Origin of the sequence: Paenibacillus sp. OK076 (assembly GCF_900110055.1) — a bacterium.
Classification (GTDB): domain Bacteria; phylum Bacillota; class Bacilli; order Paenibacillales; family Paenibacillaceae; genus Paenibacillus.
The window spans coordinates 3229423-3460108 of the sequence record NZ_FOCH01000001.1 but is presented as its reverse complement, the minus strand read 5'-3'; the positions used below and the strand labels follow the sequence as shown (position 1 = coordinate 3460108).

Genomic DNA, 230686 nt, shown 5'->3' with positions numbered 1-230686 from the left:
TACGCCATCCATGTCAAAAATGACCGCCTGAATGCTGTCATCCTTCGACTCTCCCAGCCCTTCAAACTCCTTGTTTGCTACCATATGTTGTATTCCTCCTCCAGGATTCTGTAAGCAATTATCTCTAATTTATCTCAATTATGATGAACTTGCTACATTAGATACTGGAACCGCTGGATTGCAGCACCACTTTGATCGCATGTGAAGAAGCTTGAAGTGTACGCCCCTGAATATCGCAGCCAAGCGTGCGGAATGCTTCTTCGTAATCCTCCAACGGGAACGAGTGGGTGATAATTTTTTTAGCCGGGATAATCTGTTGCTCAATCATGTAATGTGCTGTTGCGAATGTGCCCAGGGAGTCGATGGAGCCAATGATTTTCAGACTGCGGTCCACAACTTCCTTGGGATTGAACGAAGTGTTTCCATCTCTCAGACCGACCAGCATGAGATAACCGCCGCTGGCGAGTTGCGAAAGCACTTGTGTACCCACGACACCTGTCGTATCCACAATCATATCAACCTGATTGGTTGTGGGTGCCAGTGATTCTATCGCATTTTCAAAGGATGAATGAACCTCCCATCGGTCCGGTGCAATCGAACCTGCAATAGCCAGACGTTCTTCCGAGATGTCGACGAGACAGCCAGTGACACCTTTGGAAGCGAGGGCATAGCTGTAAAGAATGCCAATCGGGCCCGCACCGAGGATAATGGTTCTAAAATTCGGCAGCAGATGGATCTGATTAATACCTGTAAGCATGCAGCTCAGAGGTTCGGTCAGCGTCGCTTCCTCGTAACTCACATGGTCCTTCAATTTATACAAAAAGCGATCCTCGGTTACATAATAATCCGTAAATGTACCGTCAGCGCTCACACCTGTCTCTGTAACCGATTTATGTGTGCAGTGATTTTGTCTGCCTGTTCTGCACATGTCGCATTGCCCGCAATAATAGGTAGGATCGATGACAACCCGGTCGCCCGGTTGCAGTGTCGTTACAGCGGTGCCCACGGCAATGACTTCCCCGGCAGACTCATGACCAAGAATGACCGAAGGGACCGCATGATATTTACCACTGACAATTCCGAGGTCGGTACCGCACACACCTGTTGCCCGGATTCGAACCAATACCTGATTGTCTCTTGCGATTTCCGGAACAGGTCGTTCTTCAAGCACTACATCCCAGGCCGATTTGTATACCAATGCTAACATGTGAAAACCTCCTTGTTATAGTATGAAATGTAACTATAGCGATTCATTTTAAAAACAGTTTCTGACAAGATACGAAAGTAGTGAAGGGGACGAAATCGATTCTGGAGAAGCGGAGCGTTCGCCTTTATCAACGGATTTTTCCCTTGGAAAAGGGAAATCAAAAAAATCCGGGGATAACAGCGATCAGAAGAACGATTCGTAACCGAAACGACCACTACGAGCAATGGCATTGAAATGTTTTAATGGACGCTGGCAAGCACCGAATCGAGTCGCTCTACAATTTCAACCAGCTCATCTTCTGTTGTGGTTAGCGATGGTCTGACCTTAACTACGTTCCCGAAGCCGTAACGTGACCCTCTTAAAATCAGATGCTCATCCGTGAAGGCACGGTCAATAATGGCGTTGGTTTTATCCGTATCCGGTTCATTATTGTCACCCACCATTTCTAATCCCCACATCAGCCCGACTCCGCGAGCTTCACCGATGCTTGGATATTTCATGGCCAAATCTTGCAGTAATCCACCTAAAATTTCACCTTTGCGTTTCACGTCATCCAGGAATCCAGGTTCGGATACAACCTCCAGGGTAGATTTGGCAGCAGTTACGGAGATCAGATTGCTTCCTGAGGTGAAGGAATGTTCATGCTTTTCCAGTACATTCAATCGGGACTGCATCAATACCGCAGCAACAGGTACACCGATTCCGCCGAGACCTTTGGCAAGGGTAATCATGTCTGGCTGGATATCGAACAGTTCGCTGGCGAACATATATCCAGTACGTCCGATTCCGGTCTGCACTTCGTCGGCAATAAGAATGATGTTGTACTCATCACACAGTTTACGCAGGCGCTTGAAATATCCTGCAGGAGGAATGATATTGCCGCCATTGCCGAGGATTGGTTCAATAATCATGCAGGCGACTGAGCCGGAGCTCGCATATTCTATAGCATCGGAGATAGCTTCAACGCATTGATATCCGCAGTCTCTGTTTGAAGATTTGAATGGGCAACGATAGCAGTATGGTGCAGGTACATGAACGGAGTTGGCAACAGCCGAGTTGGGGAAACGTTTACGCCGGAAGGCATTTCCCGAAATCCCGGTTGCAAATTGGGTCTGCCCATGATGGGACAGGTACAGGCTGATAATGTCTGTGGATTGCGTGTATTTCTGTGCAATTTTGGTGGCACATTCATTGGCGGTTGAACCCGTAATATCCCGCATCCATCCGGCATTAATGTCGTTTGGAGCATATTCAATCAGATGATCGAGCACTTCATCCACATACGGTTCTGTGAAGGAGGAAGACATATGCGTCAGATTGCCGACTTGTTCCTGAATTTTGCTCACGACATGCGGGTGATTGTAGCCCAGTGACAGGTTAAATGTACCGGATACGCCATCCAGATATTCAACGCCTGCATCGTCAATCAACTTAATCCCTTGTCCGGTTCTGAAGCGGTTTTTGGTTAAAGTTTGCATACGATTCCCTCCATAAATGTAATGTACTAGCCTGAACGATGATCAATAATTCCGGATTACGCAGGCATCACCCCTCTCAAGATGCAACGTTTAAATCTCTTTACTCTGATGTGCGAGAGTTCCACTTACGCTGCTGTTCCTTACATTCCAGAGATGAGAGAGTACGAGAGTGAGGAGCAGAATCAGACAAAATCCGGCCAAAATCCAGACCGTGTTCACTACAGGCCACGTACTCATGCTCCATCCAGTGACATACTGTAGAATGGCGCCACCGATGCCGCCTGAGGCAATCAGGATGCTGGTTGTGCGTTCAGTCATGCCCGGGATCAGAATGTTGGCATAGACCAGTGCGATACAGAACAGTCCTGACATGAACAATCCAGTTCCGAAGATTAGCAGATATGTTGCCCATTGGCCTGTAACGAACACCATGGCAACGGCGAACAGAAGTGTTCCTACCGTACTCCAAATCAGGAAAGGCATGTAGTTGACGGCCTCGGCAATTTTTCCCGAAAAAAGACGACCGATAATCATGGCAATCCATAGAATGGATACGCTGAGTGAAGCGACGGATTCCTGCAACTGCAAACGTTCGACCAGGATGGAAGGCAGGAAGTTCATCAGGCCTAACTCCAGACCCATGTAAACGAAGAAGAAGATGACGAAAATGGTGAGCAGCCCCAGATGTTTTCTGGAATACTGGGCCCTGCCCGTTGCATGTCCAACGGTATTTTCACCAGCTTGTTTCAGATAAGAAGCGGCGGAGGTGGGCATGGTTACCCATAGCAGCATGAGAATAAGGGATAACGCGGAAACGGTATAAAACGTAAGATGCCAAAGATCCAGCCAAATGTATAAGGCAGCGACTGCCGGAATGAGAAGTGCTCCGAGGGCAAAGTACACATCAAGCTTGGACATGGCGACTGCTTTCTGATTTTCCGTAAATTCTATCGTAAACGCACCAACGGAGGGTTCAATGATGCCAGACCCAAACCCGACAATAATGGTTAGAAGAAGAACAACTGTCCAGGATGGCAAAAATCCGAGAACGGCATAGGCGGCCACAATACAGATCAGTGCGATGGTTAACATGGATTTTCTGCCGATGCGGGCAGTCATGGAAGGAGCAACAAGCACCCCGACAAGAAAACCGAGGAACTGCAGAAACAACAAAAATCCGCCATCACTATAACCACGCTCGTAATGTGTCAATAAAACGGGTAGAAGTGCACCGAGTACAACGCTGGTTATGCCGATTAACAGATAAAAACCGCAGCTTAAAGCGAAAATTCTTCTCATAAGTTGTCCTCCTAAGATGGATATAAATTTTATATTATGTAAATAATGTTTCTTTCGTATATAACTTATACCATAATTATGCAATTGTACATGCTTTTTATTGTAAAATAATGTTAACTTTTGACGAATGAATGATCTTTCTCACACAATGTTCAGCCTAAAACGATTTCGTGTCGAAACAAAAAAAAGTTTCTTGTCAGTAATAGACAGGAAACTTCTTGACGTTCGGGAACATTAATCCGAATATGATTTAACTTAAGCAATCGTCCCCACTAAGCAGTCTGCACGAAGAAAATCCCATCCAAGGGAGCCTGAGCAGATGCAGGGCCAGTTCGTAATAACAAATATCCGGTTGCATCGGAAAGTCCCAGTATATCCTGATAGGGATCGGGGAAATCCGCGGAATAAATCTGACCTACGAATTGATAGTCCTCTAACAAATGGCTAATTCCATTCACACCGTTAGGTAGCATGGAAGAGAAAAATGAAAAGGCAGGGAAATCCTGTTCCTCAATCTCCATTTCCGTCAATCTTACTCCGCATAAAGGAATGGATTGAATGGGACATACGGAAGTCAGTGGCTCTGAAGTTATGGATACGTATGTACTTCCAGCGAGAATATTTTCCTTCCACTCCAGCTCATCTCCCGCATAGGTTACCTGATCCAAAAAGTATTCTGAAGCGGAATAACTGGAGAAGACCGAGATATACTTATCCGGTGGTAAAGAAGAAAGGATATGGTGCTGTTGTAAAAGTGTATTGCAATCGATGGAGAACAAATGCAACAAGGGCTGGCCCTCCGCATTAAGCGGCCAATTCGTAACATATGCAACTTCTCCGCCAATCCATACGCCAGTATTCTGGTTCGGATGATCAGGGTCAATTAAAAGTTGGGTAACTTTGTGCATGGGCAACTCCTTTTTATCTGGATTAAGCTGTTTATACAAACATCAATCATCAAATCTGACCGGTCGGTACGTTTAATCTTTGACTTGAATCACGTGTCCAAACAGCTTGTGCGCTTTGTCCCAATCGACGCCAAGTTTACCTTGCCAGCCGGCCCAAGGCATCTCCATATCAGAGCGGCCTTTGGTATTGTTAAGCTGCAACTCACCGTTCAGGATATGCTCGTTGTTGGTCCAATGGTCTGTACTTAGGGAGAGAACCTGATTGGGCAGCACACCTACCCTGGACAGCGCTTGAAGAATACTTCGACGAATCCCGGCGTGTCCTTTGACCAATTTCTCTGCAGTGAGTCGTTTCTCAAATTTTCCCGGGGATTCTTCGGCGTCAGCTTGATCCAGCATGTAAAGCAGTTGATTGAATGTGCTGATATCCTCGGGAGTCGCTTTAATGGGTCCTTGCTCAAGTAAGGTGACAAACTCTGTCAGATCGGCGTAAGCACCTACACTTGTCCCACTGTAATCATAACCCTGGTGGAGGGCGTATCGGATACTGGATAGATTCTTCCAGCTCTCATCACTATGGCTGAAACCGCAAACTCTGCAAGCAAGAAATTGTTCGGTCTCTTCGTAAGCATGCGCCTGAGAGTGAATCATCATATGGTAGCTTGCGAGCGTAGATATGCCTCGTGGATAACTGCCCCCGACCCCTGCAATAAATGCTTGGGTAATCGTGGACCAGGAAAGACGTTCATTCTGCTGGAAAGCGATTAGTTGTTGAAGGATATCATCATGGTGGATCAGTTCGAGATCATTAGCCACCCAGCCCTGTGCAGTTAGTAGCTCCTGTTCTGCTGCAGTTAGTGTATCCGTTTGATAGATCATTACTTCTCGTGCTCTGTCATAGTCACCATTGGTGTGTAAATATAACTTTTTAAGCACTCTCATACACTTTTTGTCCATGGTTAACTCCTTTTCTCAGTTTAATTTGGGTTTCCTATGTACCTCCGTATAACAATTCATTTGCTTCGTTTCATTATAAGTGAGATGATGTGGGATGAAAATCAGTACAAGGTACTACCCTATTGAACGAAGCCGATGAACTGACAACATAAGCTCGCTAATGAACAAGTGGCAATATTACAGATGAGAAGTGGTGGAGCATGCGAATTAACAAATACATAAGTGAAACGGGATATTGCTCCCGCAGGGAAACGAACCGATTAATTGCAGCAGGGCGCATCACGATTAATGGTAAAGTGTGTGAAAAAGGTGCGGACGTGGAGCCCGAGGATATCGTGCTCATTGATGGCCAGGAGATTCCTTTCAATGATCGCGAGCCTGTTTACCTTGCTCTGAATAAACCCATCGGCATTGTCTGCACCGCAGCAGAACAGGTGGAGGGAAACATCATTCAGTATGTGAATTATCCCTCGCGTATCTTTGCGATTGGCAGGCTGGATAAGGCATCTGAGGGTTTGATTTTTCTGACCAATGACGGAGATATTGTGAACAAGATGATGCGTTCGGAGCATAATCACGACAAGGAATACGTAGTGAACGTTGACAAACCAGTGACAGACGAATTCGTTCGAGCGATGTCGCAGGGGGTTGAGATTATGAATGTGGTGACGAAGCCGTGTGAGGTATATAAGCATAGTGAGAACGTATTTCGTATCATTTTGACTCAGGGGCTTAATCTGCAAATTCGCAGAATGTGTAAAGCCCTGGGTTACAGAGTGCTCAAGCTGGAGCGCATCCGAATTATGAATGTTACGCTGGATGGACTGGAACGTGGACAATGGAGACATCTGGAGAAACAGGAGTTGGAGAAACTTCTATCCATGTTGAATTAGAGAAAGGCATCGAAGCAATGTCCTTGGCAAAATGAAGAGAGGCACTAATCCGTCAGGATAAATGCCTCTTTTTTGAGTTATGGTAGACGAACCATGCACTATTGAAGTTTCGGCAAGGTACTACCGTAGTCTTTTCTTTGTACTTTCTTCTCTGATATAAATGACCCGAGCAACGTTAATAGAGCTCCGAGCAGCGTTATCCAGGTAATCCGTTCATGTAGAATCAGTGCAGAAGCGACGACAGTTATGACAGGCACCAAATAAATGTACACACTTGTTTTGACGGCTCCCAGCAGACTCACTGCCCGGTTCCAGGTTACAAAACATAAGGCCGAGGCACCCAGCCCCAGAAAGAGAAAATTCGAGAGGTTGGCCATGTTGGCGAAGCGCCCAAGATCGAAGTGGAATTCGAACAGGAACAAAGACGGCAGCATGAATAATAGTCCATAAAAAAATACTTTGCGTGTTGCACCGATGGTGTGATAGGGAAGTTCACCTATTTTGCGCATGATTACTGAGTAGATCGCCCACACAGCAGGTGCTACGAAAGCGAGCAGATCGCCCAGCGGATTTAGTTGCAGAATGAAACTGCCGTTGAATCCAATCAGGATAATGCCAGTCAAGGCAATGGCGAAGCCTACAATAAACCGCTTGTGCAATGTCTCTCCATCCAGAAAGAAATGTGCAAGGACTGCAGTAAAGAAGGGGGCAATTGAAACAATAACACCTACATTGGAAGCGAGGGTGTACACCAGTGCAATATTTTCAATAAGAAAATATAACGTAACTCCGCATACTCCAGCACCGATAAACAGCATTTCTTCTCGGAGCGAGGTAATTCGCATCAACCGTGGATAGATCAGGAAGAGCACTACATAGCCAATCACGAAACGGAAAAAGAGAATTTCCACCGGGGTGAAATCGATCAGCAGCATCTTAGTGGAGATAAACGTTGTTCCCCAGATCAGGATCGTAAGTAAGGCCAGCAGGTGTCCAGTGGAGGGTTTGTTCTGACCTGTCATGACAGATCATCCGCTGTGCGATTTGAATCCACTTCATGGTTGAAGATGCGTCTGTATTGCTTGGGTGTCAAGCCAATCAGCTTTTTGAAAAAATTCGTAAAGTGACTCTGGTCACTGAAACCGGTCTGCGCGGCGACCTCAATTGGGAGATTGCCTTGTTCCAATAGACGTTTGGCCTGATTGATGCGAATCGTTTCCAGGTAGCGGTAGGGAGATATCCCTTTTTGACGGGTAAATAAACGCAACAGATGATACTTGCTCAGTCCTGTTAACTCGACCAGCTGGCTCAGCGTAATGCTCTCCATATAATGAGTCTCTATGTACTCGCATATACGTCTGATCTCGATGGTGACGTCCTGGGCAGAAACGGGTGGATCGGCATCCGCATATTCTCTCATCAGTTGTTCCAGCAGAAAGAGCAGCAGCTCTTCTTTGTGAAAGTCAGCTTGCTCTTCCAAAATCATCTGATGCAGTTCGTGTAAAGAACCAACATGTTCGCTTTGGTAGAGAACAGGAGAAGTAAATCGGGGCAAGTAATCTTGTCCTGTAATTTCCTGTACATACTGGTGCATGACCTCAGGTTGAATGTTGATGCAGCGATAATCCAGAGTTCTGCCGTCCACCTGTTCGCAGGCATGGGGATCATGCGGATTAAAAATAATCATGTCTCCAGTGTTCAGCATATATTCTTCGTTATTACATACGAGATGGCGCTTGCCTTGCTCAATAAATCCGATGACGTAATAGTCATGAAAATGATTGGGGAATTTCTGCATAATGCCTTCGAATTGATAGGCTTCGAGCTGTAAATCGGTATCGAACACGACGGTTCGCACTTCGCGAGTCACCTGCTGCACCTTCTTTCTGGTAAGTTAAATGTCATTATAATATGAAAAGAAGGAACTTTCTTGGACGATATTGCTCGCTTTGTTTTGTTCAAACATGTAAAAAAGCCAAAATACCCGCTGTCCCTAACTAGATGGATGACGAGTATTTTGGTTCAATTATAGCTCATTTAATGGATAACCATATGAATTTGAACCGAAATTATTCTTATAGCAACGTAGCAAGTGCTTCTGGTGAAAAGGCCTGAATTTCATTCACACGGCCATCACGGATTTTCACGGCCCACGTCGGATCAGCAAGTAGTGCGCGTCCAACGGCAACCAGATCAAATTCCTCCTGTTCCAACCGATGAAGAAGATCATCCAAATCCTTATGTCCTGCACCTTTACCTTCCGTATAGAGACTGGTGAATTCATTATCCAGACCGACAGAGCCCACGGCTATCGTTGGTTTGCCTGTCAGTTTTTTCACCCAGCCGGCAAATCCAAGTTTCGAACTATCAAATTCCGGCTCCCAGAAACGTCGTGTAGAGCAGTGGAATATATCGACGCCGGCCTCTACCAGCACATTCAGGAATTGCTCCAGCTTATCCGGTGTGTCCAGCGGTTTGATGTCATAATCACTCATTTTCCACTGCGACAAACGGATGGCAATCGGATAATCGGGACCCACGGCTGTACGAATGGCTTGAATAAGTTCGGTAGCGAATTGCGTACGCTTGATTAGATCGCCGCCATAGCGGTCTGTCCGTGTATTTGTTCTGGCCCAGAAGAATTGGTCAACCAGGTAACCATGTGCTCCTTGAATTTCAATGCCGTCGAACCCAAGCCGTTTGGCATGAACTGCTGCGTCCACAAAAGCTTGAATGATGTTGGCGATTTCCTCCTCGGTCATTGGTGCACCGATCAAGTTTCCCTCAAGATCAATACCGGACGGCCCAATGGACGGAACTTCCGGATAAGGCTGTGATCCCGCTGGACGAGCCATACCCATATGCCAGAGCTGTGGAAAAATCTTGCCCCCGGCTTCATGGACTTGTCTGACGACTTCTGCCCAGCCGTTTAATGCTTCTTCGCCATGAAAACGGGGCACGCGTGGTTCGCTGGTTGCCGCCGGATGGTCAATAGTTACACCTTCGGTAATAATAAGTCCGACACCATTTTCGGCACGTCTGCGATAATAAGCTGCTACATCGGAGCCTGGCACACCATCTGGTGAGAAAGCCCGACCCATTGCGGGCATAACGATACGTGACTGCAGGGTTAAATGATGAATTGTATAAGGTTGAAACAGTTTTTCCGTCGATTGGACTTGTTGCTGCTGATGATTACTCAAGTCAAACACCTCCATAATAGTGCACCTCCAAGCGGGGTACGAGTGCAATAGTATCAATGGAGAATGCCTGTATCAACCGACGATTTAACCAATGTGTTGCTTAAGCGAAGCGACCATAATAATGTTGGTTTAACTCTGAATTACTTGTTGACCTAACAGGAGCTATTTATAATAGAGGCATTGAGAAGGTTGATTACAAGATCGATCAAAAGGGGTACTTTGTATATGTCAGGTGAGTTTTCTCCAAATCCCAATGACCCGCGGGTGATCCGAACCCGTCAATTAATTCAGGATGCGTTTTTTTATCATTTGAATAAAAAGGATTTCTCTGCTATCACGGTTCAGGATATTACGCAAAAAGCGACGATTAATCGGGCCACATTTTATGCCCATTTTGCAGACAAATATGAACTGCTTGAATCCGTTTTGTCCTATGCTTTCCAAGAATATGTTCTCAAACAGATTGATGTAGAGGCACATTTGACCGAAGAGACCTTGAAGCAACTGGTGATCTCGTTATGTAATTACCATGATTCAAGCAACCAGTGTATCAAGAAATATGAGTCCGTAGCGCCAATCTTTGAGGAAAACATTAAGGCTCAGTTAGAAAAGCTTGTTCTGGAGCTTGCCATGAGTCAAACACATGGTGCGGAGCCACCCAGAACATTGGCGTATTTGGCAACGATGCTGAGCTGGTCGATCTATGGGGTGACGTATCGTTGGAATCTGGAGGAGAGGCAGGAATCCCCGGCTGAGTTGGCCGAGCGAGTGGTGCCGTTTATGATGAATGGAACAGGTTTGCTGAATTAACGAACGGTAGAATTGAAGGATAGAGGATATCTATAAGGATAAGGGTAGAGAGAAAGAGCAGATGGGATCTGCTCTTTTTGTTTTGATAATATCGATAGAACTTATAGTAAAGATGACATATCCATATAAGCATTTACGTCAGATGTAATTACCTAGACAACTTCATCGGAAGGCTTGTTAAAGATTGTCCGGCCGCAGAAGCGGTCAGGTTTTCCTCCAGATTGAATCCTTGCACGGGTTCAATGTTGGTGAACGTTTTGAGAAATGCGGTCAGTACAATTTTGGCCTCTAGACGGGCCAGAGGAGCCCCCAGACAGAAGTGAGTACCAAAACCAAACGCAAGCTGTTTATTATTGTTCGCTCGATGAATATTCAAAGTGAACGGATCTTCGAACATGGTCTCATCCATATTGGCTGCACTCATCCACGCCACGATAGCGTCTCCCTTTTTCAGTTTAACTCCGAGCAGATCGTTATCCTCTTTGACCATACGGTCCATTTTGCTGATGTGAAAGCGATATCTCAGCATTTCCTCTACCGCGGCGGGGACAAGCTCAAGGTTATCCCTGAGTTCGGCATACAATTCCGGTTGGTCATACAGAAGAGCATAGAACGAGTTGGCCAGCAGGTTGCTTGTGGTTTCTATGCCGGCTCCCAGAATAAACATGGTGGTTCGCACGATCTCTTCATCCGTAAAGTGCTCGCCATCCAATTCCACCTGAATCAGGTCCGATATGATATCTTCTCCCAGATTGGACCTTTTGGACACAACGAAGGGATACAAGTACTTGAAATATTCTTCCCCGGCTATCTTTTTCATTTCGTTAATTTGATCAAAAGTGGCATCGGTAGTAGGCATAAACATGGTGTCCACCCAATCCTTGAACAAATGACGATCTTTGGAAGGAATGCCGAGCAGGTCCGACATGATAATGACAGGAAACATGCTTGTATAAGCTTCAACAATGTCCACTTCTGATTGACCTTCAAATTCGCTGATCAGCTCTTCAGCCACAGCCTCGATTCTCGGTTCCCAGAGCTTGAGACTTCTGGGTGTAAATGCACTTGCCAGCAATGATCTCCGCTTGCGATGTTCCGGCGGATCTACGTTGTGAATATCCAGCTTGTCCGGCATGTGATGCTCACTGTCCGCACCTTCTTCTTCACTTGAATATCCCACGTTAACAATAGATCTTTTTCTCACACTGGAGAAGTGCTCGTGATCATTAAGCACGGTTTTGACAAGATCATACCTGAATACATGCCAGGAATCGGTCTCTTCATTGTAGATGACGGGTTCCTGATTCAACATGCTGCGATACCAACGGTAGGGACTGAATTCTTCTTCTTTCGATTGGAAATTCGTGATTTCAGACAGAGAAATAATAGAGCTCTTCGTCATTCGTTTCGCCTCCTTGGTTGGTCTCATTGACAAATATAACAAACAAGAGTACTTTAATTCAAGTAGTTTAAATTGAGATAATAAGGTGGAATAGAGAGTGAAGAACATACTGAAGCACGGTGGAGTCAAGGCAGGCATATTTATGATCGTTTTTTACCAAATTGTAATGTTGACCGTTTTCATGTCGGGGTATAGCGTAATCCCCAAAAATGTAACGAATCTTACGGTCGCTATTGTCAACGAAGACCAGCAATCCGGAACTGAATTTGTACAAAAGTTGCAAGAACAATTGCCATTTAAAGTCGTTACCAACGAATCATTAGAACAGGCGAAGACGGGGCTGGAAGACCGGGATATTCATATGATCATACGTATACCGGGTGATTTTACGGAGAAACTGTCTGAACAGGACGGTAAAGCTCAGTTACAATACCTGATTAATGAATCGAACCCAACAACAATCACGAGCTCCATGAAAAATGTGGCAGCTGAAATCACCGCGCAGATGGGTGCACAGGTTCAGGCACAGAGCTTCGAGGGTGTGTTGAGCAGTATGCAAATTCCTGCCGAGCAATCGAAACAGATTGTGGAATCCACTATGGGCAAAGTGTCATCCGACATCGTTCTGAGCAATCCGCAGCCAGCAGGCATGCAGAATCAGATGGCACCGATGTTCATCACCATGGCGCTCTATGTTGGAGCCATGATCTATGCGATGCAAAGCATTGGCGGAATGAAGCAGCTGCAAGGACAAATGGGGAAATGGAACGCATTTTTTGCAATGCGAGGTACGAATTTGCTTGTTTCCATCGTTGCTCCACTCGTAGGGATCGGCATTTATTTTATGGTGCAGGGGTATGGCGTGGACGTGTTTATGAAAATGTGGATGGTCCACAGTTTACAGCTGTTTGTGTCAATTGAGTTCACCAGCATCTTTATCATGCTTCTCGGTCAAGGCGGAATGCTGGTCAATATGATATTTGTACTCAGCCAGTCCATTGCAAACGGGACGTCCATGTCACCGGAGATGATGCCAGCATATTTCAAATTCGTGAGTCAAATTACACCGATGTTCTATTCAACACATCTGGATTATAATATTCTCTTTGGCGGAGGGAAGACGGTAGAATATGCGGTTGGACTGGCATTGGTGGGCTTGGGAGCCTTTGTGATCAATACAGCCATTCATCATTTCAAAAAAGCCAAACAGACTGATATAACACAGGAGCCTGTACAACAGCCCGTTATGATATAAAATAGAAGTGATAAGGGTAGGCGATCAGGAAGAAGCTGTACCCTTGGAAGAGCAGAATGGGGGCAGTCACAATGTCGATTCAAATTTTTATACTCGGTGCACTAAGTGAGGGGAATTGTTATCCCTATGATATTAAGAAACGAATTGGGAAACATCTGGATCAAACGGATGCCAAGATTACGGAAGGCACCATTTATTATAATTTTGAAGTGTTGCTGAAGAAGGGCCTGATCGAGAAGGTTGAAACGATTCAGACTGAAAATCGACCGGATAAAACGACATATGGAATCACCGAAAAAGGACGTCAGTCCCTTGAAGAGAGCATATATAAGGTGTTTCAGAAGTTTACGAATGTACAGTCCTTATACGCTGCGTTGGTTCATTTGGATAAGGTGGATAATCAGAAAATCGCATATTTGATTGAGGATATTATTGAGAAGATGAATAAGAGGCTTGAATACATTGATTCTCATACACCTCAGGAGATTGATGTGCAGGAGGATCTGAAAGATGCACTCCTGTTAATGCGAGATCATGCCTACCACTCTATTCAAAGTGATATAATCTGGCTACAGAAGCTGCTGCATCATGTTCAGAGCAGAGTATTAAAAAGCTGAATAACTTGTTAAAGGAATGAGGAGGAGAAAATGATGTATGAACATTTGGTCGCATTTAAATTGAACGATAAAATCACTACGGTCAAACAGCAAGAATTGGTGGCTCAATTGCTCGCTTTACAGGAACAAATTCCTGGAATTGTGGATCTGACCGCAGGCGTTAATGTAACAGAGGAGACGGATCATATTCAGGGCTTCACACTTGGCCTGAGAGTGACGTTTGAAGATCAGGAGGCACTGCGTGCTTATGGCCCGCATCCTGCACATCAGGCATTTGTAACCTCTCTGAATGAGTGGGTGGAGAATGTAATTGTGGTCGATTATCCGATCCCCTCAAGATGAGGGGCTTGGGTTGTCTGAAATAGTTGTTTAATGGTTTATTGAAATAACAAAAAGCACTGAACCCGGTTCAGTGCTTTTTGTTATTTATCAGTGTTTCTGATGTTATCCCTCATAAGGTAAAACCGCATAGATTTTCCAGGTGTTATCATCCATTTTCTTGAGCCTATACAACCCGTCTAATGAAATGGTTTCTTCGTTTAGGTCCTTACCTGCATTGATGCTCGTTTTAATTTTGCCGCCATTCGCTTCCAATACGGCATATTGATTGGAGCGCTCCACAATGGAGAAAACAGGTTTGGAGATCCATTCAATATCCATCTGGCTTTGCTCATCCAGAGCGGATGTCAGATCTTCAAGTGAAGTGAGATTAAAGGAGAGCTGATAACCGGTGTAATATGTAGCATAGATATCAGACACTTGATTGTAGCTGTGTTCAGACATCGACGTAATCTCCTGTTCGGTTGCGTTGGAAGCCAGAGTAATCAGTTCAGTTGTATCAGGGAGCTGGGTTTGTTCCAAACGTAAAGCCCGCTCTAGCATGACAACCGATTGGGCGCGAGTGGCTTTCGCAAACGGTTGAAACGTGGTGGTCGTCATACCCGAAACGATCCCTGCTTGGCTTGCTTTTGCAATGGCCGAGGCTGCGTAATAGTTGGGGACATCCTTAAAGGTTTTGGCAGAGCCTTCAAATTGGATGGAGCTGGAGAAAGTCCGTACAACCATAACGGCAATATCTCCGCGGGTGATAGGGAGATCTGGACCAAATTCAGTACTGGATATGCCTCCAACTACGCCAAGTGAACTAGCGATCCGGACCGCATCGGCATACCATTTGCCTGCGTTCACATCATTAAAGGCTTTCCCTTGAGCAGTGCTATGTAGCCCTGCCGCCTGTACAAGAATAGAAACAAATTCTGCACGGGTAATGGGATGATTGGGCTTGAGAGCCACTTCGCCAGTACTTAGGGGATACCCGTTTAGTAAATCAGCATTAACGAAGTTGTCAAGGGTATCGTATGCCCAGTGATCGTCAATGTCTGTTGGATAGTATAAGTCCAACGATTTGTAGGAATCGGCAGCAGCGGCCTTATTCCAAGGACAGGCTAGTAACACTAAAAGCATGGTTAAGTAAAATAGGGTGATACCTTTAAAATTTTGTCTCATCTAGGAAGTTCCTCCCGAATTTCTCAAATTTGCCGTTAATCATCATAACAGAGATCAAGAGATTGATCTAAAGGAAATCTTTACTACTAAATCGTGACGTGTATTTATCCTTGGCGAAGAAGTATGAAGAGTGCAACGTTATTCAACTTTTGTTGTTATATTAACTGACGTATAATAGGTCGATTATGTGTTAATTTTGTATAAGAAGCATAAAAAGACTGAATCTATTTATATTTTGTAACAATTCCGCAACATGAATCATGGAACTTGAAGCAATTGTTTATATAATGTGAATCAACATAACATGATTTTTGCAGCGGTAAAGTGATTCTAAATTACAGGGGGCAGGTAGGGATGAGAGAAACCAAGAGAATGAGGATTTTTTCACTGGGAATTCAGCACGTATTGGCGATGTATGCCGGGGCCATTTTGGTTCCGCTGCTTGTGGGGAGGGCGCTAAACCTGACTGCAGAACAATTGGCGTACCTGGTATCGATTGACCTGTTAACCTGTGGTATCGCGACATGGCTTCAAGCACGTAAAGGGAAGCACTTGGGGATTGGCTTGCCAGCAGTTCTTGGAAGCTCATTTGTTGCTGTGACTCCCATGATTGCGATTGGATCACAATATGGAATTCCGGCCATTTACGGTTCCATCATAGCAGCAGGGATATTCATCGTAATATGTGCTGTCTTCTTTAGTAAAATCGTCAAACTGTTTCCTCCCGTCGTGATTGGAACAGTCGTAACCATTATTGGTCTGGCGTTGATTCCAACCGGCATCAAAAACATGGCAGGAGGAGCAAACAGCGAAAATTTCGGAAGTCTGGACAATCTGGCCCTCTCATTCGGAGTACTGCTCTTCATTCTGGTGCTGAATCGATATGCTCGCGGCTTTGTCAAATCCCTCGCAGTCCTCCTCGGTATTATTGTGGGTACCCTCGTCGCTGCCCTCATGGGGAAAGTGAATTTCAGCTCTGTACAGGAAGCCTCCTGGTTCCATTTGCCCCAGCCCTTTTATTTTGGATGGCCTACCTTCGAAATCGGTCCGATCATTACCATGATTATTGTCGGCACCGTTGTCATTATCGAATCTACAGGTGTGTTTATGGCCTTGAGCAAAATCTGTGATCAACCGATTAACGATAAGGATTTGGCACGAGGATACCGCGCAGAAGGTCTGGCGTTTGTCCTTGGTGGAATCTTCAATGCTTTTCCGTATAACACATTCGCCCAGAATGTCGGTTTGGTACAGCTCTCCAAAGTGAAAACGACCAATGTGGTTGTTGCAGCCGGAGGTATCCTGATTTTTCTCGGACTCATCCCCAAAGTTGCGGCATTCGCAACGATTATTCCCAGCGCGGTACTCGGCGGGGCAACGGTTGTTCTGTTCGGCATGGTAGTCTCATCCGGGATTAAAATGCTGCAACATGTGGATTTCAGCAAGCAATCCAATCTGTTAATCGTTGCTTGTTCGGTTTCACTCGGTCTTGGCGTCACGGCTGTGCCGGATCTGTTTGCCCAGCTGCCTCAAAGTATCCGCATTATTGTTGGTGACGGTATTATCACAGGTAGTCTGTGCGCCATTCTGCTCAATATCTTTTTTAACCTCGGATTTAAAAAAGAGAGTCTGCCCGTACAGCCCGTACAGGCTCAAGAAGCACATACGTAAGATCATCTTGCTAACAGGTATGCGATCTGAATAAATGGAACAGACCCAAGATGGTATTCATTGAGGTGGAATGATCGGAATGATTCCCCTCGCAAATGAACCTCTTGGGTCTTTATGTTGATAAACTGCAGAGTCTGCAGAGTACAATTGGATATTTTTATTCAAACATACCCCGGAAGCTTTTCACCTGTGATAAGTTCGAAAAGTTTGGCAGATTTCTTCTTAGTTAATTGAACATAAGTAGGCTTGCTTTCAATAATGATTTCAACTTGATCCTGATTAGGACTGATCCAGAGGCTATAGATGACACTTTTATCTGAGGAATCTGTGTTCTTTTTCTCGAAAAAGAATTTATAATCCGGAGGCCGTACCATATCCGCTATAGTATTGTTCGATGGGATAGAGGCGGTGATGTTCCTGATGGCTTGCACCTGTGCTGGATCGGTAATTTTTCTATACAGGGTGTATTGATTGGAGTTCTCAACCGGTTGTTGAACGATAACCTGATTTCCCTTTGATTGTATGTTGTCCGCTGAACACCCGGTAAGGCACATAAATAAAAGCGTCACACAGCCAATCACATAGATATATTTTCTCAATCTGATCCCCCCTTGAAACTTAAACGGTGCCTGGGGTATGAAAGTTACAGCAGGATGAATGCAAAAGGGATATAAATATGCTAAAGTTTCATCATGAACATGCTACATGTTCTTCCCGTTGAATTTCCATGCGACTACATAAATGAGCATTGGTTCACAAGGCTAAAATAAAACGAAGAGATATCCTGATATCGCTTGGTTACAGAAAAGGAGTTGTGATTACCATGCAACAAGAAACGTTGAAAAAAGGCTGGCACTTTGACAATAGTTATGGACGTTTGCCACAGACCTTTTTTACAAATCAGGGTGCGGTACCTGTTCAATCACCAAAATTGATCATCTTCAATACATTGCTTGCAGCCAGCCTGGGGCTGAATGTTGAGGCACTGAACACTGATGAAGTAGCGGAGGTGTTTGCAGGAAACCTGATTCCGGAAGGTGCCGAGCCTCTGGCTCAGGCCTATGCAGGTCATCAGTTCGGCAATTTTAACATGCTTGGTGATGGACGGGCTTTGCTGCTGGGAGAACAGATCACGCCACAAGGCGAGCGAGTGGACATCCAGCTGAAAGGTTCGGGAAGAACCCCATATTCTCGTGGAGGCGATGGACGTGCTGCCGTTGGACCCATGCTGCGAGAGTATATTATTAGTGAAGCGATGTATGCACTGGGGATTCCAACAACGCGAAGTTTGGCGGTTGTGTCTACTGGAGAAAACATTACACGTGAAACAGAGCGCCCTGGTGCAATCCTGACACGAGTAGCTTCAAGTCATTTGCGTGTAGCAACCTTCCAATACGCAGCCAGATGGGGATCAATTGATGAGCTCAGAGCATTGGCGGACTATACACTGAAACGGCACTTTCCCGATGTTGCCGAAGCCGACAATCGCTATCTGCAGCTGCTTCAGGAAGTCATCCAGCGGCAGGCTTCACTTATTGCTAAGTGGCAGCAGGTTGGTTTCATTCATGGCGTAATGAATACGGATAATATGGCCATCAGTGGTGAAACCATCGATTATGGGCCGTGTGCATTTATGGATGCCTACAATCCAGCGACAGTATTTAGCTCCATTGACACGCAAGGTCGATATGCTTATGGAAATCAACCGTATATTGGCGGCTGGAATCTGGCTCGATTTGCCGAGACGCTACTGCCACTGCTGCATGAGGATGAAGATCAGGCTGTACAAATCGCCCAGGATGCCATTGCACAATTCTCTGAATTGTATCATCACCACTGGCTCTCGGGAATGCGGAGCAAACTGGGCTTGTTTAATGAAGAGGCTGAGGATGAAGTGCTAATCAGGGATCTTCTTGAATTGATGGAGAAGCATACTGCAGATTACACAAATACGTTTCTCGCACTAACCTTTGATACGCTTAACGGATCTCCCTTGTTCGACACTTCAGAGTTTGCAGAATGGAATGAGCGTCGCCAGGCAAGATTGGGCAGACAACAGGAAGGGAAAGAAGAATCGCAGCAATTGATGAAGTCTAACAACCCTGCGGTGATTCCTCGTAATCATCGGGTGGAAGAAGCACTGGACCGAGCAGAGAATCACGGAGATCTTAGTGTGATGGAAAAACTTCTTGCTGTTCTTTCCAACCCGTTTGCACATTCTACCGAACAGGCTGAGTACGCGGAACTGCCTACGCAGTGCGATACCTCCTACCGGACTTTTTGTGGAACCTGATTGAAAAATTGTTATGAAGAGGCTGCCATTGGCAGCTTTTTCATTATCATGTCGAAAGGAGATTTTATGTCCAACATACGAAGCAAACCAGAGATTGCAAAAACTCTTTTTCAGTTGCTTGAGCGCACATCCTTCCGCAGGCAGGAGATGGAGAACTATGTTAACCGCTTGTTTGAGAGCCATAAATGGGAAGGTGTTCCATATGTAGAGAGTGAAAAGAATGCATATATAGTTCGTAAATACGAGCGTGGCATGGTCATGTTGGAAAAAAGAATGAAACAGACAGAAGAAGTAATCTACTGGCTGCTGGAGGATATCATTTTTACGGCAGCGCATGTGGAATTGCTGAAACGATATGGTGTGGATAATAAACAGACACACTTGAATTACACAAACGCAGTGACGCAAGAATTGACTCAAAGTGTTGAGAAGGCTTTCCAACAGCTCGGTGATCCTTACTTGTATTGGCATCAGACGGGTAAACGGCATGATCTGGAGAGGCTGGAACCAAGAAAAGAGAGGTGATTGACGTGAGTGAACAGGATATTAATGATGTGTGGTATGAATATGCGTTAACCTTTGCGGGGAAAAAGAATGAATCCGCTCAGGGCTGGGCTGCGTTAACAACGAATGAACAGGAAATTGCTGCTTTATGGCTGCTAGAGGTGGATGTCTTTAACGGTGGTTTTGTTCAATTTTTCTGCAACTGGGGAGAAGAGGCGTACCTTTATGCGTTGCGGGCATTACATACGATTGGTGCGACTCAAGTGTTGGATATCATTAAGTCAGCATACGGCTGCATTGAGCATTTGGAAGAGGATGAAAGACTTACCGGACTGTGGGATATTCCTAAGTTTCTAACATCAGAGGAGGAACACCAGCTGGATACGCTGGATCAGCAATTTTGGAATAATGAAGATCAGATTGCAGAAAAGGCATATGCATATTATCACAGGAAGTTGAACATGATGTCTTTATAAGTTAGGTATAGGCGCTCATCTGTTGCTCTATCTAAAGTTTAAATACTTGGTCTTGCAATGATATTAACGTTCGGCTATACTGGCTATAAATTGAATACATGAATTACGTTGATAGAGCGCAGTAGCGGCTTTGTCCCTGTTACAGAAAGTCAGGGGTTGATGGAACCTGATACATACAAGGGCTGCGAATTACACTCTGGAGTACTTGGGTAATGCCAAGCGGAATGGCAAACGATATTTTGCTGAAAGCGGTATGGACAGCGTGTGAGTTGTTGTCTGTGCAAGTTGGGTGGTACCACGGTTATGATAATCGTCCCTATGTCTATTGAAGACAAGGCGGCGATTTTTTTGTGTCCAAAAAAGGCTCACCCGGCTTAGCTCCTTGTGAATTCACTTTTAACGTAGATCATGGCCTAATACCATTGCATAGAGAAGGGGTTGTTTGTTTTGAATATTATTGATGAACTGGAATGGCGTGACGCCATTAATCAACAGACGGATGCGGAGGGTCTGCGTGAGCTGACCGAGACGACGTCGGTTTCATTGTACTGCGGGGTTGACCCTACAGGAGACAGCATGCATATCGGACATTTGATCCCGTTCATGATGCTGAAACGTTTCCAACTTGCTGGGCACCGTCCAGTGATTCTAATTGGTGGGGCAACAGGAACCATTGGTGATCCAAGTGGTCGTCAATCGGAACGTTCCCTGCAAACGTTGGAAGAGGTACAGGCCAATGTGGATGCTCTGACTGCACAAATGAAAAAGCTTTTCGTAACGGATGGCGACAATCAGGTACGTATGGTCAATAACTACGACTGGACACACAAAATCAATGTGATTGAATTTTTGCGTGACTACGGTAAAAACTTTAATCTCAACACGATGCTGGCTAAAGATGTAGTTGCGAGCAGACTGGAAGACGGAATTTCGTTTACCGAGTTCTCCTACCAGATTCTCCAATCGCTCGATTACCTGCACCTGTTCCAACATGAGGGTGTACAGCTGCAAATCGGTGGTTCCGATCAATGGGGCAACATTACAAGCGGTCTGGACCTGATCCGTAAAAAAGAAGGGCCAGAAGCTAAAGCTTACGGTCTGACGATCCCGCTTATGCTCAAATCCGACGGTACGAAATTCGGTAAATCTGCAGGCGGTTCCATATGGCTGGATGCGAATAAAACGACTCCATTCGAATTCTACCAGTTCTGGGCGAACACGGATGACCGTGATGTAATTAAATACCTGAAGTACTTCACGTTCCTAAGCAAAGAAGAGATTGAAGCTTTGGCTGAAAAAGTAGAAGCGGAGCCGCACAAGCGTGAAGCACAAAAGGCACTCGCTGAAGAAATGACGAAATTTGTTCACGGCGACGATATGCTGGAGCAGGCGAAACGCATTACCGCAGCACTCTTCAGCGGAGATATTCGTTCCCTTACAGCCGACGAAATCGAGCAGGGATTCAAAGAAATGCCGACCTTCGAAACCGATGGTGAAGCGAAAAATATTGTAGATTGGCTCGTGGATCTTGGCCTGGAACCATCCAAACGTCAGGCACGTGAGGATGTCACCAAAGGGGCTATCTCCATGAATGGTGAGAAAGTGACGGAACTGGAATTCACGGTCTCTGCAGAGCACGCAATCGGCGGTAAATTCATAATTATCCGCAAAGGCAAAAAAAACTACAGTCTTGTGAAATTGAAATAGCCACAGGATTGTAGTATGAATCTTGGGAAGGTAATAGCGAAGGCATTATCTTCCCAAACAACACCAAAAAAGGACCGTCCCCAATCATGTCATTGACATCATGGAGACGGCCCTTTTTATATGCCATCCGCAAATGGCTTATTCATTTATTGATTTACAATCGCTGTGATCTCTTCATCCAGATCCAGTCTTACATTCTCACGGTAAGCCCGAATGTCGTATTCACTGTGCAGGTAGCGCAGGATCGCTTCGATCATGTTGGATTCGACCAGATACTGACTGCGGCCTTGAATCCAGACTTCAGCGGAATATCCCGTATCTTCTTCCCAGCTCAGTTCCACATTGACATCGGTTGGGCGAACACCCTTGCGTTCAGCCATGTGAATACAGATCGCGTTGACAATTTCATCCATACTCAGAACCATAGAGATTAGTACCGTCCGTTTCTGTTACGGTCATCATCATCACGATCATTACGGCGGTCATAACGACCATCTGCTGCTGGTTTACGGCGATTCGTAATGGCTCTGAACAGGGCCATTGCCAGCATTACGATCAGCATGATTGCAGCTACGTTTACGAGCAATCCAAGAATGTTACCCAGAGCGCCCATGCCACCGAACAATCCGCCGAACATCATACCAGCAAGACCACCCAGCATCATACCTTTCATGAATCCACCGCCACCACCGAAGAATCCGCCACGGTTCGTTGTAGCTGCTCCATTGCTGGAGTTGTTATTCGTATTCGATTTACTCACATTACTGTTGGAATCGGATTTCTTAGGTGTGTTGGTATAACTTTTGGTTCCCGATTTGAAACCGCCACCACGTCTAGCGTCAGCAGAATCCGGATTCGCGACTCCGACTGTTGCAAACAGCAATGTAAAGGCCATGAAAACCATCATGAGATGTTTAATTCCGAATTTTTTCTTCATTGTAAAGATCGAACCCCCCGATAAATTTGTTTGATTACCCCAAAAATGGGCCTTACTCAAGTAATACGGTCAACTTGCAGGAACGTTTCAAATTTTGTTTATTTTTCTGAAATACTTGGACAAGGGTCCTGAATTGCCGCTTGACCATCCAGTAGCTGGGTTACCCAGTTACACCATTCGATACCCGTTTGTGCGTTCATCAACCCTTTTTGTACCAGAATGTAACTTCCGAATTCCCGACTGCCTACTCGCAAATGATCCTGAGGGATTCGGGACTTCAAATCTTCGAAATAACGGATGCGTTCCATGAACCAGTTTTTGCGCTCATTCAAAATGCGTCTCATGCTTCCGTCTTCCGCAATGCCTACACATAAAATGCGCAGATTGAACTCGTCGCGCGTAACTGGAGCGGTAACGGGAGTGGTCATCCATCCCAGCAGTTTTTCAATACCTTTCTCCGTGACTGCATACATTTTCTTGTCTGGTTTGTCAGACTGTTGTACCCAGCGGGAGGCTAAAAGCTCATCGTTTTCCATTTTGGAGAGGAGGGGATAGATCTGACTGTGTTTAGCCTGCCAATGCGGCTGGATCTTCAGCATTAGATCATAACCTGATGACTCCTCGCGGGTAAGAAGCCCGAGCAATCCGTAGGAAAGTATGTTCATGCACATGTCTCCTTAATATTAGGGCTGGGCCAGCGAAAACAATGCAAATTGTTCTCATTGACCGCTTTCATAAAAGTGTACACTGAAACTGTATGGTTTGACAACCTGACAGAACAACTGCCTCAATTTAGACAAAAAAAGAGTGCGGACCCTGAGGTCCGCACCCAAAACCATTTAGAGAGATGTCTGTTGCCCGTACCCATCTGCGACAAGATCAAGTTCACCCGTGTAGGAGTCGATGACCATGCCGTGAACGGGTACAGTAGGTGGAAGCAATGGATGTTTCTTAATCACTTCCACAGTATGTTTTACCCCCTCTTCAACGCTGTCAAACCCGCGTAGCCACTTTTGTAAACGTATGCCCGAGTTCTCCAGTGTGCTCATGACTTCCTCGGATACACCCCGTTCAACCATATGTCCAATCATAGTCTCTGCATGCAGGGAAGCCATACCGCATTCCGTATGTCCAACAACCAGTACTTCATCGGCACCAAGCTCATAGATGGCAACGAGAACACTACGCATAACAGACCCGAAAGGTTGAGAGATGATTGCGCCAGCGTTTTTGATGATTTTCACATCGCCATTTTTCAGGTTCATGGCCTTGGGCAGCATTTCCACCAGACGGGTATCCATACAAGTGATGATGACCATCTTTTTGGTTGGGAATTTGCCAGCCGTATACTTTTCGTATTCTTTAGTCTCGACAAATGATTTGTTGTAAGCCAGAATCTCTTGAATGTTGTTCATGTCCATTGCCTCCTGTTATCCAATACGATGAGCACGGCCACTTGCATTAAATGCAGCTTGTCCTACGCCCTTTGGTTTTTTATTATACCACGGTCAACAAATTGCATTATTCCTCGGTTTGGAGGAATAATGCAATTTGTATCTGTTAAAAGTTGATTATACGCAATGCAAAAAGTATCATCAATAGGGAAACCAACATTTTTTGAAGAGGTGGACGTTAACCATGGAACAACAAACACAGCAACAGCTGGAATCCTTCCGTAATCTGGCTCGCAAAATTAAGAGTTATCATGAAGCCATTGGTTTGCTTCACTGGGATCTGCGCACAGGTGCGCCCAAAAAAGGTGTCCCGACACGTTCGGAAACACTTGGCATGCTGTCGACCGAAGCATTCAAACTGCAAACCTCAGCTGACATGAAATCCTACCTGGATACATTAACAAGTCCAGCGGTGCTGGAACAGCTGGAAGATATCGATCGCCGTCAGGTGGAAGATTGCCAGAAAGAATATAATCGCAGTCAGTCCGTACCACCGGAAAAAGTACAAGCGTATACCGTACTTACCGCCAAATCGGAAACGGCTTGGGAAGATGCCAAGCATAATAGCGATTTTGCAGGTTTCTCGCCCTACCTTACCGATATTGTGAAGCTCAAACAAGAGTTCATTGACTACTGGGGTGTGAAAGATACTCGTTATGATACCCTTCTTGACATGTATGAGCCAGAACTGACGGTAGAAAAGGTGGATGCGGTATTTGCCCGTCTCAAAGCCCGCTTGGTGCCTCTGCAAGAGAAGATCAACGCGTCGGCCAACAAACCGGAGACAGAGTTCTTGAACCAGCTGTTTGACAAGGATCAACAGGAGAAATTCAGTTTGTTTATTCTGGGACAAATGGGTTACGATTTTGAAGCCGGCAGACTCGATGAGAGTGTTCACCCGTTCGCAACGGGCCTGAATCCAGGAGATGTGCGGATCACGACAAACTATTTGCAGGATGATGTGACGAGTGCGGTCTTCAGTTCACTACACGAAGGCGGACACGCCCTGTATGAGCAAAATATTGACGACAGCCTGGCTGGTACTCTTCTTGCCGAAGGAACGTCCATGGGAATCCACGAATCCCAGTCGCGTCTTTGGGAAAATATGATTGGCCGCAGTCTTCCATTCTGGACGCGCTATTATAAAGATCTGCAACAGCACTTCCCTCAATTAAACGAGGTTGAGTTAGAAGATTTTTATCGGGCAATTAACCGGGTTGAAAGCTCTCTGATCCGGATTGAGGCAGATGAGCTGACGTACAATCTGCACATCATCATTCGTTATGAAATTGAGAAAATGCTGTTTAACGAAGGCCTGGAAGTTAAGGACCTGCCGGAGACCTGGAATGCAAAATACAAGGAATATCTTGGCGTTGTGCCGCCGAATGATGGTCTGGGTGTGCTTCAGGATGTGCACTGGTCGGGTGGTGACTTTGGTTACTTTGCTTCTTACTCGCTCGGCAACATGTATGCTGCACAGATTCTACATACACTGCGCAAAGAAATGCCGGAGTTCGATGCCCATATTGCTGAAGGTAACCTGATTCCAATCAAGGAATGGTTGACTGACAAAATTTATCGTTATGGCAAAAGCCGCACTCCTTCCGAACTGATTGTGGCCGTAACGGGTGAAGAGTTGAACCCGGACTATTTGGCCGATTATCTGGAAGCGAAATATACCGAGATTTACAAGCTGTAGTACAGCTATAACATCATCATCTAACTCTTGAAGAGCGGGGCGTCTTTGCCCGGCTCTTCTTTTGCATGCAAGTTCTTAACCTTTTGCTGGGCATCAGCATATCCATAGTAGAGAGAACAGCTGAAACCAGTGAAGGAGGGAAATATCATGAAATACACGCCCTGGTTCATCCGGGCCATCGTCATTTTGCTCATTATCATCGTAGCTCTCACCAGCTGCAATAGAGATAAGGATGAAACCAAAATTACGATTGGTGAAGTCACACGTTCTGTGTTTTACGCGCCTGAGTATGTGGCCGTGGCCCAAGGTTTTTTTAAGGAACAGGGGCTTGAAGTGGACATTCAGACGACGGCTGGCGGAGACAAAACGATGGCTGCATTGCTTGCAGGCTCAGTAGATATCGCACTGGTCGGAGCAGAGACGTCTATTTATGTCTATCAACAAGGCGCAGAAGATCCGGTCATTAACTTTGCCCAACTTACACAGACGGACGGAACGTTCCTGTTTGCCCGCAATCCCGAAGGCGACTTCAATTGGGATCAATTGAAACAGAGTACATTCCTTGGACAAAGAAAAGGCGGTATGCCTCAAATGGCAGGCGAATTCACGCTGAAAAAACATGGCATTGATCCGCAGAAAGATCTGGAACTGATTCAAAATGTGGATTTTGCCAACATCGCTTCTGCATTTGCTTCAGGTACGGGGGATTATGTACAGCTGTTTGAACCTCAGGCGTCCATTTTTGAGAAAGAGGGCCGCGGCAAGGTTGTAGCCTCGTTTGGAACGGAAAGTGGTCATCTGCCTTATACGGTCTTCATGACCAAACAAAGTTATATCAACGACAACAAAGACATTGTACAGAAGTTCACTAACGGCTTGCACAAAGCACAAGCATGGGTGGATTCCCACACCGCTGAAGAGATTGCTGAAGTCATCAAACCTTATTTCAAAGATATCGATCCAGCCATTCTGGTAAGCAGTGTGAACCGTTACAAGGAACAGGGCACCTATGCAACCGATCCAATCATTGATGAAGACGAATGGAATAACTTGCTGGACGTCATGAGTGCTGCGGGAGAATTGAAACAGCGTGTGGATTCTCAATCGATTGTGGATAATTCCTATGCAGAACAAGCAGCATCAGCGAAGTAACCAGGTATTCAGGAAAGGACGTGAGCATGTATGCCTGAATCCGAAACGGTGATCAGACTGGAAGGAATTTCGCAAGTTTATGTCAGCGAGCGTGAAGCATCACTGGTTATCGAAAATTTGAATCTTCAGGTCGAGCAAGGAGAGTTCGTTAGTCTTGTCGGCCCAAGCGGATGTGGTAAAACGACATTGCTGTCGATCATCGCCGGGCTGCTCACACCGACCGCAGGCGAGGTCAAGGTTAAAGGGAAACGCATCGAAGGTCCGTCTGCCCAGATCGGCTATATGCTGCAACAGGATTATCTGTTTCCATGGCGCACCATTTTGGATAATGCCCTGATCGGACTTGAACTGACAGGTACGCTCAATGAACAGAGTCGTGAGCGCACACGTGAGCTGCTGGCAGGTATGGGTCTGGCTGGCACCGAAGCCCAGTATCCTTCCGAGTTATCCGGGGGCATGAGGCAACGGGTGGCTTTGGTACGTACACTGGCTACGGACCCGGGAATACTGTTGCTGGATGAACCCTTTTCCGCACTCGATTATCAAACCAAGCTGCAGCTGGAGGATCTGGTCTCGGACACATTGAAGAAATCCGGCAAAACCTCGGTGCTTGTTACCCATGATCTGTCGGAAGCTATTGCCGTCAGTGACCGCGTCATCGTGCTTGATCGCAATCCGGGGCGCATTCGGAAGCAGTTTATCATTCCCGAAGATCTGCGGAACGCACAGCCTTTTCACGCGAGGGAGCAGCCAGGGTTCAATGAGCTGTTCCAGGCGTTATGGAGTGAACTGGATCAGTCCGGAGGAGGTGAGAAGAACGGGTGAATCAGACGAACCAGAAGCAGGAGATGCGTGATGATTGGATGAGACAGCTGCACCAAAGTCATATTCAACAGGTTGCCAGATGGCGACATAAAGTGCTGGCGGTGCAGCTGTCCATGCTGGTGTTTATGTTTTTGCTGTGGGAACTGGCGGGAAGGTTGCGCTGGATTGATGTGCTTTTGTTCAGTTATCCGAGCAAAATTTTCAATCAGATCTGGAAGGACATCGTCAGTGGAGAACTATGGGCGCATGTTGGGGTAACCGTTGGGGAAACGGCAGTCGGCTTTTTGCTGGGGACACTCGTCGGAACACTGCTTGCGGTTCTGATCTGGTGGTCTCCTTTTTTGTCCAAAGTGCTTGATCCCTATATGGTTGTGTTCAACAGCATGCCCAAAGTAGCGCTGGGTCCAATCTTTATCGTTATGTTTGGTGCAGGATTTACGGCCATTGTCATGACGACGTTATCCATTACAGTCATTATTACTACACTTGTCGTGTATAACAGCTTTAATGAAGTAGATCAGAACTATATTAAGGTTATCCGTACGTTTGGTGGCGATCGCTCCGAGATTTTCAGCAAAGTTGTATTGCCCGCTTCGTTTCCTGCCATTGTCTCTACCTTAAAAGTAAACGTGGGCATGGCCTGGGTCGGTGTGATTGTGGGTGAATTTCTGGTCGCCAAGCAGGGATTGGGCTATCTGATCATCTATGGATTTCAAGTGTTCAACTTTACCCTTGTTTTATCGAGCTTGTTGATTATTGCGGCTGTAGCCACAGCGATGTACCAACTCGTTGTATATGTAGAACGCAAGCTGCTGGCAGGACGCAGGTAATTCTGCACAGCATGTGTGTGCAAAATAGAACGCTTCATGATATGTATACAATTTCACAAGAGGTGTCACGTTGCCGGAACCCGTAAAATCAAGTACCATACTAATACGAATATTCCGCGCAGTCCGGAATGAATGCGACGATTGGAGAAGAGGGCCCAGAGGCTTCTGTCGCATCAAACAAATTGCCAGCGTCCCTCATCCGGGGCGCGTTATTGAGACCGACATGCATATGCGTGTCGGTTGATGTCGTTTATGAGTGTAGAAGCGAATTGCGATATGCGGTTGTTTCGAAATGATTCTTTTGATTAGATAAGAAATGGTTTTTGGCAGGATGTGTAATACTAAGGATATGAGATATGACGATACACGCTGTCAGGCATTGGACAAGCGCTCACCTGGATAGGTATTGCTCGCTGGCTTTGACATTTTTGCAGCTTAGAGGAGAGGGAGTTAGATGGGTTTTAGGGTAATTAAAACCGCAATAGCCGCGCTGATGGCCGTGCTGATTGCGGACTGGTGCGGCTTGCCCGGACCAACATCGGCGGGCTTGTTAGCCATACTCGGCGTTGATGTGACACGAAAAAGAAGTATTCGCACCATATCTGCGAGATTTTTCGCTTCCGTAGTGGGGCTTTTATTTGCAAGTGTACTTTTTCACTTTCTTGGCTTCCATTATTGGGTGCTGGCGGTCTACATACTGATTGCATTCCCGGTTATCGTTCGGGCCGGATTCAAGGAAGGCATTGTGACGGGTTCTGTCGTGGTGTTCCGGGTATTTAGCGGCGGTGAAATGGACGTACAGGTGGTTTTGATCCAAATTGGGCTGCTGTTGATTGGTCTCGGTTCCGCGATGGTTGTCAATCTGGCCTATATGCCGGCTGCGGACCCGCAGATGCTGCGTATTCGCAAAAGAATTGATGAATTATTCTCGGTTATCTTCAAGGAGTTTGCAGCCACGCTGCGCAATCCAAACGAAGTATGGGCAGGAAAAGAGCTTATTGAAGCCGACAAGGCTGTACTGGGCGGCATTGAAGCGGCCAAACGTTCATTGGAGAATCAGGTCATCCACCCGAATGAGGGATGGAGTGTTTACTTTTATATGCGCAAAACGCAATTGGATTCCATCCAGCATATGATGCATCTGGTATCCCAGATCTATCAGAAGATGCCGCACGCCGAAATGGTATCGGAGCTGTTCGACCAGCTCAGTCAGGATGTGCTCACTGAATCTTACACTGGACGTACAGAAAAACTTCTCGCAGATGTGCAAGAAGAATTCAAGCAAATGGAATTGCCGGATACAAGGGAAGAATTCGAGATTCGTTCCGCGATTCTCCAGCTGTGCCGGGAACTCGCGCTGTATCTGAAAATAGCCAAGAAGGACAAAGCACCGTCTCCGGTATCGGACCGGTCCCAATCTACAAATGAATAATAGAAAATAGTTGTCACCCTAGACGGATGCCCTGCATACACTTGTAAAGAATGATTGTATGGAGGAGGTTTAAAGATGTCATTGAGTCATAAACATCAATGTAGAGAGATCATCACGAAGGCGATCTGCGGCAAAGGTCGTAAGTTCTCTACCGTAACACATACCGTGACTCCGCCACATGGTCCGACCAGTATTTTGGGGGCTTGGATTATCAACCACCAATATGAAGCCGTATCAGCGGGGGACGGAATTGAAGTTATTGGTACTTACGATATCAACATTTGGTATTCCTATGACAAAAATTCACAGACGGATGTAGCCAAAGAAACGGTGTCGTATGTAGAACATGTGCCTTTGTCCTATCTGGACCCGAAACACCGGGCCGCCACTGTGGAGGTATCTGCGGATGCAACGCAGGAACCAAGCTGTGTGGAAGCCACGGTGTCGGCAGGTGGAGGCAGCGTAATTATCCGGGTGGAACGGGAATTCGCTGTTGAACTGGTCGCCGAGACCAAAGTTTGTGTGAAAGTGTGCACGGATGGCTGTGGAGATTACGAAGACAAGGATTATGACTACGGCAGTGGTGATGGAGATTATGATGATCTCGATCCCGACCTGCTTGACGATGAGCTGTAAGCTCAGCGATCCGGATTCATAAACTTAAGGTATTATATGCGCCGCGAGCGGCAGTGAAGAGGGCGTAAGCCCTCTTTTTTCATTTTGGGCGACAATTGGGAGGAGGGACAGGATGAATGTGATCGATGAGGCCGAGGAGGCGGTGCGCCGATATGAACGCATGCTCCCTCGTGAACGGGCAGATCGACTGAAACGATCCGGAATTGAAGTACTGGCATCGCAGGGCAGGCGTGACCGGGAGTTGGGTCTGCGTGTACGTTACGATGTGGAGATATGTTGTCTGCAAGCGATTCGCATCAAACGTAGGGACACCAGTGGCATGGGGGGAGCGCAAGAACGTGTGCTGGATCGTGAAGCGGCATCAACGTTATTCAAACGCATTGAACGGCTTGCCATCAAAACATTGTATACGGTTGGACTGGATCACGGCGCTGTAAGACTGGAAGCGTCAGGAAAGAGCGGTTGTGCTGTCATCTCGATTGACCCAAGGCCATGGAAGGGCATGACGGATCTCTCTGCCATGTACCGTGCAGGCTGGGAACAGCTTCAGTCCGAACTGGATGAAGAGCGGATTCGTAATGCAGCACCCATCCTTGGAATGGACCCCGAATTCCTGCTTGTGCAGATGCCAGAATCCAAAATCGTGCCCGCCTCCAGATTTCTCGAACGAACAGGTGTAGCTGGCTGTGACTCCGTAACGATCAATGGACGACGAATATATCCTGTAGCCGAACTGCGACCTGCCCCCAGCTCCGAGCCGCGTGAATTGTTGGCTCATCTGATGAGAGCTTTTGCGGCCGCATCGCGCAGTATTAGTGATCACTCGCTAATCTGGCAGGCAGGGGGAATGCCCCAGCGCGGCTTGCCACTCGGCGGACATATTCATTTCAGTGGCGTTACACTAAACGGGGAGCTGCTGCGTGCACTTGACAATTATCTGGCGCTGCCGCTTGCCGTTCTTCAGGACCCACGAGGTTCGGGCAGGCGTCCACGTTATGGGGTATTGGGTGATTTTCGACTGAAATCTTACGGTGGATTCGAATACCGCACGTTACCTAGTTTTCTGGTATCTCCTCTGGTTGCCAAAGGTGTTGTTGCTCTGGCTGGTCTTATCGCGAGAGGCTACCATCAGCTGAGTCAACGACCTTTGTCGAAGGCTGCAATTCATACTGCCTTTTATGAAGGAAACCGTGAAGTAATGCAGGCGCATATTCCGGCATTACTGGATGATCTGACGCAAATGGATGGTTATAACCGCTATGAACGCTACGCCGCTCCATTAATTAGCCAGCTAAGACTGGGCAGGACGTGGGATGAGAGTCGGGATATACGCAAACTCTGGAATATTCGAGCAGGTTCATGAAGAGTGGGCACTTTTTTGGTATAATGAGAAATAAGTTGATTTTGATCATCGTTACGGAAGAAATGGAACAGCAACCTGTGAGGGAAGCGGCAGATGCCGAAACATGAGGCGGTGGCACGAATAAGTTGCCTGACCGCCTTATTGCTCCTTCCGGGACTGCTTTCTCTTCCTGACAACATTGGAACGGATGGAGGATACTCATGGCTCAGTATACGCCAATGATTCAACAATATTTGCAAGTGAAGGCCGAAGCGCAGGACGCTTTTCTTTTTTTTAGATTAGGTGATTTCTATGAAATGTTCTTTGAAGATGCAGTTAATGCTTCTCGTGAGCTAGAAATTACATTAACAGCACGCGCAGGTGGGGGAGAAGACAAAATCCCGATGTGCGGTGTGCCTTATCATTCGGCTGACAATTACATACAGCGCTTGATTGAAAAAGGATACAAAGTAGCCATCTGCGAGCAGATGGAAGATCCGACAGTAACCAAAGGCATGGTACGGCGAGAAATTGTACGAGTTATAACACCCGGAACGGTAATGGAAGGCAAGACCTTGGGGGATAAGTCCAATAACTATATGGTTTGCCTGACAGGGAACCAGAACACCATTGCACTGGCTGCCTGTGACTTGTCCACAGGGGAGCTCTACGTCACCTCTGTTCCATACTCGCAAGAGTGGCTTAAGGATGAGATCGGGATCTACGAACCTTCGGAGCTGGTGGGTGATGCTGCGTTGCTGGATACGGTGGCTGTCCAGTCATCTCCAATTGGTCGGCCTGTAGTATACACACCATGGACGAAGAGTAAGGAAGATTTGGTGCGTCAGCAATTCGGCGAAGCGGTATGGGCACGTTTGGAGCCTGAACGTCAAGCCTGTATAGCGCGGCTGTTCTCCTATTTAAGTGAGACACAGAAACGTTCACTTGGACAATTGACACAGGTTTCAACGTATGAGCCGGATCACTTTATGATTCTGGACCCCTTCACTCGGCGTAACCTGGAACTGGTGGAAACCGTACGTGAACGTTCGAAAAAAGGTTCACTGCTCTGGCTCCTGGATCGCACAGAGACGTCCATGGGTGCCCGGATGCTGCGCCGTTGGGTGGATAAACCCTTGCTGCAAAAAGGCAAAATTAATGAACGTCTGGAAGCGGTAGATACGCTGTATAACCAGTTTATATTGCGGGAAGATCTGCGTGCAGAACTCAAAGACATCTACGATCTGGAACGCCTGGTGGGGCGGATTGCCTTCGGTAACGCCAACGGTCGGGATCTGAATGCACTGAAGATGTCACTGGACAAAATTCCAGGGCTACGTCAATATTGTGCAGATTCGCCTTCCAAGACGCTGCAGCACATTGCTGGCATTATGGATGATTGCAGTGATCTGCGAGATGCAATCGGTCAGGCTATCGTTGATGAACCGCCTGTATCTGTGCGTGATGGCGGCTTAATTCGTGAAGGCTACCACGAGCGGCTGGATGAGCTCCGGGAAGCCTCGGTGAATGGTAAGCAGTGGATTGCTGAACTGGAAGCCAGAGAGCGTGAAGCGACTGGCATTCGCTCGCTGAAAATCGGTTACAACAAAGTATTTGGGTACTATATTGAAATTACCAAGTCGAACCTGGCTTCTCTGCCAGAAGGCCGTTACGAACGGAAACAAACGCTTGCGAATGCTGAGCGTTATATTACACCGGAACTGAAAGAAAAAGAGACGCTGATTCTGGAAGCTCAGGACAAGATGGTCGATATTGAGTACGGCTTGTTCGCGGAATTACGGGAACGGCTCAATCAGGAGATCGCCAGGCTGCAGAAGCTGGCTGAGCTGGTCGCGGAGATTGATGTGTATCAATCCTTTGCCGTCATCAGTGCAGAACGCAATTTCGTACGGCCTACATTGACCGATGGTTACGATCTGGTCGTGGAGCAGGGGCGCCATCCGGTGGTTGAAGCAGTGATGCGAGATGGAGCTTTCATTGCCAACAATACTGCGATGCAGAAGGAAGAGGCGCGCATTCTGCTGATTACCGGTCCGAATATGGCGGGGAAAAGTACGTATATGCGGCAGGTGGCGCTGATTTCGATTCTGGCGCAGATCGGCTGTTTCGTGCCAGCTGGGCAAGCTGAAGTGCCGATTATGGATCGTATTTTTACACGGATTGGTGCGGCAGACGATCTCATCGGCGGACAAAGTACGTTTATGGTGGAGATGGCCGACATTCAGGTCATGACGGACAAAGCAACACCACGCAGTCTGATTATTATTGATGAATTGGGTCGGGGAACGTCTACCAGTGAGGGAATGGCGATTGCCCAGTCTGTCATCGAATATGTGCATGATATCATTGGGTGCAAAGCGCTTGTATCAACCCATTTCCATGAGCTTGCTCATCTGGAAGAGAGTTTGGACAAGCTGGCGAATTACTCCATGGCCGTTCAGGAGAGTGGGGACAAGGTTAATTTCCTGCGTAAATTGATCGCCGGGGCTGCCAGCAGCAGCTACGGAATCTATTGCGCACGGCTTGCAGGTCTGCCGGACAGCATCATTGAGCGGGCGAATGGCTTGTTACACGGTTTCGAACATGCGGCCGCTCAGGTTGCGGTTGGAAGTGAATTTGCCGGGAAGGACAAGCAGCAACGTGATGACCATGATCAGCGCGTGGAGTTCCAGCCGACAGATCATTCCTCATTAATCCGTGAAGGTGAGTCTGCGGAAACTGTTGAATTGGCTGTTGCAACTGAAGCTCCAGAACAGAAACAACAGGACAAAAAACAAATTGGGAAGCAGCAGTCAGTCTCCAAACATGCTGATGTGGTTCAACTGTCCATCTTTGGGGATGAAGAGCCAAGTGTAACTCCGAAAACGGAGGTTGTTGCCCTTGACAAGCCTGCCCGGGAGTTTATTCGTAATATGAAGGATATTGATGTAATGAACATGACGCCACTTCAGGCGATGCAAATACTGAATGATCTCAAATTAAAGGCACAGCAATTATCCTGAGTATAGGGGAGGGGAAATCCTGTGGCGAAAATTCATGTGCTTGATGAACATATTGCCAACCAGATTGCGGCAGGTGAGGTGGTCGAACGGCCAGCTTCAGTCGTTAAGGAGCTGCTCGAAAACTCGGTGGATGCAGGCGCCTCCAAAATTGATGTTACGGTGGAAGAGGGCGGACTGCTCCGTATTCGGGTCAAAGACAATGGTTCCGGTATCGAACCGGAGGATATGGAAAAGGCCTTCTATCGTCATGCAACCAGTAAAATAGCTCATGGCCGCGATCTGTTCCAGATCACAAGTCTTGGATTCAGGGGAGAGGCCTTGGCGAGTATTGCCGCTGTCTCCAAGGTGGAAGTGTTATCGGCCAGCGGGAATGACGGGCGAGGGCGCCGAATCGTGATTGAGGGCGGTAAACTTCTCTCACATGAGGATGAAACCTCACCCCAAGGCACGGACTTTGAGGTAAAAGAACTATTTTTCAATACGCCAGCTAGGCTTAAATATATGAAAACGATCCAGACTGAGTTGGGGCATATCTCGGATGTTCTCTATCGCATGGCGATGTCTCATCCGAATATCTCGTTCACGCTGCGACATAATGAAAATACGCTGCTTCAGACGCTGGGCAATGGGGATCTGCTGCAAGTGGTTGCGGCAATCTACGGTACAAGTGCCGCCAAAGCGATGCTCCCCATTCAGGGAGAGAGTCTGGACTATCATGTGAGTGGGCTGATCAGTTTGCCGGAATGGACTCGTGCGAATCGTGGCGGCATGTCGACCATTGTAAATGGACGATTTATTCGAAATTATGGGCTCAACCAGGCTATTTTGAAGGCGTATCATACGCTGCTGCCCATTAATCGGTTCCCGCTTGTCGTGGTGCAATTGGAAATGCATCCGTCCCTGGTTGATGTGAACGTGCATCCGGCGAAGCTGGAGGTTCGTTTCAGCAAGGAAGCGGAGCTGTACGAGTTTGTGGAAACGACACTGCGTGGAATCTTGCGGAAGGAAGTGCTCATTCCACAGGTAACCAAGCAGCAAATCAGACGTGGAGATAACAGTTCCTTTATCCAGGAACAATTTCTGTTCCCCAGAGGTCCTCTAAAGGACGAAACAGAATCCGCGGGGTATGGGCAACAGGGTCCATTAGGGATAACTGCTGGCCTCGATAAAACGACTTCAGAGGACGATGATCTGGATGCTCCGGCTGATGTGCAATCACTTTCTGATGGAAAAGGTGAGGGCCAGATGCTGCCTTTGCCTGAAGCTCCACCCGAGATACCACCAGCCTATGATCCATTTGGGATGTTAAGCGGGGACCCAGGCTCTAATGATGTTCTGAAGCAAAATTATAGTCCTGACGAAAATTCCCATAGTGATCCAGCTTCTGCTGTGGGTGGAAATACCGGTGCTGCTACAGATCGTGCTGCGCAAGATGCCATACCTTCAACTGAGGATAAGGGGATATCGACTTCACACGCTCAGGCTTCTACGTATCGTTCCAATTCGGTGAATTCTCCGGTCAGAGAAGGACGTTCATCGTATAATCCATCTGCGGTGGCTGCAAAAGGAGAGCGAAGCTGGAAGGCTCCAAATTTACCGGATTCGGCAAGGTTGGCATCCGCCGTTAAGTCGGATGCTTCTATGCCTGCGTTTCCCGAACTAAGCCTGATTGGGCAGCATCACGGGACGTACTTGATTGCACAAAATCAAGATGGTCTATATCTGATTGATCAGCATGCGGCTCATGAACGGGTGAATTATGAGTATTACTACGAGCAGTTTGGCAATCCGGCTCAGGCTTCGCAGGAGCTGCTGCTGCCCATTACACTGGAGTTCACACCATCCGAGACCGAAAAGCTCAAAACAAGACTGGCTTGGTTCGAGCAGGCGGGTGTGTACTTGGAACATTTCGGTGGGCAAACTTTCCGGGTCCGTTCCCATCCGTTCTGGTTCCCCAAGGGGGACGAGAAAGACATTATTGAAGAGATGTCAGAATGGGTGCTGAGTGAACGTAGTATTGATGTTGCCAAGATGCGAGAAGCGGCGTCTATTATGTGCTCTTGCAAGGCTTCTATTAAAGCCAATCAGAAATTGACGGATCAGGAGGCGGAAGTGTTGATTCAACGCCTGGGTTCCTGCCGTCAACCGTATACTTGTCCACATGGGAGACCGATTGTGGTGTCATTTTCAACCTATGATCTGGAGAAATTGTTCAAACGGGTCATGTAGCTATTTAGGAGGAAGTTATGTATATTACAACCGGTGAAAAGGAAGCAGGCCACCTTGTGGAACGTGCACGAAACCTGGCGGAAACAACAGGAGGGACCTATGTACCGCGCAAAAAAATGTCTTTACCTGCACTGACTGCACATTATGGGATAGATGAAATTGTAGTTGTGCTTCAGGGCAAAGTTCGTTTATTTCGTCCGGATTCACCGCTGCTTGAGTTTCACCCCAGTATGGGATTTGTTCGGGCCAAACGTGTGTTAAATGGAGAAGCTGATCCGATGCTGGACGCAGGGGCGATCCTGGAAGGGGATACCGTTATCGATTGTACAGCAGGATTGGGCACCGATGCACTGGTATTCTCGGTTGCTGTAGGCAAAAGCGGTCGGGTCATCGCCTGTGAAAGCTCACTCCCACTGTACACCTTATTGGTAGAAGGCATGTCTCAATACGAGAGCATTAAGCCTGCGGTAAACGAAGCTTTCCGGCGTATTGAGCTGCGGCATGCGAATCATCTCGATTTGCTGCGTTCCTTGCCAGACCGAAGCTGTGACACGGTATATTTCGATCCGATGTTTCGTGAACCAATGCTTGATTCAAGCGCCATACAGCCTTTGCGAGATTATGCAAATCCAAGTGCACTGGATGAACAGAGTATTATTGAAGCGAAACGAGTTGCCCGCAAGCGGGTAGTGATGAAAGAGAAGCGCGGCAGCGCGGAGTTTACGAGACTCGGTTTTGAAGTGCACGACCGGGGCAATGCAAAAACACTGTACGGAGTGATTAATGTTGAAAGCGGAAGTTAAACCGAAGCTGCTTGTGCTGGTCGGACCAACAGCAGTAGGCAAAACGAGAATGAGTATTGAGCTTGCACAGGCGTTCAATTGCGAGATTATTTCGGGGGATTCCATGCAAGTATATCGCGAAATGGATATCGGGACAGCCAAAATTACTCGCGATGAAATGAAGGGTGTGCCTCATCACCTCATCGACATCCATGAACCGGAATACCCCTATTCCGTGGCGGAATTTCAGGAAAGCTGTACACGTCTGATTGGGGAAATCCATGAGCGCGGCAAGTTGCCTTTTATTGTTGGTGGTACGGGTCTGTATGTGGAATCGGTATGTTATGGCTTTCAATTCTCGGACAGCGGCTCGGATGAAGCGTTCCGGGATGAACAGTTTCGTTATGCAGAGCAACATGGCCCGCAGGCGTTACATGATAAGCTGAGGGTCATTGATCCGGTTAGTGCAGAACGACTGCATCCGAATGACCAGCGCCGAATTGTTCGTGCACTGGAGATCTATCACCTTACTGGTGAGAAGTTGTCCGAGCAGCTGGCTTCCCAGAAAAAAGAGTCTCCATATGACCTGCTTATTGTGGGTTTGACCATGGATCGTCAGAAGCTGTATGCCCGCGTGGAAGAGCGAATTGATCTTATGATCGAGCAGGGTCTGGTAGATGAGGTCAAGTCCTTACTGGAGCGCGGCGTAGCGAGAGGGCATATCTCCATGCAGGGGCTCGGTTATAAGGAAATTGCGGCTTATCTTCAGGGTGAAGTAAGCTGGGATGCTGCGGTGGAGTGGCTGAAAAGGGATACGCGTCGTTTTGCCAAGCGGCAATTGTCCTGGTTCCGTCATATGAAGGACATCGAATGGGTGGATATGACGGATACCGAAGATTTCGCAGGGAATTATGCTCAAGTATGTGAGATGATCAAACGTAAGTTTGACTGAATATAGAAGGTGGAATTTGCCATCTTTTTAGGACTTTAGAACCTCTATCTTTTAGCAATAAAAGGTAGAGGTTTTTACTTTTTTATATAAAACAATGTCAATATATGAGGAAATAATCGGAGATCTATACAAATTTAAACAAAGAAACTCATTGTGAAAAAATAACATAAATATTAAAATGTATTCAAATGACAGGCTAATTGATTTTGATTCTAAGCTAAAGTGGGAAGGGGGAAGATTTTATGAGTGCAGAACCGAGCGGATTGGCAAGTTTATATCTCTTTTTCTCAGGGTTATTTGGAATTGGCTTTGCCATTGGAGGTCTTATCGCCTTAATTTGGTTAATTATCGTTCTAATCAATACCAATACATACCTGAAACTCTTAATCAATGATAGAAAAAATCGGAAAAATATTACGTTATTCAGAGAAAAAGAGAAACCGTATACAGATCCGGAAAATTAGAAGGGAATCGTGGGGAAAGGTAGAATTTGTCCCTCTTTTGCAATTCTGACAAGCGGTGTATAATGGATAAGTCTTCTAGTTGCAAGCGAAGCTCAGGCATAGGTGCAAAATAGCAGGTAAGGGGTTTTTGTGGATTATATGAATCCGTTCATGATATAATAGCACGAAAGCTACTCAGCGATATTGAATATTACTTAATCACGAATTCAAATGAACCAATGGGGGTACGGCTAATGAACAAGTCCATCAACATCCAAGATACGTTCTTGAACCAACTGCGGAAAGAAAACATTCCAGCTACGGTCTATCTGACCAATGGCTTTCAAATCCGCGGAACGATCAAGGCATTTGACAATTTTACGATCGTCATTGACAGCGACGGACGCCAGCAAATGGTCTACAAGCACGCCATCTCCACGTTCACGCCGCAACGCAGCGTATCGCTGATGCAGCAAGATAATAGCGGCGAAGCTTAAAAAATTACGAAACCTTTTTATCAACCATTTCGTCTACAAGTATAGGAATTGAAACAGAGCAACCTGAATAAGGGTTGTTCTTTTCATTCCGGGCAAAATAAGCTCAATGGAGCTTGAGCCAGCAGACGAATAGAAATTATGCAATTGAAAGGGAGTCAGGAGGTAACATGCCAAACGATCCGTTGTCGAGGTCTAACAATCGCAACAGTAATAACAAGTCAACCAAAAAAGCGAAGCCAAAGACCTCTAAAAAGAAAAAAATTACGGGTAAACGCGTTGGATGGACACTGTTTTTCACCATGGCCATCGCCATATTCTGTGCACTGGGTGGATATTTATTTATTATGGTGAGTGGCGAAAATCTGCTCAAAGCCAACATGGACAAAACAACAATTAATGAAACTTCAAAAGTATATGACCGCAACGGCCAGTTAATGGGCGAGTTGTCCATTCAGAAGCTGGAGCCGGTCAAAGAAGAAGATATTCCGGATTTAGTAAAGGAAGCTTTTGTTGCTACGGAGGATAAACGATTCTACGAGCATCAGGGCGTGGATATCTGGTCCATCGGACGTGCGGCGGTAAAAGACGTCATGGCCCGCTCCATGGTGGAAGGTGGCAGTACGCTGACACAGCAGCTTGCGAAAAATATGTTCTTGTCCCGTGACAAGACCTTCTTCCGTAAAGCGACGGAGGTTTCCATTGCAATGGCATTGGAACGCAAGTACACAAAAGACGAAATTCTGACGATGTATCTGAACCGGATTTTCTTTGGTCATCAGCGTTATGGAATTAAGGCAGCGTCTGAATTTTATTTTGGGGTGTCTGACCTTAATGAGCTGAAGATTTGGCAAATTGCTACGCTGGCTGCGATGCCTAAAGGGCCTTCTGCCTATAACCCGCTGAGCAATCCCAACGATTCCAAGGCCCGTCGTGGTGTGGTATTGCAGCTGATGTATGAGCAAGGTTACATCACCAAGGCGGAAATGGATGAAGCCAAAGAAGTAGATTATGATTATACACCGCCTGAGAAAGAGCAGAAATATCAAGCCTTTATCGACTATGTTCTTCGTGAAGCAGAGAAAGTGACTGGTAAAACGGAGGATGATCTGAATATCGGCGGGTACAAAATTTACACGACGATGGATGCTCAGGCTCAAACAGCCATGGAGAGTGCGTTCTCGGATGATAGTTTGTTTGAGTCAAGCAAAGATGATCAGCAGGTTCAAGGCTCCATGGTAATTATGAACCATGAAAATGGCAGTCTTGTCGCCTTGCTGGGCGGACGGGATTATCAAACGAAGGGCTATAGCCGGGTAACACAGAGCCGCAGACAGCCTGGATCGGCATTCAAACCGATTGTGAGTTATGCACCGGCTCTTGAATCAGGTAATTACAATGCAAACTCACCTCTCAGTAATGAAAAGCAATGCTTCGGGAATTACTGTCCGGGTAACTTGCATGGGTATTCTTCAACCATTAGCATGACGGATGCCATTACAAAATCGGAGAACATCCCGGCAGTATGGCTCCTGAACAAAATTGGTGTGAATACAGGTGTTCAGTTTGCCAAAAGCGTAGGTATCCAGCTTACGGATGAAGACAAAAACCTGGCGATTGCGCTGGGGGGGCTTAGTAAAGGTACGAATACGCTGGAAATGGCGCAAGCCTATAGCGCATTCGCCAATCTGGGTGAGTACCAGCAGGCGTATTCCATTAAGGAAATTAAGGATAGCGCGGGGAAAACGACCTATAAACACGATAAATCGGAAACAACGCGTGTCATGAGTGAGCAGAATGCGTATTCCCTGACTCAGATGCTGCAAAATGTAGTAAATGACGGTACAGGTCGTTCGGCGCGTCTGGATCGACCGGTTGCAGGTAAAACGGGAACCGTTCAAAGTGGTATTTCCGGCAACAGTTCCAACCGTGATGTTTGGTTTGTCGGATACACGCCAGAATGGACAGCTGCCGTATGGATGGGTTACGACAATCCCGATGCAACCCATATGCTCAAGAATAGCAGTAAGCTGTCAGCTGCGTTCTTTGCCAAAGTAATGGGGGATGCATTGAAAGGCGTTCCTGTGAAGGACTTCAAAGCTCCAGCAGGAGCCCAGACACCTCCGCCGGAAAAAGAACCGGAACAACCAACACTTTCAGTGAGTGGTTTGAATGGTGCGTATGATCCATCTACGCAAACTGTATCGCTGAATTGGACTTCAACGGGAGATTCCTCGACACAGTATCGGATTTACAGAAAAGAAACATCTGAGGGACAGTTCACTCACCTCATTGATGCTGTTGGTTCGACCAGTGCGCAGGATCTAAGTGCACTCCCTGGTCTCACTTATGAGTATTATGTGACAGCCTATGATCTGGCTTCAGGACAAGAGACGGATCCGTCCAATACCATATCGCTGATGATTGAAGCAGAGGAATTGGAACCACAACAGCCAGATACGGGCACGGAGCCAGGAACGGAACCGGGTACAGAGCAGCCAGGAACAGAAAATCCAGACAACGGTTTGCCGGGGAATGGAGGTTCTGAGGGTAACAATGGCAATGGAAATGAAAATGGCAACAATGGCAACAATGGTAACGGGAATAATGGAAATAACGGCGGGACAGGTCAAGGGAACGGACAGACCGGAGAAGGAAATACACCACCAGGACAGGGAACAACAGAACCTGGAGGTACCGGTGAAGGTTCCAATGATGGGTCTGTAACAACACCGGGTGAAGTAGTCACGCCACCAGATAGTGGGAACAACGGTAACAGTGGAGAAACGAATGCACCGACAGATTCTCAAGCTGGAACTGGCGGTTAACAAGAATAAGCCGCATTAAATAATTACAACCAAAAACCTGCTCCCCTCATATTGGGGAAGCAGGTTTTTGGTGTTTGTAACATTTGAAGTTGAACGAGAGCGCTCTAACAGATGAGGCAAAGCTTGATTTTGAGTGTATAACTTAAATATGGTAAGCTGTAACTATTCGTAATACGTTGTGCAAAGCGGATTTCGGGACTTGTGGAATCGGTAATGCGGACGTTATTCGCTGTTCACCAATATCAGCAGGTCACGGACCTGTGGTCGGCAAAGAGGGGTTCGTATGAAACGGAAATTCGGGGACCGCGCGAACTGGCGCCGGATTACGAACCGACAATTTACATGCCGGTTCGTTCAATCCAAAATTTTTACGGGTTACATTACGTTGTATACGATACAAGATTTGAAAGAGCCTTTATGGAAAACCTATGGAGGGAGCACCTTCTGCATTGCGGATAAAGGTTATTCCTGGTTGCAGTATTATCCGAAAGGCGAGCATTTTGTTGTTACGGCCATGTTTGACGATCAGGAGCGGATTGTTGAATGGTACATTGATACATGCCGCAGCCAGGGCATAACCGATCAGGGTGTCCCGTGGTTTGATGATCTGTATCTGGATGTCGTTGTCCTCAAAGATGGAGAAATATTTTTGCTGGACGAGGATGAACTTGAAGATGCTCTTTCACGTAAGCACATTACGACGGGGGATTATGATCTGGCGAACAGGACAGCAAAGGATTTGTTGCATGCCATTGATGCACATGTGTTTCCATATTTCCAACTGTCCTTGAAGCATAGACAAACCCTGTTTGAGAATGGGGAGTTCCGAAAAAATATTCAGATTTGAGTCATGGAAAAGTTGCAGAATTCTTCTCCATCCTTCTAATATTAGAGCACCTGATAGAATACATTAATAATCAGGAGAGTTCAGCCCGATAAAATAGAGGTGATGGCGAATGAACGGACGGGTCATGGCTGCAGGAGGGCAACCGGGAGGCAGACCATCCAGACAAATTAATGTTGTTTTGCGTAACCAGGAACCTCAGATGCTGGTCAAAGAAGAAGAGACGGCCATACAGGCAGCAAAAGGCTTAGCCAAACATGCGCATTTTCAGGAGATTCAAGGTGAATTGGAGCAACTGGTTGGACTGGAAAATATCAAGGAGTTAGTATTTGAAATCTATGCTTTCTTACAGATTGCCCAGATGCGTACCGAGGCTGGATTGATTAGTGGGGCGCACGTGTATCATATGATTTTCAAAGGCAATCCGGGAACCGGAAAAACAACGGTAGCACGAATTGTTGCGAAGCTTTTTCAGAAGATGGGTGTATTGAGTAAGGGTCATTTGATTGAGGTGGAACGTGCAGACCTGGTCGGGGAATACATCGGGCATACGGCACAGAAAACGAGGGATTTGGTCAAGAAGGCCTTGGGTGGAATCTTGTTTATTGACGAGGCGTACAGTCTGGCTCGCGGGGGCGAGAAGGATTTTGGGAAGGAAGCGATCGACACTCTTGTGAAGTCAATGGAAGATAATAAGAATCAATTTATCCTCATTTTGGCGGGATACTCGGAAGAGATTGATTTTTTTCTACAGACGAATCCCGGATTACCTTCCCGTTTTCCGATTCAGGTTGAATTTCCAGACTATAGCATTGATCAATTGATTCAAATCTCCGAGATTATGGCCAAGGAACGTGACTATATTCTCATGCCACAGACCATACTCAAACTAAAGCAGCATCTGCTTCAGGAAAAAAATGAATCTCTTCATGCGTTCAGCAACGCCCGATATGTCCGAAATGCCATTGAACGATCGATACGCCATCAGGCAGTTCGACTATTGGAACAGTATACCCAAGGGAGTCCGGGAAAACTGGAGCTGATGACCATTCGCACAGAGGATTTGAAGTTTGAGCAAAAGTAAGCGATAATATAATTTTTAATGCAGCCGGCCGGGTTAACCGGTTCGGCTTAAAGCATGCCATGTAAGCATGGTGGCACAGAATATATACGGAAACGTAAGTAGAAGGAGTGAATATACACGATGACAAATGGCACACATGATACAGATATGGTGAAGAAGGATCGCGCTGTGTTGGTGAGTCTGGTTACCGATGAGGTCAAACGTTCGGGTATTAACCCGGAGTACTCCCTTGAGGAGTTGGTAAAGCTCGCCGAGACGGCAGGTGTGGAAGTGCTGAGTGTATTGTCACAGAACCTGAAAACCCGGGACACCAAATGGTTCATTGGTAAGGGGAAAGTGGAAGAACTTCGTGCAGTAGCTGAGGAAATGGGAGCAACAACAGCTATTTTTGACCAGGAACTGTCCGGTGCTCAAGTTCGTAACCTGGAAGAAGCGTTGGATCTCAAAATTATTGACCGTACCCAACTGATTTTGGATATCTTTGCGCAGCGTGCCAACACGAGAGAAGGTATTATCCAAGTTGAACTGGCTCAGTTGAGCTATTTGCTGCCACGTTTGTCGGGTCACGGCAAGAATTTGTCCAGACTTGGCGGCGGAATTGGAACGCGGGGTCCGGGTGAAAGTAAACTGGAGACAGATCGTCGACATATTCGTGGTCGCATTGATGACTTGAAGCGTCATTTGGAAGAAGTGACACGTCATCGCAAGCTGCACCGGGAGCGTCGCAAAAAGACGGGGATCGTTCAGGTAGCGCTTGTAGGTTATACGAATGCGGGTAAATCCACCTTGCTTAAACAATTAACAGCGGCAGATGTGTACATTCAAGATCAGCTGTTTGCCACACTGGATCCAACCTCGCGCACGATGGAACTGCCAAGTGGTAAAGAAATTGTACTCACAGATACGGTTGGCTTTATACAGAACCTTCCGCATGATCTGATTGCGGCTTTCCGTGCAACGCTGGAGGAAGTGAATGAAGCGGACCTTATATTACATGTGGTCGATGCATCGTCTGCGATGCGTGAAGATCAGATGAAAACGGTACACACCATTTTGCAGCAACTGGGCTCAGGGGACAAGCCTCAATTGGTATTGTATAACAAAAAGGATGCTTGTACGCCGGAGCAGCTTGAAATGCTTCCTTTGGATAAAGAACATATCAAAGTGAGCGCTCTGGATGCGGATGACTTGCAGAAAATTCGGGAGCTTATTCAGGCTGAATTGACCGGGGACACGAAACGGTTCCGTATTCCGGCTGAGCGTGGAGATCTTACGTCTGTACTTTACAAAATTGGTGATGTGGTTGAGACCACATTTGAAGATAATGATGTAATTTATGAAGTGGAACTGCAAAAAGGCGAATATGAGAAATTTGGTTATTTACTTGAAGATTTCATACAACTGTAACATCGATGACATATTTGTATGATAAGTTGACACGATAATTGATATTTGACGTCAGATTCGTGCTATGAAGGGGAATGAAGCAAGATGGCAAGCTTTGATTCAGAGATTATTGAACTTCAACAACAGGTTGAACGCCAGATTGAGGGGCAATTGCAACAGATTGATCGCATTACCGATCATAACCAGTGGAAAGTAATCAATGCTTTTCAACGCAGAAAAGTCAGTGATTTTCACTTTGCAGGTTCAACGGGGTACGCGTATAACGATCGCGGGCGTGAGGTGCTTGATGAAGTATATGCCGATGTGTTTGGTGCAGAGGCGGCGCTGGTGCGTCCGCATTTTGCATCAGGTACACATACTATTGCTACAGCTTTGTTCGGTGTGCTCCGTCCAGGTGACGAGTTGTTGTACATTACGGGTAAGCCCTATGACACATTACATAAAGTCATTGGCAAGCCTGGTGATGGAACAGGATCGTTACGGGATTTCGGCATTGGTTATCAAGAGACGGCTTTGTTAGAAGATGGCGGAGTAGATTGGGCAGCAGTAGAGAAAAGTATCCATGCAGCGACAAAAGTCATTGGCATTCAGCGCTCCAGAGGATATGATTGGAGATCTTCCTTCTGTATTGAAGAAATCGCTGATATGGTTGCACGTGTAAAGGCGATCAAGGAAGATGTCATCGTATTTGTGGATAACTGTTATGGTGAATTCACGGAGGAACGTGAACCAACTGAAATCGGGGTAGACCTGATGGCAGGTTCACTGATTAAGAATCCCGGTGGAGGTCTGGCGGAAACCGGAGGATACATATGCGGGAAGGAAAAGTACGTACAATTGGCAGCCTATCGTCTGACTGCTCCCGGAATTGGCGGTGAGGTTGGTGCGATGTTGGGAACAACTCGTGGCATCTACCAAGGACTTTACATGGCTCCGACAATTGTGGGACAGGCCATTAAAGGGAGTATATTCGCTGCAGCGATGTTTGCTGCATCCGGATTTGTAACCAAACCGGCATGGGACGAAATACGTACAGATCTGATTCAAGCTGTTCAATTCAGTTCGGCCGAGCATTTAATTGCCTTTGTGCAAGGAATACAGCGGGCTGCTGCAGTAGATAGCCATGTTGTTCCTGAACCGTGGGACATGCCGGGTTACGAGCATCCTGTCATCATGGCGGCAGGTACGTTTATACAGGGCGGAAGCCTTGAATTATCTGCAGATGCGCCTATTCGTGAGCCTTATATTGGCTATATGCAGGGCGGTTTAACGTACTCTCATGTTAAATATGGCGTTTTGATGGCATTACAGACCATGAAAGAACGTAAATTATTGTGAGTTTATCTAACACATCATTGACACTTAGTAATAACTAAATGTACAATAGAGTGAAGAATAGATGACTGGAAGGTTGATGAATGATGGGTGACGAAATTCGCAGAAATATGGCCTTATTCCCGATAGGTATTGTAATGAAACTAACGGATCTGTCCGCGCGTCAGATTCGTTATTATGAGCAGCACAGTTTGATTGTTCCTGCGAGAACGTCAGGTAATCAGCGTTTGTTCTCTTTCAATGACGTAGAACGATTGCTGGAAATCAAGGCTCTGATTGAAAAAGGAGTTAACATTGCGGGCATTAAACAAGTGATGAATCCTGTATCCAAAGAGTCAGAAGAAGCAACGGTTATTACAGCCGATACGGAAGTGAAACGCAGAGAGCTGTCGGACTCCCAACTGCATCGTCTGCTTAAACAACAACTGGTGTCAGGTAAGAGACCTGGACAAGTATCTCTCATCCAGGGAGAGCTTTCCCGATTCTTTAATAAAAAATAAGTTCGTATAACCTCGTAGGTCAGGGGAAATCCTGCTTTTGGGTAGGAGGACTCCTTGACCCGTGCAATATTCTAATGTACAAATATAACAGGCAAGCCAAATACGCAGAGAAGAAAGGGAGAGGGTATCGTGAGTTTTACTAAAGAAGACATACTACGCATCTCAAAAGAAGAGAATGTACGATTCATTCGTTTGCAATTTACCGATCTGCTTGGATCAATCAAAAACGTTGAGATCCCTGTGAGCCAGCTTACCAAGGCTCTGGACAATAAAATGATGTTTGATGGATCTTCCATTGAAGGTTATGTGCGTATTGAAGAGTCCGACATGTACCTCTATCCTGATCTTGATTCTTGGCTCATTTTCCCTTGGGTAGCCGAGAACCGTGTTGCTCGACTGATTTGCGACGTATATCTTCCGGATGGTAATCCGTTTCCAGGAGATCCGCGTGGCATCTTGAAACGAAACCTGAAAGAAGCCGAAGAAATGGGATTCACTTCCTTCAACGTCGGTCCTGAACCAGAGTTCTTCTTGTTCAAAACAGACGAAAAAGGAAACCCGACTAACGAACTGAATGACCAAGGTGGATATTTCGACCTTGCGCCTACGGATCTTGGTGAAAACTGTCGTCGTGACATCGTTATCACACTTGAAGAAATGGGCTTTGAGATCGAAGCTTCCCACCATGAGGTAGCTCCAGGTCAGCATGAGATCGACTTTAAATATGCTGATGCTCTAAAAGCAGCAGACCAGATCCAAACGTTCAAACTCGTTGTTAAAACGATTGCACGTCAGCATGGTCTACATGCTACCTTTATGCCGAAACCGCTGTTTGGTATGAACGGTTCCGGTATGCACTGTAACCAATCCTTGTTCCAAGGTAAAGTGAACGCATTCGTAGACGAGTCGGACGAGCTGGGTCTGAGCAAAACTGCACGTCACTTCATGGCTGGAACTTTGAAGCATGCGCGTGCGTTTGCAGCAATTACGAACCCAACTGTGAACTCATACAAACGTCTTGTACCAGGTTATGAAGCGCCTTGTTATGTAGCATGGTCCGCCAGTAACCGTAGCCCAATGATCCGTATTCCAGCTTCCCGTGGTCTGAGTACACGTGTTGAGGTTCGTAATCCGGATCCGGCTGCTAACCCTTACTTGGCTTTGGCAGTTTTATTGAAAGCAGGCCTGGACGGAATCAAACGTGAGCTTTCCTTACCAGCTCCGATTGACCGTAACATCTACATCATGTCAGAAGAAGAGCGTGTGGAAGAAGGCATTCCAAGCTTGCCAGCTGACCTGAAAGAAGCATTGAACGAAATGATCCGCAGCGAAGTTATCTGTGATGCTCTCGGCGACCACGCCCTGGCTCACTTCTACGAGCTGAAAGAAATTGAGTGGGATATGTACCGTACACAAGTCCACCAATGGGAACGCGATCAATATATCACGTTGTACTAATCGAAAAAACCTTGTAACTACGGGGTTTTGAAGGAATGAACCGGGGGACGTTTGGAGGGAATTGCACTTCTATTGAGGTTGCGTCCCCCAAACGTCCCCCAAACGTCCCCCGGTTTTTGATTTTCTGATCCAAAAATACGGGAAGTGTACTCTTCATATTTATCAATGTTCCGCTTTTCTAGCTTCTTGGAAATATGAGCATACACATCAGATGTAATTTGCACACTGCCATGCCCAAGCTGCTCTTGTACAAATTTTATATCAGCCCCAGCTTCAAGCATGATCACGGCATAGGTATGTCTCAATGAATGAATTGTTAAATCCTCACTTAAACCAGCTTTTCTTAAAATTCTCTTCGAAGCATTAAATAAACTAGATTTAGGCATCGGACTACCATCATTCCTGCACAAGACCAGATTTAAATCGTGTCTGTACATTGACTCCCCTAAATTGATCTTATTTTGATTCTGCCATGAAGCATGGTACCTCAAATCATTTATGATTCCGTTACTTACGCTAATTGTGCGGGTAGAATTTCCGGTTTTTGTATCTCCGAAAAGTTCGTCCTCGTCTTCAGCTTGAAAATCGAGTGTTTCATCCACGTATCACTAGCGATCATATGGTTCACCTACTAAATGAAATACAAAAGTATATGAACGGTGGATTGGTTTACATCCCTAAATCAAAAGGTTTGCGTAAAAAATGGGGTGAAAATTCAGGCAGTAGAAAAATTTTGAATCTTAGAAATGATGAAATCCGGCAAAAGTTTCTCGATGGTGACACTATCGATCAACTTTCAGATCGATTTTGCCTTTCAAGCGATACTATTAAAAAGATCGTTTATACAAAATAATAGTTTAACAAAAGTCGCATTGGAAGAAATTCTAATGTGACTTTTTTGTGTATAGTATAGTTTAAATTGTTTACTACATATTTTTAAGCTTTTACTATCGTTACAATAACATATAAAAGAAGTAGTTGATTTTACTTCATAAAAACTGCAGGGGGATAACAAATGAATGATTTTTTTAGATTTGATACTGATGAAGAACGGCGGGCGTTATTAATCAGAGCAAGGAAAGTCGCTTTATCTGCAATTCGAAAGTATGCCTTAGAATGGGATAGCATCCAGTTTATTCAACTATCCGATACGATCACGTATAAAATTGAAACCAGTACAGATAACAATTATTTACTTCGCATTCATTCGGACCGATTAAGCAGAGAGGAAATTCGTTCGGAACTCCTACTGTTACAAGCACTGAACAAATCGAAAGATCTAAATGTACCAGAAGGGATGGCAAGTTGTGATGGTATTTATGTATTGGACATCGAAACAGAGATAGGATATAGGCGCCCTTATGTAACGATGATGCGGTGGATAGAGGGTGAAAAAGCAGCAGGTGAATTTACAGATAGTCAAGCATATAATATAGGTGTATTGATGAGCAGGCTCCATGCAGCAGCAAAGGATTTCAATCCACCTTCTGATTTTGTAAGACCTACTTGGGGAGTAGAAAGTTTTAAACGTGAAATGGGTAAGTTGGAACTTTACTATGAACGTTTTTTATCCGAAGAGGGATGGAAGCTGTATCAAGATGCAGCTGAGAAGGTTGTATCCCAACTTACCACTATGCATCCAAGTGAACATAACTATGGGCTCATTCATGCTGATTTACATACCGGTAATATGGTTTTTAAGGATAATGAACCCTATCCGATTGATTTTGGAAGATGTGGGTACGGATATTATCTCTACGATATGGCAGGCACCATATTGGAGCTTTGGCCAAAGCATCGATGGATGCTTATCCAAGGTTATGAGAGTATTAGGAAGTTGGAAACGGACTATATTCGGGATCTGGAATGTTTTTTTGTCATGTTCATGATCGAGAATTGCTGCCATCACTCCTCTGATCCAAGAGAAACAACCAGTTTAATCGATGAACAAAAGTATGCCCAAGCATACATAAGAGAATATTTAAATGGTAATCCATTTTTATTCGAAGTGATCGAGCCTGTAAATGTGGATTAATACTAACCGATACCGGGCTAAAATAATGATATCTTATGGTGATGATTTACAATAGGTCGCTGTTTAGAGTGTTTGTTCATATCATCAAGTTTTAAAAACGTGAGCTATGACTTCGAGTTTATATAAGATCTACTTGTGTACTTAGCGCTGAAACTTTTCTGTTTATTATGAAGATTTATACTTATTCATGAAGTTTGTCCGATCCAGTTGTTCTTCAGCTTCTCTAGTTCCCCTTCATTTTCGGGGTATATTTTGACGGAGCTGCTTGGGTCGTTTCGTGATTTTTTAAACTGGCATTGAGTTGGAATGAAGGCGACTCGAATTGGTGGGTCGTCTTTTTTCTTTTCTAGGGGCTTGATGGTTTGCGCCGGATGTTCAGGTCAGCGAGATGCCAAATACGGTTGAGGCATTATGGAATATCGAGCTTTTATATGGAAAGCATCCGTCCTATACGGAGAGTAGGTATGCGGTAAAGTTAACAACAAAGCTGGAGGGGGAGCTTCGAAGTGCTCCTTGGTCATCGATTTGAGGGATAAGTTCGATGAGTTCCTCAGAGATTTTAATGTTTTTGGAAGTATGGAGAAGGCAGAGCTGCATCAAACCATTGATTATGTGAAGCTTTAAACTTCATATTCTGCAGAATTAGCATAATGTATTTATTAAGAACCCCTTTTATATCTTTAAAGCCTCTAATCCAATTGGACACTCGAAGCCACCTCAGATACACTAAATGAAATGAGGAGAGCGTCCATGAAAAGATGGAAACGGGGAGGTTACAGTCCCATCACACACGTTGAAAACAGCATTAATCAATCCTCAGTATGATCCTTTACAGACTTACGTTTCTCGGTTGGAGCGTCCAGAATGGGTAGCTGTAGGAATGATGGGAAAACTTCTGATAAGAAATGATGGCACATGTCGAGAGAACGGGTACTGTATAGAACGTTATTTCATTTTTTTGTATATGTAAAACCGCTTTACAGCGGTGTAAGCGTAAGTTAATCAAATTATCGAACAGAGCAGTAAAATGTTGTTGTTGAAAGATGTAAAAAGGAAAAGCTTTTAGTTAGAATCTGAAAAAGATATTTTAAAGGAATCAACAAAAAACGAGCCTTAGTAACTGAGGCTCGTTTGTGCAGAAGCCACTATTGGCTCCAAAAGTTGTGATTGGTTTAAGACAGTGGTTTCTCACTGACCAAATAGCGATAACAATTCTACCCTATTTCAGAGAATTTGACCATACTTTAGCTTTATAGTTATTGTCCTTGGTTCGAGACCAGAACCGTGCTGGAATGGACAAAAACTTAGTCCGATTGCCGATTAGATATAAATCTAAGCATTGAGCATATCACTTAAAACCTCATTAAGTACCGTAACACATGTAAATGGGCCTTGCAGGGCCAGAATAACGTACAGTTCAATTACGGCCATCCAGACCTAAGTTTGGATGAGAAGGAAAAGAGTTTCGACCAGTAGGCCCGTATCGTCAATAGTTATTAAAAAAACCAAGTTCTTTTGCTTCTTCGACGTTAATGCCTAACCCAAAGTGTCTATCTCTATTTTTCCTTATATCTTTAAACTTATGTAAACCAAAATGCGTCCTCTTAATCCATAAGGTATAATTTTATAGTAAATGATTCTTTCAGTTAGCAATATAACTTAAAATCTATAGGAGACTCTAATGGCCATTGAACAGTATAGTGATATTTTATTGGACTCAGCTCCACAGGTGTCTCAGGCTAACTACACTTACAGACAAAGTGCGAATGTCCTTTTCAATTTCATGCCTAAACTTGAATACCTGAAAAGTAAATTAAGCAAAAAAGCAATGATTCCGAGATTTTATGAAGAGAATATCACATACTTGGATTTGACCGAGATGGATAAAGTTGCATTTCCTATGGTTTGTTTCTGTGATATTCATCTAAACAAATTAACGTACCATATGGGAGGCACCAATAGCTCTGATGGATATGGGCGATACGGAATTGGTATGAGCAAGATGTGGGGCATCCAAGAAGGTGTTCAACCGATTAGTTATATGAATAGTTCATCGGCTTTACTCTCTGACTTCAAAACAGCATTCAAACATGCTATGGAACAAATGCGTGATGGTACTGGGGATGAAATCCTTCATAATCAATTGGCAACACAACTGCTTTTTATCAAACCATTAAACGGAGAAATGGCAAAGCAAAGAGGGACTTCTTTCGAACACATTTCTAAGAATTTTCATGATGAGAGGGAATGGAGATTCGTCCCCAATTTTAGTGATGTATATACAGATTTGAGTTTGATAATTCCACAATCGGTTTTGGTGAATAATTTGAACAATGTGGTATGTAATGCATACTCAGACGGCATTGAACAAAAAGAAGAACTGTGGTTGAAATTTGATTATGATAAGATTGAATATCTAATCGTGGATACGGTTGAAGATCGAGATAATTTAATTCATTTCATCATGAATGATTTACACACTGATCAAACCACAAAATATATTCTAATCTCTAAAATTATGGTATTTACTCAATTAGAGAAGGATTGGTGAAACATGTTTTCCAACTTTAAAGAATCATTTAAAAAATCAGACGGTCGTATAATCCCAAAAGAAATCGTTGAGTCTCTCAACAAAAGGTTGCCTGATGGTCTTATATATAAGCGAGTAGCTAATGACCTGGTTGTTGCAGTGCCTAGTGAAGGTAGGGCTATGCAGATGTCTGCCAATATCAAAATCCCTGAAAGTTTAAGAATCTACAAACCGGAGGAACTCTTCGATATAATCTATAGAAGTCAAACTGAACTTAAAATTGATAAAAATGTGCCAGTTAAAATAAACGGGATCGAGATACCATTAGATGAAGCGGCATTAGCTCCTTTATTAGCAAGTGAAAATACTGAATTCTACTTACAGCCAAAGCCATTCCCGCCACCTCACGTAGTTGAATTTTCTGGATATGGGCACACTAGATCTCTAACTATGCAAAGGCAGCCGCTTGCTGATCTTAATAAAACGCTATTAAAAAATATAGATAATGACGGTCTGCAGGTATCCATGACAGTACTTGAAGATATAGAAACACTTCAATTTTCCTTTAATTTTAATCTCCAAAAAGTTAATTCCATCGATGAATTATTAAGTGTTTTATTAGTATATCAGGCATTTATTCAAGGCGACGGGCAGGTAGTTGGAATGAGATTACCCCCTTCGCCAATCAACGATGTAGAGAGTGGGACATTGAATGAACTATTAACGTTTTGGAAAAAGATGAAAAGTGTTGAGAACAAGTTGGGAGTCCATTTTTCACTAGATTTGCCTCTTAGTGATGAGGAAGACATCTGGTTAATTAAACTGTACTCGTCCTTTGTAAAAGAAGTGCCGTTCAGAGAAAATATTAAGTATACTTCGATTACATTCGATCCTCCTGAGGATTTTGATAAAGATCGGTTAATCAGTCAAACCGCCGGTTTTACATTTGTGCAGCCTGAGAATATTAATTTACTTGAGGTAGATCTGGAATTGTTTGCAGTGATGGGCGTATATAATTTGCGTATTTCAGATATAATTCCTAGTATAAAAGAGCAAGGTAAGTTGGAATGTATACTTGAAAATAAGTCCTCTCAGAAAAGCTTTCGATCAATGAGATACTTTAAGACGTATGAAGAGGCTTTGGAGTTTCAAAAGAACATAAGACCACTTCATGAGGCCAGAGATTTGTTCAGCATTTTTGAAGAAAATAAATAACTTTATCTTAGTGAGCAGTTTTACTCTAATGTGTAGATTCAATTGGATTGATTTTTTCATATCGTGATAAGATCGATCTAATTTATAATATTGACTAACTAATATAGAGAATGGTGAATAGATGCTACTACGTAAGCGGCATGACACGATGATGGACCTTGAAGTATTTTATGACGACGTGATTCGGTAGTAGCGGTTTAATCTGGTGTTATTCAAATTTGGCCAATTTATTATGGCTGCCTTCATTGGCAGCCTTTCCAGTGCTTCATGAAGGGATATACCATAGTTCTCATTTTTGTTTTCATTTTCCGAAAGTTAGTATTGAAGTGATTTGAATAATAGCCACAGGAAACAGTCGTTTACCGCGGTGGTGGTTATCTTGCACCGAATTTTGGATGGAGTCAGCTCGTAGTTCTCAAAAAGTTGTAACTTTATATCACATTAAAAGCCGCTAACTCGTTTTATATGCAAACTATAGAAGGAGTAATTGCTATGAGAACATTATCTTGCGTCGTCATCGGTGCCGAGTATGCGGGAATACATGCCATTAAAGAAATCCGAAAATTGTGGGGGGACAAGAACATGATCCGATTGCCGATTAGAAGTATATCTATTCTAACTCTGCCTGCTAAGTCATTAAGCTAACGGGCAGGTTAACGTAGGAAAATAGATATGGACGTGACTGAAACGGAGCTTTTAAATCTATATAGATTGAACTTGAAAATATCTTATAAGGGAAGAGAGACGGAGGAGAAGTTAGAAAATGTAGGAGCGATAGCGTCCGCCTTTGTCACCGGATTTCTACCGTGAATATCTGGGAACAACAGCGGCCGGAAGTAGAAGCATTCACTGGAGTCACGCTAATTCCAGAATAAAAAAAATCAGGAGCCATTGTCGAAAACAATGGCTCCTTCTTTATGAAATTACTATTATGATAAACTTGATGGAACATCAGTATCAGTCGGGTTTTCATCTTTTTCATTTAAGAGCAACGAATTGGGATACGATTTAAGAAATGTTGATTCATCTACTTTTAAAAAAAACTCGCCTTCAAAAATTAGTTGATTCGTATTAGGTCCGATTTGATCTAACTTTCTTGCTATCTCAGATTCCTTAAAGATACTTTGTTCATCTGCTCGCAAGAACATGCCATGAGGTGTATATAGTTGACTAAAATACCCTTTTGTGAGTTTTGATTCTACGGATTCTACGATTTTTACTGATTCTTCGAATTTTACTGATTCTTCGAATTTTACGGATTTTACGTTATTTGTTGAAAAATTAGTGTTAACAGGATTTTCAACTGTCTTATTTACAGTTTCCATTTCTGGATTGGTGTCTGCTTTTGAATTCGATATTAATTCCACTCCTGAAATAATAGTCACTGCAAAGGCTATTAAATATATTTTTTTAAACATATTATCCTCGCCCTTTCTATACCAACAATTATTTCCTACTTTAAAACATTATATTCACTAAAATGGTAAGGGCCTATTTGGCTTTGCAGTACAACTAGTTTCCGAAACAAAATCCCGACTCATGGCAGCTCATTTCGCGCAGGACACCTATTGAACTAACGGGAAACGATAGCGTAATAAAACCAAGAAAGCAGCTGATCACTTTGATCAGTTGCTTTAATTCAACTAACGGGCAGGTCACTGGAATAAAAAGGGGTTTGCATTGATGATATAGAACTATTTTAATGACCAATATTTTTGAGGTGAGATTAAGTAGTGATAAACATACAACCTATAGATTTGCATAGCGTTAGAGACGGGGAGATTATCAACGGACTTATCTACATCACTGATTACACACCAAAGACAGATGCGGCAGGTAAGGCACCTATATACGGTACTTGTCATTACTACGGTAAGACAATAGGTTTCAAGATTTGTGACGAGTACCTTCAGAACAATCTCAACATCAACAACCTTGTAGGGGCTATTGCCTTGATTAAAGGCAATGTTGATTCCTACAACGATAAAATCGAGTTGACATTAACAGAAATAAACTTCCAGCACGGTGTAACGGATATCAATATCTTTTACAAGCGAGTAGATGTGGAATCGGTTTTCAAAAGTTTCGTGCAATTTGTAAACAGTAACCTCACTCAGCCCGCTGCAACTCTATTATTCGGCATTTTTCAGAAGGAAAATTTGTTCGATCCGTTCAAGGTTACTTGGGCGGGTGCGAAGATGCATGACGCTCAGATCGGTGGTTTGATGAACCATACGATGAAGATGCTTCGTCTTGCTAGAACCTTGATCGAAAATGATTCTCGACTAGCTCCTTGGGCTGATTTACTCTACCTGAGCATTATCCTTCATGTTATAGGTAAGGTGTTAGAAATTGAAGATGGTGTTTACACAGGGTTGTCCTATATAAGTCACAGGGTTTTTGGTGCTGAGATCACTATGAGAAATAAAGATGAAATCGTGGTGACGTTTGGCGAGAAGTTTTATTACGATATTATCTCAGTTCAGTTGGGGCATCACGGTGAATTTGCCGATAAGCCAGTAACCATTTGGGCTTACATCGTTCACCTCATTGACATGCTTGAAGCTCACACTACAGGATTCTTAGACAAGTTGGAGAATGGCGACTTTAAGACTAAGAATGGTCAGAAGACGGTGTATGTCAACTCGTCCAATCTGGTCGTATAGAAGGCGTATCTGATGTATCGATAGATAAGTTACCTTCATTTCTTCCCCTCTGGCAAATGATGTTGGAACGAAAGGGTTTGGTAAAGATTGATTCCGCCTAACGGGTTAACTAAGAGATGCCGTTAATAATCTTATGTATCAATACCTTTGAGCTTACCGGCTGGATAGCGACCGGCGGTGATGAACTTGATAGTTGAAATTGATGGTTATTTTGAAAATGTACTTATCATCGGCAAGACATGTTCAATTTCGGAATTAAAAAGGAAATATAAAAAAGGCAAAACCCGTTGTACAGACATAAGTAAATTTGCAGATATTTTTTGTAGGATGATTCTTGTTTTATTGAGCTAACGTTTCCCGTTAGTTCAATGTCTTGGCGCATAAATACGGTCAGTATCCGTATCAATTACAACATCTGGCCTAGGGTCTTGATGAGATCGTGAAGCAAGCTCGCAGCCGAATAGACAACTTCTCGTATCCGCTAGGCGAAGGGTTGGGAAGCTATAGCCGATCTGCGTACGATGCCCTTCTCGCTAAACTCGACCATGCGGAGGAATTATCTACCGACGCAAGTTTGACGGAAGAGCAATTCAACGAAGAACGGAGTTCCCTTGCCGAGCTGGAAGCCGCTCTGTTAGCTTCGCTCAATAGTACGCAAGATGGCGTGTTTTATAACGCTTATCGGGGTTTCTCCAGCGATGAGACGGGTAAATACCCATTTGGCTTTAACATCGAAGACCTGACCAATGGCGCTACCGCAACAGTTCAGGAAGAGGAAGGAAATAAATTCCTTCGGTTGACCACAACCGCTACCGCAGGCAAAGCCAACCTGTTCCTGCCTTATCTGGGTGAGGTGACAGCTGGGGCAGATCAACGCATTGTTATCGAATATCGCGCACGATTAAACACCAACTTCCAGTACGCCAATGGCGCTATGACGAGGAACGACAGCGGGACTAGCAATTATTCTATGGTCTCTGCGTTTGAAGGGCAAGCTGATCGTGCAGGATGGCGCTTCCAAGAAGACCGTCCAAAACTACACCATTAACACGTGGTACAAAATTAAAATGGTAGCCAACTGGGATGCCAAGACTTATACCGTCTATATCAACGATAATCCTGATCCGGTCGCTACTGACTTCGTTTTCCGCCATACGGGCGGCAACAAGCTGACCGGCCAGCGGTTTGGCATCGACGGCTATGCCAACGCGTCCATCGACTTTGACGATTTCAAAGTGATGGTTACCGGAGGAGCTAAGGCAACTCCTGTTGGACTTGGGTCAAGTAATGAAACAGCGGCAGGCGCTAACGATGGAACCATCACGGGCGTGAACGCCTCTATGGAATGATCTTCGGACAATGGGAGCACGTGGTCCATTGTAAAGGGGGATACTCTGCACAATCCGGCTCCGGGAACTTATTGGATTCGTTACCGTGAGATCGATGACTATAAAGCCAGTGCCCATGTGGAGTTAACCATCAAAGGTTATGATCAACCGACGAACCCCTCTGGGCGGAGGTGGATCTAGCAGCTCTACCAACACGTCTACAACAGTCAAAAACGAGGACGGCAGTACGACAACCATCGTTACGAATAAGACAACCGGTACAGTAACCGAGACCACCACTTGGCCTAATGGAGTTAAAGTGAAACGATCACGACTTCCCTTGCGGAAGTAACCGCCAATGTCCATCTACCAGAAGGCGTGGCAGATGCGCGGATTACGATCCCCGCGAAAAATGCCTCTGCTTCGACTGTAGCCTTACGGTCAGGGAAGACGGCTCCAGAAAAATCATTGGAGACTCTGTTCTAACCAAAGATGGAGTGAGCTTTATAGCCAAAGGCGATATGACGGTTAAATTGATCGACAACAAGATTACCTTCAAGGATGTGCCTGACAGCTATTGGGCGGCCGAAGCGATAACCTTTGCCGCCAGCCGAGAACTGTTCCTTGGAACGGGGCAAGGCGTATTTATTCCGGGTGAATCCATGAGCCGTGCCATGTTCTTTACTGTGTTGGCTCGCCTCGACGACGTTGAGACCGAAGGCGGTGCGAATTGGTACACCAAGGCGCAAAACTGGTCTGTAACGGCCGGGATTAGCGACGGCAGCGCCCCGGATGCAGCCATTACCAGGGAGCAATTGATCACTCTTTTGCCCGGTACGCCGACAACCTGCAACAAGCGGCAACGGTAAGAGCTATGCCGACAGCGGCGAGGTTTCCGTTTGGGCAAAGGAAGCGATGAACTGGCTGTGGCGCAAGGGATCATGAACGGCAAGCCGGGGAACCTTCTGGCGCCTGCAAGCAGCGTCACTCGAGCTGAAGTATCTGCCATACTTGCCCGCTTTATAACTTCGCGCTAGCTAGGCATCACCCGTAAAGAGCCTTGAGCAATCAAGGCTTTTTACGGGTTTCTTTCGGATTACTTATATCACCACGATTTTAAGTTATTACAAAATTCATTTAAATGAGTACATTTTTATAATTTCCCCGGTAGCTATAATGAAAATATGAGAGCTCCTCTTAATACAGCCGGAAGGAGGAAAGAAATGAAAGCGGTTTTAGAACAAGACTACGCTTCAATTAAGAAGAAAAATAAATTTCTTCACAACGTCAAAAGAGACAAATGGTTATACGCTCTTTTACTGCTGCCCTTTGCCTATATCCTGATCTTCAAGTATGCCCCGATCTACGGCGTTGTTATGGCCTTTCAAGATTACAATATTTTTGCGGGAATACAGGGGAGTGAGTGGGTTGGATTGGATGTGTTTGAGTTCATTTTCCAGCAGGACAGCTTCTACCGTGCGCTCAAGAATACGCTGCTGCTGAATGTTTATGACTTGATCGCGGGCTTCCCAGCGCCGATTATTCTAGCGATTTTGCTCAATGAAGTGAGAATGGTGAAATTTAAGAAAATAACGCAAACCGTATTATATCTGCCTCACTTTTTATCCTGGGTGATTATCGGCGGCATGGTCTATCTGATGTTCTCCAACAGCGGCATGGTCAACACGTTCCTGGCGAACCTGGGCCTTGTGAAGATCGAGTTTCTGTCGCAGAAGGTGCCTTGGTTAATGACTTATATCTCGGTTGGCGTATGGCAGCATATCGGCTGGGGAACGATCATCTATCTGGCGGCAATGACGGGAATCAACAAGGAATTGTACGAGGCCTCCGATATTGACGGATGCAGCAGACTTCGCAAAGTATGGCATATTACGCTGCCCGGCATTAAGTCAACGATCAATATTTTGCTGATACTCCAGATTGGCAGAATGGTTTCCATAGGGTTTGATCGACCGTTTGTAATGGGCAATTCATTAGTCAGCGATTACTCCGACGTGATCAGTACATTCGTATACAGAGTTGGTATTAGTTCGGGGGATTTCTCCCAAGCGACTGCGGTAGGATTGTTCCAATCCGTCGTTGGCCTAATCCTGCTGATGGGTGCTAACTATATCGCGAAGAAATTGGGTGAGGATGGGATATGGTGAGCATGGCGAGCAGTTTAGGCAAAAAGAAAAAAATGAGCGTGGCGGATATCGTCATTATCGTATTTATCGTGACGTTATCCTTCACGTGTATCGTTCCGTTCCTCTATATGATTGCGCTTTCCTTAAGCTCCAACGAAGCGATTATCTCTCAAAAGGTAGGGCTGTGGCCGGTGGGCTTCACCCTCGAAACGTACAAAACCATCTTAAGCGACGGGGAGATGCTGTATACGCTTGGTTACAGTATTCTGCTTACGGTTTTCTACACCGTAGTATGTATGTTCCTGACCATTTGCGGAGCGTATCCGCTGACGAAAAAGCGGCTGATGGGAAGAAACTTTATCTTGTCGGCATTGGTCTTCACCATGTATTTCAGCGGTGGTTTGATTCCTTCTTATATACTGGTTAAAAACCTGGGGATGATGAACACGGTGTGGAGCTTGGTGTTGCCGGGCGCCATGAGCGTGTTTAACCTAATCATCCTGAAGACGTTCTTCACCAATCTTCCAGAAAGTCTGGAAGAATCGGCTGCGATTGATGGCTGTTCGGATCTGGGCATTCTCATGAAAATCGTGCTTCCTCTGTCGCTGCCCTCGATCGCCACGTTAAGCCTCTTTTATGCGGTGGACAGATGGAACGGTTTCCAGGATGCCCTGTTCTACATTACGGATAAAAATCTGTATCCGATGCAGATGAAGCTGTACCAGATCATTTCGGCCAATCAGCAGCTGGACAGCCAGCAAGGCGGAGAAGGAAGCGCCGGCTCCTTCATTGTGCCCGAGTCATTGAAAGCGGCCAGCGTTATGTTTACGACCATACCGATCCTGCTCATCTATCCCAAGCTGCAGAAGTATTTCGTAGACGGCGTAATGACGGGAGCCATTAAGGGCTGATAAGGAAAATTCGGATGGATAGGGGTGATTGCCGGGCTGGGCTGGTGGATGTAAAGAGGCTTTGCGATAAGAATCAGTTCATATCTATCATTTGAAAGGGTGGTTTTGAGTGAATACTGGTATAAAGAAAAAAGCAGCCATTCTGTTTAGTACAGCGCTGCTTGCCGGTGTTATGGCAGGCTGCGGTGGGAATAACGGCAATAATGAACCGGCGGCATCAAACGGTGGATCCCCGGCAGCAGAATCATCTTCTGGTCCCGTTGAAACCTTGACTGTAGAAGTGTTCGATAGAGGGATTCAAGGACAGCCGGACTTGAATAACAACACGTGGACCAAATACGTCAACGAAAAATTCGGTAAGCCTAATAACGCCGTCGTAAAATTTGTTTCCGTGCCTCGTTCCCAGGAAGTCGACAAGCTGAACGTACTCATGGCTGCCAACGAAGCGCCAGATATTTCCTTCACCTACGACGGTACGACCGTAACCCGTTTTGCCAAAAACAATGGCCTTTATACGCTGGACGAATTGCTCGAGAAGGATGGCCAGCAATTGAAAGCTTATCTCGGCGATACCGTTCTTGACTACGGGAAATACGATGGCAAACAGGTCTCCATCCCGGCGAAGCGGACTTTGCTTGCCTGGAACGGATTGTTTATCCGCAAAGATTGGCTCGATAAGCTTGGACTGCCCGTTCCGACGAACAAGGACGAATTGTACGATACGCTCGTTGCCTTCCGCGACAAGAACCCCGGCAATGTAAATGGCGTCATTCCGTGGGCGACTGCGGCTGCCGGCATGAACTACACCTTTGGCAATCTGGTTCCATCCTTCTGGAGTCCTATGTCGGAGGAAGAATTCGTTACCACCACCAACTGGCTGAAGCCCGGCAACAAGGATGCGTATAAATGGCTGAATAAGCTGTACGCGGAAAAACTGATCAGCCCCGACTTTGCTTTGGACAAAACGGCTAAGCAGGCGGATGCCGACGTAACGAACGGCAAGGTAGGCTTCTATGGGGCCAACTGGGATTATCCGATGGTGCAAAAAATTCGCGAGCCGCTGAAACAAAATGCGCCGGACGCGAACTATGTTCCGATCGATGCCTTCAAGAACGCGGAAGGAAAATATATCAAAGAGACGTATAATGAAAACGGACTTTTCTCTTTTATTCCGAAAAGCAGCAAACATGCGGAACTGGCTATGAAGTATCTGAACTGGATGGCCGATCCGGAAGTGTTGTTCTTCCTGCAGTTCGGCGAAAAAGGCGTCAACCACACGATGGTAGACGGCATCCCGCAAGGGATTGCGCAAACCGGCGAAAATATGCAGATGAGCAATCTCAATCTGGATTATACGCTCGTTGTTAACGGCGCGGAGCTGGGCGACACCGAAAAGAATGTCAAAACGTACGCGGCAGCCTTGGCGACCGGAGATAAAGACTATGAGAAAATGGCTGTTGATTCCTATAAGATCAACACGACAGACGGCTATACCGGCTTTTACTATGGTGTCCCGAACGAAGCCAGCATCAAATACGGCAAAACGCTGGGTGATATGAACAAGCAAATGACGGATCGGCTGATTGTTGTCAAGCCGGCCGAATTCGACGCCTTGTATGACAAGCTGGTGAAAGAATATATGGACGCTGGCGGTAAAGCGGTTCAAGAAGAGAACGTGAAGCATTACAGAGAAATTAAAGAGAGCAGCAAGTAATTCATAAGATACGGATAAACCCATCGTTTGCTAATGACCGTGGTTTATCCGTATTTTAGATTGCTATTACCGGGAAGCTTTGCTATCATTTCGAAGAAATCCACAAGTTCAGGAGGATACCCATGTACAAGGTCATGATTATTGATGATGAGTCGTGGGCGATTAAAGGAATTCGCAACGCCTTTGACTGGGATAATTACGGTTTTGAAATTATAGGCCAATTTACAAGCGCTTACAAAGCGTGGGATGCTATTCTAGCAGAGAAACCTGACTTGGTATTTACGGATATACGCATGCCGGACCTTTCCGGACTTGATCTCATGAAGAGAGCCAAATCGCATAATCTGGACACTGAGTTTGTCGTCGTTAGCGGATACGCGGAATTTAAATATGCCCAGGAAGCGCTGCGCTTCGGCGCGCTTAATTATTTCCTGAAGCCTTTGGATGTAGATATGGCAGATTCATTTATTGAGGAGCTTGCCATGCATTTCTCCAAAAGAAGCGCGGCACGCAATCAGCTCCTTCTGGATGCGCTGACCTCGCCCAATGAGGAGGAGATCAAACGTTATTTGCCTCTTCCGGGTAGCGGGGAGGTATGTTACTACCAAGTGCTTTCTATCGATTTCGCAGGCGGCAACAAGGATTTCGGAAAGCTGCTCTCTTTGGAAGAAAAGCCTGTTACGGCTGTGGTCGTTGAATCCGGAACGAGTAAAAGGCTGATTGTTCTGATAACGGAACATAAAGCTTGTTTGGAAGAACTTTGGGATGAATTAGTCGCGAACAATACTGGCATGAATACGGTGGGCGTCAGCAGCATTTCCAGTCAGCTAACGCATATGAGCAAGCTGATTAAAGAGGCGGATCTGTCTGCCTCACAGGTTTTTTTGAACGAAATTGGAAGGGTCGTTCATTACGAACCGAAGGTTCATTTGGTGAAACCATGTATCGAAGAGATTAATCGGATCGTTCGGGAGGACCAGCCTGGCGACATGGATGCGTACTTAAACGGGCTGCAGGCATACTTCAAAGAACAGCAGCTCGGCATGAGCGAGGTTGTCTACTTATGGAACCAGGCAGTCGGGATCCTTATAAACGCCTACGCCGAAGAATTGAAGGATATGGAAATGGAATTCCTCAATTATTCCGAGATTAAAGAACGATTCGAACACTTCGAATCTTTGTGCAGCTTTTTGCATGACGTCCTCGCTTCCATTACGCAAGGGAACAACCGACCGTTGCAGGAAGGGGACATTGTATCTTGCTTTAACCGAATGGTAGCCTATATCGACGGTCACTATGAACAGAAATTGTATTTGAAAGATTTGTCCGCCCAGTTCTATATTAATCAGGTGTATTGCTGTCAATTATTCAAGAAAAATTTGGGCAAAACCTTCTCCAAATACGTGTCGGAGCTCAGGATTAAGAAAGCCCGCGAGTTGTTGAGGAAAACGGACCTGTCGATCGAGGAGATCGCCATTCAGACTGGGTATGTGGAATACTACTATTTCAATAAGGTTTTCAAGAAACATTGCGGAATAACGCCTTCTAAATTCAGAAAAAGCAGTTAACGATGAACGGAGCGGCAGGCCATGAAGACCAGTAGACTGAAATTGAAACATCAGATATGGCTTATCTTTTATTTCGCTATCGTTATATTTACAGTCATGGTGTTGTATTTCTTCAATAGCTTCTCTCATCTAACCCAGAATAGGGCCGCCAATTTTGGAAACCAAATGATAGAGCAAACGCGAAGCAAGATTGATACCGTGTTTAATGATATCCGGGTCAGCACCGGCATTGCGGTCAACAGCAAACTGATTCAGGAATATACCGTAGTGGATGATGATTACAAAAGGGCGTTTGATAGCGGTAATTATGCACTGGATCTCATGGATTATATGAGATCCTTTAATTCGTATGTGAGCGGAATTGTCATTGATGACGTTCGGGGGAAGCAGCTTTACAGTCTGGATTCCTCGGGCGGCGATATTTTCTTTCTAAAACGTTACGAAAGCTTTATCCGGACGTATAAGAAGGACCCTTCGCTTCGGGAAAAGGGGCAGTTCACCACTACTTTAAAAGACGATAGCACGGGATCGGAACAGTTTTTTTATATCGCGCCGATTTTGGAATCTATTGGTGGCATCTATTTCTCGCAAATAACGGGTTACTTCACCGTAATGGTTAATATGGACAAGCTTCAGGGGCTTGTGGAAAATACGGAATTGACGCCGCACTCCACTTTGTACATTCTGGACAGCCAGGATGAGGTTATTGCGTCCACGAATGCCAAGACACGAGGCATGTTGTTCAAGGATGTACTGTCTATGAATAAGGACAACCTGCTTAACGGCGTGAACACAACCATCGACGGGGAACGTATTCTCGTTCAGGTCAAAGGTTTGGAGCAGGCGGATGGGTGGCGAATTGTTAGTTTGATTCCGGTTCATGAACTAACTGCGGACATGAACCCTATGAGGAAGGTCAGCATTATCGTGGGGATCGGGATTATTCTCATTCTGATTATGATGGGCATTTTCTTCATGAATAGCCTGATGAATCCGGTGATGGGGCTTGTTATGGATATGAAGAGGGTAGGGAGAAGGGACAGGGGCTTCCGAATTAAAGTCCGCTCTACCAATGAAGTAGGCTCGCTGGCTCGCGATATCAATCGGATGATGGATGAGATGGAGGAAATGACAAGGGATATGTTTAATACCCAAGCCAGATTGTACAAATCCGAGCTCAGCCAGAAGCAAGCGGAGTTTTCTGCCCTGCAGAGCCAGATCAACCCGCATTTCCTGTATAATACGCTGAATTGCATCAGCAGCATCGGATTGGAATACGGAAGCAGGGAAATCGCGCAAATGACGTCAAGCATGTCCAAAATTTTCCGGTACAGCATCAAGCAAGATGAGCTTGTGCAGATCAAGGAAGAAGTGGACTGTATTCAGGCCTATATAAAGATTATCTCTATTCGGTATGATAATAAATTCTCTATGAACGTGGATGTGGAAGAGCGGCTGCTTGAGTTGAGAACTCCCAAGATGATTCTCCAGCCTATTGTCGAGAATTCCGTCTATCACGGGCTCGAGCGGATGGACCAAGGGGGGCGGCTAGAGGTTACCGGGAGCATGGATGAGCAGGGGGATGTGTGCTTCTGTATCAGGGATACCGGAAAAGGAATGGAACCGGAGGAACTGGCCGCTCTCCAGGCTAAGCTGGACACGGATTATCCGGAACGCGCGCAAGACGGCCAACCGTCGCAAAGCATCGGATTAACCAATATCCATAACAGGCTTCGGCTCCTTTTCGGAGAGCGCTATGGGATCACCATAGAAAGCCGGATTGGCTATGGAACAACTGTAGTCGTTAAGATTCCGTCATTGGAATAGCAGGCAACTAGTAAAGGCCTGAATGGCGTATTCAGGCCTTTACCTTTATTCAGCGGGCTGAATCCGGATCGACGCTTGCGACAGGCAGTTGGTTATCATGAGATCCACTCCTCCGTCAGGGTGGCTTGTGCATACGACTTCGCATCCTGTGCAGTTAGCCTCGTATTCGAATCCTTCGGCCAGATTGACCCGTATATGAAAGGGCTGATCGGATTGTCCGGCGTAATGAAACTCTGCCTCATATTCCGTAAAGTCATCCTTAATGCGTTGCTGCAGCATCCAGACGTTAAAGCCTGTCGTAACCTTACCCAACTGATAATAGGACGCAAACCAATTGATGACAGGCGCCGATAACCCTCCGAAGTGATGCCAGCCTGCGCCGCGTCCCGACTGCACGATAAAATGCTCGTAACAATTGTAAGTGGCTTCGTTCTCGCGTTTCCATAATTCCAGCGCCGTGTTTGCAATACGGTAAGCGAGGTCCGGATAACCGTAATCGAACATCGTTTTCCAGAAAAACCACTGATGAGGCATCCAGACCGCACCGTTCCAATAACCGTCTGCCCGATAATACGGGGCGCTTTGATCAACGGTGGATAAGCCGATTGGCGTCCAGAAACGTTGTTCGTCAAACAAGGCTTCAATCAGACGCCGGGCACGGTCTTTGCTGCAGATCCCTGCCAGGAGTGGGTATAAACCATCCATCCCCCTATTGTAATTCGCTCCGGAGCCGTGATGCAGAAGACCTTCGTATTCTCCTTTTTCGTTATGCAGCACATAGCCGTAATAGCCGGTCTCCTCATCCCAGGCATAAGCGTCAAGGGCATTGCTCCATCTACGGATATCCTTCTCGTATTCCTGGATGTCTATATCCCAATCATCAGAAGATGCCGCCGCCATCCTAAGGATTTTGGCGATTCGTATGAGCTGACTCGTCGTAATGACGGGAGCTGCTTTATTTTCTAATTTTTGCTCATGCACGTATTTTTGAGGAGGGTAGTCATCCCATCCCCCGGAGTTATAGAAATAATCCCAGGTTTGAAGCAGACCGGTTTGAAATACGTCCGTTGTTGAACCATTCAATTTGCCTGCAAGGAATAAGTAGTATTGCCGTAATCTCGGGTAGAAATAGTTAAGGAACTCTGGAGACTGCTTGCGGTTCCATAACTCGTGGAACAAATAATGCTGCACGGGAACCGGGCTGCCGTGATGAATAAAGGCTGCTTCAGGATCTCCCGGCTCCGTCATATAAGCATTTAAGCAATCAATCGCCCGGCTGTCATCGAGATCGGCGAAGCCAAGTCCGATAAACCCGGAATCCCATGTATACAGGGAATCCCACCATCTCCCCGGCGTGTTGTGACGAATAAATTGTCGCTTGGTGTAGACCGGGAAAACCGTATTAGTCAGCAAGGTCGCCCGCATGAGCTGCTGGCTGAAGGAATATCGGTCGCCCGAAGGATAAGCGGGAGGAGACTCCAGCTTTTTGCGTTCCGCTAGATAGATAGACTCGCAGCTGCTGGCATCCAATGCAAAGCATGCCAGACGGGCATGTACTTCTTCCAAAGTCCCGCCGCACACCAATCCGTGAAGAACAAGGGATGAAGCCGGGTTTAGGGGAATAGGACGCATAAACACATTCGTATAATTTCCTTTTCCGTTGCCTTGCAAAATAGCATTCACATGATTGTGCACCGTGTGACGGGCGAAATGATCAAGCTCGTCCGTTCTGAACTGTCTGATCTCCGCATCGGGATAATTCCACAACAAGCCGTAATAGCAGGGGTTATCCGGATAATGAAGAATAAGACTGCCGGGAACGGGACCTTCCAGTAGTTTCGGTTCCAAGCCCCAAGGGAGATACACGAACGCAACCTCTTCGGAAGTCTGCTGCTCGACAAGCGTAAAGCCGTCAAGAACAAGCGGGTTAGCACTCCGCGTGCGAAGACTAACGGCAACTTTTCCTGCAGGCAAGTTCCCGATATGCAGTTCTGACAACGTTAAGCTGCCGGATGGTTCCAGATGAAGCCGGTACTTCTGCTCCCCGAGCCGAAGCTCGAGCTCCGCTCCTCGAATGGCTTGACCGCGCAGCAGGAACACGGCGTCCTTCAGGGAGGTCTCGAGGTTTATCTCATATCGGAGCAGATCTCCGGGATCCGTTCCGAATGAACCGCCAACAGCCGATCCGCCCGTAAAATGCTGTCCGCGAATTTCCCCGCGCGCCAATCCGGCGTAGACAAGACCGTTTGCAGGCCGTGGCTTGGCAAAGATCAATTCCTTGTAATCCAGCGCATTTACCCATTTTGCTCCATCAGGAAGCCGTGCTTCCGCGAAGATTTGGACTTCGCCGTGTCCCGGCAGCCGGGGAGGCTGGAGCGAAGCCATCGCGTGCAACACCAGATTTTGCGGATACTCCGTTTGATTGGCGAAGTTAAGGCGGATAAGCCGACTCTGCTCATCAATCCGGCTGAACGATATATCCGCGTAGACGCGGTCCTTCCATTCGAGTTCATGACGATGGGAGAAATGGCTGAAATCCGGCGAAGCCTCCCAGGGATGATAGCCGGATTCCCATAAGACATTAGGAATGTCTATTTTTCGCCGATAGAATCCGGGCATTAAGCTTAAATCAAATCGAACGCCTTTCGACGGATCGTTAATGTGGGAGATACCTATATATTGCTTGGCATAAGGTCCCCAGGAAGGCAGGTTCAAGTCATGATTATTGGAAAGACGCTGATAGTCATTCATGTCGGACGGCTCCTTCGGCTATGGCATTTTCTCTTTATTGTAAAGGCAAGGTGCCCGAAAAAGCCTCTTGATAGCCGATTCCTTTGTCTTGAAAACGGACATTCATGATACGATAAAGGCACTATAGCCAATGTGGAGGCAGGAAAATGACGGTGAGTTTCAGTGCTTATGACAGGGAACAGGTCGATTACGCCGATCCATATTTTCGCATGAAAATATGGAAGATTAACCACCAAAGTTTAACCTCCGAGGAATACGGACCATGGCACTATCATGAGGAAGTGGAGTGGATTGCTGTTCTGAAGGGCACGATGGCCATTGAAACAACGAATCATCATTATCCGCTGCAAGGCGGCGACGTGATGCTGTTAGGCTCAAATGAGCTTCATCGATCCTATAAATACGGAACTTCCGAACTGATTTACATCGTGTGCCACGTTGATATGACCGCTTTTATGGACCCGTCCCTGCTGACGTATTATGCGGCTTTTACGGGCAAATCCGCCAATCTGACGACGCTGTACGAGCCGTTAAGCAAGTCCGGCTCAAAGGGACAAGCCTTGGAGTTGCTCAATAGAATGCTTCAGGATATTACGGCCAAGAAAAGAGGATACGAGCTCGCCGTTAATGCCAGCTTCAAAATGCTTTTGTATACGCTGATTCAAATCGATGACAGGAAGGTTATTGCGCCGATGGACCCGCATCTGGCGGAAAAACTGCGGCCTGCGTTAGCGCTGATTGAGCAGCAGCTCGAGACATCCTGCCTGATCGCCGATATCGGCAAAGAGTTGAATTACAACGGCAGTTATTTTTCCAAGCTGTTTAAGAGAGGAATGGGAATGACGTTTACGTCTTATGTGCAAATGCGGAGGATGAAGCGGGCCGCGCAGCTTCTACTCACGGAGTCTTGGTCGGTAACCGAAATCAGCGGCAGAGTGGGATTTGCAAGCCCGGCTCAATTTTATCAGTTGTTTAGAAGACATTTTGGTTGCTCCCCGAAGCAGTTTATATGCCGTCATGGACGGGATAACGGATCGATAGGGGAATATTCGCTCATGCAATGGGAAAGCGGAGACTGATGCGTTTTTACCGCAGAAAACAAAAAAAATCAGCCCTTATTCCTTATGGAATAACGCTGGACTCGTATAGCTATTTTTGGACCCACGATAAATACATAAATGAACAAGCAAATGATGGATCGGCTGATTGTTGTCAAGCTTCTCACAACTTCCGGGAGTTTGCGCCGAGCCGTCGCCTGGCGTCGCATGTAGCTGCCTACTGGACGGTGGATTTCCTGCCGGTACCGGGAAATCCGGGGCATCGAGTCATCCCCGATGGCTGTGTCGATATTACAGTGGACCTGCTCGCTTCATCAAGCAGGCAGGCCGCTTATGTCGTAGGGCTAACGACACAAGTCGAAGTTATGAACTTTACAATAGCACGCTCGGTATGGGGCATCCGGCTTTATTCGGAGTCGGCCCGCACGATCCTGAAGTCTCCAATATCGACATTAGCGGCAAATCGTGTGTTTTTGGAGGATCTCTGGGGACAAGAGGCTCTGGATTGGGTCGAAAAGCTGCTGACTGCCCAATCGTTACCAGACAGGATCGAGGTCGTCGAGCAGCAATTGGGCCAAATACTGGCTGCGACCGAGGCGCCTGCTCCCACTTTGGTCTACCAGAGCATGCAGTATATATACGAGGTCAAAGGTAATCTTTCCGTAACGGATTTGGCGGATAAAGTGAATTTCAGCGAGAGGCATCTGCGAAGGGCTTTTGAACTGGAGCTTGGCCTAAGCCCGAAGGAGATGCTCGGAATCGTCCGCTTTCAAAGCGTTCTTGAGGAATTGAACAGCGGAGACTATTTCAGCTTGACGGATTTGGCCCTTCAACACGGGTACTACGATCAGTCACACTTCGCTGGCGTTTTTAAACGATATTACGGACTTCCACTTAAACGGCTGACCAAGCAGGAGTGAGGAAGTCCGTTTTTACTATTTTGCAATGAGGGACAATTACTATAATGGGATTGAAAATCAAACAAGGAGAGGGGAGCTGCAAAGCATGACGGTAAAGTTGAAACGAGTCGCGATTTACGTAGAAGAGATGAAGAGGTCGTTGGATTTTTATAGCGTGCTGGGGCTGGTTATTCCGGACGGCGCAGACGAAGCGCATCACGTAGACGTGGAGCAAGAAGGAATTGTGTTTGCATTCGATATGCTGGAATCGGTAAAGAGTGTTTTTGAAGGCTGGGAAGATCCTGTCGGCTACCGGACCGAGCTCGCTTTTCAGTTCTCCAGCAACGAAGCGCTGGACGACGTGTACCGTCAGTTGACGATGCTTGGGTATAACGGATTCCTCGAGCCGCGAGATACACCGTGGGGAGAGCGATATGCGATCATTAAGGACCCCGATAACAATTTAATCAGTCTCGTCGCTTAGCGAAGAGAAGGAATGCGCCATTAAACAACTAGCAAATGGGAAGCACTTATGGATTGGCCAACCTTTCGATCCATCTGTTTCTCACTCTATTTACACTGCTTTACATTGAACATAAATAGCCCATTGCCATGTAAAATTGGAAAATAAAAGCTTCCAAATTACGGTGATGGGCTCATTTGCATTTTTCAAAGTACTACACTACATTAGACTCCTACCGTCGTCGCTGAACTGATATGATATTGTACGTAAAGTCGACGAATTGGGTCGTGTTGTTATTCCAATCGAATTGCGCCGTACCCTTGGTATTGGCGAGAATGATGCTCTGGAGATCTATGTAGACGGCGAGCGTATTATGCTTAAGAAATACGAGCCTGCTTGTATCTTCTGCGGCAATGCAGAAAACGTATCCTATTTCAAAGGCAAAATTGTTTGCCATAATTGTTTATCTGCAGAAAAATAGTACCTATCAGAAGCGGCTGTTGAGCTAATGCAACTTTAGTTAAATAACCCATTACCGGCGGGGAATCCAAAGTATTCAAATCCAACTAGCGAAAACAAACAATTCAAAAAATATGTAGACCAGTTGTAGCTCGATTAAAAATATAAAAAAAATCAGCGTTACCGAATTAAAACGGTAACGCTGATTTTTTTTTTGGACAGCAGGAGTGCATTTTTATCATCTCTTCAAATCTTTATTTTTTTGCAAAAATCATTTATAGAATTACATTTTAATCAAAATTCATGAGCGTATAATACTTTACATGAGATCTCTGTTTAAGATTACCGACAGAGACTCCTGTCGAATCACATTTGTGCTGAGCGGAGACCACATGGCCGTAGAGAAAGATTTCAAGGAACAATGCGTGTCAATTCATAATCGGGATTACAGGACAAGACTACGCATCCATATCAGCTAGGCAGCAGTGGCGAAGACAGCTTCTAGGAGGAGGTCAATATGTAACGATTGATTCAATAGGTGATTCAGTAATGAACCATTCAAATTCCATTAATTTGTAAGCGCTATCTTGTAACGAGGGGAGTAAACTGTCAAGTCAACTACAGAAGGAGGTTGTATTATGAAAAAAACTAAAAAATCTAATTATGTATTGTTTTGCTTTTCGATTGTATTTTGCTTGATTGTATCTTTACCGGGACTAGCAAATGCTGCTCCAATTCACGCTGGTCCACAATTTGTGGATGGCTATTATGCAGATCCTGACGTACAGATATATAATGGCACATATTGGGTGTATCCGACTCGTTCGACTCAAGTTGGTGAATCCGACACTGGCGCAAAATCGGTGGACATCTTCTCTTCAACAGACATGGTCAATTGGACCAAATACTCGAATGTCATAAGCTCGGCCAATATATCATGGTTGCAACACTCCTTGTGGGCGCCGAGCGGGGCTTATCGCGATGGGAAATACTACATCTATTTTGCTGCTAACGCAATCAATGGCGATGGACAATTAGGCGGAATAGGCGTTGCGGTCGCTGATAATCCACAAGGTCCATATACCGATGCGATTGGCGCCCCCCTTATCAACGTTGTACGAAATGGTGCAGGCCCAATGGATCAAGATGTATTTATAGATGATGACGGTCAAGCGTACATGTATTATGGCAGTTGGGGCGAGTGTAATGTTGTAAAACTTAACGCGGACATGAAGTCTTTGGGAACATGGTCTGACGGAACCGTCTATAAGAAAGTTACGCCCACTAAAACGGGCGATAATGATTATTTTGAGGCGCCTAAAGTGTTCAAGAGAAACGGGATATACTATTTGACTTATGCTGCAGGCGTTTGGGCAGATTCATCTTATAAGGTCATGTATGCAACGTCCAGCTCTGTAACAGGACCATTTGTACCGCAAGGTATTATGTTACATACCGATACGACAACAGCAGATGGACCTGGTCATAACGGTATTGTTCAATCACCTACAACAAATGATTGGTACATTTTTTACCATAAGCGTTATCTGAGCAGTTCACAACGCGTACTGGCATTTGATAAATTTGAGTTTAATGCTGATAATACGATAAAACCAGTCGAAATGTCAGAAGAAGATACCTTTGATGACAGTACTGATACGGGATGGACCAAATATGGCGGTGCATGGACCGTATCTGGCGGCCAGTATAATGTAGCATCAAATCCGGGTGCCAAGGCACTTTTGGATACCAATTTCTCAGATGTAATTTATGAAGCTGATGTGACACCGGGGTCAACCGGCAATGCGGGTCTGGTATTTAGAGTATCCAATCCTGGAACGGGTGCGGATGCTTACCAAGGCTACTATGCTGGACTCGATGTTCCCAATCAGAAGGTTTTGATCGGAAAGGCTAACAACAATTGGACATCGCTTTCCACTGCTTCTATGAGCTTAACGGCTAATACAAAGTATCATGTTAAAATCGTCGCACAAGATGCTTCCATAAAGGTCTATGTTGATGATATGACGATACCTAAGATTAATGTAACGGATGCAACCTATATTGGGGGCAGTGTTGGTCTTAGAACGTATGATTCAGCTGCCAAATTTGATAATATTTCAGTTCAAAGCAGCCGATATGAAACAGAAAATTTATTTGTAAGCGCAACCTCTGGCGACAAACACACCATGTTTGGGAATGGAACCGGTCGAGACCTAAATTTGAGCGGTGGATTTGGAACTGCACTAGACGCCAATGCAGTCAACGACTTTGTGACATACACGGTGAATGTGCCCGAAGCGCGAAGCTATAGTGTAAGGGTCGGCGTGAAAAAGGGAGCGAACAGAGGGCAGTTTCAATTGTCTGTAAACGATGTCAGTCATGGTCTGATTCAGGATTTATATTCCTCTGCATTTAACTATGTAGAACTGAATGTTGCTACTATCACCTTCAGCTCGGCAGGCGATAAATCTTTTAAGTTTAACGTTGCAGGTAAAAATGGCTCAAGTTCAGACTACGATCTGTTAATTGATTACATTAAACTAATACCAAACTGAAGCAAAAATGCAAAGGTATATGTAATTAGAAGTTAAGCAAAACACCTATGCCTATAGCGAGGCCACTGAAAAGTAAACTAATCAAATCGATCTGCACCAGGACGCATACCGATAGCAGATCAACAATTACGTGAGGCAGCTGCCGGCCAAAAGCTGGCCGCGCGTAGCCGTGAGCCAGTTGCAGGGAGTCTCGGCCGGCAGAGGAGGCATACTGACGATGAAAGCATTTATTCTTTACCGAGATGGTGTAATTAATGTTGGTAGCAGCATTAACAAGAAGAAGGAGTTTATCCTGATTGCTGGTGTACCTGAGGTTAAATACGGAATTTGTGAAAATGTCTGCGAAAAATCAAGCAATCAATGGAGCTGACCGTAAAGATCTTAAAGCGGTTGTTGCAATTATGATGAAATATTTTGTCTTTTTAATGCATTGAGCTAGAATTGAAGTGTCAGACTAGAACTACACACACAAACGAAATAAGCCTCCGTTTCCACGGGTACCGTGGAAACGGAGGCTATTTGTTGTATAACGGGCAAAGGGTAACTCCAACCAGAATGGGTGGGTACAAATATACCGATATTGGATGGTTATTTTTAGCGTTTTTTCGTTTATCATTTTGATCAAATCAGAATTAAATAAGGGAGTGAGTTCGGTTTATGAAAACATCAAATGACGAAAAGATATCCAAGGTCGAGATCATCAAGCGGTAGGGCCGTCATCTAGGGGCACAATAAAGGAAGCGTTGCAGGACGAAGAACCGTATTTTTCCGAGGATAATATTCAAGTGCTCAAGTTTCATGGCGTCTATCAGCAGGATGATCGGGATTTACGGGCACAGCTTAAGATAGAGGGGAAGGAGCGGCATTACAGCATGATGATCCGCGCCCGCATTCCGGGCGATGTGCTAACTTCGGATCAATATCTCGTCTTTAACAAGCTGGCGGATGAGTATACAGATTACAAAAATATGCTCATCACCACCCGCCAAACCTTGCAGCTTCACGGAATTCTCAAGGGTGATTTGAAAACGACGCTCAAGAAAGCAGGAGTAGGTGAACATTTTGCCTAAAGGATTGTCAGGGCGAAAGGTCGCCATCACCGGCTCACGCAAAATACAGGAGCTCGGTGAGATTATTGAGCGGCAGGGCGGTGAGGTGATCGTTCGTCCGCAGCAGGGTTTGCTTGTGCTGCAAGAGCGGGAATTGGAACGGGACTTATTTCGTCTGCTCGAAAGCGGCACGGATTGGACCATCTTCACAACAGGGACGGGACTTGGAGCTCTGCCGGACAAGGCGCGCAACTGATCGTGTTCCCCGAGATATTCCTGCCCGGGTATCCGCGGGGTCTCAGCTTCGGTATGCGTGTTGGCAGCCGTACAGTGGAAGGGAGAAAAGATTGGCAGCGCTACTGGGAAAGTTCGATTGACGTTCCGGGATCCGAAACTGAAATGTTGGGCCAATTGGCAAAAGAATTGGGAGTTTATTTGATTATCGGCGTGGTAGAGAGGGATCAGGAGTTCAGTACGGGCACTTTGTATAATGTTTTATATCAGGCCGGACGGGACTTTACTGGGCAAGCACCGTAAGCTGGTTCCTACCGGCTCCGAACGTATCCTGTGGGGGCAAGGGGATGGCAGTACGTTAAATGTCATCGATACCCCGTTCGGCAGAATAGGTGGCTTGATTTCAAATTGTAGATTGGAAAAGCACAGAACTATAACAAAAAACACTTCAACTCCACAATTAGGAGCACCTGCTTTTAAAAACCTTGATTGATAAATAGAAAAGGTCCTGAATCGTTAGGTTGGAATACCAAACGACTCAGGACCTTTTTTGTTGGAGAGATATTAAGCTGCTAACTTGGATGCATCTTTTATATTGGACTTACGGGTAAGAGGTATAAATAATAGGATAGATAAGAACCCAAGTAACAAGAAGACAATTCCTACCCACATGACGCTTTGAATACCCATGCCATTGATAAATGCACCACTAACCATTGTACCAATGGTAACTCCAAGATTTGAAAACGCTACGAACAGACCGTTAGAGAAGTCTGGTGCTTCGGGCGCGGATGAAGTGATCATGTACTGGGAGATATTAAGGCCAAAAGTAAACAATACGCCCCAGAAAGCAATAAGAAGTATCATGGGAACAGTAAACGATCCGAGCAAGAATAGTACCAAATAACTACCAACAAACACGAGTGGATAGACAAAGGCAGTCTTTAACGCATTATTTGTAAGTAATTTACCTGCGAGTAAATTACCTATCATCCCTGTTAAACCAAATAGAATAAGCATTAAGCTAATCGTATTTGAAGACATTTCCGTTACACGCCCAAGGTACTCTGCAAAGAAGCTGAATGTTGCATACATACCAGAAAGGATAAAGATTGCACCAAAGATGGCTGCCCAAACAACACCTTTCTTCAAAATACGAACCTGTGAACCATAAGACTGTTTTTGTTTCACGGGAAGGGAAGGGACAAAGAGAAGAATGGCCAAGAATGTTAAAGCATTTACAACAGCAAAGAATAACATCGCTATCTCAAGATTCGCATAGTCCGCAATGAAAGAGGCAATTGGAATTCCAATAATCATACCCGCGGTGAGACCCATGAATACACGACCGATTGCTTTTGGAGCCATTTCTGGACTAACTGAGGAAGCAGCTGCAGTAAAGGCAACAGACACGTAAACCGGATGTAGGAATGCAGGAACAATTCTTGCTATTAAGGCTATTGTAAAATTGGGGGCAAACATAGAAACAACGTTACTAACCACAAATAGCCCGATAGCAAGAAGCATAACACCTTTACGGTTAAATCCTGAGAATAACAATGGCAAGATAGGACCTGAAATTGCAACTGCGAGTGCGAATAGGCTAACAAGCAGGCCTGCAGTTGAAACGCTAACTCCAAAGTTTTCAGCAATGAGTGGCAATATCCCGATAATGCCCATCTCTGTATTAATGATTCCAAAAATCCCTAAAGCTAGGATGAAAATAAAAAATGCTTTTGATTTGGTAACAGACACAATATTCACTCCTATTTATATTATTTTGTATAACTACTGTGAAAATGAAAAAAGATATACTGGTATTTTTCTATTAGGAATCAATCTATACTCAAAGATTCATCAGAGCATCTTCCCGATTTGTAAAATTAGCAAAATAACAATGGTAGGCTTAATCCCAGGCAAAGTAATATGCCATATTTTACGAAGCCTGCTCGCCAGCCTTGCGTCTCCGAATGGTCCATTCCGCCGCCAAGAAAAGAAGTACGATCGTTCCTATAACACTCGCCGTACCTCGTAGCTCATTCCCAGCGCGTTGATGAAGAGAAGCATAAGCGTATGTATTATCTGATTTGTAAAGCAGAACGCGTAGCTGCGGATCATCCAGCGGCGGTGGTTTTCAACCCGTCCTTGTCGAATATGCAAGTATGCGTTCACTGTTATAAATATCTAAATGATATTAAGCAAATTGAAGGCTACACTCACGATCTTGCCTCCGGTCGCAAAAGGAGCCATATAGCCTGATGTGATGCATACGGCCAGTACGGCGACGACATAGACGTAGCCGAGAATACGATGCATCTTCCGGTACTTACGGAGCTTGGCACTAGCAAAGTTTATGACTCCCGCAGCGATTGCGATGCAGGCGAAGATGACGTGAACGTTCAGCATAGTTAGCCAGACAGGTAAATTCATCGGACGGATGAGCTTGGTCTTGTGGCTCAAAAAAACCGACGCATCCGGATCCAGGGCGAAACGATTCAAGAGCGTCCAGAAGACGAAGGCTGCAGCAACGATAATCAGGAGGCGGAAAGCACTTTTAGTGTTCATCAGCCTGGGCGCGTTACCTATCAATCGGCGAGAATCACGTTGACTGCGCAACCGGGCAAAATGGGAACCGGCGAATGTGAACAGTGAAATGAAAAAACAGCAATTAAGCGAGAACAAGAGACTGCGACTAATCGTCATGGCGCAACTCCATTACATGTTATTTAGAGTCATCAGCGCCACCTTGAAAACTCTCCAGTCTGATGGTCGTTATGAGTCACCAAGATAACCGGAAAAGATGACTCGTCTTTCTTTTATAAAACTAACTATCAACTTAATTACGCATAACTCTTGTTAGGCGTAATCTATACACAGGAACAAATGTTTGGTATACTATGAATATACGTTTTTAACAAATATGTCATATTTGGAGGTAACTTATGCACAATGATGAACGGAAACGTCTTTATGAAAAAACAGAAATTAAAATGGATCAATTACCTTGGTATGCTAAGGAATATATCATTCGTAACCTTCGTAAAAGGTCACCTAATACTCTATTAGGTTATTGTTCAGATTACATCTCTTTTTTGGATTGGTTGAGTTCAGAGGGATTCTATAATGGAACTAGACTCGATTGTCCTCTTTCTACACTGGAGTCTTTACGCGTAGACGATGTTGAACGGTACAAAGACTTTCTTTCAATAAAACATGAAAACTCATTGGATACTATAGCCAGAAAGATCGCCTCTCTAAAGTCATTGTTTCAGTACCTATCTGTACTTTCCGAGGATGAAAATGGATACCCATACATAAAGCGCAATGTAATGGTCAAAATTGAGACGGAAAAAGAAAAGATTACTGTAATGGCAAAAGCAGATCGAATTAAGGATAAAATCCTCCGTGATGAAGAGATTTTTGAGTTCAGAGAATTCATTGCTGAAGGATTTCAGATCGTATGCAAAGACAATAAACGAATTCTGAATTCCCACTTGAAGAACAAAGACCGTGATTTAGCATTCGTAAGTCTTATTCTTGGTTCAGGTCTACGAGTGTCTGAAGCTCTGTCCCTTGACCTTCCTGATATAGACTGGCTTAAAGGCAAGGTCTTGGTTAACAGAAAAGGTAATAAGAAAGATTCAGTACCTGTAAGTAATATTGCATTGGATGATTTAAAGTCATATTTGGCCTTTCGTCAAACCAATTATGGTGTAGATGACAAACAAGAAGCAATCTTTCTTTCACTTCCTACTGGACCTCACGGGAAAGTAAGCCGATTAACTGTTAGGGCTTCACAAAAAATGCTCGATCGCTATGTGAGTTCTTTTGGAAAGCCGGCACTGACAATTCACAAGTTAAGACATACATTTGCAACCAAGTATCATAAGGAAAACAAAGATCTTGCCTCGTTAAAGGATCAACTTGGCCATTCCGATTTAAACACAACTATGATTTACACACACGTTGGAGAAGAAGAACGCCGTGAATCTGTAAATAGAGCAGATAGCTTAAACAGGTGATAACTTGGTTCGGGACCTCAAACAAAAAATCACTTATGGAAAGGAGATTTTACAAGACCATGCACAAAACACAATACGCCGAACCCATCTTCCGAGACCGGCGTATTACGCTAGTCATCAAGTAAATCGCATTCACATCTCCTAAATCTTTTGTTATGAAACTTCTTGGGATCTTTGTTATTGTTCCTTACATTACCCACCGAAGAATCCACCTTATGCACGCATCTCTTCTGCTGCAAATGGTCTGAGAAGTCCTGTAACGCTCTTCTTGTCCTTTTCTCTGCTTAACCACTCTGCTTCATCATGCGGACTAATTATGGCCGGCATACGGTTATGGATTTCAGCCATAAGACTGTTGGGCTCTGTGAAGCTGCGTGCGTTTCAAGTTAGCTTACGCTCTTATTGTAGCGAAAAGGCAGGTCCAAACGTATGTCAGCAAGGAAGCCGTTTGTTTTTGGTCACCCTTTTTTCTAGAAGACTTGAACGACTTCATGAATGCCATCCACTTCTTCAAAAATGGCACGTTCAATGCCAGCCTTCAATGTGATCGTTGCGCTAGGACAGCCGTTGCACTCTCCCAAGAATTTTAATTTAGCCACTCCATTCTTAACTTGAACCAATTCGGCATCTCCACCATCGCGGTTTAAATAAGGACGCAGTTTTCTCAATACATCATCTACATCTTTGAACAATTCCTCAGAATCTCTCATTTCATGACTCCTTTCATAGAGGCTGTGTTATCAGCTTCACCGTTCGCATTTTCTCTAATTCATCAATCATGTCTTGATAAAACTTAACTCTTCACCTGGAATAACTTTCTAGAAATCGGAAGTACCGATCTTGCTCCTGCTTATGCAGCTTTCCGTACAGTGCATATAAACCCTGCTCTTTTGACGCTTGCAGGTAGAATCAAGAAGCAATGCAGCAGTGTTACTTGGCGATTTTTGCGAAATATTCTAATGTTCTAACCAGTTGCGCGGTGTAAGACATTTCATTATCGTACCAGGCTACAGTTTTCACTAGTTGCTGGTCGCCAACTGTTAGAACTTTTGTTTGAGTGGCATCAAAAAGAGACCCGAATGTCATTCCTCTAACATCGGAAGATACGATCTCGTCCTCAGTATATCCGTATGTTTCTGGATCTGATGCTTTTCTCATAACGGCATTAACTTCTTCAACCGTAACCTTCGTGTTCAAAACAGCTACGAGTTCTGTTACGGAGCCTGTTGCTACAGGTACACGCTGAGATGCACCATCAAGTTTCCCCTTCAATTCAGGAAGAACGAGGCCTATGGCTTTAGCAGCGCCGGTGGAGTAAGGAACAATGTTCTCTGCTGCAGCCCGTGCTGCGCGGAAGTTTCCTTTTGAATCTGGCGCATCAAGGGTATTCTGGTTGCCTGTATAGGCGTGAACGGTTGTCATCAACCCGGATTGAATTCCAAATTTATCGTTCAGAGCTTTAGCCATGGGAGCCAGACTGACCGTTGTGCAAGAAGCACCGGAAATGACGGTTTCCGTTCCGTCCAGTGTTTCATGGTTTACGTTATACACGATGGTCTTCATGTCGGCTGTTGCCGGAGCAGAAATAACAACTTTATTTGCTCCGCCTTTCAGGTGAAGCTCGGCCTTTTCTTTGGTGGTGAAGAAACCTGTACATTCGAGTACGATATCTACGTCAAGCTCGCCCCATGGGATTTCTTCAGGGTTGCGGTGAGCCAGCACTTTAATTTCTTGACCGTTAACAGTAAAGGCTCCAACATGAACTTCGATATCACCATAGAAAGTGCCTTGTGTAGTATCATATTTGAGCAGATGCGCCAGCATTTTTGCGTCAGTTAAATCGTTTATCGCTACAACCTCGATATTTTCCACATCTTGAATTCGACGGAAAGCGAGTCTACCGATTCGCCCAAAACCATTAATGCCTACTTTTATACTCATTGAATAAACCTCCTGTTTTCGTTCGAAATCCATTCCCCATTTTTTTGTCCAATTTGCCTTTGGAATGGTTTGTTTTTAAAAATAAAGATACCGATCGGTACCTTTATTATATCAAGATTTATGACATTGGCAAGGTTTCGGCCGTAAAATTTGATATAATGTTAGATTAGAATAAGATCATTCGGAGGAAGCTATGAAAAAAGGAGATCGAACAAGAGAGCACATTATTATGAAATCGGCAGCAATCTTTAATCAAAGAGGTTATGCCGGTACATCGTTAAATGATATTATTGCCGACACCGGGATTAAGAAGGGGGGCATCTATCGACATTTTACAAATAAAGATGAGATTGCGCTTGAAGCCTACAACTACGCCGCCAGTATAGTTGTCAGCAAATTTGCTGAGGCGGTCGAACGGGAGCAGTCTGCGTCAGGGCGGTTACTTGCTTTTTTTAGTGTTTATGAAGATGTTGTTGGTAATCCACCATTTGTTGGCGGATGCCCTATGCAGAATACAGCAGTAGAAAGTGACGATACTCATACGGAACTTCGAGATCGGGCAAGACAAGGGCTGCATAACCATTTGGATATGATAAAGAGTATAATTCTTAACGGAATATATAGTGGGGAGTTTAAGGAGGATATGAATGCGGATGCACTTGCTTCATTTGCCTTTTCCTTGCTCGAAGGAGGCATTTTACTCAGCAAGTTAGATGGGGATAATAAGCATATGCAAATGAATACAGCATGCTTTGCATTCTATTTACAGAATTGTTGTTTGAAAAATAGTTAATCAGTTGTGCTTAGAAGCGTAGAGAGAATATGATGCTTTATGATCTCCCTCAACATTTTGGAGGTATATCGACATAAAAGTATTTGTAGCTGGTCTACCGGGGTTATTGACCGTATGCAGACTCAACCGGTTTTTGGAAAGGGCCTTGTTTTTCCCTAACTGGCAGATCAAATCTTGCTCAATGCTTCCCTAAGGGACGTTCGCATACCCGTGGCGTTGGAAGGGTAAAGGTGGTATGATCGCGGAACCGAATGACAAAGCACTACCGATTTTCTTGTTTCTGGTAGCGGTCAAACTGTTTAGGTTTGCCATATGACCGGTCTGCGACTAGGATGTACTCCGGGTCCAGCAAATGAGGGCAACGTTTTAAATCGGGCTTATATCCAGTTGTTTCGGAACATTGACTGCTTCATATTCTTTTGCAAAACACAGTTCCTGAGAGTTCGTTATGTAATCTTGTTTAAGCTTCCCAAGTTCACTAAGAACGTGATTAATTTTCAGATCGTATTTTGAGTTATGTGCCTGAATAATTTGTAATTGCTCCAGAGTACCTACATAGACTTGATATGATTCTTGTTGAACTTGCTCATAGAGCTGAACTATTATCTTGTATTTAGAAGTTTTTAGCACCCATTTATGTAGCTTATTAAACTCTTGTTTTATTTTTTTGTGGACTTCAAAGGGATCTCCCTTATCAAAATAAGCCTTATTTTGCATAGTTTATAAACTATAGCCCCGAAGTCAAAATAAAACTCAGTACCAGACGTATAACGAATGGTACTGAGCAATTTATAGTCATTTAGGGGGATTAAGTAAAAAAGCTTACTTTCTTGCCTTTGAAATACCTACTACTAAACTGATGATAGTAGCGCTAAGTAAATTTAGCATATGATCGATTTCATCCCAAGATTTATGTCGTACTAACATATTAAAACCAATAAATACTAAGCTGCAGAGTATGAAGAATCCTAAGAAGTTTTTGAGAAAAATTTTCAAATTCATTTTCAATCCGCCACATACCCGCTCAAAAATTTCGTTGCGGTTGTACGGTCTAATTCATTCGTACGGGCTGAATTACTATAAAAAATAGTGTCCCATTTAGATCCGACAATGACAGTTGTTGCGACTAAGGATTTTTTTTCTGCATACCGCCGTTTATAATATACAAGTGGAATTTGGTCTTGAACAATGGTAAGAGCCATAGTACCTATAACTGATGTTGCAACTGCAGCTGAGGGGTTTGCGGCGGTCGCTAACCCAATAAGTAAGGCTGTCACTGCAGTGACAGTATATCTTTCTATCTTGCTACTACCATCAACCCATGAACCGTAATACCAGGCAGATACAGCACCTCCCATATAACTATCAAAAGGGGTAATCAGATCGCCTCTATCAGGACGCATAGGGATATTGGGGATAGTTGAGAGATCGGTTGGATCGACACCAAAATTTTGTGTTTCTGTTTCAGTTACTCCATTCTCATTAGTAGTAACTTGGAAAAGAGAGTTCTGAGTATCGATGATAGCATTTTGAGTTGCATGCTTAACGAATTCTCCTTCAGCGTTTTTCACATAAATAGTGCTGTCAACCTCAGTAAAATCCTTATTAGCTCTTTCTTCAACTTTATACGTATCTCCATTGCTTTCATAGGTATATACAAGATGCGCGTCTCCCGGTTTTCCTTCTAAGAAAATAAAGTTTTGTTTTTCTTGTGAAAGTTGACTTACGCTAGCTTCCAGTGCATTTGGAGCTGCAAGCATCACCGTAGGAACAACAACCTCAAGGCACAGTGCGATGGATAAAGCAACTGTAATTAATTTTTTCACAGATAGAATCTCCCTTCGACTTCCAATTGTTTTAGTTGAGAAAAACTCCCTAAATGACTATATTTTCTATTTTATAACATTAAATACGCTTAATTGTATTCATTATGTAATTACAATGTTAATTATGGTTTTTAATTACAATCGATAATGAAGATAAAAAAAGGCAGACAAATGTCCGCCATTTTTCATGTTATTGAAATGTAAGCTTGCAGCTTTTTATTTTCATTAAGCAATTGCTTTATTTTAGTGGATTTAATAGTTAAATAGTTTTTCAAAATCGAATTCTCTTCGTTCATTCGCTGGTTTTTTAAAGATAAAGTCTCTATCTCTGAGACTAATTTATCTCATATTCGTGCCTTGCAGGCAAGGGCAAGACCAGCTTCGTCGATCTGCGAGATATCGGGGAAGCCGCCTCATCTATTGATTTGTTGAACATTTAAAAATGATTTTTTCTAGGACGAGCCTTACGGTTTGTCCTTTTTTTGTTGCTATAAGGAGGTATCAGTAATGAACATCAGAATCGTGCCAACCGATCATATTTACGCAGTAGCTTATAACCCGTAGATAGACCTTCAGCCTGGCGATCCAGAATATGTGAAACTTCGACCAAACTTTTGAGTTCAGTCGAGAACTTTCCTGAATATATATGATTTTCGACGTACTCTTGAACTAAGATGTGCTCCAGTGGTATAATAATTTTATAAATTATTCCTTAACTCCTAAACTCCCATTTTGCTGGAGACAAGAGTCTATCCGTCACTTTGACTTTGGTCTTCACAGAGTTACAAAGTAGGGTAGCTTGTATCGAAAGAACAAGTCTAGTGTAACACCTCAACCTATATCTCCGTTCTGATAAAGACAGAAATGAAGAGAGGATAAAATGTAGGACAAAAGGCTAAAGCCAATGAAGTTCCGCAGCTCCCGTTTGCTGGAGACAAGGAATGAAGAGTACCGAAAGGCTCTTGGAAAAGCAATGTTACTGAGTTTTAAAAGCCAATTTTTGCATGGATTCGTCCGTGCGGAGATCGGCTTTTTTGCGTTTCATTAAAAATCGAGAGGATGATTAAAATGTTTAAACTGTTCAGAGGTAAAGATGCAAAAAGTACGATTCATACAGCGGTAGGTGGGTTCCTCCATGAAGAGAAAAAACGTCATAAAAATGCTGTGGCTTTCTTCAGATGATGGCCGGAGTAACTGTTTATGTCGCTGTAGAAGTATGGGGAACCGCTGAAACAGAAGTGAAAATCAGTGATACCGTCCGTTTCGATATGGAAACTCAAAGTTTCTTTTACAAAACGGACGGAAATGAAATTAACGTGCAGGCTCTTAAAGGACAACCTTTTTGGCAAAGCGTGCAGCAAGTAATGGTCTTTGGACAAGATTTGCTGGATGATATTAAAGAACGTGAAGAAGGTCGTAAGCAGTTGGTATCCAACATTGCTGACCTGACACAACAAATGAATGAAAGTTCAATCGTTGTACCGAGAGTGAAAATGTTTCGTGTATAGCTTGAACAATACAGAAAAGCCGATTTTATGCATGTATCCCATGCGATGAAATCGGCTTTCTCAATTTAATAAGGAAAGTGATATGAAATGAGAAATAATTGGAGAGTTTGTCGAGAACCAGTATCTCATTCAATCGAACGTGTTTTTGATAACTACATGTTAGGCAGAATGACTCGTTTGGAATACTGCCAGCGCGTTGGATATCTGTTGCAGATGAAGGAGGTAAGGTAGGATGAAAACAGTGAAATTTACATATGACCCGCTGGCGCTTGTACGTATTGTCCTTCAGCGGCATGTTGAAGAGAATATTCAAGGAAAGTTTTATAAAGCAAAGCAATTTGCTTGTTATGAATACTTGTCTAAACTGTCGGATGAATCTTTGGAAAACTTGCTCAGGGAGTACACTAAACGACACAATCTTGACCTCATTACGTTGGAAAATTGGAAGCAAGATGGTGAACTCATCTTCGAGATTATTTTTGAACAAGAGGTTTATAGGCAATTGGAAATCGACTTCAAAAAAAGAGGTTTTGGGGCTACTGGTCTTGGTGTACTTGATGTCGGGAATAACGTTCTCTACGATATGTGGATTTGTCCAGCACTGGAGTACGATTCGACATATCGTGGAAAAGTCTTACCCACGATACGCAAAGGCATTGGATAAAATGTACATTTATGAAAGACTTGAAGAGTTTGATGGGGTCACCCGTGAGGAGTTGGAGCACTTTATCACAACCAACTTTGAACTTTATGGTGGCAGCAAGCCAGTCAAAGACTATCTGTAAGCAAGCATATAATGTTGATCTGAACACTTGAACAACTTTCAAGTGTTCTTCTTTATTCCAAAAACGAGGAGGTTTTTTCATTGAACTCAATTTTAAAAGATGCTGTTGTGGTTGCGGCTGGTCAAGGGGATGCAATTGGATTTTTAACTTGGAACTCCTTATCTAATATGCTAATCACGCCTGAAGACTTGAAACAGAAGCTTACCGATACAGGGCTGGGAGAAGGCTGGATGCCAAATGCAATTCGTCTACCAGACGCTTTTAGAAGAGCGACCAGTGAAAAGTTTAAACGGGAGATGTCGCCCGGTGTATATGAGAACTACATGTTTAGAGAAGTGGCATCGACAAGTTCTTTCGTGCAACTTAATTTGGTTTGCGAAACGGTGGATACCAAAGGGAGAAGGTTGAACTACATCCCGGATGTAGGATCGCTAGTATTGGATCGGAAAACGGAGAAGGTAGATGCCAGTTACGTCTCTTCCATGGCGCAGCAACTCGTTAGTAATGCTGCCCTACAATTTGATATCTTCCGAAACAACTATGGGTCTACTACATTACGAACCGTGATTACGAATGCTTTAAAGAGTATGTCACCAACCCCAGTAAGGCCATCTGGAGGTGTCTATTTTGTTCCAGCACAATTTGATGGAAACTTGGATGCACTGATCCGCTTTATTGTTTCACTTGAAAAAGGGGAAGCGGAGAAGGTTCCTGTCATGAACACGTTGGATATGAAAAACATGGTGACTCGGAAATTGATGGATCATCTCCGTTCAACACTGGCTGCTTGTGAGAACGGGGTAGAGAATCAACTCAAGAAGAATGATTTAAAAGCTATTCTTGAGGATGCGAAAAATGTGGTGAGCAACTTTAAAGACTACGAAATTATTGTTACAGGGAATTTGCAAGAAATGGAGGCTTATGTTGCGCTCATCCGTAAGAGAGTTGCGGATGCATTAGCAAATATGGCCGATTGAGTTTCACATTGTCTTGTTGAACGGAGCTACCCCTATTTCTTTTTAGGTTCAGCTCTTTTTAATTTCTAAAACCAATATATGGAGGACTTAAATATGAAAATTAAAAATATTCAAAATGCGTTGTCACAACAATATGCAGAACGTGAAGAAGTCATTGAAGGGCTTATGGTAGCCATGATTGCTCGTCAACATGCCCTTTTGATTGGACCGCCCGGAACAGGAAAGAGCGCAATGGTGAGTGATTTGACCAAGCGTATTACAGGAGCCAATTATTTTCAATGGCTGTCTGACACGCTTCAGTACACCAGAGGAGCTATTTGGACCTGTATCTTTGAAAGAATTGGAACAGGGTGTGTACAAGCGGAACACGGCTGGCAAATTACCAACGGCACATACATCCTTTCTCGATGAGATTTTTAAAGCGAATAGTGCCATTTTGAATGCACTTTTGACACTCATTAATGAAAGGATATTTTACAATGATGGCGCGCCAGCACAAGTTCCGCTCATGTCACTCATTGGCAGCTCAAATGAGTATCCTGAGGAAGGGGAAGGACTGGAGGCATTGTTCGACCGATTTCTACTGAGATTTGAGGTTAACTATATCGGAGAGGATCAGTCTTTTGTATCCATGTTGAAAGGATCTCCACCATCTCCTGCGGATATGAATATTGAAGAACTGTTTCAACTTCAATTTTTTAGTGACACGGTAGTGATTCCTGATGAGGTTTTTGATGCCTTGAGCAAAATTAGGAGAGAACTGATGGATGAAGGGATTCGTCCTTCGGATCGACGTTTTAAACAGACTCTCTCTGTGATCCGCGCGAAGGCCGTACTTGCTGGCAGAGATAAGGCTATCTTGGAAGACCTCATGATTCTCAAGAACAGTTTGTGGGAAAAACCGGAACAACGCGATAAGGTCATGAAAATCGTGCGGAACTATGCTCAGGATGCGGTGAAGACACGTATTCAAGGAATTGAAGCTGAAACAGCAGATATTATGAAAAATTTGGATCAGTCCAGTAATTCTACGGACGTTGCTGTTGAAAGTACGAAGAAACTGAAATCGTTGGTCAATGAGCTGGAAAAACTTCAAAAAGAACAACCAAACAGATCAGAAATTGAGAGTACGATTACAACTGTTCAAAGCTCTTTGAGTGGTATCGCGTCACAAGTGTTGGGAGTGTAGCAGATGAAGGAACCTATGAAATCTGTTTTAAACACAGATGCATATGACCGTAGACGATTTGGACAGTTAATGGAAATGTCGGACAGCCTCAAGAAAATTGGAAAAGAGGGGAAAAACATATTCCCCTTGATCCAACCTTTAATGAGTGATCTATGGGCCGGGTTGTTCAAAATGAAGCCAGAGCTACTTGATGAGGTTCCTGAAGAAATTGGAATGAACCATCAGCTCATGAAAAAAGTCATGACTGATCAAGGATATCTGGATTTTCGTGAGTTTACTCGCTTGGATGATCTGGCAGCAGCCATTGGCACAACGAAATACAGTGAAACCGTTCTTGGATGGTTAAAAGAGCAGGCTAAGCAAGATCAAGACTTGGCAGAAGCTTTAAAGAAGCTCATTCAAGGAGAAAAGGGAGCTTCCCAGCAAGCTACAGATGCTTTATCCGCAGCACTTAATCAGAACGGTTCTCAATTATCACAAATGCTCGCTCAGGCTGCTGATGAGGCGGTAGAGACTAAAGAAAATGTGAAATCTATTTTAGGTGGAATACAGGCCGGAAGTGGTGACAGTGAGCTGAAGAAGGTTCCTTTAAAAGAGCAATTATTTCTTGCTGAAAAGTTGAGTCATAATAAGAATTTGAAGGAAATCGCAAAATGGGCAGGACGAATGAAGGTCATTGCGAATCGTAAACAGCGTTCTAAACATAAGGATGCGATTGATCGGAATGGAATTCGGCAAGGGAGTGATATTGAGCAACTGCTGCCGATGGAGCTGGGCAGTTACGCCAGCCCCATTAGCAAATTGGATTTCTTACGCCGATATGCGGAATGTCAAACTCTTCAGTATGATACGAAGGGAAAAGAGCATCTCGGTAAAGGGCCAATCATCCTGTGTCTAGATCAATCTGGTAGTATGAAGGATCAGGATACTATTTCCAAGGGATTCGCTTTGGCACTCATGAGCATTGCTCGGAAACAGAGAAGGGATTTTGCGTGGATTCCGTTTTCCTCACATGCTTCTGATGCAATCATCTATGAGCGAGGAAAAATTGAAGTGCAAGATATGATTCAGCTTGCTACCGTTTTTCTTGACGGAGGTACGAATTTTGTACAACCCTTAAACAAAGCAAGCGAAGTCATTAAACAAAGTCGATTTAATCAAGCAGATGTTATTTTTGTTACTGATGGGGAAGCGCATGTAAATCATGATTTTTTAAAAGCGTGGACTAGCTTGAAGGAACAAAAAGGATTTTCTGTCTTGTCCTTGTTATTAGGGAAAGAATCCATTCATGGAGTAGACGGATTCTCTGATCGAATTGTTCGAGCCTCGTCGTTTGAGGATCAATCTATAGAGCAGGCTTTTGATATATGACCAAAGAACAGGGCGTGTACAATGCGTCCTGTTTTCTTAATATGAGGAGGATACAAGTATGAAAAGGTCAAGTATTCAGAGAACTACAAAAAGTCTTTTAAATATACGTGAACGTATTCGATTTGATTTGCCATTCCAACGCAACAGCGTGTGGAAGAATGATCGACGCTCGTACCTGGTCGATTCCGTCATTAGGGATCGCTACATCCCAAATATTCTCGTTTGGAATAACGGAGACGGATATATCTGGGTTATTGATGGTAGACAGCGTTGGGAGTCAGTTTTCTTCTTTGCCGATGGCGATTACAAGTTGAGTAATGGAACAGCGGATCTCAATGGAGAGTCGATTGCCGGTAAACGACATCTGTCGGTGACAAGAACATGTTCCCATTGAAGTCTGATATGCTCCCCTCATAGTAACCGTAGAAAGTTTTGTTTTTTTCTACTGTCTACTATGAGGGGAGCATATCAGTCGCTAATTTAGCGGCTTTTTTATTTTATCGGTACAAGTTCTTGTCCCGAGCCAAGGACAAGAACTTGTACCGATTGCCGGAATGGACAAGAACATCGTCCGATTACCGATTAGATGAATAGCTAAGTGTGGGTAGTGAGTCCTTTTGATCGACTAACAGACTAAATGGTGGATTACAATCATAAAGCAGCTGCTTCAACTGTTGAATGACAAGAACATAGTCACGGGAGCCATTAAAATTACAAGAGGGCTCTACCTTTAGTTTAGTTGACTGTGATGAGAGTACTCCGGATGAAGAAAACGATCTAAGCCAGGATTCCATTGAAGAACAACTGGACCTTCCGCTTAAAGAAATGGAGAAAATGTTGATTGGTTTAAAGCTTAAATTGAATATTAGGCTTTCTTCGCAAGATTGGGTCAAAGAGATTGTCAGTATACCATTTATCATTCAGGAGGTTGCCTTCAGTTATAAGACAATTCATGGACTGGAACTGCAGCTCAATGGCTTTGAACAGTTTCAAGTTTCAGTTCATAAAGACTATCATTCCAGTGCAGACTGATACGTCGGGGCGATTCTCTATTTCGTCCGCAGGTACGTATGGCGATGCTATCCTGGATGTGAACCTAAGAACGGAAGGGATGATCTATTACATCGGGGTCAAAAGAGGCACTATGAACGCGTCGGATTATTCAAGCTAAGAAAAAAACTCCCCACGAACGCGTTTGTAAACTCAATATCAATAGAAAAGAAGCCTCCGATTCGGTTCGGAGGCTTCTTCGTGTCGAGAAAGTCCGACTTGAGCAAAATTCAGTGAACGCAAAGGTTGAGGGACAAGAACATTTAGCGGCCTCATTAATTTTATAATGGAATGTTGTACACTAAGCAGGAATGTCGCCAAGAAATAGCTGATAATGCAGGGTTTGAGTTCGGTGATGTGGTAGCAGAAGACACTATCGGTTAGACATAGACGCCAAGCAGTTGGACTGTGGTTTTGATATGATACGGCAATCGGTACAAGTTTAAAGCGATTACGAATAGTTGGATGTTTACGATCACTTAGTATAGATGAAATATTTATTACGTACGATACGCAGAATTTGTTTGGAGATAATTTAGACATTTACTCGAAAGCTTCAGGAGATTATTAAAACAGAAATGGGGTGACCCACTGCGATTGGGCTAGGAGATAACATACTCCAGAGCAAGATAGCACTCTATATTCTGGACAAAAATAACGAAGCGACTGGTTTCATTGATGAAGTAAGCTATGAGACATTTCCGCAGAAAATTTGGAACCATCCCGTCCGCGAGTGCTGGGGTGTTGGAGGGAGGAAGGAACGAAACTTAGCCCGTATGGGCATTTATACTATTGGGGGCCTGGTCAATGCAACTTAGCGACCATGAAAGCACGTTTTGGGATCATCGGTGAACAGCTTGTAATACACAGCCGAGGAATTGACCTAACGCATCCTTTCCATGACCTGATTTAAATAATAATGTCATCAGTCAGAAAAGTTTTGGAAGTGGTATTACCTTAATGAGGACTATAACCATGCTGAAGACGTCATTCCCGTCATTTTGGTAAATTTCTGCATCGGTTCAAAGACATTCTCTCGTTGTCCGGTTTTTTATCAGTAAAAGTTCGTTAGACTAACCTAGGGCAAAAACTTGCAGGGATTAGAAAAAACAAAATAATAAGTACAAAGAAAAAAGTGAACTATTTGGACATTATAGAATTTGATCAAAAAATTTGAGATTCATCTGGCGATTATTCCTTTCGTGTGAGAATGATTAGCTCAGTTGGGTTATTTTTCTATGCCTCGATTTTTTCATAAGAACTACTCACTGTCCAGTTAATTACGTTAATGAACTAAAATCAATTTGTAATGTTCTTTCCATATATTATTAAGATTAGATTTACTTTGTTAGGAAACAATAAGTTTGCAATATAATACCTCAATTGCAATTGAAATCGACAATCCAGAAACTCAATACAGGAGGAATAGAAATGCAATATTCACACGAGAATTTTCACGATTCTGAAACAAATCTTGAACAAAATAGTTTTATGGTTGATGATGATAACGGTGGTACAGCAACTTTAGAAAGAGTTCGTGTTGCACAAGAAGTAATTGAATTAACAAAAGAGGATGGTCCAAAGCAGTGGCATGTGAAGAACAGGGCAAAAGTGTTTATGTGCAAAAAAGCTGGGGGACAATATCCATGCGATTGCCCTGGTGTTAATTTATTTGTTGAAATCAAAAAGTCTAATGATCAAAGTATTATATTTAGTGGGGAAGTTGCAACAAATATAGATAGAAAATTCGATTTCGATATTGATGTTACTATCTCTAATCAAGATACTGCTCCCGGCTCGATGTATGTTCACCTTGAAGAACAATAATTTACTAACCGTAAGAGCTGTTGATTGACTCCCAATTGGTAATCCTATGGAAGCCGATAGCCTTCAAAATTCTAAATTGTCTATGCGCGCCTACGAGCGCTGACAGGCCACAAGCATTGAAACTTACCTTGAGATCATCCCTGATTGCGCGGGGTTATTAATCTAACAACTATTTTTCCCATTCATTTGGTGTCATTAACCGAGGCGCTGTCGAGTAGTTTAAAATAATTAGCTGCTTTCTTTGATCACTTAACGGGCATAGTTATAGAAGAAGTTATTGGAGATCTTCTTTTGAAGGAAGATTTTAAATTGAAGAACTATGATTTTTCCTGACAACAGCGTCTTGGTGTTCGTACCCCGTGAGATCCGAACAAAAGTCCATTGGCCTATGTAGGAGGATTAGTTATGAATGGTAGAATAATAAATAAGACAAATGAAATTTTATGTGTGTATGGTGGAGATCCGGTAGGCGGTTTTGATAATAGTTGTTTTCCTTTAAAACCAGGTGAAGCAACTTCTTCAAATTTCGATTGTGACGGATTTTTTGTTCCAAATGATAGACATGTCGGACAGGTATCATTTCCTGCACAAAAAGGTCCAGCAGCTGTTAAAATAAAGGACTATCAAACACTTACTGTTACTCAAGATGGAAACTTCTACCTTTTGGATTCACACAATTGGGGTATTTACCGGGCTGGTGAATTAAATTGGGCAATATATAATACTGATTATGCCTATACTGTTCGATGGGCTAGTCAGTATGGTAGCAACAGACCTATCGAAAGATATCTTAATCACGAATTGCCCGTTGGCGAACGTAACGGAGAGTTTGGAACAGAGATCCCTATCTAAACTCAAAAACCACAAAATCCCATGTAGTGCACCCCTTAGAATAGACATTGGAAAAACCCCCGGGTTTAGAGGATGAATTCTAGGGGGTGTATTTTTATGGGACAGAAATTTAAAACGTATTCCTTTGAACTGAAAAAGGAAGCTATACAGGAAAGATATCAGATCATGGACAAGGTAGCATCCTACGGAGATGTCCAAAAACTCGCTCGTGTGTTTGGGGTTTCCCGAAGTGGGTATTACGCGTATTTAAAGCGTAAACGAGTGGATCGCGATGCGAATGCGAAAAAACAGGTACTTCGAGCCTATCAGCGTTATGGCGGAAAATATGGTACAGCGGTAACGATGATTATGTTTGCAGATTATGATGCTTCTGCCACTATATCTTCAAAATGCCCGCGGCTATACAGCAATTGAAGCAGGCCTGCTTATGCTTCCCGGAGCACTCATCATGGGTTTTCTGATGCCTGTTACAGGTAGGCTGTTTGATCGCTTCGGAGCCAAGCGGAAGTATTATTGGGCAGCTTATTACGATCGGTACGACCCTAGGCTTTATTAACCTGACGGAATCGACGAGCTATATCTTTCTGCTACTAATGTCGTCTGCGAGACGAATTGGGATGGGAATGCTTATGATGCCTATTCAAACAGTGGGATTGAATGAGCTGTCGGCTAAGTTAAACGGTCATGGAACGGCTATTACTAATACTATACGCCAGGTTGCCGGAGCGATCGGAACATCCTTGCTCGTAACGGTTATGTCTTCGCAGACACGAGCCATTGGAATAAAATAGCAGCTTCAGGGGCCGCATTGACAGACAAATTGAAACTGGGAGCAATGATACAAGGTATCAACGATTCGTATCTTGTTCTTGTAGGCATTGGTATCCTTGGTTTGGTTCTGTCGTTCTTCATCAAGCGTACGGGGGAAGATGCTGAACTAAGCAACACTTTGGCAGAAAATTAGGCGGGAGATGAGCATCCATTTTCGAAAATGGCGATAAAGTAGGGCACCTGGGGACGCTTAAAAGACTTCTAGTGATTTCGAGTTGGCAAATGATCAATGTTCTATTTGGTGAAATGAATGTGTCGATGGAACCATAGGCATGTGCTTAGAATAAGTTACTGTTAGTTCTAACAATAACTTTAAAGGAGCAAACGTAATGGGAAATTGTTATATCGAATACAAGGATGGTAGACCACCTGTCTGCGGGCAAGCATCGTCCAAACAAGTTTGTTTTAATACTGCAGCATTAAAAAATGTAAAGTCTGCTGCTTGGTATGATAACCAGCCATGTCCATCTTACTTTCTACCCTCAATACTATTATCCAATGCCTCCAGCTCATTATTATTATCATCCTGTCCCTGAAGTAATGATGAATCCACAAGATTCTAACATTATGACAATATCAGTGGTTACTAATCCAGCTCTAGCTCAGGGATGGCAGGCACTGTGTAATGGTCATTTCGGAGGATGGTATGGTCAATGTAGAACTAATAGCGCTGATGCTAAAGCAGATGCAGATGAACATAATAGGACATCACACGGTGGAGAAAGATGGGCTACTTATGTAAAACGCTCATGTTAATTAGGTTCAAAGACGAGATTTAGTAGTCTCGTCTTTTTATTTGAGGTGGTGAAATGGAGAACTACTGAATTGCATGCTGGACTGCCGTGATTTACTTATGTTTATTTTAAAATTTAATGTGATGGCTGCCTTGCAGATCAGCACAATTATGAATGAGTTATTTGCTTCCAACACTATTCACGTTCACATAGTGAATTTCAATGCACAAGTCCTCAAATATATAAACTCTCGTGCAGAAGATGCCATTGAGATCCTTCGAGTTATGTTTAAACCCTGCTACCATAGCTCCGTTTCCCATTGATTCTTTGTATAACCGGCCAATCCACCCATGACGGCAGGACATTTGTTTTTACTCTACTTACTTGGTTACTTTTTAAGATAATTACGGGTGGAACGGTTAACGTTAAAAGTGATACTAACTACTACAACTCATTTTGGAGCTTTGGAGGGATCCGTAATGCGTATATAGTATCTAATTTCCGGTAAATCAAGATTGCCATCACCAACTATACTATAAATGGGATTGTAAATATCTATGTCATTGTTAATTGTCATTGCTATATCCATGCGATTAAATACAACATTTTTTGATTGGTACCAAGAAGAAGAAGCAGGATCTATCTTATGCCATGCTGTTTTTAAATTTGACATTGCTAGGGCTGATGAGTAGTTGTCCAAGTGAAAAATTGGTATTGTGTAGTCATTTGTACCATTTTGTAATCTATCATTTTTATTTTGATGCCATATTTTTGCTCCGGTTTGCAAAGAGTAAATACACGTCGTGTTCTCTTTTTCTCCCAAAAAATCACAATGCATACTAATGGTATGTTTAGGGGGAATTTCAATTAGAATTGTATTTACAATATCAAGTTTATTTTTATCATCAGGTCCGAATCCAGGTTGGTATTTAAATGCGTCCATATACACTCTCCCTTCGTAAATTCTAGATTGACTGAATAAACTCACACATCATTATTTGTGAATGACGTTTATGAGCAGATTGCTGATCGACATTAATGAATTCAAGCATAATTTTCATGTATAAAGTCTATCCAGCTTATAAAAAGCTTATTCATGAATAAGCTCTCACGGGAAGTTTCGTTCAGTTGGTTTTAGAGATACTATAAGCGCAATTGGCTGTTTCCGGGCGGTGCTGGCGGAAAGGGCAACTGATGTTGCACCAAAAATGGACAAGAACATGGTGTTTGCTGGGAAAGGGGAAATCTCGAAAGCTGCGTATAGCGTTAAGAACAAACATAACCTCTATCTCATGACGCTTCTTCTTTTTTAGGAAGTGCGTGTGTTCAGTGATACGCATCACATCATTAAAGGGAAGCATTTGTCGAGTAACACTCGGTTCGAGATCCTTTGCAAAAAGAACAAATGGGAGGATGCCCTCCATTCGTTAAGCGGAATAGGTGACCCTATTCAGTTGGAGGAGGGGTGACCGATACGGGGTATGAGAAGCCGGTAGAGTTTCGTTCCATGACGTCAATACCGATCAGTTCTCATGGAGTGGTAGTTGACAGTTCCTATGAGCGGGATATCTACAACGAATGCCATTGTCAGCAGCGGCAGATTATCCGGCCGCCGTACAACCTAAAGTATTATCCGACTTGGAATGGCATGTTGCCTGATGGCTTATTCCTGGATACGTCTCCGGAAACAATCGTCGAGATATTTGGAATGTCAGAGTATCATGAGCGGAAGCTTCAAAAGACTGCACATTTTACTCAGCTGAAGGGATTTAAGAAGAAGCCGTATTCATTCTGGTATAGGAAGCTTATAGTAGGGGAGTGACATCAAATAATAAAATGAATAAAAAATGTTATATGGGGACACAATATTTTCTAGTTAACAAAAATTGAAAACAAAAAATAATTCATGTAGGAAAACTAAAAACAAAAAAATGCCCTGTAGCAAAATAAAGGATTTGTACAAGTGTTGAGGGACCAGAACATGGTCCCATTGAAGTCGCTAATTTAGCGGCTTTTTTAATTTATCGGTACAAGTTCTTGTCCTGAGCCAAGGACAAGAACTAGTCCGATTGCCGATTAGATGAATATCTAAGTGAGGAGTTTTATAACCGTTAATTCATTAAACTAACGGGTAGGATAGTTTAAGATCATTCCTGAATCGTACCACAAGGAAGGGCAAGTTTTTTATTGTACTACACACCGATTAACTCGTTCTTTAGAATAGGACGTAACCTCTTTTGAACAGAGGTTGTCCACTAACTTGAAAAACTCTTCTGACGATAAATCCTTTTGTCGCTGGAGCCAAAGACGAAATAAGGAAAGGGAGGTTGACAGGTAAAACTCAATCAAATATGGCGTTAAGGAAGGGTTTTGCGGAACATTTAATTAACCGATTTAGAGTGATTTCTTTTTTTAGCGTTTTAAAAAACGGGGACTTCCATAAACACCTAAAAGGGCATTGAGAACCAAAAGATGTTCTTTTTTTGTCCAGACAATGGAGCGCATCTTGAACCGCATGCATCGATAGCTCTTTTTTCGCCAATTCTTCTTTTATGTCGCTCAATAAGTCATTTTCGAGAGCATCTAACAATTCGTATATATCAGAGTAAAGTATTGATAAAAGGTGCTACGGTTATATCCTGACTTATTCGCGATTTCCTGAACTAAAATTTTCTCGATTGGTTTTTGGCTATATAACTCACAAAAAACTCCAGCAGAGGTGTGGGGAAGGCAAGCTTGATCCAGCTGTTTCTGAACAGGAAACAGCTTCCGATCTATCCTGTCAAGAACGGAGAAGGCTGGCTGCTCATCGAGCATCAGTCGGTGGAAGAGCTGCAATTGATGATAACACTGGAAGGAGCAGCGATGATTACCCATGCTGGGAAGAGGCTTGGAAATATGTTGACTTGACGGAAGTGAATGAGGATGAAGCTGCGCACGATCAGTTCTTCGATGAATTCGACAGTTACCCGCAAACGAAAATAGGAGGATACGCATCCTATATCCAGTCACCGGTTTCCTTAGAAGATTTTCAGTTTATCATGCAGATCGGAAGCGAGGAAAAGCCGGGAGTTATGGTGGGTGACAACGGGGACGATGTACTGTTAAGGTCTCGTTCGAATGGTGAATGGCACATGCATTGGGATTGTTATTGAGGGTTTGACGGCCAGATAAGATAATCTGGCGATAAAAAGCAGATTTTTCTACCCAATGGGAAGTAAATAAGTTGAAGCGGCTAATCTGAAAGTTTAGCCATGGACCCGGGGAAATTGAGAGTGAAAAGAGGAATTATACAGCAATAGGTAGAAGTTCTTGTCCTTTAATGGTACAAGTGTACAAGTTCATAACGAATTATCTTCTGATGCACAATTTGAATTCCTTACGTACAACTTCACAGTGACCCAGTTTAGTGAATGTACTTTTGAGCTTTAATAGTAATTTCTTGTTTTACTCATGAATATAACCCTGCAATAATATCTATTGATTGATTCCTTTATTTAACTTAAAATGAAATCTGAAACTAAGTATATAAGGGGATACATATGAGAAAAGCATTATTGTTAGTTATGTTATTTACTTTAATTTTTCCAGTCCAAGTGTTTGCAGCAAGATCAATGTCTACTAGTGAGATTGAAAGAATTTATTTTGAGGACTACAAAGACAATGTAAAAGAGATTAAGAAGGCACAAAAAAAACTCAAAGTAGTATTAGGTACAGAAGTTGCTTCACTCACAGAAAAATTAAAACAGGCGACAGTAAAGTACAACCAAGCAGTAAAAAATAAATCAAGTAAAAACTCAATCGAAGTCTTGAAAAAGGAGAAAGAAAAGATCAAAAAGGACCTTGCTGCTGCCAAAAAACAGTTGGCAGAAATGATTAAAAGTTATACAAGAGAAAGCAATTTTCTACTAAAAAGTATAGCTGAACAAAAAACTGAACTTGTTAAATTCATTAAGGATCATTACGATGGTAAAGACAAGTTGACTGAAAATCAATTTAACAAAGAGGCATTGAATAAATTAAACGAAATAAATCAAAGTTTCGAACTTGCAATCGAATATCTTAATGAAGCGTACATATATTAATAGCCAGCAGACAACAGAAAACTGTTGTCTTTTTTATTTGAAGCAAATGATAGAAATGTAAATGTAATAAAAAGCAAGCAAACATACATTGTTTGTAATATAAAGAATTAGAAGATTTGGATTGAAAAACATAAGTTTTAGGCTATTACAGTAAACGTTGGGCCATTGAAACCTATTTTTGTACGGCGAAAGTTCAGCTGGACATGGATCGTTACCAGGTTCGCTCGGCAAAGGCCATTGACTGTTACTTGCCTTCCATCGACGATGGTGTGAAATGGATTACTTATGATGAAGTAAACCCTCCGATTTTCCCTGGAAGCGTATCTGTAAGAGTTAGAGTTAAAGCTGATCCAGTTAGTCAGGTTCCATCTGGGAAAACGAAGTTTGTTAGCTTTGTAGAAAATGTAGCAATGTATATTCGTATTAATGATGCTAGTAACACATTTGAAAAAGCGTATATATCATCAGCAATGGAGTATTCCTCAAATGACGGAGAAACGTGGACTACGTATAATGAGGCAAATCCACCACAATTCCCTGGAGACCTTACGATCCTTCTTCGCGAAAGTGCAAACGATTTTCTTCCAGCAGGACCAGCCAAAAGTTTTACATTCACATCTAATGTTTATGTCCTAACTGGAAACAATTCGCTATCCACGTCATTGTCGACGCTTGAATATTCTCGGAATGGTGGAGAGTGGGTTGCATTGAATGTGGATCAAGTAGTACCCATGCAATCCGGTGACGTTGTACAAGTTCGAGAAGCGGCTCGTGATCCATTCCCAGCAGGAACGCCAACATCTTATGATTACTAATTTCATAAAGTGAAGAGAATGTTCAGTTTTAGAAGAACCCCAATCATTATATTTTTGATTTGGGTTCTTGTTTTAAAATGTTGAAGTAAGCCAAATAAAATTTCATTAGATAAGCCGATTAATTAAACAACTGCGAATTTACTAGTGATTACTGGTTCAAATCAAACCTAATTTTAAATGAAGTTCCTAAAAGGGCCGCGTTAATTTAGAACCTTTTTTTGTTGTTCGTATAAAAAGTTAGCTTATAATTCTGCGAAATTAAATTGTTTAAGTATTTTTGCAGAAAAATGCATTGACCGATGGTAGAATAATCCATATCATTACCTATATAGATGATAAAGACATAAAAAATGGATTTTTATCAGTGGAGGTGAAATCATCCTTGGAAGTGAAAACTCAACAAACAATTCGGGCAGAGTTGTTAAATTACATAGAAGAAAATCAAATGCTTGTTTATCATTTTGCTGAAATATCGGGTATAAATTCTGGAACTCTTAGTCGCTTTATCAATGGTTCTCAGCTCATTCCGATTAAAGCTCTTGATAGAATGACATACACGATGGGACTTGAAGAGGGCACTTTTTATGATCTATATGTAGATGAGCTGCTGCTTGATCCATCAACAGACTGGAGAAGGTTACGGCCGTTTCTAACTAGATGCTCACAGTTAAATAAACTATTCTGTATTGAAAAAGTTGTTGATCTTATGTTGGAGAAATCTTACTATATTTCTTCACTATTTGATTTTGCTGAATCTCTGTATGAGGGAGGCAATACCACGGCATCACTTCTTATCTATAAAAAAGTCTCAGAAGGAGAACGTTATCAGCATGCCGAAAGGTTAGCTGTGTGTCAATATAGAATCTTCAAATTATCACTAGGGAATGATCAGCATATCAATTATGAACTTGCTCTTGTATTCGAACCTTTTGTCACAAGGTTGGGTGAATTAGAACAACTTGATGCTATAAAAGATCTCGTTAACTTGTATGTTTCTTTGCAGAATTGGGAGAAAGCAAAACAATTAAGCACTGAAATGGGACGAATAGCTAGAATACAATACGATTTAAAACATAAAAGGAAAGTAAATGAAATCAGTGTGAGTGGACCTAAAAAAGTGTTATTTGGGTATATTTTGTATTCGCATTTGATATTAGGGACAGTAGCTGAAGAGGCTCGGGATTTCAATGAAGCTTTTTATCATTTAGAAAAATATGAGGATCACAGTTGGATCGTTGAAACCGACGCTGCAGCCGAGCAAACAAAGAAACAATTTTTAGTCTGGGCCACCGCGAATAGAATGCTTTATAGAATAATGACAGGGGATATCCAATTAATTGAGAATTATGTAGATTCTTTGGCTAGCAACGATAACGAAATACTTCTGGCTCTATTCAAAGTTGTGAAAGCTGCGCTGAAATACTCCTGTAATATCGACCATATTTTAGAGCGCTATAACGAAATGATTCAAAACCAGGTAATCTCCCAGAAAAAGGTGGGGACATATACTTCTCAAGTAATTAACGACAGATTTGTGATTTTCTTAGCTGATTTAGCTGAATATTATATTAGATCTCTACGCCCTAATATTGGTATAATCTTTGTGTTAGATAGTTTGGCAATATCTGCTAAACTAAATAATGATGCTTATCTGGTCAGATGCTTCTGCTTATTTGAGAAATTGAGGCATTCAGCAACAGTGGATCAACTAGATAAGTATAAAGCAATTTTAAAGGAGGTCGAATTAGTTATATGAAGAAGATAATGATCGTTTCTTTGGCTGTGACTTTAGCAATTTTGGTAATTGCTCCATTTAATCAGGTATCAGCTGATAACTACGAAGTTATTCCAAAAAAAGATATTTCCATAATAAAAACGAGCTCACATGGTGCTGGCGGTTGGTAAAACAGAATAGTAATGTCCAAAACCTCCTTGGATGGAGGTTTTTTAATTGTCTTTTTTGTATATATTCACCAATCTGAAATTTGAATAGAAAGAGTTAGGATTAGTTATAGAGGTGATTTTGTTATGTCTACTAATCCTACAATTAAAGAAAAAATAGAAGAAGAGAGGGATGTCTTAAACAAGTTAGTTAACATATATGGTATTGAACATCCTTTGGTTATCAGACAATCCGAACTATTAGATGAATTAATAAATCAACACAACAATGATACAAAAACATCATCCAGTTAGATCCGTGTGCTTAGTGAATTATGATATAGAGTAATGGAGCCGTGGGAATCGTGGAACATTAATCAAGCTCTTGCTCAGGTTAAAGGGTTAAAGCCATAAATAAAATTCAGGTGTATTTGTATGAAAGAAAACTATGATCCTAAAATGGATAATTATTTTTCACGACTTATAAGAATGGTGAGAAATTATTGATAGTAGTAAGGTTAAAAACTCACTACTCATGTATCTTGCAGTTTATCGTTTGAATATAAGTTCTACTACGGGTCTGGTTACATAATTTTTAATTGATTACAACGTTTATTGATCCACAAATAGAGCATAAAATGCTTTCATTCATTTGAAGTGTTTAAGGGTAGGCAAGTTTTTTATTCACAGCAAAAATAATGCTCTCATGACTAGAAAAGAAATTCAAATACTAAGCCTGGCATCATGGAGGACAGTAAATGAACAATCACACAATTTATTTCCCATGGGATATACAGAAGCGAAGTGCAGAGTGCTATGTAAGAGCGATTATAAAAGAGTTTGAACTACCGCTGCCTTTAAAGATTAATTTAATCTTACCCTCAAACGAGTACATTTTAGAAATCGAGGTTTGAGTTTATATGTGTAATAAAATTCTATATGCTGAGCCCTGAAAGCATCAGGATGACCCAAAATATAAAGATCACTTAACAAGCGTTCTGAAGAAGATGTTGAGCGTTAAGTAATCAGAGGAGGTACTGAATCTACTCCGTGTCCGTTTAACCTCGCATGTTGGTGGACAAGAGGACTTCATCTTCCTACTTAATAAATTAATCAAGGTTTAACCTAAGAGCACCCAAACGGGTGCTTTTCTCTATGAGCAAAAGTAGATTCAACATGGCTTACGAAACAGAGGGTTCTGTCGTCATCAGAAACAAAGGGACGGTATGGGCGTGGCTGGCGCAAATAAAATTTCTATCGTAACAGGAGAGACAAACTTACCTGCACTGGGTGACGGCAGGATCAATTATGTGACGGCTTATGCTCTAGGTCGGCAAAGCAAGAGGAGTTGATACTTAGTTTATGCTTTGCATAATTGAACAAAAATAAGACTCTCACGAAACTAAGTCGAAAGAGTCTTATTTGTCTTATCGTGGTAATTCACCTGAACCTACATATTTATCTTTCTTACTATTCCACTTATAGCTTGCAACTGCGATCTTCCAACCACCTTCTGGATAGTAATTCTTCCACATTTGAATTATTTCCCCGGTTTTCGAAATCTCTATTCCAACATCACCCATAACAGATAACTTCTTTTTAAGAGTACCATTCTGATATTTATAAACGAGCAGTTCTGTATTTGATGGTAAATAGTCAAGAGTAACAGCTACATGCTTTTCTTTAGCCGAAACATTGAGGATTTGGATTGTTGGTTCTTCATCGCTATAGTAATTTGTATCTATAAGTACTATGACACCTTTGGAATTAATAAGATAAAAATTGCCTGATTCAGTGATCAATAAGTGTTCCTTCTTTTTGTCTACGTTTAGGTCTACTGACTTACTGACCTTTACCTGCTCCCGTGGGAATTTCTTTTCTAACAGAGTCTTTGGATTTACAGTAGCAGCCTCGATGTAAGATGCGTTAAATATGAATCCAAACATTGTAATGGCACATAGTAGAGCTGTTACTCGTTTCATAGTAGTCTCCTTTATAAATTACTTATCGTTTGCGTCACTAGCACTAAACATAATTCCGATCGTTTCCGAACCAAGTACAGTGTATCGTATTCCGTTTACTTCGGTTGATTCATCAACTGTACTCCAGTCAACTCCTTCATCCAGTATATGCATATCTGAAAGGATATTTGCGACAGAACTTGCGGGCACATCGGGATTAACAGAAAGAATAACTAAACCGATAGCTAGAACAATATCAGCTCCAGATGTCATGGTTCCATTTCCTTGACCGATCATTGTAACATCTCGTACAGAACCATCAGCTTTGTTAATGGAACCAGTGATACCTATGTAATCTGTAATGATATACTGAAATACATCCTGAACTGCTCCTTTTTGTATCTCAAGTTTCTTCCCTATTTTTAATTTCGAATTTCCGATTTCCTGAGCACGTTTGTTAAATGACTTTCGAAATTCTTCAGGTGTCATATTTAAACTTCCAGGGATCTCTAGTTCCTTCTGATCTTGCTTCTTTACATTTTCTTTTGCTACCTTTACTTCCTGGGTTTTAGCAACTGATTTTTCAGTTACAATAGTCTCTGACTTGCTTTCAGTCGGGATCGATACTTCGGTTGATGCAACCTCGTCTTTTTTAGAATTCTCCTCATCTTTGTTTCCAAAAATCCCTGCAACTATAATCACAACAATAAGCCAAAACCACCATTTTTTCTGAATAGGCTTTTTCAATCTTCTTCCTCCTGATATAGTAATAATTAACAACATAAAATAGTCTATCAGACCCAGGAAAATGTGGTTATATTTAAATTGGAACAATTTACAGCCACTATATTTAAATCCGATAGCATCGGTGAAAAGGTTCCACTAGTATAACGCTGGTGGAACCTTTTTTTTATTTAACAGATATTTTACACATTTCCCCTTACTTCGACATTGGAAATATAATACTATGATCCAGTAACATAAATACAAATATTTGGAGGTATTGGAATGATTGCGTCTATGAAAAAGAAATTGGTATTAGCTATGTCGACTTCCGTACTCGCTCTATCATTTGTTATTGCTCCAATCTCCGCATTTGCTAGCACACCGAATCCTGTTGACAGAGCAAAGATTGAAACGCCAGTTGTTACTCCACAACCAGTTGATGATGGCACTGTTACGACAATGGGATTCAAAAAATCAGCCTTTGTATTTGCTCTAAAGCATGGAGGGGAACTGCTCGAAGATTTGTTAGAATATCTAGGTAAAAAAGAGTATGCTGATTATGTGAAAGAAAATCGTTTATCTATCGCGAACTTTATAGAAGAGACTGAACTAGTAGTAGAGAAAAACTTAATTGGATTTTTAATATTCGAATGCAGTATTCCACAAGGTGCAGCGACAGTAATAGCTAAGGCTATTATGTTTATTGCATTTTAAATAATTTACAAGGTGGGAATGGAATGAATGTAGATGAACAGCTTGAGCTTTTGAAATATCAAATCAAGCTCATTAGAACAGTGGTTGCCTCGGATGAACATCCATATTTCATGTTCCTACTTGATCACGATTTTAATGAAAAGCAAACTCGTTCTTTGACTGATGTGTTATACATATTTAACCGCAGGCTAAAAGCACAAACTAGTGCAAGAGACGAACAAATGGAGCATTTTCACAGGGAGAAGATAGAAGATATAAAGGAAAGAAATAAATTCTTTTCAGTTCCTGATGATTTCCTATTGAGTGATTCTCCACCAACATATGATGAGTTCGTATCTCTTGTGAAGTTGATAGCGCCGGCAGATGTTAACCCATCATATCTTTTGAAATCTCTTCAGATGCAAGAGATGTATGTTAATCTATGTGAACATCTGTTAAAACAACAAAATTGAATCGGTAAAAGACACTGCTGGCATAATGCTGGCAGTGTCTTTTTTTGTTCACATATATATTTTTATCAAGCAACGTGTTCAGTTCTTATTTATCTGCAGCTTTGCGGCATGTTCAGCCTACTTCTCTAATCAAATCCTCGTTGTTATTACGTACGTTACCTACTCCCTTTGGTACTTCGTATGCGCGCATCTCTGATGCTTGATACGGCTTCAACAGACCGAGCAACGACTGAACATCATCATTATCTCTTCCAAGCCATTCCGCCTCGTCCTCTGGACGCAGGATAACCGGCATACGATTGTGGATGTCTTCCATCAGTTCATTGGGCTGAGTAGTAATGATGGTGCATGTGCTGAGCTTATTGCCGTCCGGATCCGCCCAGGTATCATAAAGGCCAGCCAATGAAAAGATACTTTCATCCTTCATCAGTATGCGCATCGGCTGTTTGTCTGTCCCTTCTTTCTTCCACTCGTAGAATCCGCTGCATGGGATGATACAACGCTTGGAGCTGATCAGTCGTTTAAAGGCCGGCTTTTCATTTAGTGTCTCAGCTCGAGCGTTAATCATCTTGTTACCGATCTTGTCATCCTTGGCCCAAACGGGTACCAGTCCCCATCGGAGTGAGCCCAGCCTATTGCCGTCTTTGCTCCCTATAATGGTGGGGATGTACTGCATAGGTGCAGCGTTGTAATTAGGCTTGTACTCAAATCCATCTGCAATAGATGCATAGTACCGGTCTAATATAGCTTCAATGGGGTCAGTGATTGTAAATCTACCACACATACAAAACACCTCCTGTATTGTCTTTGCAATATATAATCACACAATAAATTGATCAAACATTGGTTTATGGAGTAATCCTGAAGATTGAAAAATACATTAAAAAATCTCAATCCAATTATATCGTTTTGCCATAAAGGATAGATGCGGTAAGTTATGGGTTAGGAGGTGTGTGATTATCCTAATTATGTAACGAATGTTACATGAATACATGTAAAAATATAGTATTGTTGTTTGTGTAATACATATAAAATACTAGGAGATGATCTTGTGGCTTTGAAAAAAATCTTAACTGCTTCTGTTTTGTCTCTTGCGCTTTTGTCTATATCGGTGCCAGTAATGGCAAGCCAAGCTTCAGATGTAACGATTATGAACAAACAAAAAAGTGTGACCGTTTATCAAGATTACCCATCAAATGCTAATATTCCTTCAACCTATTTTTATACTGATGCCGATCATTATTATGGCACTCTTCAAAGAACGAATATCGTTCAAGTTACTCCATCACAAGTAAGAGCCTATTATTCAGGAATTGTTACACAAGATTCCGGTTTCTAAACTTACTAAAGGAAAACCCGCCAACTACTAAGGTTAGCGGGTTTTTGCTAATCCCAAATAATTCTACGATCTTGATGCACTTCAAACTGGTTACCTACTCTGTTGCCTGCATCTCTATTGTCTGAAGAACTTATGAATTTATTCAATATCTGCTCCATACCTGCCTTCAAGAATAAAATTACATAACATGGTGTAAGCTATTATTACTCTCTCCTATGAGTGCTACTATAAATGTACCTGGTCTGCTCGACTGGTTTTTTTTGTTGTTTATAAAAGAACAAATGTTCGCATATAATGAATTCGAGGTGGTTAACATGTTGACAGATTATCAACGTAAGGTCCTACGGATCTTGTACAACTACAGTGGTGGGCGGCGACGGCTGCCTACAATCCATGAATTGACTGTTAAAACGGGTAAGCATAAGCCAGACGTCATGGCTGCCCTGGACGCTCTTATAGCCTCGGAATACATACATTGGGATGACAAGTCAGATACGGCTAGTATCGTTATTTTGGAAGACTGGGAACGAGAGTCTGAGCTGCCTAAGCTTCCTAAGGCACCGTCGCCGGCGCAGCCAAATGATTTAAGCTATTGGACTGAATACTGAGGAGGAATGCAATGTGTCGAGCAAATTGACGGCTAACGGGATCTTTGAAGGATCTCGCATTATTCTTCCAGAACATCGGGAAGCATACTTAAACGAAATGAAGGAACAAGAGAGACGGGGGAAGCCTGCCTTGGATGAACAGGAAATGCAGCTCATTGAGGAAGCGATCCTGGAATCTTACCAAGAATGCCGCTCTGTTACGTTGACTGTATTTAACCCATTTGATGACGAGATTATGCGGGGCGTTGTGACATCGATCGATAAGCCAAACAGGAGAATTAAACTTGTACGCGCTGATGAGGATTATAGTTGGATCAAGATCGAAGAAATTACTGCGGCAAGCCGATAATTGATAGAGCCCCAAGGGATTACTCCAGGGGCTCAGTTTTTTTCCTTCTATTATATAGGGTTGTTTCGGACATATGATTTGTAATCCATCGGAGCTGTACTGACGGTTCATTTGAAGTTCGGGGACATCCCCCAACTCGTCCCCCAAACGTCCCTCAAGTCATGCAAAGCTATGATTGAATACGAGCTTTTGTTTCTATTGGATTCCATATTTAGCGCTTATATAATGAAAGAAACAATAATATGAAGCCATCGTACATAAATCGTACCCAAGTCCACCAATGGGAACGCGATTAATATATCACGTTGTACTAATAGCTGAATCCCTTGGCGCTCTAGCGCTGAGGGGTTTTTCTTTTTGTGGGCGGGGGATATAAAGAAGCTAGGTAGAATATTATTCTACCTAGCTTTATATATATAGGAGCTCAGTCCTTAATTTCTGATAAATAGTACTCATATAACTCATCAATAGAAGAACTAGAAAGTAAGTGAGTGGCTGCTTCAATTGATTCTCTTTTCCAATCAAACCAGCGCATTTCTTTTAACTTCATGATTTTTTCTTCTGAGAAACGCTTTCTAACTTCTTTTGCAGGATTTCCACCAACTATCGTGTAAGGGGCGACATCTTTTGTTACAATTGAGCCTGCTGCAACAATCGCACCTTCACCAATGGTAACACCAGGCATAATCATGGCATTCATGCCGATCCATGCATCGCTTTCTATAATGGTATCTCCCTTGGGTGAGAATGAACGGCTAATTTGATTAGCGAACGGATAAACCGTGATCCACTCCGCATGGTGATTGTTATTTCCTCCCATAAGAATAACGACGCCGGCTGCGATACATACATAATTACCAATAATTAATCGATCTATTTGCCAACCAAATTCCTCAATCGGGTTGAATAAGCTCCTCGATTTTTCATCTCCCCATAAATATCTCACGCATCCATCTTCAAAAGATGAATGGTTATCGTAATAACCAGAGTAATAGGAGTAATCGCCAACATCAATTAATGGATTGGTTCCAATGTCCTTTAAATACTTAATTTCGGACCAGTGATTAAAGTGGTTTATATTCATTTTAAATTCCTCGCTTCTAAGTTATATTTCTGAGTAACTTAGAAGCGTGATGCGGTAGCCACATTCTTTAGTTTTTTTAGACGACGAATCATCTGAATCATCCTTCCTTAAGATATGAGGGCCATTGTAGCAATGACCTCTTTTTTTGTCAATCCTATTCTCGTAAACATATGCAGTAAGTATCCTGATTCCAAGTATATATCAAGTGTATTTAATGAAGAGAAAATTCAGGAAGAAATAACATAGGCAGAAACCGTGTGCGCTATCGAGAACGATTACTATCTCACGTTGTAGTAGATCAGGGACCGAAACAAAAAGGTAAAGGGAAAGCTGGTATTCGTAGTGTAGATCTTGGCATCTTAGCATTGAGGTTTTAAAGTAGTCAATAAAAAAGAGAATGGTTAATTAAATTACGATCATATCGTTGAAGCGAAAGTTCATATTGATTGTTTACTCTATTTTTACAGTATCTATATGTTGATAGTTTCATATAATTGCGTTATAATTCATTTATGTTTTTAGAAATTAAATTTTGAACAATTAATTGGAGATGTTAATATGGAACAAGAGAAGCAACTGGTTTCCGCACAGCGGACATTTTTTTATACAGGTCAAACCAAGTCTGTAGAGTACCGTATTCGTGCTCTTCAGCAATTAAGACAGGGAATTGAGAAATATCAGCAACGTATTCTTGACGCACTCCGTGCGGATCTAAATAAATCTGAAACAGAGGCTTATGGCTCCGAGATTCGAATTGTGTTGGGTGAACTGGATTTTGCATTGGAACACTTGGAGGAATGGGCAACACCAAAACCTGTGCCTACAAATTCTGCTATACCTGATGGTACAAGCCTAATTTATCCAGAACCTTATGGAGTTGCTCTTATTATTGCACCATGGAACTATCCGTTCCAGCTGGCTTTCGGCCCTCTAATTGGAGTCATTGCTGCGGGTAACTGTGCTATTATTAAGCCGTCTGAATTAACTCCAGCCGTATCACGTCTGACTTATAATTTGATTCATGAGATATTTCCTAGTGAGTACCTGGCAGTTGTGGAAGGAGAAGTCGAGACCAGTACAGCATTGCTGAAAGAAAAGTTTGATTATATTTTCTTTACAGGCAGTACAGGTGTTGGCCGCATTGTTATGAAGGCAGCTGCTGAGCATTTGACTCCAGTTACGTTAGAACTAGGGGGTAAGAGCCCAGTCATAGTTCATCAGGATGCGGATTTGAAGCTGGCGGCTCAGCGCATTGTTCGTGGTAAATTTCTGAATGCTGGGCAAACCTGTGTCGCTCCTGACTATTTGCTTGTACATGAGGATGTACATGACAAATTAGTGGAATTGATCGGTGCAGAAATTCAGGACAAATTTGGAGACGATGTGTTGCAAAATGCTGATTTTCCGCACATTGTCAACGCACGTAACTTTGATCGTTTAGCGGTGTTACTCCAAGATGGCAAAGCAATGATTGGTGGACGATCTGAACGTGATCAGCTGCTCATTGAACCAACAGTACTGGGGGAAGTGGATTGGAAATCCCCAGTGATGCAAGAGGAGATCTTTGGTCCAATCCTTCCTGTGTTTAAGTATACTGATCTTAACCCGATGCTAGATGAGATTGTTCGCCGTCCAAAACCACTGGCATTATACCTCTTCACGCAAAATGATAATCTGCAGAATCAGGTTCTGAATCAAGTTTCTTTTGGTGGTGGTTGTATTAATGACACATTGTCTCATATGACATCACATTATCTTCCGTTCGGCGGCGTAGGAGAAAGTGGAATGGGTTCTTACCATGGTCATCAGAGTTTTGATGTGTTCTCTCATCATAAGAGCATTCTTAGACGCAGCGAATAGTCGTTAACGTAGAATAATATAAGTAATATGTAGAAAAAAGAGGTTGTCCCGGAACGGGACAACCTCTTTAAGTATCTTATTGTGAAACATCTGAACAACATCAATACATATTAATGAATATCACGGAAAAGGCCAATGACTTTGCCGAGGATGCTAACGTGTTTCAAACGCAACGGTTCAAAAGTCGAATTTTCCGGTTGAAGACGAATATGATCTTTTTCTTTGTAGAACGTTTTTACCGTTGCTTCATCGTCTTCAGTCATGGCTACTACGATGTCGCCGTTATCCGCAGTTTGCTGCTGACGTACAATAACATAGTCTCCGTTAACAATGCCTGCTTCAACCATACTGTCACCCACGACCGAAAGCATAAATACTTTCTGATCGCCTACATAATGCGTAGGAAGAGGGAAGTAATCTTCGATATTTTCTGTTGCTGTGATTGGAACCCCTGCAGTAACTTTACCCACGACTGGAATGCGAGCAACGCTGTGAGCAAACTGATGTGAATGCTCTGACTCTTCCTGGCTGAGAAGTTCAATGGCTCTTGGTTTGGTTGGGTCGCGTCTAATCAGACCTTTCTTCTCCAAACGATCCAGATGTCCATGTACTGTAGAGCTGGAAGCCAACCCAACGGCCTCACCAATTTCGCGTACGGAAGGAGGATACCCCTTCAACCGGACTTCATTGCGTATAAACTCCAGAATAGCCTGTTGCCTGCTGGATATCTTCGACATACCGTATCAACCCCATTTTAGTAACGTTTGGGAAAATTATAACATAGAACCTCCGTTCGTACAAACATAAGTTCTAAATAAAATGCCATAAAATCAATGTTTTTTTGCAAATTAAGATGAAAAATTTCTTTTAGTCTAATCAAATACTGCAAATGACAGTTCCCATACAATAGAAGAAAGATAATGGAATGTAGGATGTTACAAAAAAAAAGCGAACAATTGTTCTAAAAAGTTATTGTACAAAACAAGTGTTCGTGTTATATTGATTTCAACGGATAGGAACAAACGTTTGGAGGTCGATATTTAATGAGATATTCTACTTATCAAAGCATTTACGAACCGGTGCATTCAGAAGTGGTTGAAACGAACATAAGGAATTTTAAGAAGGTTTTTGCAAAAGGTAACGTCCCAACATGGGTCTTGAAATTAATAATCGTAAGCTTAATTATACTGGTTGGATGCAGTACAGTATTGACAGTGTTTGCTGGTAATGAAAATGATCTGTTGCCTGGCGGGAAGATAGCAGTTTCACAAGGAGATACACTATGGAGTATATCATTGAATCACAAACCGGAAACAATGGATACACGTATATATATAGAAGCAATTAAGAAAGTCAATCAACTTGGATCAACTTCAATACAAGTGGGGCAAGTCTTAATACTGCCTCAATTCACACAATAAAACTGCATATTCACACGCATTAATGCGTGTCAGCTTGACAAGCTGCCCTTATCATGTCAAAGTTAATATGACTTTGTATTTTTGGAGGGGACAAGCTTGGATATAGATAGTCTGGTAGCACGTATTAATGAATTGGCTCGCAAGCAAAAATCTACTGGATTGACAGAGGAAGAGCTCGCTGAACGTGCCAAGCTTAGAGAAATCTATTTGAATAACATTCGAAGCAATTTCAGACAACAACTGGATTCGATTGAAATCGTAGATGATGAGAACGATCAAGGCCACCAAGGCAAACTCAAACATTAAGGAAACCTAATGATATCATTATGATATTTAGGTTTCTTCCTGTTATCTAGAGGTTGCAAATTATAGGGGGAAATGTTGGTTTACTGTTATGTAAGCCGATACAAAGAACATCTAAGGGGGATTCTCATGTCGCGTTCGTTCGAGAGAACGGTTCGGAAAAATTCTAAGCAGTTGAATCAGCAACGTAAAAAAAGCGGTCAACCGATTTCAGGCACACCAGGTGAGGAAGTATTTAAAGGACGCAGCCTTCTGTTTCCTATTTTTCTGATCGGACTAGCATTCCTGTACCTCTTTATGAGTACATTTCTTGTCAAAGCTCCGATGACCACCTGGGACTGGGTGACCATGTTGCTGTATGTATTTTTGGCAGTCATCTTCATGCTCCGTCGTCCTTATGTCAAAATAGGAAGTAACCGGATTTTGACGACAAAAGGGAACCGTGAGCGTTCAATTGGAGTCGACGATATCGTGAAATTCAGATTTGAGCCAGGCACGGTTGTGATTGAGCATAATGCACGAGGTAAGAGATGGGTATTTACCAAACTACTCAATCGTTATGATACCGATGCAATCACTGAGCGTCTTCTGAAATTCGCCAAAGCACATCAAATCACCGTGGAAACATACGAGAAAAAGTAATTTTGCATAAAGGGGAAGATGACCGAAATGGCGTTAAAAGCGATTTTGTTCGACCTGGATGATACTTTGCTGTGGGATGAGCGCAGTGTTCGAGAAGCCTTTCATGAGACTTGCCTGATCGCTGCTCAAGAGACTGGTGTTAAACCCGAAGAACTTGAAGAAGCTGTTCGTAATGAGGCACGTAATCTGTATGAGTCTTATGAAACTTTTTCGTTTACCAAAATGATTGGGATTAACCCGTTTGAAGGTCTTTGGGCTAACTTCACGGGTGGGGATCAGCCGGAATTTCGCCAGTTGGAGCAGCTTGCACCTGCATATCGTAAAGAGTCATGGCGTCGTGGCTTGTTAAAGCTGGGTGTTGATCGTGAAGATCTGGCGGAACAACTCGCCTCACAATTTGGGGCAGAGCGGAGATCAAGACCCCATGTCTATGAAGAAACGATGGAAACGTTGAGTCATCTACAAGGGAAGTTCAAGCTTTTGCTTTTAACCAACGGCTGTCCTGCTTTACAACAAGAGAAGCTTGATGGCGTTCCTGAATTGGCTCCTTTTTTTGACGAAATTATTATCTCGGGTACATTCGGTAAAGGAAAACCTGATCCTTCGATCTTCGAGCACGCATTGAGTAAGCTGGGAGTGCAACCTGAGGAGAGTTTAATGGTTGGAGATAAGCTTACGACTGATATTCGTGGAGCGTTGTCTGCAGGTATTCAATCTGTTTGGATTAACCGTGAGAACAAAGAGAATACCGAATCGTATGTGCCTGACCATCAAATCAAGCATTTATCCGAATTGGAACGAATCATTGCTGAATTCTCAATTAGTGCATCATAAATCGTTTTTTTCTTGTACTGCTCAAACATTGTTAGGTTTTATGAGATGTATTTTATCCATAAAACCTAACAATGTTTTTTTGTTTTGGGACAGCTTGAACTGAACCGTAATTACGAAATATAAAATTTTTTATTAAAAGTTATTGATATTATAGAACTGCTGATTTAGAATATAACTAACATACTAGTACAACTAGTATGCGAAGAAATGCAGCGGATATCTGTTGACTTACTCGAATGAAGTGAAACAGGAGTTATTCGCTCTAATTTTGCTTTCTATTGTAAGCGCTTTAAATAATTAAAGAAAGCCACTTAATTCAGTAAAAACAACAGGTAGTGGTTAGTAACAAAATGATGGTAAGCATCTTAACCGATATGTATCTCTAGTGATTGCCAGAATTGATACCGCTTACATTATTGATTTTGTAGTGGGGGTGAAGTTCATCTAAATACTTGTCTTCTACAAAAGGAAGATATGATAAGACTTGCCGAAAACGCTTTTAGTTTATCAAGCTAAGGATCGGAGTGAAATAACATATGGAGTCGGAAACCGCTAAAACTACACTAACGATGACATCTTTACGAAAAGAAAGCAGGTTAAGAACGGCTGCAGCTCTGCTTCGCAAAGATTGGCAGCTGTACTCGCTGTTAATTCTTCCAATTATCTATCTTATTATTTTCAAATACGGGCCAATGCTTGGTAATGTAATCGCCTTTAGACGATTTGTACCGGGAGGCAGTATTTTTGGAGAGACATGGGTTGGATTCAGGTATTTTCAGATGTTCATTCAAGATCCAACCTTTTGGAAAGTATTTGGAAACACACTTATGCTCGGTGGACTTGCGTTACTTTTCACCTTCCCAGTTCCGATCATTTTTGCATTGCTGCTGAATGAGGTGAAAAGCAAACGCTTCAAAAAGTTTGTGCAGACCGCATCGTATCTTCCGCACTTCTTGTCCATCGTCATCGTTGCCGGAATGATTCTGCAATTAACGGCAGTTAATGGCTCAATTAACGGAATGGTATCATTTTTTACCGGAGACAGCATTCCTTTCATGCAGCGAGCGGAATGGTTCAGAACAATCTATATCACCTCTGAGGTTTGGCAAGGTATGGGGTGGGGAGCCATTCTATATTTGGCTGCGTTGACAACCATTGATGATTCTTTGTATGAGGCTGCGCGGATCGATGGTGCAAACCGTTGGAAGCAAACCCTCCATATAACCATACCCGGTATTCTCCCAACGATTGTTACATTGCTGATTTTGAACATGGGTAATTTCCTTGCGGTTGGATTTGAGAAAATCTTACTCCTTTACAATCCGCTGATCTACGAGACATCTGACGTGATTTCTACTTATCTGTACCGGGTAGGTTTGCAGTCGAGCAATTTCAGCTATGCTACCGCCATTGGGTTGTTCGAATCCATTATTGGGCTGATCCTGGTATTCTCGGTTAATGCAATTTCACGCAGACTGACACAACGAAGCTTGTGGTAAAGGAGGAGCAATATGCTGGAGTCAAAATCATACAAAGTATTTAAAGTGTTCAATGCCATCTTTTTGCTGCTTGTGGTGTTCATCACGCTCTATCCGTTTCTGAATGTTGTGGCCCAATCTTTCAGTAGCGAGGCTTATATTAATTCAGGCAAGGTGAGCATTATCCCAAGAGGATTTAATGTTGAAACCTACAAGACGATCTCTCGTGACAGCATGTTCTGGACCAACTATAAAAACACAATTATATATACGGTTGTAGGTACTTTAATTTCCATGTTCATGACGACGATTTTCGCTTATGCCTTATCCAAGAAAAGATTAATGGGACGAAAGTTTTTGACGATGTTTGCAGTTTTCACGATGTTTTTCAGTGGCGGCTTGATTCCTAACTATGTCCTGATTAACTCTCTAGGTTTCAATAATACGATGTGGGCTTTGGTTGTGCCTGGTGCAATCAGCATTTATAACATGTTAATTATGAAATCATTTTTCGAAAACATGCCTGAGGAGCTTGAGGAAGCGGCAGCAATCGACGGTTTGAATACGTACGGCATTTTGTTGCGGATCATTCTACCGCTGAGTAAAGCTGTCATGGCAACGATGGTTCTGTTTTACGCTGTAGGACACTGGAATTCATGGTTTCCCGCATTTCTGTATCTCGACAAAAAGGAACTGTTCCCAGTAACAATCTACTTGCGTAATATGATCGCCGGCGCGACTGGTGGGGCTTCCGCGGGAGCATCTGCAGATAATTTGACTCAAATCGCTGCGAATATTAAGTCGGTGACCATGGTACTTACCATTCTTCCTATTCTGACCATCTATCCTTTCGTCCAAAGATATTTTGTAACCGGTATCATGTTGGGATCTGTTAAACAGTAAAACAGTAATCCTAAAACGATATAGTTCAACATCTTGATTGTAAGGCCAATCTAAACCACATGCAGGGGGAGAATTGAATGAAACAGAGACCACGTAAGCTGGTAGGCAAGATGGTATTGGCAACAATGATGAGTGTCGTTCTGGCAGCATGTAGCAGCGGAGCTGGTGGAGACAAAGTCGAACCAGAATCCAAGGGAGCCATGGAATCCTATGGTGTAGGGCAGACCTTTAAAGCCACTGAACCGTTTAATCTATCTATTCTGTACAGTGACCAGCCTGCATACCCGTACAAGAAAGATTGGCTCCTGTTCCAAAAAATCTCGGAAAAAACCGGAGTTACGCTTGATCCTACCATCGTACCGATGAGTGACTATCCCCAGAAAAGATCTCTTTTGATCAGCTCTGGAGATGCTCCACTGGTTATTCCGAAAACCTATCCAGGTGAAGAAGCGGCTTTTGTATCCTCGGGTGCGATTTTGCCAGTGAGTGACTATGTTGATTTGATGCCTAATTTCAAGGATAAAATAGAGAAATGGGGACTTGAGGATGAGCTGGAGGGCCTTCGACAAGAAGATGGGAAATATTATGTACTTCCAGGTTTACACGAAGAGGTATGGCCAGACTATACGCTTATTGTGAGAACTGATATTTTTGAGAAAAATAACATTGCCATTCCGAAGACATGGGATGAATTGTATGAGGCTGCCAAAAAGCTGAAAGAAATTTATCCGGATTCCATTCCATTCTCTGATCGATTCAAGTTCAATAGTACGCTGGGTATTGCAGCTATTGGTTTTGGGACAAAAGCTGGATGGGGATTCGGTAATGGTCTGACATATCAGGCAGACAAGGATGAATTTGTATACACGGCTACAACACCGGAATATAAAGATATGTTAACTTACTTCAACAAGCTTGTATCGGAAGGACTTCTGGATAAGGAAAGCTTCACGCAAGACGATGATCAGGCTACACAAAAATTCGTTTCTGGTAAATCATTCATGATCAATGGTAACTCACAAACGTTAGTACTGCACCGTAATGACATGAATAAAACATTGGGAGAAGGGAATTTCTCCATCGCCAAAATTACGGTCCCTGGTGGTCCAAAAGGCCAACTGATGTCTGGCTCCAGACTTGAAAACGGTGTCATGATTTCCGGGAAAATTAAAGACAGCGAAAACTTTAAAGCAACCATGCAATTTATTGACTGGTTATATTATAGTGATGAAGGTCAGGAATTTGCTAAATGGGGTGTTGAAGGCGAAACCTTCACCAAAAAGGACGGCGTTCGTAAACTGGCAGAAGACGTGAATTATAACGGATTGAATCCGAAGGGCACGAAAGATTTGCGTATAGATTACGGCTTCTCTGGTGGTGTGTTTGCATATGGAGGCACGACAGATTTGCTGCAATCCATGTTTAGTGAGGAAGAACTGAAATTCCAACAAGACATGAAAGATACAAAAGAAGTGATTCCTGCAGAGCCACCAATTCCTTACTCGGATATCGATCGTGAACAAGTCACGCTGCTCAGTACACCACTCAAGGATTTTTCGGATCAAAATACACTTAAATTCATTTTGGGAGAACGCAAACTTACCGAGTTTGATGCATTTGTAAAAGAATTGGAAAGCCAAGGATTGTCTCAATATTTGCAGCTTGCCAACGACACGTATAAGAAGTACAAAGAAAACAAGCAACAGTAGTTCTGAATTGAAATTTGCCCATTGCCGTTTCACTGAGGGAATTTTAGTGGAGCGGCAAATTGTGCTAAGATGGATGAATACGGCTGAGAGGAAGAGGTTACGGAATGTCACTTAATCAAAAGATTAGAGGTTCGACCCGGGATTATTCATACAATCTGATAAAGGAACGAATTCTGCACCTTGAACTTGAGCCTGGTACCAAGATTTCCGAGAAGGAAATTGCCGATGAATTGCAAGTAAGCAGAACGCCAGTACGTGAAGCATTCATGAAGCTTGCCGAAGAAGAATTACTGGATATCATTCCACAGAGTGGAACCATCGTGTCCCATATTAATCTGGAGCATGTTGAAGAAGGCAGGTTTATGAGAGAGAAGATGGAGAAGGAAATTGTTACTCTGGCTTGTACTTCTTTTCCGGAAGAATTCAGATTCAGACTTGAAACCAATATTGCCATGCAGGAAGTATGTATAGGAAAAAATAACTTCTATCGGCTTTTTGAACTGGATGAAGAGTTTCATCAAATATTGTTTCAAGGCACAGGAAAAATGAGAAGTTGGAAAATGCTGCAGCAGCTCAATATTCCCTTTAATCGCCTTCGTTTGTTACGCCTGTCTGAAGATTCCGATGCAGAGGTTATTATTTCACAACACAAAGAAATATACCGACTCATCACGGAACGTGAAACCGAGCGAGCTGTTAAGGTTATGGAAGCTCATCTCAGACTCGTTGTTGTTGAACAAGAGAAGATGAAGGCCAAATATCCGCATTATTTTATATAAAACATCAAATGTTGTATACTTTCTCCATATGCAGAAACCCCTGTTCGAAATGAACAGGGGTTTGTTGAGCAAATGATAGAATTTGCTAATTAGGCTTGTTTGATAAACGTTGGATCAGGGTACGGATCTGCGATCCAGCCATCTTTTTCAATGAACAGCCGCACGGCAATGATTTGTTTATTCTCCATCAATGTGAAGAAGTGTGGGGTGTTCTCAGGTACCGAGATAACGTCTCCAGGAGACAATTCTACATTAAAGTAACCTACATCATCTGTAGCTTTGATGACAAAGATTCCTTTGCCGGCTACAATTGCACGGATTTCATCTTCAGCATGAGTGTGAATCTCTTCAAATTTGGCAAGCTTCTCTTCAATATCTGGTGTTTGTTCTGATAACGTTATTACATCCCAGATTTGGTATCCGCGACGTGCAGCCAAGTCTCTGATTTCATAGTCATATGTTTTTAGGACTTCTTCTTTTTGTTCATCTGTGAGTCCAAAGTTGTTTTGCAGATCAGTGTTTAATTTTGACGCGTCCCATTTTTCAAATAAAACATCATATTTGTTTAAGAAATTTCGAACATTTTCGTCTCCAGTGATACGTTCGTTCGTATTTCGGATTACAATTTCAGCCATGTTCTTTCCCTCTTTTCCACTTGGTTTAATCGCTATTATATCGGATTCCTCTATTTTTGTCGATTCACAAATTGATTCGAACTTCAACAAAAACCGCCAGGGGACTGATCAAACCCGATCTTTCACATTAAGTTAGTTTCTGTTAAACTAAGATTTAACGTTTTGCGGAGGTGACGATATTGGATAAGCTTAGCTTACATGATGCATTAAAACAACGAATATTGATCCTCGACGGTGCAATGGGGACAATGATTCAGCAGGTTGAACTCACAGGCGCAGATTTTGGCGGAGAAGACCTGGATGGGTGTAATGAAATGCTTGTACTTACACGTCCAGAGCTGATCCAGCGTATTCATGAGGAATATCTGGAAGCCGGTGCTGACTTGATTGAAACAAATACGTTTGGTGCAACTTCAGTTGTACTTGCTGAATATGACATTCAGGACCGTGCACGTGAAATTAATCTCGAAGCAGCCAGAATTGCAAAAGCGGCCGCGGATCGATTCTCGACACCGGAGTCTCCACGTTATGTGGTCGGCGCTATGGGCCCTACTACCAAAACGCTGTCTGTAACAGGTGGAGTAACGTTCCAAGAACTCATCGACAGTTATTTTGAGCAAGCGCTTGCTTTAATTGAGGGAGGCGTTGATGCGCTGCTGCTTGAAACCTCACAAGATACGCTTAATGTAAAAGCAGGTAGCATTGGAATTCAACAGGCATTCGAGCAAAGTGGTATCAAGCTTCCCTTGATGATCTCAGGAACGATCGAACCGATGGGTACAACCCTCGCTGGTCAGAATATTGAGTCTTTTTATATATCCTTAGAACACCTTAACCCAATTTCAGTGGGACTAAACTGTGCTACAGGTCCGGAATTCATGCGTGACCATATTCGCTCGCTTTCCGGGATGGCTTCAGTTGCGGTAAGTTGTTATCCAAATGCAGGTCTTCCGGATGAAAACGGTAATTACCATGAATCCCCTGATTCGCTTGCTCAGAAGATCGGTGCTTTTGCCGAGCAGGGCTGGTTGAACATCGCGGGTGGCTGCTGTGGAACAACACCTGCACATATTCGGGCAATGCGGGATACACTTGCCAAGTACCCTCCAAGAGAAATGAATGGAACACATCCACCAGCATTGTCGGGAATTGATCCAGTCTACGTTGAACAGGACAATCGCCCTTACATGGTTGGGGAACGTACGAACGTACTTGGATCACGGAAATTCAAGCGTCTTATTGTTGAAGGGAAATATGAAGAAGCTTCGGAAATTGCTCGGGCTCAGGTGAAAAATGGGGCACATGTTGTCGACGTTTGTGTTCAAGACCCGGACCGTGAAGAAGCCGAAGATATGGAGAAATTCCTTGAACTTGTTGTCAAAAAAGTAAAGGTGCCACTTATGATCGATACGACGGATGCAGCCGTTATCGATCTTGCACTGCAATACTCTCAAGGTAAAGCGATAATTAACTCCATTAACCTTGAGGACGGCGAGGAAAAGTTCGAGCTGGTCACTCCGCTCTTGCATAAATATGGCGGTGCTGTCGTTGTCGGAACGATTGATGAACGTGGTCAGGCCATTAGTCGTGAGGACAAGCTGGAGGTAGCCAAGCGATCTTACGATTTGCTGGTGAACAAATATGGGTTAAAAGCAGAAGACCTAATTTTTGACACCCTGGTGTTTCCAGTAGGGACGGGCGATGAACAGTATATCGGTTCCGCCAAAGAAACAATTGAAGGTATTCGTGTCATTAAAGAAGCGATGCCTGAATGTCATACGATACTGGGGATCAGTAACATTTCATTTGGATTGCCTGAAGCAGGGCGTGAAGTGCTGAACTCTGTATTTTTATATGAGTGTACCAAAGCAGGTCTCGATTATGCCATCGTTAATACAGAGAAGCTGGAGCGTTATGCATCCATTCCGGAAGAAGAGCGCAGACTCTCGGAAGAGCTGTTATATAATACGAATGACGAGACACTGGCTGCTTTCGTAGCGGCGTTCCGTAACAAAAAGGTCGAGAAAAAAGAAAAGATTTCGAACCTGTCGTTGGAAGAACGTCTCGCATCCTATGTTGTTGAAGGAAGTAAAGAAGGCTTGCTGCCCGATCTGGAGCAGGCACTGACCAAATATACAGCCCTTGAAGTAATCAATGGACCGCTGATGCGGGGCATGGAAGAAGTAGGGCGACTGTTTAACAATAATGAGTTGATCGTAGCAGAGGTGCTTCAGAGCGCGGAAGTCATGAAGGCTTCGGTAGCTTATTTGGAACAGTTCATGGAGAAGAATGAGACGTCAGTTAAAGGGAAAATTATTCTGGCGACGGTCAAGGGCGATGTACACGACATCGGCAAAAACCTTGTGGAGATCATCCTTTCCAATAACGGTTACCGGATCATTAATTTGGGTATAAAAGTACCACCAGAGCGAATTATCGAGGCGTACAGAGAAGAAAAAGTCGATGCGATCGGTCTATCCGGTCTGTTGGTAAAATCGGCGCAGCAGATGATTCTTACCGCTCAGGACTTGCGTACAGCAGGAATTGATGTACCTATTATGGTTGGTGGAGCGGCATTGACACGCAAATTCACCAAGAATCGTATACGCCCGGAATATAACGGCATGGTTGTATATGCAAAAGATGCGATGGACGGTCTGGATTTGGCCAACAAGCTCATGAACCCAAGCACTCGTGAAGTGATGCAGCTGGAGATGGACGCAGAAAAAGAGGCGGACGCAGCTGGTGCAGAAACCGTTACCTCACTTCCTGAGCTTACACGGGTAGAACGTTCGGATATCGCAATAGACAACCCGGTCCTTGTTCCGCCGGATCTGGAACGACATGTTATGCGAAATTATCCGCTATCACACATCTTACCGTATGTGAACATGCAGATGTTGCTAGGTCACCATCTTGGTTTGCGTGGCTCAGTAGAGCAGTTGCTTGCTTCGGGTGATCAGAAAGCTACTGACCTGAAAGCGGTAGTGGATGATATTATGCAGGAAGCTGTTCGTGACGGGATTATTCAGGCTCATGCGATGTATCGTTTCTTCCCTGCTCAGTCCAGCGGTAACAGCGTCATTATCTATGACCCGGAGGATACAAGCAATATCCTGCATACATTCACGTTCCCTCGTCAAAAAGTTGAACCATACCTCTGCCTGTCCGATTTCTTGAAGCCAGTGGAATCCGGACAAATGGATTACGTTGGTTTCATGGTCGTTACGGCTGGGCACGGTGTACGGGAGTTATCGACAGCTTGGAAGGAGCAAGGTGATTATCTTCGCTCACATGCTCTGCAATCCGTAGCGCTTGAAGTAGCAGAGGGATTAGCTGAGCGGGTTCATCATATGATGAGAGATATCTGGGGATTCCCGGATCCAGCACAGATGACCATGAAGCAGCGTCATGGAGCACGCTATCAGGGAATCAGGGTATCATTCGGATATCCGGCTTGTCCCGATTTGGAAGACCAAGGGCCGCTGTTCAAGTTGTTACAGCCTGAGGATATTGGTGTGGAATTGACTGAAGGTTTCATGATGGAACCTGAAGCATCCGTATCAGCGATGGTATTCAGCCACCCGCAAGCGAAGTATTTTAACGTGGATAAGGCTTAAAAGTAAAAGGTCAGGCAAAGCCCTCCGCATTGTCGGAGGCTTTTTGCTGGCAGCAGAAAGAGGTGCGATCCAGATGGAACTATATTTCCTGGGAACTAACGCTGGTGTACCGACGCTTCAGCGGAATGTAACTTCCATAGGGCTGCGCATGTTGGATGAGCGTAGAGCATTGTGGTTGTTTGACTGCGGGGAAGGAACCCAGCATCAGATTTTAAGTTCTCCGCTTAAATTGAGCAAATTGGAGAAAATATTTATAACCCATTTACATGGAGATCATGTATTTGGACTTCCAGGTCTGCTCTCCAGCAGAGCATATCAGGGTGGTACTACGCCGTTAACGGTGTATGGTCCGCCAGGAACTGAACGAATGATCATGACAACCATGGAGCTGAGTCAATCACGTCTAAACTATGATCTAAGCATTGTAGAGCATACAGGCGGAGTGCTTTTCGAAGACGAGAGCTTCATTGTGGAATCTGCGTTGCTGGAACATCGTATCGACAGTTATGGGTATCGGATTACCGAAAAGGATCGTCCGGGCAGTCTGGATCCTGCAAAACTGGCTGAGTATGGCCTGAAGCCAGGGCCGCTATTTGGTCGCTTGAAGCGGGGAGAAACGATTACCCTCGACAACGGGGACTTCCTTCGCCCAGAAGATGTGTTGGGTGTACCCAAGCGTGGGATGGTCATTACCATCTTGGGAGATACGCGTCCATGTGAAAATGTACAGCCACTTGCACTAAATGCGGATGTTCTTGTGCACGAAGCTACGTTTCTGCATGATTTGGCTGATACGGCTCATGAGTACTATCATAGTACATCGAAGCAAGCGGCTGAGGCGGCAAGAGCGGCAGGTGCAGGACAGCTGATCATGACCCATTTTAGCTCTCGTTACAAAGATGAGGATCAGCTGCAGCCACTTTTGGAAGAAGCACAGTCGATATTCCCGAATACAACACTTGCGATTGAACACGAGCTTATTCCAGTTGTTCACCGTAAGAGCGAATCCTAATGGTGGATGTGCGAAACAGTACAGCCAAACACGACGGAAGAAGAAGCCGTTAATTGCACGGGACTGAGGGGAAGTTACTCCCGAGGTCCCTTTTGCAATCTGGCCGGAAAGCGTGTAGGATGGGCAATATGAGCAGGGAAATGATTCAAATTATTTTCCGGGAAAGCGCAGGAAATGACAAGCTTGTACAGAAGGCGCGCGGGCCAGACGTCTGTGTTCGATTCGGTTCGACGTGTTGCGTGCAGATGCGAGCAATCCGTTTTTCGTAGGGTATACATAGGTTGCCATTGAAGTTCGAGGCAAATGGTTAATGACATGAAATGTTAATGAAATAAAGAAAGGAAGTGCTGTATATGATTAAGGCCTATCTGATCGACCTGGACGGTACGCTCTATCATGGCAGACATCGTATCGAAGGAGCCGATAAGCTTATTCAGACATTGAATGAACAAGGCATGCCTTATTTGTTTGTGACTAATAATTCTTCGCGTACTCCGCAAGGTGTGGCAGATCATCTGAACGGGATGGGTATCCCTGCCGATGCATCACAGGTATGTACTTCTGCGGTGGCGGCTGCGGAATACGTGGCCCAAGAGTCTCCAGGTGCGAAAGTGGCTTGTATCGGAGAAGAGGGGCTGTTGCAAGCTATAGAAGCTGCAGGGCTTACACTAACGGATGATGAACCTGAATACGTAATACAAGGGATTGATCGTGAATTTTCCTATCATAAATTGACCAAAGCGCTCCGCTGGATCAACGGTGGTTCTAAATCTGTCATGACCAACCCGGACTTGCAACTTCCTTCTGATGATGGACTTACGCCAGGAGCGGGAACGATTGGGGCAGCGATAGAAGCTGCAACCGGAGTTCACCCTACCGTCATTGGCAAACCTTCAAGTATTATTATGAAGTCTGCCATTAGCCGATTGAACTTAAAGTCTGATGAAGTTGCTGTAATCGGAGACAATATGCGTACAGATATTGCGGCAGGAGCTGCGGCAGGATGCGAGACAATGCTGGTTCTTACCGGAATAACGACACGAGACAATATGGATAGTCACATCCAGGCGACCAAGGTTCGTCCTGATCATGTGTTTGAAGATTTGCATAAACTGATTGAGTGGCTGTCGCAGACGACAAGCCAAGCATCCAAGAAGGGGTAGATGTACGATGCCAGAATTGCCGGAAATGGAAAACTACCGGACCTTGCTGTCCGAGAAAATACTCGATTTGCCGATTACAGGTGTGGTGGTTAACCGTGAAAAGTCGATTAATATCGATCCTGATGTGTTCACACGTGAACTGACAGGCAATCGTATCATATTTGTAGAGCGCCGGGCCAAACATCTGATCTTTCACCTGGCTAATGGTAAGCGGCTTGTCCTGCACCTCATGCTGGGTGGAATGATTTTCTGGGGCACAGAAGCTGAACGTCCTGATCGCTCCACTCAAGTGGAAATTCAGTTTGGAGAATATACGTTATTCTTTATCGGGCTCCGTTTAGGATATCTGCATCTGCTTACTTCCAAAGAGACGGAAGAGGCTATGTCTGACCTTGGACCTGAACCTCTTGATCGGCGCATGAATGCAGAACGTTTTGCTGCCCTGTTGAAAGGACGTCGGGGGACACTCAAAACTACACTGGTCAACCAGCACATTATTGCAGGCATCGGAAATTGTTATTCAGATGAGATTGCATTTGCAGCAGGCCTGAGACCAAGCTCCAAGACGCAAAATATTGCCGCTTCGCCTGAACTCACAGCACGTTTGTACCATTCTGTGCAATCCGTGTTGCGGGAAGCTGCATCGGAAGGCGGTTATATGGAAATGCCGCTGATGCAGGGAGACACCAAGACGGGAAGTTTTGACGAGCAGTGTCGAGTGTATGATCGTGAAGGGGAAACTTGCCCTCGTTGTGGGGGAACGATAGCACGCGTGGAAATTACGGGCAAGAAGGCTTTTTTCTGTCCGGATTGCCAGCATGAGGCCTAAAAGCGGAATCGGGGCACATGTCAGCACCAGAGGTGGATTTCTACAGGCAGCCAAACGGGCATATGATATGGGGGCTACGGCATTTCAATATTTTCCGAAGAACCCGCGGAGCCTTGGCTTGAAAGAACTGGACCTCAAAGATGCTGAACAGTGTCGGGATTGGTGTGAGACGCAAGGGATATCTTCCATTGCCCACTCACCCTATCCCACGAATCCGGCTTTGGGCAGAACCCGAGGAGAGGCGGGTTTTCATGCAACCATCGCATCGATACAAAATGATCTGCATATTGCAGATGCCTGTGGTTCAGTAGGGACTGTAGTTCACTTTGGACATCTCAAGAGCAATGAACCACTTGAAGGATATCAGAATCTCATATCCTGTCTGGATACCGCTTTAGCAGATTGGAATGGACAGGCTAAGGTTCTGCTTGAAAATCAGGCTGGAGATCATGGTCCCATGGGGACAACGATGGAAGAATTGATACAGATTCGTAAGCTAAGCCGGTATCCTGAACATATTGCTTTTTGTTTTGACACGTGTCATGCTTTTGCTTCAGGCATGTGGACGTCAGGCAATGAGACATCCATGCTGGAGAAAGGCAGATTGTTGGGATATTGGGATGCTCTTGCGGCTGTTCACTTTAATGATTCGAAATATCCTTCCGGTTCATGCAAGGACAGACATGCACGGATTGGACAGGGTTATATAGGAAAAAAAGCGATGCAGGAACTGTTATGTGCGCCTGAATTTCAGCAAGCGGTAGTTGTGCTGGAAACCGAATCAGGCGAAGATGGAACACACCGTGGAGACATTGAGCTCATGCGTTCCTGGCTTTAAATGGGGAGAGGAGCGATTGTAATGCATGTTTTTTTGGATGATTACCGGGCATGTCCGAAAGGGTTTGTTTTGGCTACCAATGCAGAAGAGTGCCTGATGCTGCTTAGAGAAGGTGATGTGGACATTCTATCTCTGGATTATGAATTGGGTCCAGATTCGCCGAATGGCGGAGAAGTTGCTGCTTCGATCGTCCGGGAAGGTTTGTTTCCACGTCAGATCTATTTGCACACGTCCAGCATGTATGGCAAACGTCAAATGTACGAATTGTTGTACAGCAATAAACCAGACTCTGTCACCGTCCATAATGGTCCGATGTCGGGTGAGGTTATGCTTCGTGTTGCTGTAGGAGAAGAAAGCTGATGAAGCCGATTACGACCAAAATGTTAATGCGTGGAGTATGGGAAGGCATGCCTCAAGCTGTATTTATCTATACCCCGCTGTGCGGAACTTGCGCAGCAGCACGTCGAATGCTTGAGATCGCCGAACATCTGCTGCCCGAAGGGATTCTGACCGAGATGAATATTCACGATATCCCGGAACTTGTTCAGCAGTTTCAGATTTCAAGCGTGCCTGCGGTTATGCTATTTGATGGAGAACATGATGTGCCCAGAATGGTCTATCGGATGAACTCTGTTGAGCATCTGTTAGGGGAAATCCGAAAGGCGGTGCTAAAATGAGTGTAATCTCGATGGAGCATGTCTCTCTTAGACGGGAAGACAATCAGATTCTGGATGACGTTCATCTGCATGTTAAAGAAGGCGAGCATTGGGTGATTCTTGGGCGAAATGGTTCTGGTAAAACAACGCTGTTGGAAATGATGAATGGATATATGTTCCCGAGTCAGGGGCGCATTGAAGTATTGGGCAACCTGTATGGTCAATGTGACGTGCGGGAGGTTCGGAAAGAGATTGGTTATATCAGTCAGACATTGATTGAGAAACTGACACCTCGAGATCCGGTATGGGAAGTTGTCGCAACAGGAGCTTATGCTTTTTTGCGTTTCTATCAGACGATTCCGGATGATGTGAAAGCCAAAGCGATGAAACTGCTTGATGAAATGGGCTTTGCAAAACTGGCTAATCATCCGCTCGGCACCCTTTCTCAAGGGGAACGCAAAAAAGTAATGCTGGCTCGTTCATTGATGGCAGATCCCAAATTGCTGATTATGGATGAGCCTTGTGCTGGACTTGATTTATATGAACGTGAGAAAATGCTAGCCGAAATTGATCGATTGCGTAAGCGTAATATCACTGTCGTTTATGTAACGCATCACGTTGAAGAGATCGTACCTTTGTTCACACATGTGGCCTTGATCCGCGATGGACGTATTGCTGCGGCAGGTCCCAAACATGAAGTTTTAACACAAGATACAATTAAGCATACGTACGATGTTCCGGTTGATATCCAGTGGGATGATGGACGTCCCTGGATCCGCGTACGTTCTGGAGGGTAACACATTTTGAGTACACAGTCATCTTGGGGTGAAGGAGACTTCTCCCGTTTTATCTGCACAGCCAATCATGGCTTTGCGCCCTATGCTCAGGAGGAATTGCGCCGTACGTTTGGGGCAGTTAAGAGCACGGTACTCGTACCAGGTGAAATTCTGCTTGCCGGTCTTCCGATTGCGGAAGAAGAGGTAGCGATCAAGCTTTTGGAAGCAAGCCCGACGTTTTTACGTCATATTCAACCTGTTCAATTTCAGGAAAATACGGAAGATTCAGCGCAAGCAATGGAAAAATTGATTTCATTTGTGTTGAACCATACGGAGTTAACAGGCACTAAAGTTGCATTGCAGGTTCGTAAAACCGAAGGTGCCTTCTGGCAGGAGAACGCTGCTTCATTGAAACAGCTCTTGACTGAGAAGCTGGATGACCTTGGATGTGAGTGGGTTGTCCGTGATGCGGATCATGTTATATCTGTCTTCGTTGCGGATGACATGTTATATGCCGGTGTATCCAGACCTGATCAAAATCTGTCGGACTGGAGTGGCGGAGCAGTTCGTTTTCAGAAGGAAGAGGGACAAATCTCTCGGGCCAAATTCAAATTGCTTGAAGCGGAGCAGACATTCGGCATCGACTTTACTTCTTTTCACAAAGCATTGGACATCGGTGCTGCACCAGGTGGATGGACCTCTTTCCTGCTTGAGCGCGGGCTTGAAGTTACAGCTGTTGATCCGGCTAAGATGGATGCAACCCTGCTGGAATCGCCAAGGCTCACCTTTTTGAAAAAAAATGCAGGTGATGTACGTTTCCGTGAAGGAGAATTCGATCTGCTCGTATGTGATATGAGCTGGAGTCCCAAGCTGATGAGCCGTCTTATATCGGACCTGTTATACAGCCTTCAATCAGGGGGAACAGCAGTTGTGACCGTGAAGTTACTGCATAAGAAGCCGCTTGCGTTGATTAAAGAAGTCATCGATACATTTGAGCGCTCCCGGATGCAGATTCAGCGTTCCAAACAGTTGTTTCACAACCGTGAAGAAATCACGCTATATATGATTAAGTATTAAGATATTAAAGGCATTAAATTTTATGCTTTACAATACCTTATTGCCTATACTATAATGATACCAATATTAACCATAACAAGTTGAGGGAAAGCATCCCGAAGTGAAGAGTCCGGATATCCGGTCTGTTCCACTTCGGTGAAGCTTTCCCTTTTTTGTTATGCATACAAGGAGGAGTCTATATGAGACATCCGGCCAGGCTCGAGCGTGGAAGCCTGCTGGGAGGAAGATATCGTATCGTATCCATTCTCGGTTCGGGTGGAATGAGCCATGTATATGAAGCAGAGGATTTGAAATTACCAGGCAGAACCTGGGCGATCAAAGAAAGCGTGACGGCGATGCCATACGAAGGCAGTATGGAGTCTGAAGCTGCTCTCCTGACATCTCTGAGGCATCCCAGATTGCCGCAAATCGTAGATTTTTTTGTCCCGGATGAGCACGGGTATACCTATCTTGTGATGGAGTACATTGAGGGGTTGACACTTAGTGACTATTTCAAGCAATGTCGCGGGAAGATTCCGCTTGAACATATGACGGAGTTTGTGCTTCAGTTGCTGGATGTATTAAGTTATTTGCACAGTCTGGACCCGCCTGTCATCTACCGGGATTTGAAACCATCCAACATTATGATTACACCGGAACATGAAGTCAGACTGATTGATTTTGGGATAGCGCGGAGTTATAAAGCACAAAGAGTCGATGATACGGTTAAATTGGGAACGGCCGGCTTCGCTGCACCCGAACAATATGGTTCAGGGCAGACGGATGCACGTTCTGACCTGTACGGGCTTGGAGCATTGCTGCTCTATCTCATGACTTGTGGGACATATACGGAATGGATTCAGGGAGTAGAGAGTTCCATTCGCAGTGATGCTCCGCGTACCTATATTCCTGTTGTGAGAAGGCTGTTGCGATTGAATCCGAATGAACGCTTTCAATCGGCTGATGAAGTTCGTAAGGAGCTGCTGCGCAGACCGGGAATAGCGTCTGTAAGTTCAGAAACGACAGTGACGATAAGCGGAGGGACCAGAGTAATCGCTTTGACGGGGGCATCATCTGGAGTTGGAGTTACGCATACGGCCATAGCCATCAGTCACTATCTGGAGCGGCAGAACTTCAAAGTGGCCATAATCGAGATGTCACCACGTTCCCAATCGTTTGCACGGATTCAACAAGTGGCGCATGCAGGTAAACCCGTGCCAGCAGGCAGACAGTTTGCAGTAGATGGTGTACATTACTGGAAACAATCGGGACGTGCAGACATCCTATCTTTATTGGGAGGCAGCTATCAGTTCATTGTGATGGATCTGGGCAGTGGTCAGGATCAGAACCGGCTAGAAGAGTTTCTCAGAGCCGACTTGCCCATTGTTATAGGTTCGGGTGCCGAATGGAGACAAGCGGAGATTGGATCTTTTGTCCGTTCACACAATCGGTACCCAAGAGACAAATGGATCTACTGTCTGCCACTGGCAGCAGCTGACGCCGTTCAGCGCATGCGCAAAACGTTGGACACTTCGAGTGTATATGGATTGCCTTTACATATCGATCCCTTTGATCGTGAACCACAGGTGGATAAGGTTTTTGCTCATATTCTGACTCATATGATTGGGCAGCTTCCTAAGAAACGTTCATTCTTTGCAAGAAAAAGAGTACATGATTAGAAGAGATTGCGAAAGGAGAGCCTCTTTTGTCTAAATTAAGAAAACAAAGCCGTCAACTGATTTATGCTGGGCTGACGGGAGCAGGAGCAATCGGTTTGCTGTTTGGGGCATATGTCATTTACAATGTCAAAACCATGAGTGATACGAGGGCTGAAGTGGAGGCCCGTTATTCATCAGCCTACGAACAAAAAGAAGCTGAATTGATGCAGCAGTGGAACTCAGGGGCACAGGGATGGGTGACAATACGGGATGTTGAAGCAGGAGAGCCGATATTGCCCGAGGATATCAAACTCATAGCCGTTCCAGATGCACAGGCACCAAGGAATCTGTGGTCCAGCTCCAAGCAGATGGATGGTCAAGTGGCGAAAATAGAATTAAAAAAGGGAACTGCCATTACAACTGAAATGGTGTATGAAGATACCCCGGCACCGCCGGATTTAAGAAACCGTGAACTACAGGTTGTGTTATTACCTTCTTCACTTATTAAGGGAGACATCATTGATATTCGTATTCAGTTTCCAACGGGTCAAGACTACATTCTCCTGTCCAAAAAGAAAGTCGAAAGATTAAATGCAGCTACACTATGGATTACGATGACGGAGGAGGAGATCCTGTCCCTTTCAAGTGCAATTGTAGATGCCTATTTACATAAAGCTTCAATCTATGCCTTAACCTACGTAGAACCACAGTTCCAGACACCAGCGATCCCGACATACCCTGCCAACAATGAGGTGTTAAAACTGCTGGAGAGTGATCCTAATCTTGTGCGGCGGGCTGAAGTCGAGTTGGCGCGGCAGGTACGAAGTTCGTTAGAAAGCTCACTCGCCGCATCCATCTCAGCGCCCTCCCAAGGTGTGGAGCAGGACGTTGCGCAGTCCTCCGTTTCATATAATAGTCGCCCTGGAGCGAATAACTCTTCATCTACTGATGGGGTCATCTGGAATGACGGTTCAGGTAACGGTGGAGCGACTGGAAGTGGCAGCAATGATTCTTCTGCGTCAGCTTCGAGTACGGATGAGCAGAAAAGCTTGCTGACGGGCGGGGAGTAAAACGCAGGAAGAACAATTAATATTCATTTAACAACGTATAAAAGTAACATGAAGGAGCTTTGATAGCTATGCAAACATGGATTTTTGCCGGGTTATGCGAGAAGAATGACCTGATGCTGTACCTTTGCAAAATACTAGCCTCCTCCGGTAAACGTGTCTTGCTTGTTGATGGAACATTACAACAGAAATATGGATACGGCGTTGGGGAAAGTCAGCAATCTCTGCGTATTACAGAATTTGAAGGTTTTGATATCGCATGTCAGTTCGTAACTTCAACAGCGGTTGAGAGTCATCTTGAAGCGAATGGCGAGAAATTGGAGAGTTATGATTACGTTCTTTACGACATGGAAACATCGCACTTTGCATCACGTGAACTATGGCTCATGGCAGATACTCGTGTCTGGGTCAGTGACTATGAACGTTACAATCTAGAACGGGGCAAAGGGTGGCTCAAGCGTTTGCTTGAGGAGCAGTCCCTGCCAGCAGAACTACCATTTCAGCGCATTTTGATTAATGCCGTTGATTGCAAACTGGAAGCTCGATATTTGTGGGCGTATCTGGAAGACAGCCCATTTGTATGGACAGGAGAATCGCTGATATTGCCTTGGGATGAACTGACTGCAGCAGTCAAACTGGAAAACGAGCATCATCGTCGTATTCGCCTGGGGCCATTGTCACGGAACTATAAAAGATCGCTATGCAGGTTAGTGGAGCAGTTGACCGGATGGGAAAATGTCCAGAGTCGCAGGGCCATTAAAGAAGCTGAAAGGATGAGGGCATGAGCAGCATTACGTTTTGGAGTCCTTTTGCAGGAACAGGCAGCACCTCAAGTGCGCTAATCAGCGCCTATGCGATGGCACTACAATATAGGACAAGAATTTTACTTGTAAATACAGGTCCAGTCGGGAGCAGCACAGAAGCTGCCCTTCCACCTAAAGAAATAGAGGACACGGGATCAGCATTCACGTTTGAGGAAGGGGGTTGGGATGCTGTGGAACGGCTGCATACCAGCGGGAGTCTGAACAAGCATAATTTGAGGGACTACACCAAGCCGCTCCTCAAAGATCGTCTGGATTTGTTGACTGGCAGGATTAACAGGCTGGAGCGTTCCTCAGAAGAGCATGTAGAGACATTAAAAACGCTGCTGCACGTAGCCAATGAATATTATGATCTAGTTCTACTGGATGCAGACCGTGCAGGTATACGTGACCAGGTTCTGCTGGATCAAGCCGACTATGTTGTGGTGAACCTAAATCAAAATATGAGGGATCTGGAGTATTTTTTTGAAAAGATCAGACCCGAAAGCCTGGGTGATCAGAAGCTGCATGTCGTACTGAATAAGTATGACCCACATTCACGCGCAACCATTACCAATATTCGTCGGCGTTTTCGATACAAAGGATCGATATCGGTGTTGCCGTATACCACCGGATTTCTGGATGCCTTCAATCGTCGTGATGCGGCAGCGTACTTGCAATTGGAAGGTCTGAGCAACAATAAAGATATGCGTAAAGGGAGCTTTGCCGCAAGTATGGCTGAACTTGCTCGCCTCATTATGGACGGGGCGGGGATGCGAACCGTACTAAAGAGGTTGGAAAGGGGAGCCTGAACTCTGATGCTCTGGAATACCCTATGGTTAATTTTAGTTTTGCTGTTATGCCTTGCGTATGTTTGGTTCAAGTTCAGAGCTTCCCATCGTGAAAAGAATAACCGTGCTCCTGAGCGCGAATCCTTCACAATTGAATTGCTGACGGAGAAAGTAAAGAACTCGCTTCATGAGCTTAGTCATAGTCAACTTGCGGATGCCGGATTACATGAAGAAGAGTATCGGCGAAGAATCAATCAGCGTGCCGAGATGCGCAAGGCGCTTAAAGGTTGTGTATCAGGAAGCATCAGTGACAAAACATATGTCAAAAATCTGATAGGTGATCTGCTTACCCGCAGCCTAGGACTGAATAAGTCAAATATCGATGAAGTCATTTATTTTGGAGACACTGAGTTACTGACGGTTCAGGATCAATTCGAAATCGTGTTTTATCTATACCGGCAGCAATTTGGTGTCGATGCTTTGTCGCGCATGATAGACACTTATGATCTTGGCAGACTGAGGCTGGGTGAAGGTGCAGACGACGGAGGAAGTTACTATATCTCCGAGGAGGATATCCGATATGTGTTTGAATGTGAGTACAGAGAGCTTGGCTTCAGAGAAAAAACGGATATCATCGTTCAACGGATCTACCAACATTACAAAGGCTTCTCGGTGGTTGATGAAATAAGAGATCAACGAATAGATGGCGTTAGTGGTGGTGTGAGCGGCATGCTGGATGCCCTTCAGGATATGGGGCTACGGCAGCCAGCTTCGTGGAATGATCTGCTCGCGGATGGACTTGAAGATGCTCCCCTCGAAGAACCGCTTAGTGGAATGGAAAGTGTCTGGATTTTCTATAAAGGTAAGTCCATTCATCTGCCCTTCCTGTCATTTGGCAGTATCCGTGAACTGAAGAGGGTATGTCAAAATATTTATAAATACAACTATCCGGGACAGCTTTCGGAAGCGAATGGATATAAGGTAAACGAGATGAAGGACGGATCACGCGTCGTTGTTGTGCGTCCTCCCTTTGCCGAATCATGGGCATTCTTTGTCCGGAAATTCGATATTCCTAATGCTTCACTTGAACAGCTGATTACTGGTAACAACGCAGATTTGCCAATCAATTTGCTGCAGTATTTGATGAAAGGCAGTAGAATTACAGCTGTAACAGGAGCACAGGGGTCGGGTAAAACGACGCTTCTTATGGCAATGGTCAAGCATATTTATGCTTCATATACCCTGCGTGTACAGGAGATGGCTTTCGAGTTACAGCTGCGGCGTATATACAGTCGACGTAACATTCTAAGCTTCCGGGAGACCGAGCACATATCTGGTCAACAGGGACTGGATTTACAGAAAAAGACCGATGGTACTGTAAATATTCTCGGTGAGGTCGCAAGTGACGAAGTAGCCGCATGGATGATTCAGATGTCCCAGGTTGCCAGTCTGTTCACCCTGTTTACCCATCATGCCAAAACGTTTCGTGATCTCGTCTTCTCCCTCCGTAATTCACTGCTCAAAACAGGTATGTTCCAACATGAACATATTGCCGAGGAGCAAGTCGTAAGTGTCATTAATTTTGATGTACATATGAAAAAGGACGCAGAGGGTCGAAGATATATCGAACGAATCACGGAGTGTCTGCCACGTGCGAATAAAGGGGATAGCGTGGAAGAACGGGCTGGATTTTCGTTTCGCAATGTGATCGAGTATAGAGATGGCAATTACGTCGTCACAGCTCCGATCTCCATAGGAAGTATTACGGATATGCGGGAGCAGATGACACTACAAGACGCTGCGCTGTTTGAGCAGTTCATCAAGCAACATTGGGGTGATACCTATGACCGTTAAGCTTGTTCTTCTGTTGGTGCTGGGGATATGTGCATGTGGCTTGATAATCACGCTACTTGTACTGAACCTGTTACGTCACAGAGGAGGTGACTCTGCAACTAAATCCATAGGGATCGCTACACTTAACGGCAATCGTATGCTGCGGTGGGGATCGTTCCTGTTACAGTCTTATCGCTGGGGCATGAAAGTGCCGCTGCTCTCTGCGTATATTTTGCAAGTACAGAAACGTATTTCATTCCGGCATGTTGGAGATGAACCAGCATTAAGACGAATGAGTATGAGCGTGGTTCTAATGATCCTCGGAGGATACGGAAGTATCAGTGTAATTCTTTTCCTTATGCAGCCGGGTATCGCCTTTGTCATATTGTCGGTACTCTGCGCTGTCGTTCTGAACAGCCTTGTACTGGATATGTGTTTGAATCGTATGGAGAAACGACTGTTGGTACAGATGCTGGACCTGTTTGCCGACGTGAGACATCGGTATCATCAGCATGGAATGGTAGAGGAAGCACTGTATGAAGCAGCGGAAGCAGGTAAAGGAGAGGCTGCTGATCAAGTGCTGTTGATCTATGAAGCATTGACTTCTATCGATCCGAACGAAGCTTTGGAACGGTACTATGAGATTGCGCCGAATCGCTTTCTTAAAGGTTTTGCCGGTATTTCATATATGGTGATGGAGTTCGGAGATAAAGACAGAGCACAAGGTTCGATTTACTTGAAAGGCCTGGGGAATCTGACGCAGGAAATTCATCTTGAGATTTTGCGGAGGGACAAACTGGACTATCTGTTAAAAGGGTTGAATATCATCGCCCTGGCCCCCGTCCTGTTCACAGCTCCAATTGAACGTTGGGCTAGGGGAAGTTTTCCAACTATGGATGAATTCTATCGCAGCAAAATCGGGTTTGTAACCAAAATATCGATCTACGTCATTATCATACTTGCCTACCTGCTTTTGCAAAGACTTCAGCAGTATGATGAAACCCGCTATCGGACAGGACGCAAACACTCCAGAATGGATCAGTTCCTATACAAGCAGACGTTCATTCGAAAGGTGGCGATGTTGTTTGCGCCCAAACCTGGCAGTACCAATTACAGTCAAACCGTAAGACTGATGCGGGAAAGCAGCTCGGAACTGAAATATGAATGGCTGGCTATACGAAGGCTGATGTTATTTGCAAGTTGTTTTGTGCTGACCATTGGCTGTGTCTTGGTGCTGCATCAGGTTGAACGAAATCATATCTTATATGATCCCGTGAGAGATGACCGGATGTTTGGAGCGATGGGAGAGGAGGAGTTAAAGCAGGCTACAGAAAAGACAAGCTTGGATAAAGCTGTACTCGAGCGCATCGAAATGAAGCGGGGTGCAACTTTTGATGAGATTTCGAAAGCATTGCAGTCCGTAAATCCCGTGCAACTGGATCATGACACACAGACTGAAACTATTGCACGCATTCTGCAGAAGCTGGAAGGCTATAACAAGCAATACCTCCACTGGTGGGAATTAATTATTGCAATGTTGGTAGGTATAACGGGTTATCACATGCCGATCTGGCTAATGATGTTCCAGCGCAAGATGAGAAGTATGGACATGAGGCATGAAATCTATCAGTTTCAGACGGTTATCTCGATCTTGCGAGAGATGGACCGTATGTCTGTAGAGGAGATATTGGAATGGCTCAATCGCTTTGCTGTTATTTTCAAAAGGCCGCTGCAAAAATGTCTGCTGCACTTTGAACATGGGCCTGAGCATGCACTTGAACAGTTGAAAGAAGAAGCAGGTCTGCCTGAATTTCAGCGTCTGGTTGATAAGCTGCAACTTGCACTTGGGAAAATTTCGATTCGAGAAGCATTTGATGATCTGGAAAGCATGATGGCCTTTTATTTTGAACAAAGGAAGCAGGAATACACCAAGATGATTGATGTTAAAGCATCATGGGGAAGAATGATCGGGTTTACACCGATGTATGCCCTGATCTTCCTCTATCTGGTCATTCCGCTGGTAGGTATGAGTTTCCTGCAAATGAACATTTATTATGAACAGATTCAGAAACTGTAACGACCGTTACGTCACAGTCTGAAATAAATTAAAAACGATACAGGAGGATTTATCATGAACAATGCATCAAGCGCTTTAAAGGTGGCAGCAGGCATCTTTCTGACCATCGCCCTTATTACAATTGTAGTTCTGTTGTTTATTTCGGCTCAGGAGGCGACCAAAACAGCGCAAAACAATTTTGCCGATATCCAGACCGAATTGTCCCAAGCTGCATTTACGGTATATGACGGAACTACCATTAGTGGGTCACAAGTCACAAACGCGCTGCGTAAATATGCGGACAAAGACCAGTTCGGGATTCAAGTGATTACAGGTAAAAATAAAGGAGGACAATGGTACGGTAATCAGTTGAACATCTCCCAGGATCTCAATAATGCAGATTATGGTTCTGTTATTAAACCTGACGAGAAAGTGGGTGTTATCAACCAGACCATGAGTGAAAAAGACAATCAATATGTCAATCCAAGTGGTAAATTCAAAGCAATTATCGTAAAAGACAAATCCAATGTGGTAAGAGGGCTTATTTTCCAGCAATCCTGACAGGAGTTGGTTTAACATGTCCCAGAATACACAGCAGCTCATGTTGTTCTGTACGGCGGTTGTCCTATTTGTGACAGCCTGCCTGTACGGGCAGCAGAATGTTCGAATTCTATCAGACGCTTTGAATCACTTGGTACAGACGACAGCAGACATGGAAGGACGGTTGAATACCACGCTGCATATAAGCGAGCCAATCCGTTATAGTGGTGCGGAAGTGTTACACACTGTGAGGCAAATGACAGGGACAACAGTCAGCGTGCAGGTGGACGGGATTGCATATGTCATTGATCCCCTTGTAAACAGAAAAGAAACTATTCCTGTCCAGCTTGCTGCATCGTATACACCCAAGTTCATAAGAAGTGAGGCTGGCGAACTGCTGAAGATTGCATTTTGGAAGGAGGCCAGTACACCTTGATTAATGCTGCATCCAAGCTGCTTGCTGTTTTGCTGGCAGTGATTTTGCTTTATGTTTACCCGGCAGCAGAAACTGCTGATCGACAGGATGACATGGCACGTATGACCGTAGTTCAGACGGTTACCCGTTTTGTTGATGCGGTCAGAACAAAGGGATACATTTCCCCTGCCATGTATGCAGAGTTCGAAGAACAGATGGCTCGAACGGGGAACGTCTATGAGATTTCTATGGAGCACTTGCACAAAAAATATGTTCCTCATTACTCAGATCCAATGGATCAGAGCACATTCTCTGGTACCTATGAAACTGTACAAGATGGCTACTATGCAGCCCAAATTAAAGCAAAGCTGTTTCCTTCGTCCGGTGTGCAGGCTTTAGACGATCCTGGGCGCAGATATACACTGGCAATGGGGGATTTCTTCACAGTAACCATCAAAAATACCAATCGCACACCTGCCATGCTGATTCGTGAGTGGTTGAACGGGTCTGCACAGGCTGCGGCGGTGTTTACCACATATGGAGGTATGGTGCTTAATGAAGATTACTGATCTCTCCATTGTATTTGTACTTATCTTTTCACCTATATTCTGGGTTATCTCTCACAATACAAACAGTGTTCAAGAGGCTCAATATTTAAGCGATCGGTATAAGATGGCACTTCAGAGTGCCGTACTGGATGCAGGGGCTGTGATGCATCAAAATGAGAAGCAAAACGATGAAGCAGGATATGATTCGACCAAATTTGTAAAAGCGGACAAAGAGCTCGCCTTAGCTACGTTTACCCAAACAATGGCGCTAAATATGGGGATTTTAAATGATCCTGCTGCTATACGGGCCATGTTCAATTACATTCCAGCATTAGTCGTGCTGGATTATGATGGTTATTATATTTTCGCGATCGAAACAGAAATGACCGGAAAACTTGAAGAGTCATTCCGGCAAGTTTGGAGTCCCAAAAAGCCCTATACATATTCTGATTCAAATGGTAACAGTATTAATTTCACACTCGATGGGTATGTGTATGCCTATGACGCAGGTTTGGGCAAGTGGGTGGAGGGTTTCCAGAAAGAATTGGCCTCCAGCACGCAAATCCCCCTGCTTCAGAATGCCGAGACGTTTGAGCAGGTCAGACGAAGCCGGATCGTGACAAGTGTGCAGGAAGATTTGGCAGATGTTATTAACCGTCATAATGAGTTTGCAAGAAGGAATGGTGTTTCCTATACCTTTACCATGCCTTTGATTTCTCAGGAAGACTGGTACAATTCAATTAATGACACGGGGCTTATGGCGTTTATTCAGGGAATTCCTGTAGGTAATCAAAAGTTTAACAACTATGCCATTGGTGGTGGCAGACTGGTGAAGAAAACGGCGATTGTTGGCGGAGTTGATCCGGTAAGTGCGATTAAATACTATTACCCATCCACATGTAACAATGGTTACAGAGCTGAAGAAGTGTTTACAAATGCCAAACAAGCGGCAGCGCAAGGGTATTTTGAGTATAGCTGTTCAAATAATTAAAGGCAGTTTATATGAAATATAAAAGCGAGGTTGCATGAGATGTTTGCATTACTTTCAGAAAAGGCGACACCTGTGCTAAAATAGGGTTTCGGAACGATAGTAATGTCCAATAGATAGGAGCAACCTCATCTTATGAGTTTATTGTCAGTAGAGAACGTGAGTCATAATTTTGGAGACCGCACGTTATTTAAAAATGTATCTTTTCGTTTACTTGCCGGAGAGCGTGTAGGCCTTGTTGGTGCTAATGGTGTGGGAAAGTCCACACTGATGAACATCCTTACCGGGAAATTGTTAAAGGACGAAGGGAAGGTCGAATGGACCCCCAAAGTTCGTTATGGATATCTGGATCAGCATACCAAGCTCACACCTGGAAAAACGATTCGTGATGTGCTTAAGGATGCGTTTCAGCCCTTGCTTGAGTTGGAAAAAGAAATGATGTCCATTACCGATCAGATGGCAGACGCCGATCCGGACAAACTCGAATTGTTGCTGGAAGAAATGGGTGACATTCAGGAGCAATTGGAGCAAGGTGACTTTTATCTGATTGATGTGAAAGTGGAAGAGATGGCAAATGGACTGGGCTTGTCCGCCATCGGTCTGGATCGTGACGTTGCCGCGCTTAGTGGTGGTCAACGTACGAAGGTATTGCTTGCCAAGCTTTTACTGGAAAAACCAACTGCTCTTTTGCTGGATGAGCCAACGAACTATCTTGATGTGGAACACATTGAATGGCTGACGCGTTACCTTAAGGATTACCCGTATGCGTTTATTCTGATTTCGCATGATACGGAGTTTATGAATGAGGTCGTTAACGTTATTTATCATCTGGAATTTGCCAAGTTGACGCGTTATGCAGCGAACTATAACAAATTCCTTGAAATGGCCGACATGAATAAGGCGCAGCATATTGATGCTTATGAGAAACAGCAGGAGTATATCAAGAAGCAGGAAGATTTCATCCAGCGGAACAAAGCCCGTGCTTCTACTTCCGGTCGTGCCAAGAGCCGTGAGAAGCAGCTCGGCAAGATCGAACGGATCGATCGTCCAGACGAAGCGGCCAAACCCACATTTAAATTCAAGGATGCCCGGGCGAGTAGTAAAACCGTCTTTGAGGGCATTGATTTTGAAATTGGATATTCGTATGCATTATTGCCCAAAATGACGATGACGATTGAGCGTGGCGAGAAAATTGCCATTGTTGGCTGTAACGGTGTAGGTAAATCCACACTGCTCAAGACCATCTTGGGAAAAATCCCACCAATCAGCGGTAAGACTTTCTTGGGTGACTATTTGGAGACAGCCTATTTCGAACAGGAAGTACGTGCAGGAAACATTACCCCGATTGAAGATGTGTGGAATGAATTTTCTCATCTGACACAGAATGAAGTCCGGGGGCATCTCGCACGTTGTGGATTGAAAAATGAGCATATCACCCGTCCGCTTAACGCGCTTAGTGGTGGTGAACAAGCCAAAGTTCGTTTGTGTAAACTTCTGATGCGTGAAAGTAACTGGATTTTGTTCGATGAGCCTACAAACCATTTGGATGTAACGGCCAAAGCAGAGCTGAAACGTGCCTTGCAAGAATTCAAGGGTACCGTGCTGCTCGTATCCCATGAACCTGATTTTTATGAAGATTGGGTTACCAAAACGTGGGATGTTGAAGCTTGGTCCGAGAAACAATAACGTAATAAATGGAAATGTACGGTGACAAAAAAAAGTGTCTATGGTAACATAGGCTACAGCTTCATATGAACACTAGGGGGGCCGCACGATGCGGCTGAGATGGAAGAATGCGATTCCGGACCCTTTGTACCTGATCTGGATCATACCAGCGTAGGGAAGTGGCGCGTTTCAGCTAATGACAAAGGGCGTTATCGATAACTTTGCGATATGGCCTGCAAGATGATTCATGCGGTTTCTAAGTATACAGCGTTGCGACTATGTTGGTTTCTGTAGTTGTTATGCATTATGTATATATAGAGTAATCCCATGCGACAGTCATTCAGTTGATCCATGAATTCTAAATTCGTGGCCACTCCCCTACGGGAGTGGCTTTTTTGTTGTTTTATATCCGCTTAAATCATACAAGAGGAGGGTGAACAGGACGGAAATCTTCCACGAACAGTTAACAACACGATTATTCGAACTGCATGTGGTTTCACCAGGTACAGGAGACTTGGACTCTTTTCTGAATATTGCTAAGGATATATGGCGGTGGGTCGATTATATCCACATACGGGAAAAAAAGCTGCCCCTTGAGCAACAGATGTATTGGGCGCAAAGTCTCAGAACACGAGGTGTCCCATTTAACCGAATCATTCTGAATGGCTCCACTCAGCTTGATCATCATGCGTTGCTTGGTGGTGTGCATTGGGGTCAAGCAGTTATTCGGAAATACGATAAGGATGTGTTGAGGAGAAACAATCGGCTTCGCGTAGGAGTATCGGTTCATTCTCTGGAAGAAGCAAAAGTTGCAGAAGAACGTGGAGCGGATTATCTCTTTTACGGGCATGTATATGCCTCACCCAGTAAACCAAATTTCGAGCCCAGGGGACTTGCTTCGTTAGCAGAGGTATGCGCTAAAGTTTCAATTCCGGTCATCGCGATTGGTGGGATTGCAACGGAGAATATTGCTGCCATTCGAACTGCTGGTGCCCGTGGAGCCGCTGTGATTTCGTCGATTTGGACGAATGATCAGCCGGAACTGGCTGCCGCTGCATTGCGACTGGCGATTACGGATTCAGAGAAATACGCCGAACCAAGGAGATGATGCCATGAGAAAGGAAGCAAGAAGCCGAAGCGGGAATCGTTCAGGGTATCATCCAGGCACAGTATCGAGGAGTAAAGTTGGAGCAGAATTTCGAGGCAAGCTTCATGCAGAAACCATTATTGTAGGCGGAGGCGTTATCGGTTGTGCTATCGCATGTGAACTCGCTACCCGAGGTTATGACGTTCTTCTGGTTGAGCGTGCTCGGATCGCTGGTGGAACTTCCTGTGCAGCCGCAGGCATGCTTGCCGCTGACAGTGAGGAATTTACTCATGCTGTGATGGCAAAGCTTGCCCGGCAGAGCAGAGCTTTGCTTCATGAGCAGAAGGAACGAATCAGTGCGCTTAGCGGCGTTGAAATGGGGCTGCAACAGCAAGGTTTTATTACTCCTTTTCGCTCATACAGTGAGGTCAGCAGTTACAAGAATAATCGATCGTCTACCTTATCTACAGAACATATTTGGTGGGATCGTGTCGCTGTCCAACAGGAAGCTTCATGGTTAAACAGGGATACGTATGGAGCATTTTACAGACCTTCCGAGAGCGAGGTTCTTCCTGTCAACTTAACGCAGGCTTATGTCAGATCGGCTCAAGCAATGGGTGCAAGGGTGATGGAAGGTGTACAGGATGTCCGTTTGCATACGGATGTGAATGGAGTGCAAGGGATCAAGACTTCAATAGGAACGATGACATCGAGAAATGTCATTATTGCTACAGGGTTACATGGTGAAGAATTGATGAGACATGTGGGTCTGAAATCGCCTGTTTTACCAGTAAAGGGAGAGATTGCAGCCGTACAGTTTTCACCTCACCATGCCGGGTACAGGCCAGACAAAACGGTGTATGCAGAGGATATATATATTGTTCCCAAAGCTAATGGAGAAGTATGGATCGGTGCAACAAGCCTTCCTGGAAGAACAGATATGAACGTTTCGGTGCAAGGCATTCAGAAGCTGCTTGCAGCTGCAACAAACTGGGTACCTGGCATAAAGGAAGCCCATTTTATCCGAGCGTGGGCGGGTGTCCGTCCTTCGACTCCGGATGGATTGCCTTATGTGGGGGCTTGCGAAAGTGTTCCCGGTTTATTCGCTGCTTTTGGACACTATCGTAACGGCATATTGCTTAGTGCGATTACAGCGAGCCTCATGGCTGACTTGATTTGTGGCAAAACCTCGGAAGAGATGGGGATTCAGGACCTTAGTCCAGAACGTTTGAACACAAAGGAGATGTTGCAGTGAATATCATTGTCAACGGACAAACCATGCAAATTGAAGATAGCTTAAATCGTGTGGACAAATTGCTCCATTCATTTAATTTGCAAGTAAAAACCGTCGTGGTTGAGTTGAATCGTCAAATTTTAACGCGGGAATATCATGAAACGACCACTTTAAGAGACGGAGACCGAATTGAAATTGTACATTTTGTGGGAGGCGGTTGAATCATGTTGAGGATTGGGAGTTATACGTTTGAGTCAAGATTGCTTATGGGTACAGGCAAATTTTCGGACTTGGAAGTGCAGAGCCAGGCGGTTGAAGCCTCAGGTACGGAAGTATTAACGTTCGCCGTTCGGCGTTTGAATCTGGAAGAGCGCAACAAACAGCACTTTCTGGACACCCTGGACTTGAAAAGGTATACCCTTCTACCTAATACAGCGGGTGCTTCAACAGCAGAGGAAGCTGTGCGAATCGCTGAACTTGCTCGAGCGTCAGGGCTTTGTGATATGATAAAAGTAGAAGTTATCGGCGATGGAATCACTTTGCTTCCTGACCCAATTGAAACCTATAAAGCTTGCGAAATTTTGCTTGAAAAAGGCTTTACGGTACTGCCTTATATCTCGGACGATGTTATGCTGGCCAAACGATTGCAACTACTCGGCGTACATGCTGTTATGCCTGGGGCTTCACCGATAGGGGCGGGAAGAGGCATTATTAATCCCTATAACCTGGAGATTATTATTGAACAAGCCGTCGTTCCTGTTATTGTGGATGCAGGACTTCGAGCACCTAAAGATGCTGCTTATGCGATGGAGCTGGGAGCTGACGGTGTTTTGTTGAATACGGCTGTGTCCGGATCCGGAGATCCGGTGAAGATGGCGAAGGCAATGCGATTGGGGGTTGAAGCAGGTAGACTGGCTTATGAGGCAGGCATGATTCCCGTTAAGCGCTATGCAGCAGCGAGCAGTCCCGCGGAAGGAATGGTTCACACATGACTAATCAGACACGATCTTCTGAACAGGGAGACCGCTATTCCAGACAGGAACGGTATGCACCTATCGGTAAAGAAGGTCAACATCGATTGAATAACAGCAGAGTATTAATTGTTGGAGCGGGCGCGCTTGGTACGGGCATTGCTGAAACGCTGGTACGTTCAGGAATTGGCCATATCACCATTGCAGATCGTGACTATGTGGAGTGGAGCAACCTGCAGAGACAGCAATTATATATCGAGCAAGACGCCATTCAGCGAATGCCCAAAGCGATGGCAGCAAAGAAGCGCCTATCTGACATTAATTCTACTGTTGAGGTTGTAGCCAAAGTGATGGACGTCAGAGTAGACGAACTGGAGGAACTGGTTCAGAATGCAGACTTGATCATGGATGCCACAGATAATTTTGATACCCGGCTATTAATAAATGATATGTCTCAAAAGTATCGTATTCCCTGGATTTACGGCGGATGTGTGGGCAGTTATGGAATTACCTACACATTTCTACCTGGCGAAACACCTTGTTTGAACTGCTTATTAGGTGAGGTTCCGTTAGGTGGGGACACCTGTGATACGTCAGGCATTATTCCTCAGGCGGTGCAGATGGTTACAGCTAATCAGACTGCGGAAGCGATGAAGTTTCTCAGTGGTAATTCAGGTGCGCTGAGACGCAAATTGTTATCATTCGATGTGTGGAGAAATGAATACATATCCATTAACGTCGATGGTGCCCGGAAAGAAGATTGTCCATCCTGCGGAGCAAAGGCTAACTATCCGTACCTCTCTGCCTCAAACTTGGAAAAAACCGACGTACTATGTGGCAGAGATACAGTACAGATTCGCCCTTCACGGCGAATGAATCTGGATCTACAGCATACGGCTGATCGCCTCGTTAAGCTGGAGGAAGGCCGCGTGGAGGCTAATCCGTTTTTGGTTTCTTTTACAACTGGAGCGCACAGGATGGTCATTTTTCAGGATGGTCGCGTCCTTGTTCATGGCACAAAAGATACGGCAGAGGCGCGTACGCTGGTTCATCGGTACTTTGGTTAAAGAAGAAAATGAATGTTCCGAGTCCGTTCCTTCCGGGAATGGACTTTTTCATTTTACGGCATGATAACTATACAACAATGCTGCGATACACAACGGTCACAAGATTGTGGAGTTCAAGTGTAATTTAAACCAACAAATATGTAGCAGCGTATAAGACAGGCCGGGTGAAAAAAATGAAAACATCCATATTACTGGTTGGCAGGGGCGAGCTGGTATCTTCTACTCAAGGCATACTGTGTGCTGAAGGCTACCAAGTCGAGCAAATGGAATGGACAGATCTGAACCGTCTTTCTGAACTAACACTCACGAATCTCAATATGATCATATTAATAAATGAAGGATGCCATGAAGCTACCCTAAAAAATGGACTAGAGTCCTTCGTACACATAGGAGTTACTTCTCCATTGCTTGTCATAACTCCCAAGATATCGCCTGAATTAATTGTGGAATTGCTCGATTATGGCGCTAACGATGTGATGGAAGCACCTATTCACGATAAGGTGATGATGGCCAGAATACGGAATCTTTTACGTGTGTTCTCGCATACATCACAGGAAGATGAAGAAGTCATTGTAGTGCATGATCTCAAGGTTAATCTGCGTTCACGTCGCGTAAGTCGTGCAGGTGAATATCTGGTGTTGACTCCGAAAGAATACGAATTGCTGGAGTTCTTGGCGCGTCATGTGAACGAGGCATGTCCCCGGAGTGTTATTTTGAGGGAAGTATGGGGATATGATTTTGCAATGGATACGAATGTGGTAGATGTGTATATCAAACATTTAAGGGTAAAGGTAGATAAGGGAAGGAGCGTCAAATTAATTCATACCGTGCGTGGAGTCGGTTATATGCTTCATACCCAATAAAAGCGGTCGTATCGCCGCGGCTAACGAATTGCCTGTTTTCCACATAACTCCTGTTTGAGCTGAGAATTTCATTGGGTAAATATAAAAGGACCGGATCATTAGATCCGGCCCTACTCGCTTCTTTATCTTCAAAATATGAGCTACAGTACGCGGCGAGCTTTAATATATGTTTTTTTCCAGTTCCCCGAGTTCAAGTCGGAAAGAGTTACACCTGGTGATCCGTACGTGTGCAGAATTTTTCCGTCGCCTGCATATACGCCTACGTGAGTAATATTGGAGCCTGTGGAGCGACTACCGCTGGAGAAGAAGACCAGATCTCCAACTTGCAGATTAGCTTTAGATACAGCTACGCCTTCTTTGGATTGCTTAACGGATGTACGTGGCAAATCAACACCATACTTTTTAAAGATGTATTTCATAAATGAAGAGCAGTCAAAATTTTGTGTAGTTGAAGTTGAAGCGCCAAATTTATATGGAGTTCCTGTAAAGGTTTTACCATAGTTCACAATTTGTTGTCCTGTGGATACAGAAGCGCTTGCTGCCTGTGCAACAGGTGCATTCGTCATTAATACAGCTCCAAAACCTAGTGTAGCGCACAACCCGACGGTTACGGCCTTTTGGACAAAGATGTTTGTTTTCATGTGAGTACCTCCAAAATTCGTTTTCGTTTAGTTGCTAGAGCGAGTATAACAGCTTTGTAACAGCCTAGAAATTGGATGGAACCTGATCATCCTTAGGGCCGCAACAGTTTGGGTTTGTTTATTAAAATACCATTAAAAATGTCAAAAAATTAATCATTGACGAACCTTGAACGTTACAAATATAGAAAAGACCCTTGATATATCAAGGGTCTTTGATGTTTTATTTGATTATTTTTAATCTAAATCATAGGTTACAAAAACGTAATAAGTATAAGCGGAAGGTTAATCTTTGCTTTGAATAATGAGTAATAACCCGCTATCGATTGAGACGGTGCCAGTCTTTCCGAGCAGTTTGTTGCTAATCCCCAATGATTGACCCATACGTATAGTTGCTTGATCAAGCGGGTACATGAAACCTTCCAGCGTAATACCTGTTACTTCATTAGTGAGTGGGAGCAGGGAGATGTACTCATATCCACGGTCTTCCACATCAGCTTCGGAGGTCGTTAGCATCATATAATTGTGTTCATCCTGCAGAGTGCAGGAAATATGATGCTGCATAGCGCGGACCATAATATGTACGTTAGCCAGTGTATGATCCATGCGAGTGCCCGTTGCACCCAACATAAGAATGTCAGACGGCTCGAGATCCAACGCTATTTCAAATGCCATCTCGGTATCCGTCAAATCCTTATGCACCGGATCGCAGGTGATTATCCGTTCGCTGTTATCTCGTACACTCTCCCGTTCCTGCTCGGTAATGGAATCAAAATCTCCTACTGCGATATGTGGCTGAATCCCGTTTTCTATTAAGAATAAAGCCCCACGATCGGCCGCGATAATAATGTCATCTTTACCGATTTCATTTAGAAATTGGGGAGAGAGATTTCCGCCAGTAAAAATAACAACTCGTTTCTTAGTCATTCTATTTCATCCTTCCTGATCAATAAAAAACAATTCACTTCTAATTAAGGTGTTAGTATGGTGCAAAAATCATTCACAAAACCAGTATAATCCACAAAATGTGGTTGCACAATTTCGGCATGCGCGGATACAATGGGTAGAGCAACATGGAGATGACTTGAAAAGTGAGGTTTGAACAGGTTGGACTTGCACATTTTTGAAGTATTCAGCATTATAGGTACCATCGCATTTGCAATGTCCGGAGCTTTCGTGGCAATGGAAGAAGAGTATGATATTTTGGGCGTGCTGGTGCTGGGTCTGGTGACCGCATTCGGAGGCGGAGTCATTCGTAATGTTCTCATTGGTGTACCCGTAACGATGCTGTGGAGCCAGGGAATGCTGATTATGCTCGCTCTTATATCTGTCGCGATTGCGTTTGTACTTCCTCTTAAGTGGATTGGTCACTGGAAGCGGACTGAAGCGCTGTTCGATGCGATTGGACTTGCAGCATTTGCGATTCAAGGGGCGTTATACGCGGCCGATATGGGACATCCCATTAGTGCGGTTATTGTAGCCGCAGTAATGACCGGTATAGGCGGAGGGATCATTCGTGATCTGCTGGCAGGAAGAAAGCCGTTAGTACTGCGCGATGAAATTTATGCTGTTTGGGCTATAACAGCTGGTTTCGCCATAGGTATGGGATGGTTTACAACGAACGCTGGACTGTTAATATGCTTCGCCGCAGTTGTGTTCTTCCGGATGTGCTCTGTTCATTATAAATGGAAGCTGCCACGTCGTTCACTGGTACAAACGGAGAGTGTAAAACCTCAGACAGCACCAGCGCCACTTAACCGCACCTTGAGTAAGGGGGAATAACATGATTAACGTTTTGTTTGTATGTTTGGGCAACATATGCCGCTCGCCGATGGCTGAGGCTGTCCTCCGTCATAAAGTGAGTGAAAGAGGACTTGATCAGCAAATTTCAGTGGACTCCGCAGGTACAGGTGACTGGCATGTTGGCAAACCTCCGCATGAGGGGACTAGAACATTGCTGGATTCCTATAAAATTTCTTATGCCAATATGGCGGCAAGACAATTTGCGAGTGCGGACTTCACACATTTTGATTACATTATATGCATGGATGATTCCAACGCAGCTAACGTAAGAAGTGTAACAGGTGGTGCCGATGCGGAAATTATCAAGATGATGGATCTGCTGCCGGACGAGACGCTCCGTGAAGTACCTGATCCGTATTATACGGGGAATTTTGAAGAAGTGTACAGGCTGGTTGATGCAGGTTGTGACGTGTTGCTGGATCGGATTGAAAAGGAACATTCTTTGATATAACATCGGTTACATTTGCTTGGAATGACAAGTGAGATACAACAGAAGAAGCCGGGCGGACAAGCAGGAGAACCTGCTTCTTTTTTGAGTGTTGATGTAAGCGGTATCATGCGATTGCAAAACAAAAGCGGCATTTCAGCCGCCCTGTTCAATGATCGAATTAATTTTCCTGAAAAAAGTAAAGCAATGCTTCCGGCAGCTCGTTCTGCCAGAATCCCCATTGGTGATGCCCGTCTTTCTCCTGATAGGAGACAAGCGCACCTCGTTTTTCAAGCAAATCACGGGTATCCCGGTTCAATTGAACAAAGTCATACGTGCCGGTGTCTGCTTCAAAGGCAGTCTCCTGCAAACCAACAATCATCCAGATCGACAACCAGGACAAGTCTTCAGCTGCAGCGTAGATTTCCTGGGAAGCGGAGTAGAACGCTCCGGACATGCTGATGACACGTGTGAACAGGTCAGGATAGAGTAGAGCAAGATGAAGCGAAACGCTGCCACCCAATGAGTCGCCGGCAAGAACACGTTCCTGCGGAGAGCGGCGCACAGGATATTTCTCTTCTACATAGGGAATAATCTCTTCAGCGAAGCATGAGGTATACGCCTTGAACCGATCGCCGAAAGGGGCGTATTCCTGAGTTCTTACTGACACGTCAACCTGAACTCCTACTATAATGAAAGGTTCGGCTCCCTCGTCCAGAATGATACGGTTGGCAGTGGTGGCGATACGTCCAAAGTTGAAAAATTCTTCACCGTCCTGACAATAAACGACAGGGTAGGATAACAATTCGTTATAACCTGGGGGAAGATAAATTCGTAGTGTTCGCTTCTCTCCGAGATAGCGGCTCTCAATCTCTTCCTTCACAATCGTGCGTTTCAAATAGCGGGAATCCGTCATAAAACGTCACCTTTCTCGGTTAATTTTTGCATTCGACCGCGCAATACGGTAAGATTAACCTTGTGCGGGGATAGGTCAAATACGCAAACATGTATTATGCTGTTATACCAATATTAAGCCCCTGTTATACATACAATCCGGAAGGAAACATAAAAAAGTTACGGATATCTTTGACGTATGCAGTGAAACAGGTGTATAATAATATTATAACAGCGGAACTTGATATTCAAATTTTTTGTTGAGGTGAAGAAAAAAATGAGCAAGGTTCCTTATGAAGTATATACGGAGGATGTAGAAGCTCTGTCCGTGCTGTCTCCTGACGGCGAAATCGTTAACAAAGACATGATGCCTAAACTTTCCGACGATCAATTAAAAGAAATTATGTACCGCATGGTATTTACCCGTACTTGGGATGACCGTGCAGTAAACCTGGGCCGTCAAGGTCGTCTTGGTTTCTATGCTCCAGTATCTGGTCAAGAAGCTACAATGGTTGGTAGTGAATTTGCAATTGAAAAAGAAGACTTTGTATGTCCTGGCTATCGCGACATTCCGCAACTCGTGTGGCACGGACTTCCTCTTTATCAAGCGTTCCTGTACTCCCGTGGACACCAACATGGTGGACAAATCCCGGATGGCGTTAATGTATTGATGCCGCAAATCATCATTGGTGCACAAATCCTGCACGCAATGGGTATTGCTATGGGTTACAAATTGAAGAAACAAAAACAAGTTGTAATTACGTACACAGGTGATGGTGGTTCTTCAGAAGGTGACTTCTACGAAGGTCTGAACTACGCTGGTGTTTACAAATTGCCTGTTATTTTCTTCGTACAAAACAATGGTTATGCTATCACTACACCTTTTGCAAAACAAACGGCAGCTCTGTCCATCGCTCACAAAGCGGTAGCAGCGGGTATCAAAGGTGTTAAAGTTGACGGTATGGACATCTTCGCAGTTATCAAAGCGGTTCAGGAAGCTGCTGAACGTGGTCGTAACGGCGAAGGCGCAACTCTGATCGAAGCAGTAACTTACCGTTTCCGTCCTCACTCCCTTTCTGACGATGCTTCCAAGTATCGTACGAAAGAAGAAGAGGCTGAGTGGAGCGTAAAAGATCCAATCGCGCGTTTTGCTAAATATCTGGAGAAAAAAGGTCTGTGGACTGAAGAAGATACAGCACGTGTGAAAGAAGAAGCAAAAGCAAAAGTGAACGAAGAGATCAAAAAAGCGGAAAAAACCGAGAAAATGACGATTTCAGGCTTGATCGACAGCATGTTCGAACAAACGCCTAAGCACTTGGAAGAGCAAAAAGCTGATTTCCAATAAGTTTTTTCCGATAAAGCATAAACATCCGGGACGGGTTCCGGTGTCCCGGTATACATGTATGAATTCAAATGTGAACTGTCAATGTTTAAGGAGGAAATGAAGCAAATGGCACAAATGAACATGAAAGAAGCAATCCGTGATGCGCTTCGCGTTGAGTTGAAACGTGATCCTAACGTTCTGCTTTTCGGTGAAGACGTAGGTAATGTAGGCGGCGTTTTCCGTGTAACGGAAGGTCTGCAAAAAGAGTTTGGCGAAGAGCGTGTATTTGATACTCCACTCGCTGAGTCCGCTATTGGCGGTCTGGCTGTAGGTTTGGGTGTTCAAGGCTTCCGTCCGGTTGCCGAGATCCAATTCGTTGGTTTTATCTTCGAAGCCCTTGACCAAATGGTAGTTCAAGCAGCTCGTATGCGTTTCCGCTCCGGCGGTAAATACAATTCTCCAATCGTATTCCGTACACCATTCGGTGGCGGTGTAAAAGCGGCAGAATTGCATACAGATTCCCTTGAAGGTTTGCTTACACAAACTCCGGGGATCAAAGTGGTAGTTCCTTCTAACCCTTACGATGCAAAAGGTCTGATGATCGCTTCTATTCGCGACAACGACCCTGTATTCTTCATGGAGCACTTGAACTTGTACCATGCATTCCGTGCAGAAGTACCTGAAGAAGATTATACTGTTGAGCTGGGCAAAGCGAACGTTGTTCGTGAAGGTTCTGATGTAACGATCATTACTTACGGTATGATGGTTCACACTTCTGTGAAAGCAGCAGAAGAGCTCGAAAAACAAGGAATCAAAGTTGAAGTTATCGACCTTCGTACGGTTAGCCCGATCGACATCGATACGATCGTTGCTTCCATTAAGAAAACAAATCGTGCAATTGTTGTACAGGAAGCTCAAAAGAGCGCAGGTGTTGCAGCTGAAGTCATTGCCCAAATCAATGAAAAAGCAATCCTGCACTTGGAAGCACCGGTTCTGCGTGTAGCTGGTCCGGATACTGTATATCCATTTGCACAAATTGAAGATACATGGCTTCCTAACCCAGCGCGTATCGTTGCTGCGGTTAACAAAGTCGTAAATTTCTAATTTAATCATCTGACATGCCGCAAGGCGCAGTATGGTGATCCACACCGCAGCGCAAGCTGCACTGTAAACAGCCATTAGCCCCTTGAGTAACAGTTTATTGCACTAGCAGTAACGGTTGTTTCTTGGAGTTAAGGGTTGTTTTCAGGATTGAGACATAATCAAGGAGGTTTTTCAGTTGGCTAAATTTGAATACAAATTCCCTGAACTGGGCGAAGGCCTTCACGAAGGCGAAATCATCAAGATGCACATCAAAGTCGGTGATAAAGTAACTGACGACGATATCATCATGGAAGTACAGAATGACAAAGCGGTCGTTGAAGTACCTTGTCCGGTTAACGGCACAGTAACAGAAGTATTCGCAAAAGATGGCCAAGTTTGCCACGTTGGCGAAGTTGTTGCAATCATCGACGCTGAAGGCGAGCTTCCTGAGCAAGACGACGCTCCTGCAGGCGAGCAAGAAAAAGATGCAGCTCAAGGTGGAGCTGACACAAGCGGTTCTTCCGCAGCAGCTTCCAGCTCGGATGCAGCAAAAGAAGGCGGAAACAACAGCGTTCCGGCAGTACCTGCCAAAGACGTTCTGGCAACACCAAGCGTGCGCAAATTTGCCCGCGAACAAGGCGTAGACATCGCTCAGGTTAACGGTACTGGCAACAACGGTAAAGTTACCAAAGAAGATGTTGAATCCTTCAAAAACGGTGGCGGTTCTTCCGCAGCGGCATCTTCCGCAGCTCCGGCTCAAGAAGAGAAAAAATCCGCAGCACCAGCAGCAGCTGCAGCTGATCAACGTGTGGAAGAAGAGCGCGTACCATTCAAAGGTATCCGTAAAGCAATTGCCAATGCGATGGTTAAATCGGCTTACACAGCACCTCACGTTACAATCATGGACGAAGTGGACGTAACTGAGCTGGTTGCTTTCCGTACTCGCATGAAACCTATTGCTGAGAAAAAAGGTACAAAAGTTACTTATCTGCCATTCATCGTTAAAGCTCTGGTTGCAGCTTCCCGTGAGTTCCCAGCATTGAACGCTATGATTGATGAAGAAGCTAATGAAATTGTATACAAAAAATACTACAACATCGGTATCGCTACAGATACAGACAACGGCCTGATCGTTCCTGTTATCAAAGATGCTGATCGTAAATCCATCTGGATGATCGCTGATTCCATTCGTGATCTGGCAGCTCGTGGCCGCGATGGCAAATTGAGCGCGAACGAAATGAGAGGAAGCACAATCTCCATCAGTAACATCGGTTCTGCTGGCGGTATGTTCTTCACTCCGATCATCAACTTCCCTGAAGTTGCAATTCTCGGAACTGGACGCATCAGCGAAAAAGCCGTTATCAAAAATGGCGAAGTTGTTGCAGCACCTGTAATGGCTCTTTCCCTGAGCTTCGACCACCGTATCATCGATGGCGCAACAGCACAAAACTTTATGAATTACATTAAACAGCTGCTCGCTAACCCTGAGCTGCTTGTTATGGAGGTGTAAGATATGGTAGTAGGCGACGCTTCTCTCAATATCGACACATTAGTAATTGGTGCGGGTCCTGGTGGCTATGTAGCTGCCATCCGTGCTGCTCAACTGGGCCAAAGCGTATTGATCGTAGACAAATCCGAACTGGGTGGCGTTTGTTTGAACCGTGGATGTATTCCATCCAAAGCCCTGATCTCGGCTGCACACCAATATGAGTCTGCATTGCACGGCGAAGCTTTTGGTATCTCTGCTGAGAACGTAAAAGTGGACTTCAGCAAAACTCAAGAATTCAAAAACGGCGTTGTTAAGAAAATGACTGGCGGCGTAGCTGGTTTGCTCAAAGGCAACAAAGTTGAAGTTTTCAACGGTGAGTGCATGTTCATCAACGAAAACGAAGCCCGTGTATTCAATGATCACGAGTCTCCGCGTTACAAATTCAAAAATGCAATCATTGCAACAGGTTCCCGTCCAATCGAGCTGAAACCTTTCCCGTTTGGCGGACGCATTCTGTCTTCGACAGAAGCTCTGAACTTGCCTGAAGTTCCAAAAAGCATGATCGTTATCGGTGGCGGTTATATCGGTGCTGAGCTTGGTCAAATGTACTCCAAATTCGGTGCAAAAGTAACAATCATCGAAGGTTTGGATACGGTACTGCCAGGTTTCGATAAAGACATGACTAGCCTCGTAGCTAAAAACATGAAGAAAACAGGCATCGAAATCGTAACGGGTGCAAAAGCTGAAAGTGCTGAGCAAACGGATAAAGATGTAACTGTTAAATATTCTGTAAACGGTGAATCCAAAGAAGTAACTGCAGATTACCTGCTCGTTACTGTTGGACGTCGTCCTAACACAGACGGAGAGCTTGGTCTGGACCTGATTGGCGTAGACGTTGACGAGCGTGGATTCGTTAAAGTTGATCACCAAGGCCGCACTAGCATTCCTCACATCTTTGCAATCGGTGATATCGTATCCGGTCTGGCACTTGCCCACAAAGCTTCTTATGAAGGTAAAGTGGCTGCTGAAGCGATCGCAGGACAACCATCTGTAGTTGACTACAAATGTATGCCGGCAGTTGTGTTCACAGATCCTGAGTGCTCCAGCGTAGGTTACACTGAGAAAGAAGCTAAAGAAAAAGGCTACAAAGTAAAAGCTGGCAAATTCCCTTATGCGGGTAATGGCCGTGCTGTATCTTTGAACCACGCTGAAGGCTTCGTGAAAATCGTTGCTGACGAAGAAAGCGGCCTCGTGTTGGGTTGCCAAATCGTAGGTCTGGAAGCTTCCAACCTGATTGCTGAGCTTGGTCTCGCAATCGAAATGGGTGCTACTCTGGAAGATTTGGCGCTGACTATTCACGCTCACCCAACTTTGGGCGAAATCGTGATGGAAGCTGCGGAACTGGTTATGGGTCACCCGATCCACATCATTTCCCGCTAATATCGTCTAAGCTTCGGATTCGTCCGGCATTATACGTAAATCAGAAGAGACGAATGACGTTAACGCGTTGTTCGTCTCTTTTTTCTGAGCAAAAGCCGAGAAATTCAAGATACCAGTGTATATGATATGATGAAAAGTTACACACTCAAAAGGTTTAGTGAATTGATTTTATCCAACAACTCAATTGTGGTACACTGTAGTAATGATCAGTTATGATGTGGCTCCAAGCCAATCACGGTCTATATATTTAGTATTTAAGTTAGTTAAACTAACCTTTTACACGAGAACGTAGAGGACAGAAAAAACCTGAAGAAGCGGAGCTAAAAGCTTTCTGAAGGAAAGCTGCATCGGAAGCATACGCTTCGCCTTTATCCCCGGATTTTATACTTTTGGAAAAGGAAATCAAAAAAATCTGGTGATAACAGCGATCGGAAGGTTGTTCTGTCATCGGAGTGGTAAGTGTAAATATTCTTTAGTTTAGTATGAAAAAAAAGTGCGAGGGGAATATAATTTGAAAAACTATCTCGATTTATTACAGGATATCTTGGATACAGGTGTGCATAAAGGAGATCGCACCGGAACTGGAACACAGTCGGTATTTGGCAGACAGCTCCGTTATGATTTGTCCGAAGGGTTCCCGCTGGTAACAACCAAACGAATCCATCTGAAATCAGTCATTCATGAGTTGTTGTGGTTTTTGAGTGGGGATACGAACATAGCCTATCTGAAGGAAAACGGTGTGAAGATCTGGGACGATTGGGCCGACGAGAATGGCGACCTGGGTCCGGTATATGGATCACAATGGCGTACTTGGGAAGCACCTAACGGAGAGAAGATCGATCAGATTGCTGCTGTTATTGATTCGATCAAAAATAATCCGGATTCACGGCGTCACCTCGTTAGCGCCTGGAATGTGGCGGAGATTAACCACATGAAACTGCCTCCTTGTCATTTCGCGTTTCAGTTCTACGTGGCTGAGGGTAAACTATCATGTATGCTTACCATGCGTTCTGTAGATACGTTCCTCGGACTGCCATTTAACATTGCCAGCTATGCGCTGCTGACACATATGATTGCACAGCAGTGTGATCTTGAAGTGGGAGAGTTCATCTGGTCCGGTGGGGACGTTCATATCTACTCAAACCATGTGGAACAAGTGAAAACTCAGCTGGAGCGTGAGCCATTTGCGCTGCCTAAGTTGGTAATCAAGCGCAAGCCGGATTCCATTTTCGATTATACGTTTGATGATTTTGAGTTTGAGAACTATCAGCATCATCCGGGTATTAAAGCTCCGATTGCAGTATAAGTGCGTGATTTGGAGCAATCTCTAAACAGACACGGATTGAAGGAGTGTGTAATCTTTGAGCATTGAACTTGTATGGGCGATGGGCGAGAATGGTGTCATTGGTTTGAATAATTCCATTCCGTGGCGTTTGCCTAAAGATATGGCCTTTTTCAAGCAACGTACGTTAAACAAAACAATTATTATGGGACGCAATACATGGGAGTCCTTTGGGGGAAAACCGCTTCCGCAACGCCGGAATATTGTCGTAACCAGAGATCTGAACTACAAAGCAAATCAGGCTGAAGTGGTGCATTCGATTGAAGAGGGTCTGGAAGTTACAAAAGGCGAAGAGCTTTGCGTTATTGGCGGCTCCCAGGTCTATCGTGAGTTTTTGCCGCTCGCAGATCGTCTGGTGGTGACCAAAATTCATGAGGATTTTGAGGGGGATACCTTTTTCCCGGAAGTGGATTGGTCGGAGTGGGAGCTAACAGAACAGATCGAAGGCGAGCAAGATGAAAAAAATGTTTATGCGTATACGTTTGAGTTCTATGAACGAAAACAGTAAAAGGGACATAAAATGAAGTAGAAGAGCCCCAACATGCGCTATTTACGAAATAGAAGGGCGCTGATTTGCGAAACATTCGTGAACAGCGTTTTTTCTTTTAAAAATTAAATGAAATAATTATGAAATGACATATAAATAACATAAAGGTGACGCTGTATTAACAGAAGTATGAATATAATACATAGCCTCTAAAACACTCTGTGGTAAAAAAGTATAAAAAATGTAGGATTTCACCGTTGTAAAGTCCTAAAATGAGATATTATTCGGATTTTCTGGCGTAAAACAGCATAAACTGTTGTTTTTAATGACAAATTACCTCACATTCAAATGACGTTTCGATCGTTTTTCCTTTAAATAAACGCCTAATTTCAAATAGCCATACCTTAGAAATAACCATTTTAAGGGTATTGACCATGGGTAGACTTGGACGATATGATGTATAAAATACAAATAATTATTCGGATAATCCATTTAATATTCAGCATGCAAAGTGCTACTATAATTGAAATATCTTCGAGAAGATTTTGTGATACAATATACAAAAACTCAAACATGAGTAATCCATTTCATATAGAACCATGCAGATGAAGGGATTAAGACAAGAACGGATGGGGGAAAACGTAAGATGTCTACACCTACTGGATTTATGGAATACAAACGGCAGCTGCCTGCGGACCGCCAACCAGCGGAGCGGGTTAAGGATTGGGAAGAGTTTCATAAACATATGGCTGAAGAAGAGCTCAGAACACAAGGTGCACGATGCATGGATTGTGGTACCCCGTATTGCCATACAGGTATAGATATGACTGGCGGAACGTCGGGCTGCCCTGTGCATAACCTGATTCCAGAATGGAATAATCTGGTGTATCGTGGTTTGTGGAGAGAAGCGCTTGACCGTCTGCACAAAACGAATAATTTCCCTGAGTTTACAGGTCGTGTCTGTCCTGCTCCTTGTGAAGGGTCATGTACAGTGGGACTGATCGGTGAACCTGTAACCATCAAAACGATTGAAGAAGCGATTATTGAAAAGGGTTTTGAAGAAGGATGGGTGGTTCCCCAGCCTCCGGAGAAACGTACGGGTAAACGTGTAGCAGTTGTAGGTTCAGGTCCTGCGGGACTGGCTACTGCAGCTCAGTTGAACAAAGCGGGTCACTCAGTGACGGTATACGAGCGCTCTGACCGTGTCGGCGGTTTGCTGATGTATGGTATCCCTACCATGAAATTGGACAAAAACGTCGTTCAGCGTCGTGTTGATTTATTGGAAGCAGAAGGCATTCAATTTGTAACGAACACGGAGATCGGTAAAGATATTGCTGCGCAGCAACTGGTGGATGATTATGATGCGGTTGTTCTGTGTGGCGGTGCAACCAAACCACGTGAGTTCAACATTGAAGGCAGTGACTTGAAAGGCGTACACTACGCGATGGATTTCCTGAATGGCAGTATCAAAAGTTACCTGGACTCCAATCTGGAGGATGGAAACTATCTGTCCGCACAGGACAAGGATGTTATCGTCATCGGTGGCGGGGATACTGGTTCCGACTGTGTAGCTACATCGCTTCGCCATGGTTGTCGAAGCATTACACAATTTGGTACACATACTCAGGCTCCTATGGAACGTGATCGCATTAATAACCCTTGGCCGCAATTCCCGAACGTATATACTCTTGATTATGCACAGGAAGAAGCGAAAGCATTGTTCGGTGACGATCCGCGTGAGTTCTCCATCATGACAACCAAATTTGTGGGTGACAATGAGGGTAACCTCAAAGAACTTCACACCGTTCAAATTGAACGTATTGTAGATGAGACAGGACGTAAAATCTATCAGCCTATTCCGGGTACAGAGCGCGTCTTCCCAGCTCAAATGGCCATGATTGCTATCGGTTTTGACGGACCGGAACAGACTTTGGTGGAACAACTTGGACTTGCAACAGACCGTCGTACCAACGTTAAGGCACGTTACGGCAAATACAATACCAATGTGGATAAAGTATTTGCAGCAGGTGACATGCGTCGTGGTCAAAGTCTGGTTGTATGGGCAATTAATGAAGGTCGTGAAGCTGCCCGTGAAGTGGACAAATACTTGATGGGTTCTACAGTTCTCGTATAATGAGTTAATGAGCGACAAGTGGATATGTATTTGCAATTATGAATAGAATATATAACTGATACAACAAAACTCTCGCAATTAGCGGGGGTTTTTTGTTGTTTTATGAGATCCAGAGACGTTCAGCAACAATTATTTTAGACAACTGTGAGGTATAGCATTGCTTTTTATCTCATAAAGATTTATTATTACATTATAATTATTATAAATAAGAAATGTAATGACACTTCATTGAAAACTACACGAATTGTGAAATTATAATATCCGGAGGTGCAATCTTTATGGCAAGTAACCGGGACAAATCCATTTCAGAACAGATTAATGACATTAAAAAACAGTTGGTTGCAAAAGGTTATAAGCTGACGCAGCAACGAGAAGTTACGGTACGTGTGCTACTTGAGCATGAGAAGGATCATTTTAGCGCAGAGGAAGTATTTCTGCTGGTCAAGGAACAATTCCCCGAGATTGGCTTGGCTACAGTATATCGTACGCTTGAACTGCTTAGTGATCTTCAGGTCGTAGAAAAGATAAACTTTGGGGACGGTGCTGCGCGCTTCGACTTGCGAAGTACGGATGGCTCACACCACCATCATCACTTGATTTGCACAGAGTGTGGCATTGTAGAAGAGATTATGGAGGATGGCTTGCTTCGTTTGGAACAACAAATTGAGCGGCAGTACGGATTTGCGGTTACAGACCATCGGCTTGATTTTCAGGGCGTATGCAAAGAGTGCAGAGCAAAGCAGGCTTTGAATGAACAGGCAGCAGGGTAAATCCAATTGGGGAGGATGCTCCCGCAACCAAAATCTGATATAATAAGTTTCAGAAGCAAGGGGCTTCCGTGGGCGGAAGGCCCCTTTTTGCCGTCATGTGGACGGTGAAGGAGGAGAGATGGACGGATGAAGACACTGGTTATTGCGGAAAAGCCCGACATGGGCCGAACCATTGCCGCCGTCATAGAACCAAGAGCCAAGAACAATCGCAATTATTTGGAAGGTGAGCATTACATTATCACCTGGGCGATTGGCCATCTATTGGGACTTGCTGAACCGGATGCCTATGATTCAAAGTACAAGCGCTGGAATATCGGCGATCTGCCGATCATTCCGGATCAGTTCAAGATTGTACCCAACCCCAGAACGAAAGATCAACTGAAAATGATCGGAGAACTTGCGAAAAGAGCCTCGGCCATCGTTAATGCTTGTGATGCAGGGCGAGAGGGACAGTATATTTTTGCCTTAATTCAACAGCAGTTGAAGCTGCGTCAGCCTGTCAAACGTCTCTGGATATCGGATCTGACCGCAGAGAGTATTAAACGTGGTTTTGACGGTTTGAAAGCCGCCTCGGAATTTGAGAATTTGACCCATGCTGCCCGGGCTCGTAGTGAAGCGGATTGGTTGATTGGCATGAATGCGTCCCGGGCTTTCACTACACGACATAATACCTTGCTCTCTGTAGGCCGGGTGCAGACCCCGGTACTGGCCTTGATCTATGATCGGGAAATGGAGATTGAAGCGTTCCAGTCCCAGACCTTTTATGAAGTAGCCGCATGGTTTCGTCAGGAAGGAGTGGAGTACAGGGGATTACGTCAAGGAGACAAGCTGACCGACCCCGCCGTGGCTGAATCGATTGCGACCAGTGTGAAGGGGAAGAAGGGACAGATTACCAAGTACGAAGCAAAACAGACCAAGGAGTATCCATACCGGTTGTATGATCTGACCCTTTTGCAGCGTGAAGCAAATGCCAAGTATGGATATGGGGCGAAGAAAACGTTGGATATTGCACAGGCGCTTTATGAGAAACATAAGGTGATCTCTTATCCACGGACAAATTCAAACTACGTTACGGAACAGAATATTGAAGGGATGCACAAAACGCTGAATTTGCTTAAAAACGGACCTTATAGTGAGCTGGCGCAAGGAGCGAAACCTGAACTTGTTCATAAAGGAAACAAAGGTGTATGTAACCCGTCCAGAGTTGAGGATCACCATGCGATCCTGCCTACATTGAAACGACCGGGTACGTTATCCAAGGATGAGCAGAATATCTATGATCTGATCGTAAGACGTTTCTTATCCCATTTCTATCCGCCAGCAGAGTACAAGCAGCATACCGTGCTCACTGACGTTGAGAAGCACCAGTTCAAGACCTCTGTGAAAGAACTGCTGTCACTGGGGTGGAAGGTGGTACTGGGATCTTCAGATCAGGAGCAGACAGGCAAGAAAAAGACAAAGAAAAATAGCAACGAAGAAGAGGAAGCAGAGGAATGGACGGATAAGGCTTTTGCCGTTCAACCTGAGTTGCCTGTTCAATGTACCAAAAGTGAATTCAAGGAGAAGGCGACCCAGCCTCCCAAAAGTTACACTGAGGGAACGTTGCTGAAAGCAATGGAGAGTGCAGGGAAACAGATCGAGAATGAAGAGCTGCGTGATGCGATGAAAGACAGTGGACTGGGTACACCTGCGACACGTGCGGCAACGATAGAACGACTTAAAAACGTGGGTTACATTACGATGCAGGGTAAAAAGATGCAACTGACGTTGAAGGGCCGGACAGCCATTGAATTGATCCGCAAGGCAGGCGTAGATCTGTTAACCTCGCCTGAAATGACAGGTCAGTGGGAAAGAAGATTGTATCAAATTTCCAAAGGTGAAGCGGGCCAGGACAAGTTTATGGAGAACGTCAAGAAATTTACGATGTCCATTATTGATAAAGTACGTGTGCAGGCACCGGCACCAGCGGATGCTTTTGGTGAAGATACACGTGGAGGACGGGGGAAAGGCAAGGGAGCCAAAACCCAGAAAACCAGCAACAGAACAACTTCCACCAAGACATCAGGTACTGGCTCAAGTACCCGTGCAGGTTCGAAGACTTCACGTCAAACGTCGGAAACGTCATCCAGAACTGGCAGTGTCGCGAACGCGACGGCACAAACTCGATCTTCGACTTCCAGTCAACCGGGCGTTCGTGAAACGCTGGCATCTTGTCCATCACCGGGTTGCACCGGTCAGATTATTGAAGGCAAGAAAGGTTATGGCTGTACACGCTTTAAGGAAGGCTGCGGGTTTGTCATTTGGAAAGAGTACGTCGGCAAAAAAATCACCAGTACGATGTTGAAAGCGTTGATTGAAAAGGGGAGTACTCAGGTACTGGCTTTTAAACGAAAAGACGGAAGTACGGTGAAAGCACGTATTATTTTGCAGGATAAGGCAACAGGCAAACTATCTGCGGAAAAGCAGGATGCATAAGGCTTTGGATGTAAAAGCAGAAAGAAGAACGTGCAGCCTGATATACCAGCGCAAATTCAAATATTATTAAACCAATAAGAAAAGGACCCTTACCCAAGGGTCCTTTTCTGTTGCTGCTGTTGTATATTTTCATGGATGACCTTCGGTACCTCTTCCAGGGCCGTGATGGTATACATCGATGTCTCGGGATTAGGTTGAAGCTCCACCATATTGTATTGCCATTCGTTAGGCTGCTTGATATATATGCTATGGATACCAGCCGTCACTGCTGGCATGATATCTGTGCGCAGTGAGTTACCAATCATCCACGTTGCACGACGATCAAACGGGCCATTTGAGAGAATCCCTTCCAGCGCTTCAATGTTCTTATGCTGCCGAATGTAGATCCGGTCATCGAAATAAGCCGAGAGCTTCATCTGGTCAATCTTCCGCTGCTGAATTACGGTTTCTCCTCCTGTGTACAGATACAGGGCATGTCCAGCTGACTTAAGATTCTCCAGCGTTTCGACCATATGCGGATAAGGCTCAACCTCTTGGTCATATACACTCATTCCTAATTTGGTGAGGTAAGACTCTTCTTGATGAGAGGTTGGCTTTGAGAACTTCTGGGAGAAGTAACGGTAAGTATCAATAAGGGATTGCGGGAAATGGTGACTTGCAAATCCCAGTTTGTTAACCCCGGTTACATCGATCTCCAGCTGCTTTTCCCTAATTTGTTGAACCGTTAGGGCATGTCCGTCAAACCACTCCTGCATGTTCTCGAAGAATTCACCAAGCACCAGGTTGAAATATTTATTGCAGTACACGAGTGTATCATCGAGATCAAACAAAATATGTTGTTTTATTATTTTCATATCCAATTCACTCCTTGCAGCAGCAGCAGCACAGTTGTTCATATTTTTATATGCGAATATAGGATTCCAGGAACATGTTCAATTCAGATACGCCATCCGGTCGAATACTGTATTTCTCTTTCCGATTACTGCCGAGCAGATGGGTTCGCAGCAGTCCAGCGATGCGCAGTGCCATAACCTGATCTTTAACCATATCCTCGTCTTTGCCCAACTCTTCACACATTTCGGCGAGCGACTTCGGTTCACCTGACACGTAGCGGAGCAGACGGAGTCTTTCCGGATCAGCCAGGGCATGTGTGAAACGAAGCAGACAGGTCGGTGGTTGGTCTTCATCCTCTTCCGGTGCGTCTACAGGATACTGCATGATCATCATGCCCTCATAGAAGCAGTACATATTAATAGGACGGTTGTGGACGGTTGGAAACAGGATAACTTCATCCAGTCCAGGCATCGGTTCAACCAGAACACCCGCAGTAGCGTATTCAATAAGGAGTTCAGGCCCCATTTTATCAAGCAGTACGCGTTTCTCTTCAGCGTCTTCCTCGAGCCAGGTACGATAATCCTCACTCATATTCTGGCAGTAATGCTGATCCCAGAGTCGTAAAAGTGGCACATAGCTATCCCGAATACGTGTAGATTCTTCTATTGTAAGATGGGGAAGCAGAACAGATACGCGTGCGAACAGCTCTTCGGCTGTCAGTCCAGCAAGCATATCCAGAAAATCAATATTCTCATTAGAAGTGTTCCGATAGGCCGCCCATGCAAATAATACATCAAAGTCATCAAAAGGCCAGGTGGCAGCAGGTGCGAGCGCTGCTCGAACATTGGAACTTAGTTTGCCTTCCACCTCAATGATCCATTCGGGGCCAACATCCAGATGTTGAATCCATTTCTTCGTTACATAGACCAAAAAGCTGTTGAGCATTTCATATATCGGTGAAACATCGATTTTAACATGATAAGCCATATGATGCAGAATCCTCCCGTCACATCTAAATGTACGCAGCGACTTAAGTACTATTATGGCTTGTTTTGCAGGGCGTTGTCCACTATAATGTTCAAGTCCAGGGCAAAACCCCAGGCTTAACCATGCATGATCAATAGAATAGATATAACATCTGAAAGGTCGTCAGTGATGGCGATTTTTCTTTGTATGCTTGCAGGAGGAATGATTTTTGTGTCATCTATAACCACCCCCAAATTATCACATTCTACATCAAACTATCTCATTCTGATTACCGTTATTGTTGTGGCGGGGATCAGTCAGGGCCTTTTATTACCGGTGCTCTCGATTTTTTTGGAGCAAAAGGGAGTCTCACCGGGTTTAAACGGATTGAATGCAGCCGCACTGTACGTTGGCTCTTTTGCCATGACCTTGGTGGCCGAACGATTGCTGGGAGCTATTGGTTTCAAAAAGCTGATTATCGGCGGACTGTTATTTGTCATGATTCCCCTGATTCTGTTTCCTTATTTTCCGGATATCAAAATTTGGTTCATATTGCGTCTCGTCGTCGGAATCGGGGATAGTGCACTCCATTATTCTGCCCAATTATGGGTACTACTGGTGACCGCACCCGAAAAACGCGGACGTTACATCTCTTTATATGGCATGTCTTATGGTTTAGGATTCAGTATTGGCCCATTGGGAATCAAACTGCTTGGGTTTGGAGATGCCGTTCCATTCTGGGTATTATTCGTGTGTATGGCTGCTGTGCTTATCCTTGTATTAATGAAGCTTCCCGATACGAAGCCGGAAAAGGCTGAACATGGACAACTGCCTGAACGCCGTTTCCGTCGGAGCCTGGGTTGGGCATGGTATGCGCTGTTGCCTGCGTTATTGTACGGGTACATGGAAGCCGGGATGAACAGCAATTTTCCGGTATACGGACTGCGTATTGGTCTGGATGCCAATCAGATATCGTCCTTGCTGCCTTTTGTCGGAATTGGTGGTCTGTTCCTGCAATTACCGCTAGGCATGTTGAGTGATCGTTATGGGCGGAAGCAAACGTTAATGTTTGCCGGGATTACTGGCGGTATCATCTTCATGCTGGTTCCTGTTGCGGGCACACATTTCTGGTGGACACTTGTGCTGTTGACCATAGCAGGCGGTTTGGTAGGTTCATTTTTCTCGCTTGGCCTGGCTTATGCCGCAGATATTTTGCCAAAAGCGCTCCTGCCTGCAGCGAATGTGGTGGCCTCATTTCATTTTACAATTGGAAGCATCATTGGACCGAATCTGGGTGGGCAAGTGATCAATTGGATTTCACCAGGAAGCATGTTTATTTTGCTTGGATTCATGTATCTTCTTTTTGGTGCAGCAGGTGTATTATTTCGTCGTAAACCTATGCTCGAATCTGTGGTAAAATAGAAGCTGGTGTTCGCATGGAAATTGATGTCCATTTCCGAGTACACTAGTAGTAGGGAAAAACATGGACAAGAGGAGACATCGCGATGATCAGAGTTGAGGGTTTAAGCAAATCCGTTGGAGCGGACCGGGTTCCGGTTCTGCGGGATATACGGTTCGATATGCAACAGGGAGAAATGATCGGTGTAGTAGGCTCGAGTGGCAGCGGGAAAAGCATGCTGCTTAAATGCCTTGCTATGATGGAAAAATGGGATAGTGGTCAATTTACGGTGGACGGCGCCGAGATTATAAAAGAAGGTTGGTCCGGAAAACGGAAAATTAAACGGGAATGGGCATACTTGGAACAGAATCCGCAATTGTATCCGAGACGTACAGCTTTGAAAAATGTATTGATCGGTCGGTCTGGTCAAACCCCTTTGTGGAGAATGGTAACAGGTATGGTTCGTTCGGATGATTATATGGGTGCGATGGATTATCTGGAAGGGCTCGGATTGCTGGATAAAGCACACCAGACGGCAGAGAAGCTCAGTGGTGGCGAGAAGCAGCGTGTTGCAATTGCCAGAGCGCTCGCGCATGGTGCCAAAGTTGTTTTGGCAGATGAGCCTGTCATCGGACTTGATCCTCATACCGCAGATACGGTGCTGGAAACGCTGCGCAAATTGTGCGAAGAGGAACGAGCTACCGTGATAGCAGTATTGCCGATTGAAATGGCAGAGAAACATGCGACCCGCATCTGGGGTCTTGCGGAAGGCAAAATTGCTTTTGATATACGTGGACGTCGCTTGACACAACAAGAAAAAAATATGATTTAAACTATTGAAAAGAGTGATGAATTTGCTTAATTCACGGTGGGGGCGCCTGTTAGCGGGGGGAGCAGCTATAATTGTACTCGGCTCCGTTCTTAGCGGATGCACTGTCCTGAGTGATCCCAAGCTTTTAATGAAACAACCGATGATGTCGATGGACAAGGAGAGACTTCTTACTATTGTACAGAAAGAACAACCCCCTGAAAGCCAATTAATTCGGCCCAAAGACTTGAACAACACAAGCATGATACGGGTGGCAGATTTGGATGGGGATGGAACCCGAGAAGCCATTGTTTTCTACGAAACTCCGAGCGAAAATGTGCGGATTCACGGCATGCTTCTCGAAGAACAGGGTGATACCTGGGTGAAAAAACTTACTTTTGATGTTCCAGGAAATACCTTGCAATCGTTTAAACTGCTGGACATCACAAACGATGGCAATCCTGATATTGTTCTTGGAGTGAGCCTTGAAGCGCAGAAAGCCTTAATGGCCTATTCCTATAAAGGAGGGGCCCTTGAACAGGTGATGGGCGGTGTACCTTATAATGAATTAATTATTGATGATTTGCAAGGGAATCCTTTGGATCTGAACGGGGACAAAAAAAATGATTTTGCAATCGTTTCGCTCAATACTAGCGGATTTGCCTCCATTGCTCTATATCAATATGATGATGGCAGCTTCAAGGAAGTAGACCGAATACAAACAGACTATACAGTAAAAGAATTTTATAATGCACTTGGTGGTCAAATTGCCAAAGATAAAGTGGGCTTTCTATTGGATGCTGAATTGGACGACCGAAGTACGTTTACACAGATTGTGTATGTAAAAGACAACAAACTGGTGTATGCATTCAATTCCCCTGATCAAACTTATAGAGATGACAAAATTTTAAGCGGTGATTTTAATAATGATGGTATTATTGAATTTGGATTGAAGGAAACACCCAGAGGCTGGGAACATTACGTATTTGATGCTCGGATGTGGTTCTATACTTTCTATCAATGGAATGGTAAGGATGGTAAAGATTTCGTATCCTTCCAGTATCGTGATGATGCGAATGCATTCCATCTTAACCTGAAAACGGATTGGTACGGAAAAGTTACGATAGATACCAAATCAGAAAAGGGGAAATATATTCGTTTCAAAATGATTGATACGGATGAAACGGTGGGTGAAATTAAATATTTCACACTTACGCAGTGGGAACAAGACAAGGGTAAAGGGTGGAAAGAAATTACCAAATCAAATGATCGAGTGATTGCCTATCGTAGCGCACAATCTGCGAATAACGATGGTGGATTACTGGACAATATGTCGCATCTGAACAGAAAGGACGAACTTAATGAGTAAAGTACTTATTCTTGAGGATGAAGAATCCATCCGCAGTTTTATTGTTATCAATTTGAAGAGAAACGGGTTCGAAGTGCTTGAAGCGGGGGACGGACATGAAGCGCTTCGTATTTTACAATCCGTACCAGATATTGACTTGGCTTTGCTGGATGTCATGGTTCCTGGAATTGACGGTTTTGAAGTGTGTCGACGAATCCGTGAAACGAATGAACGTCTAGGAATTATTTTCCTGACAGCCAAAGTGCAAGAGCAGGACAAGGTATATGCGCTATCCGTTGGGGCAGATGATCACGTAAGTAAGCCGTTTAGTCCAACCGAGCTTATTGCACGTATACAATCTTTGCTTCGCCGGGTCAATGTTCACCGGGAGACAGCTGCAAAGGTAACGTTCCAATCAGGGCCGTTCTCGCTCGATCTGATCTCCAAGCAATTCAAGAAACAAAATGAATTAATTGAGTTAACACCAACTGAATTTTCCTTGATTCAATTTTTCCTAGAAAAAGAAAACACACCACTCAGTCGTGATGTGCTGCTGGATCATGTGTGGGGCAAAGAGTATATGGGTGATCCCAAAATCGTGGACGTAAACATTCGCCGCTTGCGTCAGAAAATTGAAAACAATCCTTCCGAACCTGAGTACCTGCAGACTGTATGGGGACACGGGTACAAATGGAAGGGCCGGGATCAATGATCAAAAAAGGCATCACACGGCAGATCGTACTACATTACTTTATTGTAGTTTTTCTGGCTCTGCTGTTGGTCGAATTCGTATTTTTGATTGCAGTGCAAAGGTATTATTACGAGAGTATTTATAATACGATTAATCAGCAGATTACTTCGACGAATGATTTTAAAGAGACGTTATCTCGTACGGACGAGGCTAATAATTTATCGTATTTGCTCGCCAATTTACAATTGGGTAGTACCGAGCTGCAAATCCTTGATATGGATGGCCGAGTCTTAGCTAGTTCAACTGCTTTTGAGTCCGAGCATGCCGTTCTTCAAACGAGTGATATATCACAGGCTATGAACGGAAGCATAGGCCGTTGGGTGGGTAGACAACCCCTTACGGGTGAGCAAGTCATGGCTGTATCTCACAAGCTAGATTTGGGTGGCGAAAATACGTATATTGTGAGGTATCTCACCTCGCTGGATATGGTTAATTCCAAGCTTCTGGTTATGGGACTGCTTGCCGTTGCTGTAGGCGTGGCTGTACTAGTCATTGTTTTAATTATCAGTATCGGAATGGCGAATTCAATTGTGCGACCCCTCAATAACATTACAGCCGTTTCGGCTCAAATGGCCCGGGGACGTCTGGATGTCAGAGTTAAAGGGAATTACAAGCACGAGCTTGGTGAACTTGCATCTACATTGAATTTCATGGCACATGAGATTGTACGCAGTAACCAGATTAAAGACGATTTTATTTCATCTATTTCGCATGAATTGCGGACACCTCTGACCAGTATCAAAGGGTGGAGCGAAACCCTGGATTCAGGCGGGTATGATCCCGATGAAACGAGAATTGGAATGAGTATTATATCCAAAGAAACCGAGCGATTGATCGGTCTTGTTGAAGAAATGCTCGATTTCTCCAAATTGCAGCAAAATCAGATGAAGCTTGTAAAAGGCTCGGTCAGCATTCGAGAAATTGTTCAGGAAACGATGTTGAACGTCTGGGCCAAAGCGGAGCAAAAGCAAGTACATCTCAAGCTGGACACAGATGAGACGCGTGCGTTTAACGTATTTGGGGATGGCAATAGGCTGAAACAGGTCTTTCTTAATCTGGTTGACAACGCGATTAAATTTTCTCATGAGAATTCGTGGATTTTCCTTTCTGTCAAAGAAGAGAAGGGTCAGATCATAGCTGCTGTTCAGGATACGGGTATTGGTATCAGTGAAGAACATTTAATCAAGGTACGTGACCGGTTCTTCCAGGTAAATCACCAAAACGGGGGGACTGGGCTGGGGCTTGCCATTACGCAGGAACTTGTGGAACTGCATGACGGCACAATCACGATTCAGAGTGAGCTTGGGTCGGGAACTACAGTTACCGTTTCTTTACCAGCATTACCTGAAGAAGAGGCTGTGGTGAGTGAAGCTCATAAGCATAACAATGACTCTGAAGAAGTTCAGGAGACACAGGCCCAGCAGACAGAGTCCGATAAGGAAGAAACATAATCTTTTGTTGGCAACATTAAGGCTGCGTATTATTGCTTGAAATAATGTTGGGATTTACCGTACCAAAAAGGCGAGCCATATGGCTCGCCTTTTCTTTATGCTTTATGAAGAAAGTTCACCAGCGCGCAAACGCCCGCTTTTTTCATAAACATCTTTTAGGATACGCACAGGTTGCGTGCGCACAGCCGGTTTGGCGGAAACAATCTCATTCGGTCCAACAACCACGATTTCATCCGCCGTGCCTTTGACAATGGCGCCGTCTTTGATGATGGCACCTTCACCAATGATGGCGCGTTCGATGTGAACACCGCGACCTACCCGTGCATTTGGCATAATCACGCTATCTTTAACCTCAGAACCTTTACCAACCTCGGCTCCGCAGAAAATAACAGAACGTTCCGCACGGCCATCAATAGCGCAGGATTCATGGATCATGGAGTGCAGGAGCTCAGCGCGTGTATGACGTGCTTTGAATGCACTCGGTTTAGTTCTCCAGTCACGAGTAAACATCGGCCAATCTTCTTTTTGCAGGCTCCAGTCTTCATCGTTATGAAGCAGATCCATGTGCGCATCCCATAAACTCTTCACGGTACCCACGTCTTTCCAATAACCATTGAAGTTATATACGAAGAGAGGGGTATTTTCATTCAACATTTGAGGAATCACATCTTTACCGAAGTCATGGCTGGATTCCGGATTTGCGGCATCTTCGATTAAGTGGCGCTTCAGGTATTCCCATTTGAACATGTAAATGCCCATGGAAGCCAGATTGCTTTTTGGTTCGGCCGGTTTCTCGGCAAACTCAGTCACTCTCAGATTCTCATCCGCGGCCATAATGCCGAAGCGATGGGCTTCCTCCCAAGGAACCTCCATAACGGAAATGGTCGCTACCGCTTCATTGGCTGTATGAGCTTCCAGCATTTCACGATAATTCATATGATAAATATGGTCGCCCGACAAAATTAGAACATTTTCGGGGTTTTGTTGGTCAATATAGTCCATATTTTTATAAATAGCATCCGCGGTTCCCAAGTATTCGTCATTTCCTGTATGATAAGATGGAAGTAAGGAAATTCCTGCCTCACTTGAAGTACCATGTCCCCAAGGTTCTCCTCCACCAATGTGATCATGTAATGAATCAGCTTGATACTGCGTCAGAACACCTACGGTGTCGATTCCTGAGTTTACGCAGTTGCTGAGAGGAAAATCGATAATCCGGTAGTGCCCGCCAAACGGTACAGCGGGTTTTGCGATACTTGAGGTTAAAGGGGCTAATCGCTTCCCTTCTCCTCCCGCCAACAGCATAGCGATGCAATCTTTATTAAACATAATCGTTTCCCTCCCAAGATATTTGTCCAGTGTAGTACATACATAAACGCAATGCGGAGCTATTGAAACGATGTATACTGTAAAAATCCTGAAAAATTACAACATTTTTTTACACACCGCATTTTTCTTTTCAACTTGGCTAGAATGGGGTAATGGTTAATGTTATATCTATTTTCTGGAGAAGAAGGTGATCTCTTGGCCATTCAACCGTTAACAAACCCGGAAATTTCGCCGGAGCACATTTATTTGTTTCATGAAGGAAACCTTCATCACAGTTATCGAATAATGGGCGCACAGCCTGCGATCGAAGATCATCGTCAGGGGTACCGTTTTACTGTGTGGGCTCCGAATGCCACAGAAGTAGGACTGGCTTTAGATCGTAATGGATGGAAAGGTGAACAGGAACCTTTATATAAGATACCCGATTCTGGATTTTGGAGTCGTTTTATTCCGGAAATCAGTGAAGGAACTTTATACAAATTCCGTATATTAACGGAAGATGGTACCGAATTGCTGAAAGCTGACCCTTATGCTTTCCAGGCGGAAGTACGTCCGCGTACGGCATCCGTCACCAGCTCCATTGAAGGTTACAAATGGAATGATGGCGCGTGGAGACGCAAACAACGAGGCGTGTATAACAAACCTCTACATATTTATGAAATGCATGCTGGAACCTGGAAACGGAAAGAAGACGGAACTCTGTACAGTTATCGTGAACTTGCAGACTTGCTTGTTCCTTATTTATTGGAGATGAAATATACCCATGTTGAGATGATGCCCCTGAGTGAACATCCTTACGATCTTTCGTGGGGGTATCAAAATACAGGATTTTATGCGCCAACCAGCCGTTATGGGCAACCTAAAGATCTGATGTATCTGATTGATACGCTACATCAGGCAGGAATAGGCGTATTGCTCGATTGGGTCCCTGCACATTTTGCCAAGGATGCTCATGGCTTGCGTTTGTTTGATGGAACGCCTTTGTATGAATATGCAGACCCACTGTTAGCAGAGAGACCAGGCTGGGGCACCCTCAGCTTTGACTACTCTAAACCAGAGATTCGTTCGTTCTTGATCTCTAATGCGTTGTACTGGATGGAGATGTACCATTTCGACGGACTGCGGGTTGACGCCGTAACCAGCATGCTTAAGTTGGATTTCGAAAAGCGGCCAGGACAATACCGAACGAATAACGAAGGTGGCCTGGAGAACAAGGAAGCTGTTGCTTTTTTGCAGCAGTTGAATGAAACGGTCTTCAAGTACTTTCCCTATGCACTGATGATGGCAGAAGAATCCAGTGCATGGCCGATGGTTACTTCGCCAGTAGATCAGGGTGGGTTAGGGTTTAACTACAAATGGAACATGGGTTGGATGAACGATACCCTTGACTACATGGAATCGGATTTTCACGAGCGTCCTTCCAAACATCATTTGCTGACATTCCCGGTCGTATACTCCTTTGCAGAAAATTACGTGCTTCCTCTGTCGCATGACGAGGTCGTTCATGGCAAAAAGTCGCTCCTAGACAAGATGCCAGGAACATACGAGCAGAAGTTTGCCGGCATGCGTGCCTTTATGGGGTACTTTATGACCTTCCCAGGCAAAAAACTGCTGTTTATGGGTGGAGAATTCGGCCAGTTTATCGAATGGAAAGACGAGGATCAACTGGACTGGTTTTTGCTGAACTACGACAGTCACCGTAAACTCCACAAGTTTGAACGGGATCTGTCCGAGCTATACTTGGGCGAAAAAGCTTTGTGGGAGCTTGATCATTCCTTTGACGGTTATGAATGGATCACTCCGGATGATCAGGACCAAAGTGTCATTTCATATGTGCGCAAAGGAAAAAAACCTGCGGATACACTCCTTGTGCTCATTAACTTTCAGCCAGTCAAGCGGGAGCGTTACCGGATTGGTGTCATGCGTCCCGGTATGTATACCGAAGTTCTGAACAGTGATCATTCCGATTACGGCGGATCAGGCATTATCAATGATATGCAGCTTACTACTGAAAAGATTCCTTTTCATGGGCAACCACATAGTCTGGAAGTTGTTTTGCCACCGCTAAGCGTAGTTATTTTAAAAAAGAACACACGTCGGAAAACGGATGCATTGCCCCTTGAAGTTCAATCCGTCAGAGAAAAAGCCAGTACCACTAAAACCAGTAAAACAAAAGATAGCACTACAGTTAAACCCAAAAGGAGGACGAAGGCATGAATATTCTATTTGCTGCTGCTGAAGTACATCCATTTATCAAAACAGGAGGCCTTGCTGACGTCATCGGCGCATTACCACAGGCATTAAAGAAAAGTGGGGCAGATGTTCGTGTTATTTTACCCAAATACAAGGGCATTGCGGGTGAGTATAAAGAAGCGATGGAGCCTGTCATCACAACAGATGTTCCTCTGGGTTGGCGCAGACCTTATTGTGGAATCGAGATGCTGGTTCATGACGGAATTCCTGTCTACTTTGTAGACAATGAATACTATTTTGGACGAGATGGCGTGTATGGGTATATGGATGACGGGGAGCGTTTTGCCTTCTTCAATCGTGCTGTTCTCGAGGTGCTGCCGCAAATTGAATTCAAGCCGGATGTGCTGCACAGTCACGATTGGCATGCAGGCATGATTCCTTTATTACTGGAGGCTCATTATGCGCATGATTCCTTCTACAGTGACATGAAAACCGTTTTTACGATACATAACCTGTTATATCAAGGTGTGTTTCCACATGATTTATTCAGTGATCTGCTTGAGCTGGATGATCGGTATTTCACGGTGGATGGGGCAGAATATTATGGCAATGTCAATTTTCTCAAAGCAGGAATCGTTTTTGCGGATCATGTAACAACTGTCAGCCCTACCTACGCCAAGGAAGTGCAAACTTCCTATTATGGCTATGGTCTGGATGGGTTGCTCAGCTCATTGGGCGATCGTTTCAGTGGGATTGTGAACGGTATTGATACCAAGAGTTACAACCCCGCAACGGATCATAAAATTGCGGTTAAATACAGAACCAGCCTGTCCAAGAAAATCGAGAACAAGATCGAGCTGCAAAAGGAATTAGGATTGCCTGTACGTCCGGATGCTCCACTAATGGTGATGGTTACAAGGCTTGTGGATTCCAAAGGGTTGGATCTGGTGTGTCGTGTATTGGATGAATTATTGTATTATGACGACATTCAGTTCGCAGTATTGGGTACTGGGGATCCGGCTTATGAGCACTGGTTCCGTGAGGCAGCTAATCGTTATCCGCTAAAAATGTCTGCTCAGATTACGTTTAATGATGGGTTATCCCGCCGTTTTTATGCAGGCAGTGATCTGTTCCTGATGCCATCGAGGTTCGAGCCATGTGGCATTAGCCAGCTGCTTGCACTCCGTTATGGCAGTGTACCGCTTGTCCGGGAAACAGGGGGTCTGAACGATACGGTGCAGGCATACAATGAATTCAGCGGAGAGGGGAATGGATTCTCCTTCACCAGCTTTAACGCACATGATATGATGAACACCATTCGCCGTGCTGAAGAATTTTACCGTCAGCCCGAGCACTGGAAAAAAATCGTGAAAAATGCAATGAGCGGAGATTATAGCTGGAACGTCTCAGCAGAAGAGTATATGGATATTTATCGCCGCATAATGCTTGAATCTGTGAAATAGATTTGCACAAATCAGCCGCAGTATATTCGTACTGTGGCTTTTTTGTACGATCATAAGGAGGAGGCGAATTTAAAATGAACAACTACATTAATTTTACCTCTACTTACAATCCTAATTTGCAGGCTTTAAGCAGTGCCGACGGGTATGATTCCGTCAAAATGAATGAAATGTTTGGCCAGATCATGGGTAATATCGCCTCTGTACAATCCACGCTGACAGGTAGCCATATTGATGTAAGGAATTTTGCTCCCGGAGATGGAAGCGATCAGACAGCTCAGATCAAAGCTTTTTTTGACTCGGCACAGGAAGGTGACGTTTTATTATTTACATCAGGGCACTATAAAGTTGTTAAGACGGGCTGGTTTTATACGTTTAGCGGCAGATCCGTCATCATCAAGGCACTGCCAGGTGCAATATTGGAGGTCTCGGATCAAGGACTCCGAATTGAAGGAAGCAATCATGTAGAAATTAGTGGTTTAACCTTGGTTCGCACGACTCAAGCAGGTTGGAGTAAAAACAAGACAGGGCTTAACATCGAGAATTCGAGCAATGTACTATTGCAGCATAATGATATTAGTAAATTTACCGATGGCATTGGAGTGAATGGTTCCAGCAGTCAAGACAATCCCGCCCGAAATGTCGTCATAAGAAACAATAAGCTTCATCACTTGGGAGAAGAGCCGATTGCAGTTCGGAGTCATTTGGTTTTTGTGGTGATTCGTGAGAATGACTGTTACCGCTATCTGGGGGATGGCATCCTGGTCAAGGGAACATGGCATGTTTCGATCACCGACAACTTTCTGCACACTCCTGTATTATCCAGTGATTCAGATTTTGCTTCTTTTTCAGGCGGACAACAGGTAAATAATATGCCTACAGTCGGTGGTGGGATTACCTGTAACAATGAGGGAGGAGAGACTGGAGCCAAAAACCTGCACATACATGGCAATAGCCTGATTGGAACAGCATTTGGTGTGGGGCTTATCGGTTTTGAAGGCGCATTTGTAACCTCCAATGTCTTTAAGGATATCAAAATCACGTCTGTTATTTCAGTATCTTTCCTTCCCTCCCAATATAATCCTAATGACTTAAGCAACCATCTGTTTGTAATCCAGGGTAACCTGATCGACACCATCTCCAGGTCAAGTGCTACTGCTGCCATAGAAGCGAAAACCAGTACAGGTGCAGAAGGCATGGACATCGGAATTATTTCAGACAACATTATCATTCCAAGAGGTAAACACTGGGGAATTGTCGCGGATGGTCATATTATCGTAAAAGGCAATTATATTGCCCAAGCGGGCATAGCCATGGATATTGCCAATGGAGTGATTGCATCAAGCAACATCATTGAGCCTGGCTTTGAAACGACCAATCCTGACCGGATGGTCAGTCTGCATAATGATTGTACCTTTTCTCATAATTCAGTTGCAGGAAAAGGTACATGTATTCAATTACGTGGCTCCAACAATATCATTACTGGAAATCGCTTAAAATATGAGGGAACATGGTGGGCAGTGCATCTGGACATGGTTAATAACACGGTGGAGGGCAATATCATAACAGATAACATGCTGATGGTTGCGGCAAGTGCGGCGGGACGTTATCTCTTTGGCGCAAGTCCCTTCACAAACGGGAAAAACATAGTTGTAGATCTGGTTAAGGATAATAATGGAACGTTATATCAATTCGTAAATGAAATGGTCATGCAGGGTCCGAATTCTACGCGGTGGAGAATCACCATAGATGCGAAAGGGGATTTGAAAACGACGAAGTTATAGCTTCAGTAAAGTCTTCGTCAGAAAACTCCTGAAGCATCTGATGATCCATTAAAGGGTCGTTCAATATTTCAGGAGTTTTCTGGCAAGTATTAGCTCGGTTCCAATTGTCTATACAAAATGCGGTATCCATAAGGATCAAGTTTAATATTCATCATGCCATTGGTGGGAACAACAGCATCTTCGGTTAAGGCATCTTTCCAGTCCATGGTTTCCATTGGATGTGACAGGGTACGTTCTTGCGGAGTATTGTTCATCCACACCGTGAAGTGGAGAGTGTCATCCATACGTTCATATATGATGCATGGATCGTTGTGATCGGCCTTCAGAAAACGGAAGCGGCCTTTGCGCAGAGCCTCATTACTTTTCCGCAAATCAATCATCAGACGGTAGAAGTCATAAAGCTCCTGATCTTGCTTGGCAGGATCCCATTGCATGCATTTACGACAATCCGGATCACCTTCTCCACGTATACCAACCTCATCCCCATAGAATATACAGGGCGTACCAATATAAGTGAAAAGAAACACAACCGACAATTTTAATCTGCGTTTGTCTTCTCCAGCTCGGGTAAGCAGACGTGGGGTGTCATGACTGCACAGCATGTTGAAGATGACTTCATTCGTCTGTTGCGGGTAACGCATAATGAGTGATCCCATCTCGTTAGCGAAGTTATACCCATCCATCGAACCACAGAAGAACTCAAGCACCTTGTCAGCAAAAGGGTAGTTCATTACGGAATCAAATTGATCTCCCATGAGCCAGGTGAGGGAATCACTCCATACTTCGCCTACAATATAGGCTTCCGGATTGGCGGTTTTGACCACTTTGCGGAAATCGCGCCAGAAATGGTTATCCACTTCATTCGCAACATCGAGTCGCCAACCGTCGAGTTTAATCTCCTTGATCCAGTATTCAGCCACATCAAGCAAATAGTCTTTTACTTCGGGATTAGCAGTGTTGAACTTGGGCATATTGCCATAAAATCCAAATGTATCGTAGGTTGGGATACCATCCTTGATCTGCACCGGATATTCATTGATATGGAACCAGTCTGCATATTTGGAATTTTTGCCGTTCTTCAGTACATCCTGAAAAGGAGGGAAGTCTTCGCTGCAATGGTTAAAAACCGCGTCAAGCATGACCCGGATTCCACGGCGATGACATTGTTCCGCCACTTCTTTGAGTAGCTCATTATCCCCGAAATGAGGATCTACTTTTTTATAATCAACGGTATCGTATTTATGGTAGGAGTTTGCTTGAAACAGCGGGGTAAAGTAAATGGCATTAACACCGAGCTTAGTCAGATCATCCAGGTGATTGAGCACCCCCTGCAGGTCTCCGCCAAAGTAGTTATCCAGTTCAGGTCGGCCACCCCATTCCTGGGTTCCTTCAGGGTTCAGGTCGGGATTGCCATTGGCAAACCTTTCGGTCATGATTTGGTAGAACACGGCTTCTTTGGCCCATTCGGGAACCTTAAACACATCGATTTCATGAATATAGGAAAATTCATAATATCCTCCGGTAGGATATGGCTGAGCATAATGAATTCCGTTATCAGCCAGATAAATATTTTCGGTACCAGCGGTAATGCGGAAGATGTAAGTCAGGCGCTTGAATTTGGGCTTAACTGCAGTTTCCCAGTAATCAAACATACTGTCGGAAGCCGCTTTCTCCAGTTGAATTTCTTTATAGGTTCCATTCCAATCATATTTATCACCAGTCAGTGCAGTCACATATTGCACATCGTTTCTCTTCGTTCGTACACGCAGGTGAATCGTCGAGGGATTATAAGCATAGGCCCATTTATCGCGGGGAACGTGATACATCGCTTCGAGCAGCATGACAACACCTCCTGAACTCAAGATACAGTTATAGCTATAAATAACCAAGTTAGAGAGCATATGAACCATAAGTGCGGTCGCTAAATGTAAGAATTTCAACATTTTTCAATGTTTTCTTTTCACAGCATCTCCACCTTGTGTCCGTATATACGTACTTTTCAAAACAAAAAAAGGTGCCCCTTAAGACCTGAAATGCAGGTCATGGGGAACACCCTAGGTTAATATACAACAGTTCACGAAAAACTTAGCGACTCGCTTGCTTAAACTCTGTTTGAATGGTTTGCAGCAGCTCAGGCTGTGTAAGAACATCATAAGCAGTTGCAGCAATTGCCTTGGCTCCAAGGATCATACCATCCAGGGCCCGTTCCTGAAGCGCCAGATCACGGAATTCAATGGAATGAAGCGTATGAACTTCGTCCACAACACGGATATACGGATGGATTGCAGGACAACGCAAGGATACGTTACCGATATCCATGGAACCATGGTCGTTGCCACTGACGATCTCTTCTTGAGAAATGCCGAGTTCAAGCAGATTAGCACTGAATGCAGCAGATAACGATTCATTCGTGACCATCTCATCATAGGATGTCTCGTAATTGGATGTCACAAGCCGGCATCCGGTTTGCAGAGCAGAACCTTCCGCAATCTGAATTACACGTTGAGTGAGAATATTCAACTCTTTTCTCGTTGAGGCACGTACATAGAATTGAGCAGAAGCGTAGTCAGGAATGATGTTGGCTGCCTGTCCTCCGCTGTTGATAACCCCGTGGATACGAACCGTACTTTTCACTTGTTGACGGAACGCATTAATGCCATTAAACGTCTGGATAACCGCATCCAGGGCATTGATGCCTTCATGTGGACTTGCAGCAGCATGCGAAGATTTCCCATGGAATTCAAATTGTACGGCATCAATAGCCAGGGAGCTGCCAGATTTCTCATACGCGTAATAAGGATGCGCCATCAGTGCGATATCACAGTCATCGAATAAACCCGCTTCAGCCATAGGCACTTTGGCCCCACGTGTTTCTTCCGCTGGTGTACCGAACACTTTCAATGTTCCGCCCACTTCATCCAGTATGGACTTCAGACCTACCGCAGCTCCGAGGCTCATCATGCAGATCAGATGGTGCCCACAAGCATGACCGATTTCCGGTAGTGCGTCGTATTCACATAACAGGGCAATGGTCGGACCTGGCTTGGATGCAGCATACGTACCGATGAATGCGGTGTCCAAGCCCAGGACAGGAGCTTCTACGGAAAAACCATGGTATGCAAGCTCTTCTTTTAACCGGGCAGAGGCGAGGTATTCTTCATTCCCAAGTTCGGGATTCGCACCAATGTATGATGAAATCTCTTTAAAACGGGAAGCATATTGATCAATTACAGTGAAAATTTGTGTTTTGGTATGTGTCATGCTGGACTCCTTAAGCAAAAATGAAAATAATTCAATAATTATATCATAGTTGCGGTTATTTTTCAGAAACTAGTCAGGATTTGTAATGTCGAAATGCATTGCATAATCATGCATTCTACTTTATAATGACTCAGGCATCAACAACAGAAAGCATACAAAGTATTATAAGGGGAGAACAGGGTTGAAATTGATTAGTCGTTACACCATGATGCTGCTAGCTCTTGTGGTCTTGTTAACTACGGTTGCACCTGTTGCGTCGGCAACGGGAACTACAGGCAATTCAGGCAGTAAAAAGCTGGTGCTCGGTACAAGTGCCGATTTTGCACCATATGAATTCCATAAAGTGATTGATGGTAAAGACCAAATCGTCGGATTTGATATTTCGATTGCTAAAGAAATTGCTGCGGATCTAGGCGCAGAGCTTGTAATAGAGGATATGGGTTTTGACGGACTTCTTCCTGCGTTACAGAGTGGTCGTGTGGATATGGTCATCTCTGGAATGACGCCAACGGATGAGCGTAGACAAAGCATTGACTTCTCCGATACCTATTATAAATCCAAGCAAGTCATCATGATTCGCAATGCGGATAAAGATAAATATCCAACCATGGCTGATCTGGAAAATGAAAAAATTGGTGTCCAAAAGGGCTCCATTCAGGAAACGATTGGCCAGGGAATCCCCGGCGCAAAACTGACAGCACTTGATAAAATATCTGATATCGTACTGCAATTGCAGACCAATCGTGTAAATGCTGCAATCGTTGAGGATACGGTAGCTGCCGGTTACCTGGATGATGTGATTGGACTAGCTCCGGCTATTCCGGATGAAGAGCAGGCCGAAGCGGCAATCGGGATTCGTAAGGGCAATACGGAATTGCTGAATGCAGTGAACGGAACGCTCGAACGTCTGAAAAGCGAAAATAAAATCGATCAGATGGTCACTGAAGCAAGCCAGTTGATGGCAGACAAGGTGAAAAAAGATCAAAACATTTTTCAAGTGTTCTGGCAATACAAAAGCTTTTATGCAACAGGTGTGGGTTACACCCTATTACTGTCTGCACTCGGTGTAATATTCGGGGTAATTATCGGTTTGATCATCTGTCTGTTACGTCTGCATGACGTCTCAATTCTGCGTTGGATTGGAACAGCTTACGTTGAAGTTATTCGTGGTACACCAATGCTGGTTCAATTGATGATTATCTATTACGGGCTTGCCTTGACGTTCGGTATTACATTTTCGCCGCTTCAGGCGGGGATTATCACACTATCCATTAATAGTGGTGCCTATCTTGCGGAGATTTTCCGTGCTGGTATACAGGGTGTGGATCGCGGCCAACTGGAAGCAGCTCGTTCCCTAGGAATGGGCAGAGGTGCGGCCATGCGCTTCATCGTGCTCCCACAAGCGTTCAAAGCGGTGTTGCCGGCGATCGGTAATGAGTTCGTGACCATTATCAAGGAATCCTCCATTATCTCGGTTATCGGTATGGTGGACATTATGTACCAGGCAAGTGTGGTCAAAAATATTACGTATCAAGGGATGAATCCATTCCTGATTGCGGCAGCCATCTACTTTGTGCTGACGTTCATTTTGTCCAAACTGCTGGGTCGACTGGAAAGGAAGTTGGGTGCAAGTGATAGACGTTAGACAATTATATAAATCCTATGATAAGAACGAAGTGCTTAAAGGCATTAACGTAACGATTGGCAAAGGCGAGGTTGTCGTGGTCATCGGTCCGTCCGGATCGGGGAAAAGTACCTTTTTGCGTTGTCTGAACTTACTGGAGAAACCTACTTCCGGTGAGATTAACTTTGAGGGAGTTTCGATCACTGACCCGAAACACAACATTAATGCAACTCGTGAAAAAATGGGGATGGTATTCCAGCATTTCAATCTGTTTCCGCACAAAACGGTGCAGCAGAACATTACGATTGCTCCCATTAAAGTGAAGAAACAGCCTGCACATGAAGCGGAACAAATCTGTGCAGATTTGCTCAAGACGGTGGGCCTCTCTGACAAAAAAGACGCCTATCCAAATCAGCTGTCCGGTGGACAGAAACAACGGATAGCTATTGCAAGAGCGCTCGCGATGCAGCCACATGTCATGCTCTTTGACGAGCCAACGTCTGCACTGGACCCTGAAATGGTGGGTGAAGTCCTGGATGTTATGAAGCGGCTTGCAGAGGGCGGCATGACCATGGTAATTGTAACGCATGAGATGGGCTTCGCACGCGAAGTGGGTGACCGCATCCTGTTTATGGATGGCGGGGTAATTGTAGAAGAAGGAACGCCTGCTGAAGTGTTCGGTGAGCCCAAGCATGCACGTACACGTGACTTCCTTGCTAAAGTGCTCTAATACATCCAAGTTATTCAGGATGAAGATCAGGTTGAAATTGCAAAATGTATAATTCGGATGAGAATTTCATCCCCCTCATACATCCCTGTCGACGACACGTCGGCAGGGATTGTTTTGTTATGTAAGGATACGCACGGATTAACATAAAAAGTAACGTTTCTGTCATCAGCGATATAAGCTCAAATAGACATTTTTTGAAAAAAACCGCTTAGATTCAGCCATGATGTTGAAGTGAATTAGACGGATGGTAACATTTACTACGACTCTTGGTTACAAAATTGTGATATATTTGTTCCTGCCGAAACTTCCGGAGTTGGGAGTGCGGGGGATGTAACGTTGCAGAGTGTGCTTGGGGGAGAATCAATTGCACACGGCTTGGGGTGAATTAGGGCTACATATATTTGAATGTAATTGAACCTATAGGGTGGTTTCCTCCATCCGAATCCGACAACTAACTTCGCAGGCATAATGAGGGAGGAAGACCATGATTAACAAGAAACGTATAGCCAAAACAGCAACAGCTTTGCTGACAGCAGCAATGCTCATTCAGGCCGTTCCGGCTCATGCTGATTCAGTTCATGTGGCCAAAGAAGGGGATACCTTCTACACCTTATCCAAACAATATGGAGTTGGACTTAACGCTCTGATCAAAGCGAACAATGACATTTCAGCTTACAACATTTATGGTGGTTTGAAAATTACGATTCCTGGAAAAACAACGTACACAGCTTCTGCTGCAGAAGCTAAAACGGAGGCTAAAACGATCACTACTGCAAGTCTTGACGTTAATGCAGATAGTAAAGTTGTACAAGCCTGGGGAAAAACGTTTGATTACAGCAAAGCGGTCGATGTCAAAGCAACAGCATACTCCGCGGACGCTTCCGAAAATGGAGGATGGGGTGCTGTGGACTACTTCGGTAACCCGCTCGAATTGGGAACCATTGCAGTAGACCCAAGTATTATTCCATTGGGAACTAAGGTACTGGTAACAGGTCATACACACCCAGGACTGCCAAAACAGGCATTTGTCGCTACGGCTCGTGATGTAGGCAGCGCCATTAAAGGCCATAAGATCGATATCTTTATTCCTGGCAGCAAACAATCCGTGAGCACATTTGGTATTCAGGATGTTGAACTTTACATTTTGAAATAAAATTCAAATCGTAGCTGCACATCATCAGATGTGACTCCAACTAACTCTATTCTAACAGTAAAGGGTGTCCCTTAATCACGATAAAGTGATTGAAGGACACCCTTTTGAATATCCGACTTCTAGATTCTTTGACCTATTTGCCCTTTGGCAGTTCCAGCATTTCGTCCAAAGTCACCAGCTCGTACCCGCGGTTACGCAATTCCTCGATAACTTCAGGCAACGCCTCGATGGAACCACTCAGCTTCGATCCGACACCGCCTCCTGCATGCTGAAGAACAATGGAACCCGGTTTGACGGCGGACAGGATGTTTTTTTTGACTTCCTCTTTGGAGAGGCCCTTCCAGTCCAGGGAATCGACATTCCAGTTCACAATGCTGTAATGCTGTTTGGCTGCCCATTGCAGCTGCTGTTCGTTAATGTCGCCATAAGGTGGACGTATCATTTTGGGTGTGTACCCCACCAGATCCCGAATAATATCCCCGGTATGTAAGATTTGTTTGCGAAATGCATTCATGGTCAGCTTACTGAACTCCGGGTGATTGTAGCTGTGATTGCCAACAATATGCCCTTCCTTCACCATGCGTTTCACTAAATCCGGATGTTTCTCGGCGCGATGTCCCACAATGAAAAACGTAGCCCGCACCTTGTATTTCTTTAGAATATCCAACACCTTCGGGGTGAACCGTGGATCAGGTACGTCATCAAAAGTCAGTGCGACCTTTTTTGTCGAGGGGCCATTCGTTTTGAATGTATCCGCATATTTCTGTCGGAGCTGTCCCAGCGTCAGCTGCTCCTCTTCGGAAGAATCAGACTTCGAAGCAGGTTCGGTTTGCGGGCTTGAAGAAGCCCATAACTGAGCAGGAGCGTAACTTCCTCCCAGAAGAATGACCATGATGGATAACATGATGAGGCGTATACGCATGTTAGTGCCTCCTTTTCCCAAATTGCGTTCTCTTTGGTATGCCCGGGGCCATCCGTATTTATGCATGATGTGAGATGTTTCATTGCTGATTCAGAAAATCAAAGCCATAATTCCACCATATATATAGAAAAGGACAGGTGGAGCAGGATGAGTACATACGACTTAAATTCCGTTCGGTTACAGGTGATCGAAGCAGGAGAAGATAAGGTTTTTATAATAACTGGAGGCAGATCACACATTGGAGCAGTAGCGATATTTTATCCGGATCGTGAACGGGTGAGTGGAGCTACGGTGCATATTCCAGGACATAAAGAACAAGAACTGTGTGAAAGACTGGCACGTAAGGCTGCCCTGCATTTAAAGGTAACCGTCACTGTGATTATGGGGATTCACTTTGACGCCATTACGCGGATGCAGATTGATGAGATTGTGCAGACTGCAGAGAAGCTGCTTGATGAGGAGCTGTGCCAAACGGGTCGACTAATTCAATAGTTCGATGTAAGCAAAATAGGCTAAAATCGTTTTTTATGATTTTTTTTGTTAAAATTGAAACGAGTAGAACATTGCCACGTATGTATGATTATATACAAGGATGAACTATCGACTAGGAGGAATACCATAATGTCCATTTTCAAACGATTACGCGATTTAACAATGTCTAACATTAACTCTATTATTGACAAGGCAGAAGATCCGATCAAGATGACGGATCAATATATCCGGGATATGCAGGAAGATCTTGAAGATGCGGAGAAAGCTGTTGCTGCACAGATTGCCATTGAGAAGAAATTCAAGCAGCTGTTCGAAGAACAGGAAGCTCTCGTGAAGAAACGTGAGGAGCAAGCACATACAGCAGCACGTGCACAGAATATGGATTTGGCCCGTCGGGCACTGGAAGAGAAAAAAGTCGCTGAAGAGAAGATGGCTGAATACAAAACAAGCTATGATCAAAATAAAGCTTCTGCCGATAACCTTCGTGGCAAGCTGGACGAAATGCGTAAACAATTGACTCAAATGAAAAATAAACGCGAAACATTGGTTGCGCGCTACAACGCGGCAAAAGCTCAAACCGAAATCAACAAGGCGCTGAACGGATTTAGCTCCGACACTGCAAGTGCCGGCATGAAGCGTATGGAAGAAAAAATGATGCAGATGGAAGCTCAGGCTGAAGCCAGCAATGAGATGTCGTCCAAAGGTAAATCGCTGGACGATGAGTTTGAGAAGCTGGGCAAGGATCAGGCTGTCGAGGATGAACTGGCAGCATTGATGAAGCAATACGAAAATAAGAACTAAACCTTGTAAGCAAGCAGGGGCACTAGCGGAGGAGAGACCAGCGTTTCTCCTTCGCTTTTAATTGCGGTTCATGTTGAAATGTGGGGGCTATGTAAATGGATTTGAACATTTTGGCAATGCTGGTCTGGACGTTATCGGGTTCGGTTTTGCTGTTTGTCTTGATGTATGTGGATTCTTTGTTCACGAAGTATAAGGATTTTGCCGAAGTGAAGGCCGGCAATATGGCCGTTACGACACGTATGGTTATGAAGCTGTTTGCTCAGGGATACGTACTCGCCACCTCCATTTCGACAGCGGGTCATCTTGGAGAAGCGTTGCTTGTATCCGTTGTTTCCTTTGTCATTTTGCTGATTCTGGAGAGTGTGGTTCACTTTATGATTCGGAGATGGGCCAACCTGGATCTGGATACGGGAATACAGCAGGGCAAGACAGGTTACGGTTTGTTCTCGGGTGCCCTACATATCGTGGGCGCATTAATTATTGCAGCTTGTTTATAAGATAAAGAACAGGAGTAATGGGCATGAGTGTGTGGAAACGGATTAAAGGGATAATAGCCAAACCTGAACCGCCTAAGGCAGAGAAAACTATGCTTCAGCTGGCACCTGGTGATATCTGTGAGGTTTCGCTGGTCACCTATGAAGTTGTTGGGCGGGTACATCATCGAGCACGGAATGCGGCTGTCCTCACGTTGCAGGATGGTACGGCAATCCGACATTTGCATATTGAAGAACGGGAAATGACCCGGTATGCCCTCTATACACCCATTGATGGACGTCTCGATGCACCGGATGAGGTGCCTACATTGCTGGATCTGGATGGACGTGCGTATCATCTGGAGGAAGAATACGGAGGAATGGTAACCACTGCAGGCAGGACACCCTATGGTCAGGCGGGGGAACAATTAGTATGGCAATATCAGTCTGATGATAACATGCTTTTGCGTGTGGAGTGGCAAGACAGAAGATTTACACTGTATGAGGGTGAGTCCATTCTTCCTGCGGATATCAAAGTGATTCGTTCGAGCTAGGAGAGGTTCCAATGAAAAAGCGCTTGGCACATGGATTAAAATTAATGCTGGTCCTCAGCCTTGTGATGTCGCTGCTGTCCGCGTGCGGAGCCCCTTCCGTTCAGGACACATATCCGCTTGAATCGGTCAGCGGCAGTGGTAACACGACATCCTATGTGTACCGAGCTGCCGATCGTACCGTTCCAGAGGTCGCTCAGGAATTATCTGAACAGCGGAAGCCGGATCAGATCTCGGCGGAAAATACAGAGCGGATGTTCCTGGTGTATCAGGACCAGTATTATCATTTGCAGCAAGACCCGAATAAAGTGGAAGACACCTTGGTTGAGGTGGATTCCAAGGAATATGTTCGGCAGAATTATGATTCGTCCTTTTTGCAAGGCTACTTAACCGCAACATTAATCGGTAATTTGTTTGATTCGTTCGGGGGTAGAGGGTCCGGTACGTATCGGGGTTATACGAACAAGGACACGTACAAGCCAAGAGAAGGCTCCTATCGGACACCGACGAGCAGCGATAAAAAGGTGGCTCCACCGATTACCGTTGACCGGAAAGGGTCAATTACCCGGCGTGGCAGCGATAAGGATTCGAGCGTAGGGTCCGGTGGAGGATTATTCAGCCGAAATAAGGAACAAAGCAAAGGCACAATTGATCGTAATAAGAGCAGTGGCGGCCTTGGAGGATTGTTTGATTCACCGAAGAGCTCTTATAAAAAGCCCAAAACGAGGGTTGGCGGTGGCCGAATCATGAGGCGTAGGTAGCACTTCTCATGAAAGGGACCCGCACAATATTAAATCATTCGCAGAAGAACAGTGAAAAGGTAAGGTGGAGCGAGCTATGCCACCGAAAATGACCTTGGACGCTGTTCTTTTTGTTTTACGATTTGCGGACATGATGGGACTTTCGAACACGAGGAATGGTTGTAGCAGGTTGTTTGCGAATCCAGCGGATATAAGGAGCGATGCGCTCATCTTGCCTTAGTGCCTGTATTCCAGTTAAACCTAAGGTCATAATATCACGATTGGTATATAGGGAATGAATTTGTTTGTGGCAAGGGATACAAAGATCGGCAGTAGGCATGTGCGTTCCGCCCATTTCTTTTGGTGTCAGGTGATGGACGGTTGTCTCGACAGGCTCCCTTCCACATAATTCGCATCGTTGGTTCACATACGTCAGCTCCTTTTCTCTTACATATTATGGTCTGTCCATTCGTCTTTCATGTGAATGGGTTGTTGGAGAGTACTTGTCATGACCTGGCTTTCGGGCTACACTTTTTAAGATGAACAAATGACCCAGGGAGGTTCTATCGCCATTGAAAATAAATTCACATTCAACGGATATGACGACTTCGAAATTTATCCGTAAAGCTATACAAGTACCGGATGCGCAGGCGAAAGTTGCTGCTCATGTCAGTTCGGGTTCAATAGAAAAGGTAACACTTGAGCAAGCACATGGTCGAACGCTTGCTGAGACAATTCATGCTCCCCATCCTTACCCATTCTTTCGTCGTTCCGGAATGGATGGATTTGCGATTCTAAGTTCGGATACGATTGAAGCATCCAGCGAGCAGCAGATTTGGTTCCGTATCATTGATGAAATTCCATGCGGGTATATATCGGATCTTACGATTACATCGGGTACAGCTGCTCGGATCATGACAGGAGCTCAGGTACCGGAAGGTGCAGATGCTGTTGTTATGATGGAGGTGACTGAAAGTAAAGAAGAGCATGGGGAACAATGGATTGGCCTGAAGCGCCATATTCAGCCGGAAGCCAACATTACGCCGATTGGATTGGAGGTGCATGAGGGGCAATTGCTGCTTGAAGCAGGAACGATTATTCAGGCAGGTGAACAATCCGTGCTGGCGACATTCGGCGTAGGTCAAGTGCCTGTATACAAACGCCCCAAGGTAGCCATTTTTGCAACAGGTACAGAGTTGTTGGAAGTGGACGAGCCGCTGCAACCCGGGCGTATTCGGAACAGTAACAGCTATATGCTTCGTTCTCTGGTCGTTGAAGCGGGGGGCGAGCCGGTTATGTATGGTTCGATTGCTGATGACGTAGATACTGCACGTACGAAGCTTGGTGAGGCGCTTGAACATAATGATATGGTGGTCACAACAGGTGGGGTATCGGTTGGGGATTATGATATAATGGGGGATTTGGTTCGGGAAGGGAATATGGAGATGCTGTTTAATAAAGTGACCATGCGTCCCGGCAGTGTTACGACGGCTGCTGTGATTAATGACAAGCTGCTCTTTGCGCTTTCGGGCAATCCGGGAGCTTGTTTTGTTGGCTTTGAGTTATTTGTTCGGCCAACGATCCGTATGATGCAGGCCGATGCTCATCCATATTTGGAAGAATGGACAGCCATTTTGGATGATGACTATACAAAGGTGAACAATTTTACGCGATTTGTACGCGGACGGACTGAGATACGTAACGGAATGGTGTATGCTAAACCTTCTGCCGCGCGTGTGGATGAATCCAGTGTCATGATTACCATTAAAGACAGCGATTGCCTGATCGTTGTTCCGCCCGAGAAAAAAGGCATTCCTGCTGGTGAACAGGTTCGAATTCTCAGACTTCCTACGGGTCATGTCAGGTAGGTCATACATGGCTGAAACAAGCATCACTTCACCACATATCATGCAGATTGTTGGATATAAAAACACAGGCAAAAGCACTTTAATTGCTGCGCTTACCAGGTCCCTTACCTTTGCTGGACGAAAAGTGGCTGTAATTAAACATGATGGACATGATCATTTTGAGATGGATCACGAAGGAACCGATTCCTACAGCTTTGCTCAGGCAGGGGCTGATGCAGTCGTTGTTTTGTCAGAGAAACGTACCGCACTCATTGAAAGACAAGCAACGTCGTTGGAAGACATGATAAACTATCTGTCAAGGTATGACTGGATTCTAATTGAGGGATACAAACAAGCTCCTTACCCCAAATTGGTCATGGTCCGTGAAGAGAAAGATCTCTCTCTAATGGAGACGTTACAGGATGCAGTCGGGATTGTTTCATGGCTGACGGATGACAAGAGGGAATGTGTGGAGAAAAGTGGGGATCTCGTTTGGCATTCTGTTCATGAGGCAGAGGATATAGCAAGATGGCTGGTTTCGCTTGAATGTCATGAAGAGAAAAGAAGATTATGACGAAATAATTATTATGTAAACTGAATGGCATGAAATGTAAGGAAAAGAGTATGTTTTCATTAATTTTGTGAATGAATTAAAATGGAAAAAGCGATCCTTGCAGGACATTTTCCTGAAAGAATCGCTTTTTTAAGTTACCATGTAATGGATCTAATGAATCGGCATGCTGAGCAGCATAAATAGGCTACATCCCATCATCTGTGCGACGTTCAATGGCTTCAGACATCGTTTTATCCGTGAGGTGCGCGTAAATTTCGGTTGTTTCCGTAGAAGCGTGTCCAAGCTGTTCCTTCGTTTTATAGATATCATTTTGCAAATAATAGTCTGTGGCAAAAGAATGGCGCAATTTATGAACAGTCAGATACGGCTTGCCGAATTGTTTGGCGTACTTCATGATCATAGCCTGTATGGCCCGTTTGGTCATCCGACTTCCTTCTGAATCTCCATTGCGAAGAGCGATAAACAGCCCTTTTTCCCGTTTGGGTGTACGGTAACGTGATTGGCGCAGATTGATATAAGTTGCGAGTTCATCCTTGGCTTGTTCTCTAAAATACACGGGCGTCTTAAAAGTCTCATCATTATTACCTTTGCGATATACATACAGCAGCTTATTGTTGAGATCCAGATCATCCACGTTCAGGTTCACCACTTCAGATACACGCAAACCCGAATTCAGAATGAGACTGGCGATACAGGCATCTCGTTCTTTGTTTAGCTCATGTGAGTAAATTGCCTGTTTGTTCTTTTCCATATCTACGGCATATCCTTCAAGGATGTATCCGATAAATTCCAGTAACTCTTCTTCCTCCAGAAGTTTACCCTTTAGTTTGGCTGCTGTATCTTTGGGTTTATGGGTGCGTTTGATCTCAATCTTCGCCATAATGTTTCGTTTCAGCAGGGGGTAGAAATCTTCATCTTCTGCAATCTGACTCAAATAATGAAAGAGCGAACGAAGGGAAGAAAGCTTGCGGGATACCGTGATTCTGGAGTTGGCTCCTTCACGCTTGGTGGCCAGAAATAATCGATAAGATGTTACTGATTCCATTCGAAGGACTTCCAGCTCAGTCAATGTAACTTCCTTATTGGAGCTTGCCTCGGATAATCCTTCCGCACGCAACCAGCCAAAGAAAGCTTCGTAATCCCTTAAATATTCAAGCAGCGTAGAAGGAGATAAGTCGGGTAATTTATAGTCAATGAATTGCTGAACGAACCACGGCATGGAAGGCAGTTTGTCATCCAGCTTGCGTCGGTCGATCTCTTTTTGCACATTGGTCAAGTTCGGCACCCCCATGTTAAAATAATTTCTAAAATATGCTATATCCTAGTTTACCATATTTAGATCGTCACAGCCTGATCACGGAACCGGAATAATCCAATTCATGCTTCCTTGCCCTTGGCGGTGTAAAGCTTTAAAGTATGAGTTATAAGTAGAGCAGAGGAGGTGAACCGGATGAATATAAAAATAGAGCTGGTTCCCCGGGAACGCAGTCAGGTGATTCGGCACTTAATGCAATTTTATCTGTATGATTTTACTAAATATTTGAATATTGATGTGGATAGTAACGGTATTTTCCCGGAGTATCCCGGATTGGACGCTTTTTGGTCAGAGGAAGACCGCAAGTTTCCTTTTTTGATTACAAGTGATGAGGCACCAGCAGGGTTTGCATTAGTAGAGCGTTGTGAACCTGGCAGCAAAGATAATGACTACTACTTGACCGAGTTTTTTGTAATGCAGAAATACCGGCGTAGTGGAGTGGGTACCCGGGCCGCTTATGAGCTGTTTGAACGTTTTCCTGGAAGGTGGAAAGTAACCCAGGTGCGGAACAATGTCATTGCTCAGGCATTCTGGCGAAAAATCATTGGAGAATACACGGGAGGCCGCTTTCGTGAGAAATTTCATCCTGAACTGGGGAACCCGAGTCAGTTCTTCGTAACCTGATTTAACGGATGTACCGAGTTGGAGGAAATAAAGTAGGACAACAAGTGGGTGTAATACCCAACATAAGGGTAATACATACCGAAAACTATTTTGTACTATATGAACTTTCATTATCTGTAACCAAATTCACAAGGCTTGGAGGAAATGATCCATGGAACTGCGTAATTACGGAAACACTGGCATGAAAGTAAGTACACTTGGGTTTGGTGGAGCGGAGATCGGAAAGGACGTATCCAAAGCAGATGTAGAAATATTGCTAAACAGTGCGTTGGATGCAGGGTTAAACGTCATTGACACGGCTGAATGTTATGGGGATAGTGAAGAGTTAATTGGAGATGTGCTATCACATCGCAGAGATGATTATTATTTGTTTACCAAATGTGGACATGCCGCCGGGATCGATGGCCCGGATTGGGACGCCAAAGTACTAGAGCAAACGATTGACCGTAGCCTTAGAAGACTAAAAACGGAATACGTGGATGTCATCCACCTTCATAGTTGCTCTGAAGAAGTACTTCGGCAAGGAGCGGTTATAGAAGTGCTGCAGCGAGCCAAGGAAGCTGGGAAAACAAGGTTTATTGGATATAGCGGCGATACAACGGATGCCCTTTATGCCATTCAGACAGGTGTGTTCGACAGCTTGGAAACCTCGCTGAACATTGCAGATCAGGAAGCTATCGAACTGACGTTGCCTGAGGCAAGAAAGAGAAATATGGGTGTTATCGCCAAACGTCCCATTGCCAATGCGGCATGGACGTATGACTCGCTTTCAGAAGAAGCGTATCCCTATGTATACTGGAAACGCTTAACTGAACTTGGTTATGGTTTTCTGGGTGAAGATGCACAAACAGCCGTTGAAACGGCTTTACGTTTTACGCTCAGTACAGAAGGGGTAGACACGGCAATTGTGGGTACAGCTAAACCTAACCGTTGGCAGCAAAATGCAGATCTCGTCGCCAAAGGAGCTCTGAGTAAGGAGTTATATGACGAGATTAGAGAACGTTGGAAAGAAATAGCGGGAGCTGACTGGATTGGACGAACTTGATTCTATCAGCTATAAAAATAGCATGATAATTACAAAGTCGCCTTAAAGGCGGCTTTTTTTATTGGCAACAACCTTATATTTTCACTATATGAAAAATTCACAATAACAAAAGCGTACTTGCTATGTCCACAGGGAGGGGGTGCTTCCGCCAGATTTTTACCCAAGAATTAAGGGAGAATTTAAACGTATAGCTACAAATGTTAACTCACGGCAGCTTGCCTTCGCACACTATATTATTATTTCAATATATGAAAAATTCACAATAGTAAGATTAATTTACGCTCCCCAGTTCATACCTGCATCCCTACTACACCATCCCACCAACTCGTTATAACGAACTGCCTTATCCTCGGCTTCATGTCAACACTGATTTGGAATTAATAGTGCAAGATTTAGAGGTTAAATGAGATGGCCGAAATAAAATGTAAAACCAATCTACGGATAAGCAGAAAGAAATCCCTATGCGGGGCTGTGCGCCCCGCGTAGGGATTTGGTAGGGTCATATGCTTAGAGCGATGTATAGTCACGAATAATGACATCTATGACACGCTTTCCCCAATTCGAGGTTTCCGATCCTTGTTCATTCCAATCGTAGGAGATGAGTGCTTTCCACAAAGCCCAACCACGGGCACGATCAACCGTATCTTGGTCAACATTCATGCAGTTTAAGAATATATTACGACTTACATCATCAAAAAAGTTCCATGCCATTACAAGATCACTTGAAGGATCGCCCACGCCCATAGTTCCAAAATCAATGACTCCGCATAGTCGTCCATCTTGCACGAGCAGATTGCCTACTGCAACATCACCATGGAGCCATAACGGGGACGCCTGATAATTCGTTGCCAGCGCAAGCTCCCATATTTCAGTGATGAGCTTTGAATCGTATTGGCCGGATACCTTTTCAATGACGGTCCTTGTATCTGTATCGTAGACCGATAAGTTTCCGCCGCGATGAAAATTTTGAATGCCTGCGGGTATACCGTAACTAGCATCAATGGCTTGGAGTTCCCTTAGAAATGTAGCGAGGTCTTCGGCAAATACGCTGAGATCGAGTACGTTAGTATGCGAGACGGTCTCGCCTGCGATCCATTGGTTGATTGACCAGGGAAGGGGATATTCGTCCGAGGGCTCACCTTTGGCAATGGGAGCTGGAATGGGCAAGGACAGTTGAGGTTGGAAAACTGGAAGCCACTTCAGTTCTTTTTCTACAGCAGAGGCGTAACGTTCGTGACTCGGTAAACGAATCGTCATTTCGTCTCCCAATCGATAGGTGCGGTTATCGTGCCCGCTTTTTTCTACAGGTGTTATCGTTAAACCCTTCCACTTCGGAAATTGACTATCGACTAATTGACGAACCAGTTCATTCGTAATTTCAATCATGTTCTCGCCTCATTTTCTATTAAATGGGTGGCTTTAAACGCTAGTACATAAATTTTAACAATTTGTCTTGATCTTATCAAAGGGAGAAAATCGTCCAAAACAAAATGAGGAAGTTCGACCCTGTGAGGCCGCTAAAATAGCGGTTTTTTAGTGGCTAGAAGCCTTGTTGGTGAGGGCGAAATCACAGGTTTTTATCCCTTGACATAAAATGTCATTATAAAGATAATAATTGTAACTTTGGAAGAGGGAGGAGAAATCAACACCAAGCTCAGGTTTGATTTGAATGGTATGTAAGCGTAATAATTTCGGTTGTACCCTCACACAATGATCACTTTAAAGGAGTGTAGTCATGTACGATAAAATCGTAGATATTTTGTGCGCTATCAAAGAAGACCAACCGGAACTACGCCAATCCCTGTCCCCAGCAACGGATCTGAATAACGATATTGGTCTCGATTCTCTGCAAATGATCCAGTTTATGCTCAAAGTCGAGGATCAATTGAACGTAATTATTGACTATGACGAATTCGATTATGAACATCTTCAGTCGATCGACACATTTATAACCTTTCTGAAAAGCTGCCAGTCGCAAGAGCAATTATTGTACGAAGATGTCCAGAATTGAGGCCGCGGTGATTCCAAGAATTGTTATGGGCACGTTTGACCCTGAAACGCGATGGAGGGATCCGGACTTAGCCAAGTTACCTGCTATGCCTGACAAGGACAGGGAATCCATTGTCTTATGTATGGACGAGCTGTTGTTTCCATTTTGCGGGCCAGACGATATCCTCTACACCCGCTGCAAAATCGATCAAAAGCTGTACGAATATCTAAACGGGTTAGGTTTTTCCTTTCGCAGCCGTTATCACTTTGATTTGAACGATGAGAAGAGGACCCTGCCCGAACCGGACATTTTCAAGCAGTGCATGTTCAGTCTTGCTTCAGACAATCAACAGCGTGAAGAGATCTTGACCCACAACGAAAAACAGCTCTCTCCTTATGCCATTACGGCTGATACGGAGGAGTACCTGCGTGCCGAAGGATCGTTGGGTTCTTTGCCCGACCTTGAGACGGTTAAACGTGTAAATTCCAAATTCTACTCTAACCGACTGGTGAACAGAATCGGAGAGAAGTGTTATGGCACGGAAGTGAACAGTGTAGTAGAAGTGCAGGCTGTCGGAAATACGCTGCTGAAGCGAGGGGCGTATTTGCTGAAAGATCCATTCGGTGTTTCCGGCAAGGGCAATATGCTCATTGAAAATGAAGCCATGCAGCGAAGGATAGCAGAGCATCTGGACAAGCAGGAGAGAAGAGGATTGCGCTCGCAATTCCTGCTGGAACCACTGCTGAGAAAAGAGATTGATTTCAGCTCACACTGGTTCATTCGTAAGAGCGGGGAGAGAGATTTCATTTCCGTTCAGCGAATGATAAATCAGCAGCAGAATTACGGCGGTTCTATTAGAGCAGATGAGACTTTGCTTCTTCTGCTGGAGAGCGCGGGTTATTTTGATACGATGGAAAAGGCACTTCGGGTATTATTCGAGGATGGATACCATGGCTTCGTGTGCTTCGACTCCATGATTCTGGAGGATGGCGATATCGTACCCATTGTTGAGATTAACGCCCGCAAGTCCATGGGTCTTATTAATGCTTATCTCGATAAAGGCTGGAAAACGTACGGCCATAGCGGCCTTCTTACCTTCCTCTCTCTCGGTCTACCTGAAGGCTTCACGTTCGGAAAGTTGCTCGACGCCTTGCATGTATCCGGTCTTCTATTCAAAGGGCAAGGTGAGTACGGAATTATGCCTATTTCATCTAACACCGTAATGGTGAATGATATTCTGACCTCACGGCGTATAGCCGAGGGAATCCAGAGTCATCGTGGTATGCCGAAGGGACGATTGTATATCTCGGTGGTGGGCCGTGATGACGAACATCGCAATGAACTGATCGTAAGTCTGAGACAGGTACTCGCTGACTTGTCTATTAAAGTGTACAACTAATTCTGGAATGCGGAGGCTGCGCATGAATTCATCTTCGGTTACCCTGCTTGCGTCGGGCAATTCGCTTGGTGCATACATTCCGGCTATGCATCTGAACACTTACCTGCAAGATAGAGGTGTTCGAACGGACGTTTACGTTCTGGAGAACCTGTATCATGAAGGAATCAGAGGCAAGATTAATTCCACCAAAAAAGCATTTCATGCCGATTTCTCTGTTGCCCTTATGGGGCATAAACTGGCCAAGCCTGTAGACTCTTCCCTGAACGAAGCGGAAGTCCAGTTGCTGTTGGATGGATGGATACGTGATGGGGTATCTCATTTTGCTGTGTTTACCGGTTTTTGGCTCCCGGTCCTGGAGAGGTACAAAGCCATTGCACCTTCGTCTCTGGATATTCAACTGATTCGTTTGGATGTGTGCGATACGCCCTCGTTTAAAGTACACAGGTCCTTGTATCCGGACTACGATAATGTCTGGCTTTACGAGCCTTCAAGGTTGTATCCAGATTATTATATTGCCTCCAATGAAAAGGAAGTCCTGCCTTATGCACAGCGAGACGGACGCATTCTGGTCCATGGCGGCGGCTGGGGCATAGGAACGTACGCGTCAACGATTGCAGAGCTTCGTCAATGTAATTACTTGCTGGATGTGATCGTCTATGATCCTTCCGAGGTCGAGGAAGACGATGGTAGCACACGTTACTTCGGAACTGAGGCTTCATGGAACCCGTGGAGTCGGGATGCCCAAGGGCGGCATTCGTTTCCGCCAATGAACCAATATGTACGTGAAGATGGGATTCTTCGGGCAATTCCGCTCCGTGATTACTCTGCTTACACGCATCTGATGCGCAATTGTGCTGCCATTATCAGCAAGCCAGGAGGAGCGACGCTTAACGATTCGTTGTCCTGCGGAATACCTTTTGTCATGTTAGAGCCGTTTGGCGACCATGAGCTTCAGAATTCAAACTATTGGGAATCCTGTGGTTTCGGTATTCGATTCGCGGAATGGAAAGCCCTGGATTACTCGGAACAACATCTCGAAGAAATGTACGGACGTTTGCTGGAGCAGCGATCAAAAATCAATCATTTGGGGAGGAAAACGCATGCAGCCGAAAACAGCAGTTACGTTTGATAAGCTGACATTCCAAAATATGAAAAGAACCCTCGTTCCGCTCGCCGAAACGGGAAGGAAACGCCGGGAGGACCCGACATATGCCGCACCCGTGCCTTATGAGATCGGAATCAAGCTTAATAACGGCTGTAACCTTCGCTGCAAACATTGCTTTGAATGGAATCCAGATGGCTTCCATCACGGCTTTGCCAGTGAAGTGAAAAGAGACGAAATCGAGATTCCCGTCGTGGAGAAACTGCTCGCCGAAACGAGAGAACGCAAATCACGTGTGTTCCTGTGGGGCGGAGAACCGCTATTCTACTCCAAGTTCGATGAACTGGCAGAACTGCTGGCTAAGGAAGACCGGCATACAACCATTTGTACAAACGCAATTCTCATTGAACAAAAGCTGGATTCCATTTTGAAAATGTCTAAGAATTTAGTCATGCTGGTCAGCCTGGAAGGATTCGAGAAGGAGAATGACGCGATTCGGGGCAAAGGCACGTTCAAAAAAGTGATTCACGCCATACAGCTGCTGTTGGATCTGCAAAAGCAGGGCTTGTACAAAGGCAAAGTGTCCGTAGCTCTGACCGTAAATGACCAGATGGTTGATCAGTTGTATAGCTTGATGGAATTCTTTGAAGAGTTGGGTGTTGATTCCGTGTACTTCTGCTTTCCATGGTACATCCCTTCCGATACGGCGGAAAAAATGGACACCTACTTTGATGCGCACTTTCCGCACCTGGCCTCCCGCTTTGCGAGCGACCACAAGAACAGCTGGCACTCTTTCACGTTTCACATCTCACCGGATCGTTACGACACATTAATCGAGGAATTTAAACGAGTTAATTCACGAGTGTGGAATGTACGTATCCGCTATCAGCCTGCGCTGGAGCCCGAAGAGGTAGAAGATTTTATTCGGGGTAGCGAAAAGCCGGCCATGAATCGGACCAAGTGTTTTTCGATCTCCAATCGGATGGACGTGATGCCAGACGGTAAGGTCAATCCATGCAAATTTTTTCCGGAATTCAGTGTCGGTAATTTATATGAAGAAAGTGTGACCGATATTTTCCACGGTGAGGATCTGCGAAAACAACGCGAGGTTCTGGCCTGCGGCCTGACACCGATTTGCTCCAAATGCGTGCTTTTGTATAACAACGGAGTTTAATCGCTTTAACTTTAAGCCGCCAATATGGAAAAACATGCAATCATTCAGGAGGAGCGGGGATGGACTTTATCCGTGTACGAGAACTGCACAAATCGTTCGTATATTACCGGAAAGAAGCAGGACTCAAACATTCACTGAAAAACCTGTTTGCTCGCAAATCACTTGTGAAGGAAGCGGTTAAATCCGTTTCCTTTGATATCGGCCCCGGAGAGTGCGTTGGATTTCTGGGACCGAACGGAGCAGGTAAAACCACAACGCTCAAAATGTTGTCGGGCATTCTATATCCGACAAGCGGAGAAGCCGACGTACTGGGATATGTGCCTTGGGAGCGAAAGAACGAGTTCAAACGGCTGTTCTCCATTGTAATGGGTCAGAAAAATCAACTTTGGTGGGACCTTCCCGCCAGCGATTCGATTTATTTGAACAAATGTATATATGACGTCGAGGATGATGTCTATCGTCGAATTCTTGCCGAACTGTCAGAGATGCTTGATGTGCAAGATCTGCTGGATGTACAGGTTCGCAGACTGTCCTTGGGTGAACGTATGAAAATGGAGCTAATCGCTGCTCTGATCCACCGACCGAAGCTGCTGTATCTCGACGAGCCGACGATCGGCCTGGATTTCCCCTCTCAGAAGAGGGTGCGGGAATTTCTGAAATACTATAATGAGCAGTTTGGCGCCACGATCCTGCTAACGAGCCACTACATGAAGGACGTGGAGGACCTGTGCAAGCGAACAATTATCATTAATGAAGGAACTCTTCTGTATGACGGAGATCTTCATAAGATTAACGATCTGTTTGGCGAGCACAAAATTGTAAAGCTGCAGTTCTCGGAGCCGGTTGCCGAGCAGCGGCTGGCCAAATTCGGAAAAATAATCAGCGCAGACGACTACAGTGTTGTTCTGGAGCTGCCCAAGCACCGACTAAAAGAAGTGTCACGTGCTATGCTCGATTCGTTTCCGATTGTTGACTGGACGATTGAGGACGTGCCGATCGAGGAGAGTATCTCCATGCTCTACCAAAAGGAATCCGTCGGATGAGTGGACGCAGATTGTATACGGCTGTATTTTCGATGGGTGTGCAGCAATCGATGGAATACCGATTTCACTTCTTTCTCGGTCTTCTCGGCTCCGCGTTTCCGATTCTTGTTCAGTATTTTATATGGACAGCGGTGTACCAGCACTCCGGGGAAACGGCATTATTCTCGTATTCATATCATCAGATCATTTTGTATACGATCTTGGCGGGTTTGGTCTCCAAGCTGATCGCTACCCAGTTCGAGCACCAGATTGTCGATGATATCAAGAACGGCGGTCTCAATAAGTATTTGATCAAACCGGTCAGCTACTTCGGATATCGGCTGGTATCCTTTTTCGGACAGAAGGCGATCTATTACGGTGTTACAGCGGTGCTTCTTGTCGGGATTATCTGGATCTCATCTGCGGGTGGTGTGCTTGAGTTCCAGGTCATACGGCTGATCTTGTTCGTCGTTACGTTGTCGGGGGCGCTTTTGCTCAATTTCTTGATCTCCTACTGTATCTGTGCAAGTGCTTTTTATCTAAATGAAATCTCTTATTTTTTCGTTATTACGAGTCTGCTTGTGAATATTCTGAGCGGAGGTATGTTCCCATTAGAGATTTTCGGGGATTCGATCGTGGAGGCACTTCAGTACACGCCGTTTCCATATACCATTTATTTTCCAGTCAATGTGCTCAGCGGCAAAACGGAGGTGGCGGCGATGTATCAAGGATTGCTCATCCAGTTCGGCTGGATACTCCTGTTCTTCTGGCTATCCCGTCTAACGTGGCGCATATCCATGAAGAAATATTCAGCGGTTGGGGGGTAGCGTAGATCCCATATGTTTAGAGCCATGAGAAAATACGCACATTTGTATGGCATGTTCATTAAAAATTGTCTCATTGCCCAGATGGAGTTTCGAGGCAATTTCATGATGAGCCTGCTCGTGGAATCCGTCTACCTGCTCGCCAAACTGTTATATGTACTCGTTGTGTTCCGTACCGATCTTCACGTCGATGGCATACCACCGGAAGGGCTGCTTCTATTTATAGGCATGCACACCGTGGTGACAGGCATGTATGTCGGGCTGTTTTTTACCAATTTTACGAAAATTCCGGAATATATTAAGGACGGCTCGCTTGATCTAATGCTAACGAAGCCGGTTTCTCTTCAATTTATGGCTTCTTTGCGTTATGTCGATCTGGCGCTGCCAATCCCCGATATTTTAGTTGGTTTCGTCATGATTGGCATTGGCTGGCATGCGATGGACATCCCCCTGACGTTTCTCCAGCTAGTCGGGTTTATGCTGCTGTTATTCGTCTCCGTTATCATCACATACTGTCTAATGATTATCCCTGCATTGCTGTCATTTCGGTTCGTTCAGACGGGCTCTGCATCGGAGATCGCTCATTCCGCTTGGGACGCCAACAATTTTCCAATGGCGATATACCCAACTTGGGTCCGGCGGATCGGTACCTTTGTCATTCCGCTGTTCCTGATTACCAACTTCGGGCCGATGTTCCTGCTAGGACAGCTCAGCTGGCTCTATACAGGACTGGCGCTGGTCGCTTCGCTGATACTCTTTACAGTTATACGATTGCTCTGGAAACAGGCTGTGAAGGGATATAGCAGTGCAAGCAGTTAAGGGGGAGAAAAATGAATGCTGTTCAGCTGCCCGTGTTAAATCCGCCGCTTAAAGGATTTCTGCGGTGGGCTTACACACTTTCGATTACCAGTGCACATGAGGAAACGATACCTTGGTATTACAGCAATTTCATTCAGTTGTCCTGCAAGAAAACCTTTCTGGAGGATGGCAGACAGTTTTATATCGATTTTTTTCGGGGCCAACCCAACGAACTGAATTTCAATAATCCATTTCTACTCACATGCTCTGTGAATTACACAATTCTGGAGCATTTGGCGCTGGACGCCTGGCCTCAATTTTTCGCAGATCAGATTCGCAGCGGCTATTATTGTGTCGTGTTTTTGGACGAAGCGAAGCTGCCACCAGCGGCGGCCTATCAGCAGGAACCGTTTCCGCATCATCTTTTTCTGTACGGTTTCGATTGGGACAAACGCATTTTTGATGCTTCCATGTTCGACCATACGGGAGTTTACAGCAATGTACAGATTCCGTTCACGGAGTTCCTGGATGCTATCCATTCCATGAGACATCTGCTCAGAGAGGGACTCACCGCGGATCATCACACTTATTTTTACAAATATGAGCCGCATTCTCCTTATCCTTTCGATAGAATCGTAGCGCTCGACCAACTGCAAGATTACCTGAACGGAGAGACTCATCTGAATCGTATTAATTACAATCCTGACGACGAACAGGCTTTTGGAATTAACGTCTACGACTATTTGCAAATGTACTATGATGCGGTAGAGAGCAACGATCCTCGTCTCGGTGACCGTAACGATGTGAGGCATCTTCATGTGCTCTGGGAGCACAAAAAAATGATGAGTGAACGGATTGCCTACTTGATCGAGGAGGGGATGATCCCTTACGACGAAGAACTTGTGAACGGTTATCAGGATATAACAACGAGGGCAATGAAGCTAAGGGATCAATACATCCGTCATGAAATTCGTGAAGACAAGGCCGTGTTTGCGAAGATAAAACTCCGGTTGGAACAATTCCGCAAGGAAGAGCCGGTTCTGCTGCAAAGACTGATTTCATGGCTGGAAAAGTAAATAAAGAAGGCCATTCCTCTGGGAGGAACAGCCTTCTTTATTGATATTCATAGGTTATACGTTAGCCCTATTATAATTCTTTATCACTTATTCAAATTTGAAATCATCATCCGTCAGAGGTTCTACATTCAGAGTACGAATATACCCGTTGCCTTTTTTAGAGAAAAAGTCATGCTGTTTGGTATGTGTACTGATTCCATTTAATACAATCGGGTTGACTTCCTCGTCTTCAAATAATGGCTCAAACCCGAGGTTCATCATCGCTTTGTTAGCGTTATAACGAAGGAATGCTTCGACTTCTTCGGTCAAATGAACAGGGGTATATAATTCCTCCGTATATTTCAACTCATTTTGATGAAGAAGCTGTACTAGATCAACCAAACCTTGATACACATCGTTTCGCTGCGTTTCATCAAAGCTCGCGTATATTTCCTGGGCCAGCACGCCCACATATACTCCGTGAATACTTTCATCCCGCAGAATCAGATCAATGATCTCACCACTGCACGTGAGTTTGCCTTGTCCGGCCAAATAGAGTGGATAGAAAAATCCGCTGTAAAACAAATAACTTTCCAAAAGAACAGAGGCAGCCATTGCCATATACAGATCTTTTGAAGTTTCAATGTTCATGTAATACTGACGTATAACCGTCGCTTTGGTTTGCAGATATGGATTTTCTTCCACCCATTTAAATACACTGTCAATTTCTTCGGTTGATGCCAATGTGGTGAAAATACTGCTGTATGATTTCGCATGAATTTGTTCCATCATCGCCATAAAACTAAGTACGGCTTTGCGTTGCAGTCCATCGACATGCTCCATAATCTGCGGCATACCTACACCGCCCTGGATCGTATCCAGAAGGGTTAAGCCTCCCAAAACTTTCATATAAGCGTCTTTTTCTACATCACTGAGCATGCCCCAGGTCATTTTATCATCGGATAAAGGAATCTCGTCATCGGTCCAAAATTGCATAATATTCTGATTCCAGAACATCAGGGTGAAATCATCATCCGCCCGATTCCAGTTCACAGCTTGAATTGCCGGCATGGTATATCAAACTCCAATCGTAATACCCTAAAGGGAAATTTGTTTATATTGAACAAGCAATGCATTCTTCCATCGTCAGCTTGTTGGTTCTTGTGTAATACAAAGATTTCAACCCTTTATGAGCAGCATACAGATAGCAGCGAGCCAACTCTCGCGTGGTTACATCACTGTTTACATGCAGAATGGTTGAGATGCCTTGGTCCACATGCGGCTGAATCTCCGCAATCAAATCAATCACCTTGAATTGATCCATTTGATACGCTGATTTGTAATAGAAGACGTTATCCTTTTGCAAATAGGGCATTGGATAATACGTGGTTGAATTGGCATAGGTCCGTGTCTCAATCTGTTCTACGATCGGCATGACACTGGATGTTGCGTTTTGGATATAAGAGATGCTGGCCGTTGGAGCAATAGCCATGCGATAGGCATGGTAGAGACCATTTTTCATCACTTTAGACTTAAGCTGGTTCCAATCCTCGGGAGACGGAACAGCAATGCCGGTAAACAATTCTTGTACTTTCGATGTGGTGGGACGGTAATCCGTAGTCACATAACGATCAAAATATACGCCAGTCGCATAATCCGACTGCTCAAATCCATAGAACCGTTGACCCGTTTGAACTGCAAACTCCATACTTTTCTCCAGAGAATGATAATTCATGGTCATAAAGAAGGTACGTACAAAATCCTTGGCCTCCGAGCTTTCATAAGCAATCCTGTTTTTGGCTAAGTAACCGTGCAGGTTCATGGCTCCCAAGCCAACGGAATGCATCTCGGAATTGGCTTTTGCCACACCGGGAGCATTGGCAACATGCGTCATGTCGCTGACGGAGGTCAGTGCAATCATGCCCTCATGCACGGATTCCTTGATCTTGCCACTCTCCATAACATTAACAATATTGAGGGAGGCCAGGTTGCAGCTGATATCTTTGCGGATAATATCCGGTTGACCATAGTCTGTAATTTCAGAAGTCTCCTGGAGCTGGAAGATCTCTGTGCAGAGGTTGGACATTTTGACTTGTCCTACGTTTTTCAAGGCATGTGCTTGATTGGCATTGGTTTTATTAATGATGTAGGGATAGCCGGATTCAAGTTGAGTCATCGCTATTTTGGTCAGCATATCCCGTGCGCTGAGCGATTTTTTCTTCTTCACCCGGTCGTCAGCCAGCAAGGTATCATACATTACGTCCAGATCCATATCATCCAAATGTGTTCCATACGCCTTATAAACACTATAAGGTGCGAAGAGATACAGAGGCTCATTATCTTGAGCCAGCTTATAGAAACGATTAGGAACAATAAGTCCGATAGAGAGAGTTTTCAGCCGGATTTTCTCATCCGCATTGATTTTTTTGCTATCCAGCAGTTCCATAACGTCCCAACCGAAAATATTATAGTATGCTGCACCAGAACCTTTACGTTGACCCATCTGATCGGCGTAGGAGAAGCCGTCTTCCATCAGCTTGAGAACAGGCGTGATGCCTTTAGCAGCACCTTCAACTCCTTTAATGACTTCACCACGAGCACGCAACTTCGACAGATTGACAGCAATGCCACCACCGATTTTGGATAACTGCATACACGTGTTTAGGACATAGTTTATGGAGTTCAGTGAATCATCCATTTCAAGCAGGAAGCAAGAAACCAGTTCACCGCGCCGACTTTTTCCCGCATTCAGGAAAGTGGGGGTTGCCGGTTGAAGACGCTGCTCCATCATCGAACGGGACAGCAAACAAGCCGTATCAAAGTGTCCACGACCCAGATGAAGTGCAGCGGCGGCTATCCGATCTGCATATTGCTCAAGGTATGTTTTGCGGTCATATGTTCTCAACGCATAATCAGTATAGAATTTGGACGCTGCCATATAGGAAGGAAAGGTATACTGATAGCCACGCGTAATTTCAAATACGGTTCTAACTTCGTCAGCTGTATAGGAAGCATAGAAATCCTCGTAATAATCATGATCAATCATGAATTTGACCTGATCATCAATGTTGTTAAATGCCATACTTTTATCTTTAATTTCTTTCATAAACTCCTCTACAGCCTCTTTATCCTTATGTAACTGGAAGAAGCCATCAGAGTCGCGCTTTAGCAGCATGTTATTTAATTCAATATGACGCAATGCGGCTCACCTCCTGTTTAAAATACTCCACGTCTTTCTTGGAACCCGATAATTCAAATTTACTAATAACCGGGACGTTATAAGATGCAGAGATCAAATCTGCACTTTTGGCAAAACGCTCACCCCAGTTACGGTTACCGCTGGCGGCCACGCCAATCAGGTATTCAGAGTTTTTTTGTAAAAAAGAAGACACCTTATCAGGTATCTGTCCAAAACCTGTTGTATATGTCACAAGTACGTACGGTTCATCAATCTTCATTTGATTTTGAATCTGTACTGCTGGCAGTTGAAGCTTGGAAATAAACCTCTTAACATTCCCGGTTATAGAATCATACACAATTAGCACGATCATTATCCTCCTTGACAAATGAACGGTGATCAGAAACAAACACTATATATAGATTATATTTTTAATTTTATATCAATATATAGCTTTGTCAATTGCATATCGGTATCGACTTTGTGAAAAAACCTCATGAATGGGCTCTATTACTAGGCTTAAAAAATTTGTGGCTTAGTAGATATCCATATTCGAATGCACGATATTTGGTGCATGAGAGAATTATGATTGACAGCCGTCAGCGGAAAGAAATCAACCTGAACTTCATCGTTCATACATTGTCTACAATTCAGAGATAGATTATCAAAAGGCATGGCTCTATGGAGTCATGCCTTTTGAGTACGTTGAAGGTATGCTGATTACATCAAGTTCACTCACTGGCTTGAGGCTTTATGAAGAGAAACTAAGAAAATGATCTAATATCGCAAAGATTTGGAGGTAAGACATGAGCGGGATCCTGCAGCAAAATAGAATATTGATTGTAGATGATGATAAACGGGTCCGTGGACTTCTTCGAAAGTATTTGGAGAAAGAACAATTTATCGTTGAGGAGGCTTCGCTGGGCTGGCAAGCCTTAAGCAAGCTTCATCATGACTCGTATGCCATGATCATTCTGGATTGGATTCTCCCCGACATTAAGGGGATTGAAATATGCCAATATCTACGGACCAACTTAAGCATACCCGTCATGTTTCTGACAGCCAAGTCAGAAGAGGGAAATCGGCTTGAAGCTTTCAAAGCCGGGGCGGATGACTTTGTTATGAAACCGTTCAGTCCGAGGGAAGTTGTGCTTCGCATCAAAACCATGATGGCTCGTTATAACGGATTAATCAAACCTGCGTCAAAAGACCATTCAGCAAGCGAGGTGTTGATCTCCTCTATTTTAATCAATCCTACTTCCCGAAGAGTCACAGTAGAAGACGAGGAGATTCATATGACTCCCAAAGAATTTGATTTGCTTTATCATCTGGCGACACACGCGGAAATCGCATTCTCCAGGCAGGATTTGCTGAGAATTGTTTGGAAAGTGGAGCATGAGGAAGATCTGGATTATCGAACCGTAGATACCCATGTAAAACGGTTGCGGGACAAACTCTCCGAACATGTGCCGAATCGGGAAGATCTGATTCAAACCCTGTGGGGGTTCGGTTATATTCTTCGTCTGCCTCACTGATGCTTATCTTGAAGTTCAGGAGGGGAACATGTCTTATAAACAAATCAAGTGGATGATCTTGCTGATTCCCACCTTAACCGTTGCTCTCTGGGAATATGTACGACATCGGTTTCTACTCCCTTATATATCAATGGATTTGGGCAACTGGCTAACACCTGTCATTGTGTATGTAGTGAGTATAACGTTGTTAACTCGGTTGTTTCTTATCCTGGAACGAATTCAAAAAGAGCTGGAGCATGAGCGTGAAGCCAAAGCCGCATTTGAATCTCGGGAAAAGATGGCCAAGGAACTTCATGATGGAATCGCCCAATCCCTTTTTTTATTATCGGTGAAAGTAGGGCGTTTGGAGGAACAAGCCAAGCAGGATCAACAGCTGGACGATGTGTATTCGATTAAAAAAACAGTTCATGAAGTCAATCGTTATGTACGCCAGGCCATTGCCGATTTACGTTATGATCCTAACGTTGACAACACCTTCACTATGAACGAATCGATCACACTACTTGGTCAAGTTCGAAGAATTGTCAAAGATATCCCCGTCCGAATCGAACTGGATTGGAACATCCCGGATGATACATTTACGGACAAAGAGAAAGTAGAACTGCTCGCTTGTATTCGGGAAGCCCTCTTTAATATTCAAAAGCATGCATCAGCTTCCCAAGGATGGATTCAGGGAAACGGGTACAAGAATTGCTGGAATATCACGATTCGAGATAATGGAAAAGGATTTGAGATGAACCCCTTTGAACGAAAGGATCGATATGGACTGAAAATTATGAGAGAGCGGATGAATGAACTGAACTTTAACATGCAATTCCGAAGGGAGCAGCAGCTTACTGTTGTCGAATTTTCAAAGGATGGTGAGATGTTATGAGCCATACTCGCGTACTTGTTGTAGACGACCACGCTCATGCGAGAGAAGCCATATGTGAAATTTTATCCATGGATCCCGGCTTCGAAGTGATTGGCGTCGTATCGGACGGTCAACAGGCGATTGACTATACAGAACAATGGCTTCCCGACTTAATCCTCATGGACATTCAGATGCCCATTATGAACGGTCTCGAAGCAACACAGCGGATCAAATTAGCCTTTCCTTATGTGAAAATTGTCATGATTACCGTCTCGGATGATGTACTCCACCTCCTGGAAGCGTTGAAGCGGGGAGCTCAGGGTTACTTGCTCAAAAATCTGGAACCGTCCATGTGGCTGGCATATCTTCATTCCATTGTTACAGAAGAAGCTCCATTGAGCCGCGAGGTGGCTTACCAAATCCTGAAGGATGTCTCACTCACGGAGAAAAAAGAACCTGACGTTCCACTAACGACAAGGGAAAAGGATATTCTGTATGGCGTGGCTGCAGGTTGGACGAACAAAGAAATCGCTGTGAATTATACGATTTCAGAATATACGGTCAAGAATCATTTGAAAAACATTTTGCAAAAGCTGCAGGTTCAAAATCGTGTTCAACTGACACGTTACGCATTGGAGCAAGGGCTTATTACAGACCACAATCGTCTGTAGTAAGCTTTTTTTACTAGATCGGAGCGTTCTTTCGGTTTCTATGTATAAGTGGATGTCACTTTCTCTGCTTTTCACCACCATGACCTCACAAATTGGACACAAAACGTCCAGCTCTATAGCCAGATTGAGCTATATGGTAAAAATTTGTTTTTATGTACACTATGAGCAGTGTGCTTCATGAAGGAGGTTATGATGTTAAACGGACGGATTGTCCTGGGCTTGTTGCTGCTTGTGGGTATACTGGCGATCCCGTTATCTTACTCACTTGACTCTGCGAACGCTGCTTCTGATACCAAAGACGCTATTCCACTCCAGCCAATCATTGATGGTTCTAAACCTGGAGAAGTGCTTGTGCTTGAGCCGGGTATTTATTCTGGTCCCGTAAGTATAGACAAGAATATATCCATTCGAGGAGATTCATCGGTAACGGTATTGAATATGGAAGCTGAATCCACGATTACCATTCGTTCAGATGGAGTGACTTTGCAGGGGTTCACGGTTCAACATTTAACGAACGAACCCACTGCTGCGATTCTGGTTGAAGGAGATCGTGTAGAGATCACGGGTCTGGATATTCAGAGTCAAAGTTTTGGAATCGTGCTGCGGGGTTCCGTCGACGGGCTCATACAAGGCAATACCATTTCATGGGCTGGACCGGAGTCTGCTTCCAGTGGTCAAAAGGGGAATGGCATTGATCTCTACAATTCCCATCGTACCCACATCGAAGACAACCAAATTACGGGTATGCGGGACGGGATCTACCTGGAGAATAGTCGCAATCTTACGGTTAAGGCTAATACGCTGTTACATACCAGGTATGGCATTCATTGTATGTATATTGATGGTTCTTCTGTTATGGACAATGTAGGGGAGAACAACAGTACCGGAGCCATGGTCATGGGTGTCAAGAATACGGTTGTATCGGGAAATTCCTTTCGCAAACAGAACGAAAATGTGCATTCACAAGGGATTTTGTTGTATGACGTACAGCAATCTTCGGTTCATAACAATGTCGTGGAAGGTAATCGTGTTGGCATGAACATTGCTGAATCCTCAGGAAATGAAATTCGCGGCAATGCGGTGCTCCGGAATTTCATCGGAATTCAGCTCGTTCTTGCGGAGGATAATCAGTTTACCAGAAACCAATTTGTTTCGAATGTGATTGAAGCTTCAGCGATGGACAGCCGGAACAATGAGATGAAGGAAAATTATTGGGATTCCTTTCAGGGTCTTGACCTGAACAATGATGGAATTAGTGAACTGTCTTATGGGATTAATCCATTTTATGAGCAAGTGGTCAACCGAAATTCGGCCTATCAACTTTTCTTTCAATCTCCAGGCATGATCTTTATGAGCAGCTTGTTTACGGAAGGCAAGGCAGAGTGGACAAGCGACAGATCGCCGTTAATGAGTATGGAAGCGCAATCAAAGACGACGAAGACAGGTACAAAAGCAGTCAAAGAGACAACTGGGGTTTGGATCATTGGATGCATTCTACTGGGCCTAGCTACTTTTATTATGATCAAAATGGGGGTATTACGAAAATGAGAATGAAAACACATTGGAAAACAGTGATGGTGCTTCTCTTTGGGGTGCTGTTATTAACAGCTTGCGGAAAAAAATACGAGGCATTGCCTATTAATGAAGACGTGGATATCTGTGCCATTTGCAAAATGCAGGTGAAAGATGATGCCTATGCCACGCAGCTTACCACAAAAGACGGTAAAAATTATAAATTTGATGACATTGGTTGTATGCATCAGTGGAAAGAAGAGAATGGAACAGATAATATCGGGATGGATTTTGTTCGTGATTATAATGACAAGGAATGGATTGAGTACAGCAAAGCCACTTATGTATATGATGCTTCACTGCGTACACCCATGGCTTACGGCATCCTCAATTTCAAGGATAAAGCCTCCGCGGAAGCTTTTGTAGCTGAGCAGGGTGTAGGAACGATCATGACCGCTGAAGACCTCGCTTCTCACGACTGGAAACAAAATACCGAGACGATGGATATGATGGGTGAACATGGGCATTCCGAAGAGGGAATGGGTGAAGGTATGCATGAAGAAAAGCATGGGGAAAGTGAATCAACGGAAGAATCAGGCCACAAGTAATGACCAATGAAGATGGTGATGCATGATGGGAGATATGTTCCAAGTCGTTCGACGAGAAATGAAAATGGGCTTTCGCAACCCCTGGTCATATTCATTTTTGATTCTTTTCTGCGTGTTTAGCCTGAGTTTGTTAATCATTAATTCTCAGAATTTTGTAGCAGGCTACTCTGGCACGACAGGTTCCATGTTAAATCTCATTCTTTATCTGTTGCCGCTGATGACCCTCTTTCTGGGCTCGTTCTCGTTGACTTCTGAAAAAGAAGAGGGTAGCTGGCAGCTGTTGTCCACTTACCCCATCGGTACGATGTCTTTTATTGTTGGCAAATATCTCGGTCTGTCCGTTGTATTAATAACGATAGTTACATTTGGTTATGGCCTGATGGGAATTCTCAGCGGATGGATGGACAGCCCTTTAAATGTCATGACATACCTTTTATTTCTGGTATTCTCCTGTGGACTGGTGCTGCTATTTTTGACGATTGCACTGTTTATCGGTTCGTTATCCAAAAATCGCTGGCAAGCGTTAACGATATCCGTATCCGTTTGGTTTTTTGCGGTGATCGGATGGCCTACGCTTCTAATCTCCGTGTTGGGTCTCATGCCTTATCAGTGGGTAAAACCTTTACTCACTGTTCTAACCTTCATCAATCCGGCTGAGCTGGTACGTTTGTTTGTGGTGATTAAACTTGGCGGGGGCTCTATTCTGGGACCTGAATATTATCAGTGGGTAGATTGGTTACAGCCATCGAGCGAGAGCTGGATTTTTATGGGGATATGCCTGCTGTGGATTGCATGTTCGATCGTGGCAGTATACGGGATATGGGAAAGGGGGCGTTCCCATGGATAACGTGGAAGCAGAGATTGTTGGACTGTGTAAATCCATAAAAAAACAACAGATTGTTGAGGATATATCCTTTCGCGTTTCTTCCGGTCATGTGCTTGCCTTATGCGGAGGAAATGGGGCCGGAAAAAGCACCGTTCTGCGTATGCTCGCAGGTATTCTTCAACCTACCTCGGGTGAAATCATTGTAAACAAGATGCGCTGGTCCAAAGAACGAAAGCGATATTCGGAACAGATCGGATATATGCCGGATGATTATCATTTCAACCAGGGTCTGACGGCAGAGGAAGTGCTTCAGTTCTGGGCGGCGCTTAGGAAAGTGCCCAAAGAGCGAGTAACGGAAATGCTAACCATGGTAGGCTTGGCCGATCAAAAAAAGAAACGGGTCACGACCTTTTCCAAAGGTATGCGGCAGCGTGTGTTGTTTGCCCAGGCTCTATTGGCCAAGCCTCCGCTGCTGATCATGGATGAGCCGACGAATGGACTAGACCCTTTCTGGATGCAGGAGTTTGCAAATCTGATAAAACAGATCAAGGAGGAGGGGCATATGGTTGTGTTCTCCACTCACCAGCTTGAGATTGCAGCTGATGTTGCAGATCACATTGTTTTTATGAATCAGGGACGTAATGTGGGAGATGGCTCTACTGAGGAGTTTCGAGAGCAGTTTGGGTCGCTTCATGCTGCTTTTCATCATAGTCTTGGCTTAAAATGAAGGTGAATCGATTGGAAATAAAGAGTGGAAAAATGAGTGCGAAAATGAGACGTTTGCTTACTATCCTGATTGGAATGGCTGCTGTGCTGGTCGCGGCGTGGGCCATTTATCAGGGGACTTCATCATCCGAGTCCAAAAGGATCGGTGCCATTGAAGCAGGTGCAATTGCTCCCGAATTAACTGCGGTTAACTCAGCAGGAGAACAGGTGAAGCTCTCGGATTATCGGGGCAAAGTCGTCATGATTAACTTCTGGGCTTCATGGTGCACGCCCTGTGTGAGGGAAATGCCGATGATTAATCAGATCGCTCAGACATATCAAAACGATGTAGAGACCCTGTTTGTCAACGTGGGGGAAGCGAAGGGCACCATTCGTGAATTTATGGAGAAACAGCAATTCGATTTCCCTGTTATCATTGATGTGACCGGAAAGGTCTCCGGTCTATATCGCATCACCGGGTTGCCAGCGACCATGATCATAGATCAGGAAGGTATATTCAGTCACATTCTGCTCGGTGAGCTGACCAAAGATATTCCCTTGCAGCAATGGCTGGAGCAGACCGTACAGCAAAAGAATTGAGCTTTGCAAGATTATGCTTATGAACAAAACAAGTCGAGAAGTCGCTATAGAAGCGGCTTCTTTTGTTTTTTTGTAAGCTGCAATAAGAATCCAGTTAAACGTGAACGATTTTTCCGAACATCTTGCATGCATAGTAGAATGGAAAATCGCGATACCACGGTTGTGCCTAACGAATCAATAGCCCCTTTGGGTGCTTTTTACGCTTTTCACCGAGTTGTCAGAAAGTGTTGATCCTTTCTTGAACATTTAGGGACGAAGGCGTGTCAGTGATTGAATTGCTAATTCACAAAGATATAATAATTTTAACTATTAGGTCCCGTTAAGTACTTTGGCCCTTCAGTATCAGGTAAAACAAGCCTTGCCTATGCATGCTTAGTCCAGTAACTAAGTGCAGCAGCACACAATGAAGTTGCGGCAAAGCTCCTTCGTCTTTTACTTTGTGAAAAAATTCTCTTTATACATACAACGATGGAGGAACGGTTTGTAGATAAACTCTGATCAGTCTAGTGGGGCCTCTATCAACCTGATATAGAACGCAGTCCGAGGGCTGACTGACCTAATAAGTAAAAGATTCAAATCAGTACAAAAGTCGAACAGAGTTTGAAAGGAGGCAGTAAAGTATGGCAATCGATACGGTGATGTGGAGCAAGCTGGTGACAGGTATGACACTGGGCTTCCACGCTATTTTTGCGACACTTGGCGTCGGTATACCCCTAATGATCGCAATTGCTGAGTTCATGGGGATTCGCAAGAAGGATCCTCATTACACACTGATGGCAAAGAGGTGGTCAAGAGGGTTTGTCATTTCTGTGGCGGTTGGTGTGGTGACCGGTACTGCGATTTCACTGCAGCTGGCCCTGGTGTGGCCGAATTTTATGAAACTGGCAGGCAATGTCATTGCACTTCCGTTATTTATGGAAGTATTCGCATTCTTTTTTGAAGCCATCTTCCTGGGCATTTATTTGTATACGTGGGATCGATTCAAAAATCCATACATCCACTGGCTGCTGACGATTCCCATTGTCACCGGTGCAGGGATGTCGGCTGTGTTTATTACGACGGTGAACGGCTTCATGAACCAGCCTGGAGGCTTTGTGATGGAAGCAGGCCAATTCACAGCGGTTAACCCGGTGCAGGCGATGCTGAATACGGCGACGTTCTCCAAGATGTTTCATGTATTAAGCTCGGCCTATTTGACAGGAGCTGCTCTGTTGGCCGGAATTGCAGCCTTTGCAATGCTGAGAAAAGGGGCGTCTGCCTACCACAAAAAAGCCTTGAATCTCATGATGGCGGTGGTTCTGCTATTCGGCTTACTAAACACGTTAGCGGGAGATGTGTCCGCCAAGTTTCTGGCTGAGCATCAGCCGGAGAAACTTGCAGCAGCAGAATGGCATTTTGAGACGGAAAGTGGCGCAGATTTGATTTTATTGGGATGGCTGAATGCGGAGCATGAAATTATAGGGGCTCTTCACCTGCCGAAACTGCTCAGCTTCCTGGCCTTTAGTGACTTTAATGCCGAAGTAACTGGACTGGAGGAGTTTCCGAAGGACGAATGGCCGCCGCTGCTCGTTCACTACCTGTTTGATTTAATGGCGGGAATCGGATTTACGCTGCTGGTTATCTCGGTTCTGTATTTCCTGTTTGTGTTCTGGAAAAAGCGCAATGAGCTGAACAAGTGGCTGCTTGGGATTATAGCGCTAGGCGCACCGATGGCTTTTCTCGGGGTTGAGCTGGGCTGGTTCTATGCTGAACTTGGACGACAGCCGTGGATTATCCGGGGATATATGCGTGTAGAGGAAGCCGCTACTTCATCACCCAACATCAGAATGATCTTTTTCTTCTTCCTGCTTCTTTACATTGTTCTGGGAGTGATGTGTGTTCTCGTACTAAGACGTTTGTTCAACAATAATCCGGCAGAAGTCGAGATGGAGAAATGGATGAAGGAGAAGCGCAATCCGTCTACAGAAAAGGGTGAGCGTACATGAGTTACGAACTGATTGGCATCTCGGTGCTCTGGCTGTTCTTGTATGGATATTTAATAGTAGCCTCCATTGATTTCGGGGCGGGTTTCTTTGCCTTTTATGCACGCCTGACGAAACAGGATCACCTGATTAATCGTCTGATCTCTCGTTATTTATCACCGGTATGGGAGATTACGAATGTATTTTTTGTCTTTTTCTACATTGGCATCGTTGGATTCTTTCCCGACACGGCTTATTATTACGGATCAGCGCTGCTCGTACCGGGCAGTATTGCTGTCATTTTGCTCGCCATTCGTGGGTCGTTTTATGCCTTTGAGAACTATGGTTCCAAAAATAATATCGTGTATCTGTTTCTATATGGAGCTTCGGGATTGCTTATTCCCGCTTCGCTATCAGTGGCGCTAACGCTGTCTGAAGGTGGTTTTATCGTGAAGCAGGATTCGATGGTTTCTTTGGATTACTGGACGCTGTTTACCAATCCGTTATCCTGGAGCATCGTTGGACTGGCGATTGTGTCTGTATTATTCATTAGCAGCTCATTTCTGGCCTTCTATGCGTCGCGGGCAGAGGATCACGCTGCATTGAAGCTGGTACGGACCTATGCCCTGTTCTGGAGCACACCGACGATTATCATCGCACTGACTGCATTTATTTATTTGGGACAGCACAATGAGCGACATTTTCAAAATATGATGGATTTATGGTGGCTGCTTGCACTTTCCGTTGCCTTCTTCATGATAGCGATGTGGCTGATCTATAACGGACGCCGCTACGGATTAGCGTTTATATGCATCATGCTGCAATTTTTCTGTGCCTTTTTCGCTTACGGAATTGGTCAATATCCTTATATCCTTGATCCGTTCATTACAATTCAAAACAGTGTAACCTCACCAGCAATGGGCTTCGCACTGGTTGTTGTCTTTATCGGTGGCATGTGTATGTTGATTCCTTCCTTGATTCTGGTTTTCAGACTGTTTCTGTTTGATGCGGACTATGTAAAGGGAAAAAAATAAATTGAATTTAATATGTGATGCAAGGGAGTAATCTCACAGGTTCATAGAAAGGAGGAAAGTGAACATGAAGAGGAAAACAAGCCTGATCTCTCAACAAATGTCTGGCCAGCGAAAACGTCTTTCGCTCCTCGCGGTCATTTCACTTGGGCTGGGTGCAGCGATTGTAAGTCAGGCTGCGCTGCTTGCTGAAGCTGTGCAACGGATTTTCGTGGAGAAGGCTTCCCTTTCGTCGGTCGTCATGCTGCTCGGGATACTTCTGGCTGTCATGGTCATACGTACAGGGTTGTCTTATGGGAACGGAAAAGTTGGTTTGCATATGGCTGCCAGTGCGAAGACGAATATGCGGGCAGCCGTTCTGGAACATTTGACCCATGCGTCGATGCCATCAACCCTTCATGGCCAAACAGGCGGAAAGGTCAGTGTTGCTCTGGATGCTGTGGATGAGGCTGACAGTTATTTCAGTCAGTATATGCCGCGTATGATGGAGGCTGCCATCATTCCGATTCTGATTTTGGTGGTAACGTTTATGCAGCATGCCAACGCAGGCTTCATTATGCTGTTTACCGCCCCGTTTATCCCCTTGTTCATGATTTTGGTGGGACTGAAGACGAAAAATAAATCAGAGGAGAAATATGCGCAGCTGGCTGAGTTCTCCGGTACGTTTCTGGATTCTCTTCAAGGGCTCGTTTCGTTGAAAATATTTGGACGCGCTCACCGTCAGCAGCAGGAGATTGAGCGCACCAGCCTGGGTTACCGGGATGCCACGATGGGCATTTTGCGGATTGCGTTTACCAATACGTTTATGCTGGAATCGATCGTCATGCTAAGTATCGGTATCGTCGCTCTCGAACTGGCAATCCAGCTGCTTGTATTCAAATCGATGTCGTTCCACACCGCGTTTCTCGTGCTGCTGCTTGTTCCCGAGTTTTACAGCCTGTTGAAAAATACGGGAACGGCTTTTCACAGCGGGCGCACAAGTATGGGAGCGGTTCGTAAGGTAGAGCAGATGCTTGAAGAAACGGCTGGAGAGAACAAATCGGCAGATGGCAAAGAAGGATCAGGTACATCCGATGGGATTAACGAGGTTGATAACATGGATCGGATGGAAAGGGAGAACGGGATAGGGACATTGCAAATGGACCGTTCCAATGACAGTTCCATGCCGCCATCCATGATATTGAACCATCTCCGTTTTCGATACGCGCCTGAATCATTCGAACTTGAAACTGGCCGGGTCCAGCTTAATCCGGGAGAACACATTGCTATTGTCGGCAAAAGCGGCTCAGGGAAAACGACATTGCTGCATCACATTGCGGGTTTGCTGAAGCCAGCATCAGGAGAAGTTCTGGTAAATGGACAGCCGTTATCCAAATATGATGAGGCTGTATGGTTCGAACAAGTTAGCTACATTACACAGCATCCGTATATTTTTGCAGGTACATTTGCTGAGAACATTGCGATCGGTGCGGGTCGGACCGTGGCCAGGACTGAAATTGAGCAGGCGGCAGAGGATGCCGGGCTTGCCGAACTTGCTGCTCAATTGGAGCATGGCTTCGATACCTTGGTGGGTGAAGGAGGACGGGGGCTGTCTGGCGGGGAAAAGCAGCGACTGGCCTTGGCACGTGCTTTTTTGAAGCGGCCATCCATCATATTGTTTGATGAACCAACGGTGGGACTGGATCTGCGCACGGAGCAGATATTGCAACGTTCGATTGCCACATTGGCTGACAAGGCAACGATGATTACGGTGGCTCACCGGTTATATACCATTCAACATGCTGACCGCATATTGTTTATGGACCAAGGTGTGTTAGTGGATACTGGACGCCATGAAGAGCTTATGGCGCGCCTACCCCAGTATGCCGAGATGATTGAGGTTCAACGAAAGGGGGGCTTAGCATGAATGAACTAGCGATTTTGTCCAAAGCCATGATTCAGGAGCGCAAGGATATCATCTTTTCCATTCTATGTGGGTTTATTGCAGGGATTGCAGGAGTAGCCCTCTTCTCGGCGAGCGGATATCTGATTTCACAAACGGTCTTTGCGCCACCGCTGTATACCTTAATTGTACTCACCTCGCTGGTCAAGTTGCTTGGACTGCTTCGGGCAGCGAGTCGTTACGGGGAGCGTTTGTATTCCCACCGGGCTACCTTCTCTATGCTTAGCCGTTTGCGTACCTCCTTTTTTGCGAAGCTCATTCCTTTAACGCCGGGAATATTGAACAAAAAGCGAAGCGGGGACCTGCTAGCCCGCATTGTTGGGGACGTGGAGAGCCTGCAACATTATTTTTTGCGTGTTGCTTATCCACCGATCATTGTTGTCATGGTTTTTTTGGCGACAGTGTTGTTTACTTCTGCCTTTTCATTCTGGATTGCGGGGCTGTTTGTATTAGGTATGCTCACAACGGCATTGGTTGTACCGGGAATAGTTTTGCTTGGACAGCGAAAAATACATGGTCGTGTTCGCGAGCAACGGGCACTACTTTCCACGGAAGTCACCGAAGTATTGTATGGTTTCAGGGATTTGAAAGTGTACGGACAACTGGCTCAGCGGGAGCAGCAGCTGCAGCAGGCTTCTGCTGCGTTGACGGTCCAGCAACAACAGGCTGCCGGACACCTACTGCGCGGGCAATCCATGCATGCTTTGGTTACGTTCCTTATTTCCTGGGGAGTGCTGACACTTGGTGCTTATCTGATTATCGATGGAGCGCTGGCTGGCGTGTTTCTTGCAATGCTGGTCATGGCCTCACTAACCGTATTCGAAGAAGCTGCGGCAATGGCGACATTACCTTTGTATAAGCAGGATAGCGAACACGCAGCCAAGCGACTGACGGAAACCATACAGACCTCCGATAGGCAGTCTGTGTCTACGCAGCCAGAAGGAGCGTTATCTGACAATCAGGCTGTTTCGCTTGATCTGTGCGATGTTACGTTTCAATATGAAGGGGAGTGGAGACCGGCGTTAAAGGACATTTCGCTGCATATTGTACCCGGCTCCAAAACGGCGATTGTCGGACCGAGCGGATCAGGCAAATCAACGATGATTGAATTGCTGCTTAAACTGCGAACACCTACGACTGGGGAGATCCGATTAAATGACATTTCTGTGAAGGAACTGGAGGAGGCGAGCATTTGGCAGACGGCAAATGTCGTGTTGCAGCAAAGTCATTTCTTCCGGGGAACGATCCGGGATAACCTTTTGTTGAATGATGATGAACATTCGGACGAGCAACTGTTGGATGTGCTGGCAAAAGTACAGCTCCCGAATACATCTTTGACCGATGTAGTATATGAAAAAGGGGAAAACCTGTCGGACGGCGAGAAGCAGAGGTTGGCTATGGCACGGGCCATGCTTCGCAAGGGACGATTATGGCTTCTCGATGAACCTACTTCCTCCATGGATTACGTTACAGAAGAACGTGTGATGAAACATCTCTATGCACAAGCAGCCGAGGATACGCTTCTCTTGATCTGTCATCGGCTTACCGGTCTGGAAGAGATGGATCGGATTGTGGTTATGGAACAGGGAACGATAGTGGAAACAGGCTCCTATGCGGAGTTAATGGAGCAAAAAGGTTATTTTTATGAGATGAAGAAGATCGAGCGGCAAATGATTGGAGAATTTGGAAGGTAAGAGAATAAGATATAAACGGATGTGAATGAAAGTCATTGCAGTTTAAACATTCGCCATACCAAAAAATACACTCGCACACGTTTACACTGTGTGAGTGTATTTTTAGTTTAAAACCCGAAAATGAATGAGGACAAGCTTCAATCAAATGAAGCTTTGATTAAACAACTTGTGCTCCAGTACAACAGACCTTAATGGCCTCCTGTATTGGAAGCCCAGACAGGATACCAGCCTGCACTCGGGGTTTCTGTATTGTAAAGCACCAAATTGCCGTCATTTTGAACGATGAGCACGTTACCTCTGAGGTTGGGTGGCAGATTGTCCGCTCCATAGTACGATGTAGACCATGCCTTGTTGTCTGACGTCCAGTAAGGTGTGTTTTGGGGATCCTGGAGCACTAGTTTTCCACTCCAATAATCAATCTTGAAATGATTTATTCTCGTGTCACTGGTCTTGGTGTTCCATAACATCGTGCGTGTGCGGTTATCCCAGAGCTGTAGGTCGCCGTAGACGCTGTATTGCAGTGAAAACCTGACGTTGTTGGATACGAGTGGAATCGAGTTGTTATACATGATGTCGTAAATGAGGCGGTCTCCAGCCGCAGACGCTGAAGGAACGATGGGGAGCAAAAACATGAAAATTGCAGCAAATAGCAAAACGGCTTTTTTCATAAGATCCTCTTTTCTGGGATATATTTTAAATTACATACCAAATATATCATATCTACCTATCAAAATTGTATAAAATTTCAAGTTAGTTGAAAATATTTTTGGATGTGTTGTTATGTGAAAATAATTCATTTAACAACTTATTTTAAACCTATTAACATGATAGGATAATCTAAATTCCCAGGTTAGCCACATCTATCGTATCAATGTCAGATTCACGAGCTTTCTTCAAGCTCAGGTAAATATCTGCCCCAATAATCAGGCGTGCCGAAGAGCGAAATGTGTGTTCCAAAATAATGAATTAAATAAATTTTTAATGATCACTTGATTTTTTGCAATGTATCTGATATTGTAAGACCTGTGATTTTGGAAAGCAGATATATCAACATAAATCAGGTCTTTCCAGCAGATAATTTTTGACCACTTCTCTTAAGGAAGTTAAGGCCATACGGACAGCCGGGTCAAACGCCGATTGGCAACTTATGTTGCCTTATTGATTGAGTTAAAAGCTCAAATTTTATAAGTTGGTTACTTTACAACCAGTGCATCTGCACATCAACTTGTGAAACGGTCAATAAGAGTGGTAAAGGCGAATTATTTGCTATATAGACTCTGATCTGATATTGATATACATGAAGAAGCTTTCCGCTACAGGAGTTCTTTTGAACTTTTTTAGTTATGGGAACTTTGCGTCTTTTTAATGATGTATATCGACAAGCAAGTGTGATGATGCGCGTTTGGGGCATTTTTCACCTTGCTTTTTTTGTTGGTTCAGAACGGGCGAAAAGTTGAAAAATGAGAAAAATAATGAAGTTGAAATTTTAAAAAAAATTCATATTGGGTTAGGAGAATGGAAAATGGGAAAAGCACTAATCATCGGCGCCGGCGGCGTAGCTTCAGTAGCAGTTCATAAATGCGTTCAAAACAGCGAAGTATTTGAGGAAATCTGCATCGCAAGTCGTACGAAATCCAAATGTGACGATCTTAAAGCCAAGCTGGACGGCGGTAAAACAAAAATTACGACAGCTCAAGTGGATGCCGACAACGTTGACGAACTGATCGCCCTCATCAACGAAGTTAAACCGGATATCGTCATGAACCTGGCATTGCCTTACCAAGACCTGACAATCATGGATGCTTGCCTTGCAACGAAAACGAACTACATGGATACAGCGAACTATGAGCCGGAAGATACGGCAAAATTTGAATACAAATGGCAATGGGATTACAAAGAACGTTTTGAAAAAGCGGGAATTACAGCTCTGCTCGGCAGCGGATTTGACCCAGGTGTTACGGGTGTATTCTCTGCTTATGCCCTGAAGCATTACTTTGACGAGATCGAATATATTGACATTCTGGACTGCAACGGTGGGGATCACGGCTACCCGTTCGCAACCAACTTCAACCCTGAAATCAACATCCGTGAAGTTTCGGCTAACGGAAGATATTGGGAAAAAGGCGAATGGATCGAAACAAAACCAATGGAAATTAAACGTGTCTATGACTTCAAAGAAGTTGGCGAGAAAGACATGTATCTGCTTTATCATGAAGAGCTGGAGTCCCTGGCTAAAAACATGCCTGGTCTGAAACGCATTCGTTTCTTCATGACATTTGGTCAAAGCTACCTTACGCACTTGAAAGCACTTGAAAATGTGGGCATGACTTCGATTGAACCTATCGAATACGAAGGTAAACAAATTATTCCTTTGCAATTCCTGAAGGCGGTATTGCCAGATCCGGCGTCCCTTGGACCACGTACTGTGGGTAAAACGAACATCGGCTGCATTTTCAAAGGTAAAAAAGACGGCAAAGACAAAACGTACTACGTGTACAACATTTGCGATCACCAAGAATGCTTCAAAGAAGTCGGCTCCCAAGCGATCTCTTACACAACAGGTGTTCCAGCCATGATTGGTGCAGCAATGGTGATGACGGGCAAATGGAACAAACCAGGCGTATACAACGTGGAAGAGTTCAATCCAGATCCATTCATGGAAGAGTTGAACAAATGGGGTCTCCCATGGGTTGAAGACTTCAACCCGGTACTCGTTGACGAACTGCCAGAAGAAGTCAAAGAATCGGAGCTCGTTCGTTAAGATGCGGTTTGAGCAATTACCGACACCATGTTTTGTTGTTGACGAAGGACTTATCGAAAGAAATCTCAAAATCCTGAACGGTGTTATGCAGCGTACAGGAGCCAAAATCGTGCTGGCTCAGAAAGCATTTTCCATGACCACGATGTATCCGCTCATTGGAGAATATCTGAGCGGTGCAACGGCAAGCGGGCTGTATGAAGCCCGCCTGGGCCATGAGGAGATGGGCAAAGAGAACCACGTCTTTGCCCCGGCCTATCGCGAAGATGAGATTGATGAAATCCTTTCGATTACCGATCATATTATCTTCAATTCATTCTCCCAACTGGAGAAGTTCAAGGGCAAAGCGCTTCAGGCTGGTCGAAAAGTAGGCCTGCGTATTAACCCTGAATGCTCGACTCAGGAGGGACATGAGATCTACGATCCATGTTCTCCTGGTTCAAGGTTCGGCGCAAAGCATGAAGATTTCCGTGCGGAGCTGCTGGAAGGAGTCTCCGGACTGCATTTCCATACCTTGTGCCAGCAAAATTCAGACGATCTGGAAACGACGCTGAATGCGGTAGAAGAGAAGTTTGGACAATGGCTGCCACAAATGGAATGGATCAACTTCGGCGGTGGACACCATATCACACGCGAGGATTACGACATTCCAAGACTGGAAGCCTGCATCAAACGCATGCAGGAAAAATATGGTCTGGAAGTATATCTGGAGCCGGGCGAAGCAGTTGCGCTGAACGCGGGCTTCCTGGTGACTTCCGTACTCGATTTCCACAAGAACGGTATGGACATTGCTATTCTGGATACCTCGGCCACATGCCACATGCCGGACGTGCTGGAAATGCCGTATCGCCCACCGCTTATCGGTTCGGGAGAAGCAGGAGAAAAACCTCACCTGTATCGTCTGGGTGGACAAACTTGTCTGTCGGGTGATGTGATCGGCGATTATTCGTTTGATCAACCGCTCAAAACGGGTGACAGATTGGTATTTGAGGACATGGCGATCTACTCCATGGTCAAAACCAATACATTTAACGGCATGCCGTTACCAGCCATCGCAGTAAAAAGAAAAGATGGTGATTGCGAAGTGGTTCGCGAGTTCGGCTATCAGGATTTCAAAATGAGATTGGCTTAATACTTTTTACAGATATAGCAAAAGCAAAAGGGAACCTGACCACAGGTTCCCTTTTGACGTTTACCATAGGATGGGTAAACGGTTGTATTTATGATTCATCGTTGGGTTTCGAGGCTGCTCTCGCGGCATACGGAAAAATCGGTTCTTTCAATTCGAACTCATAGGTTAATCCATTTACAATACCGACGACGCTTTCGCTGTCATATAACTCAAGCAAAAATCCAGCCATTTGTTCTGCTGTATGGAATTGGGGAACACGGCCCTCATATTCGAACTGGTCCAGATCAAAAGCACGTTCCGCAAATTCCGTTTCCGTTGCCGCAGGCGCAAGTACTTTGGCTTGCATTGCTGCACGCTTTCCTTTTAATTCCTGTGCGAGCCCTTCCGTAAAGGCACTTACATAGAACTTTGTTGCACAGTAGGTTACTGCATCCGCCACGATCGTATATCCACCTCCAGAGGAGATGTTAATAATCTGTGTGCCCTCAACCTCTGCATAATCACGTACATAGAGGGAAGAAAGAATGGTTAATGCTTCTATATTCAGATGAAGCATCTGTTCGATTTTAGGTAGATGCTGTTCACCAACCGAAGCAAAATTTCCGAACCCTGCGTTGTTAATCCATGTCTCGATTGAGTACTGATGGAGACTTTCATAAAATGCATGGACATTGGCAGCGATGGACAGATCCACCGTGCGAATGACGATGTCCAAATCAGAATCAATTTCAGTTACTTTCGATTTTAACTTCTCCAGTTCGTCGGTTCTGCGTGCAGCCAGGATCAAATGTTTGCCGCGAGCCGCAAAAGCCAAAGCTGCTTCATAGCCAATGCCCGAACTGGCACCGGTAATCACTGTATACTTCATGGATATTCCTCCTGGATTCGGTTCATTATTTATTGTGATATGACTACGAGTTGATTATACTGATTAGAGCTTACTCTAAGTCAAGCGGAATATAGAAGGAGGATCACTATGCATACAATCGGTGAAGTGGCTGAACTACTCGGTATCAGTACCCACACATTGCGTTATTATGAGAAGGAGCAGATTATCATACCGCTCCGTGATGCTAGTGGAGATAGACGATACAACGAATCACATCTGAATTGGTTGCAATTTGTAATCAAACTAAAAGAGACTCAAATGCCCATCGCTATCATCAAAAAGTACGCATCCTTATATCAGGAAGGTGAGCATACGGCTGCAGAGCGTTTGAAGTTGCTGGAAGAGCACAAAGAGGCGATTCAACAGCAGATGCACACACTTCACGCAGCAGATCAGATGCTGGAGAATAAAATTACGGCATATCGAGTATCAATCGGGAAATAATGTAATCTGTCGAGGAAACGAGCAGAGCGAATTCAGTGGTTGCCTATGTGACGATATATTGCCAAAATAGTGAATTTTGTTATAGACTATTTTTTATGTTTGTTCATCAAGGGGGAAAAGGAATGAATCAAAGGAACGTGCAAAAGTCTAACAAGCTGAAAATTATCTCCAAAGTGTTATTGATTATGATCGGGGCTTTTATTACCTCATATGGTCTGGAAGCTGTATTAATTCCAAATAATGTATCAGACGGTGGTGTGACAGGTCTTAGTATCGTGGGTTCACAACTGTTTGGTTTACCGTTAGGGATGCTGATTGGTATCATCAACATTCCATTTGTATGGTTAGGCTACAAACAAATAGGTAAGAGCTTTGCTATTTACTCCATTATCGGTATTGCCTCGCTAGCTGTGGGTACAAGCCTTATGCACCATGTACCAACGATTATTCAAGGGGATACACTGTTAATTACCGTTGTAGGCGGGATTATTATCGGTTTTGGTATGGGTTTGGCGCTGCGTAATGGTGGGGCATTGGATGGAATCGATATGTTGGCTGTCCTGCTTTCACGCAAATTACCTTTTGGAACCAGTGATCTAATCTTATTCTTGAACATGTTTGTCTTTATTGTCGTATCAACTGTATTTGGTCTGCAAGGGGCGATCCTGTCCGCACTTGCTTATTACATCGCTTCCAAAGTGATACATATTGTTGAGGAAGGTTTGAGCGGCTCCAAAACCTTTAAAATTATTACCAATCAACCGGAGATCATGGTCGAAACCATTCGTGACCGATTAGGTCGTGGAGCAACGTATACCGATGCTTACGGCGGGTATACCAATGAACAATTCAAAGAGATTACCTGCGTAATCAACCGTATGGAGGAAAGCAAAATCAAGGATATCATTCACGAAATTGATCCTAATGCTTTTATTGTAGTGTACGACGTAGCCGAAGTGAAGGGCGGCAATTTCAAAAAGAAAGATATTCACTAATCACTACAATGAGCAGGAGTTAATGTCGGGGAGTACAGATGTAACATACATAAAAGTCGCTAATATAGCGGCTTTTTTTGTTTTAAGAGTAGAAGCTATGGCATCAAGTCGTCTCCAATAACTTTTACCCTTTGAAGTTCATCATGCTTTGGCAATCCGCAGCTGTATTTCGGTCAGAAATTGCTCGGTAATGATCGTATCACGATTATCAATTTCATAAATTTCAAAAGGATCACCCATTACACGGAATCCATTGTCATTCGCATAAGCAACGACCTCAAGCATTTTTTCATAACTTTGACGGTAGTTACCCCGATAAAAGAGGGACAGATACTCACCAGCTGGCAGCATGTAATCATAATTGATCGTTCTGGCTTCGTCAGGATTAAAAATAAAGAAGACGGAGTTAAAGACATCCCTTACGCCATGCTTTAATTCCTCAAGGGACACGGATGCACCATATAATTGGTTGCCGAAGTCCGGAATGTGACTTTTATGCTTTTGATGCAGTTTCTTAATGGCGTAATCCATCTCCTCATCCTTCGTTATACGTGTATTGAGATGAAGACACGGCCGGTCAGGATACGTTTTGATGGAGAAAACTCCTGTCTGAATTTTGCTGGCATCAGTCAATACCTTGATTCTGCCCTGAATCATACGCTGCGTAGTTTCGAGTTTGGCTAGTTGTTCCTTAATTAGTTCCTGTTCAGTGAACAACAATTGAAGCGTATTTTCGACACTTTGCTCATCCAAATACGCCTTGATCTGTTGCATCGTAAAATCCAACTGGCGCAGGTCCCGGATGATATTCAGCTTATACATATCCTGAAGGCTATACAGACGATACCCGTTTCCATCTCGCCGAGGCTCCAGCAGCCCTAATTTCTCGTAATAACGCAGTGCATCAACACCTATTCCGTAAAGCTTCGAGATTTCATTGATTTTATAATCATTTTTCATCGGTTTTCTTCCTCATTTATACTCAGCTAATATATGCGTGCGCGTATGCCGAAGGCGCGCCATACACTTCCTTATACAGCAATTCTCTCACCATTTCAAATTGTGTCGGGGTCAACTTTGTCGGATAACTCATGATCTGTAAAGGTAAGGTTTGCTGCCTGACAGCCCGAAGGGGCGGCTGAACATAAGAATGGTCCCCCAGGCAGAATCCCAGGCGCTCATAAAATCCGATTCTTCTCCGCTTTAGCTCATCTTCTGGTAATTCAACTTCCAAGATAACCGGCTTGGCTGACTGGTTCATGAAACGCTCCATTAACCACTTGCCAATGCCGCCTCCACGAATGTTCGGGGAAACAGCCAAATGCTCAACATATCTGAACGACTCGAACTCCCAGCCTGCGAGAAAGCCAATCACTTCATTCTGCTCATTTTCCTCTGTAAGAAGGCGATAGCATGAATGGGACAACAGTTTCTTCTGTTCTGAATATTCCCGGTATTCGGCTTCGGGAAATGATTGCTTCATAATTTCAAACACGTGGTCAAACTGTTTTTGCAACAGCATCTTTATCCACTCCTGATTCGTAAAGCCATATTTGATATACAACACGATAAACCCTGGTACGATACCAGAGTCAAGCTATATGGCGGAGTCACAATATCTAAAAGTTTACTTATCGCAACTTTTTTTGGCCGAGGTCAAACTCTTTCGTTGTACAGACATTGTTTTACTTGGTTCAAAACGTTTCTCTAGACCCACACAACATCGTGATGATACCATCGTACAAGTGCTAGAAAACAGTTGGAATCAGGGGGATTACGTTTCGTGGAGCAAATAAAGTACGACAACTTAAAATTGGGTGAAAAGGGAGCAATCATCAGTATTATTGCTTATATTGGTTTGACTGCAATTAAAATGATGATCGGTTATATGTCTAATTCAGAAGCTTTAAAAGCCGATGGGTTAAACAATGCTACCGATATTATAGCTTCGATCGCGGTTCTTATCGGTCTGAGACTTGCTCAACGACCTGCTGATCAAGATCATACATACGGACATTGGAAAGCTGAGACTGTTGCCTCACTGGTTGCGTCTTTCATAATGATGGTAGTTGGGTTACAAGTCCTTTACGGAGCGATTACATCCGT

The 230686-nt window shown here is 44.4% G+C and carries 225 protein-coding genes, 4 pseudogenes, 2 riboswitches and 1 other annotated feature (2 of these 232 running past the window's edge); of the genes and pseudogenes, 176 read left to right on the top strand and 53 right to left on the bottom strand.

Going from position 1 to position 230686, the window contains the following annotated elements:
- From BMY78_RS15280 to BMY78_RS15255, 6 genes are all read right to left on the bottom strand, one after another.
- Positions 1 to 84, bottom strand: partial view of an HAD family hydrolase gene (locus BMY78_RS15280; protein WP_090900204.1) — the 5' end (the start) only. 654 nt of this gene lie to the left of the window's left edge; 84 of the gene's 738 nt are visible here — the first part of the coding sequence; the start codon lies at positions 82 to 84; its stop codon lies off the left edge, out of view.
- 73 nt (positions 85 to 157) lie between these two features.
- On the bottom strand, positions 158 to 1207 hold the full coding sequence (locus BMY78_RS15275) for a zinc-dependent alcohol dehydrogenase (RefSeq protein ID WP_090900201.1): 1050 nt from the start codon (positions 1205 to 1207) through the stop codon (positions 158 to 160).
- 239 nt (positions 1208 to 1446) lie between these two features.
- On the bottom strand, positions 1447 to 2685 hold the full coding sequence (locus BMY78_RS15270; protein ID WP_090900198.1) for an aspartate aminotransferase family protein: 1239 nt from the start codon (positions 2683 to 2685) through the stop codon (positions 1447 to 1449).
- Between the two features lie 90 nt (positions 2686 to 2775).
- The gene (locus tag BMY78_RS15265) at positions 2776 to 3984 is read right to left on the bottom strand and encodes an MFS transporter (RefSeq protein ID WP_090900196.1); all 1209 of its coding nucleotides are present in this window, start codon (positions 3982 to 3984) and stop codon (positions 2776 to 2778) included.
- 272 nt (positions 3985 to 4256) lie between these two features.
- Positions 4257 to 4892, bottom strand: coding sequence for a hypothetical protein (locus tag BMY78_RS15260; RefSeq protein WP_090900193.1), 636 nt, complete (start codon positions 4890 to 4892; stop codon positions 4257 to 4259).
- A 72-nt stretch (positions 4893 to 4964) separates the two neighbouring features.
- Entirely contained in the window at positions 4965 to 5849 is an 885-nt protein-coding gene (locus BMY78_RS15255; protein ID WP_090900190.1) for a hypothetical protein, read from the bottom strand.
- A gap of 200 nt (positions 5850 to 6049) precedes the next feature.
- On the opposite strand from BMY78_RS15255, the gene BMY78_RS15250 reads away from it, so the two are divergent.
- Entirely contained in the window at positions 6050 to 6742 is a 693-nt protein-coding gene (locus BMY78_RS15250; RefSeq protein WP_090900187.1) for a pseudouridine synthase, read from the top strand.
- Positions 6743 to 6840: 98 nt separating this feature from the next.
- Here BMY78_RS15250 and BMY78_RS15245 read toward each other — a convergent pair whose 3' ends face one another.
- The 3 genes from BMY78_RS15245 to BMY78_RS15235 form a co-directional block, all read right to left on the bottom strand.
- A complete protein-coding gene (locus tag BMY78_RS15245) occupies positions 6841 to 7764 on the bottom strand; it encodes a DMT family transporter (protein ID WP_090900184.1) in 924 nt (307 codons plus the stop codon).
- Positions 7761 to 8612 (bottom strand): AraC family ligand binding domain-containing protein, encoded by an 852-nt coding sequence (locus tag BMY78_RS15240; RefSeq protein ID WP_090900182.1) that lies wholly within the window; start codon positions 8610 to 8612, stop codon positions 7761 to 7763. The genes BMY78_RS15245 and BMY78_RS15240 overlap by 4 nt, the downstream gene beginning before the upstream one ends.
- 205 nt (positions 8613 to 8817) lie before the next feature.
- Complete coding sequence (locus BMY78_RS15235; protein WP_256222146.1) at positions 8818 to 9945, bottom strand: NADH:flavin oxidoreductase; 1128 nt, start codon at positions 9943 to 9945, stop codon at positions 8818 to 8820.
- 225 nt (positions 9946 to 10170) lie between these two features.
- Here BMY78_RS15235 and BMY78_RS15230 point away from each other — a divergent pair, with 225 nt between their 5' ends.
- A complete protein-coding gene (locus tag BMY78_RS15230) occupies positions 10171 to 10755 on the top strand; it encodes a TetR/AcrR family transcriptional regulator (RefSeq protein ID WP_090900174.1) in 585 nt (194 codons plus the stop codon).
- 148 nt (positions 10756 to 10903) lie between these two features.
- Here BMY78_RS15230 and BMY78_RS15225 read toward each other — a convergent pair whose 3' ends face one another.
- Positions 10904 to 12157: a cytochrome P450 gene (locus tag BMY78_RS15225; RefSeq protein WP_090900171.1), complete on the bottom strand. Its 1254-nt coding sequence runs from the start codon at positions 12155 to 12157 to the stop codon at positions 10904 to 10906.
- Positions 12158 to 12254: 97 nt separating this feature from the next.
- On the opposite strand from BMY78_RS15225, the gene BMY78_RS15220 reads away from it, so the two are divergent.
- From BMY78_RS15220 to BMY78_RS15210, 3 genes are all read left to right on the top strand, one after another.
- On the top strand, positions 12255 to 13412 hold the full coding sequence (locus tag BMY78_RS15220; RefSeq protein ID WP_090900168.1) for a YhgE/Pip domain-containing protein: 1158 nt from the start codon (positions 12255 to 12257) through the stop codon (positions 13410 to 13412).
- Between the two features lie 71 nt (positions 13413 to 13483).
- Complete coding sequence (locus BMY78_RS15215) at positions 13484 to 14029, top strand: PadR family transcriptional regulator (protein WP_177185748.1); 546 nt, start codon at positions 13484 to 13486, stop codon at positions 14027 to 14029.
- A gap of 30 nt (positions 14030 to 14059) precedes the next feature.
- A complete protein-coding gene (locus BMY78_RS15210; protein ID WP_256222145.1) occupies positions 14060 to 14371 on the top strand; it encodes a Dabb family protein in 312 nt (103 codons plus the stop codon).
- Positions 14372 to 14473: 102 nt separating this feature from the next.
- On the opposite strand, the gene BMY78_RS15205 is transcribed toward BMY78_RS15210, so the two are convergent.
- A complete protein-coding gene (locus BMY78_RS15205) occupies positions 14474 to 15535 on the bottom strand; it encodes an S-layer homology domain-containing protein (protein ID WP_090900159.1) in 1062 nt (353 codons plus the stop codon).
- Positions 15536 to 15889: 354 nt separating this feature from the next.
- Between BMY78_RS15205 and BMY78_RS15200 the strand changes: the two genes are divergently transcribed.
- Entirely contained in the window at positions 15890 to 17206 is a 1317-nt protein-coding gene (locus BMY78_RS15200; RefSeq protein WP_090900156.1) for a nucleobase:cation symporter-2 family protein, read from the top strand.
- A gap of 161 nt (positions 17207 to 17367) precedes the next feature.
- Here BMY78_RS15200 and BMY78_RS15195 read toward each other — a convergent pair whose 3' ends face one another.
- The gene (locus BMY78_RS15195) at positions 17368 to 17805 is read right to left on the bottom strand and encodes a YhfM domain-containing protein (protein ID WP_090900153.1); all 438 of its coding nucleotides are present in this window, start codon (positions 17803 to 17805) and stop codon (positions 17368 to 17370) included.
- A gap of 224 nt (positions 17806 to 18029) precedes the next feature.
- On the opposite strand from BMY78_RS15195, the gene BMY78_RS15190 reads away from it, so the two are divergent.
- The 4 genes from BMY78_RS15190 (at position 18030) to tyrS (ending at position 22186) form a co-directional block, all read left to right on the top strand.
- A complete protein-coding gene (locus BMY78_RS15190; protein WP_090900150.1) occupies positions 18030 to 19499 on the top strand; it encodes a protein adenylyltransferase SelO in 1470 nt (489 codons plus the stop codon).
- A 66-nt stretch (positions 19500 to 19565) separates the two neighbouring features.
- Positions 19566 to 20024: an Imm63 family immunity protein gene (locus BMY78_RS15185; RefSeq protein ID WP_177185747.1), complete on the top strand. Its 459-nt coding sequence runs from the start codon at positions 19566 to 19568 to the stop codon at positions 20022 to 20024.
- Between the two features lie 5 nt (positions 20025 to 20029).
- Positions 20030 to 20479 carry a DMP19 family protein gene (locus BMY78_RS15180; RefSeq protein ID WP_090900143.1) on the top strand — a complete coding sequence of 150 codons (450 nt, stop codon included), beginning with the start codon at positions 20030 to 20032 and terminating at the stop codon, positions 20477 to 20479.
- A 99-nt stretch (positions 20480 to 20578) separates the two neighbouring features.
- Positions 20579 to 20800 (top strand) — a binding site (T-box leader).
- 126 nt (positions 20801 to 20926) lie between these two features.
- Entirely contained in the window at positions 20927 to 22186 is a 1260-nt protein-coding gene (tyrS, locus tag BMY78_RS15175) for a tyrosine--tRNA ligase (RefSeq protein WP_090900141.1), read from the top strand.
- A 146-nt stretch (positions 22187 to 22332) separates the two neighbouring features.
- On the opposite strand, the gene BMY78_RS15170 is transcribed toward tyrS, so the two are convergent.
- The 4 genes from BMY78_RS15170 to BMY78_RS15155 form a co-directional block, all read right to left on the bottom strand.
- The gene (locus tag BMY78_RS15170; RefSeq protein WP_024630486.1) at positions 22333 to 22611 is read right to left on the bottom strand and encodes a YxcD family protein; all 279 of its coding nucleotides are present in this window, start codon (positions 22609 to 22611) and stop codon (positions 22333 to 22335) included.
- A 5-nt stretch (positions 22612 to 22616) separates the two neighbouring features.
- Positions 22617 to 23123 carry a hypothetical protein gene (locus tag BMY78_RS15165; RefSeq protein WP_090900138.1) on the bottom strand — a complete coding sequence of 169 codons (507 nt, stop codon included), beginning with the start codon at positions 23121 to 23123 and terminating at the stop codon, positions 22617 to 22619.
- A 98-nt stretch (positions 23124 to 23221) separates the two neighbouring features.
- Positions 23222 to 23788 (bottom strand): PadR family transcriptional regulator, encoded by a 567-nt coding sequence (locus BMY78_RS15160; protein WP_090900135.1) that lies wholly within the window; start codon positions 23786 to 23788, stop codon positions 23222 to 23224.
- Between the two features lie 174 nt (positions 23789 to 23962).
- Positions 23963 to 24538: a beta-class carbonic anhydrase gene (locus BMY78_RS15155; RefSeq protein WP_090900131.1), complete on the bottom strand. Its 576-nt coding sequence runs from the start codon at positions 24536 to 24538 to the stop codon at positions 23963 to 23965.
- 223 nt (positions 24539 to 24761) lie between these two features.
- Between BMY78_RS15155 and BMY78_RS15150 the strand changes: the two genes are divergently transcribed.
- The 20 genes from BMY78_RS15150 (at position 24762) to glnA (ending at position 49872) form a co-directional block, all read left to right on the top strand.
- Entirely contained in the window at positions 24762 to 26276 is a 1515-nt protein-coding gene (locus BMY78_RS15150; protein ID WP_090900128.1) for a carboxypeptidase M32, read from the top strand.
- Positions 26277 to 26423: 147 nt separating this feature from the next.
- Positions 26424 to 27428, top strand: coding sequence for an ABC transporter substrate-binding protein (locus tag BMY78_RS15145; protein ID WP_090900125.1), 1005 nt, complete (start codon positions 26424 to 26426; stop codon positions 27426 to 27428).
- 30 nt (positions 27429 to 27458) lie between these two features.
- Complete coding sequence (locus BMY78_RS15140; RefSeq protein WP_090900123.1) at positions 27459 to 28253, top strand: ABC transporter ATP-binding protein; 795 nt, start codon at positions 27459 to 27461, stop codon at positions 28251 to 28253.
- A 38-nt stretch (positions 28254 to 28291) separates the two neighbouring features.
- Positions 28292 to 29083, top strand: coding sequence for an ABC transporter permease (locus BMY78_RS15135; RefSeq protein WP_371121628.1), 792 nt, complete (start codon positions 28292 to 28294; stop codon positions 29081 to 29083).
- A 454-nt stretch (positions 29084 to 29537) separates the two neighbouring features.
- Positions 29538 to 30515, top strand: a complete 978-nt coding sequence (locus tag BMY78_RS15130) for an aromatic acid exporter family protein (RefSeq protein WP_090900120.1) — start codon at positions 29538 to 29540, stop codon at positions 30513 to 30515.
- A gap of 75 nt (positions 30516 to 30590) precedes the next feature.
- Positions 30591 to 31151, top strand: a complete 561-nt coding sequence (locus BMY78_RS15125) for an outer spore coat protein CotE (protein ID WP_076289080.1) — start codon at positions 30591 to 30593, stop codon at positions 31149 to 31151.
- Positions 31152 to 31263: 112 nt separating this feature from the next.
- Positions 31264 to 32514 carry a putative amidoligase domain-containing protein gene (locus tag BMY78_RS15120; protein ID WP_256222144.1) on the top strand — a complete coding sequence of 417 codons (1251 nt, stop codon included), beginning with the start codon at positions 31264 to 31266 and terminating at the stop codon, positions 32512 to 32514.
- A gap of 200 nt (positions 32515 to 32714) precedes the next feature.
- Positions 32715 to 35516 carry a DNA mismatch repair protein MutS gene (mutS, locus tag BMY78_RS15115; RefSeq protein ID WP_090900117.1) on the top strand — a complete coding sequence of 934 codons (2802 nt, stop codon included), beginning with the start codon at positions 32715 to 32717 and terminating at the stop codon, positions 35514 to 35516.
- 21 nt (positions 35517 to 35537) lie between these two features.
- A complete protein-coding gene (mutL, locus tag BMY78_RS15110; RefSeq protein WP_090900114.1) occupies positions 35538 to 37745 on the top strand; it encodes a DNA mismatch repair endonuclease MutL in 2208 nt (735 codons plus the stop codon).
- Between the two features lie 17 nt (positions 37746 to 37762).
- A complete protein-coding gene (locus tag BMY78_RS15105; RefSeq protein WP_076289083.1) occupies positions 37763 to 38548 on the top strand; it encodes a class I SAM-dependent methyltransferase in 786 nt (261 codons plus the stop codon).
- Positions 38532 to 39479: a tRNA (adenosine(37)-N6)-dimethylallyltransferase MiaA gene (miaA, locus tag BMY78_RS15100; protein WP_371129170.1), complete on the top strand. Its 948-nt coding sequence runs from the start codon at positions 38532 to 38534 to the stop codon at positions 39477 to 39479. Before BMY78_RS15105 ends, miaA begins: the two co-directional genes overlap by 17 nt.
- Positions 39480 to 39721: 242 nt before the next feature.
- On the top strand, positions 39722 to 39943 hold the full coding sequence (locus tag BMY78_RS15095; RefSeq protein WP_090900108.1) for a hypothetical protein: 222 nt from the start codon (positions 39722 to 39724) through the stop codon (positions 39941 to 39943).
- 233 nt (positions 39944 to 40176) lie between these two features.
- A complete protein-coding gene (hfq, locus tag BMY78_RS15090; protein WP_017687918.1) occupies positions 40177 to 40419 on the top strand; it encodes an RNA chaperone Hfq in 243 nt (80 codons plus the stop codon).
- A 167-nt stretch (positions 40420 to 40586) separates the two neighbouring features.
- Positions 40587 to 43244 (top strand): penicillin-binding protein 1A, encoded by a 2658-nt coding sequence (locus BMY78_RS15085; protein ID WP_090900105.1) that lies wholly within the window; start codon positions 40587 to 40589, stop codon positions 43242 to 43244.
- Positions 43245 to 43527: 283 nt separating this feature from the next.
- Complete coding sequence (locus tag BMY78_RS15080; RefSeq protein WP_024630470.1) at positions 43528 to 44091, top strand: ribonuclease FAU-1 family protein; 564 nt, start codon at positions 43528 to 43530, stop codon at positions 44089 to 44091.
- A 109-nt stretch (positions 44092 to 44200) separates the two neighbouring features.
- Complete coding sequence (locus BMY78_RS15075) at positions 44201 to 45172, top strand: AAA family ATPase (protein ID WP_090900102.1); 972 nt, start codon at positions 44201 to 44203, stop codon at positions 45170 to 45172.
- 120 nt (positions 45173 to 45292) lie between these two features.
- Positions 45293 to 46579: a GTPase HflX gene (hflX, locus tag BMY78_RS15070; protein ID WP_076289089.1), complete on the top strand. Its 1287-nt coding sequence runs from the start codon at positions 45293 to 45295 to the stop codon at positions 46577 to 46579.
- 84 nt (positions 46580 to 46663) lie between these two features.
- On the top strand, positions 46664 to 47917 hold the full coding sequence (locus BMY78_RS15065; protein WP_090900099.1) for a methionine gamma-lyase family protein: 1254 nt from the start codon (positions 46664 to 46666) through the stop codon (positions 47915 to 47917).
- 83 nt (positions 47918 to 48000) lie between these two features.
- Positions 48001 to 48414 (top strand): MerR family transcriptional regulator, encoded by a 414-nt coding sequence (locus BMY78_RS15060; RefSeq protein ID WP_063563200.1) that lies wholly within the window; start codon positions 48001 to 48003, stop codon positions 48412 to 48414.
- Between the two features lie 129 nt (positions 48415 to 48543).
- Complete coding sequence (gene glnA / locus BMY78_RS15055) at positions 48544 to 49872, top strand: type I glutamate--ammonia ligase (protein ID WP_090900096.1); 1329 nt, start codon at positions 48544 to 48546, stop codon at positions 49870 to 49872.
- Between the two features lie 17 nt (positions 49873 to 49889).
- Here glnA and BMY78_RS15050 read toward each other — a convergent pair whose 3' ends face one another.
- Positions 49890 to 50474: a tyrosine-type recombinase/integrase gene (locus BMY78_RS15050; protein ID WP_256222143.1), complete on the bottom strand. Its 585-nt coding sequence runs from the start codon at positions 50472 to 50474 to the stop codon at positions 49890 to 49892.
- Between the two features lie 17 nt (positions 50475 to 50491).
- Between BMY78_RS15050 and BMY78_RS33360 the strand changes: the two genes are divergently transcribed.
- From BMY78_RS33360 to BMY78_RS32850, 6 genes and pseudogenes are all read left to right on the top strand, one after another.
- Complete coding sequence (locus BMY78_RS33360) at positions 50492 to 50725, top strand: CD3324 family protein (protein WP_090900093.1); 234 nt, start codon at positions 50492 to 50494, stop codon at positions 50723 to 50725.
- A 162-nt stretch (positions 50726 to 50887) separates the two neighbouring features.
- Positions 50888 to 51907: a phosphotransferase enzyme family protein gene (locus tag BMY78_RS15040; RefSeq protein ID WP_090900090.1), complete on the top strand. Its 1020-nt coding sequence runs from the start codon at positions 50888 to 50890 to the stop codon at positions 51905 to 51907.
- A 781-nt stretch (positions 51908 to 52688) separates the two neighbouring features.
- Positions 52689 to 52877, top strand: a pseudogene (locus tag BMY78_RS33780) (peptidase G2 autoproteolytic cleavage domain-containing protein); the annotation flags it as partial.
- Positions 52878 to 53588: 711 nt separating this feature from the next.
- Positions 53589 to 54458 carry an abortive infection system antitoxin AbiGi family protein gene (locus BMY78_RS15030; RefSeq protein ID WP_090900084.1) on the top strand — a complete coding sequence of 290 codons (870 nt, stop codon included), beginning with the start codon at positions 53589 to 53591 and terminating at the stop codon, positions 54456 to 54458.
- Between the two features lie 3 nt (positions 54459 to 54461).
- Entirely contained in the window at positions 54462 to 55652 is a 1191-nt protein-coding gene (locus BMY78_RS15025; RefSeq protein WP_090900081.1) for an abortive infection system toxin AbiGii family protein, read from the top strand.
- Between the two features lie 492 nt (positions 55653 to 56144).
- Complete coding sequence (locus BMY78_RS32850) at positions 56145 to 56297, top strand: hypothetical protein (RefSeq protein ID WP_177185746.1); 153 nt, start codon at positions 56145 to 56147, stop codon at positions 56295 to 56297.
- 284 nt (positions 56298 to 56581) lie between these two features.
- On the opposite strand, the gene BMY78_RS15020 is transcribed toward BMY78_RS32850, so the two are convergent.
- Entirely contained in the window at positions 56582 to 57070 is a 489-nt protein-coding gene (locus BMY78_RS15020; RefSeq protein WP_090900078.1) for a hypothetical protein, read from the bottom strand.
- A gap of 315 nt (positions 57071 to 57385) precedes the next feature.
- On the opposite strand from BMY78_RS15020, the gene BMY78_RS15015 reads away from it, so the two are divergent.
- The 11 genes from BMY78_RS15015 (at position 57386) to BMY78_RS14985 (ending at position 67813) form a co-directional block, all read left to right on the top strand.
- A complete protein-coding gene (locus BMY78_RS15015; RefSeq protein WP_090900075.1) occupies positions 57386 to 58318 on the top strand; it encodes a hypothetical protein in 933 nt (310 codons plus the stop codon).
- Positions 58319 to 58757: 439 nt separating this feature from the next.
- Positions 58758 to 59366 (top strand): hypothetical protein, encoded by a 609-nt coding sequence (locus BMY78_RS33355; protein ID WP_256222142.1) that lies wholly within the window; start codon positions 58758 to 58760, stop codon positions 59364 to 59366.
- On the top strand, positions 59302 to 59667 hold the full coding sequence (locus BMY78_RS33350) for a hypothetical protein (RefSeq protein WP_256222141.1): 366 nt from the start codon (positions 59302 to 59304) through the stop codon (positions 59665 to 59667). Before BMY78_RS33355 ends, BMY78_RS33350 begins: the two co-directional genes overlap by 65 nt.
- Before the next feature lie 139 nt (positions 59668 to 59806).
- Positions 59807 to 59998 carry a hypothetical protein gene (locus BMY78_RS33345; RefSeq protein ID WP_256222140.1) on the top strand — a complete coding sequence of 64 codons (192 nt, stop codon included), beginning with the start codon at positions 59807 to 59809 and terminating at the stop codon, positions 59996 to 59998.
- A 169-nt stretch (positions 59999 to 60167) separates the two neighbouring features.
- A complete protein-coding gene (locus BMY78_RS33340) occupies positions 60168 to 60515 on the top strand; it encodes an S-layer homology domain-containing protein (protein ID WP_256222138.1) in 348 nt (115 codons plus the stop codon).
- A 30-nt stretch (positions 60516 to 60545) separates the two neighbouring features.
- Positions 60546 to 60683, top strand: a complete 138-nt coding sequence (locus BMY78_RS33335; protein ID WP_256222136.1) for an S-layer homology domain-containing protein — start codon at positions 60546 to 60548, stop codon at positions 60681 to 60683.
- Positions 60684 to 60869: 186 nt separating this feature from the next.
- A complete protein-coding gene (locus tag BMY78_RS15005; protein WP_090900072.1) occupies positions 60870 to 61814 on the top strand; it encodes an ABC transporter permease in 945 nt (314 codons plus the stop codon).
- Positions 61808 to 62704, top strand: coding sequence for a carbohydrate ABC transporter permease (locus tag BMY78_RS15000; protein ID WP_090900070.1), 897 nt, complete (start codon positions 61808 to 61810; stop codon positions 62702 to 62704). Before BMY78_RS15005 ends, BMY78_RS15000 begins: the two co-directional genes overlap by 7 nt.
- Positions 62705 to 62813: 109 nt before the next feature.
- Positions 62814 to 64418 carry an extracellular solute-binding protein gene (locus BMY78_RS14995; protein WP_090900067.1) on the top strand — a complete coding sequence of 535 codons (1605 nt, stop codon included), beginning with the start codon at positions 62814 to 62816 and terminating at the stop codon, positions 64416 to 64418.
- Between the two features lie 122 nt (positions 64419 to 64540).
- The gene (locus BMY78_RS14990; protein WP_090900064.1) at positions 64541 to 65986 is read left to right on the top strand and encodes a response regulator transcription factor; all 1446 of its coding nucleotides are present in this window, start codon (positions 64541 to 64543) and stop codon (positions 65984 to 65986) included.
- A 21-nt stretch (positions 65987 to 66007) separates the two neighbouring features.
- On the top strand, positions 66008 to 67813 hold the full coding sequence (locus BMY78_RS14985; protein WP_090900061.1) for a cache domain-containing sensor histidine kinase: 1806 nt from the start codon (positions 66008 to 66010) through the stop codon (positions 67811 to 67813).
- Between the two features lie 45 nt (positions 67814 to 67858).
- On the opposite strand, the gene BMY78_RS14980 is transcribed toward BMY78_RS14985, so the two are convergent.
- Positions 67859 to 70564, bottom strand: coding sequence for an MGH1-like glycoside hydrolase domain-containing protein (locus BMY78_RS14980; RefSeq protein ID WP_090900059.1), 2706 nt, complete (start codon positions 70562 to 70564; stop codon positions 67859 to 67861).
- Positions 70565 to 70710: 146 nt separating this feature from the next.
- Between BMY78_RS14980 and BMY78_RS14975 the strand changes: the two genes are divergently transcribed.
- The 9 genes and pseudogenes from BMY78_RS14975 to BMY78_RS14940 form a co-directional block, all read left to right on the top strand.
- On the top strand, positions 70711 to 71643 hold the full coding sequence (locus tag BMY78_RS14975) for a helix-turn-helix domain-containing protein (protein WP_090900056.1): 933 nt from the start codon (positions 70711 to 70713) through the stop codon (positions 71641 to 71643).
- Positions 71625 to 72542, top strand: a complete 918-nt coding sequence (locus BMY78_RS14970; RefSeq protein WP_090900053.1) for a helix-turn-helix domain-containing protein — start codon at positions 71625 to 71627, stop codon at positions 72540 to 72542. Before BMY78_RS14975 ends, BMY78_RS14970 begins: the two co-directional genes overlap by 19 nt.
- Before the next feature lie 85 nt (positions 72543 to 72627).
- Entirely contained in the window at positions 72628 to 73005 is a 378-nt protein-coding gene (locus BMY78_RS14965) for a VOC family protein (protein ID WP_090900050.1), read from the top strand.
- A gap of 238 nt (positions 73006 to 73243) precedes the next feature.
- On the top strand, positions 73244 to 73465 hold the full coding sequence (locus BMY78_RS14960; protein ID WP_090900048.1) for an AbrB/MazE/SpoVT family DNA-binding domain-containing protein: 222 nt from the start codon (positions 73244 to 73246) through the stop codon (positions 73463 to 73465).
- Between the two features lie 616 nt (positions 73466 to 74081).
- Positions 74082 to 76001 (top strand): family 43 glycosylhydrolase, encoded by a 1920-nt coding sequence (locus tag BMY78_RS14955; protein WP_090900044.1) that lies wholly within the window; start codon positions 74082 to 74084, stop codon positions 75999 to 76001.
- 217 nt (positions 76002 to 76218) lie between these two features.
- Complete coding sequence (locus tag BMY78_RS32845) at positions 76219 to 76371, top strand: hypothetical protein (protein WP_177185745.1); 153 nt, start codon at positions 76219 to 76221, stop codon at positions 76369 to 76371.
- 373 nt (positions 76372 to 76744) lie between these two features.
- On the top strand, positions 76745 to 77071 hold the full coding sequence (locus tag BMY78_RS14950) for a hypothetical protein (RefSeq protein ID WP_256222135.1): 327 nt from the start codon (positions 76745 to 76747) through the stop codon (positions 77069 to 77071).
- Positions 77064 to 77306: a uroporphyrinogen-III synthase gene (locus tag BMY78_RS14945; protein ID WP_090900038.1), complete on the top strand. Its 243-nt coding sequence runs from the start codon at positions 77064 to 77066 to the stop codon at positions 77304 to 77306. Before BMY78_RS14950 ends, BMY78_RS14945 begins: the two co-directional genes overlap by 8 nt.
- Positions 77246 to 77687 (top strand): annotated as a pseudogene (locus BMY78_RS14940) (nitrilase-related carbon-nitrogen hydrolase); the annotation flags it as partial. The gene BMY78_RS14945 and the pseudogene BMY78_RS14940, both read left to right, overlap by 61 nt.
- Before the next feature lie 161 nt (positions 77688 to 77848).
- Here BMY78_RS14940 and BMY78_RS14935 read toward each other — a convergent pair.
- The 3 genes and pseudogenes from BMY78_RS14935 to BMY78_RS33330 all read right to left on the bottom strand — a co-directional run bounded on the left by BMY78_RS14935 (position 77849) and on the right by BMY78_RS33330 (position 79849).
- Positions 77849 to 79039 (bottom strand): MFS transporter, encoded by a 1191-nt coding sequence (locus BMY78_RS14935; RefSeq protein WP_256222134.1) that lies wholly within the window; start codon positions 79037 to 79039, stop codon positions 77849 to 77851.
- 105 nt (positions 79040 to 79144) lie between these two features.
- A pseudogene (locus BMY78_RS33630) lies at positions 79145 to 79237 on the bottom strand (sugar ABC transporter permease); the annotation flags it as partial.
- A 57-nt stretch (positions 79238 to 79294) separates the two neighbouring features.
- Positions 79295 to 79849, bottom strand: a pseudogene (locus BMY78_RS33330) (DUF2306 domain-containing protein).
- A 377-nt stretch (positions 79850 to 80226) separates the two neighbouring features.
- Here BMY78_RS33330 and xerS (BMY78_RS14925) point away from each other — a divergent pair.
- Positions 80227 to 81306 (top strand): tyrosine recombinase XerS, encoded by a 1080-nt coding sequence (xerS, locus tag BMY78_RS14925; protein ID WP_090900035.1) that lies wholly within the window; start codon positions 80227 to 80229, stop codon positions 81304 to 81306.
- Between the two features lie 213 nt (positions 81307 to 81519).
- Here the strand turns inward: xerS (BMY78_RS14925) and BMY78_RS33325 are convergent, their stop codons facing one another.
- The 3 genes from BMY78_RS33325 to gap form a co-directional block, all read right to left on the bottom strand.
- On the bottom strand, positions 81520 to 81633 hold the full coding sequence (locus tag BMY78_RS33325) for an SOS response-associated peptidase (RefSeq protein ID WP_256222218.1): 114 nt from the start codon (positions 81631 to 81633) through the stop codon (positions 81520 to 81522).
- 143 nt (positions 81634 to 81776) lie between these two features.
- Positions 81777 to 82016, bottom strand: a complete 240-nt coding sequence (locus BMY78_RS14915; protein WP_090900032.1) for a NifU family protein — start codon at positions 82014 to 82016, stop codon at positions 81777 to 81779.
- A gap of 220 nt (positions 82017 to 82236) precedes the next feature.
- The gene (gene gap / locus BMY78_RS14910; protein WP_090900029.1) at positions 82237 to 83247 is read right to left on the bottom strand and encodes a type I glyceraldehyde-3-phosphate dehydrogenase; all 1011 of its coding nucleotides are present in this window, start codon (positions 83245 to 83247) and stop codon (positions 82237 to 82239) included.
- Between the two features lie 193 nt (positions 83248 to 83440).
- On the opposite strand from gap, the gene BMY78_RS14905 reads away from it, so the two are divergent.
- Positions 83441 to 84040: a TetR/AcrR family transcriptional regulator gene (locus BMY78_RS14905; protein ID WP_090900026.1), complete on the top strand. Its 600-nt coding sequence runs from the start codon at positions 83441 to 83443 to the stop codon at positions 84038 to 84040.
- Positions 84041 to 84406: 366 nt separating this feature from the next.
- Here BMY78_RS14905 and BMY78_RS14900 read toward each other — a convergent pair whose 3' ends face one another.
- Together BMY78_RS14900 and BMY78_RS14890 are read right to left on the bottom strand one after the other, a co-directional pair.
- On the bottom strand, positions 84407 to 84757 hold the full coding sequence (locus tag BMY78_RS14900) for a hypothetical protein (RefSeq protein ID WP_090900023.1): 351 nt from the start codon (positions 84755 to 84757) through the stop codon (positions 84407 to 84409).
- Between the two features lie 287 nt (positions 84758 to 85044).
- Positions 85045 to 85866, bottom strand: a complete 822-nt coding sequence (locus tag BMY78_RS14890; protein WP_090900017.1) for a hypothetical protein — start codon at positions 85864 to 85866, stop codon at positions 85045 to 85047.
- A 1178-nt stretch (positions 85867 to 87044) separates the two neighbouring features.
- On the opposite strand from BMY78_RS14890, the gene BMY78_RS14885 reads away from it, so the two are divergent.
- From BMY78_RS14885 to BMY78_RS33755, 14 genes are all read left to right on the top strand, one after another.
- Positions 87045 to 87374 carry a hypothetical protein gene (locus tag BMY78_RS14885; RefSeq protein ID WP_090900014.1) on the top strand — a complete coding sequence of 110 codons (330 nt, stop codon included), beginning with the start codon at positions 87045 to 87047 and terminating at the stop codon, positions 87372 to 87374.
- 232 nt (positions 87375 to 87606) lie between these two features.
- Positions 87607 to 88038, top strand: coding sequence for a hypothetical protein (locus BMY78_RS14880; protein WP_090900012.1), 432 nt, complete (start codon positions 87607 to 87609; stop codon positions 88036 to 88038).
- A gap of 201 nt (positions 88039 to 88239) precedes the next feature.
- The gene (locus tag BMY78_RS14875) at positions 88240 to 89136 is read left to right on the top strand and encodes a DUF6744 family protein (RefSeq protein ID WP_090900009.1); all 897 of its coding nucleotides are present in this window, start codon (positions 88240 to 88242) and stop codon (positions 89134 to 89136) included.
- Positions 89137 to 89229: 93 nt separating this feature from the next.
- On the top strand, positions 89230 to 89547 hold the full coding sequence (locus BMY78_RS33320) for an AAA family ATPase (protein WP_256222133.1): 318 nt from the start codon (positions 89230 to 89232) through the stop codon (positions 89545 to 89547).
- The gene (locus tag BMY78_RS14870; RefSeq protein WP_256222132.1) at positions 89468 to 90325 is read left to right on the top strand and encodes an AAA family ATPase; all 858 of its coding nucleotides are present in this window, start codon (positions 89468 to 89470) and stop codon (positions 90323 to 90325) included. The genes BMY78_RS33320 and BMY78_RS14870 overlap by 80 nt, the downstream gene beginning before the upstream one ends.
- 3 nt (positions 90326 to 90328) lie before the next feature.
- A complete protein-coding gene (locus tag BMY78_RS14865) occupies positions 90329 to 91696 on the top strand; it encodes a vWA domain-containing protein (RefSeq protein ID WP_090900006.1) in 1368 nt (455 codons plus the stop codon).
- A gap of 58 nt (positions 91697 to 91754) precedes the next feature.
- Positions 91755 to 92090 (top strand): DUF262 domain-containing protein, encoded by a 336-nt coding sequence (locus BMY78_RS14860; RefSeq protein ID WP_090900002.1) that lies wholly within the window; start codon positions 91755 to 91757, stop codon positions 92088 to 92090.
- Positions 92091 to 93342: 1252 nt separating this feature from the next.
- On the top strand, positions 93343 to 93564 hold the full coding sequence (locus tag BMY78_RS33775; RefSeq protein WP_090902472.1) for a DNA polymerase Y subunit UmuC family protein: 222 nt from the start codon (positions 93343 to 93345) through the stop codon (positions 93562 to 93564).
- Between the two features lie 613 nt (positions 93565 to 94177).
- On the top strand, positions 94178 to 94573 hold the full coding sequence (locus BMY78_RS14845; RefSeq protein WP_090899995.1) for a hypothetical protein: 396 nt from the start codon (positions 94178 to 94180) through the stop codon (positions 94571 to 94573).
- Between the two features lie 405 nt (positions 94574 to 94978).
- Positions 94979 to 95425, top strand: coding sequence for a hypothetical protein (locus BMY78_RS14840; protein WP_090899992.1), 447 nt, complete (start codon positions 94979 to 94981; stop codon positions 95423 to 95425).
- 96 nt (positions 95426 to 95521) lie between these two features.
- Positions 95522 to 95839: a hypothetical protein gene (locus BMY78_RS33770; protein ID WP_090899989.1), complete on the top strand. Its 318-nt coding sequence runs from the start codon at positions 95522 to 95524 to the stop codon at positions 95837 to 95839.
- Complete coding sequence (locus BMY78_RS33765; protein WP_339844114.1) at positions 95787 to 95981, top strand: MFS transporter; 195 nt, start codon at positions 95787 to 95789, stop codon at positions 95979 to 95981. The genes BMY78_RS33770 and BMY78_RS33765 overlap by 53 nt, the downstream gene beginning before the upstream one ends.
- 73 nt (positions 95982 to 96054) lie before the next feature.
- Positions 96055 to 96216, top strand: coding sequence for a hypothetical protein (locus BMY78_RS33760; RefSeq protein ID WP_306459204.1), 162 nt, complete (start codon positions 96055 to 96057; stop codon positions 96214 to 96216).
- Positions 96217 to 96233: 17 nt separating this feature from the next.
- Entirely contained in the window at positions 96234 to 96389 is a 156-nt protein-coding gene (locus BMY78_RS33755) for a hypothetical protein (RefSeq protein ID WP_306459205.1), read from the top strand.
- A 1052-nt stretch (positions 96390 to 97441) separates the two neighbouring features.
- On the opposite strand, the gene BMY78_RS14820 is transcribed toward BMY78_RS33755, so the two are convergent.
- Positions 97442 to 97933 carry a hypothetical protein gene (locus BMY78_RS14820; RefSeq protein WP_090899983.1) on the bottom strand — a complete coding sequence of 164 codons (492 nt, stop codon included), beginning with the start codon at positions 97931 to 97933 and terminating at the stop codon, positions 97442 to 97444.
- Between the two features lie 522 nt (positions 97934 to 98455).
- Between BMY78_RS14820 and BMY78_RS14815 the strand changes: the two genes are divergently transcribed.
- The 8 genes from BMY78_RS14815 (at position 98456) to BMY78_RS14785 (ending at position 104086) form a co-directional block, all read left to right on the top strand.
- Positions 98456 to 98812: a hypothetical protein gene (locus BMY78_RS14815; protein WP_090899980.1), complete on the top strand. Its 357-nt coding sequence runs from the start codon at positions 98456 to 98458 to the stop codon at positions 98810 to 98812.
- A 914-nt stretch (positions 98813 to 99726) separates the two neighbouring features.
- On the top strand, positions 99727 to 99900 hold the full coding sequence (locus BMY78_RS33315; protein ID WP_256222131.1) for a hypothetical protein: 174 nt from the start codon (positions 99727 to 99729) through the stop codon (positions 99898 to 99900).
- Positions 99897 to 100145, top strand: a complete 249-nt coding sequence (locus tag BMY78_RS33310) for a DUF1963 domain-containing protein (RefSeq protein WP_090899978.1) — start codon at positions 99897 to 99899, stop codon at positions 100143 to 100145. Before BMY78_RS33315 ends, BMY78_RS33310 begins: the two co-directional genes overlap by 4 nt.
- Positions 100146 to 100532: 387 nt before the next feature.
- A complete protein-coding gene (locus BMY78_RS14800) occupies positions 100533 to 101075 on the top strand; it encodes a hypothetical protein (protein WP_090899976.1) in 543 nt (180 codons plus the stop codon).
- 203 nt (positions 101076 to 101278) lie between these two features.
- Complete coding sequence (locus BMY78_RS14795) at positions 101279 to 101890, top strand: DUF4073 domain-containing protein (RefSeq protein ID WP_090899973.1); 612 nt, start codon at positions 101279 to 101281, stop codon at positions 101888 to 101890.
- A 382-nt stretch (positions 101891 to 102272) separates the two neighbouring features.
- Positions 102273 to 103646, top strand: a complete 1374-nt coding sequence (locus BMY78_RS14790) for a hypothetical protein (RefSeq protein ID WP_090899970.1) — start codon at positions 102273 to 102275, stop codon at positions 103644 to 103646.
- The gene (locus BMY78_RS32840) at positions 103643 to 103795 is read left to right on the top strand and encodes a hypothetical protein (RefSeq protein ID WP_177185743.1); all 153 of its coding nucleotides are present in this window, start codon (positions 103643 to 103645) and stop codon (positions 103793 to 103795) included. Before BMY78_RS14790 ends, BMY78_RS32840 begins: the two co-directional genes overlap by 4 nt.
- A gap of 123 nt (positions 103796 to 103918) precedes the next feature.
- Positions 103919 to 104086 (top strand): aspartyl-phosphate phosphatase Spo0E family protein, encoded by a 168-nt coding sequence (locus BMY78_RS14785; RefSeq protein ID WP_090899966.1) that lies wholly within the window; start codon positions 103919 to 103921, stop codon positions 104084 to 104086.
- Positions 104087 to 105198: 1112 nt separating this feature from the next.
- Here BMY78_RS14785 and BMY78_RS14780 read toward each other — a convergent pair.
- Positions 105199 to 105753, bottom strand: a complete 555-nt coding sequence (locus tag BMY78_RS14780) for a hypothetical protein (RefSeq protein ID WP_090899963.1) — start codon at positions 105751 to 105753, stop codon at positions 105199 to 105201.
- Between the two features lie 18 nt (positions 105754 to 105771).
- On the bottom strand, positions 105772 to 106479 hold the full coding sequence (locus BMY78_RS14775) for a hypothetical protein (RefSeq protein ID WP_090899961.1): 708 nt from the start codon (positions 106477 to 106479) through the stop codon (positions 105772 to 105774).
- Positions 106480 to 106740: 261 nt separating this feature from the next.
- Between BMY78_RS14775 and BMY78_RS14770 the strand changes: the two genes are divergently transcribed.
- Entirely contained in the window at positions 106741 to 107172 is a 432-nt protein-coding gene (locus tag BMY78_RS14770) for a hypothetical protein (RefSeq protein ID WP_090899958.1), read from the top strand.
- Positions 107173 to 107195: 23 nt separating this feature from the next.
- A complete protein-coding gene (locus BMY78_RS14765) occupies positions 107196 to 107624 on the top strand; it encodes a hypothetical protein (protein WP_090899955.1) in 429 nt (142 codons plus the stop codon).
- Between the two features lie 112 nt (positions 107625 to 107736).
- Here BMY78_RS14765 and BMY78_RS14760 read toward each other — a convergent pair whose 3' ends face one another.
- Complete coding sequence (locus BMY78_RS14760) at positions 107737 to 108408, bottom strand: SOS response-associated peptidase (protein WP_090899952.1); 672 nt, start codon at positions 108406 to 108408, stop codon at positions 107737 to 107739.
- Between the two features lie 267 nt (positions 108409 to 108675).
- Between BMY78_RS14760 and BMY78_RS14755 the strand changes: the two genes are divergently transcribed.
- The 3 genes from BMY78_RS14755 (at position 108676) to BMY78_RS14745 (ending at position 109920) form a co-directional block, all read left to right on the top strand.
- Entirely contained in the window at positions 108676 to 108963 is a 288-nt protein-coding gene (locus BMY78_RS14755) for a hypothetical protein (RefSeq protein WP_090899949.1), read from the top strand.
- A 350-nt stretch (positions 108964 to 109313) separates the two neighbouring features.
- Positions 109314 to 109571: a hypothetical protein gene (locus BMY78_RS14750; RefSeq protein WP_143067036.1), complete on the top strand. Its 258-nt coding sequence runs from the start codon at positions 109314 to 109316 to the stop codon at positions 109569 to 109571.
- A 13-nt stretch (positions 109572 to 109584) separates the two neighbouring features.
- Entirely contained in the window at positions 109585 to 109920 is a 336-nt protein-coding gene (locus BMY78_RS14745) for a YolD-like family protein (protein WP_090899944.1), read from the top strand.
- 424 nt (positions 109921 to 110344) lie between these two features.
- Here the strand turns inward: BMY78_RS14745 and BMY78_RS14740 are convergent, their stop codons facing one another.
- Positions 110345 to 111004 (bottom strand): CatB-related O-acetyltransferase, encoded by a 660-nt coding sequence (locus tag BMY78_RS14740; protein WP_090899942.1) that lies wholly within the window; start codon positions 111002 to 111004, stop codon positions 110345 to 110347.
- Between the two features lie 558 nt (positions 111005 to 111562).
- Between BMY78_RS14740 and BMY78_RS14735 the strand changes: the two genes are divergently transcribed.
- Positions 111563 to 112864: an aldehyde dehydrogenase gene (locus BMY78_RS14735; RefSeq protein WP_090899940.1), complete on the top strand. Its 1302-nt coding sequence runs from the start codon at positions 111563 to 111565 to the stop codon at positions 112862 to 112864.
- Positions 112865 to 112974: 110 nt separating this feature from the next.
- Here the strand turns inward: BMY78_RS14735 and lexA are convergent, their stop codons facing one another.
- A complete protein-coding gene (lexA, locus tag BMY78_RS14730; RefSeq protein ID WP_090899937.1) occupies positions 112975 to 113601 on the bottom strand; it encodes a transcriptional repressor LexA in 627 nt (208 codons plus the stop codon).
- A gap of 306 nt (positions 113602 to 113907) precedes the next feature.
- Here lexA and BMY78_RS14725 point away from each other — a divergent pair, with 306 nt between their 5' ends.
- From BMY78_RS14725 to BMY78_RS14690, 8 genes are all read left to right on the top strand, one after another.
- Positions 113908 to 114285 carry a LysM peptidoglycan-binding domain-containing protein gene (locus BMY78_RS14725; protein ID WP_090899935.1) on the top strand — a complete coding sequence of 126 codons (378 nt, stop codon included), beginning with the start codon at positions 113908 to 113910 and terminating at the stop codon, positions 114283 to 114285.
- Positions 114286 to 114381: 96 nt separating this feature from the next.
- Positions 114382 to 114591, top strand: a complete 210-nt coding sequence (locus BMY78_RS14720) for a DUF896 domain-containing protein (protein ID WP_062325454.1) — start codon at positions 114382 to 114384, stop codon at positions 114589 to 114591.
- Positions 114592 to 114717: 126 nt separating this feature from the next.
- Positions 114718 to 115230: a hypothetical protein gene (locus BMY78_RS14715; RefSeq protein ID WP_090899932.1), complete on the top strand. Its 513-nt coding sequence runs from the start codon at positions 114718 to 114720 to the stop codon at positions 115228 to 115230.
- Between the two features lie 27 nt (positions 115231 to 115257).
- The gene (locus BMY78_RS14710; protein ID WP_090899929.1) at positions 115258 to 116064 is read left to right on the top strand and encodes an HAD family hydrolase; all 807 of its coding nucleotides are present in this window, start codon (positions 115258 to 115260) and stop codon (positions 116062 to 116064) included.
- 569 nt (positions 116065 to 116633) lie between these two features.
- A complete protein-coding gene (locus BMY78_RS14705) occupies positions 116634 to 117563 on the top strand; it encodes an ABC transporter permease (RefSeq protein WP_371129169.1) in 930 nt (309 codons plus the stop codon).
- Positions 117564 to 117575: 12 nt separating this feature from the next.
- The gene (locus tag BMY78_RS14700; protein WP_062325447.1) at positions 117576 to 118445 is read left to right on the top strand and encodes a carbohydrate ABC transporter permease; all 870 of its coding nucleotides are present in this window, start codon (positions 117576 to 117578) and stop codon (positions 118443 to 118445) included.
- Between the two features lie 77 nt (positions 118446 to 118522).
- Entirely contained in the window at positions 118523 to 120154 is a 1632-nt protein-coding gene (locus BMY78_RS14695; RefSeq protein ID WP_090899926.1) for an ABC transporter substrate-binding protein, read from the top strand.
- 104 nt (positions 120155 to 120258) lie between these two features.
- Positions 120259 to 120933 carry a GntR family transcriptional regulator gene (locus BMY78_RS14690; RefSeq protein ID WP_090899923.1) on the top strand — a complete coding sequence of 225 codons (675 nt, stop codon included), beginning with the start codon at positions 120259 to 120261 and terminating at the stop codon, positions 120931 to 120933.
- Positions 120934 to 121022: 89 nt separating this feature from the next.
- On the opposite strand, the gene BMY78_RS14685 is transcribed toward BMY78_RS14690, so the two are convergent.
- Positions 121023 to 121568, bottom strand: a complete 546-nt coding sequence (locus BMY78_RS14685) for a cupin domain-containing protein (RefSeq protein ID WP_090899920.1) — start codon at positions 121566 to 121568, stop codon at positions 121023 to 121025.
- A gap of 179 nt (positions 121569 to 121747) precedes the next feature.
- Between BMY78_RS14685 and metH the strand changes: the two genes are divergently transcribed.
- The 26 genes from metH to BMY78_RS14555 all read left to right on the top strand — a co-directional run bounded on the left by metH (position 121748) and on the right by BMY78_RS14555 (position 149101).
- Positions 121748 to 125188, top strand: a complete 3441-nt coding sequence (gene metH, locus BMY78_RS14680) for a methionine synthase (protein ID WP_090899918.1) — start codon at positions 121748 to 121750, stop codon at positions 125186 to 125188.
- A 73-nt stretch (positions 125189 to 125261) separates the two neighbouring features.
- On the top strand, positions 125262 to 126200 hold the full coding sequence (gene rnz, locus BMY78_RS14675) for a ribonuclease Z (RefSeq protein ID WP_090902469.1): 939 nt from the start codon (positions 125262 to 125264) through the stop codon (positions 126198 to 126200).
- A 353-nt stretch (positions 126201 to 126553) separates the two neighbouring features.
- Positions 126554 to 127363 (top strand): TIGR01457 family HAD-type hydrolase, encoded by an 810-nt coding sequence (locus BMY78_RS14670; RefSeq protein WP_090899914.1) that lies wholly within the window; start codon positions 126554 to 126556, stop codon positions 127361 to 127363.
- 7 nt (positions 127364 to 127370) lie between these two features.
- Positions 127371 to 128192: an Fpg/Nei family DNA glycosylase gene (locus BMY78_RS14665; RefSeq protein WP_090899911.1), complete on the top strand. Its 822-nt coding sequence runs from the start codon at positions 127371 to 127373 to the stop codon at positions 128190 to 128192.
- Positions 128182 to 129030 carry a deoxyribonuclease IV gene (locus BMY78_RS14660; protein WP_090899908.1) on the top strand — a complete coding sequence of 283 codons (849 nt, stop codon included), beginning with the start codon at positions 128182 to 128184 and terminating at the stop codon, positions 129028 to 129030. The genes BMY78_RS14665 and BMY78_RS14660 overlap by 11 nt, the downstream gene beginning before the upstream one ends.
- A 21-nt stretch (positions 129031 to 129051) precedes the next feature.
- Positions 129052 to 129390, top strand: coding sequence for a cyclic-phosphate processing receiver domain-containing protein (locus BMY78_RS14655; RefSeq protein ID WP_090899905.1), 339 nt, complete (start codon positions 129052 to 129054; stop codon positions 129388 to 129390).
- The gene (locus BMY78_RS14650; RefSeq protein WP_053780884.1) at positions 129390 to 129707 is read left to right on the top strand and encodes a thioredoxin family protein; all 318 of its coding nucleotides are present in this window, start codon (positions 129390 to 129392) and stop codon (positions 129705 to 129707) included. Before BMY78_RS14655 ends, BMY78_RS14650 begins: the two co-directional genes overlap by 1 nt.
- A complete protein-coding gene (locus BMY78_RS14645; RefSeq protein ID WP_090899902.1) occupies positions 129704 to 130483 on the top strand; it encodes an ABC transporter ATP-binding protein in 780 nt (259 codons plus the stop codon). Before BMY78_RS14650 ends, BMY78_RS14645 begins: the two co-directional genes overlap by 4 nt.
- Before the next feature lie 6 nt (positions 130484 to 130489).
- On the top strand, positions 130490 to 131539 hold the full coding sequence (locus BMY78_RS14640; RefSeq protein ID WP_090899899.1) for an SAM-dependent methyltransferase: 1050 nt from the start codon (positions 130490 to 130492) through the stop codon (positions 131537 to 131539).
- A 179-nt stretch (positions 131540 to 131718) separates the two neighbouring features.
- On the top strand, positions 131719 to 133197 hold the full coding sequence (locus BMY78_RS14635) for a serine/threonine protein kinase (RefSeq protein WP_090899896.1): 1479 nt from the start codon (positions 131719 to 131721) through the stop codon (positions 133195 to 133197).
- Between the two features lie 26 nt (positions 133198 to 133223).
- Complete coding sequence (locus BMY78_RS14630) at positions 133224 to 134246, top strand: SAF domain-containing protein (RefSeq protein WP_090899893.1); 1023 nt, start codon at positions 133224 to 133226, stop codon at positions 134244 to 134246.
- Between the two features lie 68 nt (positions 134247 to 134314).
- Positions 134315 to 135028, top strand: coding sequence for a hypothetical protein (locus BMY78_RS14625; protein ID WP_090899889.1), 714 nt, complete (start codon positions 134315 to 134317; stop codon positions 135026 to 135028).
- Positions 135025 to 135855 (top strand): CpaE/TadZ family protein, encoded by an 831-nt coding sequence (locus BMY78_RS14620; protein ID WP_090899886.1) that lies wholly within the window; start codon positions 135025 to 135027, stop codon positions 135853 to 135855. Before BMY78_RS14625 ends, BMY78_RS14620 begins: the two co-directional genes overlap by 4 nt.
- A gap of 6 nt (positions 135856 to 135861) precedes the next feature.
- A complete protein-coding gene (locus BMY78_RS14615; protein ID WP_090899883.1) occupies positions 135862 to 137688 on the top strand; it encodes a P-loop NTPase family protein in 1827 nt (608 codons plus the stop codon).
- Positions 137678 to 139744: a hypothetical protein gene (locus tag BMY78_RS14610; RefSeq protein WP_090899879.1), complete on the top strand. Its 2067-nt coding sequence runs from the start codon at positions 137678 to 137680 to the stop codon at positions 139742 to 139744. The genes BMY78_RS14615 and BMY78_RS14610 overlap by 11 nt, the downstream gene beginning before the upstream one ends.
- Before the next feature lie 54 nt (positions 139745 to 139798).
- Positions 139799 to 140284, top strand: a complete 486-nt coding sequence (locus BMY78_RS14605; RefSeq protein ID WP_076289114.1) for an ABC transporter permease — start codon at positions 139799 to 139801, stop codon at positions 140282 to 140284.
- Positions 140285 to 140300: 16 nt separating this feature from the next.
- Positions 140301 to 140699 carry a hypothetical protein gene (locus tag BMY78_RS14600; RefSeq protein ID WP_090899877.1) on the top strand — a complete coding sequence of 133 codons (399 nt, stop codon included), beginning with the start codon at positions 140301 to 140303 and terminating at the stop codon, positions 140697 to 140699.
- Positions 140696 to 141247, top strand: a complete 552-nt coding sequence (locus BMY78_RS14595; protein WP_090899874.1) for a hypothetical protein — start codon at positions 140696 to 140698, stop codon at positions 141245 to 141247. Before BMY78_RS14600 ends, BMY78_RS14595 begins: the two co-directional genes overlap by 4 nt.
- Positions 141234 to 142217, top strand: coding sequence for a hypothetical protein (locus BMY78_RS14590; protein ID WP_090899871.1), 984 nt, complete (start codon positions 141234 to 141236; stop codon positions 142215 to 142217). Before BMY78_RS14595 ends, BMY78_RS14590 begins: the two co-directional genes overlap by 14 nt.
- A gap of 132 nt (positions 142218 to 142349) precedes the next feature.
- The gene (locus BMY78_RS14585; RefSeq protein ID WP_090899868.1) at positions 142350 to 143900 is read left to right on the top strand and encodes an ABC-F family ATP-binding cassette domain-containing protein; all 1551 of its coding nucleotides are present in this window, start codon (positions 142350 to 142352) and stop codon (positions 143898 to 143900) included.
- Between the two features lie 64 nt (positions 143901 to 143964).
- Positions 143965 to 144074: riboswitch (TPP riboswitch) on the top strand.
- A 238-nt stretch (positions 144075 to 144312) separates the two neighbouring features.
- Positions 144313 to 144987, top strand: coding sequence for a thiamine phosphate synthase (locus BMY78_RS14580; protein WP_177185742.1), 675 nt, complete (start codon positions 144313 to 144315; stop codon positions 144985 to 144987).
- Between the two features lie 4 nt (positions 144988 to 144991).
- Positions 144992 to 146221 (top strand): glycine oxidase ThiO, encoded by a 1230-nt coding sequence (gene thiO, locus BMY78_RS14575; protein WP_177185741.1) that lies wholly within the window; start codon positions 144992 to 144994, stop codon positions 146219 to 146221.
- Positions 146218 to 146421, top strand: a complete 204-nt coding sequence (thiS, locus tag BMY78_RS14570) for a sulfur carrier protein ThiS (RefSeq protein WP_090899859.1) — start codon at positions 146218 to 146220, stop codon at positions 146419 to 146421. The genes thiO and thiS overlap by 4 nt, the downstream gene beginning before the upstream one ends.
- 3 nt (positions 146422 to 146424) lie before the next feature.
- A complete protein-coding gene (locus tag BMY78_RS14565; RefSeq protein WP_090899857.1) occupies positions 146425 to 147192 on the top strand; it encodes a thiazole synthase in 768 nt (255 codons plus the stop codon).
- On the top strand, positions 147189 to 148238 hold the full coding sequence (locus BMY78_RS14560) for a MoeB/ThiF family adenylyltransferase (protein ID WP_090899854.1): 1050 nt from the start codon (positions 147189 to 147191) through the stop codon (positions 148236 to 148238). Before BMY78_RS14565 ends, BMY78_RS14560 begins: the two co-directional genes overlap by 4 nt.
- 173 nt (positions 148239 to 148411) lie before the next feature.
- Positions 148412 to 149101, top strand: coding sequence for a winged helix-turn-helix domain-containing protein (locus BMY78_RS14555; protein ID WP_090899851.1), 690 nt, complete (start codon positions 148412 to 148414; stop codon positions 149099 to 149101).
- 140 nt (positions 149102 to 149241) lie between these two features.
- Here BMY78_RS14555 and BMY78_RS14550 read toward each other — a convergent pair whose 3' ends face one another.
- Both BMY78_RS14550 and BMY78_RS14545 read right to left on the bottom strand, forming a co-directional pair.
- Complete coding sequence (locus tag BMY78_RS14550) at positions 149242 to 149742, bottom strand: C40 family peptidase (RefSeq protein ID WP_090899849.1); 501 nt, start codon at positions 149740 to 149742, stop codon at positions 149242 to 149244.
- A gap of 282 nt (positions 149743 to 150024) precedes the next feature.
- On the bottom strand, positions 150025 to 150666 hold the full coding sequence (locus tag BMY78_RS14545) for a thiamine diphosphokinase (protein WP_090899847.1): 642 nt from the start codon (positions 150664 to 150666) through the stop codon (positions 150025 to 150027).
- A gap of 186 nt (positions 150667 to 150852) precedes the next feature.
- On the opposite strand from BMY78_RS14545, the gene BMY78_RS14540 reads away from it, so the two are divergent.
- Together BMY78_RS14540 and BMY78_RS14535 are read left to right on the top strand one after the other, a co-directional pair.
- Positions 150853 to 151521, top strand: a complete 669-nt coding sequence (locus BMY78_RS14540; protein WP_090902466.1) for a trimeric intracellular cation channel family protein — start codon at positions 150853 to 150855, stop codon at positions 151519 to 151521.
- A gap of 1 nt (position 151522) precedes the next feature.
- Positions 151523 to 151993: a low molecular weight protein-tyrosine-phosphatase gene (locus BMY78_RS14535; protein WP_090899844.1), complete on the top strand. Its 471-nt coding sequence runs from the start codon at positions 151523 to 151525 to the stop codon at positions 151991 to 151993.
- Between the two features lie 157 nt (positions 151994 to 152150).
- Here the strand turns inward: BMY78_RS14535 and BMY78_RS14530 are convergent, their stop codons facing one another.
- Positions 152151 to 152885: an alpha/beta hydrolase gene (locus BMY78_RS14530; RefSeq protein WP_090899841.1), complete on the bottom strand. Its 735-nt coding sequence runs from the start codon at positions 152883 to 152885 to the stop codon at positions 152151 to 152153.
- 255 nt (positions 152886 to 153140) lie between these two features.
- Here BMY78_RS14530 and pdhA point away from each other — a divergent pair, with 255 nt between their 5' ends.
- The 9 genes from pdhA to BMY78_RS14485 all read left to right on the top strand — a co-directional run bounded on the left by pdhA (position 153141) and on the right by BMY78_RS14485 (position 165407).
- Entirely contained in the window at positions 153141 to 154208 is a 1068-nt protein-coding gene (gene pdhA / locus BMY78_RS14525) for a pyruvate dehydrogenase (acetyl-transferring) E1 component subunit alpha (RefSeq protein ID WP_056690070.1), read from the top strand.
- 105 nt (positions 154209 to 154313) lie between these two features.
- A complete protein-coding gene (locus BMY78_RS14520; RefSeq protein ID WP_062325380.1) occupies positions 154314 to 155291 on the top strand; it encodes an alpha-ketoacid dehydrogenase subunit beta in 978 nt (325 codons plus the stop codon).
- Between the two features lie 175 nt (positions 155292 to 155466).
- The gene (locus tag BMY78_RS14515) at positions 155467 to 156780 is read left to right on the top strand and encodes a dihydrolipoamide acetyltransferase family protein (RefSeq protein ID WP_090899838.1); all 1314 of its coding nucleotides are present in this window, start codon (positions 155467 to 155469) and stop codon (positions 156778 to 156780) included.
- A 3-nt stretch (positions 156781 to 156783) separates the two neighbouring features.
- Positions 156784 to 158199, top strand: coding sequence for a dihydrolipoyl dehydrogenase (gene lpdA, locus BMY78_RS14510; RefSeq protein WP_024630356.1), 1416 nt, complete (start codon positions 156784 to 156786; stop codon positions 158197 to 158199).
- A gap of 511 nt (positions 158200 to 158710) precedes the next feature.
- On the top strand, positions 158711 to 159505 hold the full coding sequence (gene thyA / locus BMY78_RS14505; protein ID WP_090899835.1) for a thymidylate synthase: 795 nt from the start codon (positions 158711 to 158713) through the stop codon (positions 159503 to 159505).
- Between the two features lie 55 nt (positions 159506 to 159560).
- Entirely contained in the window at positions 159561 to 160049 is a 489-nt protein-coding gene (locus tag BMY78_RS14500; protein WP_090899832.1) for a dihydrofolate reductase, read from the top strand.
- Between the two features lie 625 nt (positions 160050 to 160674).
- Positions 160675 to 162162, top strand: coding sequence for a glutamate synthase subunit beta (locus BMY78_RS14495; RefSeq protein ID WP_090899829.1), 1488 nt, complete (start codon positions 160675 to 160677; stop codon positions 162160 to 162162).
- Between the two features lie 302 nt (positions 162163 to 162464).
- The gene (locus BMY78_RS14490; RefSeq protein WP_090902463.1) at positions 162465 to 162932 is read left to right on the top strand and encodes a ferric iron uptake transcriptional regulator; all 468 of its coding nucleotides are present in this window, start codon (positions 162465 to 162467) and stop codon (positions 162930 to 162932) included.
- Positions 162933 to 163058: 126 nt separating this feature from the next.
- Positions 163059 to 165407, top strand: coding sequence for a type IA DNA topoisomerase (locus BMY78_RS14485; protein WP_090899826.1), 2349 nt, complete (start codon positions 163059 to 163061; stop codon positions 165405 to 165407).
- A gap of 89 nt (positions 165408 to 165496) precedes the next feature.
- On the opposite strand, the gene BMY78_RS14480 is transcribed toward BMY78_RS14485, so the two are convergent.
- Both BMY78_RS14480 and BMY78_RS14475 read right to left on the bottom strand, forming a co-directional pair.
- Positions 165497 to 166261, bottom strand: coding sequence for an HAD family hydrolase (locus tag BMY78_RS14480; RefSeq protein ID WP_090899823.1), 765 nt, complete (start codon positions 166259 to 166261; stop codon positions 165497 to 165499).
- Positions 166262 to 166307: 46 nt separating this feature from the next.
- Complete coding sequence (locus BMY78_RS14475; protein WP_090899820.1) at positions 166308 to 167228, bottom strand: ArsR/SmtB family transcription factor; 921 nt, start codon at positions 167226 to 167228, stop codon at positions 166308 to 166310.
- 201 nt (positions 167229 to 167429) lie between these two features.
- On the opposite strand from BMY78_RS14475, the gene BMY78_RS14470 reads away from it, so the two are divergent.
- The 5 genes from BMY78_RS14470 (at position 167430) to BMY78_RS14450 (ending at position 172964) form a co-directional block, all read left to right on the top strand.
- The gene (locus tag BMY78_RS14470) at positions 167430 to 168629 is read left to right on the top strand and encodes an MFS transporter (protein ID WP_090899817.1); all 1200 of its coding nucleotides are present in this window, start codon (positions 167430 to 167432) and stop codon (positions 168627 to 168629) included.
- An 83-nt stretch (positions 168630 to 168712) separates the two neighbouring features.
- Complete coding sequence (locus BMY78_RS14465) at positions 168713 to 169438, top strand: phosphonate ABC transporter ATP-binding protein (RefSeq protein WP_076289134.1); 726 nt, start codon at positions 168713 to 168715, stop codon at positions 169436 to 169438.
- A gap of 22 nt (positions 169439 to 169460) precedes the next feature.
- A complete protein-coding gene (locus BMY78_RS14460) occupies positions 169461 to 170783 on the top strand; it encodes a hypothetical protein (protein WP_143067035.1) in 1323 nt (440 codons plus the stop codon).
- Positions 170776 to 171474, top strand: coding sequence for a response regulator transcription factor (locus tag BMY78_RS14455; RefSeq protein WP_063562821.1), 699 nt, complete (start codon positions 170776 to 170778; stop codon positions 171472 to 171474). The genes BMY78_RS14460 and BMY78_RS14455 overlap by 8 nt, the downstream gene beginning before the upstream one ends.
- A complete protein-coding gene (locus tag BMY78_RS14450) occupies positions 171471 to 172964 on the top strand; it encodes a sensor histidine kinase (protein ID WP_090899811.1) in 1494 nt (497 codons plus the stop codon). Before BMY78_RS14455 ends, BMY78_RS14450 begins: the two co-directional genes overlap by 4 nt.
- 102 nt (positions 172965 to 173066) lie before the next feature.
- Here the strand turns inward: BMY78_RS14450 and BMY78_RS14445 are convergent, their stop codons facing one another.
- The gene (locus tag BMY78_RS14445; RefSeq protein WP_090899808.1) at positions 173067 to 174293 is read right to left on the bottom strand and encodes a glucose-1-phosphate adenylyltransferase; all 1227 of its coding nucleotides are present in this window, start codon (positions 174291 to 174293) and stop codon (positions 173067 to 173069) included.
- Between the two features lie 159 nt (positions 174294 to 174452).
- On the opposite strand from BMY78_RS14445, the gene glgB reads away from it, so the two are divergent.
- The 3 genes from glgB (at position 174453) to BMY78_RS14430 (ending at position 179730) form a co-directional block, all read left to right on the top strand.
- Complete coding sequence (gene glgB, locus BMY78_RS14440) at positions 174453 to 176510, top strand: 1,4-alpha-glucan branching protein GlgB (RefSeq protein WP_256222122.1); 2058 nt, start codon at positions 174453 to 174455, stop codon at positions 176508 to 176510.
- The gene (gene glgA / locus BMY78_RS14435) at positions 176507 to 177949 is read left to right on the top strand and encodes a glycogen synthase GlgA (protein ID WP_090899805.1); all 1443 of its coding nucleotides are present in this window, start codon (positions 176507 to 176509) and stop codon (positions 177947 to 177949) included. Before glgB ends, glgA begins: the two co-directional genes overlap by 4 nt.
- A 74-nt stretch (positions 177950 to 178023) precedes the next feature.
- Positions 178024 to 179730 carry a right-handed parallel beta-helix repeat-containing protein gene (locus BMY78_RS14430; protein ID WP_090899802.1) on the top strand — a complete coding sequence of 569 codons (1707 nt, stop codon included), beginning with the start codon at positions 178024 to 178026 and terminating at the stop codon, positions 179728 to 179730.
- Positions 179731 to 179819: 89 nt separating this feature from the next.
- Here the strand turns inward: BMY78_RS14430 and BMY78_RS14425 are convergent, their stop codons facing one another.
- Together BMY78_RS14425 and BMY78_RS14420 are read right to left on the bottom strand one after the other, a co-directional pair.
- A complete protein-coding gene (locus tag BMY78_RS14425) occupies positions 179820 to 181571 on the bottom strand; it encodes an alpha-glycosidase (RefSeq protein WP_090899799.1) in 1752 nt (583 codons plus the stop codon).
- A 244-nt stretch (positions 181572 to 181815) separates the two neighbouring features.
- Positions 181816 to 182991, bottom strand: coding sequence for a M20 family metallopeptidase (locus tag BMY78_RS14420; protein WP_090899796.1), 1176 nt, complete (start codon positions 182989 to 182991; stop codon positions 181816 to 181818).
- 181 nt (positions 182992 to 183172) lie between these two features.
- On the opposite strand from BMY78_RS14420, the gene BMY78_RS14415 reads away from it, so the two are divergent.
- The 3 genes from BMY78_RS14415 to BMY78_RS14405 all read left to right on the top strand — a co-directional run bounded on the left by BMY78_RS14415 (position 183173) and on the right by BMY78_RS14405 (position 186498).
- Positions 183173 to 184636, top strand: a complete 1464-nt coding sequence (locus BMY78_RS14415; protein WP_090899794.1) for an ABC transporter substrate-binding protein/permease — start codon at positions 183173 to 183175, stop codon at positions 184634 to 184636.
- A complete protein-coding gene (locus tag BMY78_RS14410) occupies positions 184623 to 185345 on the top strand; it encodes an amino acid ABC transporter ATP-binding protein (protein WP_090899791.1) in 723 nt (240 codons plus the stop codon). Before BMY78_RS14415 ends, BMY78_RS14410 begins: the two co-directional genes overlap by 14 nt.
- Before the next feature lie 286 nt (positions 185346 to 185631).
- Positions 185632 to 185827, top strand: a riboswitch (cyclic di-AMP (ydaO/yuaA leader).
- A gap of 2 nt (positions 185828 to 185829) precedes the next feature.
- Positions 185830 to 186498, top strand: a complete 669-nt coding sequence (locus BMY78_RS14405; protein WP_090899788.1) for a 3D domain-containing protein — start codon at positions 185830 to 185832, stop codon at positions 186496 to 186498.
- A 133-nt stretch (positions 186499 to 186631) separates the two neighbouring features.
- On the opposite strand, the gene BMY78_RS14400 is transcribed toward BMY78_RS14405, so the two are convergent.
- Complete coding sequence (locus BMY78_RS14400) at positions 186632 to 187420, bottom strand: polysaccharide deacetylase family protein (protein WP_090899785.1); 789 nt, start codon at positions 187418 to 187420, stop codon at positions 186632 to 186634.
- 147 nt (positions 187421 to 187567) lie between these two features.
- Between BMY78_RS14400 and BMY78_RS14395 the strand changes: the two genes are divergently transcribed.
- The 5 genes from BMY78_RS14395 (at position 187568) to BMY78_RS14375 (ending at position 190498) form a co-directional block, all read left to right on the top strand.
- Positions 187568 to 187912 (top strand): prenylated flavin chaperone LpdD, encoded by a 345-nt coding sequence (locus BMY78_RS14395; RefSeq protein WP_090899782.1) that lies wholly within the window; start codon positions 187568 to 187570, stop codon positions 187910 to 187912.
- Positions 187913 to 188041: 129 nt separating this feature from the next.
- A complete protein-coding gene (locus BMY78_RS14390; RefSeq protein WP_090899779.1) occupies positions 188042 to 188713 on the top strand; it encodes a PspA/IM30 family protein in 672 nt (223 codons plus the stop codon).
- 95 nt (positions 188714 to 188808) lie between these two features.
- On the top strand, positions 188809 to 189210 hold the full coding sequence (locus BMY78_RS14385) for a DUF350 domain-containing protein (RefSeq protein WP_090899776.1): 402 nt from the start codon (positions 188809 to 188811) through the stop codon (positions 189208 to 189210).
- Between the two features lie 23 nt (positions 189211 to 189233).
- Positions 189234 to 189740 carry a DUF4178 domain-containing protein gene (locus tag BMY78_RS14380; RefSeq protein WP_063562808.1) on the top strand — a complete coding sequence of 169 codons (507 nt, stop codon included), beginning with the start codon at positions 189234 to 189236 and terminating at the stop codon, positions 189738 to 189740.
- Positions 189741 to 189751: 11 nt separating this feature from the next.
- Entirely contained in the window at positions 189752 to 190498 is a 747-nt protein-coding gene (locus tag BMY78_RS14375) for a DUF4247 domain-containing protein (RefSeq protein ID WP_090899774.1), read from the top strand.
- Positions 190499 to 190613: 115 nt separating this feature from the next.
- On the opposite strand, the gene BMY78_RS14370 is transcribed toward BMY78_RS14375, so the two are convergent.
- Positions 190614 to 190904, bottom strand: coding sequence for an HNH endonuclease (locus tag BMY78_RS14370; protein WP_090899771.1), 291 nt, complete (start codon positions 190902 to 190904; stop codon positions 190614 to 190616).
- A gap of 172 nt (positions 190905 to 191076) precedes the next feature.
- Between BMY78_RS14370 and glp the strand changes: the two genes are divergently transcribed.
- Together glp and mobB are read left to right on the top strand one after the other, a co-directional pair.
- A complete protein-coding gene (glp, locus tag BMY78_RS14365) occupies positions 191077 to 192345 on the top strand; it encodes a molybdopterin molybdotransferase MoeA (protein ID WP_090902458.1) in 1269 nt (422 codons plus the stop codon).
- 7 nt (positions 192346 to 192352) lie between these two features.
- Complete coding sequence (mobB, locus tag BMY78_RS14360; RefSeq protein WP_177185740.1) at positions 192353 to 192898, top strand: molybdopterin-guanine dinucleotide biosynthesis protein B; 546 nt, start codon at positions 192353 to 192355, stop codon at positions 192896 to 192898.
- Positions 192899 to 193082: 184 nt separating this feature from the next.
- Here the strand turns inward: mobB and xerS (BMY78_RS14355) are convergent, their stop codons facing one another.
- On the bottom strand, positions 193083 to 194189 hold the full coding sequence (gene xerS, locus BMY78_RS14355) for a tyrosine recombinase XerS (protein WP_090899765.1): 1107 nt from the start codon (positions 194187 to 194189) through the stop codon (positions 193083 to 193085).
- Positions 194190 to 194348: 159 nt separating this feature from the next.
- Between xerS (BMY78_RS14355) and BMY78_RS14350 the strand changes: the two genes are divergently transcribed.
- Positions 194349 to 194837 (top strand): GNAT family N-acetyltransferase, encoded by a 489-nt coding sequence (locus BMY78_RS14350; RefSeq protein ID WP_076289151.1) that lies wholly within the window; start codon positions 194349 to 194351, stop codon positions 194835 to 194837.
- Between the two features lie 151 nt (positions 194838 to 194988).
- The gene (locus BMY78_RS14345; protein ID WP_090899762.1) at positions 194989 to 195882 is read left to right on the top strand and encodes an aldo/keto reductase; all 894 of its coding nucleotides are present in this window, start codon (positions 194989 to 194991) and stop codon (positions 195880 to 195882) included.
- A 507-nt stretch (positions 195883 to 196389) separates the two neighbouring features.
- Here BMY78_RS14345 and BMY78_RS14340 read toward each other — a convergent pair.
- On the bottom strand, positions 196390 to 197268 hold the full coding sequence (locus tag BMY78_RS14340; protein ID WP_090899759.1) for an aminoglycoside phosphotransferase family protein: 879 nt from the start codon (positions 197266 to 197268) through the stop codon (positions 196390 to 196392).
- A gap of 349 nt (positions 197269 to 197617) precedes the next feature.
- Here BMY78_RS14340 and BMY78_RS14335 point away from each other — a divergent pair, with 349 nt between their 5' ends.
- From BMY78_RS14335 to BMY78_RS14300, 8 genes are all read left to right on the top strand, one after another.
- Positions 197618 to 197893, top strand: a complete 276-nt coding sequence (locus BMY78_RS14335; protein ID WP_090899757.1) for an acyl carrier protein — start codon at positions 197618 to 197620, stop codon at positions 197891 to 197893.
- 7 nt (positions 197894 to 197900) lie between these two features.
- On the top strand, positions 197901 to 199271 hold the full coding sequence (locus tag BMY78_RS14330; RefSeq protein ID WP_256222116.1) for a hypothetical protein: 1371 nt from the start codon (positions 197901 to 197903) through the stop codon (positions 199269 to 199271).
- Positions 199272 to 199293: 22 nt separating this feature from the next.
- The gene (locus BMY78_RS14325) at positions 199294 to 200400 is read left to right on the top strand and encodes a glycosyltransferase family protein (RefSeq protein WP_090899752.1); all 1107 of its coding nucleotides are present in this window, start codon (positions 199294 to 199296) and stop codon (positions 200398 to 200400) included.
- Positions 200372 to 201547: a radical SAM protein gene (locus tag BMY78_RS14320; protein ID WP_090899750.1), complete on the top strand. Its 1176-nt coding sequence runs from the start codon at positions 200372 to 200374 to the stop codon at positions 201545 to 201547. The genes BMY78_RS14325 and BMY78_RS14320 overlap by 29 nt, the downstream gene beginning before the upstream one ends.
- A gap of 59 nt (positions 201548 to 201606) precedes the next feature.
- Positions 201607 to 202590, top strand: a complete 984-nt coding sequence (locus BMY78_RS14315) for an ABC transporter ATP-binding protein (RefSeq protein WP_090899747.1) — start codon at positions 201607 to 201609, stop codon at positions 202588 to 202590.
- Complete coding sequence (locus BMY78_RS14310; protein WP_090899744.1) at positions 202587 to 203396, top strand: ABC transporter permease; 810 nt, start codon at positions 202587 to 202589, stop codon at positions 203394 to 203396. Before BMY78_RS14315 ends, BMY78_RS14310 begins: the two co-directional genes overlap by 4 nt.
- 102 nt (positions 203397 to 203498) lie before the next feature.
- On the top strand, positions 203499 to 204212 hold the full coding sequence (locus BMY78_RS14305; RefSeq protein ID WP_256222115.1) for an ABC transporter permease: 714 nt from the start codon (positions 203499 to 203501) through the stop codon (positions 204210 to 204212).
- Between the two features lie 11 nt (positions 204213 to 204223).
- On the top strand, positions 204224 to 205267 hold the full coding sequence (locus BMY78_RS14300) for a hypothetical protein (RefSeq protein ID WP_090899737.1): 1044 nt from the start codon (positions 204224 to 204226) through the stop codon (positions 205265 to 205267).
- Positions 205268 to 205354: 87 nt separating this feature from the next.
- On the opposite strand, the gene nrdF is transcribed toward BMY78_RS14300, so the two are convergent.
- From nrdF to nrdI, 3 genes are read right to left on the bottom strand one after another with little or no spacing between them, the layout of a single operon-like run.
- Positions 205355 to 206317, bottom strand: a complete 963-nt coding sequence (gene nrdF, locus BMY78_RS14295; protein ID WP_090899734.1) for a class 1b ribonucleoside-diphosphate reductase subunit beta — start codon at positions 206315 to 206317, stop codon at positions 205355 to 205357.
- A 43-nt stretch (positions 206318 to 206360) separates the two neighbouring features.
- On the bottom strand, positions 206361 to 208445 hold the full coding sequence (gene nrdE / locus BMY78_RS14290) for a class 1b ribonucleoside-diphosphate reductase subunit alpha (protein ID WP_090899731.1): 2085 nt from the start codon (positions 208443 to 208445) through the stop codon (positions 206361 to 206363).
- The gene (gene nrdI, locus BMY78_RS14285; RefSeq protein ID WP_090902455.1) at positions 208432 to 208791 is read right to left on the bottom strand and encodes a class Ib ribonucleoside-diphosphate reductase assembly flavoprotein NrdI; all 360 of its coding nucleotides are present in this window, start codon (positions 208789 to 208791) and stop codon (positions 208432 to 208434) included. The genes nrdE and nrdI overlap by 14 nt, the downstream gene beginning before the upstream one ends.
- A gap of 439 nt (positions 208792 to 209230) precedes the next feature.
- On the opposite strand from nrdI, the gene BMY78_RS14280 reads away from it, so the two are divergent.
- From BMY78_RS14280 to cydC, 12 genes are all read left to right on the top strand, one after another.
- Positions 209231 to 209959, top strand: coding sequence for a response regulator transcription factor (locus BMY78_RS14280; protein WP_090899728.1), 729 nt, complete (start codon positions 209231 to 209233; stop codon positions 209957 to 209959).
- Positions 209960 to 209987: 28 nt separating this feature from the next.
- Positions 209988 to 210833, top strand: coding sequence for a sensor histidine kinase (locus tag BMY78_RS14275; RefSeq protein WP_090899725.1), 846 nt, complete (start codon positions 209988 to 209990; stop codon positions 210831 to 210833).
- Complete coding sequence (locus tag BMY78_RS14270; RefSeq protein ID WP_090899722.1) at positions 210830 to 211483, top strand: response regulator; 654 nt, start codon at positions 210830 to 210832, stop codon at positions 211481 to 211483. Before BMY78_RS14275 ends, BMY78_RS14270 begins: the two co-directional genes overlap by 4 nt.
- A 189-nt stretch (positions 211484 to 211672) precedes the next feature.
- Positions 211673 to 213031 (top strand): right-handed parallel beta-helix repeat-containing protein, encoded by a 1359-nt coding sequence (locus tag BMY78_RS14265; RefSeq protein WP_256222114.1) that lies wholly within the window; start codon positions 211673 to 211675, stop codon positions 213029 to 213031.
- Positions 213032 to 213033: 2 nt separating this feature from the next.
- Positions 213034 to 213603, top strand: coding sequence for a nitrous oxide reductase accessory protein NosL (locus tag BMY78_RS14260; protein ID WP_090902452.1), 570 nt, complete (start codon positions 213034 to 213036; stop codon positions 213601 to 213603).
- Between the two features lie 25 nt (positions 213604 to 213628).
- The gene (locus BMY78_RS14255) at positions 213629 to 214450 is read left to right on the top strand and encodes an ABC transporter permease (protein WP_090902449.1); all 822 of its coding nucleotides are present in this window, start codon (positions 213629 to 213631) and stop codon (positions 214448 to 214450) included.
- Entirely contained in the window at positions 214443 to 215156 is a 714-nt protein-coding gene (ccmA, locus tag BMY78_RS14250; protein WP_090899713.1) for a heme ABC exporter ATP-binding protein CcmA, read from the top strand. Before BMY78_RS14255 ends, ccmA begins: the two co-directional genes overlap by 8 nt.
- 32 nt (positions 215157 to 215188) lie before the next feature.
- Complete coding sequence (locus BMY78_RS14245; protein ID WP_256222113.1) at positions 215189 to 215734, top strand: TlpA family protein disulfide reductase; 546 nt, start codon at positions 215189 to 215191, stop codon at positions 215732 to 215734.
- Between the two features lie 620 nt (positions 215735 to 216354).
- Entirely contained in the window at positions 216355 to 217719 is a 1365-nt protein-coding gene (locus BMY78_RS14240; RefSeq protein ID WP_090899707.1) for a cytochrome ubiquinol oxidase subunit I, read from the top strand.
- Positions 217716 to 218729: a cytochrome d ubiquinol oxidase subunit II gene (locus BMY78_RS14235; protein ID WP_090899704.1), complete on the top strand. Its 1014-nt coding sequence runs from the start codon at positions 217716 to 217718 to the stop codon at positions 218727 to 218729. Before BMY78_RS14240 ends, BMY78_RS14235 begins: the two co-directional genes overlap by 4 nt.
- A 64-nt stretch (positions 218730 to 218793) precedes the next feature.
- The gene (gene cydD / locus BMY78_RS14230) at positions 218794 to 220632 is read left to right on the top strand and encodes a thiol reductant ABC exporter subunit CydD (RefSeq protein ID WP_090899701.1); all 1839 of its coding nucleotides are present in this window, start codon (positions 218794 to 218796) and stop codon (positions 220630 to 220632) included.
- Positions 220629 to 222362: a thiol reductant ABC exporter subunit CydC gene (gene cydC / locus BMY78_RS14225; RefSeq protein WP_090899698.1), complete on the top strand. Its 1734-nt coding sequence runs from the start codon at positions 220629 to 220631 to the stop codon at positions 222360 to 222362. Before cydD ends, cydC begins: the two co-directional genes overlap by 4 nt.
- Before the next feature lie 188 nt (positions 222363 to 222550).
- On the opposite strand, the gene BMY78_RS14220 is transcribed toward cydC, so the two are convergent.
- Positions 222551 to 223030, bottom strand: a complete 480-nt coding sequence (locus tag BMY78_RS14220; RefSeq protein ID WP_090899695.1) for an immunoglobulin domain-containing protein — start codon at positions 223028 to 223030, stop codon at positions 222551 to 222553.
- A gap of 854 nt (positions 223031 to 223884) precedes the next feature.
- Here BMY78_RS14220 and BMY78_RS14215 point away from each other — a divergent pair.
- Positions 223885 to 225123 carry a saccharopine dehydrogenase family protein gene (locus BMY78_RS14215; RefSeq protein WP_090899692.1) on the top strand — a complete coding sequence of 413 codons (1239 nt, stop codon included), beginning with the start codon at positions 223885 to 223887 and terminating at the stop codon, positions 225121 to 225123.
- 1 nt (position 225124) lies between these two features.
- Positions 225125 to 226252, top strand: a complete 1128-nt coding sequence (nspC, locus tag BMY78_RS14210) for a carboxynorspermidine decarboxylase (RefSeq protein WP_090899689.1) — start codon at positions 225125 to 225127, stop codon at positions 226250 to 226252.
- 88 nt (positions 226253 to 226340) lie between these two features.
- Here the strand turns inward: nspC and BMY78_RS14205 are convergent, their stop codons facing one another.
- Positions 226341 to 227120: an SDR family NAD(P)-dependent oxidoreductase gene (locus BMY78_RS14205; RefSeq protein WP_090899686.1), complete on the bottom strand. Its 780-nt coding sequence runs from the start codon at positions 227118 to 227120 to the stop codon at positions 226341 to 226343.
- 108 nt (positions 227121 to 227228) lie between these two features.
- On the opposite strand from BMY78_RS14205, the gene BMY78_RS14200 reads away from it, so the two are divergent.
- Positions 227229 to 227585, top strand: coding sequence for a MerR family transcriptional regulator (locus BMY78_RS14200; protein WP_090899683.1), 357 nt, complete (start codon positions 227229 to 227231; stop codon positions 227583 to 227585).
- 122 nt (positions 227586 to 227707) lie between these two features.
- Positions 227708 to 228580, top strand: a complete 873-nt coding sequence (locus BMY78_RS14195; RefSeq protein ID WP_063562775.1) for a YitT family protein — start codon at positions 227708 to 227710, stop codon at positions 228578 to 228580.
- A 141-nt stretch (positions 228581 to 228721) separates the two neighbouring features.
- On the opposite strand, the gene BMY78_RS14190 is transcribed toward BMY78_RS14195, so the two are convergent.
- Positions 228722 to 229540: a MerR family transcriptional regulator gene (locus tag BMY78_RS14190; protein ID WP_090899680.1), complete on the bottom strand. Its 819-nt coding sequence runs from the start codon at positions 229538 to 229540 to the stop codon at positions 228722 to 228724.
- 22 nt (positions 229541 to 229562) lie between these two features.
- Positions 229563 to 230102, bottom strand: coding sequence for a GNAT family N-acetyltransferase (locus tag BMY78_RS14185; protein WP_090899677.1), 540 nt, complete (start codon positions 230100 to 230102; stop codon positions 229563 to 229565).
- Positions 230103 to 230363: 261 nt separating this feature from the next.
- Between BMY78_RS14185 and BMY78_RS14180 the strand changes: the two genes are divergently transcribed.
- A protein-coding gene (locus tag BMY78_RS14180) for a cation diffusion facilitator family transporter (protein WP_090899674.1) crosses the window boundary here: on the top strand, positions 230364 to 230686 show its 5' portion. Its footprint extends 580 nt past the window's final position; 323 of the gene's 903 nt are visible here — the first part of the coding sequence; the start codon lies at positions 230364 to 230366; its stop codon lies beyond the right edge, outside the window.

What these genes read in the sequence shown, in the direction of transcription:
- BMY78_RS33345 (WP_256222140.1), top strand. Translation starts at nt 59,807, where the DNA reads ATGATCAACCGACGAACCCCTCTGGGCGGAGGTGGATCTAGCAGCTCT.
- BMY78_RS15250 (WP_090900187.1), top strand. Translation starts at nt 6,050, where the DNA reads ATGCGAATTAACAAATACATAAGTGAAACGGGATATTGCTCCCGCAGG.
- BMY78_RS15060 (WP_063563200.1), top strand. Translation starts at nt 48,001, where the DNA reads ATGGGTGACGAAATTCGCAGAAATATGGCCTTATTCCCGATAGGTATT.
- BMY78_RS14865 (WP_090900006.1), top strand. Translation starts at nt 90,329, where the DNA reads ATGAAGGAACCTATGAAATCTGTTTTAAACACAGATGCATATGACCGT.
- BMY78_RS32840 (WP_177185743.1), top strand. Translation starts at nt 103,643, where the DNA reads ATGAAGAAGATAATGATCGTTTCTTTGGCTGTGACTTTAGCAATTTTG.
- BMY78_RS14770 (WP_090899958.1), top strand. Translation starts at nt 106,741, where the DNA reads ATGATTGCGTCTATGAAAAAGAAATTGGTATTAGCTATGTCGACTTCC.
- BMY78_RS14625 (WP_090899889.1), top strand. Translation starts at nt 134,315, where the DNA reads ATGCAAACATGGATTTTTGCCGGGTTATGCGAGAAGAATGACCTGATG.
- xerS (WP_090899765.1), bottom strand. Translation starts at nt 194,189, where the DNA reads ATGGGGGTGCCGAACTTGACCAATGTGCAAAAAGAGATCGACCGACGC.
- BMY78_RS14655 (WP_090899905.1), top strand. Translation starts at nt 129,052, where the DNA reads ATGCATGTTTTTTTGGATGATTACCGGGCATGTCCGAAAGGGTTTGTT.
- BMY78_RS33765 (WP_339844114.1), top strand. Translation starts at nt 95,787, where the DNA reads ATGATGCTTCTGCCACTATATCTTCAAAATGCCCGCGGCTATACAGCA.
- BMY78_RS15095 (WP_090900108.1), top strand. Translation starts at nt 39,722, where the DNA reads ATGAGTGCAGAACCGAGCGGATTGGCAAGTTTATATCTCTTTTTCTCA.
- BMY78_RS14420 (WP_090899796.1), bottom strand. Translation starts at nt 182,991, where the DNA reads ATGACACATACCAAAACACAAATTTTCACTGTAATTGATCAATATGCT.
- BMY78_RS15140 (WP_090900123.1), top strand. Translation starts at nt 27,459, where the DNA reads ATGCCTGAATCCGAAACGGTGATCAGACTGGAAGGAATTTCGCAAGTT.
- BMY78_RS14985 (WP_090900061.1), top strand. Translation starts at nt 66,008, where the DNA reads ATGAAGACCAGTAGACTGAAATTGAAACATCAGATATGGCTTATCTTT.
- BMY78_RS32845 (WP_177185745.1), top strand. Translation starts at nt 76,219, where the DNA reads ATGAAAGCATTTATTCTTTACCGAGATGGTGTAATTAATGTTGGTAGC.
- BMY78_RS14915 (WP_090900032.1), bottom strand. Translation starts at nt 82,016, where the DNA reads ATGAGAGATTCTGAGGAATTGTTCAAAGATGTAGATGATGTATTGAGA.
- BMY78_RS14280 (WP_090899728.1), top strand. Translation starts at nt 209,231, where the DNA reads ATGAGCGGGATCCTGCAGCAAAATAGAATATTGATTGTAGATGATGAT.
- BMY78_RS14650 (WP_053780884.1), top strand. Translation starts at nt 129,390, where the DNA reads ATGAAGCCGATTACGACCAAAATGTTAATGCGTGGAGTATGGGAAGGC.
- BMY78_RS14560 (WP_090899854.1), top strand. Translation starts at nt 147,189, where the DNA reads ATGACTAATCAGACACGATCTTCTGAACAGGGAGACCGCTATTCCAGA.
- BMY78_RS14475 (WP_090899820.1), bottom strand. Translation starts at nt 167,228, where the DNA reads ATGGCTTATCATGTTAAAATCGATGTTTCACCGATATATGAAATGCTC.
- nrdF (WP_090899734.1), bottom strand. Translation starts at nt 206,317, where the DNA reads ATGCCGGCAATTCAAGCTGTGAACTGGAATCGGGCGGATGATGATTTC.
- BMY78_RS14880 (WP_090900012.1), top strand. Translation starts at nt 87,607, where the DNA reads ATGAAAACAGTGAAATTTACATATGACCCGCTGGCGCTTGTACGTATT.
- BMY78_RS14215 (WP_090899692.1), top strand. Translation starts at nt 223,885, where the DNA reads ATGGGAAAAGCACTAATCATCGGCGCCGGCGGCGTAGCTTCAGTAGCA.
- BMY78_RS14480 (WP_090899823.1), bottom strand. Translation starts at nt 166,261, where the DNA reads ATGAAAATAATAAAACAACATATTTTGTTTGATCTCGATGATACACTC.
- BMY78_RS14900 (WP_090900023.1), bottom strand. Translation starts at nt 84,757, where the DNA reads ATGCAAAATAAGGCTTATTTTGATAAGGGAGATCCCTTTGAAGTCCAC.
- BMY78_RS14520 (WP_062325380.1), top strand. Translation starts at nt 154,314, where the DNA reads ATGGCACAAATGAACATGAAAGAAGCAATCCGTGATGCGCTTCGCGTT.
- BMY78_RS14600 (WP_090899877.1), top strand. Translation starts at nt 140,301, where the DNA reads ATGTCCCAGAATACACAGCAGCTCATGTTGTTCTGTACGGCGGTTGTC.
- BMY78_RS14190 (WP_090899680.1), bottom strand. Translation starts at nt 229,540, where the DNA reads ATGAAAAATGATTATAAAATCAATGAAATCTCGAAGCTTTACGGAATA.
- BMY78_RS14955 (WP_090900044.1), top strand. Translation starts at nt 74,082, where the DNA reads ATGAAAAAAACTAAAAAATCTAATTATGTATTGTTTTGCTTTTCGATT.
- BMY78_RS14220 (WP_090899695.1), bottom strand. Translation starts at nt 223,030, where the DNA reads ATGAAAAAAGCCGTTTTGCTATTTGCTGCAATTTTCATGTTTTTGCTC.
- xerS (WP_090900035.1), top strand. Translation starts at nt 80,227, where the DNA reads ATGCACAATGATGAACGGAAACGTCTTTATGAAAAAACAGAAATTAAA.
- BMY78_RS14585 (WP_090899868.1), top strand. Translation starts at nt 142,350, where the DNA reads ATGAGTTTATTGTCAGTAGAGAACGTGAGTCATAATTTTGGAGACCGC.
- BMY78_RS14780 (WP_090899963.1), bottom strand. Translation starts at nt 105,753, where the DNA reads ATGAAACGAGTAACAGCTCTACTATGTGCCATTACAATGTTTGGATTC.
- BMY78_RS14255 (WP_090902449.1), top strand. Translation starts at nt 213,629, where the DNA reads ATGGGAGATATGTTCCAAGTCGTTCGACGAGAAATGAAAATGGGCTTT.
- glp (WP_090902458.1), top strand. Translation starts at nt 191,077, where the DNA reads ATGACGACTTCGAAATTTATCCGTAAAGCTATACAAGTACCGGATGCG.
- cydD (WP_090899701.1), top strand. Translation starts at nt 218,794, where the DNA reads ATGAAGAGGAAAACAAGCCTGATCTCTCAACAAATGTCTGGCCAGCGA.
- BMY78_RS15135 (WP_371121628.1), top strand. Translation starts at nt 28,292, where the DNA reads ATGAGACAGCTGCACCAAAGTCATATTCAACAGGTTGCCAGATGGCGA.
- mobB (WP_177185740.1), top strand. Translation starts at nt 192,353, where the DNA reads ATGGCTGAAACAAGCATCACTTCACCACATATCATGCAGATTGTTGGA.
- BMY78_RS14380 (WP_063562808.1), top strand. Translation starts at nt 189,234, where the DNA reads ATGAGTGTGTGGAAACGGATTAAAGGGATAATAGCCAAACCTGAACCG.
- BMY78_RS14405 (WP_090899788.1), top strand. Translation starts at nt 185,830, where the DNA reads ATGATTAACAAGAAACGTATAGCCAAAACAGCAACAGCTTTGCTGACA.
- BMY78_RS14395 (WP_090899782.1), top strand. Translation starts at nt 187,568, where the DNA reads ATGAGTACATACGACTTAAATTCCGTTCGGTTACAGGTGATCGAAGCA.
- BMY78_RS15105 (WP_076289083.1), top strand. Translation starts at nt 37,763, where the DNA reads ATGTATATTACAACCGGTGAAAAGGAAGCAGGCCACCTTGTGGAACGT.
- BMY78_RS14840 (WP_090899992.1), top strand. Translation starts at nt 94,979, where the DNA reads ATGAATGGTAGAATAATAAATAAGACAAATGAAATTTTATGTGTGTAT.
- BMY78_RS14320 (WP_090899750.1), top strand. Translation starts at nt 200,372, where the DNA reads ATGCAGCCGAAAACAGCAGTTACGTTTGATAAGCTGACATTCCAAAAT.
- rnz (WP_090902469.1), top strand. Translation starts at nt 125,262, where the DNA reads ATGGAACTATATTTCCTGGGAACTAACGCTGGTGTACCGACGCTTCAG.
- BMY78_RS14670 (WP_090899914.1), top strand. Translation starts at nt 126,554, where the DNA reads ATGATTAAGGCCTATCTGATCGACCTGGACGGTACGCTCTATCATGGC.
- BMY78_RS14195 (WP_063562775.1), top strand. Translation starts at nt 227,708, where the DNA reads ATGAATCAAAGGAACGTGCAAAAGTCTAACAAGCTGAAAATTATCTCC.
- BMY78_RS32850 (WP_177185746.1), top strand. Translation starts at nt 56,145, where the DNA reads ATGAGAACATTATCTTGCGTCGTCATCGGTGCCGAGTATGCGGGAATA.
- BMY78_RS14455 (WP_063562821.1), top strand. Translation starts at nt 170,776, where the DNA reads ATGAGTAAAGTACTTATTCTTGAGGATGAAGAATCCATCCGCAGTTTT.
- BMY78_RS15190 (WP_090900150.1), top strand. Translation starts at nt 18,030, where the DNA reads ATGCAACAAGAAACGTTGAAAAAAGGCTGGCACTTTGACAATAGTTAT.
- BMY78_RS14185 (WP_090899677.1), bottom strand. Translation starts at nt 230,102, where the DNA reads ATGCTGTTGCAAAAACAGTTTGACCACGTGTTTGAAATTATGAAGCAA.
- BMY78_RS14450 (WP_090899811.1), top strand. Translation starts at nt 171,471, where the DNA reads ATGATCAAAAAAGGCATCACACGGCAGATCGTACTACATTACTTTATT.
- BMY78_RS33360 (WP_090900093.1), top strand. Translation starts at nt 50,492, where the DNA reads ATGGTTCACCTACTAAATGAAATACAAAAGTATATGAACGGTGGATTG.
- BMY78_RS14235 (WP_090899704.1), top strand. Translation starts at nt 217,716, where the DNA reads ATGAGTTACGAACTGATTGGCATCTCGGTGCTCTGGCTGTTCTTGTAT.
- BMY78_RS15160 (WP_090900135.1), bottom strand. Translation starts at nt 23,788, where the DNA reads ATGAACATACTTTCCTACGGATTGCTCGGGCTTCTTACCCGCGAGGAG.
- BMY78_RS15215 (WP_177185748.1), top strand. Translation starts at nt 13,484, where the DNA reads ATGTCGATTCAAATTTTTATACTCGGTGCACTAAGTGAGGGGAATTGT.
- BMY78_RS14695 (WP_090899926.1), top strand. Translation starts at nt 118,523, where the DNA reads ATGAAACAGAGACCACGTAAGCTGGTAGGCAAGATGGTATTGGCAACA.
- BMY78_RS15155 (WP_090900131.1), bottom strand. Translation starts at nt 24,538, where the DNA reads ATGAACAACATTCAAGAGATTCTGGCTTACAACAAATCATTTGTCGAG.
- BMY78_RS14310 (WP_090899744.1), top strand. Translation starts at nt 202,587, where the DNA reads ATGAGTGGACGCAGATTGTATACGGCTGTATTTTCGATGGGTGTGCAG.
- BMY78_RS14785 (WP_090899966.1), top strand. Translation starts at nt 103,919, where the DNA reads ATGTCTACTAATCCTACAATTAAAGAAAAAATAGAAGAAGAGAGGGAT.
- BMY78_RS14400 (WP_090899785.1), bottom strand. Translation starts at nt 187,420, where the DNA reads ATGCGTATACGCCTCATCATGTTATCCATCATGGTCATTCTTCTGGGA.
- BMY78_RS15205 (WP_090900159.1), bottom strand. Translation starts at nt 15,535, where the DNA reads ATGAGACAAAATTTTAAAGGTATCACCCTATTTTACTTAACCATGCTT.
- BMY78_RS15270 (WP_090900198.1), bottom strand. Translation starts at nt 2,685, where the DNA reads ATGCAAACTTTAACCAAAAACCGCTTCAGAACCGGACAAGGGATTAAG.
- BMY78_RS14740 (WP_090899942.1), bottom strand. Translation starts at nt 111,004, where the DNA reads ATGAATATAAACCACTTTAATCACTGGTCCGAAATTAAGTATTTAAAG.
- BMY78_RS33325 (WP_256222218.1), bottom strand. Translation starts at nt 81,633, where the DNA reads ATGCCGGCCATAATTAGTCCGCATGATGAAGCAGAGTGGTTAAGCAGA.
- BMY78_RS14425 (WP_090899799.1), bottom strand. Translation starts at nt 181,571, where the DNA reads ATGCTGCTCGAAGCGATGTATCACGTTCCCCGCGATAAATGGGCCTAT.
- BMY78_RS14375 (WP_090899774.1), top strand. Translation starts at nt 189,752, where the DNA reads ATGAAAAAGCGCTTGGCACATGGATTAAAATTAATGCTGGTCCTCAGC.
- BMY78_RS14705 (WP_371129169.1), top strand. Translation starts at nt 116,634, where the DNA reads ATGACATCTTTACGAAAAGAAAGCAGGTTAAGAACGGCTGCAGCTCTG.
- BMY78_RS14905 (WP_090900026.1), top strand. Translation starts at nt 83,441, where the DNA reads ATGAAAAAAGGAGATCGAACAAGAGAGCACATTATTATGAAATCGGCA.
- hfq (WP_017687918.1), top strand. Translation starts at nt 40,177, where the DNA reads ATGAACAAGTCCATCAACATCCAAGATACGTTCTTGAACCAACTGCGG.
- BMY78_RS14325 (WP_090899752.1), top strand. Translation starts at nt 199,294, where the DNA reads ATGAATTCATCTTCGGTTACCCTGCTTGCGTCGGGCAATTCGCTTGGT.
- BMY78_RS15265 (WP_090900196.1), bottom strand. Translation starts at nt 3,984, where the DNA reads ATGAGAAGAATTTTCGCTTTAAGCTGCGGTTTTTATCTGTTAATCGGC.
- BMY78_RS14555 (WP_090899851.1), top strand. Translation starts at nt 148,412, where the DNA reads ATGAAAACATCCATATTACTGGTTGGCAGGGGCGAGCTGGTATCTTCT.
- gap (WP_090900029.1), bottom strand. Translation starts at nt 83,247, where the DNA reads ATGAGTATAAAAGTAGGCATTAATGGTTTTGGGCGAATCGGTAGACTC.
- mutS (WP_090900117.1), top strand. Translation starts at nt 32,715, where the DNA reads ATGGCTCAGTATACGCCAATGATTCAACAATATTTGCAAGTGAAGGCC.
- BMY78_RS14645 (WP_090899902.1), top strand. Translation starts at nt 129,704, where the DNA reads ATGAGTGTAATCTCGATGGAGCATGTCTCTCTTAGACGGGAAGACAAT.
- cydC (WP_090899698.1), top strand. Translation starts at nt 220,629, where the DNA reads ATGAATGAACTAGCGATTTTGTCCAAAGCCATGATTCAGGAGCGCAAG.
- BMY78_RS14845 (WP_090899995.1), top strand. Translation starts at nt 94,178, where the DNA reads ATGCAATATTCACACGAGAATTTTCACGATTCTGAAACAAATCTTGAA.
- BMY78_RS15020 (WP_090900078.1), bottom strand. Translation starts at nt 57,070, where the DNA reads ATGTTTAAAAAAATATATTTAATAGCCTTTGCAGTGACTATTATTTCA.
- BMY78_RS14445 (WP_090899808.1), bottom strand. Translation starts at nt 174,293, where the DNA reads ATGTTTAATAAAGATTGCATCGCTATGCTGTTGGCGGGAGGAGAAGGG.
- BMY78_RS14550 (WP_090899849.1), bottom strand. Translation starts at nt 149,742, where the DNA reads ATGAAAACAAACATCTTTGTCCAAAAGGCCGTAACCGTCGGGTTGTGC.
- BMY78_RS14340 (WP_090899759.1), bottom strand. Translation starts at nt 197,268, where the DNA reads ATGATTGAAATTACGAATGAACTGGTTCGTCAATTAGTCGATAGTCAA.
- BMY78_RS33320 (WP_256222133.1), top strand. Translation starts at nt 89,230, where the DNA reads ATGAAAATTAAAAATATTCAAAATGCGTTGTCACAACAATATGCAGAA.
- BMY78_RS14685 (WP_090899920.1), bottom strand. Translation starts at nt 121,568, where the DNA reads ATGGCTGAAATTGTAATCCGAAATACGAACGAACGTATCACTGGAGAC.
- BMY78_RS14300 (WP_090899737.1), top strand. Translation starts at nt 204,224, where the DNA reads ATGAATGCTGTTCAGCTGCCCGTGTTAAATCCGCCGCTTAAAGGATTT.
- BMY78_RS14430 (WP_090899802.1), top strand. Translation starts at nt 178,024, where the DNA reads ATGAACAACTACATTAATTTTACCTCTACTTACAATCCTAATTTGCAG.
- BMY78_RS14975 (WP_090900056.1), top strand. Translation starts at nt 70,711, where the DNA reads ATGACGGTGAGTTTCAGTGCTTATGACAGGGAACAGGTCGATTACGCC.
- BMY78_RS15080 (WP_024630470.1), top strand. Translation starts at nt 43,528, where the DNA reads ATGAAACGGAAATTCGGGGACCGCGCGAACTGGCGCCGGATTACGAAC.
- BMY78_RS33770 (WP_090899989.1), top strand. Translation starts at nt 95,522, where the DNA reads ATGGGACAGAAATTTAAAACGTATTCCTTTGAACTGAAAAAGGAAGCT.
- BMY78_RS15260 (WP_090900193.1), bottom strand. Translation starts at nt 4,892, where the DNA reads ATGCACAAAGTTACCCAACTTTTAATTGACCCTGATCATCCGAACCAG.
- BMY78_RS14385 (WP_090899776.1), top strand. Translation starts at nt 188,809, where the DNA reads ATGGATTTGAACATTTTGGCAATGCTGGTCTGGACGTTATCGGGTTCG.
- BMY78_RS14860 (WP_090900002.1), top strand. Translation starts at nt 91,755, where the DNA reads ATGAAAAGGTCAAGTATTCAGAGAACTACAAAAAGTCTTTTAAATATA.
- BMY78_RS33340 (WP_256222138.1), top strand. Translation starts at nt 60,168, where the DNA reads ATGACGGTTAAATTGATCGACAACAAGATTACCTTCAAGGATGTGCCT.
- BMY78_RS14820 (WP_090899983.1), bottom strand. Translation starts at nt 97,933, where the DNA reads ATGGACGCATTTAAATACCAACCTGGATTCGGACCTGATGATAAAAAT.
- BMY78_RS14305 (WP_256222115.1), top strand. Translation starts at nt 203,499, where the DNA reads ATGATGAGCCTGCTCGTGGAATCCGTCTACCTGCTCGCCAAACTGTTA.
- BMY78_RS15075 (WP_090900102.1), top strand. Translation starts at nt 44,201, where the DNA reads ATGAACGGACGGGTCATGGCTGCAGGAGGGCAACCGGGAGGCAGACCA.
- BMY78_RS14335 (WP_090899757.1), top strand. Translation starts at nt 197,618, where the DNA reads ATGTACGATAAAATCGTAGATATTTTGTGCGCTATCAAAGAAGACCAA.
- BMY78_RS14465 (WP_076289134.1), top strand. Translation starts at nt 168,713, where the DNA reads ATGATCAGAGTTGAGGGTTTAAGCAAATCCGTTGGAGCGGACCGGGTT.
- BMY78_RS15230 (WP_090900174.1), top strand. Translation starts at nt 10,171, where the DNA reads ATGTCAGGTGAGTTTTCTCCAAATCCCAATGACCCGCGGGTGATCCGA.
- BMY78_RS15185 (WP_177185747.1), top strand. Translation starts at nt 19,566, where the DNA reads ATGTCCAACATACGAAGCAAACCAGAGATTGCAAAAACTCTTTTTCAG.
- BMY78_RS14275 (WP_090899725.1), top strand. Translation starts at nt 209,988, where the DNA reads ATGTCTTATAAACAAATCAAGTGGATGATCTTGCTGATTCCCACCTTA.
- BMY78_RS14590 (WP_090899871.1), top strand. Translation starts at nt 141,234, where the DNA reads ATGAAGATTACTGATCTCTCCATTGTATTTGTACTTATCTTTTCACCT.
- BMY78_RS14765 (WP_090899955.1), top strand. Translation starts at nt 107,196, where the DNA reads ATGAATGTAGATGAACAGCTTGAGCTTTTGAAATATCAAATCAAGCTC.
- BMY78_RS15030 (WP_090900084.1), top strand. Translation starts at nt 53,589, where the DNA reads ATGGCCATTGAACAGTATAGTGATATTTTATTGGACTCAGCTCCACAG.
- BMY78_RS14980 (WP_090900059.1), bottom strand. Translation starts at nt 70,564, where the DNA reads ATGAATGACTATCAGCGTCTTTCCAATAATCATGACTTGAACCTGCCT.
- BMY78_RS15125 (WP_076289080.1), top strand. Translation starts at nt 30,591, where the DNA reads ATGTCATTGAGTCATAAACATCAATGTAGAGAGATCATCACGAAGGCG.
- BMY78_RS15025 (WP_090900081.1), top strand. Translation starts at nt 54,462, where the DNA reads ATGTTTTCCAACTTTAAAGAATCATTTAAAAAATCAGACGGTCGTATA.
- BMY78_RS15005 (WP_090900072.1), top strand. Translation starts at nt 60,870, where the DNA reads ATGAAAGCGGTTTTAGAACAAGACTACGCTTCAATTAAGAAGAAAAAT.
- BMY78_RS14795 (WP_090899973.1), top strand. Translation starts at nt 101,279, where the DNA reads ATGGATCGTTACCAGGTTCGCTCGGCAAAGGCCATTGACTGTTACTTG.
- BMY78_RS15275 (WP_090900201.1), bottom strand. Translation starts at nt 1,207, where the DNA reads ATGTTAGCATTGGTATACAAATCGGCCTGGGATGTAGTGCTTGAAGAA.
- BMY78_RS15170 (WP_024630486.1), bottom strand. Translation starts at nt 22,611, where the DNA reads ATGGTTCTGAGTATGGATGAAATTGTCAACGCGATCTGTATTCACATG.
- BMY78_RS15000 (WP_090900070.1), top strand. Translation starts at nt 61,808, where the DNA reads ATGGTGAGCATGGCGAGCAGTTTAGGCAAAAAGAAAAAAATGAGCGTG.
- BMY78_RS15245 (WP_090900184.1), bottom strand. Translation starts at nt 7,764, where the DNA reads ATGACAGGTCAGAACAAACCCTCCACTGGACACCTGCTGGCCTTACTT.
- BMY78_RS14245 (WP_256222113.1), top strand. Translation starts at nt 215,189, where the DNA reads ATGAGTGCGAAAATGAGACGTTTGCTTACTATCCTGATTGGAATGGCT.
- BMY78_RS33760 (WP_306459204.1), top strand. Translation starts at nt 96,055, where the DNA reads ATGATGCCTATTCAAACAGTGGGATTGAATGAGCTGTCGGCTAAGTTA.
- BMY78_RS14635 (WP_090899896.1), top strand. Translation starts at nt 131,719, where the DNA reads ATGAGACATCCGGCCAGGCTCGAGCGTGGAAGCCTGCTGGGAGGAAGA.
- pdhA (WP_056690070.1), top strand. Translation starts at nt 153,141, where the DNA reads ATGAGCAAGGTTCCTTATGAAGTATATACGGAGGATGTAGAAGCTCTG.
- BMY78_RS14265 (WP_256222114.1), top strand. Translation starts at nt 211,673, where the DNA reads ATGATGTTAAACGGACGGATTGTCCTGGGCTTGTTGCTGCTTGTGGGT.
- BMY78_RS14660 (WP_090899908.1), top strand. Translation starts at nt 128,182, where the DNA reads ATGAGGCCTAAAAGCGGAATCGGGGCACATGTCAGCACCAGAGGTGGA.
- BMY78_RS14345 (WP_090899762.1), top strand. Translation starts at nt 194,989, where the DNA reads ATGGAACTGCGTAATTACGGAAACACTGGCATGAAAGTAAGTACACTT.
- BMY78_RS15130 (WP_090900120.1), top strand. Translation starts at nt 29,538, where the DNA reads ATGGGTTTTAGGGTAATTAAAACCGCAATAGCCGCGCTGATGGCCGTG.
- BMY78_RS14485 (WP_090899826.1), top strand. Translation starts at nt 163,059, where the DNA reads ATGAAGACACTGGTTATTGCGGAAAAGCCCGACATGGGCCGAACCATT.
- BMY78_RS14315 (WP_090899747.1), top strand. Translation starts at nt 201,607, where the DNA reads ATGGACTTTATCCGTGTACGAGAACTGCACAAATCGTTCGTATATTAC.
- nspC (WP_090899689.1), top strand. Translation starts at nt 225,125, where the DNA reads ATGCGGTTTGAGCAATTACCGACACCATGTTTTGTTGTTGACGAAGGA.
- BMY78_RS14800 (WP_090899976.1), top strand. Translation starts at nt 100,533, where the DNA reads ATGAGAAAAGCATTATTGTTAGTTATGTTATTTACTTTAATTTTTCCA.
- BMY78_RS14970 (WP_090900053.1), top strand. Translation starts at nt 71,625, where the DNA reads ATGGGAAAGCGGAGACTGATGCGTTTTTACCGCAGAAAACAAAAAAAA.
- BMY78_RS14350 (WP_076289151.1), top strand. Translation starts at nt 194,349, where the DNA reads ATGAATATAAAAATAGAGCTGGTTCCCCGGGAACGCAGTCAGGTGATT.
- BMY78_RS14885 (WP_090900014.1), top strand. Translation starts at nt 87,045, where the DNA reads ATGATGGCCGGAGTAACTGTTTATGTCGCTGTAGAAGTATGGGGAACC.
- BMY78_RS15150 (WP_090900128.1), top strand. Translation starts at nt 24,762, where the DNA reads ATGGAACAACAAACACAGCAACAGCTGGAATCCTTCCGTAATCTGGCT.
- BMY78_RS14620 (WP_090899886.1), top strand. Translation starts at nt 135,025, where the DNA reads ATGAGCAGCATTACGTTTTGGAGTCCTTTTGCAGGAACAGGCAGCACC.
- lexA (WP_090899937.1), bottom strand. Translation starts at nt 113,601, where the DNA reads ATGTCGAAGATATCCAGCAGGCAACAGGCTATTCTGGAGTTTATACGC.
- BMY78_RS14270 (WP_090899722.1), top strand. Translation starts at nt 210,830, where the DNA reads ATGAGCCATACTCGCGTACTTGTTGTAGACGACCACGCTCATGCGAGA.
- BMY78_RS14260 (WP_090902452.1), top strand. Translation starts at nt 213,034, where the DNA reads ATGAAAACACATTGGAAAACAGTGATGGTGCTTCTCTTTGGGGTGCTG.
- BMY78_RS14205 (WP_090899686.1), bottom strand. Translation starts at nt 227,120, where the DNA reads ATGAAGTATACAGTGATTACCGGTGCCAGTTCGGGCATTGGCTATGAA.
- glgB (WP_256222122.1), top strand. Translation starts at nt 174,453, where the DNA reads ATGTTATATCTATTTTCTGGAGAAGAAGGTGATCTCTTGGCCATTCAA.
- BMY78_RS15225 (WP_090900171.1), bottom strand. Translation starts at nt 12,157, where the DNA reads ATGACGAAGAGCTCTATTATTTCTCTGTCTGAAATCACGAATTTCCAA.
- BMY78_RS14610 (WP_090899879.1), top strand. Translation starts at nt 137,678, where the DNA reads ATGACCGTTAAGCTTGTTCTTCTGTTGGTGCTGGGGATATGTGCATGT.
- BMY78_RS14760 (WP_090899952.1), bottom strand. Translation starts at nt 108,408, where the DNA reads ATGTGTGGTAGATTTACAATCACTGACCCCATTGAAGCTATATTAGAC.
- BMY78_RS14725 (WP_090899935.1), top strand. Translation starts at nt 113,908, where the DNA reads ATGAGATATTCTACTTATCAAAGCATTTACGAACCGGTGCATTCAGAA.
- BMY78_RS15085 (WP_090900105.1), top strand. Translation starts at nt 40,587, where the DNA reads ATGCCAAACGATCCGTTGTCGAGGTCTAACAATCGCAACAGTAATAAC.
- BMY78_RS14470 (WP_090899817.1), top strand. Translation starts at nt 167,430, where the DNA reads ATGATTTTTGTGTCATCTATAACCACCCCCAAATTATCACATTCTACA.
- BMY78_RS14715 (WP_090899932.1), top strand. Translation starts at nt 114,718, where the DNA reads ATGTCGCGTTCGTTCGAGAGAACGGTTCGGAAAAATTCTAAGCAGTTG.
- BMY78_RS14390 (WP_090899779.1), top strand. Translation starts at nt 188,042, where the DNA reads ATGTCCATTTTCAAACGATTACGCGATTTAACAATGTCTAACATTAAC.
- BMY78_RS14700 (WP_062325447.1), top strand. Translation starts at nt 117,576, where the DNA reads ATGCTGGAGTCAAAATCATACAAAGTATTTAAAGTGTTCAATGCCATC.
- BMY78_RS15200 (WP_090900156.1), top strand. Translation starts at nt 15,890, where the DNA reads ATGAGAGAAACCAAGAGAATGAGGATTTTTTCACTGGGAATTCAGCAC.
- BMY78_RS14605 (WP_076289114.1), top strand. Translation starts at nt 139,799, where the DNA reads ATGAACAATGCATCAAGCGCTTTAAAGGTGGCAGCAGGCATCTTTCTG.
- BMY78_RS15210 (WP_256222145.1), top strand. Translation starts at nt 14,060, where the DNA reads ATGATGTATGAACATTTGGTCGCATTTAAATTGAACGATAAAATCACT.
- BMY78_RS15255 (WP_090900190.1), bottom strand. Translation starts at nt 5,849, where the DNA reads ATGGACAAAAAGTGTATGAGAGTGCTTAAAAAGTTATATTTACACACC.
- glgA (WP_090899805.1), top strand. Translation starts at nt 176,507, where the DNA reads ATGAATATTCTATTTGCTGCTGCTGAAGTACATCCATTTATCAAAACA.
- BMY78_RS14615 (WP_090899883.1), top strand. Translation starts at nt 135,862, where the DNA reads ATGCTCTGGAATACCCTATGGTTAATTTTAGTTTTGCTGTTATGCCTT.
- lpdA (WP_024630356.1), top strand. Translation starts at nt 156,784, where the DNA reads ATGGTAGTAGGCGACGCTTCTCTCAATATCGACACATTAGTAATTGGT.
- thiO (WP_177185741.1), top strand. Translation starts at nt 144,992, where the DNA reads ATGAGAAAGGAAGCAAGAAGCCGAAGCGGGAATCGTTCAGGGTATCAT.
- BMY78_RS15040 (WP_090900090.1), top strand. Translation starts at nt 50,888, where the DNA reads ATGAATGATTTTTTTAGATTTGATACTGATGAAGAACGGCGGGCGTTA.
- BMY78_RS14495 (WP_090899829.1), top strand. Translation starts at nt 160,675, where the DNA reads ATGTCTACACCTACTGGATTTATGGAATACAAACGGCAGCTGCCTGCG.
- hflX (WP_076289089.1), top strand. Translation starts at nt 45,293, where the DNA reads ATGACAAATGGCACACATGATACAGATATGGTGAAGAAGGATCGCGCT.
- BMY78_RS15120 (WP_256222144.1), top strand. Translation starts at nt 31,264, where the DNA reads ATGAATGTGATCGATGAGGCCGAGGAGGCGGTGCGCCGATATGAACGC.
- BMY78_RS14530 (WP_090899841.1), bottom strand. Translation starts at nt 152,885, where the DNA reads ATGACGGATTCCCGCTATTTGAAACGCACGATTGTGAAGGAAGAGATT.
- BMY78_RS14665 (WP_090899911.1), top strand. Translation starts at nt 127,371, where the DNA reads ATGCCAGAATTGCCGGAAATGGAAAACTACCGGACCTTGCTGTCCGAG.
- BMY78_RS14240 (WP_090899707.1), top strand. Translation starts at nt 216,355, where the DNA reads ATGGCAATCGATACGGTGATGTGGAGCAAGCTGGTGACAGGTATGACA.
- BMY78_RS14535 (WP_090899844.1), top strand. Translation starts at nt 151,523, where the DNA reads ATGATTAACGTTTTGTTTGTATGTTTGGGCAACATATGCCGCTCGCCG.
- BMY78_RS14735 (WP_090899940.1), top strand. Translation starts at nt 111,563, where the DNA reads ATGGAACAAGAGAAGCAACTGGTTTCCGCACAGCGGACATTTTTTTAT.
- BMY78_RS15065 (WP_090900099.1), top strand. Translation starts at nt 46,664, where the DNA reads ATGGCAAGCTTTGATTCAGAGATTATTGAACTTCAACAACAGGTTGAA.
- BMY78_RS14565 (WP_090899857.1), top strand. Translation starts at nt 146,425, where the DNA reads ATGTTGAGGATTGGGAGTTATACGTTTGAGTCAAGATTGCTTATGGGT.
- BMY78_RS14690 (WP_090899923.1), top strand. Translation starts at nt 120,259, where the DNA reads ATGTCACTTAATCAAAAGATTAGAGGTTCGACCCGGGATTATTCATAC.
- BMY78_RS14990 (WP_090900064.1), top strand. Translation starts at nt 64,541, where the DNA reads ATGTACAAGGTCATGATTATTGATGATGAGTCGTGGGCGATTAAAGGA.
- BMY78_RS14200 (WP_090899683.1), top strand. Translation starts at nt 227,229, where the DNA reads ATGCATACAATCGGTGAAGTGGCTGAACTACTCGGTATCAGTACCCAC.
- BMY78_RS14965 (WP_090900050.1), top strand. Translation starts at nt 72,628, where the DNA reads ATGACGGTAAAGTTGAAACGAGTCGCGATTTACGTAGAAGAGATGAAG.
- ccmA (WP_090899713.1), top strand. Translation starts at nt 214,443, where the DNA reads ATGGATAACGTGGAAGCAGAGATTGTTGGACTGTGTAAATCCATAAAA.
- BMY78_RS15165 (WP_090900138.1), bottom strand. Translation starts at nt 23,123, where the DNA reads ATGAAGAAAAAATTCGGAATTAAACATCTCATGATGGTTTTCATGGCC.
- BMY78_RS14710 (WP_090899929.1), top strand. Translation starts at nt 115,258, where the DNA reads ATGGCGTTAAAAGCGATTTTGTTCGACCTGGATGATACTTTGCTGTGG.
- BMY78_RS15145 (WP_090900125.1), top strand. Translation starts at nt 26,424, where the DNA reads ATGAAATACACGCCCTGGTTCATCCGGGCCATCGTCATTTTGCTCATT.
- BMY78_RS14545 (WP_090899847.1), bottom strand. Translation starts at nt 150,666, where the DNA reads ATGACTAAGAAACGAGTTGTTATTTTTACTGGCGGAAATCTCTCTCCC.